The organism is Acidovorax sp. KKS102 (assembly GCF_000302535.1).
In the GTDB taxonomy this organism is placed as follows: Bacteria; Pseudomonadota; Gammaproteobacteria; order Burkholderiales; family Burkholderiaceae_C; genus Acidovorax.
This window is the reverse complement of the sequence record NC_018708.1, coordinates 1,083,186-1,309,794: the sequence shown is the minus strand read 5'-3', so window position 1 is coordinate 1,309,794 and position 226,609 is coordinate 1,083,186. Positions and strand designations below refer to the sequence as shown.

Annotated in this window: 206 protein-coding genes, 2 tRNA genes and 11 pseudogenes (2 of these 219 only partly in view); 126 read left to right on the top strand and 93 right to left on the bottom strand. The window is 64.3% G+C overall.

Annotated elements, in window-relative coordinates; all coding sequences use genetic code 11:
* Both C380_RS05955 and C380_RS05950 read left to right on the top strand, forming a co-directional pair.
* Window positions 1-44 carry the end of a type II glyceraldehyde-3-phosphate dehydrogenase gene (locus C380_RS05955; RefSeq protein WP_015012971.1) on the top strand. 1,012 nt of this gene lie to the left of the window's left edge, so the window shows 44 of its 1,056 coding nt (coding positions 1,013-1,056); its start codon lies beyond the left edge, outside the window; its stop codon occupies window positions 42-44.
* A complete protein-coding gene (locus tag C380_RS05950; RefSeq protein WP_003121546.1) occupies window positions 41-1,303 on the top strand; it encodes an MgtC/SapB family protein in 1,263 nt (420 codons plus the stop codon). The genes C380_RS05955 and C380_RS05950 overlap by 4 nt, the downstream gene beginning before the upstream one ends.
* 8 nt (window positions 1,304-1,311) lie before the next feature.
* Here C380_RS05950 and C380_RS05945 read toward each other — a convergent pair.
* The 3 genes and pseudogenes from C380_RS05945 to C380_RS25800 form a co-directional block, all read right to left on the bottom strand.
* A pseudogene (locus C380_RS05945) lies at window positions 1,312-1,860 on the bottom strand (SDR family NAD(P)-dependent oxidoreductase); the annotation flags it as partial.
* A 417-nt stretch (window positions 1,861-2,277) separates the two neighbouring features.
* On the bottom strand, window positions 2,278-2,781 hold the full coding sequence (locus C380_RS05940; protein WP_015012969.1) for a hypothetical protein: 504 nt from the start codon (window positions 2,779-2,781) through the stop codon (window positions 2,278-2,280).
* 18 nt (window positions 2,782-2,799) lie between these two features.
* Window positions 2,800-3,123, bottom strand: a complete 324-nt coding sequence (locus tag C380_RS25800; RefSeq protein WP_083871583.1) for a heavy-metal-associated domain-containing protein — start codon at window positions 3,121-3,123, stop codon at window positions 2,800-2,802.
* A gap of 539 nt (window positions 3,124-3,662) precedes the next feature.
* Here C380_RS25800 and C380_RS05930 point away from each other — a divergent pair.
* From C380_RS05930 to C380_RS05915, 4 genes and pseudogenes are all read left to right on the top strand, one after another.
* Window positions 3,663-4,913 (top strand): site-specific integrase, encoded by a 1,251-nt coding sequence (locus C380_RS05930; protein WP_235516236.1) that lies wholly within the window; start codon window positions 3,663-3,665, stop codon window positions 4,911-4,913.
* Window positions 4,910-5,911, top strand: coding sequence for a tyrosine-type recombinase/integrase (locus C380_RS05925; protein WP_008903160.1), 1,002 nt, complete (start codon window positions 4,910-4,912; stop codon window positions 5,909-5,911). Before C380_RS05930 ends, C380_RS05925 begins: the two co-directional genes overlap by 4 nt.
* Window positions 5,904-6,923, top strand: a complete 1,020-nt coding sequence (locus C380_RS05920; protein WP_015012965.1) for a tyrosine-type recombinase/integrase — start codon at window positions 5,904-5,906, stop codon at window positions 6,921-6,923. Before C380_RS05925 ends, C380_RS05920 begins: the two co-directional genes overlap by 8 nt.
* A gap of 363 nt (window positions 6,924-7,286) precedes the next feature.
* Window positions 7,287-8,132 (top strand): annotated as a pseudogene (locus tag C380_RS05915) (S1C family serine protease); the annotation flags it as partial.
* A gap of 677 nt (window positions 8,133-8,809) precedes the next feature.
* Here the strand turns inward: C380_RS05915 and C380_RS05910 are convergent.
* The 5 genes from C380_RS05910 to C380_RS05895 all read right to left on the bottom strand — a co-directional run bounded on the left by C380_RS05910 (window position 8,810) and on the right by C380_RS05895 (window position 13,755).
* Entirely contained in the window at window positions 8,810-9,829 is a 1,020-nt protein-coding gene (locus C380_RS05910) for a tyrosine-type recombinase/integrase (protein ID WP_015012965.1), read from the bottom strand.
* Window positions 9,822-10,823 (bottom strand): tyrosine-type recombinase/integrase, encoded by a 1,002-nt coding sequence (locus tag C380_RS05905; protein ID WP_008903160.1) that lies wholly within the window; start codon window positions 10,821-10,823, stop codon window positions 9,822-9,824. The genes C380_RS05910 and C380_RS05905 overlap by 8 nt, the downstream gene beginning before the upstream one ends.
* Complete coding sequence (locus C380_RS05900) at window positions 10,820-12,070, bottom strand: site-specific integrase (protein ID WP_235516236.1); 1,251 nt, start codon at window positions 12,068-12,070, stop codon at window positions 10,820-10,822. Before C380_RS05900 ends, C380_RS05905 begins: the two co-directional genes overlap by 4 nt.
* Window positions 12,071-12,541: 471 nt before the next feature.
* Window positions 12,542-12,829, bottom strand: coding sequence for a hypothetical protein (locus tag C380_RS24880; RefSeq protein ID WP_133156668.1), 288 nt, complete (start codon window positions 12,827-12,829; stop codon window positions 12,542-12,544).
* Window positions 12,826-13,755, bottom strand: a complete 930-nt coding sequence (locus C380_RS05895; RefSeq protein ID WP_008904225.1) for a LysR family transcriptional regulator — start codon at window positions 13,753-13,755, stop codon at window positions 12,826-12,828. Before C380_RS05895 ends, C380_RS24880 begins: the two co-directional genes overlap by 4 nt.
* Window positions 13,756-13,872: 117 nt before the next feature.
* On the opposite strand from C380_RS05895, the gene C380_RS05890 reads away from it, so the two are divergent.
* The 20 genes from C380_RS05890 (at window position 13,873) to C380_RS05805 (ending at window position 30,594) form a co-directional block, all read left to right on the top strand.
* The gene (locus C380_RS05890) at window positions 13,873-14,979 is read left to right on the top strand and encodes a YeiH family protein (RefSeq protein WP_008904226.1); all 1,107 of its coding nucleotides are present in this window, start codon (window positions 13,873-13,875) and stop codon (window positions 14,977-14,979) included.
* Between the two features lie 161 nt (window positions 14,980-15,140).
* Window positions 15,141-15,572: a nuclear transport factor 2 family protein gene (locus C380_RS05885; protein ID WP_008904227.1), complete on the top strand. Its 432-nt coding sequence runs from the start codon at window positions 15,141-15,143 to the stop codon at window positions 15,570-15,572.
* Between the two features lie 120 nt (window positions 15,573-15,692).
* Window positions 15,693-16,010 carry a hypothetical protein gene (locus C380_RS05880; protein WP_231624607.1) on the top strand — a complete coding sequence of 106 codons (318 nt, stop codon included), beginning with the start codon at window positions 15,693-15,695 and terminating at the stop codon, window positions 16,008-16,010.
* A 46-nt stretch (window positions 16,011-16,056) separates the two neighbouring features.
* Entirely contained in the window at window positions 16,057-16,560 is a 504-nt protein-coding gene (locus C380_RS05875) for an RNA polymerase sigma factor (protein WP_008904230.1), read from the top strand.
* 19 nt (window positions 16,561-16,579) lie between these two features.
* Window positions 16,580-17,479 carry an anti-sigma factor gene (locus C380_RS05870; protein WP_015012966.1) on the top strand — a complete coding sequence of 300 codons (900 nt, stop codon included), beginning with the start codon at window positions 16,580-16,582 and terminating at the stop codon, window positions 17,477-17,479.
* A 161-nt stretch (window positions 17,480-17,640) separates the two neighbouring features.
* A complete protein-coding gene (locus C380_RS05865; RefSeq protein ID WP_008904209.1) occupies window positions 17,641-19,035 on the top strand; it encodes a YncE family protein in 1,395 nt (464 codons plus the stop codon).
* A complete protein-coding gene (locus C380_RS05860) occupies window positions 19,032-19,391 on the top strand; it encodes a DUF305 domain-containing protein (RefSeq protein WP_008904210.1) in 360 nt (119 codons plus the stop codon). Before C380_RS05865 ends, C380_RS05860 begins: the two co-directional genes overlap by 4 nt.
* A gap of 70 nt (window positions 19,392-19,461) precedes the next feature.
* Complete coding sequence (locus C380_RS05855; RefSeq protein ID WP_050813810.1) at window positions 19,462-19,995, top strand: RNA polymerase sigma factor; 534 nt, start codon at window positions 19,462-19,464, stop codon at window positions 19,993-19,995.
* Complete coding sequence (locus tag C380_RS05850) at window positions 19,992-20,594, top strand: hypothetical protein (protein ID WP_008904212.1); 603 nt, start codon at window positions 19,992-19,994, stop codon at window positions 20,592-20,594. The genes C380_RS05855 and C380_RS05850 overlap by 4 nt, the downstream gene beginning before the upstream one ends.
* 85 nt (window positions 20,595-20,679) lie before the next feature.
* Window positions 20,680-21,912 carry a sulfite oxidase gene (locus C380_RS05845; protein WP_008904213.1) on the top strand — a complete coding sequence of 411 codons (1,233 nt, stop codon included), beginning with the start codon at window positions 20,680-20,682 and terminating at the stop codon, window positions 21,910-21,912.
* On the top strand, window positions 21,909-22,256 hold the full coding sequence (locus C380_RS05840) for a cytochrome c (RefSeq protein WP_008904214.1): 348 nt from the start codon (window positions 21,909-21,911) through the stop codon (window positions 22,254-22,256). Before C380_RS05845 ends, C380_RS05840 begins: the two co-directional genes overlap by 4 nt.
* A 633-nt stretch (window positions 22,257-22,889) precedes the next feature.
* A complete protein-coding gene (locus C380_RS05835) occupies window positions 22,890-24,140 on the top strand; it encodes a site-specific integrase (RefSeq protein ID WP_235516236.1) in 1,251 nt (416 codons plus the stop codon).
* Window positions 24,137-25,138: a tyrosine-type recombinase/integrase gene (locus C380_RS05830; RefSeq protein ID WP_008903160.1), complete on the top strand. Its 1,002-nt coding sequence runs from the start codon at window positions 24,137-24,139 to the stop codon at window positions 25,136-25,138. The genes C380_RS05835 and C380_RS05830 overlap by 4 nt, the downstream gene beginning before the upstream one ends.
* Window positions 25,131-26,150, top strand: coding sequence for a tyrosine-type recombinase/integrase (locus tag C380_RS05825; protein ID WP_015012965.1), 1,020 nt, complete (start codon window positions 25,131-25,133; stop codon window positions 26,148-26,150). The genes C380_RS05830 and C380_RS05825 overlap by 8 nt, the downstream gene beginning before the upstream one ends.
* Before the next feature lie 325 nt (window positions 26,151-26,475).
* Entirely contained in the window at window positions 26,476-26,613 is a 138-nt protein-coding gene (locus C380_RS25245; protein WP_156391310.1) for a hypothetical protein, read from the top strand.
* Window positions 26,610-26,957 (top strand): heavy metal-associated domain-containing protein, encoded by a 348-nt coding sequence (locus tag C380_RS24295; RefSeq protein ID WP_310219107.1) that lies wholly within the window; start codon window positions 26,610-26,612, stop codon window positions 26,955-26,957. Before C380_RS25245 ends, C380_RS24295 begins: the two co-directional genes overlap by 4 nt.
* Before the next feature lie 18 nt (window positions 26,958-26,975).
* Complete coding sequence (locus tag C380_RS24290) at window positions 26,976-27,482, top strand: hypothetical protein (protein ID WP_015012963.1); 507 nt, start codon at window positions 26,976-26,978, stop codon at window positions 27,480-27,482.
* Between the two features lie 376 nt (window positions 27,483-27,858).
* A complete protein-coding gene (locus C380_RS05815) occupies window positions 27,859-28,527 on the top strand; it encodes a metalloregulator ArsR/SmtB family transcription factor (RefSeq protein ID WP_015012962.1) in 669 nt (222 codons plus the stop codon).
* 81 nt (window positions 28,528-28,608) lie between these two features.
* Window positions 28,609-29,346 carry an MBL fold metallo-hydrolase gene (locus tag C380_RS05810; RefSeq protein ID WP_015012961.1) on the top strand — a complete coding sequence of 246 codons (738 nt, stop codon included), beginning with the start codon at window positions 28,609-28,611 and terminating at the stop codon, window positions 29,344-29,346.
* Window positions 29,347-29,349: 3 nt separating this feature from the next.
* Window positions 29,350-30,594, top strand: a complete 1,245-nt coding sequence (locus C380_RS05805; protein WP_015012960.1) for an MFS transporter — start codon at window positions 29,350-29,352, stop codon at window positions 30,592-30,594.
* An 81-nt stretch (window positions 30,595-30,675) separates the two neighbouring features.
* Here the strand turns inward: C380_RS05805 and C380_RS05800 are convergent, their stop codons facing one another.
* Both C380_RS05800 and C380_RS05795 read right to left on the bottom strand, forming a co-directional pair.
* On the bottom strand, window positions 30,676-32,010 hold the full coding sequence (locus tag C380_RS05800) for a heavy metal sensor histidine kinase (protein ID WP_015012959.1): 1,335 nt from the start codon (window positions 32,008-32,010) through the stop codon (window positions 30,676-30,678).
* Complete coding sequence (locus C380_RS05795) at window positions 32,007-32,693, bottom strand: heavy metal response regulator transcription factor (RefSeq protein WP_015012958.1); 687 nt, start codon at window positions 32,691-32,693, stop codon at window positions 32,007-32,009. Before C380_RS05795 ends, C380_RS05800 begins: the two co-directional genes overlap by 4 nt.
* Before the next feature lie 157 nt (window positions 32,694-32,850).
* On the opposite strand from C380_RS05795, the gene C380_RS05790 reads away from it, so the two are divergent.
* The 9 genes from C380_RS05790 (at window position 32,851) to C380_RS05755 (ending at window position 42,358) form a co-directional block, all read left to right on the top strand.
* The gene (locus C380_RS05790) at window positions 32,851-33,189 is read left to right on the top strand and encodes a hypothetical protein (protein WP_015012957.1); all 339 of its coding nucleotides are present in this window, start codon (window positions 32,851-32,853) and stop codon (window positions 33,187-33,189) included.
* A 41-nt stretch (window positions 33,190-33,230) separates the two neighbouring features.
* Complete coding sequence (locus C380_RS24875) at window positions 33,231-33,629, top strand: hypothetical protein (RefSeq protein ID WP_148279920.1); 399 nt, start codon at window positions 33,231-33,233, stop codon at window positions 33,627-33,629.
* Between the two features lie 206 nt (window positions 33,630-33,835).
* Complete coding sequence (locus C380_RS05785) at window positions 33,836-34,996, top strand: TolC family protein (protein ID WP_015012956.1); 1,161 nt, start codon at window positions 33,836-33,838, stop codon at window positions 34,994-34,996.
* A 16-nt stretch (window positions 34,997-35,012) separates the two neighbouring features.
* The gene (locus tag C380_RS05780) at window positions 35,013-36,536 is read left to right on the top strand and encodes an efflux RND transporter periplasmic adaptor subunit (protein WP_015012955.1); all 1,524 of its coding nucleotides are present in this window, start codon (window positions 35,013-35,015) and stop codon (window positions 36,534-36,536) included.
* A 14-nt stretch (window positions 36,537-36,550) separates the two neighbouring features.
* Entirely contained in the window at window positions 36,551-36,892 is a 342-nt protein-coding gene (locus C380_RS05775; protein WP_015012954.1) for a P-II family nitrogen regulator, read from the top strand.
* An 11-nt stretch (window positions 36,893-36,903) separates the two neighbouring features.
* A complete protein-coding gene (locus C380_RS05770; RefSeq protein ID WP_015012953.1) occupies window positions 36,904-40,074 on the top strand; it encodes an efflux RND transporter permease subunit in 3,171 nt (1,056 codons plus the stop codon).
* A 595-nt stretch (window positions 40,075-40,669) separates the two neighbouring features.
* Window positions 40,670-40,942 (top strand): metal/formaldehyde-sensitive transcriptional repressor, encoded by a 273-nt coding sequence (locus C380_RS05765; protein WP_015012952.1) that lies wholly within the window; start codon window positions 40,670-40,672, stop codon window positions 40,940-40,942.
* A gap of 40 nt (window positions 40,943-40,982) precedes the next feature.
* Window positions 40,983-41,969, top strand: coding sequence for a CDF family Co(II)/Ni(II) efflux transporter DmeF (dmeF, locus tag C380_RS05760; protein WP_015012951.1), 987 nt, complete (start codon window positions 40,983-40,985; stop codon window positions 41,967-41,969).
* The gene (locus C380_RS05755; protein WP_015012950.1) at window positions 41,966-42,358 is read left to right on the top strand and encodes a YkvA family protein; all 393 of its coding nucleotides are present in this window, start codon (window positions 41,966-41,968) and stop codon (window positions 42,356-42,358) included. The genes dmeF and C380_RS05755 overlap by 4 nt, the downstream gene beginning before the upstream one ends.
* A 397-nt stretch (window positions 42,359-42,755) precedes the next feature.
* Here the strand turns inward: C380_RS05755 and C380_RS05750 are convergent, their stop codons facing one another.
* The 9 genes and pseudogenes from C380_RS05750 to C380_RS05715 all read right to left on the bottom strand — a co-directional run bounded on the left by C380_RS05750 (window position 42,756) and on the right by C380_RS05715 (window position 54,383).
* Window positions 42,756-45,905 carry an efflux RND transporter permease subunit gene (locus C380_RS05750; protein ID WP_015012949.1) on the bottom strand — a complete coding sequence of 1,050 codons (3,150 nt, stop codon included), beginning with the start codon at window positions 45,903-45,905 and terminating at the stop codon, window positions 42,756-42,758.
* Complete coding sequence (locus C380_RS05745) at window positions 45,902-47,419, bottom strand: efflux RND transporter periplasmic adaptor subunit (protein WP_015012948.1); 1,518 nt, start codon at window positions 47,417-47,419, stop codon at window positions 45,902-45,904. The genes C380_RS05750 and C380_RS05745 overlap by 4 nt, the downstream gene beginning before the upstream one ends.
* Before the next feature lie 12 nt (window positions 47,420-47,431).
* Window positions 47,432-48,757, bottom strand: coding sequence for a TolC family protein (locus C380_RS05740; protein WP_015012947.1), 1,326 nt, complete (start codon window positions 48,755-48,757; stop codon window positions 47,432-47,434).
* Between the two features lie 75 nt (window positions 48,758-48,832).
* Window positions 48,833-49,288: a hypothetical protein gene (locus C380_RS05735; RefSeq protein WP_015012946.1), complete on the bottom strand. Its 456-nt coding sequence runs from the start codon at window positions 49,286-49,288 to the stop codon at window positions 48,833-48,835.
* 69 nt (window positions 49,289-49,357) lie between these two features.
* Window positions 49,358-49,474, bottom strand: a pseudogene (locus tag C380_RS25795) (copper-transporting ATPase); the annotation flags it as partial.
* A 145-nt stretch (window positions 49,475-49,619) separates the two neighbouring features.
* Window positions 49,620-50,048: a TlpA disulfide reductase family protein gene (locus C380_RS05730; RefSeq protein WP_015012944.1), complete on the bottom strand. Its 429-nt coding sequence runs from the start codon at window positions 50,046-50,048 to the stop codon at window positions 49,620-49,622.
* 126 nt (window positions 50,049-50,174) lie between these two features.
* A complete protein-coding gene (lspA, locus tag C380_RS05725; protein ID WP_015012943.1) occupies window positions 50,175-50,672 on the bottom strand; it encodes a signal peptidase II in 498 nt (165 codons plus the stop codon).
* Window positions 50,673-50,829: 157 nt separating this feature from the next.
* Window positions 50,830-51,453, bottom strand: a complete 624-nt coding sequence (locus tag C380_RS05720; RefSeq protein ID WP_015012942.1) for a phosphatase PAP2 family protein — start codon at window positions 51,451-51,453, stop codon at window positions 50,830-50,832.
* A 5-nt stretch (window positions 51,454-51,458) separates the two neighbouring features.
* Entirely contained in the window at window positions 51,459-54,383 is a 2,925-nt protein-coding gene (locus C380_RS05715; RefSeq protein WP_015012941.1) for a heavy metal translocating P-type ATPase, read from the bottom strand.
* A gap of 95 nt (window positions 54,384-54,478) precedes the next feature.
* Between C380_RS05715 and cadR the strand changes: the two genes are divergently transcribed.
* Window positions 54,479-54,877: a Cd(II)/Pb(II)-responsive transcriptional regulator gene (gene cadR / locus C380_RS05710; protein ID WP_015012940.1), complete on the top strand. Its 399-nt coding sequence runs from the start codon at window positions 54,479-54,481 to the stop codon at window positions 54,875-54,877.
* Between the two features lie 3 nt (window positions 54,878-54,880).
* Here cadR and nadE read toward each other — a convergent pair whose 3' ends face one another.
* Together nadE and C380_RS05700 are read right to left on the bottom strand one after the other, a co-directional pair.
* On the bottom strand, window positions 54,881-55,714 hold the full coding sequence (gene nadE, locus C380_RS05705; RefSeq protein WP_015012939.1) for an ammonia-dependent NAD(+) synthetase: 834 nt from the start codon (window positions 55,712-55,714) through the stop codon (window positions 54,881-54,883).
* Between the two features lie 12 nt (window positions 55,715-55,726).
* Entirely contained in the window at window positions 55,727-56,962 is a 1,236-nt protein-coding gene (locus tag C380_RS05700; RefSeq protein WP_015012938.1) for a sterol desaturase family protein, read from the bottom strand.
* A gap of 174 nt (window positions 56,963-57,136) precedes the next feature.
* Between C380_RS05700 and C380_RS05695 the strand changes: the two genes are divergently transcribed.
* Complete coding sequence (locus C380_RS05695; protein ID WP_015012937.1) at window positions 57,137-59,317, top strand: protein-disulfide reductase DsbD; 2,181 nt, start codon at window positions 57,137-57,139, stop codon at window positions 59,315-59,317.
* A gap of 70 nt (window positions 59,318-59,387) precedes the next feature.
* Complete coding sequence (locus tag C380_RS05690) at window positions 59,388-60,002, top strand: cation transporter (protein WP_015012936.1); 615 nt, start codon at window positions 59,388-59,390, stop codon at window positions 60,000-60,002.
* Window positions 60,003-60,282: 280 nt separating this feature from the next.
* On the opposite strand, the pseudogene C380_RS05685 reads toward C380_RS05690, so the two are convergent.
* Window positions 60,283-60,720: pseudogene (locus tag C380_RS05685) on the bottom strand (DDE-type integrase/transposase/recombinase); the annotation flags it as partial.
* Between the two features lie 166 nt (window positions 60,721-60,886).
* On the opposite strand from C380_RS05685, the pseudogene C380_RS24275 reads away from it, so the two are divergent.
* Window positions 60,887-61,519, top strand: a pseudogene (locus tag C380_RS24275) (histidine kinase dimerization/phospho-acceptor domain-containing protein); the annotation flags it as partial.
* Window positions 61,520-61,582: 63 nt separating this feature from the next.
* On the opposite strand, the gene C380_RS25790 reads toward C380_RS24275, so the two are convergent.
* Complete coding sequence (locus C380_RS25790) at window positions 61,583-62,242, bottom strand: Crp/Fnr family transcriptional regulator (RefSeq protein ID WP_015012933.1); 660 nt, start codon at window positions 62,240-62,242, stop codon at window positions 61,583-61,585.
* On the opposite strand from C380_RS25790, the gene C380_RS24865 reads away from it, so the two are divergent.
* Together C380_RS24865 and C380_RS05675 are read left to right on the top strand one after the other, a co-directional pair.
* A complete protein-coding gene (locus tag C380_RS24865) occupies window positions 62,243-62,482 on the top strand; it encodes a hypothetical protein (RefSeq protein ID WP_148279919.1) in 240 nt (79 codons plus the stop codon).
* Between the two features lie 30 nt (window positions 62,483-62,512).
* Window positions 62,513-62,905 (top strand): Spy/CpxP family protein refolding chaperone, encoded by a 393-nt coding sequence (locus C380_RS05675; protein ID WP_015012932.1) that lies wholly within the window; start codon window positions 62,513-62,515, stop codon window positions 62,903-62,905.
* Between the two features lie 30 nt (window positions 62,906-62,935).
* Here the strand turns inward: C380_RS05675 and C380_RS05670 are convergent, their stop codons facing one another.
* The 6 genes from C380_RS05670 to merT form a co-directional block, all read right to left on the bottom strand.
* Window positions 62,936-65,227 carry a heavy metal translocating P-type ATPase gene (locus C380_RS05670; RefSeq protein WP_051022490.1) on the bottom strand — a complete coding sequence of 764 codons (2,292 nt, stop codon included), beginning with the start codon at window positions 65,225-65,227 and terminating at the stop codon, window positions 62,936-62,938.
* 119 nt (window positions 65,228-65,346) lie between these two features.
* Window positions 65,347-65,586 carry a DUF2933 domain-containing protein gene (locus C380_RS05665; protein WP_015012930.1) on the bottom strand — a complete coding sequence of 80 codons (240 nt, stop codon included), beginning with the start codon at window positions 65,584-65,586 and terminating at the stop codon, window positions 65,347-65,349.
* Between the two features lie 213 nt (window positions 65,587-65,799).
* Complete coding sequence (locus tag C380_RS05660; protein WP_015012929.1) at window positions 65,800-66,072, bottom strand: hypothetical protein; 273 nt, start codon at window positions 66,070-66,072, stop codon at window positions 65,800-65,802.
* A gap of 321 nt (window positions 66,073-66,393) precedes the next feature.
* Window positions 66,394-68,076 (bottom strand): mercury(II) reductase, encoded by a 1,683-nt coding sequence (gene merA / locus C380_RS05655; protein WP_015012928.1) that lies wholly within the window; start codon window positions 68,074-68,076, stop codon window positions 66,394-66,396.
* Window positions 68,077-68,147: 71 nt separating this feature from the next.
* Window positions 68,148-68,423 carry a mercury resistance system periplasmic binding protein MerP gene (gene merP / locus C380_RS05650; protein WP_008905582.1) on the bottom strand — a complete coding sequence of 92 codons (276 nt, stop codon included), beginning with the start codon at window positions 68,421-68,423 and terminating at the stop codon, window positions 68,148-68,150.
* Window positions 68,424-68,438: 15 nt separating this feature from the next.
* Window positions 68,439-68,789: a mercuric ion transporter MerT gene (gene merT, locus C380_RS05645; protein ID WP_015012927.1), complete on the bottom strand. Its 351-nt coding sequence runs from the start codon at window positions 68,787-68,789 to the stop codon at window positions 68,439-68,441.
* A gap of 70 nt (window positions 68,790-68,859) precedes the next feature.
* Here merT and merR point away from each other — a divergent pair, with 70 nt between their 5' ends.
* From merR to C380_RS05630, 3 genes are all read left to right on the top strand, one after another.
* On the top strand, window positions 68,860-69,288 hold the full coding sequence (gene merR, locus C380_RS05640) for an Hg(II)-responsive transcriptional regulator (protein ID WP_015012926.1): 429 nt from the start codon (window positions 68,860-68,862) through the stop codon (window positions 69,286-69,288).
* A 197-nt stretch (window positions 69,289-69,485) separates the two neighbouring features.
* Window positions 69,486-69,857, top strand: a complete 372-nt coding sequence (locus tag C380_RS05635) for a hypothetical protein (protein ID WP_015012925.1) — start codon at window positions 69,486-69,488, stop codon at window positions 69,855-69,857.
* A gap of 95 nt (window positions 69,858-69,952) precedes the next feature.
* Window positions 69,953-70,477, top strand: coding sequence for a DUF4148 domain-containing protein (locus C380_RS05630; protein ID WP_015012924.1), 525 nt, complete (start codon window positions 69,953-69,955; stop codon window positions 70,475-70,477).
* A 143-nt stretch (window positions 70,478-70,620) separates the two neighbouring features.
* On the opposite strand, the gene fliE is transcribed toward C380_RS05630, so the two are convergent.
* The 4 genes from fliE to C380_RS05610 all read right to left on the bottom strand — a co-directional run bounded on the left by fliE (window position 70,621) and on the right by C380_RS05610 (window position 74,513).
* Complete coding sequence (gene fliE, locus C380_RS05625) at window positions 70,621-70,929, bottom strand: flagellar hook-basal body complex protein FliE (RefSeq protein WP_015012923.1); 309 nt, start codon at window positions 70,927-70,929, stop codon at window positions 70,621-70,623.
* 239 nt (window positions 70,930-71,168) lie between these two features.
* Entirely contained in the window at window positions 71,169-72,431 is a 1,263-nt protein-coding gene (locus tag C380_RS05620; RefSeq protein WP_015012922.1) for a hypothetical protein, read from the bottom strand.
* A complete protein-coding gene (locus C380_RS05615; RefSeq protein WP_015012921.1) occupies window positions 72,424-73,830 on the bottom strand; it encodes a heavy metal sensor histidine kinase in 1,407 nt (468 codons plus the stop codon). The genes C380_RS05620 and C380_RS05615 overlap by 8 nt, the downstream gene beginning before the upstream one ends.
* On the bottom strand, window positions 73,827-74,513 hold the full coding sequence (locus tag C380_RS05610; protein ID WP_015012920.1) for a heavy metal response regulator transcription factor: 687 nt from the start codon (window positions 74,511-74,513) through the stop codon (window positions 73,827-73,829). The genes C380_RS05615 and C380_RS05610 overlap by 4 nt, the downstream gene beginning before the upstream one ends.
* A gap of 228 nt (window positions 74,514-74,741) precedes the next feature.
* On the opposite strand from C380_RS05610, the gene C380_RS05605 reads away from it, so the two are divergent.
* From C380_RS05605 to C380_RS05580, 6 genes are all read left to right on the top strand, one after another.
* Window positions 74,742-74,975: a hypothetical protein gene (locus C380_RS05605; protein ID WP_233247170.1), complete on the top strand. Its 234-nt coding sequence runs from the start codon at window positions 74,742-74,744 to the stop codon at window positions 74,973-74,975.
* A complete protein-coding gene (locus tag C380_RS05600; protein ID WP_015012918.1) occupies window positions 74,972-76,405 on the top strand; it encodes a TolC family protein in 1,434 nt (477 codons plus the stop codon). The genes C380_RS05605 and C380_RS05600 overlap by 4 nt, the downstream gene beginning before the upstream one ends.
* A 19-nt stretch (window positions 76,406-76,424) precedes the next feature.
* Window positions 76,425-77,837 (top strand): multicopper oxidase family protein, encoded by a 1,413-nt coding sequence (locus tag C380_RS05595; RefSeq protein WP_015012917.1) that lies wholly within the window; start codon window positions 76,425-76,427, stop codon window positions 77,835-77,837.
* 35 nt (window positions 77,838-77,872) lie between these two features.
* Window positions 77,873-78,358, top strand: a complete 486-nt coding sequence (locus C380_RS05590; RefSeq protein WP_043565173.1) for a plastocyanin/azurin family copper-binding protein — start codon at window positions 77,873-77,875, stop codon at window positions 78,356-78,358.
* Between the two features lie 38 nt (window positions 78,359-78,396).
* Window positions 78,397-78,738 carry a copper-binding protein gene (locus C380_RS05585; RefSeq protein WP_015012915.1) on the top strand — a complete coding sequence of 114 codons (342 nt, stop codon included), beginning with the start codon at window positions 78,397-78,399 and terminating at the stop codon, window positions 78,736-78,738.
* A 78-nt stretch (window positions 78,739-78,816) separates the two neighbouring features.
* Window positions 78,817-79,110, top strand: a complete 294-nt coding sequence (locus C380_RS05580; protein WP_015012914.1) for a hypothetical protein — start codon at window positions 78,817-78,819, stop codon at window positions 79,108-79,110.
* A 97-nt stretch (window positions 79,111-79,207) separates the two neighbouring features.
* Here C380_RS05580 and C380_RS25785 read toward each other — a convergent pair whose 3' ends face one another.
* The 4 genes from C380_RS25785 to C380_RS05560 all read right to left on the bottom strand — a co-directional run bounded on the left by C380_RS25785 (window position 79,208) and on the right by C380_RS05560 (window position 82,290).
* Entirely contained in the window at window positions 79,208-79,861 is a 654-nt protein-coding gene (locus C380_RS25785; RefSeq protein ID WP_369750481.1) for a MerR family DNA-binding protein, read from the bottom strand.
* Between the two features lie 14 nt (window positions 79,862-79,875).
* Window positions 79,876-79,965, bottom strand: a tRNA-Ser gene (locus C380_RS05570).
* Between the two features lie 33 nt (window positions 79,966-79,998).
* The gene (gene serS / locus C380_RS05565; RefSeq protein ID WP_015012912.1) at window positions 79,999-81,315 is read right to left on the bottom strand and encodes a serine--tRNA ligase; all 1,317 of its coding nucleotides are present in this window, start codon (window positions 81,313-81,315) and stop codon (window positions 79,999-80,001) included.
* A gap of 33 nt (window positions 81,316-81,348) precedes the next feature.
* Window positions 81,349-82,290 (bottom strand): threonine/serine dehydratase, encoded by a 942-nt coding sequence (locus tag C380_RS05560; RefSeq protein ID WP_015012911.1) that lies wholly within the window; start codon window positions 82,288-82,290, stop codon window positions 81,349-81,351.
* A gap of 166 nt (window positions 82,291-82,456) precedes the next feature.
* On the opposite strand from C380_RS05560, the gene C380_RS05555 reads away from it, so the two are divergent.
* On the top strand, window positions 82,457-83,188 hold the full coding sequence (locus tag C380_RS05555) for an HPP family protein (RefSeq protein WP_015012910.1): 732 nt from the start codon (window positions 82,457-82,459) through the stop codon (window positions 83,186-83,188).
* A 130-nt stretch (window positions 83,189-83,318) separates the two neighbouring features.
* Here C380_RS05555 and ispH read toward each other — a convergent pair whose 3' ends face one another.
* Window positions 83,319-84,314, bottom strand: a complete 996-nt coding sequence (ispH, locus tag C380_RS05550; protein WP_015012909.1) for a 4-hydroxy-3-methylbut-2-enyl diphosphate reductase — start codon at window positions 84,312-84,314, stop codon at window positions 83,319-83,321.
* Window positions 84,314-84,778, bottom strand: a complete 465-nt coding sequence (locus tag C380_RS05545; protein WP_015012908.1) for a peptidylprolyl isomerase — start codon at window positions 84,776-84,778, stop codon at window positions 84,314-84,316. The genes ispH and C380_RS05545 overlap by 1 nt, the downstream gene beginning before the upstream one ends.
* Window positions 84,779-84,866: 88 nt before the next feature.
* On the opposite strand from C380_RS05545, the gene radC reads away from it, so the two are divergent.
* Both radC and C380_RS05535 read left to right on the top strand, forming a co-directional pair.
* Window positions 84,867-85,580 (top strand): DNA repair protein RadC, encoded by a 714-nt coding sequence (radC, locus tag C380_RS05540; protein ID WP_015012907.1) that lies wholly within the window; start codon window positions 84,867-84,869, stop codon window positions 85,578-85,580.
* A gap of 185 nt (window positions 85,581-85,765) precedes the next feature.
* Window positions 85,766-86,512 carry a Smr/MutS family protein gene (locus C380_RS05535; RefSeq protein ID WP_369750498.1) on the top strand — a complete coding sequence of 249 codons (747 nt, stop codon included), beginning with the start codon at window positions 85,766-85,768 and terminating at the stop codon, window positions 86,510-86,512.
* A gap of 137 nt (window positions 86,513-86,649) precedes the next feature.
* On the opposite strand, the gene C380_RS05530 is transcribed toward C380_RS05535, so the two are convergent.
* The 9 genes from C380_RS05530 to C380_RS05490 form a co-directional block, all read right to left on the bottom strand.
* A complete protein-coding gene (locus C380_RS05530; protein ID WP_369750497.1) occupies window positions 86,650-88,662 on the bottom strand; it encodes a bifunctional 2',3'-cyclic-nucleotide 2'-phosphodiesterase/3'-nucleotidase in 2,013 nt (670 codons plus the stop codon).
* Between the two features lie 174 nt (window positions 88,663-88,836).
* The gene (locus C380_RS05525) at window positions 88,837-89,070 is read right to left on the bottom strand and encodes a hypothetical protein (protein WP_015012904.1); all 234 of its coding nucleotides are present in this window, start codon (window positions 89,068-89,070) and stop codon (window positions 88,837-88,839) included.
* 11 nt (window positions 89,071-89,081) lie between these two features.
* Complete coding sequence (locus tag C380_RS05520) at window positions 89,082-89,495, bottom strand: GFA family protein (protein ID WP_043565169.1); 414 nt, start codon at window positions 89,493-89,495, stop codon at window positions 89,082-89,084.
* Entirely contained in the window at window positions 89,492-89,965 is a 474-nt protein-coding gene (locus C380_RS05515) for a RidA family protein (RefSeq protein ID WP_043566106.1), read from the bottom strand. Before C380_RS05515 ends, C380_RS05520 begins: the two co-directional genes overlap by 4 nt.
* Before the next feature lie 41 nt (window positions 89,966-90,006).
* Complete coding sequence (locus tag C380_RS05510; protein ID WP_015012901.1) at window positions 90,007-91,098, bottom strand: M48 family metalloprotease; 1,092 nt, start codon at window positions 91,096-91,098, stop codon at window positions 90,007-90,009.
* 19 nt (window positions 91,099-91,117) lie between these two features.
* Window positions 91,118-91,711 carry a LemA family protein gene (locus C380_RS05505; RefSeq protein WP_015012900.1) on the bottom strand — a complete coding sequence of 198 codons (594 nt, stop codon included), beginning with the start codon at window positions 91,709-91,711 and terminating at the stop codon, window positions 91,118-91,120.
* Between the two features lie 383 nt (window positions 91,712-92,094).
* Window positions 92,095-92,517, bottom strand: coding sequence for a group II truncated hemoglobin (locus tag C380_RS05500; RefSeq protein ID WP_015012899.1), 423 nt, complete (start codon window positions 92,515-92,517; stop codon window positions 92,095-92,097).
* 125 nt (window positions 92,518-92,642) lie between these two features.
* The gene (locus C380_RS05495) at window positions 92,643-94,832 is read right to left on the bottom strand and encodes a SulP family inorganic anion transporter (RefSeq protein ID WP_015012898.1); all 2,190 of its coding nucleotides are present in this window, start codon (window positions 94,830-94,832) and stop codon (window positions 92,643-92,645) included.
* A 33-nt stretch (window positions 94,833-94,865) separates the two neighbouring features.
* Window positions 94,866-95,750: a neutral zinc metallopeptidase gene (locus tag C380_RS05490; protein ID WP_015012897.1), complete on the bottom strand. Its 885-nt coding sequence runs from the start codon at window positions 95,748-95,750 to the stop codon at window positions 94,866-94,868.
* Window positions 95,751-95,872: 122 nt separating this feature from the next.
* Here C380_RS05490 and pcp point away from each other — a divergent pair, with 122 nt between their 5' ends.
* The 3 genes from pcp to C380_RS05475 all read left to right on the top strand — a co-directional run bounded on the left by pcp (window position 95,873) and on the right by C380_RS05475 (window position 99,354).
* Entirely contained in the window at window positions 95,873-96,547 is a 675-nt protein-coding gene (gene pcp / locus C380_RS05485; protein WP_015012896.1) for a pyroglutamyl-peptidase I, read from the top strand.
* Window positions 96,548-96,664: 117 nt separating this feature from the next.
* Window positions 96,665-97,654: a delta(1)-pyrroline-2-carboxylate reductase family protein gene (locus C380_RS05480; protein ID WP_015012895.1), complete on the top strand. Its 990-nt coding sequence runs from the start codon at window positions 96,665-96,667 to the stop codon at window positions 97,652-97,654.
* A complete protein-coding gene (locus C380_RS05475) occupies window positions 97,651-99,354 on the top strand; it encodes a diguanylate cyclase (protein WP_015012894.1) in 1,704 nt (567 codons plus the stop codon). Before C380_RS05480 ends, C380_RS05475 begins: the two co-directional genes overlap by 4 nt.
* A gap of 35 nt (window positions 99,355-99,389) precedes the next feature.
* Here the strand turns inward: C380_RS05475 and C380_RS05470 are convergent, their stop codons facing one another.
* The 5 genes from C380_RS05470 to C380_RS05450 form a co-directional block, all read right to left on the bottom strand.
* Window positions 99,390-99,812 carry a hypothetical protein gene (locus tag C380_RS05470; RefSeq protein WP_015012893.1) on the bottom strand — a complete coding sequence of 141 codons (423 nt, stop codon included), beginning with the start codon at window positions 99,810-99,812 and terminating at the stop codon, window positions 99,390-99,392.
* Between the two features lie 148 nt (window positions 99,813-99,960).
* Window positions 99,961-100,533: a dCTP deaminase gene (gene dcd / locus C380_RS05465; protein ID WP_015012892.1), complete on the bottom strand. Its 573-nt coding sequence runs from the start codon at window positions 100,531-100,533 to the stop codon at window positions 99,961-99,963.
* A 121-nt stretch (window positions 100,534-100,654) separates the two neighbouring features.
* A complete protein-coding gene (locus C380_RS05460; protein ID WP_148279918.1) occupies window positions 100,655-101,122 on the bottom strand; it encodes a hypothetical protein in 468 nt (155 codons plus the stop codon).
* A gap of 170 nt (window positions 101,123-101,292) precedes the next feature.
* A complete protein-coding gene (gene guaD, locus C380_RS05455) occupies window positions 101,293-102,600 on the bottom strand; it encodes a guanine deaminase (RefSeq protein WP_043565167.1) in 1,308 nt (435 codons plus the stop codon).
* A gap of 112 nt (window positions 102,601-102,712) precedes the next feature.
* Entirely contained in the window at window positions 102,713-103,852 is a 1,140-nt protein-coding gene (locus tag C380_RS05450) for a BMP family ABC transporter substrate-binding protein (RefSeq protein ID WP_015012889.1), read from the bottom strand.
* Between C380_RS05450 and C380_RS25235 the strand changes: the two genes are divergently transcribed.
* Both C380_RS25235 and C380_RS05445 read left to right on the top strand, forming a co-directional pair.
* Window positions 103,851-104,015, top strand: coding sequence for a hypothetical protein (locus C380_RS25235; protein WP_168162347.1), 165 nt, complete (start codon window positions 103,851-103,853; stop codon window positions 104,013-104,015). The two genes, C380_RS05450 and C380_RS25235, sit on opposite strands and share 2 nt — an antisense overlap.
* Window positions 103,999-104,475, top strand: coding sequence for an HIT family protein (locus tag C380_RS05445; RefSeq protein WP_015012888.1), 477 nt, complete (start codon window positions 103,999-104,001; stop codon window positions 104,473-104,475). Before C380_RS25235 ends, C380_RS05445 begins: the two co-directional genes overlap by 17 nt.
* Here C380_RS05445 and C380_RS05440 read toward each other — a convergent pair.
* The 7 genes from C380_RS05440 to C380_RS05410 all read right to left on the bottom strand — a co-directional run bounded on the left by C380_RS05440 (window position 104,469) and on the right by C380_RS05410 (window position 112,482).
* Window positions 104,469-105,521 carry an adenosine deaminase gene (locus C380_RS05440; protein WP_015012887.1) on the bottom strand — a complete coding sequence of 351 codons (1,053 nt, stop codon included), beginning with the start codon at window positions 105,519-105,521 and terminating at the stop codon, window positions 104,469-104,471. The two genes, C380_RS05445 and C380_RS05440, sit on opposite strands and share 7 nt — an antisense overlap.
* Complete coding sequence (locus tag C380_RS05435; protein ID WP_015012886.1) at window positions 105,521-106,504, bottom strand: aromatic ring-hydroxylating dioxygenase subunit alpha; 984 nt, start codon at window positions 106,502-106,504, stop codon at window positions 105,521-105,523. Before C380_RS05435 ends, C380_RS05440 begins: the two co-directional genes overlap by 1 nt.
* Window positions 106,505-106,621: 117 nt before the next feature.
* Window positions 106,622-107,788 carry a BMP family ABC transporter substrate-binding protein gene (locus C380_RS05430; RefSeq protein ID WP_015012885.1) on the bottom strand — a complete coding sequence of 389 codons (1,167 nt, stop codon included), beginning with the start codon at window positions 107,786-107,788 and terminating at the stop codon, window positions 106,622-106,624.
* 109 nt (window positions 107,789-107,897) lie between these two features.
* Entirely contained in the window at window positions 107,898-108,818 is a 921-nt protein-coding gene (locus C380_RS05425) for an ABC transporter permease (RefSeq protein ID WP_015012884.1), read from the bottom strand.
* Window positions 108,818-109,891, bottom strand: coding sequence for an ABC transporter permease (locus tag C380_RS05420; protein WP_015012883.1), 1,074 nt, complete (start codon window positions 109,889-109,891; stop codon window positions 108,818-108,820). Before C380_RS05420 ends, C380_RS05425 begins: the two co-directional genes overlap by 1 nt.
* On the bottom strand, window positions 109,884-111,470 hold the full coding sequence (locus tag C380_RS05415) for an ABC transporter ATP-binding protein (protein ID WP_015012882.1): 1,587 nt from the start codon (window positions 111,468-111,470) through the stop codon (window positions 109,884-109,886). Before C380_RS05415 ends, C380_RS05420 begins: the two co-directional genes overlap by 8 nt.
* Before the next feature lie 79 nt (window positions 111,471-111,549).
* On the bottom strand, window positions 111,550-112,482 hold the full coding sequence (locus C380_RS05410) for a LysR family transcriptional regulator (RefSeq protein ID WP_083871581.1): 933 nt from the start codon (window positions 112,480-112,482) through the stop codon (window positions 111,550-111,552).
* 104 nt (window positions 112,483-112,586) lie between these two features.
* On the opposite strand from C380_RS05410, the gene xdhA reads away from it, so the two are divergent.
* Together xdhA and xdhB are read left to right on the top strand one after the other, a co-directional pair.
* Window positions 112,587-114,098 carry a xanthine dehydrogenase small subunit gene (gene xdhA / locus C380_RS05405; protein WP_043565162.1) on the top strand — a complete coding sequence of 504 codons (1,512 nt, stop codon included), beginning with the start codon at window positions 112,587-112,589 and terminating at the stop codon, window positions 114,096-114,098.
* Window positions 114,095-116,443 (top strand): xanthine dehydrogenase molybdopterin binding subunit, encoded by a 2,349-nt coding sequence (xdhB, locus tag C380_RS05400; protein WP_015012879.1) that lies wholly within the window; start codon window positions 114,095-114,097, stop codon window positions 116,441-116,443. Before xdhA ends, xdhB begins: the two co-directional genes overlap by 4 nt.
* Before the next feature lie 850 nt (window positions 116,444-117,293).
* On the opposite strand, the gene C380_RS05395 is transcribed toward xdhB, so the two are convergent.
* Together C380_RS05395 and C380_RS05390 are read right to left on the bottom strand one after the other, a co-directional pair.
* Complete coding sequence (locus tag C380_RS05395) at window positions 117,294-119,420, bottom strand: diguanylate cyclase domain-containing protein (protein WP_015012878.1); 2,127 nt, start codon at window positions 119,418-119,420, stop codon at window positions 117,294-117,296.
* A gap of 354 nt (window positions 119,421-119,774) precedes the next feature.
* Window positions 119,775-120,398 (bottom strand): Crp/Fnr family transcriptional regulator, encoded by a 624-nt coding sequence (locus tag C380_RS05390; protein ID WP_043566095.1) that lies wholly within the window; start codon window positions 120,396-120,398, stop codon window positions 119,775-119,777.
* 291 nt (window positions 120,399-120,689) lie between these two features.
* On the opposite strand from C380_RS05390, the gene C380_RS05385 reads away from it, so the two are divergent.
* The gene (locus tag C380_RS05385) at window positions 120,690-121,730 is read left to right on the top strand and encodes a porin (RefSeq protein WP_015012876.1); all 1,041 of its coding nucleotides are present in this window, start codon (window positions 120,690-120,692) and stop codon (window positions 121,728-121,730) included.
* Between the two features lie 72 nt (window positions 121,731-121,802).
* Here the strand turns inward: C380_RS05385 and C380_RS05380 are convergent, their stop codons facing one another.
* On the bottom strand, window positions 121,803-123,158 hold the full coding sequence (locus C380_RS05380) for a glycerate kinase (RefSeq protein WP_015012875.1): 1,356 nt from the start codon (window positions 123,156-123,158) through the stop codon (window positions 121,803-121,805).
* A 101-nt stretch (window positions 123,159-123,259) separates the two neighbouring features.
* Between C380_RS05380 and C380_RS05375 the strand changes: the two genes are divergently transcribed.
* Window positions 123,260-125,137 carry a phosphodiesterase gene (locus C380_RS05375; RefSeq protein ID WP_015012874.1) on the top strand — a complete coding sequence of 626 codons (1,878 nt, stop codon included), beginning with the start codon at window positions 123,260-123,262 and terminating at the stop codon, window positions 125,135-125,137.
* Window positions 125,138-125,815: 678 nt separating this feature from the next.
* Here C380_RS05375 and C380_RS05370 read toward each other — a convergent pair.
* The gene (locus tag C380_RS05370; protein ID WP_015012873.1) at window positions 125,816-127,060 is read right to left on the bottom strand and encodes a urate hydroxylase PuuD; all 1,245 of its coding nucleotides are present in this window, start codon (window positions 127,058-127,060) and stop codon (window positions 125,816-125,818) included.
* A gap of 199 nt (window positions 127,061-127,259) precedes the next feature.
* On the bottom strand, window positions 127,260-128,087 hold the full coding sequence (gene xdhC / locus C380_RS05365; protein ID WP_015012872.1) for a xanthine dehydrogenase accessory protein XdhC: 828 nt from the start codon (window positions 128,085-128,087) through the stop codon (window positions 127,260-127,262).
* Between the two features lie 158 nt (window positions 128,088-128,245).
* On the opposite strand from xdhC, the gene C380_RS05360 reads away from it, so the two are divergent.
* Window positions 128,246-128,794: a hypothetical protein gene (locus tag C380_RS05360; protein ID WP_015012871.1), complete on the top strand. Its 549-nt coding sequence runs from the start codon at window positions 128,246-128,248 to the stop codon at window positions 128,792-128,794.
* A gap of 45 nt (window positions 128,795-128,839) precedes the next feature.
* Here C380_RS05360 and uraH read toward each other — a convergent pair whose 3' ends face one another.
* Window positions 128,840-129,190, bottom strand: coding sequence for a hydroxyisourate hydrolase (uraH, locus tag C380_RS05355; protein ID WP_015012870.1), 351 nt, complete (start codon window positions 129,188-129,190; stop codon window positions 128,840-128,842).
* 108 nt (window positions 129,191-129,298) lie between these two features.
* On the opposite strand from uraH, the gene C380_RS05350 reads away from it, so the two are divergent.
* The 26 genes and pseudogenes from C380_RS05350 to C380_RS05225 all read left to right on the top strand — a co-directional run bounded on the left by C380_RS05350 (window position 129,299) and on the right by C380_RS05225 (window position 158,151).
* The gene (locus C380_RS05350; protein ID WP_015012869.1) at window positions 129,299-129,967 is read left to right on the top strand and encodes a GntR family transcriptional regulator; all 669 of its coding nucleotides are present in this window, start codon (window positions 129,299-129,301) and stop codon (window positions 129,965-129,967) included.
* A 13-nt stretch (window positions 129,968-129,980) separates the two neighbouring features.
* Window positions 129,981-130,961: an allantoinase PuuE gene (puuE, locus tag C380_RS05345; RefSeq protein ID WP_015012868.1), complete on the top strand. Its 981-nt coding sequence runs from the start codon at window positions 129,981-129,983 to the stop codon at window positions 130,959-130,961.
* A 5-nt stretch (window positions 130,962-130,966) separates the two neighbouring features.
* Window positions 130,967-132,745, top strand: a complete 1,779-nt coding sequence (gene uraD, locus C380_RS05340; protein WP_015012867.1) for a 2-oxo-4-hydroxy-4-carboxy-5-ureidoimidazoline decarboxylase — start codon at window positions 130,967-130,969, stop codon at window positions 132,743-132,745.
* Window positions 132,742-133,977: an ArgE/DapE family deacylase gene (locus C380_RS05335; RefSeq protein ID WP_015012866.1), complete on the top strand. Its 1,236-nt coding sequence runs from the start codon at window positions 132,742-132,744 to the stop codon at window positions 133,975-133,977. Before uraD ends, C380_RS05335 begins: the two co-directional genes overlap by 4 nt.
* A gap of 174 nt (window positions 133,978-134,151) precedes the next feature.
* Window positions 134,152-135,939, top strand: coding sequence for a gamma-glutamyltransferase (gene ggt / locus C380_RS05330; RefSeq protein ID WP_015012865.1), 1,788 nt, complete (start codon window positions 134,152-134,154; stop codon window positions 135,937-135,939).
* Between the two features lie 193 nt (window positions 135,940-136,132).
* Complete coding sequence (locus tag C380_RS05325; RefSeq protein ID WP_015012864.1) at window positions 136,133-137,413, top strand: C4-dicarboxylate transporter DctA; 1,281 nt, start codon at window positions 136,133-136,135, stop codon at window positions 137,411-137,413.
* 38 nt (window positions 137,414-137,451) lie between these two features.
* Window positions 137,452-138,156 (top strand): GntR family transcriptional regulator, encoded by a 705-nt coding sequence (locus C380_RS05320; protein ID WP_015012863.1) that lies wholly within the window; start codon window positions 137,452-137,454, stop codon window positions 138,154-138,156.
* Between the two features lie 196 nt (window positions 138,157-138,352).
* Window positions 138,353-139,840 (top strand): nucleobase:cation symporter-2 family protein, encoded by a 1,488-nt coding sequence (locus C380_RS05315; RefSeq protein ID WP_015012862.1) that lies wholly within the window; start codon window positions 138,353-138,355, stop codon window positions 139,838-139,840.
* Window positions 139,841-140,301: 461 nt separating this feature from the next.
* Window positions 140,302-142,608 carry an NADP-dependent malic enzyme gene (locus C380_RS05310; RefSeq protein WP_015012861.1) on the top strand — a complete coding sequence of 769 codons (2,307 nt, stop codon included), beginning with the start codon at window positions 140,302-140,304 and terminating at the stop codon, window positions 142,606-142,608.
* A 278-nt stretch (window positions 142,609-142,886) separates the two neighbouring features.
* Window positions 142,887-143,918, top strand: a complete 1,032-nt coding sequence (locus C380_RS05305; protein ID WP_015012860.1) for an ABC transporter substrate-binding protein — start codon at window positions 142,887-142,889, stop codon at window positions 143,916-143,918.
* Window positions 143,919-143,990: 72 nt separating this feature from the next.
* On the top strand, window positions 143,991-144,815 hold the full coding sequence (locus C380_RS05300; RefSeq protein ID WP_043566088.1) for an ABC transporter ATP-binding protein: 825 nt from the start codon (window positions 143,991-143,993) through the stop codon (window positions 144,813-144,815).
* 24 nt (window positions 144,816-144,839) lie between these two features.
* Window positions 144,840-145,607 carry an ABC transporter permease gene (locus C380_RS05295; RefSeq protein ID WP_015012858.1) on the top strand — a complete coding sequence of 256 codons (768 nt, stop codon included), beginning with the start codon at window positions 144,840-144,842 and terminating at the stop codon, window positions 145,605-145,607.
* Window positions 145,608-145,617: 10 nt separating this feature from the next.
* Window positions 145,618-145,851, top strand: a pseudogene (locus tag C380_RS05290) (nucleoside deaminase); the annotation flags it as partial.
* A 269-nt stretch (window positions 145,852-146,120) separates the two neighbouring features.
* A pseudogene (locus C380_RS25780) lies at window positions 146,121-146,357 on the top strand (nucleoside deaminase); the annotation flags it as partial.
* Window positions 146,358-146,487: 130 nt separating this feature from the next.
* Window positions 146,488-147,531, top strand: coding sequence for a patatin-like phospholipase family protein (locus C380_RS05280; protein WP_015012855.1), 1,044 nt, complete (start codon window positions 146,488-146,490; stop codon window positions 147,529-147,531).
* Window positions 147,532-147,648: 117 nt separating this feature from the next.
* The gene (locus C380_RS05275) at window positions 147,649-148,428 is read left to right on the top strand and encodes a FadR/GntR family transcriptional regulator (protein ID WP_015012854.1); all 780 of its coding nucleotides are present in this window, start codon (window positions 147,649-147,651) and stop codon (window positions 148,426-148,428) included.
* Between the two features lie 373 nt (window positions 148,429-148,801).
* Window positions 148,802-150,169 carry a GntP family transporter gene (locus C380_RS05270; protein ID WP_015012853.1) on the top strand — a complete coding sequence of 456 codons (1,368 nt, stop codon included), beginning with the start codon at window positions 148,802-148,804 and terminating at the stop codon, window positions 150,167-150,169.
* Between the two features lie 35 nt (window positions 150,170-150,204).
* A complete protein-coding gene (gene ltnD, locus C380_RS05265; RefSeq protein ID WP_015012852.1) occupies window positions 150,205-151,119 on the top strand; it encodes an L-threonate dehydrogenase in 915 nt (304 codons plus the stop codon).
* On the top strand, window positions 151,116-152,393 hold the full coding sequence (gene otnK / locus C380_RS05260; protein ID WP_015012851.1) for a 3-oxo-tetronate kinase: 1,278 nt from the start codon (window positions 151,116-151,118) through the stop codon (window positions 152,391-152,393). The genes ltnD and otnK overlap by 4 nt, the downstream gene beginning before the upstream one ends.
* 17 nt (window positions 152,394-152,410) lie before the next feature.
* The gene (locus C380_RS05255) at window positions 152,411-153,100 is read left to right on the top strand and encodes an aldolase (protein ID WP_043566085.1); all 690 of its coding nucleotides are present in this window, start codon (window positions 152,411-152,413) and stop codon (window positions 153,098-153,100) included.
* A 63-nt stretch (window positions 153,101-153,163) separates the two neighbouring features.
* Complete coding sequence (locus tag C380_RS05250; protein WP_015012849.1) at window positions 153,164-154,231, top strand: alpha/beta fold hydrolase; 1,068 nt, start codon at window positions 153,164-153,166, stop codon at window positions 154,229-154,231.
* A gap of 25 nt (window positions 154,232-154,256) precedes the next feature.
* Window positions 154,257-155,054, top strand: coding sequence for a 2-oxo-tetronate isomerase (gene otnI / locus C380_RS05245; protein WP_015012848.1), 798 nt, complete (start codon window positions 154,257-154,259; stop codon window positions 155,052-155,054).
* A 365-nt stretch (window positions 155,055-155,419) separates the two neighbouring features.
* Window positions 155,420-156,448, top strand: a complete 1,029-nt coding sequence (locus C380_RS05240) for an ABC transporter substrate-binding protein (protein WP_015012847.1) — start codon at window positions 155,420-155,422, stop codon at window positions 156,446-156,448.
* Window positions 156,449-156,461: 13 nt separating this feature from the next.
* Window positions 156,462-156,875 carry a 2-oxoglutarate and iron-dependent oxygenase domain-containing protein gene (locus tag C380_RS05235; RefSeq protein ID WP_043565159.1) on the top strand — a complete coding sequence of 138 codons (414 nt, stop codon included), beginning with the start codon at window positions 156,462-156,464 and terminating at the stop codon, window positions 156,873-156,875.
* A gap of 200 nt (window positions 156,876-157,075) precedes the next feature.
* Entirely contained in the window at window positions 157,076-157,738 is a 663-nt protein-coding gene (locus C380_RS05230; protein WP_051022488.1) for an isopenicillin N synthase family oxygenase, read from the top strand.
* Window positions 157,735-158,151, top strand: a complete 417-nt coding sequence (locus tag C380_RS05225; protein ID WP_015012846.1) for a VOC family protein — start codon at window positions 157,735-157,737, stop codon at window positions 158,149-158,151. The genes C380_RS05230 and C380_RS05225 overlap by 4 nt, the downstream gene beginning before the upstream one ends.
* A 92-nt stretch (window positions 158,152-158,243) precedes the next feature.
* Here C380_RS05225 and C380_RS05220 read toward each other — a convergent pair whose 3' ends face one another.
* Window positions 158,244-159,239 carry an isopenicillin N synthase family oxygenase gene (locus tag C380_RS05220; protein ID WP_015012845.1) on the bottom strand — a complete coding sequence of 332 codons (996 nt, stop codon included), beginning with the start codon at window positions 159,237-159,239 and terminating at the stop codon, window positions 158,244-158,246.
* A gap of 449 nt (window positions 159,240-159,688) precedes the next feature.
* On the opposite strand from C380_RS05220, the gene C380_RS05215 reads away from it, so the two are divergent.
* The 13 genes and pseudogenes from C380_RS05215 to C380_RS25485 form a co-directional block, all read left to right on the top strand.
* A complete protein-coding gene (locus C380_RS05215) occupies window positions 159,689-160,204 on the top strand; it encodes a nucleoside deaminase (protein ID WP_369750496.1) in 516 nt (171 codons plus the stop codon).
* 73 nt (window positions 160,205-160,277) lie between these two features.
* Window positions 160,278-160,934 carry a TetR/AcrR family transcriptional regulator gene (locus C380_RS05210; RefSeq protein WP_015012843.1) on the top strand — a complete coding sequence of 219 codons (657 nt, stop codon included), beginning with the start codon at window positions 160,278-160,280 and terminating at the stop codon, window positions 160,932-160,934.
* 190 nt (window positions 160,935-161,124) lie between these two features.
* Complete coding sequence (locus tag C380_RS05205; protein ID WP_015012842.1) at window positions 161,125-161,427, top strand: 2Fe-2S iron-sulfur cluster binding domain-containing protein; 303 nt, start codon at window positions 161,125-161,127, stop codon at window positions 161,425-161,427.
* Window positions 161,428-161,452: 25 nt separating this feature from the next.
* On the top strand, window positions 161,453-162,040 hold the full coding sequence (locus C380_RS05200; protein ID WP_015012841.1) for an NAD(P)H-dependent oxidoreductase: 588 nt from the start codon (window positions 161,453-161,455) through the stop codon (window positions 162,038-162,040).
* 23 nt (window positions 162,041-162,063) lie between these two features.
* Window positions 162,064-163,404, top strand: a complete 1,341-nt coding sequence (locus C380_RS05195; RefSeq protein WP_015012840.1) for an amidohydrolase family protein — start codon at window positions 162,064-162,066, stop codon at window positions 163,402-163,404.
* Window positions 163,401-163,877: a RidA family protein gene (locus tag C380_RS05190; RefSeq protein WP_015012839.1), complete on the top strand. Its 477-nt coding sequence runs from the start codon at window positions 163,401-163,403 to the stop codon at window positions 163,875-163,877. The genes C380_RS05195 and C380_RS05190 overlap by 4 nt, the downstream gene beginning before the upstream one ends.
* Window positions 163,878-163,906: 29 nt before the next feature.
* Window positions 163,907-164,770, top strand: coding sequence for a creatininase family protein (locus C380_RS05185; RefSeq protein ID WP_015012838.1), 864 nt, complete (start codon window positions 163,907-163,909; stop codon window positions 164,768-164,770).
* Window positions 164,771-164,855: 85 nt separating this feature from the next.
* Window positions 164,856-165,860: an ABC transporter substrate-binding protein gene (locus C380_RS05180; RefSeq protein ID WP_015012837.1), complete on the top strand. Its 1,005-nt coding sequence runs from the start codon at window positions 164,856-164,858 to the stop codon at window positions 165,858-165,860.
* A 71-nt stretch (window positions 165,861-165,931) separates the two neighbouring features.
* Complete coding sequence (locus C380_RS05175) at window positions 165,932-166,774, top strand: ABC transporter ATP-binding protein (protein WP_015012836.1); 843 nt, start codon at window positions 165,932-165,934, stop codon at window positions 166,772-166,774.
* Window positions 166,771-167,691: an ABC transporter permease gene (locus tag C380_RS05170; protein ID WP_015012835.1), complete on the top strand. Its 921-nt coding sequence runs from the start codon at window positions 166,771-166,773 to the stop codon at window positions 167,689-167,691. The genes C380_RS05175 and C380_RS05170 overlap by 4 nt, the downstream gene beginning before the upstream one ends.
* Before the next feature lie 101 nt (window positions 167,692-167,792).
* Window positions 167,793-169,178, top strand: a complete 1,386-nt coding sequence (locus tag C380_RS05165) for an FAD-binding oxidoreductase (protein ID WP_015012834.1) — start codon at window positions 167,793-167,795, stop codon at window positions 169,176-169,178.
* A gap of 91 nt (window positions 169,179-169,269) precedes the next feature.
* On the top strand, window positions 169,270-170,106 hold the full coding sequence (locus tag C380_RS05160; RefSeq protein ID WP_015012833.1) for an urease accessory protein UreD: 837 nt from the start codon (window positions 169,270-169,272) through the stop codon (window positions 170,104-170,106).
* A 239-nt stretch (window positions 170,107-170,345) separates the two neighbouring features.
* Window positions 170,346-170,584, top strand: a pseudogene (locus C380_RS25485) (integrase); the annotation flags it as partial.
* 40 nt (window positions 170,585-170,624) lie between these two features.
* Here the strand turns inward: C380_RS25485 and C380_RS05155 are convergent.
* The gene (locus C380_RS05155) at window positions 170,625-172,388 is read right to left on the bottom strand and encodes a hypothetical protein (protein ID WP_015012832.1); all 1,764 of its coding nucleotides are present in this window, start codon (window positions 172,386-172,388) and stop codon (window positions 170,625-170,627) included.
* Between the two features lie 10 nt (window positions 172,389-172,398).
* Complete coding sequence (locus tag C380_RS05150; RefSeq protein ID WP_015012831.1) at window positions 172,399-173,853, bottom strand: hypothetical protein; 1,455 nt, start codon at window positions 173,851-173,853, stop codon at window positions 172,399-172,401.
* Between the two features lie 686 nt (window positions 173,854-174,539).
* Between C380_RS05150 and C380_RS05140 the strand changes: the two genes are divergently transcribed.
* Entirely contained in the window at window positions 174,540-174,872 is a 333-nt protein-coding gene (locus tag C380_RS05140; RefSeq protein WP_148279916.1) for a hypothetical protein, read from the top strand.
* A 335-nt stretch (window positions 174,873-175,207) separates the two neighbouring features.
* On the opposite strand, the gene alaC is transcribed toward C380_RS05140, so the two are convergent.
* Window positions 175,208-176,428 carry an alanine transaminase gene (alaC, locus tag C380_RS05135; RefSeq protein WP_015012828.1) on the bottom strand — a complete coding sequence of 407 codons (1,221 nt, stop codon included), beginning with the start codon at window positions 176,426-176,428 and terminating at the stop codon, window positions 175,208-175,210.
* A gap of 174 nt (window positions 176,429-176,602) precedes the next feature.
* Between alaC and C380_RS05130 the strand changes: the two genes are divergently transcribed.
* Window positions 176,603-177,349, top strand: a complete 747-nt coding sequence (locus C380_RS05130) for a haloacid dehalogenase type II (protein WP_015012827.1) — start codon at window positions 176,603-176,605, stop codon at window positions 177,347-177,349.
* Window positions 177,350-177,377: 28 nt separating this feature from the next.
* Here the strand turns inward: C380_RS05130 and C380_RS05125 are convergent, their stop codons facing one another.
* Both C380_RS05125 and C380_RS05120 read right to left on the bottom strand, forming a co-directional pair.
* On the bottom strand, window positions 177,378-178,460 hold the full coding sequence (locus tag C380_RS05125; RefSeq protein WP_015012826.1) for an adenylate/guanylate cyclase domain-containing protein: 1,083 nt from the start codon (window positions 178,458-178,460) through the stop codon (window positions 177,378-177,380).
* Window positions 178,461-178,770: 310 nt separating this feature from the next.
* Window positions 178,771-179,559 carry a metallophosphoesterase gene (locus C380_RS05120; protein WP_043565155.1) on the bottom strand — a complete coding sequence of 263 codons (789 nt, stop codon included), beginning with the start codon at window positions 179,557-179,559 and terminating at the stop codon, window positions 178,771-178,773.
* Between the two features lie 194 nt (window positions 179,560-179,753).
* On the opposite strand from C380_RS05120, the gene C380_RS25775 reads away from it, so the two are divergent.
* Window positions 179,754-180,371 (top strand): hypothetical protein, encoded by a 618-nt coding sequence (locus C380_RS25775; RefSeq protein ID WP_369750495.1) that lies wholly within the window; start codon window positions 179,754-179,756, stop codon window positions 180,369-180,371.
* On the opposite strand, the pseudogene C380_RS25770 reads toward C380_RS25775, so the two are convergent.
* A pseudogene (locus C380_RS25770) lies at window positions 180,320-180,691 on the bottom strand (diacylglycerol kinase family protein); the annotation flags it as partial. The gene C380_RS25775 and the pseudogene C380_RS25770 sit on opposite strands and share 52 nt — an antisense overlap.
* A gap of 326 nt (window positions 180,692-181,017) precedes the next feature.
* Here C380_RS25770 and C380_RS05110 point away from each other — a divergent pair.
* On the top strand, window positions 181,018-181,878 hold the full coding sequence (locus tag C380_RS05110) for a phosphatase PAP2 family protein (protein ID WP_015012823.1): 861 nt from the start codon (window positions 181,018-181,020) through the stop codon (window positions 181,876-181,878).
* Between the two features lie 4 nt (window positions 181,879-181,882).
* On the opposite strand, the gene urtE is transcribed toward C380_RS05110, so the two are convergent.
* The 5 genes from urtE to urtA all read right to left on the bottom strand — a co-directional run bounded on the left by urtE (window position 181,883) and on the right by urtA (window position 187,707).
* Complete coding sequence (gene urtE / locus C380_RS05105; RefSeq protein ID WP_015012822.1) at window positions 181,883-182,575, bottom strand: urea ABC transporter ATP-binding subunit UrtE; 693 nt, start codon at window positions 182,573-182,575, stop codon at window positions 181,883-181,885.
* A 76-nt stretch (window positions 182,576-182,651) separates the two neighbouring features.
* The gene (urtD, locus tag C380_RS05100) at window positions 182,652-183,527 is read right to left on the bottom strand and encodes an urea ABC transporter ATP-binding protein UrtD (protein WP_015012821.1); all 876 of its coding nucleotides are present in this window, start codon (window positions 183,525-183,527) and stop codon (window positions 182,652-182,654) included.
* The gene (urtC, locus tag C380_RS05095) at window positions 183,524-184,663 is read right to left on the bottom strand and encodes an urea ABC transporter permease subunit UrtC (protein WP_015012820.1); all 1,140 of its coding nucleotides are present in this window, start codon (window positions 184,661-184,663) and stop codon (window positions 183,524-183,526) included. The genes urtD and urtC overlap by 4 nt, the downstream gene beginning before the upstream one ends.
* Window positions 184,664-184,683: 20 nt before the next feature.
* Complete coding sequence (urtB, locus tag C380_RS05090; RefSeq protein ID WP_043565153.1) at window positions 184,684-186,264, bottom strand: urea ABC transporter permease subunit UrtB; 1,581 nt, start codon at window positions 186,262-186,264, stop codon at window positions 184,684-184,686.
* Window positions 186,265-186,444: 180 nt separating this feature from the next.
* Complete coding sequence (gene urtA / locus C380_RS05085; protein WP_015012818.1) at window positions 186,445-187,707, bottom strand: urea ABC transporter substrate-binding protein; 1,263 nt, start codon at window positions 187,705-187,707, stop codon at window positions 186,445-186,447.
* A 416-nt stretch (window positions 187,708-188,123) separates the two neighbouring features.
* On the opposite strand from urtA, the gene C380_RS05080 reads away from it, so the two are divergent.
* The 3 genes from C380_RS05080 to C380_RS24255 all read left to right on the top strand — a co-directional run bounded on the left by C380_RS05080 (window position 188,124) and on the right by C380_RS24255 (window position 192,315).
* Window positions 188,124-189,317 carry an MFS transporter gene (locus tag C380_RS05080; protein ID WP_015012817.1) on the top strand — a complete coding sequence of 398 codons (1,194 nt, stop codon included), beginning with the start codon at window positions 188,124-188,126 and terminating at the stop codon, window positions 189,315-189,317.
* A gap of 245 nt (window positions 189,318-189,562) precedes the next feature.
* Window positions 189,563-191,833 (top strand): xanthine dehydrogenase family protein molybdopterin-binding subunit, encoded by a 2,271-nt coding sequence (locus tag C380_RS05075; RefSeq protein ID WP_015012816.1) that lies wholly within the window; start codon window positions 189,563-189,565, stop codon window positions 191,831-191,833.
* A gap of 20 nt (window positions 191,834-191,853) precedes the next feature.
* A complete protein-coding gene (locus C380_RS24255) occupies window positions 191,854-192,315 on the top strand; it encodes a (2Fe-2S)-binding protein (RefSeq protein WP_015012815.1) in 462 nt (153 codons plus the stop codon).
* A gap of 124 nt (window positions 192,316-192,439) precedes the next feature.
* On the opposite strand, the pseudogene C380_RS05070 reads toward C380_RS24255, so the two are convergent.
* Window positions 192,440-193,354 (bottom strand): annotated as a pseudogene (locus tag C380_RS05070) (diguanylate cyclase); the annotation flags it as partial.
* Between the two features lie 63 nt (window positions 193,355-193,417).
* A complete protein-coding gene (locus tag C380_RS05065; RefSeq protein WP_015012813.1) occupies window positions 193,418-194,602 on the bottom strand; it encodes a DUF917 family protein in 1,185 nt (394 codons plus the stop codon).
* A 167-nt stretch (window positions 194,603-194,769) separates the two neighbouring features.
* On the opposite strand from C380_RS05065, the gene C380_RS05060 reads away from it, so the two are divergent.
* Together C380_RS05060 and C380_RS05055 are read left to right on the top strand one after the other, a co-directional pair.
* Window positions 194,770-195,456 carry a DUF3334 family protein gene (locus tag C380_RS05060; RefSeq protein ID WP_015012812.1) on the top strand — a complete coding sequence of 229 codons (687 nt, stop codon included), beginning with the start codon at window positions 194,770-194,772 and terminating at the stop codon, window positions 195,454-195,456.
* Between the two features lie 207 nt (window positions 195,457-195,663).
* Window positions 195,664-195,990 (top strand): hypothetical protein, encoded by a 327-nt coding sequence (locus C380_RS05055; RefSeq protein WP_015012811.1) that lies wholly within the window; start codon window positions 195,664-195,666, stop codon window positions 195,988-195,990.
* Window positions 195,991-196,015: 25 nt separating this feature from the next.
* Here C380_RS05055 and mgtA read toward each other — a convergent pair whose 3' ends face one another.
* The 4 genes from mgtA to C380_RS05035 form a co-directional block, all read right to left on the bottom strand.
* Window positions 196,016-198,742 carry a magnesium-translocating P-type ATPase gene (gene mgtA / locus C380_RS05050; protein WP_015012810.1) on the bottom strand — a complete coding sequence of 909 codons (2,727 nt, stop codon included), beginning with the start codon at window positions 198,740-198,742 and terminating at the stop codon, window positions 196,016-196,018.
* Between the two features lie 448 nt (window positions 198,743-199,190).
* Window positions 199,191-199,436, bottom strand: a complete 246-nt coding sequence (locus tag C380_RS05045) for a hypothetical protein (RefSeq protein ID WP_015012809.1) — start codon at window positions 199,434-199,436, stop codon at window positions 199,191-199,193.
* A 430-nt stretch (window positions 199,437-199,866) separates the two neighbouring features.
* Window positions 199,867-200,937, bottom strand: coding sequence for a response regulator (locus C380_RS05040; protein WP_015012808.1), 1,071 nt, complete (start codon window positions 200,935-200,937; stop codon window positions 199,867-199,869).
* Complete coding sequence (locus tag C380_RS05035; RefSeq protein WP_015012807.1) at window positions 200,937-204,551, bottom strand: ATP-binding protein; 3,615 nt, start codon at window positions 204,549-204,551, stop codon at window positions 200,937-200,939. Before C380_RS05035 ends, C380_RS05040 begins: the two co-directional genes overlap by 1 nt.
* A 225-nt stretch (window positions 204,552-204,776) precedes the next feature.
* Here C380_RS05035 and C380_RS05030 point away from each other — a divergent pair, with 225 nt between their 5' ends.
* The 9 genes from C380_RS05030 (at window position 204,777) to C380_RS04990 (ending at window position 210,733) form a co-directional block, all read left to right on the top strand.
* On the top strand, window positions 204,777-205,079 hold the full coding sequence (locus C380_RS05030; protein ID WP_015012806.1) for an urease subunit gamma: 303 nt from the start codon (window positions 204,777-204,779) through the stop codon (window positions 205,077-205,079).
* Window positions 205,080-205,125: 46 nt separating this feature from the next.
* The gene (locus tag C380_RS05025; protein ID WP_015012805.1) at window positions 205,126-205,740 is read left to right on the top strand and encodes a HupE/UreJ family protein; all 615 of its coding nucleotides are present in this window, start codon (window positions 205,126-205,128) and stop codon (window positions 205,738-205,740) included.
* A 22-nt stretch (window positions 205,741-205,762) separates the two neighbouring features.
* Window positions 205,763-206,068: an urease subunit beta gene (locus C380_RS05020; RefSeq protein WP_015012804.1), complete on the top strand. Its 306-nt coding sequence runs from the start codon at window positions 205,763-205,765 to the stop codon at window positions 206,066-206,068.
* A 93-nt stretch (window positions 206,069-206,161) separates the two neighbouring features.
* Entirely contained in the window at window positions 206,162-207,880 is a 1,719-nt protein-coding gene (gene ureC / locus C380_RS05015) for an urease subunit alpha (RefSeq protein WP_015012803.1), read from the top strand.
* A gap of 12 nt (window positions 207,881-207,892) precedes the next feature.
* Window positions 207,893-208,390 (top strand): GNAT family N-acetyltransferase, encoded by a 498-nt coding sequence (locus C380_RS05010; protein ID WP_015012802.1) that lies wholly within the window; start codon window positions 207,893-207,895, stop codon window positions 208,388-208,390.
* A 74-nt stretch (window positions 208,391-208,464) separates the two neighbouring features.
* Window positions 208,465-209,163 (top strand): urease accessory protein UreE, encoded by a 699-nt coding sequence (gene ureE / locus C380_RS05005; RefSeq protein WP_015012801.1) that lies wholly within the window; start codon window positions 208,465-208,467, stop codon window positions 209,161-209,163.
* A gap of 11 nt (window positions 209,164-209,174) precedes the next feature.
* On the top strand, window positions 209,175-209,885 hold the full coding sequence (locus tag C380_RS05000; protein ID WP_015012800.1) for an urease accessory protein UreF: 711 nt from the start codon (window positions 209,175-209,177) through the stop codon (window positions 209,883-209,885).
* Between the two features lie 62 nt (window positions 209,886-209,947).
* The gene (gene ureG / locus C380_RS04995; protein ID WP_015012799.1) at window positions 209,948-210,625 is read left to right on the top strand and encodes an urease accessory protein UreG; all 678 of its coding nucleotides are present in this window, start codon (window positions 209,948-209,950) and stop codon (window positions 210,623-210,625) included.
* Window positions 210,626-210,645: 20 nt separating this feature from the next.
* Window positions 210,646-210,733: transfer RNA gene (locus tag C380_RS04990), tRNA-Ser, on the top strand.
* A 242-nt stretch (window positions 210,734-210,975) separates the two neighbouring features.
* On the opposite strand, the gene C380_RS04985 is transcribed toward C380_RS04990, so the two are convergent.
* Both C380_RS04985 and C380_RS04980 read right to left on the bottom strand, forming a co-directional pair.
* Window positions 210,976-212,127, bottom strand: coding sequence for a serine hydrolase (locus tag C380_RS04985; protein ID WP_238544072.1), 1,152 nt, complete (start codon window positions 212,125-212,127; stop codon window positions 210,976-210,978).
* Window positions 212,128-212,147: 20 nt separating this feature from the next.
* The gene (locus C380_RS04980; RefSeq protein WP_015012797.1) at window positions 212,148-213,185 is read right to left on the bottom strand and encodes a dienelactone hydrolase family protein; all 1,038 of its coding nucleotides are present in this window, start codon (window positions 213,183-213,185) and stop codon (window positions 212,148-212,150) included.
* Between the two features lie 664 nt (window positions 213,186-213,849).
* On the opposite strand from C380_RS04980, the gene C380_RS04975 reads away from it, so the two are divergent.
* Window positions 213,850-214,284, top strand: coding sequence for a hypothetical protein (locus tag C380_RS04975; protein WP_015012796.1), 435 nt, complete (start codon window positions 213,850-213,852; stop codon window positions 214,282-214,284).
* Between the two features lie 428 nt (window positions 214,285-214,712).
* Here the strand turns inward: C380_RS04975 and C380_RS04970 are convergent.
* A pseudogene (locus C380_RS04970) lies at window positions 214,713-215,935 on the bottom strand (IS3 family transposase).
* Window positions 215,936-216,181: 246 nt separating this feature from the next.
* Complete coding sequence (locus C380_RS04960) at window positions 216,182-217,933, bottom strand: GGDEF domain-containing protein (RefSeq protein ID WP_015012793.1); 1,752 nt, start codon at window positions 217,931-217,933, stop codon at window positions 216,182-216,184.
* 333 nt (window positions 217,934-218,266) lie between these two features.
* Between C380_RS04960 and C380_RS04955 the strand changes: the two genes are divergently transcribed.
* The gene (locus tag C380_RS04955; RefSeq protein WP_015012792.1) at window positions 218,267-218,611 is read left to right on the top strand and encodes an I78 family peptidase inhibitor; all 345 of its coding nucleotides are present in this window, start codon (window positions 218,267-218,269) and stop codon (window positions 218,609-218,611) included.
* 44 nt (window positions 218,612-218,655) lie between these two features.
* Here the strand turns inward: C380_RS04955 and hemW are convergent, their stop codons facing one another.
* The 5 genes from hemW to C380_RS04930 form a co-directional block, all read right to left on the bottom strand.
* Entirely contained in the window at window positions 218,656-219,906 is a 1,251-nt protein-coding gene (gene hemW, locus C380_RS04950; RefSeq protein WP_015012791.1) for a radical SAM family heme chaperone HemW, read from the bottom strand.
* Window positions 219,907-219,919: 13 nt separating this feature from the next.
* Entirely contained in the window at window positions 219,920-220,519 is a 600-nt protein-coding gene (gene rdgB, locus C380_RS04945; RefSeq protein WP_015012790.1) for an RdgB/HAM1 family non-canonical purine NTP pyrophosphatase, read from the bottom strand.
* A 49-nt stretch (window positions 220,520-220,568) separates the two neighbouring features.
* On the bottom strand, window positions 220,569-221,303 hold the full coding sequence (gene rph / locus C380_RS04940; protein ID WP_015012789.1) for a ribonuclease PH: 735 nt from the start codon (window positions 221,301-221,303) through the stop codon (window positions 220,569-220,571).
* A 131-nt stretch (window positions 221,304-221,434) separates the two neighbouring features.
* On the bottom strand, window positions 221,435-222,337 hold the full coding sequence (locus C380_RS04935) for a PP2C family serine/threonine-protein phosphatase (RefSeq protein WP_015012788.1): 903 nt from the start codon (window positions 222,335-222,337) through the stop codon (window positions 221,435-221,437).
* A gap of 82 nt (window positions 222,338-222,419) precedes the next feature.
* Entirely contained in the window at window positions 222,420-223,436 is a 1,017-nt protein-coding gene (locus C380_RS04930; RefSeq protein ID WP_015012787.1) for a serine/threonine-protein kinase, read from the bottom strand.
* A 75-nt stretch (window positions 223,437-223,511) separates the two neighbouring features.
* Here C380_RS04930 and C380_RS04925 point away from each other — a divergent pair, with 75 nt between their 5' ends.
* The 4 genes from C380_RS04925 to C380_RS04910 form a co-directional block, all read left to right on the top strand.
* On the top strand, window positions 223,512-224,429 hold the full coding sequence (locus C380_RS04925) for a YicC/YloC family endoribonuclease (RefSeq protein ID WP_015012786.1): 918 nt from the start codon (window positions 223,512-223,514) through the stop codon (window positions 224,427-224,429).
* Window positions 224,430-224,465: 36 nt separating this feature from the next.
* Window positions 224,466-225,086 carry a guanylate kinase gene (gene gmk / locus C380_RS04920; RefSeq protein ID WP_015012785.1) on the top strand — a complete coding sequence of 207 codons (621 nt, stop codon included), beginning with the start codon at window positions 224,466-224,468 and terminating at the stop codon, window positions 225,084-225,086.
* A gap of 16 nt (window positions 225,087-225,102) precedes the next feature.
* Window positions 225,103-225,306 (top strand): DNA-directed RNA polymerase subunit omega, encoded by a 204-nt coding sequence (rpoZ, locus tag C380_RS04915; protein ID WP_005794722.1) that lies wholly within the window; start codon window positions 225,103-225,105, stop codon window positions 225,304-225,306.
* A 97-nt stretch (window positions 225,307-225,403) separates the two neighbouring features.
* Window positions 225,404-226,609 carry the 5' portion of a bifunctional (p)ppGpp synthetase/guanosine-3',5'-bis(diphosphate) 3'-pyrophosphohydrolase gene (locus C380_RS04910; RefSeq protein ID WP_015012784.1) on the top strand. The gene runs 1,074 nt beyond the window's last position, so 1,206 of the gene's 2,280 nt are visible here — the first part of the coding sequence; its start codon is at window positions 225,404-225,406; its stop codon lies beyond the right edge, outside the window.

Here is a 226,609-nt window from a genome sequence, read left to right as displayed (position 1 = left end):
TGCAGCGTGATTTCATCCGTGACCGCGTCCAGGTTCGACGATGAGTGAATTCGATGATCCCGCGCTGGTCGGGCTCGGGCTGGCACTCGCTTCGGGACTTCTGATCGGCCTGGAACGGGGATGGCAGCAACGCGAGCGGCCCGAGGGACATCGCGTCGCGGGCGTTCGCACCTTTGCGCTGATCGGCCTGCTCGGCGGCCTTGGCGGGCTGCTGGCCCAGCGCTGGGGAGCCGGCATGCTCATCGCGCTGCTCGTACTCGTCGGGGTGTATCTGGTGGTGGGCTACCTGGTGACGGCGCATATGCATGCCGTGATGGGACTGACCACGTCCGTCGCCGCCCTTGCGACTTTCGCCATCGGGGCGCTGGCGACCAGTGGCGCTTGGCGCGTTTCGGCGGTCGCCGCCGTGGTCGTGCTGGCGCTGCTGCGTTTCAAGCAGCTCTTGCACGCCGGCGTCGGCAAGCTGTCCGAGGCGGAGATCAGCAGCGGCACGCAGTTGCTGTTGATCAGCGTGGTCGTACTGCCCGTACTCCCTGATCGTGGCTTTGGCCCCTATGAGGCGTTGAATCCCTATCGCCTTTGGTGGGCCGTTGTCCTGCTGGCAGTGCTGTCGTTCGCTGGGTTCGTCCTGATGCGCTCGCTCGGCAGGAAACGAGGGCTGGTATTCACAGCGCTGCTCGGCGGGATCGTGTCGAGCACCGCCACCACGGCCACGTTGGCGCGCTGGGCCGGGCAGACGCCAGGCTGGCATCCACTGGCAGCGGCGGGGGCGGCGCTCGCCTGCGCAGCCATGTTTGCGCGCATGGCGGCTCTCGTCGCCATCGCAGCCCCCGGCATCGGCTGGGACCCGGTGGTCATCTTCGTGGCCATGGCCGTGGCTGGCGGTGTTCTGGGGACGTTCCTGGCGGCGCGGTCGCCCGCCGACGACTTGCCCGAACTTCAGCTTGGCAACCCATTGCAGCTGCGCTCCGCGCTCCAGTTCGCAGCCTTCCTGGCCGCGGTGATGCTGGCAGGCCGCTTTCTTGCCGATCGCTTCGGGGATGCTGGCGTCATGCTGACCGCCGCTGCCTCGGGTCTGGTGGACGTCGATGCGATCACGCTCTCGATTGGCCGCCTGGTGACCGAGGGCGCCGTCACCGCCGCTTCGGCCACCCTGGCCTTGTTCATCGCCGCATCCGTCAATCAGGTCACCAAACTTGTCCTGTTGATGTCGCTGGGCGGTAGGGCGCTCGCATGGAGAGTGCTCCCGTCGTACGCGGCCATGGCTGCTGCTGGCTTTGCCGTCGCCCTGGGCTTGACCTGAAACAGCGATCAGCTATCGAAGGCCACCGATCGCGCCAGACTCTCCTGCGCTTCAAGGGCAGACAGCCTGCCCTTGAGCGCCGCCTGGATGACGCCGAAGGCGTCACCGCCCAGCGCCACCCGAAGCGGTGGCTTCTCGCTCGTGGCCGTGTCGAAGATCCGGTGCGCGATCTTCTGCGGATCGAGCGTGTACAACTCGTCACCCGCGTTCTCGAACATCGCGCGAATCTGTCCAGCGGGCGTGTCCTGATAGGCGGGGTTCGCCGGCGCGTACTGCAAATTGCGGCTGAAGCTCGTGCGAGCGCCGCCCGGTTCAATGAGTGTGACGAAGACCCCAAACCCCTCCAGTTCCTGGCGAAGGCATTCGCTGAAGCCTTCCAGACCCCATTTCGCGGCGTGGTAAAGACTGCTGGTCGGCAGGGAGCCTTGGCCACTGGCGCTGGAGATTTGGATGATCCGACCGGCTCGCCGTGTGCGCATGGCGGGAATGAAGGCCCGCGTGACGTGCACCGGCGCCAGCAGGTTGAGGCTGATCTGCCCTTCGATGTCCGCGTCGGAAAACTCTTCGGTGGCGCCTTAGGGCAGGGTGCCCCCTTTAGGGGCATCGAGTTTGCTGATCGAGAGGCTGCGTGGCTACGCCAGGCAATGCAGCCTCAATCGGACTGGCCCCATGGCCTGGGTGCCGCTCAAAACGTCGCCACCGCGTCAGCGGCGCACCCCTGTCGCTGTCGCTGAAAACTGAAGACCCAATATGAGCACCGTCGCCCCCATCAACGGCACCTAGTTGAGCTATCGATCAAGCATGGAGGCAAAGGAATCAAATGCATTCCCATACCTGAAATGCGTCGTGCTTGGGTTGCGGCAGTAATGGGGTCAGGGACAACCCGCCTTGCGCTGGTCGATTCAGGAAGGCAATCTACAGAAGTATCTCAATGAGATTTTGTGGCGAGCGCCCCTCAGGACGCTCGTGCGGGTCTACTTGGATGGCATCGCCGCTTGGCGGTCCACCATCATTTGCATCATCTGCTCCATCATGGCCATACGGCGCTCCATTTGAGCGTGCATGCCCATCATGCCTCCCATACCCGAGTTTCCGGAGGCTGCAGGCATGGCAGGTTTGGTCTGCGCCCCTTGCTGCATCATTCCCATCCCCATGCCACCAGAACTACCCGCGCCCATCGTGGCCATGCCTGACTGCATGAGCTTCATGTGCTCCTCCATCAGCGCTGAGCGTTCGGCGGGAGTCTTGGCCGCCTGCATTTTTTTGTGCATTTCCTGCATCGCCTTCATCTGACGATCAAAGGCGTCCGGTGCAGACGCGGCAGTGGCTGCCGGGGCAGACTGGGTTGTGACGCCGCCGCTCTGTGCATCTCCGGGGTGGTGGCCTGCGTGTTCGTCCTCAGGTTTTGGCGATTGCGCGACGGCACAGCCTGCCACGAATAGGGTTGTCAACAGCCCAGCGACGATGTTCAGACGCATGATGGTCTCCTTGGTAGTTCAACTGCAGCATGACGACGTCTGCCTTGCACCGTCTTGATCCACATCAACAGGGGTTACGGGCCGAGACGCACAGCAGCAGCCACCGGTTGTTCGGCGAGATGCAGGACTCACCGCCGCGTCTGCTTTGTATCCAGCACGCTCAATTGCGGAGCGGACAAGCTCCACAGTGTCGTCTTCGACTTGCCCAGGAACGCGGACCTGCCGCGTGGCCACATCGATTTCTACTTCGACGCCTGCTGGCAGTTGGGCCTGAGCTATTGCTCGACGAATACGCTGAGCACAACCGCCGCACGTCATATCAGGAACATTGAAATGGACCATGTGAGCCTCCTTTGGTTGATTCACTGTTTGACTATGAACCTTTCCACGATGAGAAGGTCAAGCTCATTCGCAAAGATCAACCGGGCATCAAGATCGAGAGCGGCACTCGCTCAGGCAGACAAGGCTATGCCGATTCGATCATGCTTGGCGAGCTGCATGCTGAGAGGCACTTAACGTCTTTCCGAGTCGACTGCGAAGCTCGCGAACCTGCTTGAACTGGCTTCAAGGCGCAACACGTGTCAGGAGCCAACGTATTGGTGTTCTCCATCTCCATCCAAAAAAATGGCCCACCGCTCCGAACGTCCGATGAGAGTTCGTCAGCGGACTTCCATGGTGGCTGGACGAGCGACCGCAACCGCTGCTTATGGAGAGCTCTCCATAAGCAGCGTTATGCACAGCACGCAGTTATGGACAGTTGGCCAGTCTGAACGCGCCAGAGGCTGTGATCGCCCTGGTAGATCGCAAGGAGGCGGTGCCGTTGAACTGGACATAAGTTCGCAGTCGGCGCATGAATGGTGATCTCACAACTGGAGATCACCATGGACTTGATTCTTTCGATGCACCCGATGGCCAGGGCATGGCTGCTCGATGGCCCGCTGTCTTCATACGTCGGGGCGTTCCAGGCATTGCTGGAGCGCGGCCGGTACGCCGAAGGCAGCTCGGAGACTGCCCTTCGTGCCTGGTCGCACTTTGCCCACTGGATGGCGAAGTGCCAGGTATCTGCCGAACAGATCGACGAAGCCCTCGTCGAGCAGTTTCTGGATTCGCATCTGCCGCGCTGCGACTGCCATCCCGCGGCTCTGCGTACACGCAGCGGCTTGAGCGCCAGTCTCGGACACCTGCTCGCCTTGTTGCGGGAACAGCATGTCATCGTGGAACTGCCAGGCCCCAGCGGTCCCATTGCAGAAGAACTGAACCGTTACAACGTCCACATGCGCGACGCCCGCGGCCTGGCGATAGGCACGCGCGAGGATCGGCTGGTACTCGTAGGTCGTCTGCTGCAATGCAAGTTCGCGGGCAAGGCCATCGCCATCGGCGAGTTGCAGCCGGAAGACGTTCGCGGCTTCATCGCAACCGAGCTCACGCGGGTCAGCAGCGGGTCGCATTCCAGCGCGGTCACTGCTGCGCTGCGGGCCTACTTCCGATACCGCGGGACCTGCGGTGACGCAGTGAACAGCCTGCTCGGCGCTATCTCGTCGCCGGTGCGATGGAGCCAAGCATCGTTGCCGCGCGCGCTGACGACCGAGGAGGTCCAGCGCCTCGAAGCGCATTGCGCCGAGGCCAAGCGGGCTCCGCTGCGCCTGCTGGCCATGGTGCGCCTGGCCTTGGATCTCGGACTGCGCGTGGGCGAGATCGCCAAGCTGGAGATCGGCGACTTCGATTGGCGTGCCGGAACGGTGACCTTGAAGCGAACAAAGTCCCAGCGCCAGGATGTCCTACCGCTGCCGGTGCTCACCGGGCAGGCTCTGGCGGAGTACATGAGACACGAGCGGCCCGCAACCACGCTGCCATCGCTGTTCGTCCGTCGGTTGGCGCCACACGACAAGCCCATCGGCGTCGATGCAGTGAGCCAGGCAATCGGGCGTGCCCTGCGAGGTGCCGGCATCTCACGCGGTTGCCATTCGTTGCGTCACACGCTGGCCTGTCGCCTGGTCAACAGCGGCAGTTCGATCAAGGAGGTCGCCGATGTGCTTCGGCATCGATCGCTGGACACCTCGTTGATCTACGCCAAGCTCGACTTGCAACTGCTTGCCGAGGTCGCTCTGCCTTGGCCTGGGAGTGCATCATGAGCGCCGCAGCATCGGCGAACATCGACCTCACCGCCAAGGTGGAGCAATACCTGACTGAACGCCTGCGCCTCGGGTTCAAGCCGTGCTCCTCTGATCTCGCTGTGCGCAGCTTCACTCGCTTCATGGTCGGAGAGGGACGCGACATCGCGTTGACGGTAGACGTGATGGTCCAGTGGGCGCACCAGGTACAGCCTCGGTATCTCGTGGGCGGCCGGGCCAATGTCGACACGGCAGCGCGCCGACTGGCAACGCTGCGCCCCTTCATGCGCTGGCTCCAGCAGTTCGATCCGACTGTCGAAGTTCCTGACGATTCCAGCTTCGGTCCGATCCCGCGCCGCGTGGCGCCTCACATCTACAGCGAAGCCGAGATCGCGGCATTGATCGTCGCTGCCCGCCGACTCGGCCCCTCGGATGGCCTTCGTGCCACCACCTATGCAACGCTGTTCGGTCTGATCGCATCGGCCGGGCTTCGGGTCTCTGAAGCGATCAACCTGGCCGACTCGGATGCAGATCTGGACGGCGGCATCCTGACCATACAGCAGACCAAGTTTGGCAAGTCCCGCATGGTGCCGCTGCACCCCAGCGTGATCGGTCCGATGGCAGCCTACCGGGCCTTGCGCCGCCAGTACGTGCCTGCGAAGCCGCAGATGACATTCTTCGTGGGCTCGCGTGGCGTGCACCGGGGTGAACCGCTGGGAGATCGGCAGGTGCATCGAGTGTTCTGTCAGCTGCGCGAGCAATTGGGTTGGATCGATCGCGGCGGCCATGGCCGACCGCGGGTGCATGACCTGCGCCATAGCTTCGCCGTGAGACGGATGATCCTGTGGCACCAGCAGGGAGCGAACCTTGACCAACGAATGCTGGCCCTGTCCACGTACATGGGCCACATCAATATCTCCAGCACGTACTGGTACCTGAGCGGCGTGCCGGAGTTGATGGCGTTGGCCGGCGCTCGATTCGAACGCTTCGCCGACGTCGCGGAGAACGACGATGAGTAGTTCTGAACACCGCAAGCCCGCTCCGCCGAGCTTCGCGACGCTGGTCCAGTCCTTCTTCGCCGAGCACCTGACGCAGCAGCGCGCGTTGAGCCCGCAGACCGTTGCGGCCTATCGGGACGCGTTCGTGCTGTTCCTGGACTTCGCCCAGGCGCAACTGCACAAGACGCCCACGACGCTGTCGCTCGCCGACCTGACGCCCGCGCTGATCCTGGACTTCCTCGATCATCTCGAACGCGATCGGCACAACACCGTTCGCAGCCGCAATGCGCGACTGGCCGCGCTGCGCTCGTTCCTGAAGTTCGCGGCCCGGCGAGACGTGACGGCACTTCAGGTCGTCGAGCAGGCGCTCGGCGTGCCGATGAAGCGCTTCGAGCGGCCGATGTTCGAGTTCCTGACACGCGAGGAGATGCTGGCCGTGATCGGCGCGCCAGGAGCGGATTGGATGGGCCAGCGAGACAAGCTGCTGCTGGCCCTGCTGTACAACACCGGTGCCCGCGTGTCGGAGGCAATCGGCGTAAAAGTGGGCGACGTCGTGCTGGCACCCGCCGCCTGCGTGCATCTGCATGGCAAGGGACGCAAGCAGCGGTCGGTGCCGCTCTGGCGATCGACGGTCAAGGTGATCCGCGCCTGGCTGAAGTTCAACCCGGACCTGACTCCCACGTCGGCGCTGCTGCCCAACCGTGGCGGACAGGCGATGACGCGGTCCAACGTGACGCAGCGCCTGGCATTGGCCGTCAAGAAAGCCGCGCTCACGACGCCGAGCCTGGCCGGGAGAACGATCTCTCCACACTGCCTGCGTCACTCGACCGCTATGCACCTTCTGCAGTCGGGCGTGGAAATCAGCGTGATCGCTCTGTGGCTCGGACACGAGAGTCCGGCGACAACGCATCAGTACATAGAGGCCGATCTCGCCATGAAGGAAAAGGCACTGGCCAGGCTTCAGGATCCCAATGTGGTCCCACAGCGGTTCCGGGCAGAAGACGATCTGTTGAAGTTCCTCAAGACCTTGTGATTACGTGAAGTTCAAAGACGCGACCGCAGCCCTCTTGCGAGGGCGGCGACGCCGCGCTGCCGGACCAACTGTGCATAACTGCGTGCTGTGCATAACGCTGCACTGCAGTCCATCACCCGCAAAGCGGCGCGTCTCTATCACCTCCATCTAAACACGCGCAGGAGGCAACACGAGTCCTGTCCTGAGCACTCGGCCCAACTGCGGCATAGCCACCCTCACGAGCAGGTCTCGTTTGGCCAGATAGTCAGCAACCCGTTGGAACCCCGCAATCGTTGCATCATCAAGTCCGCTGAAAACGCCAACACCACAGTGAGTGAAACGCGCCTTGTAATTCGGCTCATTGCTGTTGTGGTACAGCCCCGCTCGGGTTTCATCTGGGACGACGCCGGCCACGTCGTCACCAACTTCCACGTCATCCAGGGCGCGTCCGAAGCCACCGTCAAACTGGCCGACGGCCGCGACTACCAGGCCGCGCTGGTGGGGGCAAGCCCAGCGCACGACATCGCTGTACTCAAGATCGGTGTCGGTTTCAAGCGCCCGCCGGCCGTGCCGGTCGGCACCAGCGCCGACCTCAAGGTGGGTCAGAAGGTGTTCGCTATCGGCAACCCCTTCGGCCTGGACTGGACGCTCACCACTGGTGTCGTCTCCGCGCTCGACCGCTCGTTACCCGGAGAAGCGGGCGGCCCGGCCATCGATCACCTGATCCAGACCGACGCCGCCATCAACCCTGGCAACTCCGGTGGGCCGCTGCTCGATTCGGCAGGAAGGCTCATCGGCATCAACACGGCGATCTATAGCCCCTCCGGCGCCTCGGCCGGGATTGGTTTCGCCGTACCGGTGGACACCGTCATGCGCGTAGTCCCGCAACTCATCAAGACCGGTAAGTACATCCGTCCGGCGCTGGGCATTGAGGTGGACGAACAGCTCAATCAGCGCCTGCTGGCGCTGACTGGAAGCAAGGGCGTGTTCGTGCTGCGTGTTACCCCTGGTTCGGCAGCGCACAAGGCCGGCCTCGCGGGTGTCGAAGTCACGCCGCAAGGCATCGTGCCCGGCGACCGCATCATCGGTGTTGATGGCAAGGCGACGGACGATGTGGCTAAGCTGCTCGAGCAGCTAGACGACAGAAAGGTCGGCGATGTGGTGATCTTGTCAGTGGAACGGGCCGGCAAAACGAGCGAAGTGCGTGTGGAGCTGCAACCGGGGATTTGATCGAGTCGACCGGCAGCGGCAATGTGGCCCACAACGTCACATCGTCGCGCGGGGCGATGTAGTTGGCCCCGAACACCAAATTGGCGTCGGTGGCGGCAGGTTGATCGAAGAGCAGATCGATCAAGGGCGGACCGACCACCACGGTGACGGCGGGCGCGGGCAACGTGGCGACCCAGGTCAAAGCCGTTGATCGGTCGGCGAACCTGTGTGGCTGCAACCAGCCTGAAGCAGCCAGATCGTAGAGCCGCTCTGCAGCGGTTGGAGCCGGTCGCGGATCTGATCCGGCTTCATGATGCCGGGCACCAAGCTGTCATCGGTTCACCAAGCAGCGCGGCCGCGACAATGACCGGTATCGAGGGAACTTCGGTCCTCCGGGGTAGTGGGCTGCACGTCTCCTAGCCAGCTCACTGCCGAATGTCCGCTGTTCGCGGGAGCCAACTCACGCTCTCGACCCCTTCGCGTCGTTCGCGCTTCTGCAGGTCAGGGGGGCTCAATGACCGCATTTGAGCCGAGACCGTGAACTGCACTTCCATCGGCGTGCGGCTGCAACCGCTGCTTATGGAGAGCTCTCCATAAGCAGCGTTATGCACAGCACGCAGTTATGCACAGTTGGTCCGGCAGCGCGGCGTCGCCGCCCTCGCAAGAGGGCTGCGGTCGCGTCTTTGAACTTCACGTAATCACAAGGTCTTGAGGAACTTCAACAGATCGTCTTCTGCCCGGAACCGCTGTGGGACCACATTGGGATCCTGAAGCCTGGCCAGTGCCTTTTCCTTCATGGCGAGATCGGCCTCTATGTACTGATGCGTTGTCGCCGGACTCTCGTGTCCGAGCCACAGAGCGATCACGCTGATTTCCACGCCCGACTGCAGAAGGTGCATAGCGGTCGAGTGACGCAGGCAGTGTGGAGAGATCGTTCTCCCGGCCAGGCTCGGCGTCGTGAGCGCGGCTTTCTTGACGGCCAATGCCAGGCGCTGCGTCACGTTGGACCGCGTCATCGCCTGTCCGCCACGGTTGGGCAGCAGCGCCGACGTGGGAGTCAGGTCCGGGTTGAACTTCAGCCAGGCGCGGATCACCTTGACCGTCGATCGCCAGAGCGGCACCGACCGCTGCTTGCGTCCCTTGCCATGCAGATGCACGCAGGCGGCGGGTGCCAGCACGACGTCGCCCACTTTTACGCCGATTGCCTCCGACACGCGGGCACCGGTGTTGTACAGCAGGGCCAGCAGCAGCTTGTCTCGCTGGCCCATCCAATCCGCTCCTGGCGCGCCGATCACGGCCAGCATCTCCTCGCGTGTCAGGAACTCGAACATCGGCCGCTCGAAGCGCTTCATCGGCACGCCGAGCGCCTGCTCGACGACCTGAAGTGCCGTCACGTCTCGCCGGGCCGCGAACTTCAGGAACGAGCGCAGCGCGGCCAGTCGCGCATTGCGGCTGCGAACGGTGTTGTGCCGATCGCGTTCGAGATGATCGAGGAAGTCCAGGATCAGCGCGGGCGTCAGGTCGGCGAGCGACAGCGTCGTGGGCGTCTTGTGCAGTTGCGCCTGGGCGAAGTCCAGGAACAGCACGAACGCGTCCCGATAGGCCGCAACGGTCTGCGGGCTCAACGCGCGCTGCTGCGTCAGGTGCTCGGCGAAGAAGGACTGGACCAGCGTCGCGAAGCTCGGCGGAGCGGGCTTGCGGTGTTCAGAACTACTCATCGTCGTTCTCCGCGACGTCGGCGAAGCGTTCGAATCGAGCGCCGGCCAACGCCATCAACTCCGGCACGCCGCTCAGGTACCAGTACGTGCTGGAGATATTGATGTGGCCCATGTACGTGGACAGGGCCAGCATTCGTTGGTCAAGGTTCGCTCCCTGCTGGTGCCACAGGATCATCCGTCTCACGGCGAAGCTATGGCGCAGGTCATGCACCCGCGGTCGGCCATGGCCGCCGCGATCGATCCAACCCAATTGCTCGCGCAGCTGACAGAACACTCGATGCACCTGCCGATCTCCCAGCGGTTCACCCCGGTGCACGCCACGCGAGCCCACGAAGAATGTCATCTGCGGCTTCGCAGGCACGTACTGGCGGCGCAAGGCCCGGTAGGCTGCCATCGGACCGATCACGCTGGGGTGCAGCGGCACCATGCGGGACTTGCCAAACTTGGTCTGCTGTATGGTCAGGATGCCGCCGTCCAGATCTGCATCCGAGTCGGCCAGGTTGATCGCTTCAGAGACCCGAAGCCCGGCCGATGCGATCAGACCGAACAGCGTTGCATAGGTGGTGGCACGAAGGCCATCCGAGGGGCCGAGTCGGCGGGCAGCGACGATCAATGCCGCGATCTCGGCTTCGCTGTAGATGTGAGGCGCCACGCGGCGCGGGATCGGACCGAAGCTGGAATCGTCAGGAACTTCGACAGTCGGATCGAACTGCTGGAGCCAGCGCATGAAGGGGCGCAGCGTTGCCAGTCGGCGCGCTGCCGTGTCGACATTGGCCCGGCCGCCCACGAGATACCGAGGCTGTACCTGGTGCGCCCACTGGACCATCACGTCTACCGTCAACGCGATGTCGCGTCCCTCTCCGACCATGAAGCGAGTGAAGCTGCGCACAGCGAGATCAGAGGAGCACGGCTTGAACCCGAGGCGCAGGCGTTCAGTCAGGTATTGCTCCACCTTGGCGGTGAGGTCGATGTTCGCCGATGCTGCGGCGCTCATGATGCACTCCCAGGCCAAGGCAGAGCGACCTCGGCAAGCAGTTGCAAGTCGAGCTTGGCGTAGATCAACGAGGTGTCCAGCGATCGATGCCGAAGCACATCGGCGACCTCCTTGATCGAACTGCCGCTGTTGACCAGGCGACAGGCCAGCGTGTGACGCAACGAATGGCAACCGCGTGAGATGCCGGCACCTCGCAGGGCACGCCCGATTGCCTGGCTCACTGCATCGACGCCGATGGGCTTGTCGTGTGGCGCCAACCGACGGACGAACAGCGATGGCAGCGTGGTTGCGGGCCGCTCGTGTCTCATGTACTCCGCCAGAGCCTGCCCGGTGAGCACCGGCAGCGGTAGGACATCCTGGCGCTGGGACTTTGTTCGCTTCAAGGTCACCGTTCCGGCACGCCAATCGAAGTCGCCGATCTCCAGCTTGGCGATCTCGCCCACGCGCAGTCCGAGATCCAAGGCCAGGCGCACCATGGCCAGCAGGCGCAGCGGAGCCCGCTTGGCCTCGGCGCAATGCGCTTCGAGGCGCTGGACCTCCTCGGTCGTCAGCGCGCGCGGCAACGATGCTTGGCTCCATCGCACCGGCGACGAGATAGCGCCGAGCAGGCTGTTCACTGCGTCACCGCAGGTCCCGCGGTATCGGAAGTAGGCCCGCAGCGCAGCAGTGACCGCGCTGGAATGCGACCCGCTGCTGACCCGCGTGAGCTCGGTTGCGATGAAGCCGCGAACGTCTTCCGGCTGCAACTCGCCGATGGCGATGGCCTTGCCCGCGAACTTGCATTGCAGCAGACGACCTACGAGTACCAGCCGATCCTCGCGCGTGCCTATCGCCAGGCCGCGGGCGTCGCGCATGTGGACGTTGTAACGGTTCAGTTCTTCTGCAATGGGACCGCTGGGGCCTGGCAGTTCCACGATGACATGCTGTTCCCGCAACAAGGCGAGCAGGTGTCCGAGACTGGCGCTCAAGCCGCTGCGTGTACGCAGAGCCGCGGGATGGCAGTCGCAGCGCGGCAGATGCGAATCCAGAAACTGCTCGACGAGGGCTTCGTCGATCTGTTCGGCAGATACCTGGCACTTCGCCATCCAGTGGGCAAAGTGCGACCAGGCACGAAGGGCAGTCTCCGAGCTGCCTTCGGCGTACCGGCCGCGCTCCAGCAATGCCTGGAACGCCCCGACGTATGAAGACAGCGGGCCATCGAGCAGCCATGCCCTGGCCATCGGGTGCATCGAAAGAATCAAGTCCATGGTGATCTCCAGTTGTGAGATCACCATTCATGCGCCGACTGCGAACTTATGTCCAGTTCAACGGCACCGCCTCCTTGCGATCTACCAGGGCGATCACAGCCTCTGGCGCGTTCAGACTGGCCAACTGTCCATAACTGCGTGCTGTGCATAACGCTGCACCCCCGCCCTTCGCATGCGGATGACAAGTTCAGACTGATTGCTGCCACTTAGGTTCGACGGCAGAGTCCATGGGCGCCAACGCAAGCGGTCGCTTACCGGTCAGGATCTCAAGCGACCGATCGATTACCTGTACCGGTCGTTCGGCACTGTAGCGAAGTGCAAAGTTCTGGAATGGCCCTTTGCGTCACGGACGAAACGGTGTTCTGGACCATGGGCAGGCCTTCTTCAAGCGCCAGCAGGGAGGGCGAATCACTTCTTTTGGTCCTTCAGTGTCCGTAGCGCAATACCCGCCACCCGGGTTCCCTGTGCTCCTCAAAGTGCGTGATAGACGGGCAATAGTTCACTTTGACCTGATGCTGTTGCAACATTCTGATCATTGCTCTCGCCGCAAATAAAGAAGGAAACAAGGGGTGGCCGTTGGATCGCAATGCCCAAGACATCGCGCGCGGTATGTGGATATGCGGCAGTCTTGACGTCGCCATCCGCATCCGGCATTTGTGCAGGTGAGCCTGCCGTGAATCTCGTTGAAGGTGCGTGGATAAACTTTGAGCGCCGACTGGCGAGCTGCTCAGGCCTGACCTCGATGGAGTCACATTTCATGGCGCCGTGTTCTCGGCGCCAAATACCTGGTCGACAAATGCCAGCAGCGAAGCGGTGGGCTGTTTGTCGCGATGCACGACCAGGTGAGATTGTCGGAGCTGCCGCGGCAAGGTCGTGGAGATGCGGCACAGGCGGCCGGCCTCCAAAGCGTCGCTCACGACCCACGACGAAAGGCAGGCCACCCCCATACCCGCCTCGGCCGCATGTTTGATCGCCTCCGAACTTCCCAGCTCGATGCTTCGACGGTAGGAGCGCAAGTGGGGCAGCAGACTTTGGTCGGTGGCCTCGCGCGTTCCCGAGCCCGACTCACGCAACAGCCAGACCCCTTCACGCAGTGTCCGCATTGGCACCCGCTCGCCGGCCAGGCTCATTCGTGCCCACGCGCTGTCAGGCGATGTAACGACCACCATCTCGTCCTGGTGCCATGGCGTGACGGCCAGCGCCGCTTGGTGGCAAGGCCCTTCGATCAGGCCCACGTCCAGTTCAAACGCAGCGACCGCGTCACAGATGGCCGCCGTGTTTCCGATCACGACCTTTGAGCGCCAGGCACTGGCATGGCCCGGTTGCGCTGCGACAAAACGGGCCAGCAGCCTGGGCAGCACATAGTTGCCGATGGTGGTGCTGGCGCCGATGCGCAGCGACTGCGCCTGGGCGCTGCCATCGCGGGACATCAGCTCGATGCCGGCGGCACCGTCCAGCAGCGCCAGGGCCCGCGGCAGTAACGCACGGCCGTTGTCGTTGAGCAGCAGGCGCTTGCCCGCGCGGTCGAACAGGCGCAGCGACAGCAGCCGCTCAAGTTCATTCACGGCCGAGCTGGTGGCCGACTGCGACAGCGCAATCTCGGCGCTGGCTGCCGTGGTAGTGCCGCTGCGCGCAACCGCCACGAAGATCTGCAGCTGTCGCAGCGTGAGGCGAAGGGTATTCATGGCGGATTCGTTTGCAAAGCGATTAGATGGGTACATCTTAGCGATACAACCCGTTTGACGGGTCATCCATGAAGCCGGAAGCTTTGTCCTCACGAACTTCAACCGGAGGCAAGCAGCATGACCATCAACGTACTTCCTGAGCCACGCACATTGGCCTCTGCATCGGCTTTCGCACGCATGCTCCCCGGCCTGGCCCTGAGCGGCGCCTTGGCTGCCACCGGTATCGCGCTGGGCCGCATCGCCTGGCTGCAGGACCATGGCTTCAGTGCGCTGACGCTGGCCATCGTGCTGGGCATGATCGTGGGCAACACGGTTTACCCGTGGGCCCCGCGCTTGGCGGTAGCCAGCGGCGCCGGCGTCAACTTCTCCAAGCAGAACCTGCTTCGCCTGGGCGTGGTGCTGTACGGCCTGCGGCTCACCGTGCAGGACATTGACCATGTCGGCATCGCTGGTGTCGCCATCGACGCGATGATATTGGGTTCGACCTTCGCACTGGCCTGCCTCATCGGCACGCGCTGGCTGGGCCTGGAGCGCAAGACGGCGATGCTGATCGGCGCTGGCAGTGCCATCTGCGGCGCTGCTGCGGTGATGGCCGCCGAGCCGGTGGTCAAGGCGCGCGCCGAGCAGGTCACGGTGGCGGTGGCCACGGTGGTGGTGTTCGGCACGCTGGCGATCTTCCTGTACCCGGCGCTGTTCGAGCTGAACCGGCACTGGGCGCTGATCCCCGGCGGCGCCAACGGGTTCGGCATCTACGTCGGATCGACCATCCACGAGGTGGCCCAGGTGGTGGCCGCAGCACGTTCGGTGGGCCCGGACGCAGCCAACTCGGCCGTCATCGCGAAGATGGTTCGAGTAATGATGCTGGCGCCGTTCCTGGTGATGCTGTCGGCTTGGCTGGCGCGCGACAGCACCCTGCAAGCCCTAGTGGAGGCAGAGCATGCTCACGCCAAGGGTCAACTCGCTGTGCCCTGGTTCGCCTTCGGCTTCGTCGCGGTCGTGTTGCTCAATTCGCTGCAATGGCTGCCGGCGTCGGTGGTGGCAGTGACGACCGAGATTGACACCGCGCTGCTGGCGATGGCGATGGCTGCGCTCGGCCTGGCCACGCACATCGGCGCCATTCGCAAGGCCGGGGCCAAGCCGCTGCTGCTGGCGTTGATCTTGTTCGGCTGGCTCATCGTCGGAGGCGCGCTCATCAACCGCTGGGTGCCGGCCCTGCTGGGCTGAAGCCTCGAATTCACGGCCCAGGGCCCTGACCCTAAATTTCTTTGCACGCTCTGGAATAGACCGCATGCCGACGCCGTCTGCTCTTTTGTCGGGACCTATCTGACCCTTCGTCCCGCACTCACCCCCCTTCACTTCACACCAACCCTTCATCGGAGCCCACAATGTTCAAGACTTTCGCTTTCGCCGCCACCGCCCTGACGCTCGCCTCCGGCAGCGCCTTCGCCGCCCCCAGCGACGACGCCCGCACGCACTTCCAGGCCATCGCCTCGGGCGACACCCAGATCGTCATGCGTGCCTATGCCGACCAGGCCCAGCTGAACTGGGTAGGCGGCCCACTCGACGGCACCTATGCCACCACCGATGCCATTCGCGGCACCTGGGAGAAGTTCGGCAAGGCCGTCGGCCCACTGAAGCTCACAGTCGGCCAGATTGAAGAATCGGCCAACCCCAAGGGCGCCACCGTCTCGGCCAACGTCGTCTTCGAAGGCAAGATGCCCATCAAGGTGCGCTACGTGCTGACGTTCCGTGAAGGCAAGATCGTCAGTGAAACCTGGCAGATCGACCCCAAGCTGGCGGTGGCTGCGGCTTACTGAACGGCACGCAGCGTGGCTACTCTCCACCAGACCCCAAAGGACAACCCCATGAAGCACCTTTCGACTCTGGCCGCGCTGCTGATCACAGCGGCTTCCTTCGCGGCACCACTCACCGGCGCTATGGCTGCCGACGCGCCGGCCAAGCTCGCCAACGGCGCGCTGGTCGACGCCAAGGGCATGACGCTCTACACCTTCGACAAGGACGTGGCAGGCAGCGGCAAGAGCACCTGCAACGGCGGCTGCGCCGCGCTGTGGCCGCCCGCGATGGCCGCCGCCAGCGACCAACCCGCCGGTGCATACACGATCGTCATGCGCGACGACGGTGCGCGCCAGTGGGCCTACAAGGGCAAGCCGGTGTACACCTACCAGGCCGACCAGAAGCCCGGCGACCGCGCCGGCGACAACTTCAAAGACGTCTGGCACATCATCAAGGAATGACATTTGCTGTCGACTTCCGTCCAGACCCTCAGGCCACGACCCCCCGATGCAAGACGACGCAAGCCTGCTGAGCTGGGTGCCGCGCCTGCGCCGCTATTCGCGCGCGCTGGTGAACAACCGTGACGACGCCGACGATCTGGTGCAGGACACGCTGGAGCGGGCCTGGGCCAAGTCGAACCTGTGGGGCGGCGTGGCCGACATGCGCGCCTGGCTCTTCAGCATCATGCACAACCTGCACGTCGATGGCGTGCGCCGTCCCAGGCTGCACACCGTGACCATGGACGACGACACGCCCGAAGTGCCGGTGGCGCCGACACAAACCGACAGGCTGGCTGTACTGGATCTGCAGGCTGCACTGGACTTGCTGCCCGTCGAGCAGAAGGAAGTGCTTCTTCTGGTGACGCTGGAAGACATGGCCTATGCCGATGTGGCGCAGGCCCTGGGTATCCCCATCGGCACCGTGATGTCGCGCCTGTCGCGAGGCCGTGAGCGCCTGCGCGGCCTGATGGAAGGCCGCGCAGAACCGGTGCGGCTGAAAGTCGTCAAATGAATGTATTGAGAAGCAACCCATGAATACCGACCGTCCGCCACCGTCCATTCCCCCGGTCACCGAGGCCGACCTGCATGCGTTCGTTGATGGCCGCCTGCCCGCTGAGCGCCAGGTCGAGATCGCCGCTTATCTGGCCGCACGCCCTGAAGACGCGCAGCGCCTGGAGGCCTACCGGGCGCAGAAGCGCGAACTGCACGTCTTGTTCGATCCCGTGCTGTATGAACAGCCGCCGCAGCGCCTGCTGAAATCGGCGCGCCCGCGTGCCGTGCCGCAGACGCCTTGGTACCTCCAGCGCCTGGCCGCTGGGATCGCCATCGCCGTCATCAGCGGCGCCACAGGCTGGGGCTTGCGGGGCGGCCTGCCCGCGGGGGGCGACGATGCCGGCCGCATGGCCGCCGCAGCACCCGCCGAGCGCGGCCTGACGCTGGTGTCAGCGGGCAGCTTCGCACAGCGCGCGGCGGTGGCCCATGCGGTGTACAGCCCAGACGCGCGCCGCCCGGTCGAGGTGGACGCGGCGCACGAAGACCAGCTCGTGGCCTGGCTGTCCAAGCGCATGGGCGCGCCGATGAAGCCGCCGCACCTGCAGGCCCAGGGCTACACGCTGGAAGGCGGGCGCCTGTTGCCGGGTGGCCAGGGGCCGGTGGCGCAGTTCATGTACCGCAACGAGCTCGGCAGCAAGCTGACGCTGTACGTGTCCAACGATGTCGCCGACGTGGGCAGTGCCGCGGGGCCGGACAAGGCACTGCAGGCCGGCGTGAAGAACACAGACACGGCCTTCCGCTTCGCACGCGAAGGTGTGGTCAATGTCTTCTACTGGGTCGACGGTCCCTTCGGCTACGCCCTGTCGTCCGACGCCGACCGCAGCGTGCTGGCGCAGGTGTCGGCCGAGGTCTATCGGCAACTTGGCACCCCGCGCTGAAGGCCAGGGCGGCGTCGGCGCGACGCGCTGTCGGCATGCCCAGGGAATGAAACGGCCCGAGCCGCGCTCTTGACCTGAAGCAAGCGCTGGGCAGTGGTTCATCGGCGGCTGCCGGCCCACGACCCAAGCGATCACTCTCCACAACAACTCAGAAAGCAAACATGACCACCCAACGCCGCGACATTCTCAAGTACACCCTGGCCGCCGCGGCAGCCAGCGCGCTGCCCGCAGCACATGCCCAGGCCCCGTCCGGCGCTTCAGCGGGAGCCGCAGCCACCGGCATCGACCCGCGCGATCGCGTCTTCATCACCAATGAAGACTCCAACACGCTGGTGGTCATCGACCCGAAGACCAACACCGTCGAGTCGACGATCAACCTGACCAGCTTTGACGAAGACCCTCGTCCCCCGTTTCGCTTTGTGACGGCCGGCGTGGCGCCAACGCACGCGGCGATGGTCCACAAGCCGCTGTACCACGGCTGTATCGATGCGCACGGCGCGGTGCCGTCGCCCGATGGCCGGTTGCTGGCCACCAGCGGGCGCGGCTCCAGCAACATTTATCTGATCGACGCCGAGCAGCGCCGCGTCATCGGCAACACACCCAACCCTGCGTCTGGGCCCACCACCAACCCCGAGCGCCTGAGTAGTGGCCTGCTGCTGGGCCGCGAACCGCACGAGCCCACTTTCACGCGCAACGGCCGCGAGCTGTGGGTCACGCTGCGCGGTGAAGACCGCATTGCCATCGTCGGCGTCGATCGTGCCGTTCGCCAGCTCAAGGGGGCCGACAGCCCGGGCTCCAGCGCGGTTCGCCAATACCTGCCCACGCTGAGCGGCCCGGCGCAGGTGTGGTTCAACCGTGAGGGTACGTTGGCCTTTGTGGCCAGCCAGAAGGTGTCGAAGATCGACGTGTTCCGCGTCAACCCCGGCGCGGATGGCCACAGCCAACCGCAGCGGCTGACCACGCTGGACATCAGCGCACAGGACAAACCCGGCTTCACGCCCTTCATGAAGACCACACCCGACGGTGCCGAGGTGTGGTTCTCGCACAAGCTGGCTGATGCGGTGTCTTGCCGCTCGACGCAGGGTGGCTTCGACCTGATCGACACCGTGCCGCTGGGCATGGGCGCGCGGCCCAACCACGTTGAGTTCGTGCGCAATGCGCGCGGCAGCGTGGTCTATGCCAGCCTGGCGCGCATCGACGATGGTGGCCCCGGCGGCGTGGCGTCGAGCCCGATCGCCATCATCGACCGCAGCGCTCCGGGCGGACAGCGCAAGGTGGTGGGCACCTTCTCCAGCCGTGGCCGCGAGTCGCACGGGTTGTGGACCAACCCCGAGAACACGCTGCTGTATGTGGCCCACGAACAGGACGAGCTGCCCGGCACGCCCAACGCGGGCCAGACCGTGTGCAGTGCATTTGATGTGAGCGACCCGCTGCGCCCGACCTTCATTGCGCAGATCCCCCTGGGCAATCTGACGCTGCCCTCTGGCGCGCTGCGCAACAAAAAGAGCATCAACCTCGTCTACGTGCGTGTGGGCGAGAAGGGCCAGACGGCATGAGCGGCGCGCACACCAGCCACGGCGCCAGCGCCGCGCACACCAGCGCATTCCAGCGGGATATGGACGAATCGATGGCCCGCATGATGCAGGCCATGCACAGCCCGGGCTACGCAGGCCAGGCCGACCAGGACTTTCTGGCGATGATGATTCCGCACCACGCCGGCGCTGTGGACATGGCGCGGCTGGTGTTGCAGCATGGGCGCGATCCTGTCACCCGGCAGTTGGCCGAGGAAATCATTGCCGGGCAGACGGTGGAGATCCAGAGCATGCAACGCCGACTGCACACCCTGCAGCAGCGCACAGCCAAAGGTGCGGAAGCGGAATTTCCGTCGCTGGGTGGGACGCGGGGGCCTTGATCGACAGCCCTAGGGAAAGTACCGATGAGCGCCACGGAATGAACCAAGCCACGCAGCGCTCTTGATCACCATGCTGTTCCAGTCTGCCGAGTCCCGCTATAACCAATGGGTGCGTGAGCACTACCGTTTTTTGCTGCGCAGTGCGTGGGCGCTCACTGGTTCGCGCGCCATTGCCGAAGACGTGGTGCAAGACTGTTTTGCCAACGCCTGGAAGCACCGGGAGCAACTGCGCGACGCTGCGCTGGCACGGGCTTGGCTCTTTCAGATCATGCGCCGCGCCGCCTTTCGCCAGGCCGCACCCAGCATGCAGTCGCTGGACGATGAAGAGCAGCCCGAGCAAGCGGCGCCCGACGCGGGGCTGGACGACAAACTCGATGTCGTCAAGGCGCTCGCGCGCCTGGCGCCCATCCACCGCGAGGTGCTGGTGCTGTTTTATTTCGACGACATGCCCACCGCCCAGATGGCCGAGGCGCTGGAGATCGCGCCCGGCACGGTGTTGTCGCGCCTAGCCCGTGCGCGCGACGCTTTGAAGCTGGCCATGGGGGTACCTGCGACACCCAAGGCCGATGTCAACGTTACCCCGTTTCGCAGGACCAAGACATGAGCCCCGATACCGACGCGCCTTTCCTGCCCGACAGCGAATTCGATTTGCGCGCGCGCGCCGAGTTGGCGATCGCCTTCGAGGCCAGCGACGCACCGGCACACCTGTACCGAAAGCCGCAGCCGCTGCTGGCGCGACGCGGCTTGCAGCGTTTTCTGGCTGCGCTTTTGCTGGCCGGTGGCACCAGCGGCGGGGTGCTAGCCGTGCGACCGCCAGCGATGGTGCGCGACGCGATCGACCACGAATACCACGAGCGCAGCTTGCGGGGCAGTTTCATGGAGCAGCGCCAGTTGCTCATGCACCTGGGCATGCGGGACGCCAACGTGGTGCCCGGGTTTCCCCAACTCATGCGGCCATGCGATATCGAAGGTCACCTCGCTTACCACCTCACCACGTTCTTCGAGAAGGGCGGCATGGTGACGGTGTATGCCTTTGACCAGCCTGTGGACCTGCGCGAGGCCAGCGGCTGGTGGAGCAACGTGCACTGGAAGGTGATCCGCTCGCGCGAGGGCAAGCCCTTGTTGCTGGTGGCCCAGAAAAAGAAGGCACTGGCGGTCGCGCAGACGGCACTGCAGGCACCTCCCGTGTCCGGGCCAGGCTGAGGCACCGCGTCCCTGTCAACGAATCAACCGCTCACCCCTTTCACCCCAACCGGCGCACGACGCCCAACCACCGGAGACCCCAGAAATGAACCAACAACCCACCTCGCTCCCCCGGCGCCACCTGCTGGCCGGCAGCGGCGCTGCTTTGGCTGCCGTTGGTCTGGCCAGCTTTGGCCGCACCGCAGCCGCTGCTGGTGAGACCGCGCCCGTCGCCGTGGCCGGTGCTGCCAAGCCTCTGCCAGCGTACGTGGGCTGGAAGGACCCGGCCAGCCTGATCGTGCACAGCAGCACCACCATTGAGACCAAGCGCAGTGTGTTCGGCACCAGCGTAATCACGCCGTCCGAGCAGCTCTACATCCGCAACAACCTGCCCGCGCCCGACGTCTCGATCCTGGGCAACCGCGATGCCTGGGAGATCAACATCGAGGGGGTGAAGAACCCGCGCAAACTCACGCTGGGCGACCTCAAGCGCATGGGCATCGAGACCACGGCGATGGTGTTGCAATGCTCTGGCAACGGACGCGGCTACTTCCCCAACAAGCCCAGTGGAACGCCTTGGCAAGTGGGCGCAGCAGGCTGTGTGGTGTGGAGCGGTGTGCCGGTGCGCTGGGTGGTGGATGCCCTGGGCGGCGTGGAGGCCGGCATGGCCTACCTCACCGGCACAGGCGGCGAAAAACTCCCCGATGGACTGGACCCCAAGAGCGTGATCGTGGAACGCTCGGTGCCTGCTGCCGCACTCGCCGATGCCCTGCTGGCCTGGGAAATGAACGGTGTGCCGATTTCGCTGGCCCACGGCGGCCCACTGCGCTTGATCGTGCCGGGTTACACGGGCGTGAACAACATCAAGTACGTCAAACGCCTGGCCTTCACCGCTCAGGAGACCGACGCACGCATCATGTCGCACGGCTACCGCATTTCACCGCCCGGCGCGAAGGGCGACCCGTCGCAGCCATCGGTGCAGGAAATGACGGTGAAGTCGTGGATCAACGGTCCCGGCACGGACGGCGCCCCGCTTAAAGCGGGTGACACACAGATCCATGGCGTGGCGTTTGGCGGCATGAACGCGGTGGCCAAGGTCGAGGTTTCTCTGGACGGCGGAAAAACCTGGCAGCTCGCGCGCATGGTGGGGCCCGACCTCGGCCGCTTTGCGTGGCGGCAGTTTGTTTTTGCGGCACGCCTGCCGGCGGGCCAGTTCACCCTGGCGAGCCGAGCCACCGACACCGCAGGCAACGTGCAGCCCGAACAACGCATGGAAAACGCGGGCGGCTACAACAACACCAGCTGGGCCGACCACGCCGTGAAAGTGAGCGTGGCATGAAGCGCACAATCCAAAAACACGCGTTGGTCGCTGCCCTGTGGTCGTTGGCATTCACAGTGCTGCCCGTGCACGCCGCCGACGATGCCGCGCAACTTCAACAAGGCAAGGTGTTGTTCGGCCAAGGCGCGGTGCCTGCCTGCGCCCTGTGCCATGCGCTCAAGGACGCGGGAGCCGAAGGCGCCGTGGGCCCCAGCCTGGACGAGCTCAAGCCCGATGCCAAGCGCGTGGCCACCGCGCTGCGCAACGGGATTGGGCAGATGCCGTCCTACAACGGCAAACTCAGTGATGCGCAAATTGCCGCCCTGGCGGCCTACGTGGCCAAGGCTTCGGGTGGATCAAAGTGATGGCTGGTTGGCCACAGCGCTGCTGCGCCAACTGACAAAAAGGACGGGATCACCTGCAAACAGCGATCCCGACTGAGTGGCTGACCCAGGGCGGGTCAGCCACTCACCATCACTTGCCTGGTTTGATGTCGGGGACCACCATCCAGCCAGCCCCCATCATCACAACCGCCGGGAACTTCTCGCCGGCCTAAGTCTTGCCCAGCATGGCCTTGTGCTCGCGGTAAGCCATCAACGCTGGCGACACGCCCAGGTGATTGATCGCACCATGCTTGATGCTGCTGCAGTCTTGCTCGTCGAGCTTGCAGATCTCTGCACGCTGTTGTCAACTCTCTAGCAATGTCAACTACGCGCCTGAAACCTGTCTCTGCGCCTTACCACGATGCATGAATAGGAGTGATCGCAATCCGGCACGCCAAGGGCATGCACGTTGAAAACTCGAACGGCAGCAACCGCTGCTTATGGAGAGCTCTCCATAAGCAGCGTTATGCACAGCACGCAGTTATGGACAGTTGGCCAGTCTGAACGCGCCAGAGGCTGTGATCGCCCTGGTAGATCGCAAGGAGGCGGTGCCGTTGAACTGGACATAAGTTCGCAGTCGGCGCATGAATGGTGATCTCACAACTGGAGATCACCATGGACTTGATTCTTTCGATGCACCCGATGGCCAGGGCATGGCTGCTCGATGGCCCGCTGTCTTCATACGTCGGGGCGTTCCAGGCATTGCTGGAGCGCGGCCGGTACGCCGAAGGCAGCTCGGAGACTGCCCTTCGTGCCTGGTCGCACTTTGCCCACTGGATGGCGAAGTGCCAGGTATCTGCCGAACAGATCGACGAAGCCCTCGTCGAGCAGTTTCTGGATTCGCATCTGCCGCGCTGCGACTGCCATCCCGCGGCTCTGCGTACACGCAGCGGCTTGAGCGCCAGTCTCGGACACCTGCTCGCCTTGTTGCGGGAACAGCATGTCATCGTGGAACTGCCAGGCCCCAGCGGTCCCATTGCAGAAGAACTGAACCGTTACAACGTCCACATGCGCGACGCCCGCGGCCTGGCGATAGGCACGCGCGAGGATCGGCTGGTACTCGTAGGTCGTCTGCTGCAATGCAAGTTCGCGGGCAAGGCCATCGCCATCGGCGAGTTGCAGCCGGAAGACGTTCGCGGCTTCATCGCAACCGAGCTCACGCGGGTCAGCAGCGGGTCGCATTCCAGCGCGGTCACTGCTGCGCTGCGGGCCTACTTCCGATACCGCGGGACCTGCGGTGACGCAGTGAACAGCCTGCTCGGCGCTATCTCGTCGCCGGTGCGATGGAGCCAAGCATCGTTGCCGCGCGCGCTGACGACCGAGGAGGTCCAGCGCCTCGAAGCGCATTGCGCCGAGGCCAAGCGGGCTCCGCTGCGCCTGCTGGCCATGGTGCGCCTGGCCTTGGATCTCGGACTGCGCGTGGGCGAGATCGCCAAGCTGGAGATCGGCGACTTCGATTGGCGTGCCGGAACGGTGACCTTGAAGCGAACAAAGTCCCAGCGCCAGGATGTCCTACCGCTGCCGGTGCTCACCGGGCAGGCTCTGGCGGAGTACATGAGACACGAGCGGCCCGCAACCACGCTGCCATCGCTGTTCGTCCGTCGGTTGGCGCCACACGACAAGCCCATCGGCGTCGATGCAGTGAGCCAGGCAATCGGGCGTGCCCTGCGAGGTGCCGGCATCTCACGCGGTTGCCATTCGTTGCGTCACACGCTGGCCTGTCGCCTGGTCAACAGCGGCAGTTCGATCAAGGAGGTCGCCGATGTGCTTCGGCATCGATCGCTGGACACCTCGTTGATCTACGCCAAGCTCGACTTGCAACTGCTTGCCGAGGTCGCTCTGCCTTGGCCTGGGAGTGCATCATGAGCGCCGCAGCATCGGCGAACATCGACCTCACCGCCAAGGTGGAGCAATACCTGACTGAACGCCTGCGCCTCGGGTTCAAGCCGTGCTCCTCTGATCTCGCTGTGCGCAGCTTCACTCGCTTCATGGTCGGAGAGGGACGCGACATCGCGTTGACGGTAGACGTGATGGTCCAGTGGGCGCACCAGGTACAGCCTCGGTATCTCGTGGGCGGCCGGGCCAATGTCGACACGGCAGCGCGCCGACTGGCAACGCTGCGCCCCTTCATGCGCTGGCTCCAGCAGTTCGATCCGACTGTCGAAGTTCCTGACGATTCCAGCTTCGGTCCGATCCCGCGCCGCGTGGCGCCTCACATCTACAGCGAAGCCGAGATCGCGGCATTGATCGTCGCTGCCCGCCGACTCGGCCCCTCGGATGGCCTTCGTGCCACCACCTATGCAACGCTGTTCGGTCTGATCGCATCGGCCGGGCTTCGGGTCTCTGAAGCGATCAACCTGGCCGACTCGGATGCAGATCTGGACGGCGGCATCCTGACCATACAGCAGACCAAGTTTGGCAAGTCCCGCATGGTGCCGCTGCACCCCAGCGTGATCGGTCCGATGGCAGCCTACCGGGCCTTGCGCCGCCAGTACGTGCCTGCGAAGCCGCAGATGACATTCTTCGTGGGCTCGCGTGGCGTGCACCGGGGTGAACCGCTGGGAGATCGGCAGGTGCATCGAGTGTTCTGTCAGCTGCGCGAGCAATTGGGTTGGATCGATCGCGGCGGCCATGGCCGACCGCGGGTGCATGACCTGCGCCATAGCTTCGCCGTGAGACGGATGATCCTGTGGCACCAGCAGGGAGCGAACCTTGACCAACGAATGCTGGCCCTGTCCACGTACATGGGCCACATCAATATCTCCAGCACGTACTGGTACCTGAGCGGCGTGCCGGAGTTGATGGCGTTGGCCGGCGCTCGATTCGAACGCTTCGCCGACGTCGCGGAGAACGACGATGAGTAGTTCTGAACACCGCAAGCCCGCTCCGCCGAGCTTCGCGACGCTGGTCCAGTCCTTCTTCGCCGAGCACCTGACGCAGCAGCGCGCGTTGAGCCCGCAGACCGTTGCGGCCTATCGGGACGCGTTCGTGCTGTTCCTGGACTTCGCCCAGGCGCAACTGCACAAGACGCCCACGACGCTGTCGCTCGCCGACCTGACGCCCGCGCTGATCCTGGACTTCCTCGATCATCTCGAACGCGATCGGCACAACACCGTTCGCAGCCGCAATGCGCGACTGGCCGCGCTGCGCTCGTTCCTGAAGTTCGCGGCCCGGCGAGACGTGACGGCACTTCAGGTCGTCGAGCAGGCGCTCGGCGTGCCGATGAAGCGCTTCGAGCGGCCGATGTTCGAGTTCCTGACACGCGAGGAGATGCTGGCCGTGATCGGCGCGCCAGGAGCGGATTGGATGGGCCAGCGAGACAAGCTGCTGCTGGCCCTGCTGTACAACACCGGTGCCCGCGTGTCGGAGGCAATCGGCGTAAAAGTGGGCGACGTCGTGCTGGCACCCGCCGCCTGCGTGCATCTGCATGGCAAGGGACGCAAGCAGCGGTCGGTGCCGCTCTGGCGATCGACGGTCAAGGTGATCCGCGCCTGGCTGAAGTTCAACCCGGACCTGACTCCCACGTCGGCGCTGCTGCCCAACCGTGGCGGACAGGCGATGACGCGGTCCAACGTGACGCAGCGCCTGGCATTGGCCGTCAAGAAAGCCGCGCTCACGACGCCGAGCCTGGCCGGGAGAACGATCTCTCCACACTGCCTGCGTCACTCGACCGCTATGCACCTTCTGCAGTCGGGCGTGGAAATCAGCGTGATCGCTCTGTGGCTCGGACACGAGAGTCCGGCGACAACGCATCAGTACATAGAGGCCGATCTCGCCATGAAGGAAAAGGCACTGGCCAGGCTTCAGGATCCCAATGTGGTCCCACAGCGGTTCCGGGCAGAAGACGATCTGTTGAAGTTCCTCAAGACCTTGTGATTACGTGAAGTTCAAAGACGCGACCGCAGCCCTCTTGCGAGGGCGGCGACGCCGCGCTGCCGGACCAACTGTGCATAACTGCGTGCTGTGCATAACGCTGCTTATGGAGAGCTCTCCATAAGCAGCGGTTGCCGTCGCTCGTCCTGCCGCTATGGAAGTCCGCTGACGATCTCTCATCGGTCGTTCGGAGTAGTGGGCCATATTTTTGGATGGAGATAGAGAACACCAATCTATTAGCTCCTCACATGGCTTGCGCTTTCAAGCCAGCTTAAGCAGGTCCGCGAGGTCCATAGGCGGCTCGATAAAACGTTAAGAGCCTCTTAGCATGCAACTCGCCAAGCATGATCGCATCGGCATAGCCTTACATGCCTTGGCGACTGCCGCTCTCGATCTTGACGCCCGGTTGATTTTTGCGAATGGGCTTGACCTTCTCGTCGTGACAAGGTTCATAGTCAAAACATGAATCAACTGAAGGAGGCTCACATGGTCCGTTTCAATGTTCCTGACATGACGTGCGGTGGTTGCGCCCAGCGCATTCGTCGAGCAATAGCTCAGGCCCCAATGCCGGCGGGTGTCGAAGTAGAAATCGATGTGGCCGCGCGGCAGGTCCGCGTTCCTGGGCAAGCCGAAGACGACACTGTGGAGCTTGTTCGCTCCGCAATTGAGCGTGCCGGATACAAAGCAGACGCCGTGGTGGGGACTTCATCGGGCCGAACAACCGGTGGCTGCTGCTGTGCGTCTCGGTCCACAACCTCTGTTGATGTGAATCAAGGCGCTGCGAACCGTACGTCGTCATGCTGCAATTGAACCTACAAGGAGACCATCATGCGTCTGAATATCGTCGCTGGGCTGTTGACAACCCTTTTCGTGGCGGGATGTGCCATCGCGCAATCTCCAAAACCTACGGACGAACACGCAGGCCACCACCCCGGTGATGCGCAGAGCGGTGGCGTAGCCACCCAGTCTGCCCCGACAGCTACTACCCCGCCAGCACCGGACGCCTTTGATCGTCAGATGAAGGCGATGCAGGAAATGCACAAAAAAATGCAGGCGGCCAAGACTCCCGCCGAACGTTCTGCTCTGATGGACGAGCACATGAAGCTCATGCAGTCCGGCATGGCCATGATGGGTGCTGGTAATTCTGGTGGCATGGGTATGGGGATGATGCAGCAAGGGGCGCAGGCCAAACCTGCCGCACCTGCAGCCTCTGGAAACTCGGGCATGGGAGGCGGCATGATGGGCATGCACGCTCAAATGGAGCGCCGCATGGCCATGATGGAACAGATGATGCAAATGATGGTGGACCGCCAAGCGGTCATGCCATCCAAGTGAGAACCGCACGAACAAGTGGCACGTCAATGAAATAGAAGGTACGCCGACGGCTTCCTCCGTCACCAGGCCCGCGTTTCGTATTGGTACTGCGCCGGCGTCAGAGACCGGCTTTTGTTCGGCAGATGCGGCCAGCGCGACTTTCATCAGAACCAACGCGGCTGAGAAAACCAACCCATGCGAAGTCGCGCCTGTGTGTTTCCCCGGCAGTTACGGGGTATCTGCGGATCCGGCTACAACGCGCCCGCTCTATTTCCCCACTTGCAACCCTTTCAAGGGGGAGGGACCAGACGCTCGCATCGGCTCGCCCGAGTGCGAACTGTGGCCGCTGAAAAATAGCATTCGCCATATAATCTAATAATCGTTGGATTAAAAGATCATGAATGCTCGAACGTTGAAAGACCTGCTATACGAGCAGGTTGCCCGCATCGGAAAGTCCCTCTCAAGCCCAAAACGGCTAGAGCTGTTGGAGCTGCTTGCCCAAAGCGAGAAATCGGTCGAGACCTTGGCCTTGCAGGCTGGTATCGACTTGCGCCTGGCCAGCGCGCATCTCAAAGCACTGCGGGAAGCCCGTCTGGTGGCAACCCGGCGCGATGGTCGGCACATCTACTACCGCCTCAGTGGTCAAGACGTGTCTCAACTGTGGGTCGCCCTGCGGGAGACCGCTGAGGAGCACTTGGTCGAGCTGCGGGTTGCTCTGGGGCAGATGACGTCTCAACCGGATACCTTGGTATCGGAGGGACGGGAGAGCCTGCTGGAAAAAGCACGGCACGGAGAGATCGTCGTGATCGACGTACGCCCTTCCAGCGAATTCAACGCGGGGCATTTGCCTTTTGCGCGCTCTATGCCGCTGGATGAGCTGGAAAAGCGTCTGGCTGATCTGCCTGCGGATCGCACCATCGTCGCTTACTGCCGGGGGCCTTTCTGCCTCATGTCTGACGAGGCAGTGCAACTGCTGCGCGCCCGTGGCTTCGTAGCCAGAAAGATCAGTGACGGTGTCAGCGAGTGGGCTGCCAGCGGCCTGCCCATCGAAACCTCCGCGCAGTGAGGCCATTGAGTCGGCCCTCAAAGCGAACTGATCGCCTGGACAGCAAAGGCCGACAAGTTCTCGTTTTTTAGGGAGGCACCTATGTTCTTCAAGCAACTGGCGACCAAGGAGTCCTCCTTGTCGTACTTTTTCGGCTGCGCTGGACAGGCCAAGGCCATCGCGGTCGACGTAGTGGCTGGCGACGAGGATTGGTTCATGCAGGCGGCCCGTGAAGCCAATGTCGAAATCACCCACGTCATCGACACCCATGTCCACGCCGATCATTACTCGGGTGGTCGTTCGTTGGCCCAGAAGGTTCATGCCCCCTATTGCCTGCACGAATCCAATCACGGTCAGGTGCAGTACGACTTTCTGCCATTGCAGGACGGACAGCTGCTCGATGTCGGCAATGTCAAAGTCAAGGTTCTGCACACGCCAGGGCATACGCCGGACAGCCTGTGTCTGCTGGTCACCGACAAGCGGCGCGGTGAGGCTCCCTGGTTCGTCGTGACCGGTGACACCCTATTTGTTGGCGCCATTGGTCGGCCTGACTTGGCTGGACAGGAGCAGCAGATGGCGGGTGTTCTCTATGACACCTTGCACACCAAGCTTCTGTCGCTCCCTGACGAAATCGAAATCTATCCGGGGCACCAGGCTGGCAGCGCCTGTGGTGCGGGCTTGTCTGGCAAGCCCTCTTCAACGCTGGGATTCGAGAAACGCTGGAATCCGGCATTGACCATGGAGCGCGGCGCCTTCATCAGCTTCCTGACGCAAGAGATTCCCCCGCGACCGGCCGCCATGGATGCGATGGTGCGTTTCAACCTCGGTATGGAGGGCTGAACGATGCACACGGCCACCGTCCGCCTGGGGTTGCGTGAAAACCTGGGCCAGTTCTCTTTGCTGGTCCTGGTCAATGCCTTCGTCGGCGCGATGGTGGGCCTGGAGCGCAGCATTCTTCCGGCCATCGCCGAGCAAGAGTTCCACATTGCGGCGCGGGCGGCGATTCTGTCGTTCATCGTCGTCTTCGGCATCACCAAGGCGCTGACCAACTACTTTGCGGGACGACTTTCCGACCGCTATGGCCGCAAACATGTCCTGGTGGCTGGATGGCTTGTTGCAGCCCCTGTGCCCTTTATGCTGATGTGGGCGCCCGATTGGAACTGGATCGTCGCGGCCAATGTGCTGCTGGGGGTGAGCCAGGGCCTCACTTGGTCTACCACCGTCATCATGAAGATTGATCTTGTGGGGCCCAAGCAGCGTGGCCTTGCGATGGGTCTCAATGAGTTTTCTGGGTACTTCGCAGTGGCGGGCAGTGCGCTCGCCACCGGCTGGCTAGCCTCCCACTACGGGCTGCGCCCGCAACCTTTCTACCTTGGTGTGGCCTATGTCCTGTTTGGCCTGGCGCTCTCGGTGCTGGCGGTCCGCGAGACCCGGCACTATGTGGCCCAAGAAGTGCGCACGCACCATGCCGGCCACGATGTGGCACTGCCCAGCCAGGGGGACATCTTCCGCCGCGCCTCTCTGACCGACAAAAACCTCTCCAGCATCAGCCAGGCAGGCCTCGTCAACAACCTCAACGATGGCATGGCCTGGGGCCTGTTTCCCCTGGTTTTTGCCGCTGCTGGCATGAGCTTGGCGCAGATTGGCACGCTCGCCGCAATCTACCCGGCTGTCTGGGGAATGGCGCAGATTTTCACGGGAGCGCTGTCTGATCGCATCGGACGCAAACAACTGATCGTTTGGGGAATGTGGGTGCAGGCGGTGGGTGTTGCCGTCACCGCGCTGAGTGCAGGCTTTCTGGGATTCGGCTTTGGCGCAGTCCTTCTCGGGCTCGGCACTGCAATGGTCTATCCCACCTTGCTGGCGGCCATCGGAGATGTAGCCCATCCTGCCTGGCGCGCGTCTGCGGTGGGTGTGTACCGGCTCTGGCGCGATCTGGGCTACGCGGTCGGCGCGCTCCTGGCGGGTATCACGGCGGACCTTTTTGGGTTGGCCGCCGCAGTGTGGTTGGTCGCGGCCATCACCTTGCTGTCAGGTGTGATCGCTGCTGTGCGGATGAACGAAACACTCGCTGCTGAAAAAGCATGAGTGAGCACAAGCCGAAGATGCTGGGCTTCAGCTGCCCTCGCTATGATGCGGCCCACAAACAGTCAGGCAGGGTGACCGGCATCAATTGGCGCTGATCTCCATACCAACGCTTGTCACCCCACTGTCTGACCATGCGACGGGCTTGCCCTGGTGCATGCGGGCAATTGCACCAACGATGGCCAGGCCGAGCCCATGGTTGCTTTGCCCATGGCTGCGGGCTGGATCGGCGCGGAAGAATCGATCAAAAAAATGCGGAAGTATCTCGGGGTCAATCATGTCGCCGCAGTTGGTGACGGTGATGAGCACACGGTCCTCTTCCATCGCCTTGAAACCCACTTGAACAATCGAACCCGGCCTTGCGTACCGCGTGGCATTTCCCAGCAGGTTGGACAACGCCCGACGCAGCAGAGGAGCGTCGAAGGCGCCTTGCACGTCTCCTACCACCTTGGCCGTGAGTCCCGCCTCAGCCAGCGACGCCTCGTGGTAGTCCAGAACGTCCGCAGCCAACGACGCAAGGCTTGACACTGGTGCACGGCGCGCACCCACACCGCGATCCGCCTGGGATAGAAACAGCATGTCGTTGACAATGCCCGTCAGGCGATGCAGCTCCTCCAGATTGGATGCGATGACCTCCTGCATGTCCGCTTGGTCGGGGTGCCGGAGTGCCAATTCATTGTTGGCAATCAGCGTGGCCAGCGGTGTGCACAACTCGTGCGCCACATCCGCATTGAAGCCCTCCATCTGTGAATAGGCCTTCTCGATGCGTGCCAACAGTGCATTGAACTGGTCAATTAGTGGCACGAGTTCAAGGGGTTGCTCTCCGCCGTCGAGCCGCTGATGCAGGCTATCCGCAGACAGTGCACGTGTTTGACTGGCAAGCCTTCGCACTGGCGCCAGCCCGAGGTTGACCAGGGAAAATCCTCCCAGCGACACCACGATCGCGCCCCCAATTGCAGCCACGAGCAAAGTGACTGCGAGCCGATGCAGCAACTGGTTGTCGGTTTGTATGTCCAGCGACAGCTGCACGCGCAATACCCTTGACGCCAAGCCATCGACTTGTGCCACTTCGAATTGCCGTTGGCGCAGCACTGTATGCGAGTTCTGGTTCCGAGTGTGCGTGTAGAGCACAACTGCGTCGGACTGCAGAACTTCGAGAGAAAGATCCCCGTGCCCCACCAGAAAGTCATCGAGCTTGTGAGTCAGGTCCTCCGAATCCCGGTGCTCCTTGCCATCCGCCAGAAGGTTCCGGATAACGTTCTCCTTTTGCGCCAGCGTTTCCTCCTGGCGGTCACGAAAATTGAACTCCGTCACCAAGTAGACGGCCAGACAGACCAACCCGAGTCCGGCAAAACTCTGCAGCGCCAGCCACCACGACAGCCGCTGGCGCAACGACCGATGGCGGTCCAGTACCTTCATGCGTTGCGCTCTTCCATGACGTAGCCCATGCCCCTGATGGTGTGAAGCAGTGGTCTCTCAAAAGGAACGTCCAACTTGCTGCGCAGGCGACGTATCGCGACCTCCACAACGTTCGTGTCACTGTCGAAGTTCATGTCCCACACCTGTTCGGCAATCTCGGTGCGAGACAGCACCTCACCGTTGCGCCGTAGGAACAGCGTCAAAAGCAGGAACTCCTTGGATGTCAGATCCAGCCGTTGGCCACTCCTGGAGGCTTTGCGCCGTACCAAGTCCACTTCGAGGTCAGCCAGGCGCAGCTGCGCGGGTTCGGATGTGTCCCTCGCGCCCTGGGTACGCCTGAGCAGGACCTGGATGCGGGCATTCAGTTCGGAAAACGCAAAGGGCTTGACCAGGTAATCGTCTGCGCCGGTTTGCAGTCCCAGTACCCGGTCCTCCACGCTGACCCGGGCCGTCAGCATCAGTACCGGTGTCTGCCTGGATTTACGAAAAGCGGTCAGCAAGCTGAAGCCGTCGATGCCCGGCAGCATGGCGTCGAGCACAAGCAGGTCATGTCCGCCTTCCAGCGCCATGTGCAAACCGTCTACCCCGTTGTGCGCAACATCCACCACGTAACCGACTTCCCCAAGACCCTTTCGCAGGTATTCGGCCAGCTTCACTTCGTCTTCGATGAGAAGAATTTTCATACGCCGATTCTCGAAGAATGTGGGGCGTCCGTAGATTACGAATTTGTCATCTGGCTGTTGGCGCAGTGTCGTGGGCCGCTTTCTAAAGTGCACTCCATGTCGAAAGGCATAGCCGAGGCAAGTCGCCAAAGGCTCACTTGAACCAAGAGACGCACCCATGACTACTCGTAAATCCCTAGATTTTTCACTGGCCGCCCTGATGATCGTCGCCCCTGGCCTGGCCTCTGCCTCGTCGCTGTATCACCCCACGGGTGGTGAAGTCGGCTACACCACACACCCTGATCATGTTCAAAGCACCAAATCCCGTGGTGAAGTGATGCAGTCCGTGGAAGCCGCACGCAAGGATGGAACACTGGCGGTCCTGTCGCGTGGGGGGGCGCTGCCCATCAAGGCAACCGGCCCAGCCAAAACTCGTGACCAAGTGCAGCAAGAGTACCTGGGCATGTCCGCTGCCGAAAAGCAGCGCCTGCAGGAAATGTACGGCGCAGGCGGCTGAGCATTGGCATGCAGTGATCACCGACAGGTACACTCGCCCCGATGCGCCGCGCCTTCCTCATCTGCCTGATGGTGCTGCTGCCCTTCCAGTTTTCCTGGAGCGCGGCGGCAGCAACCTGCATCCATGAGCAATTAGAAGGCACGTCGCACTGGGGCCACCATGAAGCGGAGCACGTGGAAGATGCGTCCGCCGAACCGGGAAGCGATCATGTCTCCCTCGATGGGGAGTCCCTTGGTGGTTCAGTGAATGCGGACCACCATCATCTGCCGGGTGCCTACCCATTCCCCTCACTCTTCGTGCAGCCATTCCTCGTGGGGACTGTCTCCGTATCCCCGCCTGAGCTGAGCGTGGATTTCTCCACAGCAACGACATCAGGACTCGAACGCCCTCCCAAGGCCCTCGCTGAAACTCTTCGGCGGGAAGGGCCTGGGCATGTTTGAACGCTTCTTGACCTAGCAAGGGGGCGAGCGTCGCCCCCCATCTCGCCGAATTCCTCCTGTTTCAGTGATCAGCGGAGAATTCGATGCGATACCCTTTGTTGCCGTTCTTGGGAGCGGCTTTTCTTGTGCCCGTGGCATTTGCCCAGGGCACTCCCCCAATATCTGCACCTGCAGTAGTTCAAATACCTGAGCGGCCAAGCTTGGGCATGGGGCAACTCTCCCTTCGGCAGGCTGTAGAGCAGGCGCTGGCGCACCATCCCGAACTGGCCGTTGCCGATGCTGAAGTGCAAGCGCTGGGCGGCGCGAGCCTTCAGGCCCGCGCACGCCCCAATCCCGAGTTGTCCTTCACACAAGAAGGCACCAAAAGCCCATCGCGCACGACCACAGTGCAGATCAATCAGCCCATAGAGCTGGGTGGCAAGCGGCAGGCCCGTATGACGGCGGCTGAGAGGGCCGCCGAGCTAGCCCGGGCAGACCTGTCTGCGCGCCGCCATGCCATTGCCGCAGCGGTAGTGACGGCATTCTTTGACGTGCTCACCATCCAGGAGCGTCTGCGTCTCGCCGAGGCGGCGCTGGAGTTGTCCCAGAGGTCAAGCCTGGCGACATCGCAGCGCGTGAAAGCTGGCAAATTGTCTCCTGTCGAAGAAACCAAGGCCAAGGTTGCCGAGGCCAATGTGCGCATTGAACTGGCGCAAGCCCGTTCGGAATCCAGTGCCGCCCGTGCGCGCCTTGCAAGCGCAATGGGCAGTCCCCTGGGGCCCCTTGTACTGGAAGGTCGGCTCGACGATTTGCCTCCGATCCAGAACTATGAGGGGTTTCAGGCACAGCTGGATCAATCGCCCGCGTTGCAGCGCGCAGAGATGGAAGTTCGACGCCGGCAAGCCCTTACCGCCGTGGAGAACGCACGGCGCATCTCGGACATCACGGTCAGCCTGGGCGCCAAACGCGATCAGGAGCAAGGCCGTACCCAGGCGGTGATCGGACTATCGATCCCGCTTCCCTTGTTTGACCGCAACGAAGGCAACATCCTGGAAGCCCTCAAGCGCGAAGACAAGGCGCGCTTGGAACTGGCATCCACGCGCATGCAGCTGGAAAGTGAGGCGCTCCAGGCGCGTGAACGCCTGTCCAGTGCCCGCGCGGAAGCACAGTCGCTTGCTGCGGATGTCGTTCCCGGAGCCCAGTCGGCCTATGACGCCGCCACCAAAGGGTTCGAGCTGGGAAAGTTCAGTTTCTTGGAGGCATTGGACGCCCAGCGCACGCTTCTCCAGGCGCGCAGCCAGTACCTCAAAGCCCTTGCAGAAGCCCATCGCGCAAGCGCCGAACTCCATCGAATTTTGGGCACTGACGCGCTGACCAGTGCGCGTTGAACTCCGGAGCACATTCATGACTACCAAACCCAAGAAGCAATGGCTGGCCATCGCGGCCGTCCTCATCGTTACCCTCGTTCTCGGGGCCTTCATCGTCAGTGGGAAGAAGAGTTCCAGCGGTGGTGACGAGCACGGCCACCAGGAAGCAGAAGCTGGCGAGGCACACAAGGATGACGACAAACATGCTGAAGCCGAAAAGCCCGCCAAGGGCCCCCACGGCGGCAAGCTCCTGAAATCCGGTGATTACGCCGTGGAAGTCACCATCTTCGAGACCGGAGTGGAGCCTCAGTTTCGGCTTTACACCTATCTGGGCGGCAAGCCCATCGACCCCGCCCAGAGCCAGATCCAGCTGAGCTTGCTGCGGCTGGGGCAGCCGCCGCAGGCCTTCACGTTCCGCAAGGAGAAGGACTACTTGCTCGGAGACGCGGTGGTGGAGGAACCCCATTCATTCGAAGTCAAGGTTGCCGCCACCTACGCGGGAAAAACCCACGAGCTGGGGTACGAGCAGGTGGAGGCGCGGATCGCGATGTCTGACGATCAGCTCAAATCAGCCGGTGTTGAATTGGGAGTAGCAGGCCCGGCCAAGATTGGTACCACCCTGCGCCTCTTGGGCGAGGTCAAGTACAACAGCGACCGGACCGTGCAGATGGTTCCGCGCCTGGCAGGACTCGTTGAGCAGGTGCTGGTCAGCGCGGGAGATACGGTCCGCAAAGGCCAGGTGATGGCCATTCTCAGCAGCCAGGTACTTGCAGACCAGCGCGCCGAGCTGCTGGCCGCACAGCAGCGCCTGTCCCTCGCGCGCACAACGTACGAACGCGAAAAAAAGCTCTGGGAAGAAAAAATCACCGCTGAGCAGGACATGCTCAGCGCGCGGTCCGCCATGCAAGAAGCGGCGATTGCCGCGCAAAGTGCCCAGAGCAAGTCAGCGTCCCTGGGCGGCGATGCGGCAAGCGGTGGTCTCACCCGATACGAGTTGCGCTCGCCCATTGACGGCGTCGTAACAGAGAAGCGCATCTCGCTGGGCGAAGCCGTCAAAGAGGACAGTGCTGTCTTCACAGTCTCGGATTTGTCTTCTGTCTGGGTGGAGGCTCCGGTATCGAGCCAGGACCTTGGCGGTTTGGCTGTGGGCCAGCCGACCCAGGTGCGGGCCAATGCGTTTGAGGCCACCGCGACGAGCAAGGTGACCTACATCAGCGCGCTCGTCGGCGAACAAACACGCAGCGCAATGGTTCGCACCACGCTGCCCAACCCCAAGGGACTGTGGAGGCCCGGTCTGCCCGTCACGGTGGAAGTGCTGCTGGAAGAGAAGGAAGTGCCGGTTGCAGTCTCCGCTCAGGCGGTGCAGGACCTGCGGGACTGGAAAGTGGTGTTCGGCCGCTATGGCGAGAGCCTGGAGGCGCGGCCCCTGGAGCTGGGACGCAGCGACGGTCGCATGGTGGAGGTGAAAGGTGGCCTCAAGGCCGGAGATCGCTACGCAGCCACCAATAGCTTTGTTGTCAAAGCGGAGCTGGGCAAAGCCGGCGCCAGCCACGACCACTGATGAAGGAGCTGCACATGAAACAGATCACCGCCATCATCCGGCCCCACCGCCTTGACGCAGTGGAAGCGGCACTGCACGCGCTGCCTCATCTCCCGGGGTTCACGGTTTTCCCGGCCCACGGTCATCCGCGAGGGCATGGTCACGACCACCACTTCGACAACGACGAATGGAGTCCCGACAACCACCAGCAGTTGGTTCTGATGGTGTTCTGCAACGACGGCGATGCCCCCGGCATCGTGGATGCCATTGCCAATGCGGCACGTACCGGCCAGAGCGGCGACGGCGTGATCGGCGTAGTCGAACTCATCGATGTCGTGCGCACTCGCACGGGTGAACGCGCCGATGCCGCGCTCTAAGGGACACCACGATGTTTGAACGCATCATTCGCTTTGCCATCGATCAGCGATGGCTTGTGCTGCTGGCGGTTCTGGGAATGGCCGCGTTCGGCGTTTTCAACTACCAGAAGCTCCCCATCGACGCTGTGCCAGACATTACCAATGTGCAGGTACAGATCAATACCGAGGCTCCGGGCTATTCACCGCTGGAATCGGAGCAACGCGTCACCTTTCCCATCGAGACCGCCATGGCGGGCCTGCCCAAGCTGGAGCAGACACGCTCCATCTCACGCTACGGCTTGTCACAGGTGACCGTTGTCTTCAAGGAGGGGACCGATCTGTATTTCGCGCGCCAGTTGGTGAGCGAGCGCATTCAGGAAGCGCGTGGTCGACTCCCTGCAGGGCTGACGCCCTCGCTGGGGCCTATTTCCACCGGTCTGGGCGAAATCTACATGTGGACGGTGGAAGCCGAGCCGGGTGCACGCAAACCCAATGGCGGCGAGTACACCCCCATGGATCTGCGAGAAATCCAGGACTGGATCATCAAACCGCAGCTGCGCACCGTTCCGGGTGTCACCGAAATCAACACCATCGGCGGGTATGCCAAGGAGTTCCAGGTGGCGCCGTGGCCAGATAAGCTCGTGGCCCACGGATTGACGATTGCAGACCTGGTCACTGCCTTGGAGCGTAACAACGCCAACGTGGGTGCAGGCTACATCGAGCGTCGCGGCGAACAGTACCTGATCCGCGCGCCGGGCCAGGTGGGATCGATAGGAGACATCCAGAACGTGGTAGTCGCAACCACCAAGGGTGTGCCTGTCCGTATCCGTGATGTCGCGGATGTCATCCTCGGTAAGGAACTGCGCACCGGAGCGGCCACAGAGAACGGCCAGGAGGTGGTTCTCGGTACCGTCTTCATGCTGATTGGAGAAAACAGCCGCGACGTATCTACAGCAGTGGACAAGCGGCTCAAGGCCATCAACAAGAGCCTGCCCAAGGGGGTTATTGCCAAGACAGTCTATGACCGTACCGTATTGGTGGACAAAGCCATTGCGACCGTCAAGAAAAACCTGATGGAGGGCGCGTTGCTGGTGATCGCGATCCTGTTCCTTTTTCTGGGGAACATTCGGGCTGCCATCATCACGGCGCTGGTCATCCCGCTGGCGATGTTGTTCACGTTCACCGGGATGGTGAGCAACAAGGTCAGTGCTAACCTGATGAGTCTGGGGGCGCTCGACTTCGGCATCATCATCGATGGCGCGGTCGTCATCGTGGAGAACTGCATACGGCGTCTCTCGCACGCGCAGGCCGCTGCAGGCAGACCTTTGACACGCAACGAGCGATTCCACGAAGTGTTTTCCGCTGCCAAGGAGTCTCGCCGCGCGTTGATGTTCGGACAGCTGATCATCATGGTGGTCTACCTCCCCATCTTTGCGCTCACCGGGGTGGAGGGCAAGATGTTCCACCCCATGGCCTTCACGGTGGTCATTGCACTGCTGGGCGCCATGATCTTGTCAGTCACGTTCATTCCTGCTGCGGTCGCGCTTTTCATCGGCTCCAAGGTGAGCGAAACCGAAAGTCGCCTGATGCTCTGGGCTAAGCGCGGATACGCCCCCATCTTCGACTGGGTGATGGACAGAAAGCCACTGGTGCTTACGGCTGCAGCGGCCTGCGTGCTGTTGTCCGGGCTGCTGGTGACACGCATGGGCAGCGAGTTCGTCCCCAACTTGGATGAGGGTGATATTGCGTTACACGCGCTTCGCATCCCGGGGACCAGCCTGACGCAGGCGATTGGCATGCAGATTCAGCTGGAAAAAACGATCAAGGAGTTTCCCGAGGTGGATGCAGTGTTTGCGAAGCTCGGAACCGCCGAGATCGCCACCGATCCCATGCCCCCCAACGTGGCCGACAACTTCGTCATGCTCAAGCCGCGCGACCAGTGGCCGGATCCTAAGCGAACGAAGGCAGACCTTGTTGCTGCAATGCAGGCTGCAGTGGCCAAAGTACCTGGCAACAACTACGAGTTCACTCAGCCGATCCAGATGCGCTTCAACGAACTCATATCTGGCGTACGCAGCGATGTGGCGGTCAAGGTGTTTGGCGATGACATGGACCAGATGAATGAGAGCGCCGAACGGATTTCTCAGGTGCTGGAAGGCATCGCTGGTGCTGCGGACGTCAAGGTCGAGCAGACCACCGGGCTACCGATGCTGACCATCAAGATCGACCGGGAAAGAACCGCTCGCCTCGGCTTGAACGTGGCCGATGTACAGGACAGCGTGTCCGCCGCACTGGGTGGGCAGGAGGCTGGCCGCGTCTTTGAGGGGGATCGCCAGTTCGACATTCTGGTGCGCCTGCCTGACATTCTTCGCAGCGATATCGAAGCCATTGAGCGGCTGCCGGTCCGCCTGCTGGCCGCGGAAGGCTCCAGTACGCGCGGCTTTGTCCGCCTGTCGGATGTCGCGGCCATCGTTTCGGCTCCTGGACCCAACCAGATCAGCCGCGAAGACGGCAAACGTCGGGTGGTCGTGACGGCCAACGTGCGCGGACGGGACATCGGCAGTTTCGTGGCCGAGGCCCAGACCAAGTTGGCACAGCAGGTGGAAATACCAAGCGGCTACTGGACGCAGTGGGGGGGGACCTTCGAGCAACTCCAGTCAGCCTCCAAGCGGCTGCAGATTGTTGTCCCCGTGGCGCTGCTGCTGGTGTTCACCCTGCTGTTCGTGATGTTTGGTAACGCCAAGGATGGCTTGTTGGTGTTCACCGGCATACCGTTCGCACTCACCGGCGGCGTTGTGGCGCTGTGGTTGCGTGACATTCCCCTGTCGATTTCAGCAGGGGTGGGCTTCATTGCCCTGTCTGGTGTCGCTGTGCTCAACGGTCTGGTGATGATTTCCTACATCCGAAGCCTCCGAGAGGATGGGATGACACTGGATGCCGCCATCCGCGAAGGCTCCCTGACGCGGCTGCGGCCTGTGCTTATGACTGCATTGGTGGCCTCCCTGGGTTTTGTACCCATGGCCATTGCCGTAGGTACCGGGGCCGAAGTGCAGCGGCCACTGGCCACGGTCGTGATCGGGGGCATTCTGTCTTCCACCGCATTGACGCTGCTGGTGCTGCCCATGCTCTACGGCATGGCGCATCGCCGTCGCGAGAAGGACCACCAAAAGGAAGTGCAATCTGGTCATCTGGCCGAGGCTTGATCCAGTAAAGAACCCGGGCGAATGTCTGGGTCCTGATCTTTTCCAGGCTCGCTGCAGCCAGCGCTGCAGTGACTCTCTTACAGAGGTACAAATGCCATGATTTATAGATCAAGTTGGCTCGCGACTCTATTGGCTGCAGCGGCTTTAGCCGGGTGCGCAACCCCCGTGTATGAAAACCGCCTCGCCTGGAACGAGGGCTGGCGAATGGGTGTCGTCGTACAGGTAGGTTCTAACGAGGTGCTTCGAAGCAGGTACGAAGGGCAATGTCTTTGGACACCAAAACGCCCATCCATCGAGTCGCTGGCTGTCGTCCGGTGGAAGGAGATGAGCAGAGTTCGCTGGCGCGTTGCGGCTGTACCCAGTCCAACCGCCATCCAAGTGGGCTCGGCAGTCTATGTGAACGTATACAGCTGCGAGAGCCCAGTGGAAATGCGCACGGAGCCTTAGTTGCGCGAGCTGCCATAGCCTTTGGTTCCGATTGGCAATCAAAGCCCAAACTTGTCTCGACCTCAAAATCATCACCGTATGCCCCCGCAGCAACTTTGCACTCACCTTGGTAATATAGTCCCCTAGACTATTTTTATTGCTCCCCAATATGTCCCATACCTCTCGTGAAAAATCCAAATTGATCGCGCGTGTCCGCCGTATCAAGGGTCAGATCGAAGGAATCGAGCGCGCCCTAGATTCAGATGCACCCTGTGTCGAAGTGCTGCGTCAGATCGCGTCCGTGCGGGGTGCAGTCAGCGGCTTGACCGCCGAGGTGATGGAAGACCACCTGCGTGAGCACGTGCTGGCGCCGTCGGACGACACGGAGCGCCACCGGGGCGGTGAGCAAATGATTGAGGTCATCCGGGCTTACATGAAATGAACCTGTTGCACCTAAGTCACCTCCACATTGGAAAATACAAATGAGCTTTGCAACACCCACTGCAGTCGCCGAGTCAGCACACGACCATTTCTTTCTGGGCTCCGACCACGAGCGCAACGAGCGCAAAGTGTGGCTGGTCATTGCCCTCACGGCCAGCATGATGCTGGTTGAGATCATTGCGGGCACGCTCTACGGCTCAATGGCGCTGGTGGCCGACGGCTGGCACATGTCCACCCATGCAGGCGCTATGCTGATCACCGCATTGGCTTATCGCTTCGCACGCAAGCACGTGCGCAATCGGCGCTTTACGTTCGGCACGGGCAAACTCGGCGACCTGGCTGGCTTTGCGAGCGCAGTCATCCTGGCGTTGATTGCCCTGCTTATCGCTTACGAAAGCGTGGTCCGGCTGACCCAGCCGATCCCTATCGATTTCAACCAAGCGATCGTCGTGGCCGCCGTGGGTTTGGTCATCAACGTAGTCTGCGCCTGGCTGCTGAAAGACGATCACGCGCACCACGGTCACCACCACGGCCATCATCAACATGACTCTGAGCGCGGCGACAACTGCGGCCACGATGACCACCATGCGCCGGGCATGAGCCGCGACAACAATCTGCGCGCTGCGTACATCCACGTCTTGGCGGATGCGCTTACCTCGGTGCTGGCCATCGTCGCGCTGCTGGTCGGCAGCAGTTACGGGTGGCTGTGGGCTGACCCTCTCATGGGCGTGGTAGGCGCGCTGGTGATAGCCCGCTGGTCCTGGGGTCTGATCCGCGACTCTGGTAGTGTTTTGCTGGATGCCTCAGCCGAAGGAGAGGAAGTGCAGCTGGAGATCCGGGAGGCGATGGCGCCAACAGGAAGCAAGGTTACCGATCTGCACGTGTGGCAGGTCGGGCCGGGTCACTTCGCGGCCATTGTCTCGCTGACAGCACCGGAGCCGAAAGAGCCTTCGCACTACAAAGCGCTGATGGCGCAAATTCACGAGCTTTCGCATGTCACGGTAGAGATTCAGCGGCAGGTCACATGAGTATCGGGATCCTATTGAAGACCTGGGCCAAGCGGGTCAAGCGCGACGGCGTGACGCTTTGGTTTGCGGGCAAGCATCCCCGCACACCCTGGCATGCGAAGATTCTGGGAGTCTTTGTAGTTGCTTACGCACTGAGTCCCATCGACCTGATCCCGGATTTCATCCCCGTATTGGGTTACGTTGACGACATACTTTTGTTGCCAGCATTGATCTGGCTGACCGTGAAGCTACTGCCACCGGATGTCCTTGCGGAATGCCGCGTCCAGGCGGATGCTTGGATACGAGCTAAGGGTGCCAAACCCAGAAGTCAGTTTGGGATGGTGCTCGTCGTGATGGTGTGGTTGAGCGTAGCTACAGCGGCATGCTTGTGGCTCAAGCTGTATCTATAGGTTGGCCCCCGCGCGTAACTCGAGGGACTCTTCTTGCACCGAATTTCCTTGACATTCTCTAGATCGCCTCGCTGAATCGACCGGCGCAAGGCCCCCTATGCCCCTTACTTCCGCCCCCAAGCGAGACGTACTTCAGATGTGGGGATGTGTTCGGTTCCTTTGCATCCATACTTGATCGATAGCTCCATTGGGTGCCATTGATGGCGGCCACGGTGCTCTTATCGGGTCTTCAGTTTTGAGCGATAGCGACAGGGGGGCGCCGCTGACCTGGTGGCGCCGCTTTGATCGGCACCCATGCCATGGAGCCAGTCCGATTGAAGCTGCATTGCCTGACGTCGCCACGCAGCCTGTCTATCAGCAAACTCGACGCCCCCAAGGGGGCCGCCCTAAGCCGGCCTCACGAAGCCTCAGTGTCAGGCTGATTGCGTTTTCTCGGCTTTCTCATCAGCACATAGGCCGCAGGAATCACAAACAAGGACAGCAGCGGCGCTGTCACCATACCGCCCAGCATAGGGGCCGCGATGCGGCTCATGACCTCCGAGCCTGTCCCGCTGCTCCACACGATGGGCACCAGGCCTGCAAGGATGACAGCCACGGTCATCGCCTTGGGCCGGACGCGTAGCACGGCACCTTCCCGAATGGCGTCCAGAAGCTCCTCCAGCGTAGGTTGCCCGCCGTCTGGACATCTCTCTGCCAGCGCCTGCTTGAGGTAGATGAGCATGACCACCCCAAACTCTGCTGCCACCCCTGCCAGGGCAATGAAGCCAACGCCCGTTGCGATGGACAAGTTGTAGTTCATCAGGTACAGGAACCAGATGCCCCCGGTCAACGCGAACGGCAGTGTCGCCATGATCAGTCCTGCCTCCCCCATGCGTGAGAAGGTCAAGTACAACAACACGAAGATGATCAGCAAGGTGGCGGGCACGACTACCTTAAGGCGGGCATTGGCCCGCTCCAGGTACTCGAACTGGCCTGAGTACGTGATGCTGACCCCGGGCTCCAGCTTGATCTGTCGGCTCACGGCATCGCGCAGCTCATTGGCCACGGAAGCCAGATCGCGACCCCGCACATCGACATACACCCAGCCCGATGGGCGGGCGTTCTCGCTCTTGAGCATGGGTGGCCCATCGGTGATGGCGATGCTGGCCACCGTACCCAGCGTGATCTGCTGCCCCATGGGGGTGGAGATGGGCAATTGGGCCAAGCGTTCGGGCGAGTCTCTCCACTCACGCGGATAGCGCAGGTTGATCGGGAAGCGGGCCAAGCCCTCGACCGTTTCCGAGATGTTTTCACCGCCAATGGCCCCGGAGACTACGGCCTGGATTTCGCTCACGTTCAGTCCGTAGCGCCCTGCGGCTGTGCGGTCGATGCGGACATCGACATAGCGCCCCCCGGTCAGGCGCTCGGCCAGTGACGAAGTCACTCCCGGAATGCCCTTGGCGACCTGCTCGACTTGGGCAGCGATCCCGTCGATCACCTTCAGGTCGTTGCCGGTCACCTTGACCCCGATGGGACTCTTGATGCCGGTGGCCAGCATGTCAATCCGGTTGCGGATGGGTGGAATCCAGATGTTGGACAGGCCAGGAATCTTGACGGCCTTGTCCAGCTCCTCGATCAGACCCTCGGGCGTCATTCCTGGACGCCATTGGTCTCTGGGCTTGAGCTTCACCGTGGTCTCGAACATTTCCAGAGGCGCTGGATCGGTGGCGGTCTCGGCCCGGCCCGCCTTGCCAAAGACGCGCTCAACCTCGGGAACCGTCTTGATCATGCGGTTGCTCAGTTGCAGCAGTTCGGTGGCCCGCTGTGCCGAAAGGCCCGGGAGCGCCGAAGGCATGTACAGCAGATCGCCTTCGTCCAGCCTGGGTAAGAACTCGCCGCCTAGCCGGGAGAGCGGCCAAATCGTGGTCGCCAGCGCCAGCACGGCGATAGCCAAGGTGGATTTGGGACGATGCAAGACCCACTCCAGGCAAGGTCGGTACACGACGATCAGCGCACGCGTGATGGGGTTTTTCTGCTCGTCAGGGATACGCCCCCGGATCCAGTAGCCCATGAGGACCGGGATCAGCGTGACCGAGAGTGCCGCAGCTGCGGCCATCGCGTAGGTCTTCGTGAACGCCAGCGGTCCAAACAAGCGGCCTTCCTGTGCTTCCAGCGTAAAAACGGGCACAAAGGACAACGTGATGATGAGCAGCGAGAAGAAAAGCGCAGGCCCAACTTCCTCGGCAGCTTCGGTGATCACTTTCCAGCGCTCTTCACCGACCAACTGCTGGTCGGGATGCTTGTGCTGCCAGGCCTCCAGCTTCTTGTGGGCGTTCTCGATCATCACCACGGCTGCGTCCACCATGGCGCCCACAGCAATGGCAATGCCGCCCAGGGACATGATGTTGGCGTTGATGCCCTGGTAGCGCATCACCAGAAACGCAGCCATGATCCCCAGAGGCAGAGAAATGATGGCGACCAGCGCAGAGCGCAAATGCCACAGGAACAGTACGCACACCACGGCCACCACGATGAACTCTTCCACGAGTTTGGTGGTGAGGTTCTGGATCGCCCGCTCAATGAGTGCGCTGCGGTCGTAGGTGGTCACGATCTCCACGCCCTGGGGCAGGCTGCTTTGCAGCTCGCTGAGTTTGGCCTTGACGGCCTGGATCGTTTCCTGGGCGTTCTTGCCAGATCGCAGCACGACCACGCCTCCAGCCACTTCCCCCTCGCCGTCGAGTTCAGCGATGCCGCGCCGCATTTCCGGCCCGATCTGGAGCGTTGCGACATCACCCAGGCGCACAGGCACCCCTGCGCGCGACACCAACGGGATGGCGCGGAAGTCGTCCAGCGTCTTGAGATAGCCGCTGGCGCGCACCATGTACTCGGCGCCGGACAGTTCCAGCACCGATCCACCCGTTTCCTGGTTGGCATTCATGATGGCCTCGCGCACCTGCCCCTGAGTGAGGCCTTGGGACGCAAGCTTGATGGGGTCGAGCACGACCTGGTACTGCTTGACCATGCCCCCGACCGATGCCACCTCGGCCACGTTGGGTAAGCTCTTGAGTTCGAACTTCAGGAACCAGTCCTGCAAGGCGCGAAGCTGGGCCAGGTCGTTTTTGCCGGTGCGATCTACCAGGGCGTACTGGAAGATCCAGCCCACCCCGGTGGCATCTGGGCCCAACGACGACTTTGCCGTGGCGGGTAGCCGCCCCTGCACCTGGTTCATGTATTCCAGCACGCGGGAACGCGCCCAGTACAGGTCCGTGCCGTCCTCGAACAGGATGTAGACGAAGGAGTCGCCAAAGAACGAGAAGCCACGCACCGTCTTGGCGCCCGGAACGGACAACATGGTGGTGGCCAGTGGGTAGGTCACCTGGTTCTCCACAATCTGCGGAGCTTGACCTGGATAGGAGGTCCGGATGATGACCTGGACATCCGACAAATCGGGAAGAGCGTCCACGGGGGTACTGCGCACGCCCCACACGCCCCAGGCCGTGAGCATCACGGTCGCCAGCAGAACCAGGAGTCGGTTCGCCACCGACCAGCGGATCAGGCGCGCGATCATGGCTTGATCCTTTCCACGGCAGTGATCACGAAGTCCTTGCCTTGCTGCTGGAAGGTGAACCTGACCTGCTGCTCGGGTTTCAATGTCGTGGCCAATTCAGGACTCGCCAGCTTGAAGGGCATGGTCATGCCAGGCCACTTCAGTTCAGGCACGGCATCATGGGTCAGAGTCAGCTCAGTCGGTGTGACCTCATCGACCACTCCCCGCACGGTAAAGCTTTTGGACGCCGGAGCAGCAGAGGTCGAAGGACCCTGTTCACTGATTGGTTGTGCGCTGCTGCCTTGAGACTGTGCAGGCAAGATTCCTCGCAGGCTGGCTTCCGAGTCGATCAGGAACTGTGCCGAGGCGACCACCTGTTGTCCTGCGGTCAGCCCGCCTTGAACGACGAGGCGGTCATCGATTTCCGCGCCGAGTTGCACCTGGACGGGGTGGTACTTCCCGGGGCCATCCACCACGTAGACCAACGCCCGCTTGCCGGTGCGGATCACCGCTTCGCTGGGCACCAGCAGCGCTGGCTGTGTGCGTCCCGCCAAGGCGATTTGTCCGGACATGCCCGCCTTCAGGCGCTGGGCGGGGTTGGGAAGCTCCAGCCGCACACGCACCGTGCGGGTGTCCCGATTGGCTTCTGGGAGGATGCTCACAATCCGGGCTTTGAGGGTTTCGCCTGGAAACGCGGCCAGGCGGACCTGGGCATCCTGCCCCAGTTGCAGGGGACCGCTTTGGGCCTCGGGAACGGCCGCTTCGATCCAGACGCTGGCCAGACCGTTCACGCGCACCAGGCTGGCCCCCGCAGAGACCGTCATGCCCTGGCGCACCATCAATTCGGCCACCATCCCCGCCTGTGGAAAGGTCACCGTGTAGCGGCCCTGAGGTTCGCCCGTGCGCTCCACCTGGGCCACGAGCGAGGCCGGCATACCCAGCAGTGACAACCGCTGGCGCGAAGCCGTCGTCAGCGACTCGTCCTTGAGCGCCCGGACCGCGAGAAACTCGCGCTGCGCAGCAACCCACTCTGGCAGCAACAGATCGGCCAATGGCGCTCCTGCAGCCACCACGTCGCCCGGGGCGCGGGCGTAGACCCGTTCCACAAACCCAGCTGAGCGCGCCTGAACGATGCTCACATCCCGGTCATTCAGCTGGACCGTGCCCAGCACATCCACATCGGACCCAATGTCGCGCTGCTCCACCGTGGCTGTGCGCAGGCCGAGGGCTTGCACTGCCTGCGCAGAGACGCTCAGGCCGGAGCTTTCCTGAGTGTCCTCATCCGCATATTTAGGAACCAAGGCCATGTCCATATAGGGGGACTTGCCTGGCTTGTCGAACTTCTGCGTCGGCGACATCGGGTCGTACCAGTACAGCACCTTGCGGTCGGTTTTTGCTGCTTCTGTCGATGCGGGACTGGCTCCTACTGCGTGGCTGCTTGCGGTGCGCCATTGGGAGACCCCCCAGCCGAGAGCGATGCCAGCAGCCACCAGTGCCACGGCCACAGCGGTCTTCTTGAAAACAGAATTTGTCATGTGGTTCTCCCTTCAGTCGGCGATCAGGCTGTTCAGGCGGGCAATTACGGTGTCCCGCTGTGCCTGCAAATCAATGAGCCGCCAGTGCGTCTCCCGCACTTGGGCCCTTGCCGCCAGCACGGCGCTCAAGTCGCCTTTGGCAGACTGGTAATTGGCCAGCGCGAGTTCGGCACGCCCCTGTGCCAAGCCCATGGCAGCCGATTGCAGCCGCTCGATCTGACTGTTCAGTGCCGCCAGTTCTGAGGCGCTGTCCTCCAGCTCCTGCAGATGCCTGCGGGTCACGTCTTCCTGCTCGGCTTCCAGGCGCTGCAGCTCCAGCTGCTTGGCCTTGATCTGGGGTGCCTGGCGTCGCTCCTGTTGCCAGGGAAGGTCAAAGGTCACCTGGAAGGACACCATGTCGCCCCAGCGGCGGTCGCGGCGGCTGTAGGCGACTTCCCAGGACCAATCACCCTTGGTTTCTGCCTGGGCTTCGCGTGTTTCCGCCAAGGCCATGGCCTGCATGGCGGGGTACTGCGCCAGTTCGGCATGGCGATGCACCTCTGCGCGCAACTGCTCCAGGGGCCGGCTCAGCGGCCCGGGAGTTCCCTGCAGTGATTCGTCGGCCCGGGCGCCAACCCAGCGCCGCAGCATCGCCCTGGCCTTGGACCGATCCCGCTGCAGATCGTCCCTGCGGTCCGACAGCGCAAGCGCTTCCTGCCTGGCCATCAGGAGGTCTCCCGCCTGGGCCATCCCCCCCGCGATGCGGGCAGGCAGGCTGTCCTGCAGGCGCTGGTTCTCACTCAGTAGACCGGCGAGCACCTGGTCGCGCTGTTCAATGGCCTGGGCCATGATCCACGCTTGGCTCAGCTCCTGCCGGATCTGCAGGCGCTGGACGCCCAGGGCGGCGCGCTCGCGTTCCACTTTGGCCTGGGCACTGGCGATCTGGGCATCGCGCTTGGCCCGGTTGGGCACCTCCTGCATCAGCGCAAGGCGCTGCATGGTCATGGACTCGCGTGTGAGGCTGAACCGGTCCATGCCGCTGACGGGAAAGTTCTCGATGCCGACTGACAGCTTGGGATCCGGCAACGTCCCTGCGGCCTTCTGGGTGCTGCTGGCTGCGTCAATCTGCAGTCGCTGCGCCGCGATGCGGGGACTTTGCTGTTCCGCCAAGTCCAATGCCTCGGCAAAGCCCAGGGCGTGCGCCGGGTTCCCAGCCAAGCCGGTGCCGGCCAGCAGGAACCCGAGAGCGCCCAGGCGCAGATGGTGGAGGTTGCGCACCTGGATGCGCTGCGAGATGGGACGAATGCGCTGGTGCGCAGACAGGCGCTCGCAGGGAACGCCGAAGGAGATGTTGGGCATGATGGTCCTCGAAATGAAGGGGCACGAAGTCAGACTTGCGCAAACGCTGCAAGGCAGCGCGCAAGACGTGCACGATCAATTCCGAAAGACCTGATGGGTTAAGTAGATGGGGGGAGCGCCCGCTCGACTGTCCAGCTCCGCGTAGACAGCCCGAGGGTCAATATGGCGCTCGGAGTCCAGGATCACAGGCAGCACATAGGCGACCCAGATAGCGTGCGCCGCGATCGCCTGCAGATCGAGACCTTGGAGCGAGGGGGAGGACAAGCTGTCGCCGTCACAATGGGCTCGGCACAGCTGAGGATCCTGCTCATCCATGGTGCCCGCCATCGCGTGGCAATCGGGCATGGAGGGCATGCCGACGGCATCTCCCATGGCCATGCCCGCTTTTTGCATCGATGCCGCATGGGCTGCGGAGTCCAGCTTGGGACAGGCATAGGCGGCCAACGCGAACTGCATCAGAAGCAACGCCGCGACCAGGAAGCTGGTTATCCAGCGTCCTTGGCGCGATACGGTGCTTCTGGCGAAGATCATGGTGCGAATGGTATCCCCAGCGGCGGCCACAGACTTAACCTAGATCAAATCCGAGCCTGCCGAGCCAACTCAGCCCTTGCGAAGCCGCAGGGCGTTGGCGATCACGGACGCCGAACTCAGGCTCATCGCCAAGGCCGCGATCATCGGCGACAGCAGCCAGCCGGTGAAGGGATACAGCAACCCAGCTAGAAACCTCCACATAGTGTCTGCCCGGGGCAAACTCTTCCTGGGCGCGCGAGGTGGAACGCATGCCAAGGGTCAAGGGAAGTGCAAAGCTGCAGAAAACAAGCGTTTTGATCATGATGAAGAATGAAGAAAAAAATGGCTTGGCTTAGCTTTCAGAGAGCAATCGGTCGATAAGCAGATTGAGCTCAGCGAAGTCCGGCTTGCCCACAAAGCGTTTCACTACCACCCCTCGTTTGTTGAGGAGGAACGTTGTAGGCGTGACATTGACATCGCCCCACGCCTTGGCCACCACGCCGGTGTTGTCGATGGCTACAGCGAATGGCAACCTGCGTGTTTGGGCGAAGTTGACCACGTAGGCCGGGGGGTCATAGCTCATGGCCACCGCGATGGTCTCGTAGCCGCGGCCACGGAACTTTTCGTGGCTGGCCGACAGCATCGGCATCTCCGCCACACATGTGGTGCAACTGGTCGCCCAGAAGTTGATCAGCGCCACCTTTCCTTTGAGGTCGGAAGTGGTCAGCGACGAGCCATCCAGCAGCGTGAAAGTGCTTTCTGGGGCGGTCGAGGAATTCATGCAACCTGTGAGTGCCAATGAGATAGCGGCGAGGGCAAGGACGTGTCGCAGAGGTTTCATCTATGCACCTGTTTTGGTGGACGGGATCGAAGGCATACCAGATTGGAACTCCCAAGACGCTCTGGTTCACCGTGGCTCTTTCGCTGCGATAGGACTGTCCCCGCTCATAAGCGACGCAAGCACCAGTGTGATCGCTCCCCCAACAATGACCATGTCGGCTATGTTGAAGGCAGGCCAGTGCCATCCGCGCAGGTGAAAGTCGAGGTAGTCAATGACCTGACCGCGCACGGCCCGGTCAAATGCGTTGCCCAATGCACCGCCCAGGATGAGGCTATATGAAAGGCCTTCCAGTTTCCGCAATGGGCTGTACAGCTGCAGCACCAGCCAGGCTGAGACCGCGAGGGCAATCGCAAGGAAGAACCATCGCTGCCAGCCACCAGCGCCGGCGAGGAAGCTGAACGCCGCACCAGGATTGAGCACATGGACCAAGTTAAAAAATGACGTGACCTCATGCGACCATCCCAAGGGGGTAGTCGCATCGATGTAACTCTTGGCTGACTGATCGGCTAGAAACACAATGACCGCGAGTGCGTACCATTGCGTTCGTTCGGATGGCTGATTCATATGATTTCGCTCGGATTTGCAGACTTCGCGCTCGGCGTCGACAGGAAGAGAAAAGGAAATTGATGGTTTCTTTGCTGGCGCGGGTAGAGCCAAAAGGAGGTTAAGTCCGAACCGTCCAGGCCGCCCGCATTTGCGCAGCACGACCTGAAAGCGACATTCACCACCTCGGCCCTGCCATCGGCACACCTCGCGCGATGCGTTGAACCCATGCGCCCGCAGCCGCAACGCATGTCCCACCCAGTGCTAGGCCGGTAATCACGTCCATCGGAAAATGCGCGCCCAAGACGATGCGCGACCAGCCTACTGCGGCTGCGAACACCAGCAAGCCAACCCTGCCCGCCCGGCCCAGTGCTGGCCAAAGCGCTGCCGCCAGGACCCCTACATAGACCGAGTGGCCGCTGGGCATGGTGTAGCGGCTGTCAGGCGCAGCGTGGACCCGGTAGACAGCATCTCCCAGGACCACGAACGGACGCGGCAGCGCGAACATCGCCTTTAAAACAGCTGTGCCGGCGAAAGCAAACACCAACCCAATCACGAATCTGCACAACTGTACGTCGAGCGGAGTTGACCGTTCACGGACCTGCCTTCGCCGCCAAACCAGCATCAGAACCACGACGGCGGGCGCTCCCCAGTAGCTGCCAAACGCGCTTAGGGTTTCGGGCAGCCAGATCCAGCCGTCAGGCAGCGCGCGCTGGATGACCAGGAAGAGGTCCACGTTGGCGCCGCCCCAGTCATAGAGCCAGTGTCTCGTCCACTGCGTCGCGGTGTGCGGCGCTTGCATGTCGGTCAGGCCGTCTTGAGCTTGAGCAGGCGCAAGCCATTGAAGACGACGAGCATGCTGGCCCCCATGTCTGCGAACACTGCCATCCACATGGTGGCATGCCCAGTGAACGTAAGTGCGAGGAAAACCGCCTTGATCCCCAACGCCAACACGATGTTCTGCGTCAGGATCGAGGCGGTCATGCGCGACAAGCGGATGAACGTCGGAATCTTGCGCAGGTCGTCGTCCATCAGCGCGACGTCGGCCGTCTCGATAGCGGTGTCGGTGCCAGCCGCGCCCATAGCGAAACCAATATCGGAACGCGCAAGGGCCGGCGAGTCGTTGATACCATCGCCCACCATGCCGACCTGGCCCTCACCGCCGATGAGACTCTCGATGGTTTTGAGTTTTTCTTCGGGCAGCTGGTCGCCACGGGCTTCGGAGATCCCAACCTGGGCCGCGATGGCGTCGGCCGTGTGCTGGTTGTCCCCTGTGAGCATCAGCGTGCGCACGCCCAGCGCCTGCAGGTCGGCCACGGCTTCACGGCTGGTTTCTTTCACCGTGTCGGCGACGGCAAAGATGCCGAGCACTGTGGTTTCGTTCATCAGCAGGATGGCCGTCTTGCCTTGGCGCTCAAGGGCTTCCAGCTGCGATTGCAACGCGACTTCGCTGAGGCCGAGCTCTTTCGCGAGCCGGTGATTGCCCATCTGCAGCATCCGACCGGCAATGCGGCCCCGCACGCCGCGCCCGGGCAATGCCGCAAAGTCGTCGACTTCGTGCAGCAAGACGCCGTCCCGGTTCGCCCTGCGGGCAATGGCTTCGGATACCGGATGGTCCGAGCGGGCAGCGAGGCTCGCAGCCCATGCGGCCACTTCCTTCCCATCGCCGACCAGGGGCAGGAAGTCGGTCTGCTCGGGCTTGCCGTGGGTGAGCGTGCCGGTCTTGTCCAGGGCCAGAGACTTGAGCTTGCGCCCTCCCTCCAGGTACACGCCGCCCTTGATCAGGATGCCGCGCCTGGCGGCTGCGGCCAGGCCGCTGACGATAGTGACGGGCGTGGAGATGACCAAGGCGCAGGGGCACGCGATCACCAGCAACACCAGCGCCTTGTAGATCCAGTCGAACCAGGCGCCACCGAACGCAAGCGGCGGAACGACCGCGACCAGCACAGCCACCACGAATACAGCCGGGGTATAGACCCGCGCGAACTGATCGACGAAGCGCTGCGTGGGCGCGCGGCTTCCCTGCGCGGACTCCACCGCATGGATGATGCGCGCGAGCGTCGAGTCGCTTGCGCCAGCGGTCACCTTGTACTCAAAGGAGCCGGTCTCGTTGATGGTGCCCGCGAAAACCTGGTCGCCTTCCGCCTTCTCAACGGGAAGGCTCTCGCCAGTGATGGGGGCCTGGTTGATAGCCGAACTGCCTGCGGTGATAAGGCCGTCCAGTGCAATGCGCTCGCCCGGACGCACCCGGACCACCGAGCCCTTGGCGATTTCCTTGGCCGGCAATTCCTTCCACGAGCCGTCGGTCTGCCGCATAGTCGCGGTCTCTGGTGCCAGGTCCATTAGCCCGCGTATCGCATTGCGGGCGCGGTCCAGCGACTTCGCCTCGATCACCTCGGCCAGCGCAAAGAGGAACATGACCATGGCCGCTTCGGGCCAGTGGCCGATTGCCATACCACCTGTGACCGCGATGGACATCAGCGCGTTCATGTTCAAGTTGCGGTTTTTAAGGGCTATCCAACCCTTCTTGTAGGTGCTTAGGCCACCGGTGAAAATCGAGACAAGGGCCAGCACGATGACAGCCCAGTGGTTGCCGTCGTTGACCCAGTACACGCCTTCGGCGAGCACGGCTGCGATGCCGGAAACCGCCATTGGCCACCAGTTGGTCTTTTGCGCGGGCGCCTGCGGATCGCGCGGCTCATCGGTTTTCTGCATCTCGGTTTCCATGCCCAGCGACTCGATGGCTTCGACCGCCGGCTTGAGCGCGTCGGGCGCGTGCCGGACGGTGAGCGTGCGCTGCATCAGGTTGAAGTCCAGTCCCTGCACGCCGGGCATGCCTTGAAGCTTGCCGCGGATCAGGCTTTCCTCGGTCGGGCAATCCATTTTTGCAATGCGCAGCAGTGTGGTGACCGTTTGCAGGTCCTGCCGCTCGGCCCGCATGCCGATGGAAACGAGCGCCTTCTCGATCGGTGTCGTCGAAGGGAGGGTGTGCTGGACGCCCAGCACCCGTTGCATCAGGTTGAAGTCCAAGGCAGTGACGCCTGGCTCCTTGCCCAGGCGGTTGCGGATCAGCGCTTCCTCCGTTGGGCAATCCATGTTCTCGATCCGGTACGTCACGCGCTCTCCGGCCGGCATCGCGGAGACCGGGGCGGGCGACTGGGGCTGCGGGGGTTGGGCCGCCGGGGATTCGACCAGTGCCGCAGTTGCCACCGGGCTCCCGGGGGTTGCGGTCTGCTCCTTGGCACGCATGCCGATCGAGGCCAGCACCTGCTCCATCTGCGCGCGCGCCTCGGCAAGGTGCTTCACTGACAGGGTGCGCTCGGCCAGATCAAAGTCCAGGTCCTGGACTCCCTCGACCGCGCCGAGGTACGAGCGAATGAGTTTCTCCTCGCTCGGGCAGTCCATGTTCTCGATGCGGTAGGTGGTCAGCACCGGGGCATCCCGGACGGCCAGCGCCTTCATACCCACCGCGTTCAGCGCCTGCGCCAGGGCATCGGCCGTTACCACGCTGTGCGAAACGGTGAGCTTGCGCTGCGAAAGATCGAAGTCCAGCCGCTCGACGCCGGGCATGCCCTCCAGCGTCCGCCGCACCAGTGCTTCTTCGTTGCGGCAATCCATGTTGCTCACATGGAAAACCGTGTTCTCGCTGCCGGCCTGCTCCTTGGCACAGCTGGCCTCTTGGCCGTTGTTGCCGCCGGTGCAGCCGCACGAGTTGGACGGGTCTTTGTTCATAGATTGCTCACTCTTCGTTGGCAGGGGCTTTCCCCGCATGCCATCATTGGACAACCTCTAGTTGATATAGAGTCAAGCTTTTGCGGAGAAGAATCATGCTGCGGATCGGCGAACTGGCCAAAAGGGCGGACTGCCTGGTGCAGACTGTGCGCTTTTACGAGTCCGAGGGATTGCTTCTCGATCCCGCGCGCAGCGAGGGAAATTTCAGGCTGTACGACGATGCCCACCTGCAGCGCCTGCTGTTCATCCGGCGCTGCCGGGCCAAGGACATGACCCTGGTTGAGATTCGGCAACTGCTGAGCTTCCGGGATCGGCCTGAGCTGGACTGCGGCGAGGTGAACTCCCTGGTCGATTCCCATATCGCTCAAGTGCGGGTCAAGATCAAGGAATTGCGCGAGCTGGAGCGCGAGTTGATCGATTTGCGGCGCTTGTGCGACTCCGCCCGCACCGCGCGCGAATGCGGTATTCTGAACAGCTTGAGTGAGCCCGCCTGAAGCTCAAGCGGCGCGCTGGGGAGCGGGGACGACAGGCAGCGCCCGCTTGTGGGCCGTGCGGCGGTACGTCTGCACGATCACCTCGGCGCTTGGCACGTCCACCTCCTTACCTTCCAGGAAGTCGTCGATCGCGTCGTAGCTGACACCCAGCGCGGCCTCATCGGGGCGCAATGGTCGCATGGTTTCCAGATCGGCCGTGGGGACCTTGTGCGCCAGCTGCTCGTCGCCCCCCAGCGCCAAAGCGAGGGCGCGAACGCGCCGCTTGGTGAGGCCGCCCAGCGGACTCAGATCGAACGCGCCGTCGCCGAACTTGGTGAAGAAACCCATCACCGCCTTGGCGGCATGGTCCGTCCCGACCACCAGCCCGCCCGTTGTGCCTGCGGTTGCGTACTGCGCGATCATGCGCTGGCGCGCCTTGATGTTGCCGAGCACGAAGTCTTCCTGCCAGTGGTCGTTGAACTTGAGTCCGCCTGCTTGCAACTGCGCGAGCATCGCGTCGGCGGCCGGCTTTATGTCTACTTCCAGTGTCTCGTCCGGATCGATGAAGGATAACGCCCGCCGCGCGTCAGCCTGGTCGGCCTGCACCCCATACGGCAGCCGCATCGCGATGAAGCGGATGGGCATCCCCGAGGAGCGCAGCTGCTCTGCCGCGAGTTGGCAGAGGCGTCCGGCGACGCTCGAATCCACTCCGCCGCTGATCCTAAGCACAAGCGATCCCGCCGTCGCGGCTCGCGCGTACTCTACGAGGAACTTCGTGCGCCTAGCTACCTCCGTTGATGCATCGAAGTGCGGGTCGACACCCAGCTCGGCGGCAATGCGGCTCTGTTCTGTCGTCATGAAGAGGAGATGTTATCGGCGCTGAAAAGTAACGGGGTCCAGCTCCGACGGCCACGTGCCGTGCTCCATCACGCCAAAGCGCCCGGTGCCGACGTTCTGCGGCGGGGTGCGGCCAAGCGCATGGCCCACGGGAGCCAGCGCGAGACGGACGACTTGGGCCAAGATCTCCGAATAGTCGCGAGTCCTCCAGGCCAGACCGAGCATCGATGCGTGACTACGCAGGTGCAGGCCCAAGTAGCACTGAGACACGATATGGCCGAGCTCTTGCGCACGCCATGCTCCGCGCAAATCGCCGGTGACCTCGCGAGAAGCAGCTAGTCCCGTCTCGCGCAGGAACGCGGCACGGGCGAGCCCGTAGTCGCCGGCTAAAGCGTCCGTCGACGCTGGCGGGCTGCGGAAGGGGTAGCCCAGCTGCGGGCCGTAGTCCATCGGAAAGTTAGTCTCCTTCAGACCCACTTCAGTGGCGCCCAGATTGTGCTTGGGCAGTCGAAAGGTACCGAACAGGTGGTCCCAGAGCATCCAGAACTCGCCGTAGTTGACCTGGGCGTCCTCGTACTCGCGCTTGTGATGCCAACGGTGGACTTCAGCGGCGCCGATCACAAAGCGCAGCGGCCCGACCCGGTAGTCCATGTTGGAGTGCTGGAAGGCCAAGTGCACGGCCAGCAGGCCGAGCCATGCTCCGACGGCCAATGCTGGCGCTCCCATCAGCACCACGGCAAGCAAGCCGGGCGCGGCCATCATTCCGGCATGCAAAGGGTGCCGGCGCTCTCCGTTGAGCCAGTAAAGACGTTCCGAGCTGTGGTGGATCGCGTGGAACCGCCAGAGCCAGGCCACGCGATGACTTAGCCAATGGACGCTGTAGAGGCTGAGATCGAGGACCGCGCCAACTGCGAGGGCCTGCGCCCAAAGCGGCCACTGATCTGGCCACAATGTCCCGGCCGACCACAGGGGCGCCAGGGCAGCAATAACGCCGTGGACGGTGAGGAGTACGACGAGGTTGACCACTGCGTGGATCGCGTCGCAGATGCTGTCCCGGTGGTCGCGGGCCCAGGCCTCATGAAAGGGCAGTCGCCGCTCCAACAGGGCGACAGAAGCGAGTGCGGCGGCCACCGTGAGCGGCACCGTGGGGAAATAAGGCCAGCCGGCCGCGAGCCCACCGAAGAGCACCACGGCGGTTGCGCCAAGGACCAGCGGGTAGCTGCCATACCGGATGACAGCTCCCAGGAAGGGGGATTTTTTTGTACTCATCTTATTCCTCGCGAAATCTGGTTGGGATTGGAAACCCTCTAGTTACGGTAGAGTCAAGCGAGCCTGATTAGAGCCCCCCGACAGGTCGAGGCTGCTGGCAATCCGCCCACGGAATGCACCTATAGTCGCGTCCGATGGCGTGCATCGCGCGCGCCGCAAATGCATTGCCGTTCCATGTTCACGCCATCTACTTCCGTCGCCGCCCGCCTTCTCATGCTGCTGTTTCTGTTGTGGGGCGGCGCGGCATCGGCGCAGCTCGGCGGCAAGAGCGTGGTCGTGACCGAGCGGACGCGCGCGGAACTTCTGGCCCATGCGCCCGAGGGCTTGGAGCCGGGTAAGCCGGTCTGGGTGGGCCTGCAGCTCGCGCATCAGCCGAAGTGGCACTCGTATTGGAAAAATTCCGGTGACTCCGGGCTCCCCACCAAGCTCGAATGGAAGCTGCCCGCCGGAGTGCTGGCGGGAGAGATCGCATGGCCGACGCCCGGCAAGTATTCGATCGGCACGCTAATCAACTTCGGCTATGAGAACACGGTGCTGCTACCGGTACCTCTGACCATCACGCCGGAATTCAAGCCTTCGGCCCTCGGCGGGACGCTGGAGGTCAAACTCAAGGCGCAATGGCTGGTGTGCCGCGAGTTATGCATTCCCGAGGAGGGCGAATTCTCGCTTGCGGTTTCCGCCAAGAGCGCTACGGCTTTGCACGGCGGCGTCTTCCAGGCAAGCTTCGCGGCACAGCCGAAGCCGCTCATGGGTCAGGCAACTGCCACGATCGATGGGAATGCCTTGCGGCTTCGAGTCAGCGGGCTGCCTGCGAGCCTTCGCGGCAAGCCGGTGGAGTTTTTTCCGGAAACAACGGAGGTCATCGAGACTTCCGCGCATTGGAGCCAAGCATGGGACGGCCAGGTCTGGACCGCGCAGGTCCCGCTCTCGCCCCAGCGAAGTCAGAGTCCCGATGTGATGCCGATTGTGCTGACACAGGGCAATGAAGGATGGAGCATTGACGCACGCGTGCAAGGCTCATGGCCTGCGACTGCCGCGCCGGTCGCTGTGTCACCGGCCCTACAAGAAGCGCTTCGCAAGAATGTGACTGCGGCGGCGGCGGAATCGGGCGCCGGGTTGACGTTCACGGCTGCCTTGCTGGGCGCTTTGCTCGGCGGGCTGATCCTGAACCTGATGCCTTGCGTCTTCCCGGTGCTGGCGATCAAGGTGGTCGGCTTCGCCCAGCATGCCAGCGACCAGCGGGCACGGCGCCTCGACGGGGCGGCGTACTCCGCCGGGGTGGTCGCGTCGTTCGCGGCGCTGGGACTGCTCGTCGTCGCGCTGCGCGGCGCCGGGCAGCAGCTCGGTTGGGGGTTCCAGTTGCAGATGCCTGGAGTGGTCGCCGCGCTGGCCGTGTTGTTCACGCTGATCGGCCTGAACCTGACGGGCGTGTTCGAGGTCCGCCAGCTCATCCCCACCCGCTTGGCTTCCCTACAGAGCAGCCATCCGGTGTTGAACTCCTTTCTGTCCGGCGTTCTTGGGGTGGTGGTGGCGTCGCCCTGCACGGCACCTTTCATGGGGGCCGCGCTGGGGTTCGCGGTAGGGCTCCCCGCCGTCCGAGCCCTCTTGATCTTCGCGGCGCTGGGCGCCGGCATGGCGCTGCCGTACCTGGTCGCGAGCTGGGTCCCGGCCTTTGCGCGGCTGCTACCGCGTCCAGATGAGTGGATGGTGACCTTTCGCAAACTGATGGCCTACCCGATGTTCGCAGCGGTGGTGTGGCTGTTGTGGGTGTTAGGGCAGCAAAGCGGCATCGATGCGGTCAGCGCCTTGCTGGTGGTCTTGGTTGCCACCAGCATGCTGGCATGGAGCCTGGGCTTGACGGGCCGCACGCGCGTGATCGTCAGTCTGATTGCAGTCGCGTGTGCGGCTGGATCCGCCTGGCTGCTCGCAGGCCAGATTGGCACAGTGCAGTCGCAGAAGACTGTGGCGGTGAACGATGGTACTTGGCAGGCTTGGGCGCCGGGCCTGGTGGAGCAATTGCTTGCGAGCGGCCGTCCAGTGTTTGTCGACTTCACCGCGGCATGGTGCGTCACATGCCAGTACAACAAAAAGACGGTGTTGCAGAACCCGGTGGTGCTGGCGGACTTCGCAGCCAGGGACGTTGCCCTGTTGCGTGCCGACTGGACGCTGCGCGACCCGGCGATTACCGCCGCACTGGGGAAACTCGGGCGCAGTGGCGTACCTTTGTACGTGCTCTACACCAGCAACGCTCCTGCGCGAGTTCTTTCCGAAATATTGAGCGCGTCCGAACTGCGCGCGGCGCTCTCAGCTTCGACCTTGGCGCCTTCGCCGAAAGGCCCGCAGGCGTCGCAGTAGCTATGTGATGCAGGTGCTTGACCCTCCAGCCACTGTAGGCTTCAAGATGTGTGGACTCTAAGGGACAAGCATGGCTGAACACGACGAAGACGACGAACTCGGTGGGTTGGACGCGAGCAACGCAGCTGACCGCAAAATCTTGCGGACCGTGTTGCTGATCAACCTGGGACAGTCCGCCGCTGGCATCGGCCTTGGCATATGGGCTGCCTCCACTGCGCTGATGGGCGCCGGACTGGACAACCTCGCCGACGCATCGGTCTACGCCGTCAGCTTGTACGCCGTCGGGCGGGCGGCCATGGTCAAGGTACGCGCAGCGCGTTTGTCCGGCTACTTGCTTATTGGCCTAGCCGTGCTGCTATTGGTGGAGGTTCTGCGCCGCTTCTCGGGGGGCGAGGAGCCGGTGGGTCCAGCGATGATGGCGATAGCTGCGGCGAACGCGGCTTTGAACCTGGTGTGTTTGAGGTTGCTGCGCCGTCATCGCGGTGAAGACGTTAACTTCAAGGCGTCGGCGATCTTCACGAACAACGACTCCATCGTCAACGGCTCCATTGTGCTGTCCGGGGCGCTGGTCATGTGGCTGGGATCGAATATCCCGGACCTGTTGCTGGGCGTTGTCGTAGCTGCAATTGCAGCAAATGGGGGGCGCGAAATACTGCGGGAAGCATCAGAAGCCCTTCCGGAATGACTTCGGCTTTTATGGGCACTACGCCGCCGGATATGCGAGCTCCTTGGAGGCCACATACTAACGCGCGTCCGCCCTTCAGAAATCTACAAATCTGAGGTGCTGTGGGCTAGCGATCGGCTGGTCAGCCGTAAGGGCGCGGTGAACCCATGTTGACTACCGACGGCGGGTATGGTTTTGATCAGATGGTGTCGGCGGGCTGCCAGCAATGCGGCAGCAACTCTTCAATCCGGCTGGCCTTGTGGGTGGGCAGCCGGTTGAGGACGTCCTTGTTTGGTTTAAGTCAGGTCACCACAGCAGTGTCCTGTTTGGCAAGTTGTCGATAGGAGTTGGCCTCAACGGGCGGGAGGTACCCGATGGGTTCGAGCAGGCGATGGTGGTTGAACCATGACACCCATTCCAGAGTTGCAAGCTTCACAGCCTCCTTGGTCCGCCACGGCGCTCGGCGTTGAATCAGCTCGGCCTTGTAGAGTCCGTCGACGGTCTCGGGCAAGTCGTTGTCGTAGCTGTCTGTCGCCCTTGCTGCCCACAGATGGCTCGATGCCGGCTTCGGCCAGCCGCTCTGTGTAGAGAATGCTGAGGTACTGAGATCCCCTATCGGAGTGACAGACCAGGCTCCCGTCGCACTCCGGTTGCCGGGCGTACACAGCTGTTCCAGCGCATCGAGCACGAAGTCCGTGCGCATTGAACTGCTCACTCGCCAAGGGGGAACCCTGCCAGCCTCACGAGGCCTCGGTGTTCAGCCGGCCGCGTTTTCTCGGCTTTCTCATCAGCACATAGGCCGCAGGAATCACGAACAAGGACAACAGCGGCGCCGTCACCATACCGCCCAGCATGGGGCCGCGATGCGGCTCATGACCTCCAAGCGTCCCGCTGCACCATGACACTTTCTGGTTGAGTTGCGCAGCACCTTGCTCTGGTACGCCTTGATCGCCGTTGCCATGAGCGGTGTTCTGGGCTGGCTGGCGGCACACCAAGGCCTGGCGCCGCTGCGAGCAATGAAGGCCAAGGCGGTTGCCGTGTCCGGGCATCAGTTCAGCGAGCGCATGCCGGTTCAGGCGGTGCCGGTCGAGATGGCCGATCTGGCGGGCGAGCTCCACGGCATGCTGGACCGCTTGCAAGACGACTGTCACCGGCTGTCGGAGTTCTCGTCAGACCTGGCCACGAACTGCGCAAGCCGATCAGCAACCTGCTGACGCAAACCCAGCTGGCGCTGTCTGCCAAACGTGATGCGCCGACCTACCGCAACATCCTGGCATCGAACGCCGAAGAGCTGTAGCGCATGGCCCGCATGGTGTCGGACATGTTGTTCCTGGCCAACGCCGAACGCGGCATGGTGCTTCCGGGGCGCGAGCGATTTGCCATGGCACTAGAGGTCCAAGCTCTGATGGAGTTCTTTGACGCGGGGGCAGAAGAGAAGGGAGTTCGCCTGACCTTGTCGGGTGACGGCGAACTCGATGGTGACAGACTGATGTTCCGTCGTGCCATGGGCAATCTGCTGTCCAACGCTGTTCGGCACAGTGACCCGGGCAGTCCGGTGGAAAAGACGGTCCACCGAGGCGAATACGTCCTGTCGATCCACGTCATGAACACCGCCGACGTTCGGCGCTGGGGGCCAGCACCCCCGGTTGGCATATCTTCAACCCATTTTTTAAGCGCAAGATGGCCCCCTGTCGCTGCAGGCGAGCAAGTGCCCGGTAAAGCGCTTCGTGAGTAAGACCGATGTCTTCGGAAAGATGCTTCAGCGTTCCTTGTTGAGTCCAAAAACCGGACGCGTCACAGTGAAGTCCTATGAATTGCAGAATCCGCTCCTCGGCTGAGCGCGTCTGCTTTATCTCCAGCCTGGTCCGAAGTCCTTGAACGCGCCGTGCCAACTCGGCCGTGAATGTCCACAACAGCTCGGGCGACTTGCGCAGTTGGTCGACCAATGCCTGCTTGCGAAAAACCAGTACCTCCGAGGATTCCAGTGCTACCGCGTCGCAGTGGTATATGGCTGAGAAAAGTGAAGCTTCGGCAAAGAACTCGCCTTGCCGCACTGTGTGCATCGTGGCTTGACCGCCAGTGAGGGTGGTGCGAATTAGGCGCACACAGCCGGACCGCAGGCGAAAGACGCCCGCACTTGCAGCGCCCTCGCGAAAAAGCATCTGCCCCGAAGCAAGACAACGCAGCGAGGGCGTGACACCAAACGCTCTGTCCGAAGGCGCGATGCAGTCCTCTGCATCTTCAGGTGATGAAGTTTCCATATGACTGCAATCATATTCATCTGGCAAAAATCGAACGAAGATTTTTGGGCACCAACTCCCTTCAGATCCCATATGAAAACGCTACTCGCCTATTTCCTTCTGGCTGGCACTGCCTCCGTTGTCGCAGCCCAGTCCCACAAGCATCCTGATCCAAACCAACCTGCTCAGCTCGCTCCGCACACCGCACCCTCGCAATACGCTGGCTATAAACAGCGCGAAATCAAAGCACTTTCTCCGTAGCAAATCGAAGACTTTCAAGTTGGACGAGGCATGTCGCTCGCACTTGCAGCCGAACTCAATGGCTTCCCCGGCCCCGCCCACGTTGTGGAGCTGGGCGAAAAGTTGCGTCTAACGAAAGACCAAGAGCGAGAAGCGACGGCGCTTACAGAGCAGATGAAGGCCGACGCTCAACGATTCGGCAAGGACGCAATTGAGACCGAAAGGGAATTGGATCGCCTCTTCAGGTCAGGGCCGCCCAGCGAAGCCAGCGTGACTCAGGCAGTTGAACGCGCTGCGCTCGCGCAAGCTTCGCTTCGCGCTTCGCATCTGAACTACCACCTGCGGACGGTCGCAATCCTCACGCCAATGCAAGTAGCGCGCTATCAAGAACTGCGCGGCTATGTAGCGCCTGCCAGCGCTATTCCAAAACACAGGGCAAATTGATGCTGCTGCCCAGCAGGCCTGGTGTTTCCGTCATCGACCGGTACGCAACCGCAAGGCGTTCGCGATCACTGACGCCGAACTCAGGCTCATTGCCAAGGCTGCGATCATCGGCGACAGCAGCCAGCCGGTGAAGGGATACAGCAACCCAGCGGCAATCGGTATGCCCAGCGCGTTGTAGAGGAAGGCAAACATCAGGTTCTGTTTCATGTTGCCTACCGTCGCTTCAGACAGCTCACGGGCTATGGAGATACCTCGCAGGTCCCCCTTTACCAAGGTGACTTGGGCGCTGTTCATCGCCACATCGGTACCCGTGCCCATCGCGATCCCCACATCTGCCTTGGCAAGGGCGGGCGCGTCGTTGATCCCGTCCCCAGCCATGGCAACGACACGGCCTTCGGCCTGCAGGCGTGACACCAGAGCCAGCTTGTCTGCAGGCTTGACTTCGCCATGGACCTCATCGATCCCCAGCTTTGCGCCTACCGCCTTGGCGGTGGTCATGCCGTCGCCCGTGGCCATGACGATGCGCAGTCCCGCCCCATGCAAAGTTGCCAAGGCTTCCGGCGTGCTGGCCTTGATGGCATCCGAGACCGCAAGCAGGCCTTGAAGCTGGCCATCGGCCGCCAGGTACATCACGCTGGCGCCTGTGGCGCGCAAGGCCTCTGCCTGCGCAAGCAGCGGGTTCGCAGAAACCCCGACCTGCTCCATGAGGACCGTGTTTCCCAAGGCGAGTTGGCGCCCAGCGACCCGTCCGCGCACCCCGATGCCAGACCCGGACTCAAAGTCCTCGGGCTTGTCCAGGGCCAGCCCCTTGGCGCGGGCCGCTTGGACAATGGCATCGGCCAGCGGATGCTCGCTGCCTTGATCCAGACTGGCTGCCAGGCGCAGAACCTCATCCTCGGACAGACCGGGCATGGCAACAACCCGCTCGAAGGAAGGCTTGCCCTCTGTGAGCGTGCCAGTCTTGTCCACGATCAGCGTATCCACCTTGCGCAGGTTCTCGATGGCTGCCGCGTCCCTGAACAGCACGCCGCTGGTCGCCCCCCGGCCTGTGGCCACCATGATCGACATAGGAGTCGCGAGGCCCAACGCACAAGGACACGCGATGATCAGCACGGCCACGGCGTTGACCAGGCCATAGACCCAACGTGGCTCCGGGCCGAACAGGCCCCACGCGAACAGCGTGAGCAACGCGATGCCCACCACGGCCATGACAAAGTACCCCGCCACCTGGTCCGCCATGCGCTGCATGGGGGCCCGTGAGCGCTGCGCCTGGGCCACCATTTGAACGATCTGCGACAGCATGGTCGCCGAGCCCACCCGCTCGGACCGGATCACCAGAGCGCCGTTGGTATTGAGCGTGGCTCCGATGACGGCGTCCCCAGGTCCTTTGACGATGGGCACAGGCTCGCCAGTGAGCATGGCTTCGTCCACCGCGCTGCTCCCCTCGACCACCACGCCATCCACCGGCACCTTCTCACCGGGGCGCACGCGCAAGAGGTCTCCCACATGGACATGGGACAAGGGAACATCACTCTCCTGACCGTTAGCGTCGATACGCCGCGCTGTCTTGGGGGCCAGGCCCAGCAGCGATTTGATGGCGGCAGAAGTCTGCGAGCGTGCTTTCAGCTCCAGCATCTGGCCCAGCAGCGTGAGCGAGATGATGACAGCTGCGGCTTCGAAGTACACCGCCACGCGGCCCATGGCCTGGAACGAGGCTGGAAATACCCCAGGCGCCACGGTGGCAACCACGCTGTAGACAAATGCGGCGCCCGTGCCCAAGCCGATCAAGGTCCACATGTTGGGACTGCGGTTCGCGATGGACTGGGCACCACGCACAAAGAAGGGCCAGCCAGCCCACAGCACGATGGGTACCGTCAGCACCAGCTCAATCCAGCTCTGGGTGCCCATCTCGAACCACTGCAGCCGGTGTCCCACCATGGCCAGGATGGTGACTACCACGGTAAGTGGCAGCGTCCACCAGAAGCGATGCCGGAAATCCACAAGTTCGGCGTTTTCTCCCTCATCCAGCGTGGGGAGCATGGGCTCCAGCGTCATGCCGCATTTGGGGCAGTTCCCGGGGTGGTCCTGCTGCACCTCAGGGTGCATGGGGCAGGTGTAGATGGTGCCGGGCTGAGTGGCTTCTGGCTCTCGCGCAACCTTGTCGGTACCGGGAGGCGTGACAGCGTACTTGTCCGGGTCCTCAACAAACTTCGTTTGGCACTTGGCGCTACAGAAGTAGTAGTGCCGCCCCTCATGCTCCGCCGAGTGATGCGATTGTTCCGTCACGTCCATACCGCAGACTGGATCTTTCAGTTTCGTCATGGGCGGCGGTGTATCCCCGTGGACCCCCTCATGATGCTGATGGCCATGGTGGGTGTGATCGTGCGGTTCCGCGTTGGACATGAATGGCCTCCCTGCAAATGTGTTGTGTGCCTGCAAGATTACTTTTTGCTCGAATCGCCTTCGTGAGAGCCGTGCCCCCCGTGCCCATGGAAGAGGTGCATCAACGGGCAAGCCAGCAAGAGCAGATACGGCCAGTAGCCCGCGATGTGCGACCAATGCTCCCTGAGCAAGAAGAATGCCCCGATGAGCGCAAGCATGATCACCGCGCCGATCAATTTGCGGCTGCCTCCGCTGGCGTTGGCAGCTTCTGAATGCCCTGTGGTGTGGTCGTGGTTCATGGCGATCTCCAAGAAGTGGTCATCGAGATGGTGATGGACCTTGGGGGAACGATAAGGGTTTACATGGTGGCAATGTCAAGCATGATCATCATCAATCCTTGACTTGCGTCACATGAATGGCGGTATGTCCAGGCGTTCAACTTTGATCGCAGCAATGCTCCCTTGCCGCCTTCCCTGGACGCTACGGGTGTTGCACCGCCTCGCCGGGGTGCGTCAACGTGTGCGGGTCGAGGGATTGCCGGAAGGAGCTGCAGATCGCGCAGCATCATCCTTGGCAGAGTCACCCGTGAGCATGCGGCCAGCGGCGTCCACCTTGACCATTCCCAGCCTCGGATGACTCCAGTAGCGTGCCGTTTCTTCCCCGACCTGCATCTTGACCGGCGATGCCTGGTCGCGTGCCTCGTTGCCAGCGGAAGCTGCGAAAGCAACTGCACAAGCCATCGACAGCGCCGCGACAACGGCGGGTGCAAAGATCTTTTTGAACATGGTCTTAACCCTCATCATGAGTCATTGAAACGTCAGCCAGGCTGACGGCCCCACGCGGTCCGATGGGCTCGGTGCGCGTCGTGACGAGGGGAAGTTTGGAATACAGCAACACACCAGAAGATGATGGGTCGATGATATTTCTGTAATGCTGGCAGGCGCCGCTTTGGGCGCGCCGTGAAGCGTTTCGGATGCTGAGAAATTTCACTCAGAAAAGTGTCCCTGCACCAAGTTCGCTCGGCGTTGGCTGTTGCTTGGCAAGTCGGCGCCAATCAATAGCGATTTGAGCTACTGTGCGGGCACTCTCATCATCTCGCCCGCTTCTCATCCTGCACAGCAAGAAAGCTGCTTGACGTCCTTGCTGAAGGTCTGCGCCGCGAGCTTGAGTCCCTCGACCATCGTCAAATAGGGGAACAACTGGTCGGCCAGCTCCTGCACTGTCATGCGGTGCCGAATTGCCAGGGCCGCCGTCTGGATCAGTTCGCCAGCTTCCGGCGCGACCGCCTGCACGCCAATCAAGTGCCCGGTGGTATCGGTCACCAGCTTGATAAAACCACGCGTGTCGAAGTTGGCGAGCGCACGTGGCACGTTGTCCAGCGTCAACAGCCGGCTGTCGGTCTCAATGCCGCCATTGCGCGCTCCTGCTTCGGTGTAGCCCACGGTTGCTACTTGTGGATCGGTGAACACCACGGCGGGCATCGCGGTCAGGTCGAGTGCCGCTTCCCCACCGGTCATGTTGATGGCCGCGCGCGTGCCTGCGGTTGCGGCCACATAGACGAATTGAGGCTGGTCGGTGCAATCGCCTGCCGCGTAAATGTTCCGGCCACTGGTGCGCATGCCCTTGTCAACGACGATGCCCCCCTGCGCATTGACTGTGACCCCCGCCGCGTCCAGCGCGAGGCTGTGCGTGTTCGGTGTCCGCCCCGTTGCGACCAGCAGCCTGTCAGCGCGGATATCTCCGTGCCCCGTCGTCAGCACAAATTCACCGTCAACATGCGCGACCTGGCTGGCTTCCCTGTGCTCCAGCACCTCGATGCCTTCGGCACGAAAAGCAGCAGTCATGGCCTCTCCGATGGCCGGGTCCTCCCGGAAAAACAAGGTGCTGCGCGCCAGAATCACTACTTTGCTGCCTAGCCGGGCAAAAGCCTGGGCCAGCTCCAGCGCCACCACCGACGAGCCAATCACAGCCAGCCGTTCGGGAACGGTGGCACTGGCGAGCGCCTCCGTCGAAGTCCAGTAGGGTGACTCTTTCAAACCCGGAATCGGCGGTAGGGCCGGGCTGGCTCCTGTCGCGACCAAACAGCGGTCGAACACCACGATCTGCTCGTCCCCCTCGCTCAAACGGACGACAAGGCTCCGATCGTCCTTGAAACGCGCTTCACCGTGCAACACCGTGATGCCTGGGTTGCCGTCCAGGATGCCTTCGTACTTGGCATGGCGGAGTTCTTCGACACGTGCCTGCTGCTGCGCTAGCAACCGCTCGCGCAGGATCGTCGGCGGTGTGGGTGACATGCCCCCATCGAACGGGCTTTCTCGGCGCAGATGCGCGATATGCGCGGCGCGGATCATGATTTTGGACGGCACACAGCCAATGTTCACACAAGTTCCGCCGATGGTGCCTCGCTCCACCAGCGTGACGTGCGCGCCTTGCTCGACGGCCTTCAGTGCTGCCGCCATAGCGGCTCCACCACTTCCGATCACGGCTATTTGCAGCGGACGCTCGTTGCCACGGCGCTTGTCAGCGCCCCCTGTCCACTGACGCACCTGATCGAGCGATCCAGCGTGGTTGTGTTTGGGGGGGACATCGGCGAGCATTGCTTTGTAGCCCAGTCTGGCCACAGCGGCAGTCAGAGCATCGGGCAATGTGCCCGGCAGGGTGACAAGTTGGGCAGTGCCTTCGGGGTGGGAGACAAATGCCGACTGTACGCCGGGCACGTCTTCCAAGGCTTTTTTGACGTGTGCCGCACACGAACCGCAGGTCATGCCGGTGATTGTCAGATGGGTCATGCGACAGATCCTTTTTGCTTGTGCGCGCCAGGTAACGGCATCACATGCGCTGCAGTGCAGTTGTCAATGCTTCACCGCTTGACACTGGATGGAAACCCCACCTCTGCGGTTGCCTTGGTCAGCTTCTGCACGCTGGTCTTTGCGTCATCGAAGGTGACAGCTGCGTCGCGCGTCTCAAAGGTCACCTCAACTTCGCTAACGCCTTCGATCTTGGAAAGCGCTTTTTTGACGATGATCGGGCAGGTGGAGCAGGTCATGCCGGGAATGGCCAGCATGACGGTCTGGGTGGCGGCCCACACGGGGACAACGGCCAGGGTGAGCGCCAGGGAGGCAAGTAGTTGTTTCATGAAGAACTCCTGTGATCAATAGAAAAATGGCATGACATAGGGGAACCCGAGCGCGACCACAATCAGTGCGGCCACGCTCCAGAAAATAAGCTTGTAGGCAGCTCGCACCTGGGGAATCGCGCAGATCTCCCCCGGTTTACAGGCTTGCACCGGGCGGTAAATGCGCCGCCAGGCGAAGAACAGCGCCACCAGCGCGACCCCGATGAAGATCGGGCGGTAGGGCTCCAGCGCGGTCAGCTTGCCAATCCATGCCCCGCTGAATCCCAGGGTGATCAGGACCAGCGGTCCGAGGCAGCAAGTCGAGGCAAGGATGGCCGCCAGCCCTCCGGCGAAGAGCGCTGTGCGCCCGTTGTTTGGCTCCGACATGCGCTTGACCTTTCAAAATTGGTTGAATCCCGTAACCTTACTTCCGTAGTCATGTACGGAGTCAAGCGGTATGAAAGCCAATTTGGAGAGTTTTACGATCGGCGCTTTTGCCGAGGCGGCCGGGGTCAATGTAGAGACCATCCGGTTCTATCAGCGCAAGGGATTGTTGCCCGAGCCGGCCAAGCCTCACGGCAGCATCCGCCGCTATGGAGATGCAGATGTGACGCGGGTGCGCTTCGTCAAAGCGGCTCAGCGCCTGGGCTTCAGCCTGGATGCAATAGCCGAGCTGCTGCGGCTAGACGATGGAACTCATTGTGAAGAAGCCAGCGCACTGGCTGAGTCCAAGCTCAAGGATGTGCGCGAGAAGATAGCCGATTTGGCACGCATGGAGTCGGTGCTGTCTGAACTGGTATGCGCATGCCATGCGAGAAAAGGGAATGTCTCCTGCCCGCTGATTGCGTCGCTGCAGGACGGCGGGAGACTCTCGTTGCCGCAATGAGGTGGCCGCAGTGTCGTATGACGCCCAGAACCGACGCGGGGGATGCACTCGGGTTTTAGTGGATTGCAGATTGCTGTCGAAAGCGTAATCAGGAGGTCACCTCCATGTGGGGCGGCAATTTTTAGACTTCTCTCCGTGGTGCAGAAAACGCCACCTGGATGAACCATATCGGGCATCCGGCGCCACAGGAGACCATCATGAAAGTTCGTACCGCAATCCTCGTCGCCAGCCTTGCTGCATCCGCCACCGCCTCTTTCGCAACTTCCGTTTACCACGCAAGCCCAAGCCAGGAGGAAGGCGTGAGCCTGGCCGCCGACCATTTGGGCAATGCGGTCAGCCGCCAAGCGGTCGAAAGCACCGTGCTGGCCGCTCAGAAGGACGGTTCGCTGTACTGGATCAGCCGTGACTACCCTGCCACTTATCCACTCGTTCCGGGCCCCAAACTGACCAAGACCCGCCAGCAAGTCCTCGATGAGTTGCAGTCAGCCAAGCGCAACCCCGTCGGTCGTGACGGTGTACGGGATATGGGCGGCGAAGCTGGCTGGGTCGATGCCCGCCAACTGCCCTGAACCCTCTCAACGATCACCGGCAACCGCGTGCCCTCCCAAACCGGCCTGCGGTTGCACCTGAACCATTGCCATCTACCCAAAAAGGAAACACCATCATGAAACTGAAGTCCACCCTCATCGTCCTTTCCCTCATCGCAGCCCCCGCTTTTGCGTCGGACCAAGCGGTCAGCAAGACGCGCGAACAAGTGCTGGCTGAATTGGCGCAGGCTCAGCAAAACGGCGAGATGCTTGCTGCAGGCGACTCGGGGATGACTCTCAAGCAAATCAACCCCGGAGCCTATCGCTCGACTACTTCGACTCAGGCTAGCAAATCCCGCGAGCAAGTGCGGGAAGAATTGGAGCAGGCTATCCGTACGGGTGACATCATGGTGGCCGGTGAATTCGGAGTCAAACGCAATGAGTTGATGTCTGGTCGCTATCCGATCGTGGCAGGCAAGTCGTTGAAGACGCGGGAACAAGTCAAGAGTGAGTTGGCACGAGCCATCCGCGAAGGAGAAATCATCGCTGTGGGCGAAGACGGCCGCAAGCTCAATGAAATCTATCCTGACCGCTACCACGCAGCGCACCATGCAGGCGTGGCCGCCACCTCGGACGAATCCACCAAGGCCCCTCGGTTCTAAACGGGTTCTCCGGGCGGTCGGCGGCTGATCTGGAGGGGGTCTTTCGAAACAGGGCCTCCTCCAATTGGCTCGCCATGCATGTCTGCGGCGCTAGCAGCAAGTGCGTGCGACATCTACTTTTGCATTGCTCTGGCCTCCGAGCATCAGACTTGCATGTTCATCACATCGGTGTAGGCCTGGACAATGCGGTTGCGGCTCTGAAGAGTGGCCTGAAACGCGATGTTCGACTTGACTCCAGCGAGCATCGTTTCTTCAAGACTGACCGTGGGATTGCCGAATGTGACCTCGCGGCTTAGGCGACCAGACTCACTCTGCAACTGGCTTGTGGTTGAAAGCGCCTGCTTCATCGCGTCCAGAAAACCGCCTCCCTGGATGCTCGGTGCTTTGGGCACAGAGTTTCCCAGCGAACTGACAGGCAATAGTGCATCCAATGGCTTTGTCGTGACGTTCATGCCGAGGCTTTCTGGGGCGAAGAGTTTGCGAAGTTCTGCCTCGAAATCTGTACCGAGGCAACGCCCAATCGTAGAGATTGGAGTTCGATCTGTAGCTTTCGCAACGCAAGGCGCCACCCGTCAATCCCGCCGTTCGGGATAACAGAAACTTCATCTTGCCGACATCGCCGTGGGTCGCCGCATCCCTGGGGCCCAAAGAGCCTAGCGCAGCGAAGCGCGCCGCACGAAATAGCCGTGGCTCACAGCCGCTGCGAAATCTCCAGCAGCGGCTTGATGCTGGACCCAAAGCGACTCATGGAGGCATGGTTCTGCTCCAGCTGGCTGTAAGGCAAGTACCGGATTCCCAGCTCCGACACCCTGGAGAAGGCAGGCCTTTGAAGTTGCTCAGCGACCTTGTCTCTGCGATTGTCTGGAGCCACCAGAAACAGGGCGCAGTTGCCTGCAACCGGCGTGCCCAGGGCCAGATCGAGCATGCGTACGATGCCCGAATAGATGGACGTGGTGTGTTCGACTTCGAATGCGGCGGCGAATTGCGAGGTCTGGGGATCAACCCATACAACATCGATCAGTCGCACGGACTCCAGTCCTCGGTCCAGGCTGGCGGGCAACTGCGCCATGCATCCATCTCCCAGCAACCCCCCGCCATAGGCGCGGCCCCGGTCGTTGGACGCGATCCAGACCTCAAATCCGAGCGCCTTGCCCAGGTCGCGCAGCGAGGCCTGGACACCCGTGTGGGTCGCATCACTCTCGGTCGCTTGGGACAGTTCCCGTTGCAATGCGGTGGATTCCTGGCGCACACGTTCAAGGTCTTCTTGCCAGAGAGCTGTCGCCGCTGCATCCATTGCTTGTGGCGGCGCTGCATATCGGCCACTGCCAATGTCAAACATGAGTCCTGCAATCGCGCCCAGATCATTCGACAGTTTCAGCCGGTACTGCGCGTTCAGGCGCAGCAAGCCTTCTCGCATCGAGAGATAGTGGTCCCAGCGTCCGAGCTTCACGCGCCCCCCGGTCACCGCGTTGAAACCATTGACGATGGCCGTGTTGAAGGGGGAGACCAGCGTTGGGTGGATGAAATACAGCAAGTTGGCGACTGCTGGGCCCAAGCCTTTGATGCCAATCGCATCAATGCGCTGTATGGCGGCCACCACGTCTTCTGCGCAGTCGCAGTGATCGCAAGTGTGAAGAAGATCTGCGAAGGCGAGCTGGTTGCTCGCGTTCTCGTAGATGTCCGGAATCCGCAGCTTGGGTTTCCAGAGGAACGCGTGGTCCGCTCCCTTGAAAATCTGGCGCTGCTCTGCCACGGAACCCACGATCGTCTCCAGCGAGGATCCTCGGTAGGCGTTGCCAAACGTTCCGGCCCGGATGTCCTCCACCACTTGCGCAATGCCTCGGCGAATGGAGCGGAAGTTCTTGATCCGCTGATCCCACAAGAACCAGGTGTTGTAGGTGCTGCTCGGGTCTGCCTTCCAGCAGTCTATGAGAGTTTCCAAAGGGTCATGCATCTGTCGTGAGGTGCTTGCCAATGCTCTGTGCACTGGGGAAATACATCGAAAAACAAGTCCTGCCATCCGCCGAACTCACAGAAATCCGTCCCCGGTGTGCGTGAACAATCGCCTGGGTAATGGACAAGCCCAACCCCGCTCCGTCCGAGTCCAGCTGCTTGCGCGACTTGTCCGCCCGAAAGAAGCGGTCGAACAGGCGGGGGATCATCTGCGCCTCGATGGAAGGTCCAGTGTTGACGACGTCCACGGTGGTTCCGTGCAGGCCCCCCTGGATGTCCACGACCACCAGCTCGCCTGGTGGGGTGTAGCGAATGGCGTTGGACAGGAGATTGCTGAGCGCCCGGCGCAACATCAACCGGTCGCCTGTGATCTCCGCCGTCCCGATCAATTGCAGTCGGACTTGCTTCTCTTCTGCCAAGGCCTCGTAGAAGTCAAACAAAGCCTGAGCTTCATCATGGACCGCGATTCTTTCCGTGCTGGGAAGAATGAGACCGTGGTCAGCCTTGGCCAGGAACAACATGTCAGCCACCATGCGGGCCAGGCGCTGGTACTCCTCGGCGTTGGAGGCCAGTATGTCCTGGTACTCCTCAGAGGAGCGAGCCTGGCTGAGTGTGACCTGCGTCTGTGTCATCAGATTGTTGATCGGCGTACGCAGCTCGTGAGCCAGGTCCGAAGAAAACTCGGACAGGCGGTCGAACTCCTCCTTCAGGCGCCGGAGCATCTCGTTGAGGGTGGTCGCCAAGTCGGCCATCTCCACCGGAAACTCCTGGGTTGGCATCCGCTCGTCCAGTCGCTGTGCCGTGATGGCCATGGCGCGGGACCGCATGGCGCGAAGGGGGGCCAATCCATTCTTTGCGGCCCACCAGCCCAGGACCCCAGCCACCAGCGTTGCCAATGCCACGTAGCCCACAAGCACCCAAATCAATTCGTACATGAAGTGCTGGTGGTGGGCAATGTCCACGGCCACCCAGACCTGCAGCGGCGGCTCTGCGGAACCTGGCAGCGTCACGGCTTCGGACATTCCCCGGTACTCACGGTCCTTGATTCGCCACGAGGCAACCCCCAAGCGGGAATGCTCGGTCCGCACGCTCAAGTCCGCAGGAAACTCAAAGTCCTCCGTCGAGTACAGCGATTGACCATTGCGAAGCACGGTGACGAAGAGACCCTCATGGCTGTGCAAAACGTCATCCAGCCGCATCTTCAGATCCTGCGGCGACTTCGATTTGCCGATGACTTCACGCGTCAGGTGAACCTTGTCACGCAGTGCATCGCGGTCAAGTTCCACGAAATGCCGGTCGATGGAAATAGCCACGAGAGTCCCCAGGCCGATCAGCACAAGGGCGGACGCCAAAGTAAAAAAGACCGTCAGCCGTGTCGTGAGCGAGTACCGGGCTTTCACGCACGCTCCTGCGGCGCTTCAAGCACATACCCCATGCCTCGCACCGTCTGAATCAGCTTGGCGTCATAGGCATCGTCAATCTTGGCCCGAAGCCTGCGCATCGCCACCTCAATCACGTTGGAATCGCTGTCGAAATTCATATCCCACACCTGCGACGCGATCAGAGAGCGCGGCAGAACTTCCCCTTGGCGGCGCATCAGCAGCTCCAGGAGTCCGAACTCCTTGGCCGTGAGGTCGATGCGTTTGCCAGATCTGCTGACTCGCCGCCGCAAGAGGTCTAGTTCTAGATCGGCCACCTGGAGGACCGTCACCTCGGTGCCATTGCGACCACGCCTGAGGATGGTGCGCGCTCGCGCCAATAGCTCGGCAAAGGAAAACGGTTTGACCAGGTAGTCGTCCGCCCCCAGTTCCAACCCTTTGATCCGGTCTTGCACCTGATCCTTGGCCGTGAGAAACAGTACGGGCATCTCCAGGCCCCGGCGACGCAGATTGGTGAGCACCTGCCAGCCATCCATCCCAGGAAGCATCACATCCAGGATCACCAGGTCGTAGTCACCTTCCTGGGCCAGATGCAGGCCATCGACTCCGTTGTGAACCAGATCGGCGTTGAACCCTGCCTCACGCAAGCCTTGGCGCAGGTATTCGCCGGTTTTGATTTCATCCTCGACGATCAATATCTTCACGGGATCTCCCTGTCTGCGAATGACGGCAAGTGTGCCTGCAGATCGCGGGCTTTCTTTCAGATGACAAAGATGTAATTAAGCCGTTATGTCGGCGGAAGCCTTGGGATCACACAATGCGTTGCATCAAGAACGCATGGTGAACCTATGAAAATTTCCTGGCTTTCACGACCTATATCAACCCCCTGGCTGGCCGCCGCGCTAATAGCGCCGTCCCTGGCTCTGGCTCAGATGCCAGAGGGCGAATCCGCCAAGGTGGACTATCAGCTTTCGTACCGATCAGCCCTCTCGGGCTACGAAGCCTACAAAGAGCAATCCGTCCAGCCCTGGAAAGCGGCCAATGACAAGGTGGGCGAGATCGGAGGCTGGCGCACCTATGCCAAGGAAATTCGCCAGACGGCACCCACAACCGGCCAGGACCAACCCGCGCAGGGCCATGACGCACACCACGGGGGCAAACAATGAACCGCCCCTTGCACACGCCCCGCGCCAAACTCGTGATCGCCGTGGCCGCAGTGGCGGTCTTGTCTGGTTGCGCCAGCGTGAATCTGGAGCAGAACCTCACCAGCGCCAATACAGCCGCAAGCGGTTTCACGGACGGCCAGCTTACCTTGGCCCGGGACCAGAGCGAGCGGGACGCCTTGCGCCAGCGCGCTTCGGATCTGCTGGCCAAGCCGCTCAGTCAGAAGGATGCCGTTCAACTCGCACTCGTCAATAGCCCATCCCTGCAGGCCATCGTGGCTCAAAACTGGGCGGACGCTTCCACGGCAGCCCAGTCCGGCCGCATCGCCAACCCCATTCTGAGCCTGGAGCGCGTTCGCCTGGGCAGCGAGACGGAGATCGGCCGCATCCTGTCCTTCGGCCTGCTTGACCTGCTGACCTTGCCGACACGCAAAGGCATCGCCGAGCAGCGCATCAAGCAGACCCAGTTGCGCCTGAGCAGCGACGTAGTGGACCAAGTCACGCAGGTACGTCAGGCCTGGGTCCGGGCTGTCGCCGCGCAACAGACACTGGCATACACCCAACAGGTCGTCGCAAGTGCTCAAGCCAGCGCTGAGTTGGCCAAGCGCATGCAGGCAGTGGGCAATTTCAACAAGCTCGATCGTGTGCGCCAGCAAGCGTTCTACGCCGACACTGCGACCCAGCTGGCCAGTGCGCAGCACCAGGTCACGGCAGCCCGTGAGGAGCTGGTGCGGCTGCTAGGCCTGGACGATAGCCAAGCCCAACAGCTCAAGTTGCCTGAACGCCTTCCCACACTGCCCAAGGAGCCGCTGTCCCCATCGGACGCTGGCCGCCAAGCGTCTAAGGGGCGGCTGGATCTGCAGATCGCGAAGGCTGACTACGACGCAGCCGCACGCGCGCAAGGCTGGAACACGATCACGACCTTCACGGACATCGAGTTGGGCGTGCGGCGCGACTCAGTCTTTGATGCCGCCGAGAACACCCACTCCACGCGGCGCGGCTTCGAGATCAGCTTGCAGTTACCCATCTTCGATTGGGGTGGAATGCGGCGCGACGCCATGAATGCGCAGACCCTGGCTGCGGCCAACCGCCTGGAAGCAACCGCACGCGCGGCGGGTTCGAACCTTAGGGAGAGCTACTCCGCGTACCGCACTGCATATGACATCGCGCGTCACCACCGCGACGAGGTGATTCCCCTGCGAAAAACCATCTCCGAAGAAAACCAGCTTCGCTACAACGGGATGCTGATCAGCGTTTTCGAGTTGCTTGCCGACTCCCGCGACCAGGTGAACTCGGTGATGGCGGCCCTGAACGCCGAACAGCAGTTCTGGCTGGCGGACGCCGCCCTTCAGGCCTCTCTCATCGGCAAGCCCACCAGCGCTGGCGTCTCGGGCGGTGGCGCAGCCGCTGCCGAAGCCGGTGCAGGCCACTGATCCCCTCAAGGAAACCAACATGAATTCAAGAAGAGATTTTTTCCGGTTTGCTGGCATTGCCGGAGGGGCCGTGGCCGCAGCGAGTGTGAGCCGCGTGGCAATGGCCGCACTGCCAGAACCCGTGTACCAGACAAGCGCAGACACCATGGCGCCGCTGGTGCCCAACTCCGGGCGCCCCTACAACCCGGTGGTCACGCTCAACGGCTGGACGCTGCCCTGGCGCATGAACCAGGGGGTCAAGGAGTTCCACCTGGTGGCAGAACCCGTTGTGCGCGAAATGGCCCCTGGCTTCAAGGCCCACCTGTGGGGATACAACGGCCAGAGTCCTGGTCCCACCATTGAAGTGGTGGAAGGCGACCGCGTTCGCATTTTTGTGACCAACAAGCTGCCCGAGCACACCAGCATCCACTGGCATGGACAGCGTTTGCCCAATGGCATGGACGGTGTGGCGGGATTGAACCAGCCCGCAATCCAGTCGGGCAAGACCTTCGTCTACGAATTCGTGGCGCGCCGTCCAGGTACCTTCATGTACCACCCGCACGCCGATGAGATGACCCAGATGGCCATGGGCATGATGGGCTTTTGGATCACGCATCCAAAGACCAAGCATCCGCTGATTGATGAAGTGAATCGAGACTTTTGCTTCCTGCTCAGTGCCTACGACATTGAGCCCGGGGCCGCTACGCCGAAGGTCGCGGAAATGCTGAATTTCAATTTATGGACTTGGAACAGCCGCATCTTTCCTGGCATCGATTCCTTGAACGTCCGGCTCAACGACAAGGTGCGCATTCGCATCGGCAACCTCACCATGACCAACCACCCCATGCATTTGCACGGTCATGAGTTTTTGGTCACCGGCACGGATGGCGGTCCCACACCAAAGAGCACGCGTCTCTATGAAGTGACCACCGACGTGGCAGTGGGCCAGATGCGCCAGATCGAGTTCCTCGCGGACGAAGAAGGCGACTGGGCGTTCCACTGCCACAAGAGCCACCACACCATGAATGCAATGGGTCACGACATTCCCACCATGATTGGAGTGGACCATCGCGGCGTCGCCAAGAAGATCAACAACCTGATCCCCGACTACATGGTCATGGGCGAACGGGGCATGGCAGACATGACCGAGATGGAGATGCCCATCCCGGACAACACCATTCCCATGATGACGGGGGAAGGCCCGTTCGGGTCGGTCGAAATGGGCGGGATGTTCAGCGTCGTCAAAGTACGCCGCGACCAGAAGCCGGGCGACTACAAAAATCCGGGTTGGTACAAGAACCCAGAGGGCACGGTGGCGTACGAGTACACCGGCCCGATGGCGGAGCCTGCCCGCTTCAAGGCCGAGGGCGGCCAATCCATGCCCCGCAAAGAGAAGTCCAGTTCGGACACTGTCGTCAAGGTCAAAAAACCGTCTTCGCACAGCGGCCACTGATCGCCCCCTTTCCTCATTCACAACGTAAGGTAACTATGAAACGCACTCTTTCCCTGATCGCTGCCTCAACCCTGGTGGCTCTGTCTTTCAATAGCCTGGCAGGTGGTACTCACAGCGGTGGTCACGGCCACGGAAGCGAGGAGTCAGCCATAGGACAGCCAGGTACAGCAAGCAAGGTAAGCCGCACGATCAATGTTGACATGGCTGACACCATGCGCTTCACGCCCGCTGCAATCTCCGTCAAGCAGGGCGAGACTATCAAGTTCGTGATCAAGAACAGTGGCCAGGTCAAACACGAGTTCAGTATGGGCACCGATGCCGAACTCAAGGAGCACTACGAGACGATGAAGAAGTTCCCGGACATGGAGCATGACGAACCCAGCAAGGTGTCGCTGGCCCCCGGCAAGCAAGGCGAAATCATCTGGCAGTTCACCAAGGCTGGCGAAGTGAAGTTCGCCTGCCTGTACCCAGGCCACTACGACGCAGGCATGAAGGGCCAGGTCACGGTGGTCAAGAAGTAAGCGGAGAAACCCTCCACGCAATTGGACAAGGAGTTCATATGAAAAACGCAAACAGTCTTTTGATCGGCGCGATGTTGTCGCTGGCCGCACTCATGCCGTTGTCAGCCACGGCGCAAGCCTCTGGAGACGCCGGAAGAGCCGCAACCACGGCCGCAGCCTCCATGACCGATGGAGAGGTGCGCAAGATCGACAAGGACGCCGGAAAAATCACCATCAAGCATGGCGACATCAAGCACTTGGAGATGCCGGGGATGACCATGGTGTTCACAGCCAAGGACAAGGCCCTGCTCGACAAGGCGCAGGCCGGCGACAAGATCCGCTTCATGGTGATCAACGAGGGCGGAAAGATGGTCGTCACTGCCATCGAGCCTGCCAAGTAAGCGCAAAAAGTGTCTCGCTACGCCCTCAAGAAAAGGGGGCGTTCTTCTGTTCGCACGTCAACCCACCAAGGAAAAATCATGAAAACGCTCCTTATTGCCCTCGCCATGACAGCAGCATCGTCCGCATTCGCCGCTGGCGACACCCAGGAAGCCACGCCCTATACCAACTCCAAGGCGCAAGCGCATGGCGAAGACCACAAGAAAGCCCGTCCTGCAACCGGTGTGAAGCAGATCAAGGATGGCGGTACAGCGCGAGGTGAAGGCTCTGGCCTTGCGGACACCAGCAAGGCCGAAGCCCGTGGTCAGGAAAAGGCCAATGCGCGTGAAGCCATGCCGCACAAGGAAGCCACTCCGGGCTCCACGCCTAAGTAATGCAAACGGGTGGGCCACAAGCGTGGCCCACCCAAGTACGGGCGGGCCGCAATCGTGGTGCAAGGTGATGGCTTCGCAAGCCCCCTCAGGGCCTAGTTCAGTGCCCGCTCCGATGTGCGTGGACTCCGCGCATCCACGTCATGAGGTCTAGATGGCTGTTCGTTGGCGTGTCGGTCACACCAGAGTGCGCTCTGGAAACCTTGGCTCCGCGCCGAGTCGGTTTCACGAAACTTGCGTTGTGGTTGGGCTTCGAGGGGCTGTCCGCCGCCAGGTTGTCAAGAATTGCGCAGTTCGAGTGGTCGTCGCCAGCGCACACAGAAACCAACTGCTCCAAGGCTGATTTCATCTCGATAATCTCCCGCAGCTTCTCCTCCAGATCCGCCAGATGGCGCTCCGCAATCGCCTTTACCTGCCGACTGGTGCGGTGCGTGTCACCCCATTGGCCGATCAACTCCGCAATCTGGGGCATTGAGAACCCGAGGCGGCGCGACTGGCGGATGAAACGCAGTACCGAAACTTCGCGCTCACCGTATTTTCGATAGCCAGACTCACTGCGCTCAGCTTCTGGCAACAAACCTGTTTGCTCGTAGTGGCGGATCATCTTGGCCGATACACCTGCCGTGCTAGGTCTTAGACGTTGTATGGGCTCCAACAATGCCCAAACAGATGTAAGAATAAACAATGCACCATGGCATACCAGATGGCATACCGCACAGGACAAAAAACAAAAAACCCCAAGTGAATCAATCACTTGGGGTCATGTACTGGCGGAGAGGGTGGGATTCGAACCCACGGTAGTGTTGCCACTACGCCTGATTTCGAGTCAGGTACATTCGACCACTCTGCCACCTCTCCTGTGTGTCGAAGCCTTCGATTATAGCCAGATTTTCAGGGCTTGAGCACGGCGGTGCCGCCCAGGTAGGGGCGCAGCACCTCGGGCACCGTCACGCTGCCATCGGCCTGCTGGTAATTTTCCAGCACCGCCACCAGGGTGCGGCCCACGGCCAGGCCGGAACCGTTCAGGGTGTGCAGCAGCTCGTTCTTGCCTTGGGCGTTCTTGAAGCGGGCTTGCAGGCGGCGCGCCTGGAAGGCTTCGCAGTTGCTCACCGAGCTGATTTCGCGGTAGGTGTTCTGCGCGGGCAGCCACACTTCCAGGTCGTAGGTCTTGGCGGCGCCAAATCCCATGTCGCCCGTGCACAGGCTCATCACGCGGTAGGGCAAGCCCAGCTTTTGCAGCACGGTCTCGGCGTGGCGGGTCATTTCTTCCAGCGCTTCATAGCTCTTGTCGGGGTGCACGATCTGCACCATTTCGACCTTGTCGAACTGGTGCTGGCGGATCATGCCGCGCGTGTCGCGGCCGTAGCTGCCCGCTTCGGAGCGGAAGCATGGCGTGTGGGCCGTGAGCTTGATGGGCAGGTCGGCCTCGGCCACCACCACGTCGCGCACGAAGTTGGTCAGCGGCACTTCGCTGGTGGGGATGAGGTACAGCGCCGCGTTGTCGGGCACGGGTTCGCCGTCCTGACCGCCCTTTTTGGCGGCAAACAGGTCGCCTTCAAACTTGGGCAGCTGGCCGGTGCCCTTGAGCGAGTCTGCGTTCACTGCGTAAGGCACGTAGCACTCGGTGTAGCCGTGCTCTTGCGTCTGCACATCCAGCATGAACTGGCTCAATGCGCGATGCAGGCGGGCGATGGAACCCTTCATCACGGTAAAGCGCGAGCCCGAGAGCTTCACGCCCATGTCGAAATCGAGGCCCAGCGGGGTGCCCACATCGACATGGTCCTTCACTTCGAAATCGAACTTCGCAGGCGTGCCCCAGCGGCGCACTTCGACATTGCCCGCTTCGTCGCTGCCCACTGGCACGGATTCGTGCGGCAGGTTGGGCACGGCCACCAGCATGGCTAGCAGCTCGGACTGGATCTGCTCCAGGCGGGCGGCGGATTGTTCCAGCTCCACCTTGCCTGCGGCCACCTGGGCCTTGACGGCTTCGGCGCCGTCCTTGTCACCCCGGCTCATCAGCATGCCGACCTGCTTGGACAGCTGGTTGCGCTGGGCCTGCAGCTCTTCGGTGCGGGTCTGCAGCGTCTTGCGCTCGGACTCCAGGGCCTGGAAAGCGGAGACGTCCAGGAAGGCCTGGGGCTTTTTACGGGTTTCCAGCCGCGCGATGGCGGTGTCGAGGTCTTTGCGGAGAAGAAGAATGTCAAGCATTGCAGGATTTTAAGGGGGGTGGTCGGCACAGGCTCAGGCAAGGCTGGCAGGGTCAAAGTTGGCGCCGCAGAGAATCAGGGCCACCGTCTCTTGCGGCTGGGGCTTGTAGGCGCCGGTTTGCAAAGCTGCCAAGCCCAGCGCGGCGGCGGGTTCCACGGCCAGTTTCAGCTCCTTCCACAGCCACAGCTGGGCCGCACGGATGGCGTCATCGGGCAGCAACAACGCGTCGTGTACGTGGCGCTGGCTCAATGCCCAGCTGATCGCCCCGATGCGGCGGGCACCGAGCGAGTCGGCGGCCACGCCACCCACCTCCACATCCACCGGCTGGCCCGCAGCCCGCGCGGCGTGCAGGGTGGGGGCGCGTTCGGGCTCCAGCGCCACCACATGGGCTCGGCTTTCCACCCATGCGGCCACACCGCCAATGAGGCCACCGCCGCCCACGCTGACAAGCACCGTGTCGGGCAGGCGGCCGCCCTGTTCTTCCATCTCCAGCGCCAGGGTGCCCGCGCCGGCCACCACTTCGGGCTGGTCGTAGGCATGGGCCTGCAAGGCTCCAGTGGTCTTCTGGCGGGCCACGCAGGCTTCAAAGGCTTCGGAATACGCGGCGCCGGTGACGACCACCTCCGCCCCCAAGGCGCGCAGGCGGGCGCGCTTGGCCTCGGGCGAGACCTCGGGTACAAAGACCTCGCAGCGCACGCCCAGGGCCTGGGCGGCCGCTGCCACCGCAATGCCGGCGTTGCCGCCCGAGGCGATGATCACGCCGCTCTCAGGCACCGGGTTGGCCAGCAGCCGGTAGAGCATGCCGCGCGCCTTGAAGCTGCCGCCCACCTGCAGATGCTCCAGCTTGAGCCAGACCTCGGCACAGTCCATGCCCAAGGACTTGCCGGACAGGCGCATCAGCGGCGTGGTGCGCAAAAAGTCGGGCTGGGTGGCCAGTTGGCGGCGGGCTGCGGCAATGGCGGCGCGGTCGATCATGCAGGGGCTCCGGATGGCAGGTGGTGTCAAAAGAAGGGGCAGTGTAGGGGCTGCCCGCAACATGCAGACACAACGTGGACTGCACGAGCGCCCCACAACTGCCGATAACATGGCCAAAGCAGTTCCAACCCCACCCGTCCGGCGGTTCTGCACACAGGAGAAAAGCATGTTCTTTGTGTTCGGCCCGTCGGGCCAGATGTACCGGGGCGGCCCCGAAAACCTGGCACGTATCTCTGCGGTGCGCAGCGTGCAACGCCCGCAGGCCCTGCGCACGCGGACCATGGACGCACAAGACGGGCAGCCGGTACCCGTCTTCACGGCCCCACCCCGCCCCACCACCGCCGACCACACCCATGCGGCGGCACCCGGCGCCGTCGTCAACCTGCGCCTGCAGGACGCCGTGAGCGCCTACGCGCAAACGGAGCAAGGCCCCCAGGCCAGTGCCCGCCAGCCGTTGACCAAGGTGAGCGATGTGATGACCACCGGCGGCGTGAGTGTGGCGCCCGATGTGCGCGTGAACGATGCCTGGCAGACCCTGGCAGAGCACCGGGTGGCGCAGACCCCCGTGGTGGATGCGCTGGGCCGCGTGATCGGATTGCTGCTGAGGGCCGACATGGCGCCGCTGGATCTGCTGCCCGAGCCCGGCGCCGTCAAGCAGGCCATCGACCTGGCCCGCCGCCCGGTGGCCGAGGTGATGGTGAGCCCCGTGCCCACCGTGTCACCCGACACCGAACTGCGCCGCGTGGCCGCCGTGCTGCTGGACACCGGCCTGCCGGGCCTGCCGGTGACGGACGAGGCGGGCGTGCTGTCGGGCTTTATCTCGCGCACCGACATCCTGCGCGCCGTGGCGGCCGACCCGCCGCTGGACCTGTGGAGCGGGCCCGCCGTGCCTCTGTAGGGGCATATTTGGATAAAAATGGCCGCTAGCGCTAGAGGAATATGCGCTAGCAGCTATCAATTCAGGAGTGAATAAAAAAGGGCACCTACCGGCGCCCTCGCACGATCACCAGCGGCCTCGCACGCCGCCGTCAGTGCCCAGACGGCCCTGTCTCGGGTGTGCGCTCGCGAATCTCCAGGCCCGTGGCCGCGTCGATCTTGAGCCCCTTGGGCAGCGGAAACTTGATGGTCTCCTCAATGCCCGCCATGCTGCGCACCGATACCGCGCCCAGCGCCTTGATGCGGTCGATAACCTGCTGCACCAGGATTTCTGGCGCCGAGGCTCCGGCGGTCAGCCCTACGCGTGCAAGGCCCTTGAACCACTCGCCCTGCAGCTCGTCGGCACTGTCCACCATGTAGGCCGTGGTGCCCAGCTTGGCCGCCAGCTCGCGCAGGCGGTTGCTGTTGGAGCTGGTGGGGCTGCCCACCACGATCACCACGTCCACCTGCGGGCTCAGTACCTTGACGGCATCCTGCCGGTTCTGTGTGGCGTAGCAGATGTCCTGCTGCTTGGGTTCGCGCACGTTCGGAAAGCGCGCACGCACGGCGGCAGAGATTTCGGCGGCGTCGTCCACACTCAGCGTGGTCTGCGTGACCACGGCCAGTTTCTCGGTCTGCGCCGGCTGCACGCGGGCCACATCTTCCACGTCTTCCACCAGGTGGATACCGTGGTCGAGCTGGCCCATGGTGCCCTCGACCTCGGGGTGGCCCTTGTGGCCGATCATGATGAACTCGTAGCCCTCTTTGGCGAGCTTGGCGACCTCGACATGCACCTTGGTCACCAGTGGGCAGGTGGCGTCAAAAATGCTGAAGCCACGCGCCTCGGCCTCTTGCTGTACCGCCTTGCTCACGCCGTGGGCGCTGAACACCAACGTGGCGCCCGGCGGCACGTCGGACAGCTCTTCAATGAAGATCGCGCCCTTGGCCTTGAGGTCGTTCACCACATAGGTGTTGTGCACGATTTCGTGGCGCACATAGATGGGGGCGCCAAACTTCTGGATGGCGCGCTCCACGATCTCGATGGCGCGGTCCACACCGGCGCAAAAGCCGCGCGGCTCGGCCAGCAGGATTTCTTTCGGCGCCAGCATCACAGGATCCCGATCAGCTGCACTTCAAAGGTCACGGGCTGGCCCGCCAGCGGGTGGTTGAAGTCGAACAGCACGGCGCCGTCTTCACGCACCTGCATCACGGCACCGGCGTAGCTGCCCTGGCCGTCGGGCGTGGGGAACTGCACCACATCGCCCACGTTGTACTTTTCGTCGGGGTCGCCCAGCTCGTTCATCAGCTTGCGCGCCACCCACTGCTGCATGTCGGGGTTGCGCTCGCCAAAAGCCTCGCCCGCAGGCAGCTCGAACGTGGTGCGCGTGCCCTCGGCCAGGCCCAGCAGGCGCTGCTCCATGGCGGGCGACAGCTCACCCGTGCCCAGCGACAGGGTGGCCGGCTTGTCGGCAAAGGTGTTGATCACATCCCCCGCCGGGCCAGCCAGGCGGTAGTGCAGCGTGAGAAAGGAGCCCGGCTGCACGGTGGGAAGGGGGGTGGAAATAGAGGTCATGAGAGTCCCGATAAACTGCCACGATTGTAGAAAACCGGGCAAAGCCCTACGCCCGTCGGCCCCTGACGGGTGTCAAAGACCCTGCGCCATGCCCCTCAAAGACCTGCCCGCTGACGCCCAGCCCCGCGAAAAACTGCTGGCGCGCGGCCCCGCTGCGCTGGCCGATGCCGAGCTGCTGGCCATCCTGCTGCGCACCGGCATCGTGGGCAAGGGCGTGCTGCAGATGGCGCAGGAGCTGCTGGACCCGCCCGGCATTGACCCGGACACGGGCGCCGTCACCGGCGGTTTTGGCGGCATTGCCGGGCTGCTGCACACCAGCGCGTCCGACCTGGAGCGCATCAAGGGCCTGGGCCCCGCCAAACGCGCCGAACTGGTGGCAGTGCTGGAGCTGGCCCGCCGTGCACTGGCCCAGCAGTTGCGCGAACGCGAAGTGTTCGACTCCCCCGACACCGTCAAGCACTACCTGCAACTGCACCTGGCCGCCAAGGGGCACGAGGTGTTTGCGGTGCTGTTTCTCGATGCGCAAAACCGCCTGCTGGCACTGGAGGAGCTGTTTCGCGGCACGCTCACGCAGACCAGCGTGTACCCGCGCGAGGTGGTGCTGCGCGCCCTGCACCACCAGGCCGCCGCCGTGGTGCTGGCCCACAACCACCCGAGCGGCAGCGTACAACCCAGCCGTGCGGATGAGGCGCTGACCCAGACCCTGAAGACCACGCTGGCCCTCGTGGACGTGCGCGTGCTCGACCATGTGATCGTGGCACCGGGCCAGGCGCTGTCGATGGCCGAAAAGGGCCTGGTGTGACCGCCCCAGCCCCCACACCCGCCCAGCCGCCCACGGCCCTGCAAGCCGCGCTGGCGCGTGCTGCGCGCGCTGTTCCCGGCAAGGCGCCCCCGGTGGAAGCCACAGCCGCCGCCCCGGCCCCCAGCGCACCCCGGTCCGCCCGGCGCGCAGGCCTGGCTGACAAAAAGGCAGCCGCCAAGGCAGCGATGCGCCCGCTGCGCCAGGCCCCCGCCGGGCCCACAGCCGCAGCGAGCCCTTCACCACCCCGCCGCCGTGCCCCCCCGGCCCCGCGCCGTGCGGGTGAGCGCATCACCCAGCTGCAGGACCTGGCCACCGTGGCCCGCCGCCTGCGCGAGGAGCAGGAGCGCCGCGAGGCCGAAGACAAAGCCCGACGCGAAGCGGCAGCACGGGCCGAGGCCGAGCGCTACCTCTTCAGCCGCAGCGTGGGCCCTGTCACCCCGCTGCGCAACCCCAATGTGGCGCGGCTGCGGCGCCACCTGCCGCCGCCGCTGCCGGTGCAGCACTGGCTGGACGAGGAGCGGGTGCTGCTCGAATCCATCAGCGACGACTTCGACGTGAGCACCCTGCTGGACACCGACGACCAGCTCAGCTTTCGCCGCCCAGGCATCGGCGTGGAAGTGACGCGCCGCCTGCGCTCCGGCCACTGGAGCATTCAGCGCCACCTGGACTTGCACGGCCTGCGTGTGGACGACGCGCGCGAGGCGCTGGGTGAATTCATCCGCCAGGCGCACAAGATCGGCCTGCGCTGCGTGCGCGTGGTGCATGGCAAGGGACTGGGCTCGCCCGGCAAAAGCCCTGTGCTCAAGGGCCGCGTACAGCGCTGGCTGGTGCAGAAGAACGAGGTGCTGGCCTTCGTGCAGGCGCGGCCCATGGATGGCGGCGCGGGCGCCCTGGTGGTGCTGCTGCAACCCGTGTTGCGCAAAAATTCATAAAAATAGCCGCAAGCGCCAGATCCATATGCGCTTGCAGCTATCAAAAACAGAGCAACTCTGTGCTCTACAACAGACCGCACCGTGGCGGCGCTGCGAACGCACGCACCGCCACGGCACCCACAACGGCAGGGGGAGGACTACTTGGACAAGTCCACGCCGTACTTCGACGTGCCCTTGCCTGAGCCATCATCGGCCGCCAGCAACGACACATTGCCCAGCCCGGCTGCCTGGGCCACGCTGAGCGCATTGGCGCCTGAGCTGAACACCACCGGTCCCGCCACTGTGGCCTTGGCAAAGCGCCAGCTCTTGGCCGCACCGTTGGCAGTGCGGGTCACCGTAGGGTTCTTGCGAATGTAGTCGATCACCACGTCACGGTTCGCATCGGGCGAGGCCCAGATGGTGCCCGAGCCGTCCAGCTTGTCGATAAAGCTCTTGCCGCTGGTGGCGCGGTAGTTGTTGGTGGCGATCACAAACTCCTGCGCCCCATCGATGGGCTTGCCCAGGTAGGTCAGGTTCTTGATGCGGCTGCCCACAGGCTGGGTCACGTCGATCTCGTACTGCATGTCTGCCGTGGTGAACATGTCGAAGTTGTAGCCCGGGAAGGTGCTGATGAGCTGTTGCTCGGTGGTCTTGGCGGGGTCGATCTGGTTGAAGCGCTTGGCAGCGGCTTCGAGCCAGTTCTTGATGTCGCCACCGTTGACCTTCACCGCGTAGACGGTGTTGGGGTACAGGTACAGGTCGGCCGCGTTGTTGATGGCCAGCGGGCCCACCGCCACGTCGGTGTAGTCGGCCCCACCCTGGAAGCCGCTCTTGAACGGCGCACTGACCGACAGCACGGGCAACGCAGCGTACTGCGGCAGGCTGGCCTTGATGTAAGCCGCCACGTAGGCCTGCTGTGCCTGGTTCACGATCTGGATCGCGCCGGGGTCACCCACATCAGCAAACAGCGTGCTCATGCGGAAGTCAGTCTGGCCGATCGGTGTCTTCACATACTGGATCGCGGCCTGGTGCTGGGTCTCGATCAGCGGGGCGATGGCGGGGTCTGCATCCACAGTCACCATGGCGCCAGCGGCATTCTTGCTCTGGATGTTGCGCAGCTCGCTCTTACTGGCGGTCTTGTTGACCACCCACTTGCTGCCGTCCCACTGCAGCGCCAGCTGCACCACACCCAGGGCCTTGCCCCAGGAGCTGGCCATGACGGCGGGCACACCGTTCACCGTGCCCGCCTTGTGGTCCACACCGGGCAGGTTGAAGCTGGGCGTGGCCGCAGTATCAGGGAAAACGCCGTGCTGGTGGCCCATCACCATGGCATCAATACCCGCTACCTTGGACAGGTACAAGCCCGGGTTCTCCATGGTGGCCGAGTAGGCGGCACTGTCGAGCCCGCCGTGCAACAGCGCCACCACGATGTCGGCGCCCTTGGCGCGCAACTCGGGCACGTACTTGTTGGCGGATTCCACGGCGCCTTCCGTGTAGACCTTGCCTTCCAGGTAGCGCTTGTCCCAGTTCATGATCCCGGGGGTGGTGAAGCCGATCACACCAATTTTGATCGGCAGCTTCACTTCCTTGCCATCGGTGCCCTTGGCCACCAGCGTGCGTTCCAGCAACGTGTAAGGCTGCACCAGCGGCTTCTTGGTCTTGTTGCTGTACACGTTGGCCAGCACGGCGGGGTAGCCCGCGCCCGCGCATTTCTTGGTGGCATCGACCCCATCCACGTCCAGCCCGCCACCCAGCACCTGGTTCAGGAAGGGCAGGCCGTAGTTGAACTCGTGGTTGCCCAGCGTGCCCGCATCAAAGCCCAGCGCGCCCATGGCCTTGTACATGGACAGCTGCTGCGTGCAGGGGATAGGGCTGATGGTGGCCTCGTAGTCGGCCAGTGCGGTGCCCTGGATGGTGTCACCGTTGTCCACCAGCAGCGTGTTGGCAAACTCCTTGCGGGCCGCGCGCACCAGCGTGGCCGTGCGCTCAAAGCCGTAGCTTTTGTCTTCGGCCAGCTTGAAGTAGTCGTAGCTGCGCACGTTGAAGTGCAGGTCGGTGGTCTCCAGCACGGCCAGCGTGGCCGTGGCGCCCGCGTTGCTGCTGGCGTTGTCGCTGCTGCCGCCGCAGGCAGCCAGCGACGCGGCCAGCGCCACCATGCCCCATGCAGCCATGCGGCGTGAAACATGCGAAGGAGAAATCAGAAAGCCCAGAGTGCGTTCAGACATGAACAGTCCCGAATTGAAACAAGGGACCGAGTGTCTGGGCCGGGTTTGACAGCGGTGTGACGTGGCAACGTGGCCGCAACACTTGTGCCTCGTGCTGCGGTCAGTGCGCCTTGCAGCGACTCAATCGATACGGTACACGTCGCCGTTGTGCGGCGAGGCGCTTTCGTGGAACAGGTCTTCCAGAAACTGTGCCAGCTCATGCTCTTGGACAAAGTCGGGGATCACAAAGCCCGACGGCGAGCGCTTGCCATCTGCGCCCACTCGGTAGGCCTGCCACAGCGCACCTTCGCGGCGCACTTCGACGATGCGACCGAAAACATTAAAACGGGGGTGAGCGTTCAACGGTGCTGCCATGGGGTACCGATCTATCCTTCGGCCTCTTGCCGAAAACCATCACAGATCACTACCCATGCGGCTTTGGAGGCCACATGGATGTGCTTTTGGGGCGGGGTCTCGTAGGCGGTGTCCAAGGTACCCAGCGGCACGGCCACCCACTCGCTATAGGGGCCTTCGCTGTGCCACAGCAAGGGCGAGCCACACACCGAGCAAAACGTGCGCATGACCTGGGGCGAAGACCGGTAGGTGCGCGTCAGCCCTTGCCCAGACACGAAGCGATGGTGCACACGCAACACGCTGCCATAGCTGCCAAACGCCGCACCATGCGCCTTGCGGCACATCGAGCAGTGGCAGTGCGATGCACCCTGCAATGGCGCCGTGGTCTCGTAACGCACGCCACCACACAGGCAACTACCTCGGTGCACAGCAGCAGGCGTCGTCATGGCGCCACCGACGCGATCAAGTCCACCTCCACCGTCGCGTTCTTGGGCAGCTGCAGCACACCCACCGAGGTGCGGGTGTGGGCACCAGCCTCGCCCAGCACGGCAAACAGCACCTCGGAGGCACCGTCGGCCACCTCGCTTTGCTGCGTGAAGGCAGGCGCCGACTGCACGTACACAGTGATGCGCAGGATGGACTGCACGGCGTCCAGCGAATCCAAGGCGCGCTGCAGCAGCGCCAGCGCCCGCATCACACACACCTTCGCGGCTTTTTGCGCATCGGCCAGCGTGGCGACCGCCCCGGCAGCGCCCGTGACCACCACGGTGTCGCCCACGCGCGGGATCTGCCCGCTCAGGTAGATGTGGTGGCCGTCGCGCACGAGCGGGACGTAGTTGCCACCAATCTTGATCTCGCCATCAAATCGGTAGCCCAGCGCCTGGGCTTGTTCCTGAAATCTCGCGTCGCGTGACATGGACATGGGTCTCCTGAAAAAACTGCGGCCTTCGCAGCGGGCTACATGAAGCGCGCAAAAGGGTCTACCAGCGAGGCGATCGACACGGTGCCGGGCGCCCCACCCTCGTCACGCCGCGCCGATTCATGCCCTGCATGCACGGGCACGGCGGGCAAAGGCTGCATGCGGCGGCCATACACGCGCTGCACGCGGTCGTCGAGCGTGGGGTGGGTATCCAGCCAGCGCTCCATGCGGCTGCGGCCGGGTACGTCCACCAGCAGCATGTGCTGCACGGCCGGGTGGGCCAGGCCGGTGTGGACGGGGTTCTCGGCATACCCGGCCGGGGTGTCGCGGCGCTGGGCCATGACCTTGCGCAGCACACCACCCAGGCCATCGCGGCTGCGGGTCCATTGCACCGCGCGTGCGTCGGCCAGATATTCGCGCTGTCGCGATACGGCGGCCTTGAGCATGCGGCCGGTGAGCCAGCCCGCAAAGCCCGCCACCATGATGGCCGAACCGAACCACCAGGCCAGGCCCCGGCGCTCGCGCATCGTGTCGCCAAAGTTGTAGACCAGCTCCAGCCCGAACACCATGCCCGCCAGGCGCATCTTCAGGCGAGTGTCGCCCTCGTGTAGATGGCTCAGCTCATGCGCCACCATGCCCTGCATCTCTTCGCGGGTGAGGTAGTCCAGGGCGCCCTGCGTCACGGCAATGACGGCGTCGCTCTCGTCCCACCCGGCAGCGAACGCGTTGATGGCATCGGTGCGCGGCATGACCATGATCTGCGGGCGCGGCATGTGCGCGGCAATGCACAGCTCGTCCACGATGTTGGACAGCCGCTGCTCGGCGTGCGACAGCGACGGGCGCAACTCGCGCGCGCCCACACGCTGTGCCAGCTTGACACCACCTGCACGCAAGTTGGACGTCTCTACCCACCAGCCGCCCAGCACCAGCATCAGCGAGACCCCCACATTGGCAGCCAGAAAACCTTGGGGGAAGGGCAAGTGCACGGGCAGCACCGCCACCATCAGCCACCAGGCCAGCGCCAGGGCCGCATGCACGGCCGCTACCAGAACGACCACAGCGAAGGCAAAACCCAGCAGCAAGCGACGCGTCTCGCTGCGCGCGTTGTGCTGGTGATCCCAGAACTTCATGCGAATGGAAGCGGAAGGGTCAGAACTTCACCCGGGGCGCGGCGCGCTCTTCGTCGGACTGCGTGGACGCCAGCATGGGCGCAGGCGCAAAACCCAGCAGGCGCGCGACGATGAGGTCCGGGAACTGCGCCGCCGCATCGTTGAACTCCAGCGCCTGGTCGTTGTAGGCCTGACGTGCAAAACCGAGGCGGTTTTCAGTGCTGGTGATTTCTTCGGACAGCGACTGCATGGTGGCGTCGGCCTTGAGTTCAGGGTAACTCTCGGCCACCACCATCAGGCGGCCCAAGCTGCCGCCGAGTACGCCCTCTGCCGCTGCCAGCGCGCCCATGGCGCTGGCGCTTTGCGGTGCGGCACGCACCGCTGCAGCTGCTCCCTGCGCCTGGCTGCGGGCCTTGATGACGGCCTCCAGCGTGGCGGCCTCGTGCGCGAGATAGCCGCGCGCCACCTCCACCAGATTGGGAATCAGGTCATACCGACGCTTGAGCTGCACATCGATCTGACCAAACGCGTTGGCAATGCGGTTGCGCAACTGCACCAGCCGGTTGTAGACCGCCACAGCCCACAACCCCACCGCGACCAGCACAACGACCACGACCCATGCAGTTGCCGACATACCCCACCTCCTGAATTTGTTGGAGGGAGCATCTTAGAACGTGTTCACGATCTCCCAGGGGTCGCGCAGTGGTCTTTGCGGGAGGGGATGCAAGGCGCGGTGCGCAGCCAATAGCTCGGCTATTGGCGATCGCCGCAACGCCGCAGACCGCCCGCAAAGACCACTGCCCGCAGGGTTGGTGCGAAATCGGGCGATTGGACGCCCCGGCTGCTTGCATGGGCGCGAGCCCATGCGGCGCATCCGAAACATCCACTCATCCCGATTGCGCGCCAACGCGATCCCCTGCGAGAACATGAACACGTTCTTGGAGCCTGTGGACGAAGCCCCAGAAAACACACAAGGGCGCCATTCAAGAGCGCCAAAGAGGCCGCCTTGCGGGCTGGCTACACCCCTTTGTTGCGCATCCAGTCGGCCGTGCCCATGAAGCTTTCCTTCAGCCGCACGCGCAGGTCGGTGGGCACGCCGGTCTCGCCCATGGCCTGGTCCATGCAGGCCACCCACTGGTCGCGCTCCTTGATGCCGATGGCAAACGGCATGTGGCGCGCACGCAGGCGGGGGTGGCCAAACTGGTCGGTGTAGTACGACGGCCCGCCCAGCCAGCCGCACAGAAACATGAACAGCTTTTGCCGGGCCTGGCCCAGATCGCTGCCATGGGCGGCACGCAGCTCGGCGTAGCCGGGCTCGAGGTCCATCAGGTCGTAGAAGCGCTCGGTCAGGGCGCGCACGCATTCTTCGCCGCCGATCCATTCAAAAGGTGTGGCGGCCACGGGGGCCTCTGCGGCGGAGGACGAGGGGGTGGATTCCATGGGGTTGGCAAGAAGAGGTTGCCAGGCGGTGTCGGGAAGCCTTGGATTATAGAAATCCGGGCTTGTCATGCGCCTGCAGCGCGTGTGGGACAACCACACATCGACACCCGATGCCCTGTGCCCCTTTACTCCAGCACTGCCCGCAGCTGCCGCGTGGTCACCGCCAGGCGCCGGGCGCCGATCTGGGCCAGGTTGTTCATCACCGTGAGGGCCGCCTCGGGATACTGCCGGGCCCAGGCATCGAAATGCGCGCGCGACAACCGCACCAGGTGCGCCGGGCCACGTTCGGCGCCCGCGCAGGCACTGCGGGCCGCACCGTTGAGGAAGGCCATCTCGCCAAACGCCATGCCCGGACCGACGGTGGCCAGACGCAAGCCCTTGTCGGGCGGCCACTGGGTGACCAGCGTGATGTGGCCGGACTTGACCACGAGAAGGTCATGGTCCGTATCCCCCGCATGGAACACCACACCATGGGGTGCAACGGCCTGCGGCACCAGCAGCGCCTGCAAGGCCTCGGCAGCGGCCTTGGGCACGCCCTCGCCCACCTCGCCCAGCACATCGCGCTCGGGGTGCGCGGGGCGTTGCTCGATGGGCCGCTGCGACAGGATGCCCACCTCGGCCCATTCCAGCGCCCGGTCCAGGTCGGCAAAGGCGCGCACATGCTCTCCGGCATGCTCGGCGGCCATGGGGTCCAGGGCTGCCACGGCTGCGGCGATGCCCTGCTGGTCCAGGTCACGCACCAGCGCCCGCAGTTGGGCCATTGCCGTACTGTCCCACGCAGGCACACGGCCCGCGTCCAGAATGACCCAGCGATGGCGCGGCAGCAGCAGCATGCGCACCTGCTCGGCCAGGTGGGCGGCCACCCCAAAAGACATCACGCCTTGCAGTTCAAACACGGCCACCTGGTTCATGCGCGGCGTCAGCCAGCTGTCCGACCCGGCACGGCGCAAGCGCCGCGAGCGCAGCTCGCCATCCAGGCGAACGTGGCGCAGCACCGTGGCGGCAGAGTCGTGCAGCAGCACAAACGTGGCCACCACCAGGCCAGCCACCAGCGCCCCCACGCCCCCCATCACCGCAAACACCAGCGCCACCAGCCAGCTTTGCGCCCAGGTCACCCGCGACCGGCGGGCGTAGCCCAGCGACCACATGAGCCCCGGCACCTGCATCAGGCCCGCCAGCACCAACCCCCCTGCCAGACAGGCCATGGGCACCCAGTGCAGCCACCACGCGCCGGTAACCGCCACCCCCAGCATGATGGCGGCGTGCCAGCGCGGGGCGTCGCGCGAGGCCCCCGCCTGCGCCAGCACGATGCGCGAACGCGAAGCGCTGGTTGACGCCGGAATCATGCCCACGAGCCCGCACAGCGCACCCAACAGGCTCTCGCGGCGCAGGGCCAGGTTGGCGTTGCCGCGCAGGCCGTGGTCCAGCTCCAGCTCCTGGTTGAACACCAGAATCTCCAGGCTGTTGACCAGCGCCATCAGCAACGCCAACACCACCAGGGCCGAGCCCTGTTGCCGGGCCAGGGCCATCCAGGGAATGCCCGTCCAGTCGGGCAACATGGGCCAGGCAAACACGCTGGGCGGCACGGCTGGCACGAACACGCTGCCCAGCCCCACGCCCCATACCCCTGCCAGCGCCACGGCCAGTGCCACCACGGCCACCGCCGACAGCAGCCCCGGCATGCGGGGCCAGCGCCGGCGCAGCCCCCAGGCCAGCACCACCACGGCCAGAGCCGCCAGCAGGTGCCAGCCGGTGCGTGCGTCCCACAACGCATCAGCCCCCGCGCCAAAACCATTGCGCACCTGTCCCACCACCATCGACAAGCCCACACCGGCTGCAAACCCGTGGGTGACCGAGATGGGAAGAAACCGTGCCACCGACGCCAGCCGTAACGCCCCCAGCAGCCACTGGAACACAAAGGCCAAAGCCACCGTGGCACCGCTGACCGCCAGCACCTGGCGCGCGCTCAGGCCCAGGCTGGGGGCCGCACCGTGGGCAGTCGCCAGCACGGCAGCAAACAGCAATGCCACCACCGTGGTCGGTGCATACACCACTCCGGCACGGGGCGTCGCCAAGGTCAGCAGCAGGCCGGGTAACGCGGACGACCACAACGCCAGCGCGGCCAGAGAATGCTCACCCGCCAGCGGCGCAAACGCCAGCAGCCCCAGCCCCACGGCATGGGGCACGGTGACCGCCGCCGCAGACCACGCCGCCGCGGCGCCCGAGGGCTGCGGCGCTGACGGCCCGACCCCAGCACCCGCCGAAGGGCCGGCACGGCGATGCAGCGCGGCAGTCACGGGTGCGGTCGGTGGCATGAAGGTGTCTAGCAAGCCCCGGGCATTGCGCGCCTACAGGCTGCGCGCTGCAAAGGTGTCGCAGGTCTTGACACTGCCGCTTTGCAGGCCGCTGTTGAACCAGCGCTGCCGCTGGGCACTGGTGCCGTGCGTGAAGCTCTCGGGCACCACGGCACCGCCATTGGCGCGCTGCAGCGCGTCGTCACCAATCTTGGCGGCGGCGTTCATGGCTTCCTCCACATCGCCCTGCTCCAGGATCTGCCGGGCCTTCTGGGCGTGGTGGGCCCAGACCCCCGCAAAGCAGTCGGCCTGCAGTTCCAGCCGCACCGACAGCGCGTTGTATTCGACCTTGCTCACACGGCCCCGCATCTGGTCCACCTTGGCGCTGATGCCGAGCTGGTTCTGCACATGGTGGCCTACCTCGTGGGCAATCACGTAGGCCTGGGCAAAGTCGCCGGGGGCTCCCAAACGGGTCTTGAGGGTTTCGTAAAAGCCCAGGTCGATGTAGACCTTCTGGTCAGCCGGGCAATAGAACGGTCCCATCGCGGCCTGGCCTGTGCCACAGGCGGTGGGCGTGGCGCCCCGGAACAACACCAGCCGCGGGTCCTGGTAGCGACCGCCGCCCTGGCGGAACAACTCGCCCCACACGTCCTCCGTGTCCGCAAGCACCGTAGACACGAAACGTGCCATGGTGTCATCGGCCGGAGGCCTGTGGGCAGGGGTATGGGGCTGTGTCTGGACCTGGGGCGCCGGGCCGCCACCGCTGAGCAACCCCAGGATGGTCAAGGGGTTGATGCCCAGCACCCAGCCCCCCACCAGCGCGATCACGATGGTGCCAATGCCGATGCTGCGCCCACCAAACACCGGCGATCCACCGCCGCCGCCCTCGTCACGGCGGTCTTCCACGTTGTCGGACTCGCGATTGCCTTCCCATTTCATTGCGTCTCTCCAGCGCCCTCACGGCGGGGCGGCCAAGCCTGCATGTTACGCGCCGGGACGGCCCCGGCGTGGACGATTTACGATGTGTTCCACCCCGCTTCAGCCCGCCTCTCATGACATCCATGGCTCCTGACACTCCCCACAGCACGCCCCAGGCCGGCTCGGCCATCTTGCTGACCGGTTTTGACCCGTTTGGCGGCGGCGCAAACAACCCCAGCTGGCTGATTGCGCAAGCGCTGCACGGCCAGCGCCTTGCAGGGCACCAGGTGGTGGCCGCGCAGTTGCCCACGGTGTTCGGGCAGTCGTTGCAGCGGCTGCAGTCGCTGCTGCAGGAGCACCAGCCTGCCATCACACTGTGCCTAGGTCTGGCAGGTGGACGGGCAGCGCTGTCCATCGAGCGCATTGGCATCAACATCAACGATGCGCGCATCCCCGACAACTGCGGCGCCCAGCCCATCGACACCCCGGTGCAGACCGGCGGGCCCGCCGCCTACTTTGCCAACCTGCCCATAAAGGCCATGCTGCGTGCCGTGCAGCGGGCAGGCGTGCCCTGCGAGGTATCGCAGACCGCAGGCACCTTTGTCTGCAACCATGTGCTGTACGGGCTGATGCACTTGCTGGCGCAGGGCACTGCCCCCCAGGGAGCGCGTGGCGGCTTTGTGCATGTGCCCTGGCTCAGCGGCCAGGGCGAGCCCCATCTGCCCCTGCGCGACATGGTGCGCGGCATCCATGCAGCCCTCTGGGCGGCGGTGCTGGCCCCGCAGGACATTGCGCTGCAGGCAGGGGCCACGCATTGATGAAGTACCGCGTACAGCCACCCTGAGCCGAGACCGCCCTGCCCTGTGGTCCCGTACCCGGCGTCGGTGAGGGGTTCTCCGCTCCCAGGCCGCCGGCACGCTGTGTAAAGTCCGCGCATGCCTTTTGCCCCCTCTTTCGCACCCCCTGGCCTGCTGGACGCGGCCGCCACCGCTGCGCGCTTGCCCTGGTCCGCACTGGCCGATGAAATTGCTGCCTTGCTGCAGGACAACAGCGTGGTGGTACCCCAGCGGGCCGTGCTGCCGCTGGCACAAGGCGGCAGCCTGTTTGTGATGCCTGCCACGGATCAGGCGGTGGCCATGACCAAGCTCATCACCCTGACCCCGGGCAACGCGGGCACCGGGCGCCCGTCGATCCAGGGCGACGTGGTGGTGTTTGACATCGCCACGGGCGAGCGCCGGCTGGTGCTTCATGGTCCCACCGTCACCGCACGGCGCACCGCCGCAGCGTCGCTGCTGGCCGCCCAGCGGCTGGCGCCGATGCCAAAAGGGCCTTTGCTCATCGTCGGCGCAGGGGTGCAGGGCCTGGCGCACGCCGAGGCCTTCATCCACGGCCTCGGCGTGCGCGAGGTGTGGATTGCCTCCCGCAGCCGCGCCAGCGCCGAGGCCCTCGCGGCGCAAGTGCAAGCGCTGGGCGCCCAGGCTCGGGTGGTGCCCGACGCCGATGCTGCCGTGCCTCATTGCCCGCTGATCGCCACCTGCACCACCGGCAAGGCCGTGGTGCTGAGCGCCCCGCCCCGGCCCGACACGTTCATCGCAGCGGTGGGCGCCTTCACGCCCGCCATGGTGGAGCTGGCCCCGGGCCTGTGCCAGCACATCGCGCAGCACGGACGCATCGTGGTGGACACCAGCGATGCGCTGCACGAGGCAGGCGATCTGTTGCAGGCAGGCCTGGATGTGGCCGCGCTCCCCACGCTGGGCGATGTGGTGCGTGACCACCGCAATGCGGCGCTGAAGCACCCACAGGGCCCGGTGCTGTTCAAAAGCTGCGGCTGGGCCGGCTGGGACTTGGCGGCTGCCCGGCTGGCATTGCGCCATGCCAGCCCGGCCCTGGCAGCGATGGACTCCGTGACCGCAACGCCTGCATGATGTTCATCACCCGCTTTTCAGACCACAGCCTGCGCATGCAGATCGCGCTGGTGTTCGGCACTCTGGTGGTGGGCCTGTCGGTGTTGTTGTCGCTGGGGTTCGGCGAACTGCTCAAGCACCGCATCCAGCGCGATGCAGGCAACTCGTTGCAGGTGGTGGCCGAAAACGCCGGCAAGCTCTTGGCCCTGGGCCTCATGCAGCGCAGCCTGGAGGCCGAGGTGATGGCCAGTGCCGAAGTGGTCTGGTCCAAGGGGCTCGACTCTGCCGAAGCGCAACACATGCTGGCCCGCAGCCAAGCCATGCAACCCACCAATGTGTGGATTGGCGTGGCCGACGCGCAAGGCGTGGTGCGCAATGCCACAAACGGACTGCTGGTGGGGCAGAGCGTGGCGCAGCGCCCCTGGTTTCAGCACGGCCTGCAAGGAGTGCATGTGGGCGACGTGCATGCAGCGCAGTTGCTCGAATCCCTGCTGCCCCCCACCGCGACGGGCGAGCCGCACCGTTTTGTGGACTTTGCCGCACCCATCCGCATCGGCCCCACCACCGTGGGCGTGTTCGCCATCCACGGCAGCTGGCAATGGACCCGCGAGGTGCTCGAAAGCCTCACGCCCGCTTCGTCTGACGAGAGCGCGCTGGAACTGTTCATCTTTGACCGGCAAGGCACCCTGATCTTTGCCCCCGGCGGGCGGACCGAGGTGATGCGGGCCGCCGGGCAGCGGCTGCCCGAGGGCATTCAGATCAACAACAACCGCGACGGCGGCGGCAGCACGCAGACCACCGTGGCACGGTGGCAGGACGGCAAACGCTACCTGACCGCAGCCACGCAGCTGCAGCCACGCAATGCCGCCAGCGACCTGGGCTGGCGCATCGTGGCGCGTCAACCCGTGGAGCTGGCTTTTGCCGAGGCGGATGACTCCGTGCAGCTGGCGCTCGCCATCGGTCTGGTTGCCGCGCTGTTCGCCTCGGCCCTGGCCTGGCTGGCCGCCCGGCGCCTGAGCGTGGACCTGTATGCGCTGGCCGATGCCGCCAGCGGCGTGGAGGCGGGCCGCCCAGGCAGTGACATCCCGGCCATGCAGAGCAGCCGCGAAGTGCAGCAGCTCTCGCAGTCTCTGGGCCGCATGACGCACCACTTGGTGGCCGCCCGTGAAGCCATGGAAGAAAAGGTGCGGCTGCGCACGCTGGAACTGGAAGCCGCCAACCGCGCCCTGGACCTGCAGGCGCGCACCGACGCCCTGACCGGCCTGCTGAACCGGCGCGGCTTCGAGACACAAATGGCCTTTGCCGTGGCGCTGGCGCGGCGCAGCAGCCGTCCGTTGAGCCTGATCACCGTGGACGTGGACCACTTCAAGCGGGTGAACGACACCTACGGACACGAGGCGGGGGACGAGGTGTTGCGGCGCCTGGCGCGCACGCTGGAATCCCGCCTGCGGGGCTCGGATGTGGTGGCCCGGCTGGGGGGCGAGGAGTTTGTGGCGCTGTTGCCCGACACCGACCTGAACGGCGCCCAATCGATTGCACACGCTCTGGTCACGGCCATGGCGGAGCAGCAGGACCCGGTGGTGGGGACCATCACCGTGAGCGCGGGCGTGGCCACGATGCGCGGCGCAGATGACAATGGTGCCGCCATGCTGCGGCGGGGCGACGCAGCGCTCTATGAGGCCAAGGGGCAGGGACGCAATCGGGTTTGTGTGGAAGCTTAATTGGGCATCAGAGCCTTCCAAGAACAAGCACCCGGTCAGTGCCCGCTGGATACTGCCCCCGCCTCCAGCACTGGCGCATCGAAGTACGGCCGCAGCTGGCCCGCCAGTTCCTGCAAGCTGGCATCCGGCGCCTGGGCTGCCAGCGCCAGCCGCTCCAGCGCGTAAGGCCGGTGGCCCAGCATCATTGACATGTTCACGCAATGGCCTTGGGCGGCCATGCGCAGCACAAAGTCGTTGAGGAGTTCACAAGGCCAATAGGTGGGGGTGGGGGTGGGGGTGTGGTGGGCGTGACAGCCTGCATCTGCAGGGTCCGGCGCCGTATCAGCCGACTGAAACGCTGAGGCCACCGGCGAAGCGGCTGGCGCTTTGGCTTTGGCGGCGACCGCAGCGCCCTGCGCAGGTGCCAGGGCACGGACGGGCGCAAAGAAAAAACTTGAGGCAACAGCGGACATCAGCATGGTGAGGCTCCATCAGCCCCCATCTCCCGGGAGGCATGTCACCGATGCTAAAAAACTTACCGATGCTTGCATTTCAGCCAAGGCGCATGGCGTTTGTAGGACACCGCCCCTGCCCACAGGGGGGGTGTCCAGCGCGCCGCCGAGACTGTCAGGCCTTGGGCAGCGTCACGCCCACCTGCCCCTGGTACTTGCCGCCCCGGTCTCGGTAGCTGACCTCGCAGACGTCGTCCTTGTCGCTTTCGAAGAACAGCACCTGTGCACAGCCTTCGCCGGCATATATACGTGCGGGCAACGGCGTGGTGTTGCTGAACTCCAGCGTCACATACCCTTCCCACTCGGGCTCGAACGGGGTCACGTTGACAATGATGCCGCAGCGCGCGTAGGTGCTTTTGCCCAGGCAGATGGTGAGCACGTTGCGCGGGATGCGGAAGTATTCCACCGTGCGGGCCAGCGCGAAGCTGTTGGGCGGGATGATGCAGCTGTCGCCTTCAAAATCGACAAAGCTCTTTTCGTCGAAGTTCTTGGGGTCCACCACGGTGCTGTGGATGTTGGTGAACACCTTGAATTCGGGCGCACAGCGGATGTCGTAGCCGTAGCTGCTGGTGCCGTAGCTGATGATCTTGCGGCCTTCGACCTCACGCACCTGACCGGGCTCGAAGGGCTCGATCATGCCGTGCTCGGCCGCCATGCGGCGGATCCATTTGTCGCTCTTGATGCTCATGCTGCAGATTCCTCGGCAAAATACTACGATTTTTATAGCTGCTAGCGCTTGATGTCCCAGCGCCTAGGCCGTATTTTGCTTGAGAATTCCACCTCCACTAGGGGAGAGCACGGCAACTACGCTAAGGCCTAGCGAACTCAAGTGCATTCACAGGGCTCCGCGCCCCGTCGTCATCAACGAGATACAGGGTTGTGCCCTGCAACTCAAACACACCACAGTCCACCTGGGTGATGCGGTAGTAATCGCGGCACACCTGGTTGCCCTTGAACTTCCAGCTCTTGCCAAAGTTGGTGCCGCCTTCAGGACCAGAGTCCAACTTTCCGGCTGGTTTGAAGTGAACAAAAAATCGCTTACCGGATTTTCCGCTGGTCACCACCATCTTGGTGATCGCCTCCTCCTTGATAAGCAGGGACTTGACCTCCGCCTCAGTAAACACCCGATCCGGGCCACAGGGTAGCCATTGCGGCGCGCCAACCCGAGCCTCGCAGGCCGCAGGTGCGGGATCCTTGGGTGCGTCTTGCGCCAGCGCCGCCAACGGCGACAGAGAGGCGATCAGCAGCAGGCCAAACAAATATTTGGTTGGAGGCATATAACTCACCCTGAACAAAAAATGCACGCGCCGTGCGCCCATCGCACGGCATCCAGCATCAGCACACTGTGCCGCCGTCCTCGGCTCAAATACATCCTGCAAATGCAGTATGGACGACGCGGCAATTCTGCGGTACGGCGTTAAAAATGATGACTTTTCGCCGTTTCCGATCAGGCGCCATGGCCTTCTTTGTTTGAACCGGCCTGACTAATCACCGTCCTCTCCACCACGCGGTCGTCACCGAGCACGATCAGCGCAAACAAAAGCTCATCCAGGTTGCGCGCCTGCCGGGTCTTGCGCGCCAAAAGCGGTGTGACCTCGGGGTTCAGCACCACAAAATCGGCCTCGCAGCCTGGCTGCAGATTGCCCACCACACCGGCCAGGCCCAGCGCCTTGGCGGCCCCAGCCGTGTGTTGCCACCACAGTTGCTGGGGCGACAGGCTCAGGCCCTGTTTGGTCTGCCCCTCCCGCCCCACGTAGTACGCGGCCAGCATGGTGTGGAACGGGCTGAAGCTGGTGCCCCCGCCCACATCGCTGGCCAGGCCGTAGCCGAAGCCCACCCGGTCGGCCCCCGCGTAGTCGAAGAACCCGCTGCCCAGAAAGAGGTTGCTGGTGGGGCTGACCGCAGCCACCGCGCCGGTGTCGCGCATCAGCGCCCGGTCGTCGTCGTCGAAGTGGATGCAGTGGGCATACACCGCACGCTCGCGCATGAGGCCGAAGTCGTCATACACGGCCAGATAGCTGCGTGCGGCGGGGAACAGCTCGCGCGCCCAACGGATTTCGTCGCGGTTTTCGGCCACATGGGACTGGATCCACACATCGGGGTAGCGCGCAGCCAGCTCGCCCGCCCCGCGCAATTGCTCATGGGTGCTGGTGGGCGCGAAGCGGGGGGTGATGGCGTAGCCGAGCCGGTCCACGCCGTGCCAGCGTCGGATGAGGGCCTCGGTGTCGATCAGGCTCTGCTGGGTGTCGTCGCGCACACCGTCGGGCGAGTGTCGGTCTTGCAGCACCTTGCCGGTGATGAGGCGCATGTGCTGCCGTTGGGCCTCGGCAAACAAGGCGTCCACCGACGCGGGGTGAGACGTCGAAAACGCCAGGGCTGTGGTCACGCCGTTGCGCAGCAGCTCGGCCACAAAGAACTGCGCCACCTGCCCCGCATAGTCCTGCTCCACAAACCGCGACTCGTGGGGAAAGGTGTAGTTCTCCAGCCAGGGCAGCAGGCCATCGGCGGGCGAGCCGATCACGTCCGTCTGCGGAAAGTGGATGTGCATGTCCACAAACCCCGGGGCCAGAATGCGCCCCGGCAAATGCACCACCGGCTCTCCGGCGAACTGGGGTGCGAGGGTCTGCCAGGCACCGGCTGCCAGCACCCGCTGGCGGCCCTGGGCATCCGGGCCAATGGCCAGCAGGCCATCTTCGTCATAGAGGGCGCGGCCGTCATCGGCAAAACGCAAAAGGGCGGAACGGTAAACAGGCATGGCGGCAAGCTTAGCGGCAGGGGGCGCCGTTTGTATATGCAGCACCCCATAGAGGCTATGGGGTTCGGGGAGCACCGATCAGTGACAACGATGGGCGACACGCCCGACCGTATCAGCGGGACACCTTACCCACCACGCCTTCCACCAGCCAGTTCATCTGCAAAATTTGTGCATCCGACAGCGCCTGACCTGCGGCAATGCGCTCCTGCCCCTCGTTGTCGCGCACCGGCGCCTTGCCTGCGCGGAAGGGCTGCAGCTTGCCCGCGCCCACGGCCTTTTGCGCATTGAGCACCTCTTGCTGGACGGCCGCTGGCACCCGGGTACCAAAGTCGCCCACGCGGATCATGCCCTCGCGCACGCCGCCCCACAGGTTGGCACTTTTCCAGGTGCCGTTTTGCACAGCGCGCACGCGCTCGGTGTAGTAGGCGCCCCACTGGTGCGTCACGGCCACGATCTGGGCATCGGGCCCGGTCTTGCGCATGTCAGAGTGGTAGGCCACGGCCATCTTGCCGCGCTCTTGCGCAGCCGCCATCACGGCGGTGGAGCCCGTATGGAAAGCGATCACATCCACGTCCTGGTTGAACAGCGCCATGGCGGCGTCGCGCTCCTTGGGCGGGTCGAACCACACGTTGAGCCACACCACCTTGACGGTGGCCTTAGGGTTGACCGAGCGCATGCCCAGCGTGAAGGCATTGATGCCCTGCAGCACCTCTGGGATGGGAAAGCCCGCCACAAAACCGGCCACGCCGGTCTTGCTCATGCGGCCTGCGGCAATGCCTGCGAGGTAGCGGCCCTCGTAGTACCGCGCATTGGCGGTGGCGACATTGGCGGCCTGCTTGTAGCCGGTGATGGATTCGAACTTCACGTTGGGGAAATCCTGCGCCACGCGGAGCGTGGGCTCCATGTAGCCAAAGCTGGGCGTGAAGATGATCTGGTGGCCCGTGGCCGCGAGGTCGCGGATCACGCGCTCGGCATCGGCACCTTCGGCCACGTTCTCCACGAACGTGGTCTTCACCTGGCTGCCCTGCGCGGCCTCGACGTCCTTGCGCCCCGCTTCATGCTGGTGCGTCCAGCCCGCGTCGGTGACCGGCGTGACATAGACAAAGCCGGCCTTGACAGGCGGGGCTGGCTGCGCCTTGGGGGCGGTGGTGCCGGTGGCGCCGGACTGGGATAAAACGGGGGAGATGAAAACGGCGCCCGCAAGCGCACTCACACAGGCCGCACGCAGTGCGGTGGCGAGGTTTTTGTACATGGTGTTCCTCTACATGGTCCCGGAAGGCAAAAACAAAAAGACCGCCGGGACAGCGGTCTTTGCGGCGGATTTTACCGCAGCAGCCCTGGCTGGCTCGCGGCCCCGGATACGATGCCCGCTGACTGCCATTGCCAAGGAGCTGCTGCATGCCCATGTTTGTTGACACCTCGCCCCCAGGACAGTGCATTTTCTGCCGCTTGGTGGCTGGCGAAATTCCGTGCGCCAGGGTGTATGAGGACGCCCTGACGATCGCCTTCATGGACATCGGCCAGGTGAACCCCGGCCATGTGCTGGTGGCCACCCGGCGCCACGCCGCCACCTTGCTGGATATCACCGCCGAAGAGGCCGCCGCCGTCATGCAGACAGCCCAGCGCGTCGCCCATGCGGTACAGACCGTTTTCAACCCGCCCGGGCTCACGCTGCTGCAGGCCAATGGCCGCGAAGGCGACCAGACCGTGTTCCATTTCCACATGCACGTAGTGCCACGCCATGCGCACGACGGCATTGCACTGAGCTGGCCCCGCAAGGAACCCGCGGCGCATGTGCTGCAAGGCTACGCGCAGCAGCTGCGCGGCGCTCTGGCGTCTGCGCCAGAGCCAGGGCCAGGCTCCGCCCGTCAGTAGTCGTGCTCTACGTAGCGTTCAAAGGTTTCCTTGAGCTTGTGCTCCCACACGCGTTTGTCGGCGTTGCTCGCAAAGCTCGCCTCAAAGCTGTTGAAGGCCAGCTGGTAGGCATTGCGCACCGTGAGCCCGGTTGCGGCAAACACCTGCGTGAAGTTGTCGTTGATATAGCCGCCGAAGTACGCCGGGTCGTCTGAATTGACGGTGGCCGCCAGGCCCGCATCCAGCAGCTTTCCCAGGTTGTGGTCCGCCAGATTGGGGAACACACACAGCTTCTGGTTGGACAGCGGGCACACCGTGAGCGCAATGCGGTCTTGCGCCAGGCGCTGCATCAACGTCGCGTCGTGCACGGCCTGCACGCCGTGGTCGATGCGCTCGACCTTGAGCACATCGAGCGCGCTCCAGATGTAGGCGGGAGGGCCCTCCTCTCCCGCATGGGCAACCAGGTGCAGGCCCAGTTCGCGGCAGCGGGCAAACACGCGGGCAAACTTCTCAGGGGGGTGGCCCAGTTCGCTGGAATCGAGCCCCACACCCACGATCTTGTCGAGCAGCGGCATGGCCTGCTCCAGCGTTTCGAACGCCGACTCCTCACTCAGGTGGCGCAGGAAACACAAAATCAGCGTGGCGCTGATGCCCAGTTCAGCGCGAGCATCCTCGCAGGCACGGTGCAGACCGTTGATGACGGTCTCCATGGGCACGCCGCGTGCGGTATGGGTCTGCGGGTCGAAGAAGAGTTCGGCGTGCAGCACGTTGTCGCGCGCCGCGCGGCCCAGGTAGGCGCGCGCCATGTCGTAGAAGTCCTGCTCATGCAGCAGCACGCTGGCGCCCGCGTAGTAGATGTCCAGAAAGCTCTGCAGGTTGGTGAACGCATAGGCGCTGCGCAAGGCGTCCACACTGGCATAGGGCAGCGTCAGCCCGTTGCGCTGCGCCAGCGCAAAGATCAGCTCAGGCTCCAGCGAGCCCTCGATATGAATGTGCAGCTCGGCCTTGGGCATGGCACGCAGCAGGCTGGGCAGGCGCTCGGCGGAGATGGGGGGGATCTTGAACATCAGCAGACTCCAAAGGTGATGCCACTCTGGCGCAGAAAGCGGCGGTAAGCAGATGATGCCTTGTCGGCGGCGGTATGCAACTCCGCGCGCAGGTCGAGTGGCAGGCACTGTGGCATCTGCGACTCCAGCACGGGCTGGTCCTGCGTGAAGATGGTGTGCTGGAAGGCCTGCAGCTTCTCGTCCGGCGAATCAAAATCCGCCACCGCCAGCCGGAACCACACCCGGCTGCGCACGGGCGTCACCGGGCATATGAACAGGGCTATGGACTCGCGCCAGCCCTTCACCGCCGTGGTGCCCGCCTCGGGCACCTTGGTCAGCACGGCTGCATAGGGCGCCGTGACTTCGTAGGTGTATTCGACCTGGGCAGCCGCCGTTGAATGCAGGTTGGATTGCGGTTGCCAGGCCTTGCAGCCCGTGGCCAGCACGCCCGTGGGCGTGGGCTCCACGCGGTAGTCGTCGATGGCCGTCGCTTCGCGGCTGCCCAGCCAGCCTTCGTGCACAAAGCCGAAATGCGACATGTCCAGAAAATTTTCGATGATGCGCGGCGCGCTGGCCGCCACATCGTAAGGACCGCAGTTGAGCTTGCGCAGGCGGGCGTCCCCTTCCGCCGCAAACACAGGCAGCCCCTGCTCACCCGGTGCGATGCGAACCCAGACCATGCCATAAGCCTCCTGCGTCTCAAAGTGCCTAGCGCAGTGGGTGGCCGGAGGCACAAAGCTGGGCAGTGCGGGCACATGCGTGCACTGCCCGCCGGCCGCAAACTGCCAGCCATGGTAGGGGCACTCCAACTGGCCCTGGGGCGTGACGCGGCCCAGCGACAGGCGGGCGCCCCGGTGCGGGCACTGGTCGGCCAGCGCGTGCACAGCGCCTCCGCTGTCGCGCCACAACACCACGGGTTGTTCCAGCAATTGCACGGCCAGCGGTGCCTGCGCAGCCACGGCCTCTGACAGGGCTACCGGGTGCCACAACGTTGATTCCACCATCGTCCTTGCTCCTCAAAAGCCACGGACCGCAAAAGGCCCCTGCAAAACAAAAGGGCCACCCCAGGGCGGCCCTTTGTCACAGCAGCCCGCAAGAGCTGCTGATGAACGCGGTGCGAATTACTTCTTGTCGCCGCCGGGGATCTTGCCTTCCACGCCCTTGACGTAGAAGTTGATGCCGCCCAGGAACTTGTCGTCGGCCACAGCGTCCTTTTCCAGCACGGGCTTGCCGTCCTGACCCATGATGGGGCCCTTCCAGATGCTGAAGCTGCCGTCGGCCAGGCCCTTCTTCACTTCTTCCACCTTGGCCTTGGTTTCGGCAGGCACGTCTTCAGCGATGGAGACGATGTCGATCGCGCCTTCCTTCACGCCCCACCAGCTTTGGCCCGAAGCCCAGGTGCCGTCCAGCACGTCCTTGGTAGCCTTGACGTAGTACGGGCCCCAGTTGATGACAGCCGATGCCAGGTGGGCCTTGGGACCATAGGCAGTCATGTCGCTGTCCCAGCCGAAGGCGCGCTTGCCCTTCTCTTGAGCAGTCTTGAGTACGGCGGGAGAGTCAGTGTTCTGGAACAGGATGTCAGCGCCGCCGTTGATCAGGCTGGTTGCCGCTTCGGTTTCCTTGGGTGGGCTGAACCATTCGTTCACCCACACCACCTTGGTCTTGATCTTGGGGTTGACCGACTGCGCACCCAGCGTGAAGCTGTTGATGTTGCGGATCACTTCAGGAATCGGCACCGAGCCCACCACGCCCAGCGTGTTGGACTTGGTCATGGCGCCAGCGATGATGCCAGCCATGTACGCGCCTTCGTAGGTGCGGCTGTCGTAGGTGCGCAGGTTCTCGGCCGTCTTGTAGCCGGTGGCGTGCTCGAACTTCACGCCCTTGTTGTCTTCCGCCACCTTGAGCATGGACTCCATGTAGCCGAAGGTGGTGCCGAAGATCAGCTTGTTGCCCTGGCCGGCCAGATCGCGCAGCACGCGCTCGGCGTCAGCGGACTCGGGCACGCTTTCCACAAAGCTCGTCACGACCTTGTCGCCAAATTCCTTCTCGATGGCCTTGCGACCGTTGTCGTGTGCAAACGACCAACCGCCGTCGCCCACAGGGCCGACATAGGCAAACGCAATCTTCAGTGGCTCGGGCTTGGGGGCCGGTGCTTCTGCGGCAGGGGCCGGTGCAGGCGCGGGGGCCGGTGCCGGTTCTTCCTTCTTGCCACAACCCACGAGGGCGGCAGCGGCCACAGCGGAGAGCGCTGCCACCTTGAGCATGGAGCGTTTCTGCAGATCAGTCATGTCGGTTTCCTTATCGAAGAAGTAAGACTTGCAAAGGTTGGGGGACGAAACTATCAATTATGGTGCGATCTACCGCAGGGTAACCAGATTTTCGCGCGCGCAATCCCTATCACGAGCCCGGATAAAACGGTTTGCCCAACGATGCCGGCATGTTGATGCGAATCCAGGTCGGATTGCGCGAGATCAGCGCCAGCACCACGATGGTGGCCACATACGGCAGCATGCTCAGCAACTGGCTGGCCACCTGCACGCCCGTGGCCTGCAAATGGAACTGCAGCATGGTCACGCCACCAAACAGATAAGCACCAAGCAACACCCGTGCCGGGCGCCAGGTGGCAAAGGTGGTGAGTGCCAGCGCGATCCAGCCGCGCCCAGCCACCATGCCCTCGACCCACAGCGGCGTGTAGACGGTGGAGATGTAGGCCCCGGCCAGCCCGCACAGGGCACCGCCCACCACCACGGCCGCCAGCCGGATGCGCCGCACCGGGTAGCCCAATGCATGCGCCGACTCGGGCGACTCACCCACCGAGCGCAGCACGAGCCCGGCGCGCGAGCGGTACAGGAACCAGATCAACCCCGCCACCAGCACCATGGTGAGATACACCAGCGGATGCTGACGGAACAGCGCGGGGCCCAGCAGCGGCACATCGCCCAGCACCGGAATCGCGTACTTGGGCAGCTCGGGCAGTTTGGCCTGCACGTAGCTGATGCCCGCAAACGCCGAGAAGCCCACGCCGAAGAGGCTGAGCGCCAGCCCCGTGGCGTACTGGTTGGTGTTGAGCCAGATCACCAGCACGCCAAAGATGGCGGCCAGCACGGCACCGGCCGCCATGCCTGCGGCAAAGCCCAGCCAGGTGTTGCCGGTGTGGACCACCGTGGCAAACCCGGCAATGGCGGCGCAGAGCATCATGCCCTCGGCCCCCAGGTTGACGATGCCCGCCTTCTCGTTGATGAGCAGGCCCAGGGCCGCGATGGCCAGCACGGTGCCCGCACTGAGTGTGGCGCCGATGAGGAGTGCGTAGGATTCCATCAGGCCACCACCTTTCTGGTGCCCACCCACCGGATGCGATAGGCAATCAATGTGTCGCAGGCCAGCAGCGTGAACAGCAGCAGGCCCTGGAACACGCCGGTGAGCGACTTGGGCAGGCCCAGGCGCGACTGCGCCAGTTCACCGCCGATGTAGAACATGCTCATGAGGATGGCGGAAAGAATCATTCCGACGGGGTGCAGCCGCCCCACAAAGGCCACGATGATGGCCGCAAAACCGTAGCCAGCCGGCACATAGGGCGTGAGTTGACCGATGGGCCCGGCCACCTCCAGCGCACCCGCCAAACCGGCGGCACCACCCGAAATCAGCAATGCCGTCCACAGCGCGCGGCGCGACGAAAAACCCGCATAGCGCGCCGCCGCCGGTGCCAAGCCGCCCACCTGCTGGGCAAAGCCCGCACGGGTGCGGAACAGGAACACCCACAAGGCCCCAGCGCCTGCGAGCGCCAGCAGCAACCCGATGGACACGCGCGAGCCCTGCATCAGGCGCGGGATCTGCGTGACCTTCTCGAACGTCTTGGTCTGCGGAAAGTTGTAGCCCATGGGGTCCTTCCACGGGCCATAGACCAGGTAGCCCAGCACCAGCGTGGCCACATAGACCAGCATCAGGCTCACCAGGATTTCATTGGCATTGAACTTGTCGCGCAGCAGCGCCGTGAGCCCCGCCCAGACCATGCCACCCAGCACCCCGGCGAGCAGGATGGCGGGCACGATCCAGGGGCCCGTGGTCTTGTCGGCCAGCAGCGCCACGCCACCCGCCACCACGGCGCCGATGACAAACTGGCCTTCGGCACCGATGTTCCACACGTTGGAGCGGAAACACACGGCCAGCCCCAGCGCAATCAGCAACAGTGGCGTGGCCTTGACCATGAGTTCGCCAATGGCGTACTGCGTTTTGATGGGCTCCCAGAAGAACACCTGCAGCCCGCGCACCGGGTCTTTGCCCAGCGCAATGAACAAGGCCACACCGATCAGCACGGTAAAGGCCAGCGCCAGCAGCGGCGAGCCATAGGTCCAGAGCTTGGAAGCCTGGGGGCGTGGTTCCAGCTTAAGCATGCTGCACCTCCCCTGCCTTGGCCTGTTGAGCGAGGTGCGCTTGCACATCGGCATGCCACAGCCCGCTCATCCATTCGCCAATGCGTTCCACCGTGGCCTCGGCGCGGGGCACCGAGGGCGACAGATGCCCCTTGGCCACCACATGCAGCCGGTCGCAGATTTCAAACAATTCGTCCAGCTCCTCACTCACCACCAGCACCGCACAGCCCGCATCGCGCAGCGCCAGGATGGAGCCGCGAATCTGCGCCGCCGCCCCCACGTCCACACCCCAGGTGGGTTGGGAGACGATGAGCAGCTTCGGGTTGGCGTCGATCTCGCGCCCCACGATGAACTTTTGCAGGTTGCCGCCCGACAGCGACTTGGCCGCCGCGTTGGGGCCGCCCGCCTTCACATTGAAACGGGCAATGATGTCCGCCGCATGCTTTTGCAGCGCACCCACCTTGATCCAGCCACTGCCGCTGACCGAATTGGTGCGGGTGAGCAGCAGGTTGTGCGCCAGCCCCATGGTGGGCACAGCACCCCGGCCCAGGCGCTCTTCAGGCACAAAGTGCAGGCCCAAAGCACGGCGCTGGCCCGGGCCCATGCGGCCCGCGTTCTGGCCCGTCACCTGGATGCTGGCCGGCTCGGCGCGCTGGTCTTCGCCCGACAGCGCATAGAGCAGCTCTTTTTGCCCGTTGCCCGACACCCCGGCAATGCCCACCACCTCGCCCGCCTTGACCTCGAACTGCAGGTCGATCAAATCCACCCCGAACTGGTCGGCGCGCGGCAGCGACAGGCCCTGCACGCGCAGCACCGTGGCGCCAGTCTGCACGGCACGGTGTTCCAGCGCCGGCGGCTCGGCGCCGATCATCAGCCGCGACAGCGATGCATTGGATTCCTCGGCCGGGTTGCACACGCCCGTGACCTTGCCGCCCCGCAGCACGGTGCAGGCAGTGCATAGCGCGCGAATTTCGTGCAGCTTGTGGCTGATGTAGAGAATGCTGCAGCCCTCGCTGGCGAGCTTGCGCAGCACCACAAAGAGCTTTTCGACCGCCTGGGGCGTGAGCACCGAGGTGGGCTCGTCCAGTATCAGCACCTTGGGGTTGGTGAGCAGGGCGCGGATGATTTCCACCCGCTGCATCTCGCCCACGCTCAGCGTGTGCACGGGGCGCAGGGGGTCAATGTCGAGGCCGTATTCAGCGGCCTTGGCGGTGATGCGGCCGGTCACTTCGGCCAGCGTCAGGCTCTTGTCCAGGCCCAGCCACACGTTCTCGGCCACGGTTAGGGTGTCGAACAGGCTGAAGTGCTGGAACACCATGGCAATGCCCAGGGCCCGCGCTTCTTGCGGATTCCGCACCTGCACGGCCTGGCCGTTGAAGAACACGCTGCCTTCGTCGGGCTTGACCGAGCCGTAGATGATTTTCATCAGCGTGGACTTGCCCGCGCCGTTTTCGCCCAGCACGGCGTGGATTTCACCCGGCAGCACCGTGAGCGACACGCCGCTGTTGGCCACCACGGCCGGGTAGCGCTTGGTGATGCCCACCAGCTGCAGCCGTGGCGGCGCCGCACCAGGCGCTGAAGGATTGGGGGGAGAACTCATGCGGGGATTGTCTCTCAGTTTTACAACTTGTTATAAGAATGAAAATACCTCATGGCGCTTGTTCAGCATGCCCAAGCAGCTATTCTTTTCGTAGCGAAGCAGCCACGGTTTTCACGCAATCTCGCAGCCAGGCCGCGGCGGCCGAGTGGTGCGTGCGGGCATGCCACAGCTGGTAGTACATGAGCCGGGGAAACGGCACCGGGCACGGCAGGATGGCCAGCGGCAGCTGCTCCACATACCGCTCGCAGTACTGGCGGCCCGTGGTCAGCACAAGCAAGCTCGATGCCACGATGCTGGGGATGAGGCTGAAATGCGCGCAGCGCGCCGTGATGTGGCGCTGCATGCCCAGGCTGTCCAGGTGGGCGTCGATCACGCCCCGCGCGCCAGGGTGGGTGGGCGTGGGCGCGATGTGCTCGGCGGCCAGCCAGCTCTCCACATCCCAGCCGCGCCGCACGGCGGGGTGGTCCTTGCCGACCAGGCACACCACCTCGTCGCCAAACAGGCGGCCCATGTGCAGATCGTCGGGCGGCTGGGGCCAGTTGCCGATCACCACGTCCACATCGCCCTGGGCCAGGTGCGCGTGGTAGTGCGTGTCGGCCGACAGGGGCAGGATCTCGATGGGGCACAAAGGGGCCTCGACCTTGATGCGGGCCACGAGCTGGGGCAGGAACAGCGGGTCGAGGTAGTCGCTAGCCGCCACGCGGAAGGTGCGGGTGGCCGTGCGCGGGTCAAACCCGCGCGCATCCGAAAACAGTGCCTCGGCCGCACGCAGAATGGCCCCGGCGGGCTCCACCATGCGCAGCGCGGCGTCGGTGGGCATCATGCTGGCACCGGAGCGCACCAGCAGCGGGTCGCCCGACAGGTCGCGCAGCCTTTTGAGCGCAGCCGACACCGCCGGCTGGTGCATGCCCAGGCGGACGGCGGCCCTCGATACGCTGCGTTCTGTGAGCACGGTGTGCAAGACCCTTATGAGATGGAGGTCTATCTTGTCGAAAAGGGCGTGGTCTCTCATAGCGGTGTGGGCATGGGTGCCATAAGCTTGCGCATATGCCGGTAACGGTACTGCGTTCTACCCTCTGCTGAACCTTTCCATCCAAGATCGAAGTGGCGTTTGTCATGACAACAAGACCCTTGCAATTCCTGCGCCGAGGCCAGCCCGTGGCGCTGGGCAATGTACCACCCGACCGCACCCTGCTGGAGGTGCTGCGCGAAGACCTGGGCTGCACCGGCACCAAGGAGGGCTGCGGCGAAGGCGACTGCGGCGCCTGCACCGTGGTGCTGGGCGAAGAACGCGATGGCCAGCTGCACTACAGCGCCGTGAACAGCTGCATCCGCCTGGCCCATTCGGTGGATGGCATGGCACTGTGGACGGTGGAAGACCTGGCGGAAGATCCGCTGATCCAGCCCGTGGGCGACACAGCGCCCGCTGCACAGCAAACCATCACGCTCCATCCCGCACAGGAGGCTATGGTCCAGTGCCACGGCTCGCAGTGCGGCTTCTGCACCCCAGGCTTTGTGATGAGCCTGTTCGGCATGTACCAGAACCACGTCTGCCACGGCCAACCCATCACCCGCGAACTGGCGCAAGAAGAACTCTCGGGCAACCTGTGCCGCTGCACCGGCTACCGCCCCATCCTCGATGCCGCCCAGCAGATGGCGTCGCTGCCCGGCATGGCGGTCAATGAATCCGAAGTGCTACAAAAATTGAAGCTGCTGAGGCATGATGCACTAGCGCATGCAGCCGATTCGGCCTATATCGCGCCCTCCACCCTCCCAGAGCTGCTTGCAGCCCGCGCCGCCCACCCTGGCGCCCAGGTGGTGGCGGGCTGTACCGACGTGGGGCTGTGGGTGACCAAGCAGCACAAGCAGTACGCCCAGGTGCTGGACGTGACCCGCGCGGCCGAGCTGCGGCAGGTGGTGCAACACCCTGACGCCATCCACATCGGCGCGGCGGTCACGCTGACCGACGCGTTTGCGGCCCTCACTGCGCAGTGGCCGCAGCTGCACCGCTTTGCCACGCGGTTTGCGGGGCTGCCGGTGCGCAACTCGGGCACGCTGGGCGGCAACGTGGCCAACGGCTCGCCCATTGGCGATTCCATGCCCCTCTTGATCGCGCTGCGCGCCCAGGTGGTGCTGGCCAGCCAGGCCCGGGGCGAGCGCCAGCTGCCGCTGGAAGACCTGTACACCGGCTACCGGCAGAACGTGATGGCGCCGGACGAGCTGCTGGTGCGCATCGTGGTGCCCCGCCCCTCGGCGCACGAACAGCTTCGGGCCTATAAGATTTCGAAGCGCTTTGACGACGACATCTCCGCCGTCTGCCTGGTGCTCAACCTCGACATCGCGGACGGCACCGTGCAGCGCGCCAGCATTGGCGCAGGTGGCGTGGCCGCCACACCGGCCCGTGCGCGGCAGACCGAAGCCGCGCTGACCGGCCAGCCCTGGACCGAGGCCACCGCGCAGCGCGCCGCTGCGGTGCTGCAGGCCGAGTTCAGCCCCATCTCGGACATGCGTGCCAGCGGCGCCTACCGTCGCCAGGTGCTGGGCAGCCTGCTGCAGCGCTACTGGCTGGAGACCCAGGGCCAGCCCTCGGTCAGCCTGGACACTTTGACGCTGGAGGCCGCCGTATGAACGCCCCCCACACCATCGCCGAAACCGCCCTGCCCGCGCCCACCCGCGCCGCCATGGGCCAGTCGCACATCCACGAAAGCGCCCGCGCCCAGGTGGCGGGCGCCGCGCACTACATCGACGACCTGCCCGAGGTGAAGGGCACGCTGTATGCCGCGCCCATCCTATCGACCGTGGCGCACGGCACCCTGAACGGGGTGGACGCTACCGCCGCACTGGCCCTGCCTGGCGTGCGTGGCGTGGTGCTGGCGGGGGATGTGCCCGGCGACAAGATCCTGGCCGCGTTCGGGCATGACGAGCCTGTGTTTGCGCTGGACAGCGTGCAGTTTGTCGGCCAGGTGATCGGCCTCGTGGTGGCCGACTCGGTCATGCAGGCGCGCCGCGCGGTGCGCGCCGTGAAGCTCGACATCACCCCCCTGCCCGCCGTGCTGACGGTGCAGGACGCGCTCAAAGCGCAAAGCTATGTGCTGCCGCCGGTGTTTGTGCGCCGGGGCGATGCGGCAGCGGGCCTCGCGCAATCGGCGCACCGCATGCAGGGAGCGTTTGAAGTCGGCGGCCAGGAACATTTCTACCTGGAAGGCCAGATCGCCTATGCCATGCCGCTGGAGCAAAAGCAGTGGTGGATCTACTCCAGCACCCAGCACCCCGGCGAGGTGCAGCACTGGGTGGCGCACGCGCTGGGCATCGACAACCACGCGGTCAAGGTGGAATGCCGCCGCATGGGCGGTGGCTTTGGCGGCAAGGAGACGCAGGCCGGCCACCTGGCCGTGTGGGCCGCCGTGGCTGCCCACAAGCTGGGCCGCCCCATCAAGCTGCGGCTGGACCGTGACGAAGACTTCATGGTCACCGGCAAGCGCCACCCGTTTGCGTACGAGTACGACGTAGGCTTTGACAACACCGGCCGCATCACGGGCCTGAAGCTGCAGATGGCCGCCAACTGCGGCTTCAGCGCCGACCTGTCGGGCCCTGTGGCCGACCGCGCCGTGTTCCATGCCGACAACGCGTATTACCTGAGCGATGTTGAGATCGCGTCTTACCGCTGCAAGACCAACACCCAGAGCCACACCGCCTTCCGCGGCTTTGGCGGCCCGCAGGGCGTGATCGTGATCGAGGCCATCCTGGGCGACATTGCCCGCGCGCTGGGCCGCGATGCGCAGGACGTGCGCCTGGCCAACCTGTATGGCAAGGACGCGAGCAGCGGCCGCCACGTGACGCACTACCAGATGGCGGTGGAAGACAACATCCTGCACGAGCTGCTGCCCACGCTGGAGCAGACCTCGCTCTACCGCCAGCGCCAGGCCGAGATTGCGGACTGGAACGCGCGCAATGCGGTCATCAAGCGCGGCCTGGCCATCACGCCCGTCAAGTTCGGCATCAGCTTCACCGCCACGCTGTTCAACCAGGCGGGCGCGCTGGTGCACGTGTACACCGACGGCAGCGTGCAGGTGAACCACGGCGGCACCGAAATGGGCCAGGGCCTGCACACCAAGGTGGCGCAGATCGTGGCCGACGAGCTGGGCGTGCCGCTGCACCGCGTGCTGGTGACCGCCAGCGACACCAGCAAGGTGCCCAACGCCAGCGCCACCGCCGCCAGCAGCGGCACCGACCTGAACGGCCGCGCCGCCCAGTACGCCGCGCGCAACGTGCGCGACAACCTGGCCTCGTTTGTGTGCGGCTTAGACGGCTGCGGCGCAGGCGCGATCCGGTTTGCGGGCGGCCAGGTGATATCGCCCAAGACGGTGCGCAGTTTTGAAGAGGTGGTGCAGGCCGCGTACGCCAACCGCATCCAGCTGTGGAGCGACGGCTTTTACCGCACGCCCAAGATCCACTACGACAAGACGACCCTCACGGGCCGGCCGTTCTACTACTTTGCCTACGGCGCCGCCTGCACCGAGGTGGCCATCGACACCCTGACCGGCGAGAGCCGCGTGCTGAAGGTGGACATCCTGCACGACGTGGGCCACAGCATCAACCCGGCCATCGATGTGGGCCAGATCGAGGGCGGCTTCGTGCAGGGCATGGGCTGGCTGACGACCGAGCAGCTGGTGTGGAACGACAAGGGGTACCTCGCCACCCACGCGCCGAGCACGTACAAGATCCCGGCCACGGGCGATATTCCGGAGCACTTCAACGTCCACCTGTGGCCCGAGGCGAATCGGGAGGACAACGTGGGTGGTAGCAAGGCGGTGGGAGAGCCGCCGTTCATGCTGGCGATCAGTGTGTATGAGGCGCTGCGCAATGCGGTGGCGGCGGGGCGTAGCGGGGTGGATGCGGCGGCGCCAGTGGTGCTGACAGCGCCGGCGACTGCGGAGAATGTGCTCAGGGCGTTGGGGCGGGTGGGAGAGTGATGTTTTTGGCTTCTGGTGCTAGTGTGATATGGGCTGGTAGCTATTGATGTTGTAGTGTTTGGTTGTGTGCGCTGACTGAGTCGCATGCCTTTGTTAAGGGCGGAGGCCGGGAGTCGCCCGGCAGGCGAGTCCCTTTCTTTCGCGTCGCCGAAAGAAAGGAACCAAAGAAAGGGCGACCCCACTGTCTGCGTCCCCTGCGCTGACGCTACGGGGCAACCTGCGGTGCTCGGGTTTGGCGGGGTCTCGCTCAACTCGCGCCGCTGCGCGTCGCTCAGACACACGCGAGCCCTGATCCGCCAAACCCTGCGCTCCTCGGCGCATCCAGAGGGGCACGGGGGGCAGAACATCCACACGGGCCATCGCTGCGCTCGGCCCCACATCGCGGGCGCAAGCGCCACGCGCCGCGCAGGCGCGGCCGAGCGCAGCAATGGCCCGAATGGATGTCCGGCTGTTCGGTTGTTTGGATGTTCGGCTGTCCCACCCCTGCTGGCTGCGCCTGCGGCGGGGCGGTTGCGGGGTGGCACGCGCGTCGGAGCGCGCGTGCTTCGTGCTCTGACTCGCCGTGGCTGTCTGAGCGGCGCGCGCAGCGCAAAGCGAGTTCCACGGCGCACCCCGCAACCGACACGACGCAGGTTTGCCCCGTAGCGAAGCGCAGGGGTCGCAGACTGGGGGTCGCCTTTTCTTTGGTGACTTTCTTTTGGCGAAGCAAAAGAAAGTCACTCGCACGCCGGGCGACTCCCGGCCTCCGCCCTCAACAAAGGCATGCGGCCCAATCAGCAACCACAAGAAAACGCTACAAAATCAATAGCTGCCAGCGCATATCCCACTGGCGCATCCAGCCCAAAAGCCCTCAAACAGGCCCCAAAGCCATCCGCCCCGAAGAAGTCACCGACGCATCCCTCGCATGCCGCGTCTCCACCCGATTGCGCCCCGCCCGCTTCGCGTCATAACAAGCCATGTCCGCCGCGTACAGCACCGACGGCACATCCTGCAAGCTGGCATCGAGCACCACCAGCCCGATGCTCACCCCCAGCGTAAAACTGCGCCCCTGGTACGACGGCTCCCACGCACGCACCGCTGCACGCAACTGCTCGGCCACGGCCTGGCCGCGTGCCAGAGCGCAACCAGGCAACACCACCGCAAACTCGTCCCCCCCCAGGCGCGCCGCCCAGCCGATCTGACGCACATGGGACGCCAGCAGCCGGGCCACGTGGCGCAGCACATCGTCGCCCGCGTCATGGCCCGCAATGTCGTTGACCACGGTGAAATGGTCCAGGTCGAGGAACAGCACCACGCCATCGCCCTGGGTCTCACCGCCCTCCTCATCGGCGGCGGGTGCCACAGGGCGCTGACGGGCAGAGCGCTCCGCCATCAGCTGACCCAGGCGCTCGTCAAACGCGGCGCGGTTGTACAGCTGCGTCAGCGCATCGTGCGCGCGGCCCCAGGACTGCTGCACCTGGGCCTCGCGCGCGGCGGTGATGTCTTCCAGAATCCACACGGTGCCACCGTGCACCTCCTCGGGGCGCACGCCCTGGCCCTGCACGCGGGCCCACACGGGGGTGCCGTCCTTGCGCAAAAAGCAGACATCGCCGTCGAACGCGCCATGCGCCGCCACCTCGGCGCGCACACGATCGCCCACCTGGGCATAGTCGGCGTCGCTCGCGTACAGGATGCGCGCGGGGCGGCCCTGCAGCTCCTGCGCGCTGTAGCCCAGCATCACGCAGGCCTGGTGGCTCACCACCTCCAGCATGCCGTGGCGGGTGATGACGATGCCCACCGGGGCGCTGTCCAGCACGGCCTGGAACTGGCCGACCACCGTGTCCTTGCGCGACTGCTGCAGGCTGCCCTGCTGCACCAGGCCCTGGAACACCCGCACCAGTTCGCCCACCTCGCCGCCCGCACGGGGCCAATGCACATCTTGCGCAGGCTGCTGGCGCGCGCTGGTCCTGAGCAACTGGCGCGCCTTGAAGGTCAGCTGCGCCAGCGGCTGGGCCATCCAGCCCATCAGCGCCACCGCCAGCAGCATGCACAGCACCATGCTGGCCACCGCCAGCCACCAGGCTTCGCGCTGGGCGCCGCGCAGCGGTGCCAGCAGCGCCTGCGACTGGCTCACGCGCGCCACGATCCACTGCGGCAGCGGCATGCCCGCCATGCTCACGATGTGGTCGGACTGCACATGGGTCATGCCCCGCCCCACCACCGGCTGGGCCTGGCTTTGCCAGCGCGTGTACACCGGGGCCAGGCCCACTTCATCACGCACCTGGCCCAGCACGCGGGTGGGGTCGGAGTGCGACAGGATGGTGCCGTCGCGGGTGAAGACGATGAGCTGCGAGTCATCGCGGGCGGGCAGCGTCATCGACGGTGGCAGCAGGCTTTGGGATTGCAGGCGCAACGCCCCCGCCACCACCCCCATCACGGTGCCGTCGTCACGGTGCAGCGGCATGGTGAACATGACGCGCGCCTCGCCCCGGCGCCCGGCGATCAGCTCGGACACCAGAGGTTTGCCATCGACCAGGGTGCGGCGCAAGGCGTCGCGCTCGGCAGGGTCCAGGTCCGCCGCCTTTTCGATCTGGCCGGCGCGTAAATTGAGGCGCAGTTCGCCGTTGTCGCGGGCGACCTGCATGGTGTCGAAAAACTGCACCGCAGGCAGCCCCTGCTGCAGCAGCCATTCCAGCGACGAGGGCGACTCCAGCACGGCCGGCGTGATGCCAGCAGCCACCGTGCGCAGCACCTTCTGGCTTTGTTCGATCTTGCTGGCCAGCAAACGGGCCACCACCTCGACCTCGTCGGTCTGCTGGCTCACCACCCGGCGCATGGCCTCTTGTCCGGAGGCCCGTGTGACCAGCCAGGCGGCCACCGCCCCCGACAGCGCCACCGCCAGCGCGGCCACCAGCATCAGCCGCAGCACCAGGGCGCCGGGCACCAGCCAGCCCGGCGCAGGGTCCGGGGCAGCCTGGGGGCCGGGCGGCGGCGTCATGGACGCTTCCCCCCTGCGGGCTGATGGGCACGCTCAAAGGTCGGCATGGGGACGGGTCGCAGCAGACATGTCCCAACAAATATACGCAGGGCCTGTGCCCCGGGGCTTGGGTGGAACCCTTGGGTAAAGCCAAGGAAAAACCCTGAGCCCGCCGGGGTGCGGAGGGTATGAAAAAGGGGTGCGGCAAGGGCCGTGCAGCGCGGTGCACGCGCACATCGCCGCGCAGAAGAGCCGCCTCCGGGCCGATCGCCTCAGAGGTGTCGGTTTGTCAGCAAATGCAACGGAGCACCAGCCCGTGACAGCGCTCAGGAGCAAGCAGCCGGTTGGCCGCTGCTGAGCCTCAAGAATGCGGGGTCAGCAGCCCGCCATCGACTGCAAGGCCCGGGGCTGGGGCAGTGCCAGCACATTGCCGGTGCCGTGGATCAGGCCCAGCTCGCGCAGGTGGCGCAGCACACGCGAGAAGGTTTCGGGCGCAATGCCCAGCTGGGCGGCGATCAGGCGTTTGCGCTGGTGCAGGGTGACCTGCATGGCGCCGCTGTGGTCGGGCTGGGCGTGGTTCAGCAGCCACTGTGCGCAGCGCGATTCGGCATCCTGCGCGAGGCGGCTCACCGCCAGTTCAGACTGTTGCCGGTAGCCCTGGGCCATGTCCAGCAGCAGGCCGCGAGCGCCCGCCGGCATGGCGGCCAGACTGCGCTGGAACGCCTCGATGGGCACGCGCCGCAAATGCACGCGGGTGTCGGCCACCATGTCCACCGGTAAGGGCAGGCCGAGCAAGGCCGATGCAGCGTCGAGCCAGAACGGCCCCTCGACCGCACCGAGCTGGTGGCGCAGGAAACCGTCGTCCAGCACACCGCGCAGCACACGGCCGCTTTCGAGGTGCAACACCGTCGTCAGCACCTCATTGCGCCTGCGCAGCACTTCGCCGGGAGCGATGACCTCGGTGTCAGCGGGCAGAGAAAAAAGGTTAGGTGGCAGCATGGAAGCCACTGTGCCGTGCGGCTGCGCCTGCGGCATTGAGCCACATCAAAACCGCACCATGTCGCCCGCCCCGCGCGCCCCAGGTTTGCGCCAAAACACACGAAAACTGCGCCAGCAACGTGCATGGATGCGCGCTGAGAGCGCCCGACAGGGATGTAAACAGGTGTTGCACCAGGGCATGGAACTTGCGAAGCCCTACCGGCGGGCCCCGCCCTGCACCACGATGCAACAGGGGCCGCGTCTCCTTTGCCCCGCCGGCCCTCCGGCGCTTTTTTCCCCAGGAATCACTCCATGAAGAAAAACCTGATTGCACTGTCTCTATCGCTTGGTGGCGCCCTGCTGTGTGCCACCGGGGCCCAGGCCCAAAGCTCCGTCCAGCTGATGGGCCTGACCGATGTGTTTGTGGGCTCCATGAAAAACGCCGGTGACGCCGGCAGCAGCAAGGTGGTCAACAGCGGCGGCATGACCACGTCGTGGTTCGGCGTCAAGGGCACCGAAGACCTGGGCGGCGGGCTCCGGGCCAACTTTGCACTCACCTCGTTCATCAAGGTGGACAGCGGCATCCAGGGCCGCTTTGCCAACGACACCTTCTTCTCGCGCGATGCCAACGTGGGCCTGAGCGACAGCTGGGGCACCGTGACCGTGGGGCGCGGCCTGGCGCCCAACTTCCTGCCGTCCATCCTGTCGAACCCGCTGGGCGACTCGTTCACCTTTGCACCGCTGATCCTGCACATGAACGTGCCCCTGTTCAACGGCACGGGCTGGGGTTCCACCACGCCGTCCGACACCGGCTGGTCCAACGAAATCATCTACAGCACGCCCAACCTGGGCGGCCTGACCGCCAACCTGCACTACCAGTTTGGCGAGGTCGCGGGCGACAGCAGCAAGAAGAACGTGGGCATCAACGCGCTGTACTTCAACGGCCCCATCACCCTCACCGGCTTTTACGAGCGTGACCAGATGAGCAACCCCGCCGTGCCCAGCACCTACCTGGGCACCACCAAGACCGACTGGATGCTGGGCGGCGCGTACGACTTTGCCGTGGTGAAGGCCTTTGCCAGCTACGGCCAGGCCAAGGCTGACAACACCACCAACAAGGCCAAGACGACACAGCTGGGCGTGTCGGTGCCCGCAGGCGCCACCGGCAAGGTGCTGGCATCGTGGGCGCAGACCAAGATGACGGCCACCGACATCTCGCGCAAGACCTTCACCGTGGGGTATGACTACTTCCTGTCCAAGCGCACCGACGTGTACGTGATGGCCATGAACGACCGCATCACCAACCAGACCAAGGGCAACAGCTTCGGCGTGGGCATCCGCCACCGGTTCTGACGGCTGCACGCAGCGCCTGGGCTATTTTCAAGCCCCAGCAGCCCCAGGCGCTAGTGCAATATGCCTGAGCAGCTACAAAATAAGTAGCACCCGGAAATCGTTCACGTTGGTGTGCGTGGGGCCGGTGACCAGCAGGTCGTCCAGCCCCGCAAAAAATCCCCAGGCGTCGTTGCGCGCCAGGTGGTCGTCGATGCGCAGGCCCGCTGCGCCTGCACGCACCAGCGTGTCGGGGCACACAAAGGCCCCCGCGTTGTCTTCGCTGCCGTCGATGCCGTCGGTGTCGGCCGCCAGCGCCCACACGGCGGGCTCGCCCTGCAGCGCCTGCGCCAGGCCCAGGCAAAACTCGCCCGCACGCCCGCCCCGCCCCCGGGGCACACCGGGCGCACGCGGACGCACGGTAACGGTGGTCTCGCCCCCCGACAGAATCACACACGGCGCCGCAAACGGCTGGCCACGCCGCGCCACCGCGCGGGCCAGTGCCGCATGCACCTTGCCCACCTCGCGCGACTCGCCCTCCATCTCGTCGGACAGCACATGCGCAGGCAGCCCCGCCGAACGGGCCAGCGTGGCGGCAGCCTCCAGCGCCTGCTGGGGCGTGGCAATCATGTGCACCGCATGGCCGGCAAAACGCGCGTCGCCGGGTTTGGGCGTCTCCAGGCGGCCTGCCTCCAGCGCGGTGCGGATGGCCGGGGGCACATCGATGCCATAGCGCGCCAGAATGGCCAGCGCATCGGCGCAGGTGGTCGCGTCCGGCACGGTGGGGCCGCTGGCGATCACCGACGGGTCGTCGCCCGGCACGTCGCTAATCGTGAGCGTGACCACGCGCGCCGGCGCACAGGCCGCCGCCAGGCGCCCGCCCTTGATGCGCGAGAGGTGCTTGCGCACGCAGTTCATCTCGCCAATGTGGGCGCCGCTGTCGAGCAGGGCGCGGTTGATGCGCTGCTTGTCTTCCAGCGTCACCCCGTCGCAGGGCAGGGTCAGCAGGGATGAACCCCCGCCCGATATCAGGCACAGCACCAGGTCGTGCTCCGTGAGCCCCTGGGTCAGGTCCAAAATGCGCTGCGCCGCCGCCAGCCCCGCCGCATCGGGCACGGGGTGCGCGGCCTCCACCACCTCGATGCGCTGGGGCACGCCCACAGGCCGGGGAGGCACATGCCCGTAGCGGGTGACCACCAAGCCCGACAGGGGCGCGTCCTGCGGCCAGAGGGCCTCCAGCGCCTGCGCCATGGCGCCGCCCGCCTTGCCCGCGCCCAGCACCAGGGTGCGGCCCCCGCTCTCGCGGCTGGGCGGCTGGGGCAGCCACTGGCGCATTCCGTTCAAAGGCTGCGCGCTGTGCACGGCGGCATCAAACAAGGCTTTCAGAAGGGCGCGGGGGTGGGTACGGTAGTCCGGCAGGGAGGGGCTGGCTGGCTGGGTTTCTGGGTGCATGCCGCGCATTGTGCAGCGGTAGTACCAGTCACGTTGCTGTAACCAGCCTGTCACACGCCACCGGTATCGTCAGCACCCTTGCTCAGGGACCCACAACAGCCATGCACAACACCCCATGGAGCCGACTGGAGGCGATGATGGCGCTGCTATCGCCCGCCGCCCGCCAGGGCACCGGCCCCCTGGCGAGGCTGATGCGCGAAGGCGGGCTGTACTGCGTGTTCCAGCCCCTGGCCGACCTGCGCGAGGGCCAGGTGTACGCGCATGAGGCGCTGATCCGGGGGCCGCAGAACACCCCCTTGCACACCCCCGACAAACTGCTGGAGCTGGCCCGGCACGAGGGCATTCTGCAGGACTTTGAGCTGCTCTGCGTCTACACCGCCATGGAGCAATGGGGGCGACACGACGCGCCGGGCCGGCTGTTTGTGAACATCAGCGCCGATGCGCTGGTGCATGGCGTCCAGCTGATCGGAGCTACCGAGCTGGGCAACACCGTGCGCAGCCTGGGCCTGAGCGCCCGCATGCTGGTGCTGGAAATCACCGAACACGAACGCGTGACCGACATGCCCCAGCTGCGCCAAGCCATCAAGGCCGTACACGCCTGCGGCGCGCGGCTGGCGCTGGACGACTTTGGCGACGGCCGCTCCAGCCTGCGGCTGTGGTCCGAGGTCAAACCCGACTTCGTGAAGATCGACAAATACTTCATCCGCGACATCAGCGACCACCCCGAAAACCTGCAGATGCTGCAGGCCATCAAGGGCATTGCCGACGTGTTCGGCACCCAGCTCATTGCCGAAGGCATCGAAACCCGCGACGACCTGCGCGCGCTGCGCGACCTGGACATCCCCCTGGGCCAGGGCTGGCTGCTGGGCCGCCCCGCCATGGCGCCGCGCGAGGCCGTAGACGACGCAGCGCTAGAGGTCATGCACGACCGCCGCGTGGCCGTGCTGCCGCACCTGGGCCAGACTGCGCGCCCGGGCATCCTGCGCAGCCTGCTGGTGGTGCAGGCGCCCACCGCAGCGCCCGCCACCAACAACGACGCCGTGGCCGCCCTGTTCCGCCAGCACACGGACCTGCATGCGCTAGCGGTGGTGGACGGGTCGCGCCCCGTGGCCCTCATCAACCGCCAGCAGTTCATGAACCACTACGCCACGCCGTACTTTCGCGAGGTGCATGGCCGCAAGTCCTGCCTGGCGTTTGCCAACCTGGCGCCGCGCGTGGTGGAGCTGGACTGCGATGTGGACCAGCTCGTGGGCATCCTCACGTCGCAGGACCAGCGCTACCTGAGCGACGGCTACATCGTCACCGACAACGGCCGCTACCTGGGCCTGGGCACCGGCGACCAGCTGGTGCGCGCCGTGACCGAGACCCGCATCGAGGCCGCGCGCCACGCCAACCCGCTGACCTTTTTGCCCGGCAACATCCCCATCAGCCTGCACATCCAGCGCTTGCTGGAAAGCGGCACCGAGTTTGTGGCCTGCTATGCGGACCTGAACAACTTCAAGCCCTTCAACGACCACTACGGCTACTGGCGCGGCGACCAGATGATCCGCCTGGTGGCGCGCCTGGCTACGGCGCACTGCGATGCGCGCAGCGACTTCGTGGGCCATGTGGGTGGGGACGACTTCATGCTGATCTTTCAGAGCAGCAACTGGCTGCAGCGCTGCAAGAACATCGTGGACGAGTTCGCACGCGAGGCCATCACACTGTTTGACGACAGCGCCCGGCTGGCTGGCGGCATCCAGGCCGAGGACCGGCATGGCGTGCAGCGGTTCTTCCCGTGCACCACGCTGGCCATCGGCGCCGTGCGCATCACGCCCGGGCGCTTTCGGCATGCCGAAGAAGTGGCCAACCTGGCTGCAGTGGCCAAGCATGAGGCGAAGCAGGCATCCACGGGGGTGGTGCTGCATGGCGGGTTTACCGAGTCGAGCCTGGGGGCGCTGGCTGCGACGCGGGCGCTGCAGGATGTGTTGGCGGCGTAGGGACTGTTTGGACCGCGTCCCAAGGACGCGACGCCGATGCAAAACCGCTGTTCTAGCACAGCGACAGTCGGCCATTGACGCTGCAGGGCTTGTGGCAAACAAGTCCGCTTCGGGCCCTGAGCTGTCTTTCGGAAGTGCCACCCAGGTTTTTGCGGTCTAATTTTCGTTGGGCGTCGCTTGGAGGTGCTTGTGAGTAGCTGGCTAAGAGTTCTGTTATTCGGGTTTGTCGCCGCTTTCGGAGTTTTGGCGGCTTTCCTTTTCGTAAAAGGGGAACTGAAAGCTGCTGTGGGGGCATGTATTCCCGTGGCCCTTGCCGCCCCCTTGCTACTGGAAGCCTGGCGCCCTGGTAAATATGTGTTGCGCAAACCAGCGGATGGTTCTCCCGACAACCTGTTTACCCGTCTTAGGCAGTTCCGCATCGATCACCCCGGAGTCGATGGCGCCCTCATTTCGTGGGGGTTAACGGCGCTCGCGCTCACGCTGGTCGGTGCTTTCCTACTGCGTCTTATTCGAGCGTTTTCTCCGTGGTGATCGAATGACTTCGTGCCGGCCAACCCATCATTCCACCGGACCTGCGCAGAGAACCGCGCTGGCGGATGAATTCAAACGTTGAGCGTCCGCTTTCACCGGCCACCATCGGCAACTCTTGGCCGATTGCTGCCGCCGCACTCAACGCCCTCAAGGCCCCGTAGGCGCCCCCGCCTCAAACCACTTCCCAATCAGCGCCCGCTCAGCGTCGGTAATACCCGTCGCATTGTTCATGGGCATGAGCTTTTGTACCACGGCCTGCTGGTAAATGGCTTGGGCGTGTTGCTTCACGCTGTCGGGCGAATCAAGCCGCAGGTTCTTCATCTGCACCGCAGCGCCGTGGCACATGTAGCAGCGCTGCTCCAGCACCGCTTGCACGGCCTTGAAGTCATTTTGGCCGCTAGCGCCGGTTTTGTCTGCACTGGCAGCTCCTGAAACAGGAGCGTTCGCCGCAGGAGCGGCCACCGGCGCGGGGCGCATCCACACGATGGCACCGACGATCACGGCCACACCCACCAGGGCGTAGGGCAGCGGGTTGCCGTTGCGGCCCAGCTTGTAGCCGTGGCGCATCACGAAGAACTGGCGAATGGCCGCACCGGCGAACATCATCAGGATCAGCACCAGCCAGTTTTGCGGGTGGCTCCAGGTGAAGCTGTAGTGATTGCTCAGCATGGCAAACAGCACAGGCAGCGTGAAATAGGTGTTGTGCACGCTGCGCTGCTTGCCGCGCTTGCCATGGATCGGGTCCACGGGCTGGCCGGCCTTGATCTGGCTGATGACAGTGCGCTGGCCGGGGATGATCCAGAAGAACACGTTGGCGCTCATGGACGTGGCGATCATCGCCCCCACCAGCAGGAAGGCTGCGCGGCCCGCAAACCAGTGGCAGGCCAGCCAGGAGGCCACGCACACCAGCACCAGCACGAGGGCACCCACGATGGCGTCGCCGTTCTTGCGCTGGCCGAAGATGCGGCAGATGGCGTCGTACAACAGCCAGAACACCACAAAGAAGCCCAGCGCTACCACGATGGCGGTGGCGGGTGCCCAGTCCATGCGCGACTTGTCGATGAGGTAGGTACTGGCGCTGTAGAGGTAGGACACCGTGAACAGCGCAAACCCGCTGATCCAGGTGCTGTAGCTCTCCCAGAAGAACCAGTGCAGGTGTTTGGGCAATTGCGGCGGAGACACCGCAAACTTGACCGGGTGGTAGAACCCGCCGCCGTGCACGGCCCAAAGCTCGCCGCTCACGCCTTGTTTCTTGAGGTCTTCGTCCTCGGGCGGCGTGAGGCTGCTGTCCAGAAAAACGAAGTAGAACGACGAGCCGATCCAGGCGATGGCCGTAATGACATGGACCCAGCGCAAAAGCAGGTTGGCCCAGTCGAGAAAATAGCTTTCCATATCTCAACCTTGGCAGCGCGCACGCGCTGCAACAGCAAACCTGCTCACCACTGCGGGCGCTCTGAGCAGACATTGAGGTCGCGCACCTTGGCCAGTGGGTTGCTGGCCGGGACACCGCTGCGACCGGTACATCAAAGTGTATGCAGGAATTGTTCCCGATTCCAGCCCCAACCTGGGGCATCTGGGGCCGGAATTACCCTCATTCCCCAGCCTTTGGCGCTGGCTGCAGCGTCTGCAGCAACTGCGCTGCCACGGCCACGGCAATCACCTCGGGCTCCTTGCCGCCAATGCCGGGAATGCCGATGGGGCAGGTCACCTGCGCCAGCTCCTCGGGCGCGAACCCGCGCCCATGCAGGCGGTTGCTGAAGGTGGCCCACTTGGTCTGACTGCCGATCAGCCCGATGAAAGGCAGGTCGCCCTGCTCGCGCTGGCGGCGCAGGCAGGCGGCCACCACGTCCAGGTCCTCGGCATGGCTGAAGCTCATGATCAGCACGCGGCTGCCGGGTGCCAGGCGGGGCACGGCGAGTTGCACCGGCTCGGAGTGTTCGCAGACCACACCTTCGGGCGGGTCGGAAGGGAAAATGCCGTCCCGGCTGTCGATCCAGGTCAGCGCAAAAGGCAGTGGCGCCAGCACGCGGGCCAGCGCGTGGCCCACATGCCCGCCGCCAAACAAGGCCACTGGATGCAGGCGGGGCGCCAATCGCTGGGCCAGGCCTGGTGAGTCTTGCGCTGCGAGCAACTCAAACCCGAGGTGCACCACCCCGCCACAGCACTGGCCCAGCGCCGGGCCCAGCGCAAACCGCATCGGCCCCGGCGCGGTGACCGGCCCACCCGCCAGGCGGCGGCGTGCTTCGGCAATCGCCTGCAGCTCCAGATGCCCGCCGCCGATGGTACCCACCAGCTGGTCGGCGAACACGGCCATCCAGGCGCCGGGCTCCCGGGGCACGGACCCTTGGGTAGACTCCACGGTCACCAGACAGGCTGGCGCGGCCCCCAGGCCCTCCAGCAGCATTTGCAAATTTGTCACCGCGATCCTTTTCGTGACGGACGCAAAACGGGCCTTGCCAGCGGCTCACCCTCCGGTGAGGCGGCTCTTACAGCCCCCATTGCGACCGTCGTCATTTTGTAACGTACCACCTTCGCCGCTGGGTTATCGTGCCCGCAGTCTCAGGAACCTTTCACACCATGCCCGACACGCCCTCTCCTCGCTCCACCGGAAAGCGCAGCCACTGGATGCTGGCAGGCATCATGGCCGTGGGCGCAGCGCTGGTTTCGGCCTGCAAGTCCCCGCCAGAGCCCACGCCAGCCCCCGCGCCCGACAGCGTCCCGTCCACCGGGCCGGATGCCAGCGGCGTCAAGGGCCCCGTGCCCGCCACCGCCGGGTCAGCGCGCCCCTCGGCCGCTGCCACGCCACTGGCCTACCGCCAGGATGCCGCCACGCACCTGTATGGCCTGAACCGCGAGCGCATCTTCAAAGGCAAACTGCCGCCGCAGCTGTATGCCATCGGCGTGCTGCAGCTCGACATCGACCGCGCGGGCAAGATCACCCGCCTGCACTGGATGCGCGCCCCGCGCCATGCCCCCGAGGTGGTCACCGAGATCGAGCGCACAGTGCGCGCTGCGGCCCCCTTCCCAGTCCCCGCCCGCTTGGGCAAGGTCACCTACACCGAGACCTGGCTGTGGGACAAGAGTGGGCACTTTCAGCTCGATACGCTGACCGAAGGGCAGCTGTAGCGCCCCCTGAGCGGCCAGGCCGCTTCCGCCTTCTGGCAGCGCTTGCTACGAGCCCCGGTAGGTCGAATAGCTCCAGGGGCTGACCAGCAGCGGCACGTGGTAGTGCTGGTCGGCGTGCGCAATGCCGAAGTCCAGGCTCACCTGGTTCAGAAAATTGGGTTCGGGCAGCTGCACGCCCCGGGCCTTGAAATAGCCCGCCACATCAAAGCGCAGCCGGTACGTGCCGGTGCGCAGGCTGGCGTTGTCGAACAGCGGCGCATCGGTGCGGCCGTCATGGTTCAGCACCAGGCGCTTGATGAGGGTGGCGTTGTCGCCGTCGGTGGAATACAGGGCCACTTCCATACCGGCCGCAGGGCAGCCGTTCATGGTGTCAAGAACGTGGGTGCTCAATCCCATGGGGGAATCTCCTGAAGTAAGAGTCTGTCCAATCGGCGACGATTGCCAGATCGCAGTGTGTAGACCAAAAGTGTATACACTTTTCTCCATCCACCGTATCATGCAGCCATGGAATCTTCCTCCACCAGCGCCATCGTCGAAGCGCTGACCCGCGCCATCGTAGAACACCGCCTGCAACCCGGCACCAAGCTGGCCGAGCAAAAGCTGGCCGACCACTTTGGCGTGTCGCGCACGCTGGTGCGCCAGGCGCTGTTCCAGCTGGCGCAAAACCGCCTGGTCACGCTGGAGCCCGCGCGGGGCGCATTTGTGGCGACGCCCTCGGTCGAGGAGGCGCGCCAGGTGTTTGCCGTCCGCCGCATGCTGGAGACCGAGATGACCCGCGCCTTTGTGCGCAGCGTGACGCCCGCCAAGCTCAAGGCCCTGCGCGCCCACGTGGCCAGCGAGAAGGCCGCCATGGGCACCCACGACGCCAGCACCCGTACCGAGTTGCTCGGCGACTTCCATGTGCGCATGGCCGAACTGATGGGCAACGAGGTGCTGGCGCAGATGCTGGGCGACCTGATCTCGCGCTGTGCCCTCATCACGCTGATGTACCAGTCGGCCAGCGCGGCCGAGCACTCGCACGAGGAGCATGCCGACATCGTGGCGGCCCTGGCCGCGCGCGACGAGGAGCGCGCGGTGGCCCTGATGCAAAGCCACCTCGAACATGTCGAAGCCAGCCTGACCTTTGACCGCAAGCGCCCGGCCAGTGACCTGGCCGCCGCATTGGCCTCTTGAAAACCACCCCACCATGATCTACGACACCACCCAGGCCTACCCCCGCGACCTCATCGGCTACGGCAAGACACCGCCCCACGCCCAGTGGCCCGGTGGCGCGCGCATTGCCGTGCAATTCGTCCTGAACTACGAAGAAGGCGGCGAAAACGCGGTGCTGCATGGCGATGCGGGCAGCGAGCAGTTCCTGTCCGAAATGTTCAACCCGGCCAGCTACCCCGAGCGGCACATGAGCATGGAGGGCATCTATGAATACGGCTCGCGTGCTGGCGTGTGGCGCATCCTGCGCGAGTTTGAAAAGCGCCAACTGCCCCTCACGGTGTTTGGCGTGTCCACAGCCCTGCAGCGCCACCCCGATCTCACGGCAGCCTTTGTGGAGTTGGGCCACGAGATTGCCTGCCATGGCCTCAAGTGGATCCATTACCAGCACATCCCCGAAGAGGTGGAACGCGCCCATATGCAAGAGGCGATGGATATCATCCAACGCATGACGGGCGCAAGAGGAAGTTCGCAAGACCATGTACATGGCCTGGGCTGGTACACCGGCCGCGACAGCCCCAACACCCACCGCCTGGTGGCTGACTACGGTGGCTTTGAATACGACAGCGACTACTACGGCGACGACCTACCCTTCTGGATGAAGGTGCAAAAAACCGACGGCAGCGTGGTGCCTCAGCTCATCGTGCCCTACACGCTGGACTGCAATGACATGCGCTTTGCGCTGCCCCAGGGCTACTCGCACGCCGACCCGTTCTTCCAGTACATGAAGGACACCTTCGACGCGCTGTATGCCGAGGGCGACCCGGCCGGCGACAACGCGCCCAAGATGATGAGCATTGGCATGCACTGCCGCCTGCTGGGCCGCCCGGGCCGCATCACGGCGCTGCAGCGCTTTCTGGACCACATCGCGCAGCACGACAAGGTGTGGGTGGCCCGCCGTATCGACATCGCGCGCCACTGGAAGGCCGTGCACCCCTACCCCACCACAAAGGCCTGACGACCATGGCATGGACCCTTGACCAACTGAACGCTGCCACGCCCGCGCAGGCCCTGGAGGCGCTGGACGGCGTGTACGAGCATTCCCCCTGGATTGCCGAACAGGCGCTTGCCCAGCGGCCGTTTCGCTCGCTGGCACACCTCAAGCACGCCCTGGCTCACGCGGTGCGCACCGCCAGCACCGAGGCGCAGCTGGGCCTGATCCGCGCCCACCCCGAACTGGCGGGCAAGGCAATGGTGGCGAAAAGCCTCACCGCCGAATCGACCAACGAGCAGTCCAAGGCGGGCCTGACGCAGTGCACGCCCGAAGAATTTGCGCGCATCCAGCAGCTCAATGCGGACTACAACGCCCGCTTTGGCTTCCCCTTCATTCTGGCCGTGCGCGGTCCGCGCGGCGCGGGGCTGAACAAGCAGCAGATCATCGATACCTTTGCGCGGCGGCTCGACAACCACCCGGAGTTCGAGGTGGCAGAGGCCTTGCGCAACATCCACCGCATCGCCGAGATCCGCCTGAACGACAAGTTCGCCGCCGAACCTGTGCTGGGCAATGACGTGTGGGACTGGCATGAAAAGCTGGCCGAACACTCCGACCCCGGCTTTGCCGAAAAGGGCCAGCTCACCGTCACCTACCTCACCGACGCCCACCGCGCCTGCGCCCAGCGCATCAGCCACTGGATGCGCGACTGCGGCTTTGACGAGGTCGAGGTGGACGCCGTGGGCAACGTGGTGGGACGGTATCGCGCCGCCACACCCGGTGCCAAGTACCTCATGACCGGCTCGCACTACGACACCGTGCGCAACGGCGGCAAGTACGACGGGCGCCTGGGCATTTTTGTGCCCATGGCCTGCGTGCGCGAACTGCACCGCGCGGGCAAGCGTCTGCCGTTCGGCATCGAGGTGATTGCCTTTGCCGAAGAAGAAGGCCAGCGCTACAAGGCCACCTTCCTGGGTTCGGGCGCGCTCATCGGACACTTCAACCCCGCTTGGCTGGACCAGAAGGATGCCGACGGCGTGACCATGCGCGCGGCCATGCAGCACGCGGGGCTTTGCATTGACGACATCGCCAAGCTGCAACGCGACCCGGCCCAGTACTTGGGCTTTATTGAAGTCCACATCGAACAGGGCCCGGTGCTCAACGAGCTGGACCTGCCGCTGGGCGTGGTCACCTCCATCAACGGGGGTGTGCGGTTTGTGGGCGAAATGATCGGCACCGCCAGCCACGCAGGCACCACCCCCATGGACCGCCGCCGCGATGCGGCCGTGGCGGTGGCAGAGCTGGCGCTGTACATCGAGCAGCGCGCCGCCCAGGACGGAGACTCGGTGGGCACGATAGGCCTGCTCAACGTGCCCGGCGGCTCCATCAATGTGGTGCCGGGACGCTGCCAGTTCAGCCTGGACCTGCGTGCGCCCACCGACCCGCAACGCGACGCGCTGGTGCGCGATGTGCTGGACCACCTGGGCCAGATCGCCGCCCGGCGAGGCCTGCGCTACACGCTGGAAGAATCCATGCGCGCCGCCGCAGCCCCCAGCGCACCGGCGCTGCAGCACCATTGGGAGCGCGCGGTGGACCACCTGGGCGTGCCCGTGTTCCGCATGCCCAGTGGCGCAGGCCACGATGCGATGAAGCTGCACGAAATCATGCCGCAGGCCATGCTGTTTGTGCGCGGAGAAAACTCCGGCATTAGCCACAACCCGCTCGAATCCACCACCAACAACGACATGCAACTGGCCGTGGACGCCTTCACCCAGGTGCTGCACCAGCTTGCCGAGGAACAACAACCATGACCACCCCGAACCACCACGCCGCGCTGGACGCCTGGATCGACCAGCACTTTGACGAAGAAGTGCGCTTTCTGCAGGCCCTCGTGCGCGTGCCCACCGACACGCCCCCGGGCAACAACGCGCCCCACGCCGAACGCACGGCAGAGCTGCTGAAGGACTTTGGCTACGAGGCCGAAAAGCATGCCGTGCCCACTGCCGATGTGCAGGCCTACGGCATGGAGTCCATCACCAACCTCATCGTGCGCAGACCATACGGCAGCGGCGGCAAGACCATCGCCCTGAACGCCCACGGCGACGTGGTGCCGCCCGGCGAAGGCTGGACGCACGACCCCTACGGCGCCGAGATCGTCGATGGCGCCATGTACGGCCGCGCCACCGCCGTGAGCAAGAGCGACTTTGCAAGTTTCACCTTTGCGGTGCGTGCTCTCGAAGCCGTGGCCAGGCCCGCCCAGGGCGCGGTAGAGCTGCACTTCACCTACGACGAAGAGTTTGGCGGTGAACTGGGCCCCGGCTGGCTGCTGCAAAAGGGGCTGACCAAGCCGGACCTGATGATTGCCGCGGGCTTCAGCTATGAAGTGGTCACCGCCCACAACGGCTGCCTGCAGATGGAAGTGACGGTGCACGGCAAGATGGCCCACGCCGCCGTGCCCCACACCGGCGTGGACGCCCTGCAGGGCGCCGTGCACATCCTGAACGCGCTGTACGCGCAGAACGATGAGTACAAGAAGGTCACGTCCAAGGTCGAGGGGATCAAGCACCCCTACCTGAACGTGGGCCGCATCGAGGGCGGGACCAACACCAATGTCGTGCCCGGCAAGGTGATGTTCAAGCTCGACCGCCGCATGATCCCCGAAGAAAACCCGGTGGAGGTCGAAGCCACCATCCGCCGCGTGATCGAACAGGCCGCAGGCGAGCGCGCCGGTATCAGCGTGGAGATCAAGCGCCTGCTGCTGGCCAACGCGATGACGCCGCTGGCGGGCAACAAGCCCCTGGTCGATGCGATCCAGCAACATGCCCAAGCCGTGATCGGCGAACCGGTCCCGGCCGTGGGCACGCCGCTTTACACCGATGTGCGCCTGTATGTGGAGCGCGGCATTCCCGGCGTGATCTACGGCGCCGGCCCCCGCACCGTGCTCGAATCGCACGCCAAGCGCGCCGACGAGCGCCTGCAGCTCGAAGACCTGCGCCGGGCCACCAAGGTGATCGCGCGGACATTGAGCGACTTGCTCGCCTGAAGGCCCGCAGGGTATTGAGGTTGAATCATGCATGCAGCACATCAGTGCTGCGCTGCAATGTCATGACTAGATTGCCTCTGACAGCCCCTTGACCAACCTACACTGGCGCGGGCGCATCCATCGACTGGGTGCGCCCGTTGTCATTTCCAGATTCCATACACCAGGAGATATCCCATGAACATTCGCCATACGCTGCTGGCTGGCAGCGTTGTGCTGGCCCTGGCCAGCCTCACGGCCTGCGGCAGCACGCCGCCGGTGGCCAAGGCTCAGCCGGTAGCCGCAGTACAGCAGACCGCCTCTACCCAGGCCGCCAGCGCAGCCTACGACTTCGACATGGATGTGTTCCACCCCGTGGTGGCACGCAACGGCATGGTGGCCACCGAGCAGGAACTGGCCTCGCAGATCGGCCTGGACATCCTCAAGGCCGGTGGCAATGCGGTGGATGCCGCCGTCGGCATTGGCTTTGCGCTGGCCGTGGCCCTGCCCAACGCAGGCAACCTGGGCGGCGGCGGTTTCATGATGGTGCACGACGCCAAGACCGGCAAGAGCGTGGCCCTGGACTTCCGCGAAGTAGCACCCATCAAAGCCACGCGGGACATGTACCTGGATGCCAAAGGCAATGTGGTGGACGGCAAGTCGCTGTACACCCACTACGCCGTGGGCGTGCCCGGCACCGTGGCCGGTATGGAACACGCGCTCAAGAGCTGGGGCACCCTGCCCCTGTCGCGTGTGATCGCCCCGGCCATCGAGCTGGCAGACAAGGGCTTCCCGGTGAGCGAAACGCTCGCCAAGATCCTGCAGCAAGAGAAGAAGAACATGGGCAAGTGGCCCGCCACCCAGGCCATCTTCTGGAAGAACGGCGAACCGCTGAAGGTGGGCGACCCACTGGTACAAAAAGACTTGGCGCAGTCCATGCGCCTGATTGCCCAGCAGGGCGCCAAGGCGTTCTACGAAGGCGAGATCGCCCAGAAGATCGCGGCCGAAATGGCACCCCACGCGGGCGCCATCACGCTGCAGGATTTGCGCGAGTACAAGGTGGTGGAGCGCGCACCCACGCGTGGCACCTACCGCGGCTACGAGATCGTGACCATGCCCCCACCCTCCTCGGGCGGCCCGCACTTGGTGCAGATTCTGAACATGCTGGAGCCGCTGCCCCTGGCCCAGTGGGGTCCCAACAGCGCGCAGACCATCCACCACATGGCCGAGAGCAGCAAACTGGCGTATGCCGACCGCTCCGAATACCTGGGCGACCCGGATTTCGTGAAGATCCCGCTCAAGGGCCTGACCTCCAAGCGCTATGCCGAATCGCTGGCCAAGGGCATCGACCCCAACCGCGCACGCCCGGCCAAGGAGATCAAGCCCGGCCAGCCCCAGCCGTATGAGAGCGACCAGACCACCCACTACAGCGTGGTGGACAAGGCGGGCAACGCCGTGGCCGTGACTTATACGCTCAACACCAACTTCGGCAGCGGCATCGTGGCCAAGGGCACAGGCATCCTGCTCAACAACGAGATGGACGACTTCTCGGCCAAGCCCGGCGTGGCTAATGCCTACGGGCTGGTCGGCGGTGACGCCAACGCCGTGGCCGCCAAGAAGCGCCCCCTGTCGTCCATGACGCCCACCTTGGTGCTGAAGGACGGCAAGCCCACGCTGGTGACCGGCAGCCCCGGCGGCGCGCGCATCATCACCACGGTGCTGCAGACAGTGGTCAACACCATCGACTTTGGCATGAACCCCGCCGAGGCCGCTGCCGCACCCCGCGTACACCACCAGTGGACGCCCGACGAGCTGCGCGTGGAAAAGGGCCTGTCGCCCGACACCATCGCCCTGCTCAAGCAGCGCGGTCACAACATCGCGGTCAAGCCCTCAATGGGCCGCACGCAGACCATCCAGATCCGCGGTGGCGCGCTGTACGGCTACTCGGACCCGCGCAACCCCGACGGCAAGACCCTCGGCTACTGATTGCCAGGGTCCGCCTAATGCGGGCTAACTGCGCCTGTCAGCCTTTGCAAGGCCACGCCCTCTAAAGGTGTGGCCTTTTTTCATTGAGCCCTTCGCGACAGCATGCGGGCATACCCTCATACGCCGCCCTTCAGACTTGCCTACATTTCTTGTATGCAAGATTTGCGTTCAAAAAGCTACTGAAGGAGTTGGCATGCCCCGGTTTTTCAAATCCCTTTTTGGCCAGGTGGTGCTGGCCTTGATAGCCGGTGTGGTGGTGGGCCTGGTGTGGCCCGACACCGCCATCGCGCTCAAGCCCCTGGGCGACGGCTTCATCAAGCTCATCAAGATGCTGATCCCGCTCATCGTGTTCTGCGTGGTCGTGCACGGCATCGCCGGCACGGGCGACCTGAAGCGGGTGGGCCGGGTGGGCGTCAAATCGCTGATCTACTTTGAGGTGGTCACCTCCATCGCCCTGGTGCTGGGCCTGGCGCTGGCGTTCTGGTTCGAGCCCGGTGTGGGCATGAACGTGGACCCCAAGGCGCTCGACCCCAAAGCCATGGGCGCCTATGCCGAGAACGCCAGCAAGCTCACTGGCGGCGGCTTCACCGACTTCTTGCTCAAGCTCATCCCCACTACCGCCGTGAGCGCGTTTGCCAACGGCGATGTGCTGCAGGTCCTGCTGTTCTCCATCGTTTTTGGCTGCGCCCTGGCATTGATCGGTGAGCGCGGGGCGCGGGTCACCGGCCTGATCGATGACCTGTCGCATGTGCTGTTCAAGACCATGGGTCTGATCATCAAGCTGGCTCCGCTGGGTGTGCTGGGGGCCATCGCCTTCACCGTGGGCAAATACGGCCTGGGCTCCCTCAAGCAGCTGGGCATGCTGGTGGCGCTGTTCTACGCTGCGGTAGTCATTTTCGTCGTGGTGGTGCTGGGCCTCATCATGCGGGTGTCGGGCTTCAGCCTGTTCAAGCTGCTGCGCTATCTGCGCGAGGAGCTGGCCGTGGTGTTTGCCACCACGTCGTCCGACAGCGTGTTGCCGCAAGTCATGGCCAAGCTCAAGCACATGGGCATCCGCGACTCCACCGTGGGCCTGGTGATCCCCACCGGCTACTCGTTCAACCTGGACGCGTTCTCGATCTACATCACGCTGGCGGCCGTGTTCATCGCCCAGGCCACCAACACGCCGATTTCCATGGCCGACCTGCTGACCATCCTGGCGATCTCGCTGGTCACCTCCAAGGGCGCACACGGCGTACCCGGCTCGGCCATCGTCGTGCTGGCCGCCACCTTGCAGGCCATCCCTGCCATTCCGGCGATTGGCCTGGTGCTGGTGCTGTCGGTGGACTGGTTCATGGGCATCGCCCGCGCGCTGGGCAACCTCATTGGCAACTGCGTCGCCACCGTGGCCGTGGCGGCGTGGGAGGGCGACATCGACCGCGAACGCGCCCATGCCGTGCTCGACGGCCGCGAGCCACCCATGCCACGCGCCTGATCGGGCACCGCACCTTTGCAGCACGCGACAATCCGGCCATGAGCATCAACCAGACCCAGATCGCCCAGCAGGTGGTGGAATCCATCCTCGCGCAAAAACTCTCGCCCGGCGAGCGCCTGGGCGAGCAGGAGCTGGCCGATCTGTTCGGCGTGAGCCGCACGCTGGTGCGCGAGGCCCTGATGCAGCTGCAGGCACGGGGCTTTGTGGAAGTGCGCTCGCGCCGGGGCTGGTACGTGGTGGAGCCTTCGGTGGAGGATGCGCGCGACGCGTTCTCCGCCCGGCGCATCATCGAATCAGGCATCCTGGCCGATGCGGGCCGACCGCTGCAAAGCGTGACCCGCCGCCTGCGTGCGCACATCGCCGACGAACAACAGGCCATCGAAGGGGCGGACGCTGCCACCCGCGCCTTTCTGCTCGCAGACTTCCACGTCTGCCTGGCCGAGGCGATGGGCCACCGCAGCCTGAGCGACATCCTGCGTGACCTCACGGCGCGCACCACCCTGGCCGCATCGCTCTACCAATCGCAGCACGCGGCCAGCCAGTCCTGCGCCGAACACGCCGCCATCGTCGAGGCGCTGGAGGCCGGCAACACCACCCTGGCCCGCGAGCGCATGCTGGCCCACATCGGCCAGGTGGAAGGTGCCCTCAACCCCGGCCAGCCGCTGGTGCGCGACCGGCTGCGGGAATCGCTGGCGCCGCTGACCAGCCCACGCACCAAGGCGGCAGCTACGGACCCGGGCTAGCCACACCGAAGGCACCCAGGCCACCCACCGTCCAACCGCCTCCACCACGGCAGGCGGGAAATTGCTGCGTCCCTAAGGGTTAACCGGGATAAGCGCGTCCGGTCATTTTGTATACGATTTTTGTATGGACATTTGTGCACCATCCGGTGCCCGTGTTCCTTTCGTATTCACACCCCCAACCCGCCGAAGGACACCCATGAACCCGCCCGTACACCCCGTGGACGAACACCTGCCCCTGGGGCGACTGACGGCGCTGGGCCTGCAGCATGTGCTGGTGATGTATGCGGGCGCCGTGGCGGTGCCGCTCATCGTGGGCCGCGCGCTCAACCTCACGCCCGACCAAGTGGCCAAACTGATCTCGGCCGACCTGTTTGTGTGCGGGCTGGTCACGCTGATCCAGGCGCTGGGCGCCTCGCGCTGGTTTGGCATTCAGCTGCCGGTGATGATGGGGGTGACCTTTGCCTCGGTGGCGCCCATGATTTCGATGGCGCAGAGCACGGGTGGCACGGCCGGGGCCGGGCTGATCTTTGGCTCGGTGATCGGCGCGGGTGTGATCTCCATCCTGATCGCACCGCTGGTCAGCCGCATGCTCCGCTTCTTCCCGCCCGTGGTCACCGGCACCATCATCGCAGTCATCGGCATCAGCCTGATGCGCGTGGGCATCAACTGGATCTTTGGCAACCCCGTGGGCCCCACAGCGCCCAGCGTGCCCAACCCCGAGCACCTCAAATGGCTGGCAGAGGCGCAGGCAGCGGCGGGTGCACCCGGTTCATCGCTGCCGCCGGTCCCCAAGGGCTTTGCCGTGGTGCCCACGGTGCCCAACCCCAAGTACGCAGACCTGACCGGTGTGGGCATCTCGGGCCTGGTGCTGCTGTCCATCTTGCTAATTGCCAAGTTTGCCAAGGGCTTCATTGCCAACATCTCGGTGCTGCTGGGCATCGTGATCGGCGCGGTGGTTGCCGTGGGCATGGGGCTGATGAACTTCGACAAGGTGGCCAAGGCGCAGTGGTTTGACCTGGTGCTGCCGTTCGAGATTGCCGGCCCCGTGTTCGACCCCATCCTGATCCTGACCATGACCCTGGTGATGATCGTGGTCATGATCGAATCCACCGGCATGTTCCTCGCCCTGGGCGAGATGACCGACCGCAAGGTGGACCAGGCCGCCCTCACGCGCGGCCTGCGCACCGACGGCCTGGGCACGCTGCTGGGCGGCATCTTCAACACCTTTCCGTACACCAGCTTCTCGCAGAACGTGGGCCTGGTGGCCGTCACCGGCGTCAAGAGCCGCTTTGTGTGTGTGGCCGGCGGTGTGATCCTGATCGTGCTGGGTGTGCTGCCCAAGATGGCCGCGCTGGTCGAGTCGCTGCCCACCATGGTGCTGGGCGGCGCGGGGCTGGTGATGTTCGGCATGGTGGCGGCCACGGGCATCCGCATCCTGGGCGGGGTGGACTTCAAGACCAACCGCTTCAACGCCATGATCGTGGCCGTCTCCATCGGCGTGGGCATGGTGCCGCTGATCGCGCCCAACTTCCGCCAGTGGATGCCGCATGCCATCCACCCCTTGATCGAATCCGGTATCCTCCTGGCCTCGATCACGGCGGTGGCCCTGAACGTTTTCTTCAATGGCGCCAGCCGCGACACCTCCGCCGCTGTCAACGCCGCACGCCAGGCCGACGCCCACTAGCATCCCGCCTGCCCGCTGCCGAAAACCCGCCACCGCCCGCGTGGCCCGCCCCCTGTCCGCCACGGCTGTCAGGGGGTTTTGGCTTTAGAGCCTGTTCAAAGTCTTTTTGGAGATCGCATTGGAGTGCAATCGGGAGGAGTGGATGCGTCGGGTGCGCCGCATGGGTTCGTGCCCATGCAAGCAGCCGGGGCGCCAAAACTCCAAGTTCATCGGCCCGATTTCACTCCCACCTTCGGGCAAGTGCCTTGCCGGGCGGTCTGCGGCGGAGCAAAGCTTGCCGATAGCACGGGCTATCGGCAGCGCACCGCGCCTTGCATCCCATCCCGGCAAGGGACTTGTGCGACTCCAAAAAGACTTTGAACAGGCTCTTATGCTGCATCCGCATAAACCTGCATGCCAGCCGCCCACGCCATCGGGTACCCTTGTTTTCGCTTTCCGCCCAGGACTTCCAGGATTTCCGCATGACACAGAACATTTCCGCCGCCGAACAGGCCCTGCGCGACGCTGCGCGCGAATACCACCGCAACCCCACCCGGGGCAAGATTTCGGTCACCCCCACCAAGCCTTTGTCCAACCAGCGCGACCTGTCGCTGGCCTACTCGCCGGGTGTGGCCTACCCGTGCCTCGACATCGCTGCCGACCCCTCCAAGGCGTTTGACTTCACCTCGCGCGGCAACCTGGTTGCGGTGATCACCAACGGCACGGCCGTGCTGGGCCTGGGCGACATCGGCCCACTGGCCAGCAAGCCAGTGATGGAAGGCAAGGGCTGCCTGTTCAAGAAGTTTGCCGGTGTCGATGTGTTCGACATCGAACTGGCCGAGCGCGACCCCGACAAGCTCATCGAGATCATCGCGGCGCTGGAGCCCACGCTGGGCGGCATCAACCTCGAAGACATCAAGGCGCCCGAGTGCTTCTACATCGAGCGCGAACTCAGCAAGCGCATGAACATCCCGGTGTTCCATGACGACCAGCACGGCACGGCCATCATCAGCAGCGCAGCGCTGCTCAACGGCCTGGAGCTGGTGGGCAAGCAGATCGACCAGGTCAAGATTGCCGTGTCGGGCGCGGGCGCTGCCGCCATTGCCTGCCTGAACGTGATGGTGGGCCTGGGCGTGAAGGTCGAGAACATTTTTGTGTGCGACTCCAAGGGCGTGATCTACGAAGGCCGCCCCGGCGGCTACGACGAATCGAAAGCGGCCTACGCGCAAAAGACCGACGCCCGCACGCTGGCCGATGCGGTCAACGGCGCCGACGTGTTCCTGGGCTGCTCGGCCCCCGGCGTGCTCACGGCCGAGATGGTCAAGACCATGGCGCCGAAGCCCATCATCCTGGCCCTGGCGAACCCCGAGCCCGAAATCCGCCCCGAACTGGCCAAGGCCATTCGCCCTGACTGCATCATCGCCACGGGCCGCTCAGACTACCCGAACCAGGTCAACAACGTGCTGTGCTTCCCGTACATCTTCCGCGGCGCGCTGGACTGCGGCGCCACCAAGATCACCGAGGCCATGAAGCTGGCCTGCGTGCGCCAGATCGCCGACCTGGCCAAGGCCGACATCAGCGAAGAAGTGGCCAGCGCCTATGCGGGCAAAGAGCTGACCTTCGGCCCCGACTACCTGATCCCCACACCCTTCGACTCGCGCCTGATCCTCAAGATCGCGCCCGCCGTGGCCAAGGCCGCCGCCGAATCCGGCGTGGCCACGCGCCCCATCGAAGACATGGAGGCCTACAAGGAAACGCTGTCGCGCTTTGTTTACCAGACCGGCATGCTGATGCGCCCCGTGATCAACGCGGCCAAGGCCCTGCCCGATGCGCAAAAGCGCGTGGCCTACGCCGACGGTGAAGACGAGCGCGCCCTGCGCGCCGCGCAGATGGCGATTGACGACAAGATAGCCCACCCCATCCTCATCGGCCGCCCCGCCGTGATTGCCGCGCGCATTGCCAAGGCCGGCCTGCGCATGCAGCTGGGCAAGGACGTAGAGGTGTGCAACCCTGAGGACGACCCGCGCTTCCGCCAGTACTGGGAGCACTACCACCAGCTGATGAAGCGCAACGGTGCCTCGCCCGAAGTGGCCAAGGCTGCTGTGCGCCGGTCCAACACCATCATCGCCTCGCTGATGGTGAAGCTGGGTGATGCCGACGCCATGATCTGCGGCCTGGTGGGCACGTACGAGACGCACCTGGAGCGTATCCACAGCATCATCGGCCGCCAGGAAGGCGCCAACAACTACGCCGCGCTGAACGCGCTGATGACCAACCGGGGCACGCTGTTCATTGCCGACACCTACGTGAACGAAGACCCCACGGCCCAGCAGCTGGCGGACATCGCCTGGATGTCGGTGCAGGAGGTGCAGCGCTTTGGCATCCCGCCCAAGGTCGCCTTCCTGTCGCACTCCAGCTATGGCTCGTCCAAGCGCGCATCGGCCCGCAAGATGCGCGAGGCACGCGACCTGTTCGTGGCCGCCCACCCCGAGATCGAGTGCGACGGCGAGCTGCACGGCGATGCCGCGCTGGAGCCGAACATCCGCAACGCCTACATGGCGGACTCGACCCTGACGGACTCGGCCAACCTGCTGATCTGCCCCAACCTGGATGCCGCCAACATCCTCTACAACGTGCTCAAGACCACCACCAGCGGTGGCGTCACGGTGGGCCCCATCCTGATGGGCGCCGCTGCCACGGCCTACATCCTGACCCCGGCCGCCACCGTGCGCCGCGTGCTCAACATGACGGCCCTGGCCGTGGCCAGCGCTGCCACCCGGCCACGCTGAAAGTGCCGTGCCGACCTTGCGCTGGCCGGCCTGCACACCGAGTCAACGGGGCCCCTGGGCCCCGTTTTTTTTTGCGTGCGACAACCCCTTGCACCGCACTCGCACCATTTCGGGAAACCCAGCATGCTGGCATGCACCACTTCGGTGAACAATGGGGCACGGCAAAACACCCGCATCCGCAAACCGGGCATCGTTTTTGCTGACTGCAGGTGCATGGCCCCTGGATGGGGCCAACACCTTCCCTCACCGCATTTCCCCTTGCCCGACAGGAGCCCCGAATGAAAAAAAGACTGTTCATGCAAACCGCCGCCGCCCTGGCCCTGATCGGCAGCGCATCGCTGGCCCAGGCACAGGCCACCACGCCCATCAAGTTCCAGCTGGACTGGCGTTTTGAAGGCCCTGCGGCGCTGTTCCTGCAACCCGTGGCCAAGGGCTACTTCAAGGCCGCAGGCCTGGACGTGACGGTGGATGCAGGCAACGGCTCTGGCGGCGCGGTGCAGCGCGTGGCATCGGGCACGTACGACATGGGTTTTGCCGACTTGGCCGCCGTGATGGAGTTCCACGCCAACAACCCCGACGCGCAGAACAAGCCCGTGGCGGTGATGGTGGTCTACAACAACACGCCCGCCTCGGTCATGGCGCTGAAAAAAAGCGGCATCACCAAGCCCGCCGACCTGGCCGGCAAGAAGCTGGGCGCCCCCGTGTTTGACGCAGGCCGCCGCGCGTTCCCCATCTTCCAGAAGGCCAACGGCATCGGCGCCGTGACCTGGACCGCCATGGACCCGCCACTGCGCGAAACCATGCTGGTGCGCGGTGACGTGGACGCCATCACCGGCTTCACCTTCACCTCGCTGCTCAACCTGGAAGCCCGTGGCGCCAAGGCTGCCGACGTGGTGGTGCTGCCCTATGCCGACTTTGGCGTGAAGCTGTACGGCAACGTGATCATCGCCAGCCCCAAGCTCATCAAGGAGAACCCGGGCGCCATCAAGGCGTTCCTGTCGGCCTTCACCAAGGGCGCCAAGGAAGTCATTGCCAACCCCGCTGCGTCCATCGAATACGTGAAGGCGCGCGACGGCATCGTGAACGTGCCGCTCGAAACCCGCCGCCTGCAGCTGGCCATCGACACCGTGATCAACAGCCCCGACGCGCGCGCCGAGGGCTTTGGTCAGCTCAAGCCCGGCCGCCTCTCGCTGATGGCGTCGCAGGTGTCCGATGCGTTCAACACCAAGACCCGCGTGAACGCTGACGATGTGTGGAACGCCAGCTTCTTGCCCAGCGCTGCCGAGCTGAACATCCTGCCCAAGAAGTAATTACTATTAATTTGATAGCTGCAAGCGCATGATTGAATGGCGCTTGCGGCCATTCTGAGCATAAAAACCTCCATGCAGGCTGCTGACAACTATTTTGTGGACTTCCGGGACGTCTGGCTCGCCTACAACGACGAGCTGCGCGCCAAGAACCAGTTTGCGGTCGAAGCCATCGACCTGCAGGTGCGGCGCGGCGAGTTCATCGCCATCGTCGGCCCCTCGGGCTGTGGCAAGTCCACCTTCATGAAGCTGGCCACGGGGCTGAAGATGCCGTCGATGGGCAAGATCCTCATCGACGGGCAGCCGGTGACGGGGCCGCTCAAGGTGTCGGGCATGGCCTTCCAGGCACCCTCGCTGCTGCCCTGGCGCACCACGGTGGACAACGTGCTGCTGCCGCTCGAAATCGTCGAGCCCTACCGCAGCCACTTCAAGCAAAAGCGCAAGGAGTACGAAGAACGCGCCCGCAAGCTGCTGCAGAAGGTGGGCCTCGCGGGCTATGAAGACAAATTCCCCTGGCAGTTGTCGGGCGGCATGCAGCAGCGCGCCAGCATCTGCCGCGCGCTGATCCACGAGCCCAAGATGCTGCTGCTGGACGAGCCGTTCGGCGCGCTCGACGCTTTCACCCGCGAGGAGCTGTGGTGCATCCTTCGCGACCTGTGGACCGAGCAGCAGTTCAACGTGATCCTGGTCACGCACGACCTGCGCGAATCGGTCTTCCTGGCCGACACGGTCTATGTGATGAGCAAGAGCCCCGGCCGGTTTGTGGTGCGCAAGGAGATCGAGCTGCCCCGCCCGCGCGACCTGGAAGTGACCTACACCAAGGAGTTCACCGACATCGTGCACGAGCTGCGCGGCCACATCGGTGCACTGCGAAAAGCGGGCGCGCCCATCCAGCAATAAGAACAAAGAAAGCGCCTCATCCCCATGCACAAGAAAACCGTGGAGCGCTGGTCCCCCTGGATCCTGCTCGTCGCCACCATCATGCTGTGGCAAATCATCTGCTCGGCCTTCAGCATCCCTGAGTACCTGTTCCCCAGCCCCTGGGCCATCGGCGTGCAGCTGGTGGAGTTCAGCGGCGTCATCGCAGGCCATGCCTGGCGCACTTTCTGGGTCACCATGGCGGGCTTCGGCATCGCCATCGTCGTGGGTGTGCTGCTGGGCTTTGTGATCGGCAGCTCGCGCATCGCCTATGCCGCCGTGTACCCGCTGATGACGGCCTTCAACGCGCTGCCCAAGGCCGCCTTCGTGCCCATCCTGGTGGTTTGGTTCGGCATCGGCGTGGGCCCTGCCATCCTCACCGCGTTTCTCATCAGCTTCTTCCCCATCATGGTCAACATCGCCACGGGCCTGGCTACGCTGGAGCCCGAGCTGGAAGACGTGCTGCGCGTGCTGGGCGCCAAGCGCTGGGACGTGCTGACCAAGGTGGGCCTGCCCCGCTCCATGCCGTACTTCTACGGCTCGCTCAAGGTGGCCATCACGCTGGCCTTTGTGGGCACCACCGTGTCGGAAATGACCGCGGCCAACGAAGGCATCGGCTACCTGCTGATCAGCGCAGGCTCGTCCATGCAGATGGGCCTGGCCTTTGCGGGCCTGATGGTCGTGGGCGCCATGGCCATGGTGATGTACGAGCTGTTCAGCTGGATCGAAAAACGCACCACGGGCTGGGCGCACCGGGGTTCTCAAGGTGAATAACCCGACGGCGTTGAGCGAAGCCCAGGTAGCCACGCTGCTGCGCCGCGCCAACGCCGTAGCCCAGCGCGCCAAGGACATGGGCCGCCACCCCTTCGGCGCGCTGCTCGTCGCGCCCGATGGCGAGACGGTGCTGGCCGAGCAGGGCAACATCGACACGGTGAACCACGCCGAGAGCACGCTGGCGCGCACGGCGGCTGCCAACTACCCCGGCGCCTATCTGGCCCAGTGCACGCTGGTCACCACCTGAGAACGTGTTCGCCATCTCCCAGGGGTCGCGTTGGAGCGCAATCGGGATGAGTGGATGCCCTGGTTGCTTGCATGGGCTCGTGCCCATGTAAGCAACCGGGGCGTTCAATCGCCCGATTTCGCTCCAACCCTTCGGGCAGTGGTCTTTGCGGGTGGCCTGCGGCGTTGCGGCGCTTGCAAATAGCCGAGCTATTGGCAGCGCACCGCGCCTTGCATCCCATCCCGCAAAGACCGCTGCGCGACCCCTGGGAGATGGTGAACACGTTCTTGGACCCCTGCGCCATGTGCGCTGGCACCATCTACTGGGCGGGCATCGGCCGCGTGCTGTATGGCGTCGAAGAAGCCGCCCTGCTCGCCCTGACGGGCGACCACCCCGAGAACCCCACGCTGTCCCTGCCTTGCCGCACGGTGTTTGCCAGCGGCCAGCGCCCCACCGAGGTGCTGGGCCCGGTGCCCGCACTGCAGGACGAGATCACCGCCCTGCACCGCGACTTCTGGCAGTAGTGGGCTCTGGCGCTTGTACATCAAGCGCAAGCAGCTCCTCTTTCAGGAGCAAAAGACACCACCAACGGGTGCCCCGGCACCCTGCCGCTATACTGCCCGCCCCGTTTGGACGACAGCAGGATCACACCGCATGCGCTTGACCATTTCTTTGCGCCTTCTGGCCCTTGGGGCCGCAGCAGGTCTGGCCGCATGCGGCGGCACGGTACCGACCCAGCCAGCGGCGGGCGACGCCACACCGGTCGCAGCGACCCCATCCACCACGCCCCCCATCCGCATCGGCATTGCCTTGGGCGGTGGCGCGGCCAAGGGCTTTGCGCACATTGGCGTGATCAAGATGCTGGAGGCCAATGGCCTGGCACCCGCCGTGGTCTCGGGCACCAGCGCAGGCAGCGTGGTCGGCGCGCTGTACGCCAGCGGCATGAATGCCTTCGAGATGCAGGAAAAAGCCGTGGCGCTGGACGAAGCCAAGATCCGCGACCTGCAGTTGTCGTCCGGCGGGCTGGTGCTGGGGCAGAAGCTGGAAGACTATGTGAACGAGCAGGTGCGCCGCAAACCGCTGGAGCAGATGGCCAAGCCCTTTGTCGTCGTCGCCACCCGACTGGAGGACGGTGAGCGCACTGTGTTTGCACGCGGCAACACCGGTCAGGCCGTGCGCGCATCAAGCAGCGTGCCGGGCGTGTTCCAGCCCGTCACCATCGGCAAGTACCACTTTGTGGATGGCGGCATCGTGAGCCCCGTGCCGGTGGATGCCGCACGCCAGCTGGGTGCCGACATCGTGATTGCCGTGGACATCTCCAACAAGGCCCGGGGCCAGACGCCCGGCAATATGCTGGGCGCGCTGAACCAGTCGATTGCCATCATGGGCCAGAAGCTGGGCCAGGCAGAGCTGGCGCGGGCCGATGTGATCGTCCGCCCGCAGGTGCTGGACATCGGCGCCGCCGACTTCAGCCAGCGCGCCAATGCCATCGTGGAAGGCGAAAAGGCCGCGCTGGCCGTGATGCCGCAAATCCGCGAGCGCGTGGCCCAGCTGCAGACCGAACGCGCCAAGGCGGCGGCGCAGGCCCAGCAGAAGGCGGCCGAGGCGCAGCACCAGGCCTGCCTGGACAACCGCAGCCGGCTGCAGAAGCTGGCGGGCCTGGCCAAGCTGGACGACTCCTGCCCGGCGCCTAAGTAGAGCAGCCAACAAACCCTTCCGGCACAGCGCCCTTCGGGTAAAGTCCATTGCGCCCAACGCCTGCCCGCACCACCCGGCAACGCGTTCACGCTCCACACTGCCCGCCCCACCAATTCCATGTCTTCGCCGTTCTCCGCCGTCAAACCCAGCGCCAAGCTCTCCGACCAGGTGGCCAGTGCGCTGGAGGCCGAGATTCGCGCGGGCCGCATCCAGGCTGCGCAGAAGCTGCCTACCGAGGCCGTGCTGGCGCAGCAATTCCAGGTCAGCCGCACGGTGGTGCGTGAGGCCATCTCGCGCCTCAAGTCGCTGGGGCTGGTGGACTCACGGCAGGGCAGCGGCGTGTATGTGCTGGCGCCCGGCATCGAGCCGTTGCAGTTTGATGTGCCCCTTGCGGCATCGCGCGAAGCGGTGATGCAGATCGTGGAAGTGCGCCGTGCGCTCGAAGCCGAGGTGGCCGAGCTGGCGGCCCTGCGCCGCACCGATGACGACATGGCCGCCATCCGCGCCGCCATGCAGCACATTGCCGACGCCGTGCGCGCAGGCCGCGATGGGGTGGAGGAAGACGTGCTGTTCCACCGCGCGATTGCCCAGGCAGCGGACAACCCGTTCATGATCAGCACGCTGGACTACCTGGCCCAGTTCCTCAAAGGCGCCACGCGTGTGACACGCGCCAACGAGGCGCGGCGCACCGACTTTGCCGATGCGGTGACCCACGAGCACACCCACATCGTGCGCGCCATCGAGGCGGGCGACCCGGTGGCCGCACGGGCCGCTGCGGCGCAGCACATGAAAAACGCACTGGCCCGCATCGAGCAGGCCGACCTGTCGTTCTGGGCCCAGGACGGCGCGCGGCTGGCCCAGCCGCTGGTGGCGGCATCTACACCACTGGTGTTCTGAGCTGCATCGCTGAGATGCCTGCGCAACGGGCTTGAACGCGTCTGCGTTAGCGGCGTAGCTCGCAGCCGTGTGAGGCTTGTGGCGTGGCGGCGGCGGGGCTTGCGCCCCGGCCACATGGTTGATTTGCTACTTATTTGGTAGCTACTCAGGCATATTGCACTAGCGCTTGAGCACTAAAACGCCTCAAAAGTGCGTCACCCGCCCTCTCCACGCACGGGCACACGCGGGTTAACCCGTAGGAGTACAGATCGCAATAATTTGTATGATAACCATATAAACACACCAAACCGGTTGTACTCAACCTCCCTCACCAGGCCGTTTTCAGCGGCCTCCATCTGGGCCTGCCCCCTTCCATCCCGGAGATACCCCGTTCATGTCCACCCTCGCACTTCTAGGCATCGGCGCCGGCAGCATTGGCCTGCTCCTGTTGCTCATCATCCGCTGGCAGGTCCACGCTTTCGTGGCGATGATGCTGGTGAGCTTTCTGGTGGCGTTTGCCACGGGCATGCCCATCGGCGACATCATCAGCACGCTGATTGCGGGCATGGGCGGCACACTAGGGTCGGTGGCCATCCTGGTGGCGCTGGGTTCCATGCTGGGGCGCATGATCGAGGTCTCGGGCGGTGCGGCCAGCCTGGCCAACCGCTTCACACAGCTGCTGGGGCCTACACGGGTGCCCATGGCCCTCACGGCTGCAGCGCTGGTGCTGGCGATCCCGGTGTTTTTTGACGTGGGCTTCATCATCCTCGTGCCCATCGTCTACGGCTTTTGCAAGGCGGCGGGCGTGAACCCCATCAAGTTCGGCCTGCCCGTAGCGGGCATCATGCTGGCTGCGCACGTGGTGGTGCCACCGCACCCCGGCATCGTGGGCGGGGCAGCTATCGTCAAGGGCGACATTGGCTGGATCACCATCATTGGCCTGGCCATCTGCATCCCGCTGGCGGCGTTGTCTCAGGTCGTGGCGGGCTGGCTCAATCGCAAGGGCTACCCCATGCTGCCCACCACGGCTGAGCAGTTTGCCGCCTTTGGCAACAGCGAAGACAGCAAGACCAGCAAAGCAAGCGCCGCGCCTAGCGTCGGCACCATCATGGCGCTGATCATCATCCCCCTGGCCCTCATCATGGCGGGCACCACCGGCGCCACACTGCTGCCCAAGGGCGACAGCCTGCGCAATGTGCTGGGCTTCATCGGCTCGCCCATCTTTGCACTGATGGTGGCCGTGGGTCTGGCCATGTTTCTGCTGGGCCGCAACCAGGGCTGGAACCGTGAGCGCACCAACGCCATCATGGAATCTGCCCTGCCCCCTGCTGCCACCGTGATCCTGGTGACGGGCGCTGGCGGTGTGTTTGCCAAGGTGCTCACGGCCAGCGGCATTGGCACGGCGCTGTCGCAAAGCCTCACCGCTACCCATCTGCCGCTCATCCTGCTGGCGTTCATCATCTCGCTGGCCCTGCGCGCCGCCCAAGGCTCGGCCACCGTGGCCATCATCACCACCTGCGGCCTGCTGGCAGACGCCATTGCAGGTGGCGGGTATTCCCCCTTGCAAGTGGCGCTGCTCACGGTTGCCATTGGCTTTGGCAGCCTGGGCCTGTCACACGTCAACGATTCGGGCTTCTGGATCGTGACCCGCTACCTGGGCCTGAGCGTGGGCGATGGCCTGCGCACCTGGACGGTGCTGACCACCGTGCTGGGCATCGCAGGTTTTGCGATGACCGCTTTGCTCTGGGTACTGGTGGCCTAAGTGCCCTATTTGAATTTCTTTGAAGGACTGACAACATGACAAAACCCACCGTCGGCATCATCGGCCTGGGCGCCATGGGCGCTGGTATTGCCAAGACACTGCGCAACAACGGTTTCACCATCCACGTGTGCGACGTGCGCCCCGGCGTGGCCGATGCCTTTGTGGCAGACGGTGGCACAGCCCATGCCACCACGGCTGCGCTGGCGGCGGTGAGTGATGTAGTGGTGTCGGTGGTGGTCAACGCTGCGCAGACCGAGAGCGTGCTGTTTGGCGACAATGGCCAAAGCGGTGCAGCCAGCACCATGCGCCCCGGCAGCACCTTTGTGATGTGCTCCACGGTAGACCCCAACTGGTCGGTGGCGATGGAAGCGCGCCTGAACGCCCTGGGCCTGCACTATGTGGACGCGCCCATCTCCGGCGGCGCAGCCAAGGCCGCATCGGGGCAGATGACCATGATGACCTCGGCCAAGCCCGAGGCCTATGCCGCTGCGGGCGCTGTGCTCGACGGCATGGCCGGCAAGGTGTACCGCTTGGGTGACAAGGCGGGCGCAGGCAGCAAGGTCAAGATCATCAACCAGCTGCTGGCCGGTGTGCACATTGCCGTGGCCGCTGAAGCCATGGCACTGGGCCTGCGCGAAGGCGTGGAAGCCAGCGCCTTGTATGAAGTGATCACGAACAGCGCGGGCAACAGCTGGATGTTTGAAAACCGCATGGCCCATGTGCTGGCGGGCGACTACACGCCGCTGTCGGCCGTCGATATTTTTGTGAAGGACCTGGGCCTGGTGCTGGACACCGCACGCGCCAGCAAATTCCCGCTGCCGCTGGCCGCCACCGCGCACCAGATGTTCATGCAGGCCTCCACCGCAGGCTTTGCCAAAGAAGATGACAGCGCCGTAATCAAGATCTTCCCGGGCATCACCCTGCCTGAAGGCAAGGAGAAAAAGGCATGACACGCGCACGTGCCCTGCTGGGCTGCATTGCCGACGACTTCACGGGCGCGACCGACCTGGCCAACAACCTGGTGCGCGCAGGCATGCGCGTGGTGCAAGCCATGGGCGTGCCCACGGCAGCTTTGGATACCGAGGCCGATGCCATCGTGGTCGCGCTCAAGTCGCGCACCATTCCCAAGGACGATGCCATCGCCCAGTCGCTTGAGGCGCTGACGTGGCTGCAGGCGCAAGGCGCCGAGCAGATCTACTTCAAGTACTGCTCCACCTTTGACAGCACCGCCGAAGGCAACATCGGCCCCGTGACCGATGCGCTGATGCAGGCCCTTGGCACCGACTTCACCATCGCCACGCCCGCCTTCCCCGACAACAAGCGCACCGTGTTCAAGGGCTACCTGTTTGTGGGTGACGTGTTGCTGAACGAGAGCGGCATGCAGAACCACCCGCTCACACCCATGACCGACCCGAACCTGGTGCGCGTGCTGCAGGCGCAGACACCCAGCCGCGTTGGCCTGATCGACCACAGTGTGGTCGCGCAGGGCGAGGCCGCCATCCGCGCGTGCATCGACCAACTGAAGGCCGAAGGCGTGCGCATGGCCGTGGTGGATGCGGTGTCCAACGCCGACCTGCTGCGTCTGGGCCCTGCCCTCAAGGGCATGCCGCTGGTCACTGCGGGCTCGGGCGTGGCCATTGGCTTGCCAGGCAACTTTGGCGTGACTCCCAGCAACGAAGCCGCACGCCTGCCCGCTGCACAAGGGCTGCAGGCCATCGTGTCGGGCAGTTGCTCGGTAGCCACCAACCAGCAGGTCATGGACTTCATCAAGGCAGGCAAGCCTGCTCTCGCCATCGACCCGCTGCGCATTGCCGCAGGCGTGGACGTGACCGCCGAAGCGTTGGCATGGGCTGAGGGCCACATCGGCCAAGGCCCGGTCCTGGTGTATTCCACCGCCGAACCCTCGGCTGTGCGCGCCATTCAAGGCAAGCTGGGCTCCGAGAAAGCCGGTGCCATGGTGGAGGAAACCATTGCCGCCATTGCACGCGGCCTGGTGCAGCGCGGTGTGCGCCAGCTCATCGTGGCGGGTGGCGAAACCTCGGGAGCCTGTGTGCAGGCACTGGGCATCACGCAGATGCGCATTGGCGCGCAGATTGACCCCGGCGTGCCGTGGTGCCATGCCGTGGCCCCCGATGCGAAGGACGGGCTGCACATCACGCTGAAGTCGGGCAATTTCGGCAGCACCGACTTCTTCACCAAGGCTTTTGCACAATTGTTGGCATGACCTCTACCCCCGCCTTCATGGATGAGCGCCAAGCCCGCGACGAAATCTGCCGCGTGGGCCGCAGCCTGTTTGAGCGGGGCTATGTGCATGCCACCGCCGGCAACATCAGCGTGCGCCTGGCCGATGGCTACCTCATCACCCCCACCGATGCCTGCCTGGGCACGCTGCAGCCCGAGCGGCTGGCGCGCCTGGACGCCCAAGGCCAGCAGGTGGCAGGCGACCGGGCCAGCAAGACCATTGCGCTGCACCGGCAGATTTATGAGGCCTCGGCATCGACAGCGGCCCCAGCGCGCTGCGTGATTCACACGCACAGCACACATCTGGTGGCGTGCTCGCTGCAAGCCGACACCGCTGCAGGTGGCCAGCTGGCGCCCGATGCGCAACTGCTGCCGCCCATCACGCCCTACTTCGTCATGAAGGTAGGTCGCGTGCCGCACATCCCGTACCACCGCCCTGGTGATGCAGCAGCGGCCGCACTGGTGGCGCAGACCATCACCCGCTATGCGGCGCAGCGCAGACCGGTGCGCGCCGTGATGCTGGCGCGCTTGGGCCCCAACGTGTGGCACGACACGCCTGCTGCCGCCATGGCCGTGCTGGAAGAGCTGGAAGAAACCGCGCGCCTGTGGATGCTGTGCCAGCCCCGCCCCACACCGCTGACCGAGCCCCAGATTGAAGAGCTGCGCCAGGGCTTTGGTGCCCACTGGTAACAGGTAACGGGCTGGCTGCGCACAAGGCGTGGGGATGAAAGAACACACACAAGGAGACAAACCATGACCCTTTCTTTCTGGCGCAAAGCCTTTGCCCCCATGCTGCTGGGCGTGCTGGCCACAGGCGGCGCATCGGCTGCTGATTACCCCGCCCCCAAGCATGGGGAATGGGTCGTCAAAGACTTCCGCTTCCACACCGGTCAGACCTTGCCCGAACTCAAGCTGGCCTACTCCACGGTGGGCGAGCCCACCGGAGAGCCCGTGCTGGTGCTGCATGGCACCAATGGCTCGGCAGAGAGCATGCTCACGCCAGGCTTTGCAGGCACGCTGTTTGGCCCCGGCCAGCCGCTGGATGCACGCAAGCACTTCATCATCCTGCCGGACGCCATCGGCACCGGCCGCTCCAGCAAGCCGTCGGACGGCCTGCGCGCTGCCTTTCCGGCCTACAACTACGACGACATGGTGCAGGCCCAGTACCGCCTGCTGACCGAACACCTGGGCGTGCGCCATGTGCGCGCCATCATCGGCAACTCCATGGGCGGCATGCACACTTGGGTGTGGGCCCAGCGCTACCCCGACTTCATGGACATCGCCGTGCCCATGGCCTCGCTGCCCGCTGCCATGTCGGGCCGCAACTGGATGATGCGCCGCCTGCTGGTCGATGCCATCCGCAACGACCCCGAATGGCAAAGCGGCAACTACACCCGCCAGCCCCGCAGCCTGCAGTTTGCGTCGGTGTTCTTTGGCACGGGCACCAACGGCGGTAACCAGGGCCTGCAAAAGCAGGCCCCTACCCGCGCTGCGGCCGACGCCCTGGTGGAGCAGCGCCTCAAAGCCCCGTTCCGTGGCGATGCCAACGACCACATTTACCAGTGGGAAGCATCGCGCGACTACGACCCCGAGCCCGGGCTGGAGCGCATCACTGCGCACGTGCTGGCCATCAACTCGGCAGACGATGAGCGCAACCCACCCGAACTGGGCGTGCTGGACAAAGCCATCGCCCGCATCCCTCACGCCCAGGCCTACGTGATCCCCGCCAGCGCCGACACCCTCGGCCACAGCACGGTGGGCCTGGCGCGCTTTTACCAAGACCGGCTGGCGCAGGTGCTCACCAACGCGCCGCGCCGCTGATCCTTATTTTTCAGGAATCCTCTGTATGCCCCGCTTTGCCGCCAACCTGTCCATGCTCTACAACGACGTGGACTTTCTCGACCGCTTTGCCGCCGCTGCCCGCGATGGATTCAAGGCGGTGGAGTACCTCTTCCCCTACGCCTACCCGGCGCAAGAACTGGCCACGCGGCTGCAAGCCAACGGCCTGCAGCAGGTGCTGTTCAACGCGCCACCCGGCAACTGGGACGCGGGCGAACGGGGGCTGGCCTGCCTGCCCGGGCGTGAGGCCGAGTTCCGCGAAGGCATTGCCAAAGCGGTGGAATACGCCAAAGCCCTGCAATGCCCCCGCATCCACGTGATGGCCGGGCTGGTGCCCCAGGGTGCAGACGCCGCCACCGTGCGCGCCACCTACATCGCCAACGTGCGCTACGCCGCCGAGGAGGCCGCGCCGCACGGCATCCACATCCTGCTGGAGCCCATCAACGGCCGCGACATGCCTGGCTTCTTCCTGAGCCGCCAGGACCAGGCCCACGCGCTGATCGCCGAGATCGGCGCCACCAACGTGAAGGTGCAGATGGACCTGTACCACTGCCAGATCGTGGAAGGCGACCTGGCGATGAAGGTGCGCCAGTACCTGCCCACCGGCAACGTCGGCCACTTCCAGATTGCCGGTGTGCCCGAGCGCCACGAGCCCGATGTGGGCGAGATCAACCACACCTACCTGTTCAAGCTGCTGGACAGCCTGGGCTACGACGGCTGGATTGGCTGCGAATACCGCCCTGCGCGTGGCGCTGCCGCCCACGCCACCAGCGACGGGCTGGGCTGGCTCAAGCCCTGGCTGTAAAGACCTACCCCGCACCACAGTTGCCGCGGTACGCCAGACGCTGGTGCAGCGCGCACCATGGTGTGGCGCGCAAGGGTGTTCGGGTATAGCCCACACGATGGGATCGCATGGCACAGATCCTGCAAATACATCGACGCCAAGAGTAGAAGCGTTCAGCGGCCACCGCCCGGAAATTGCTCTTGAAGCATGCAATGGACTGACGCCACCCACGGGCGCGCAGGACTGTGCGTCTTCAGGAGGCCGCTTCCCCCACCTTGCAGCCCCAGCGCCCTGTCGGTTGATTGCATGCACCCCGTCCGGAGGGGTGTGAAGCCTGGCTTTTCACTCCCCCGTGGTTATCCGCCAACGACCAGGAGTGCTCCACCATGCAACGCCGTTCCCTCATCCGCGCCACTGGCGCCGCCGCCCTGCTGTCTGCCACACCGTTTGTGCGCGCCCAGGGCAATCTGCAAAAGTTCAAGTTCAACCTGGGCTGGAAGGTTGAGGCCTCGGGCGCAGGCTTTTTGCTGGCGCAGCAGCGCGGCTACTACAAGGATGCAGGCCTCGATGTCACCGTCGACACCGGCAACGGGTCTGCCTCGGCCATCAGTCTGGTGGCGGGTGGTGCCTATGACGTGGCATCGGCCGACCTCTCGACCATGATCGAGTTCAACACCGCCAATCCGCAGTCCAGGCTGGCAGCGGTCGCCATCCAGTACGACCTGAACCCCAACTCGGTCATGGTGCGCAAGGACGGCGCCATCAAGAAGCCCGCCGACCTGGCGGGCAAGACCATCCTGGGCCAGCCCTTCAACGCTTCGCGCAAGCTCTTTCCCGCCTTTGCCAAGGCACAGGGCTTTGATGGCAGCGGCGTGAAATGGGAAAACGTGGCACCCGACATCGGCGACACACGCTTCGTCAAAGGCGATTTCGACGCAGCGGCGTACTTCTTCTTCACCGGTCTGCTCAACCTGAAGGCGCGGGGCCTGACGCCGGATCAGATCACGGTGTTCCGCTTTTCGGACTATGGCCTCAAGTCGTATGGCAATGGGCTCATTGCCAACGCCAAGAGCATGCAGGACAACCCGGATGCCATGAAGGCCTTCGTCAAGGCCACCACGCGCGGCTGGGTCGATGCGATTGCTGACCCGCGCGCCGGCGCTGCCGCCATCAAGGCCCGCGAGCCCCTGGCACATGAAGAGATCGAGTTCGAACGCCTGCAGCTCATCGTGGACGGCACCATGAAGACCGCCGAGACACGCACCAACGGCTGGGGCGCTGCCACCCCTGCGCGCCTGCAGGCCACCATCGATGAGACCGTGGCCGCCTTTGGCCTCAAGAGCAGCCTGGCGGTGGCCGACATCTGGACCGACCGCTTCCTGCCCGCAGCCGCCGACCGCAAACTCAAGGCCTGACCCGGGGAAAGCCATGGGCATCCCCCTCATCGACCTCAGCGGCGCCCTGCAGCCGGGCGCGCCGCGCAGCCCTGCCGTAATGGCCGTGGCCGCCCAACTGCGCCAGGCCTGCATGGGCGCAGGGTTCTTCTACGTGCGCCACCACGGTGTGCCGCAGGACATCATTGGGCGCCAGTTTGCCTTGGCGCAGCAGTTCTTCGACCTGCCGCTGGCATCCAAGGAAGCGATTTCGCTGCACCACTCACCCGCGATGCGGGGCTACGAAAGCCTGGGCGGGCAGACCCTGGACGCAAATGCACGCCCGGACCTCAAGGAGAGCTTTTACTGCGGGTTAGGGCCTGTTCGCCCTATTTTTTTCCAGTGCGAAGGCCTCCCCCGCCACGCCAATCGAGGCGCGCGACGACGCCAAGGCCGGGGCCTTGGCTAGGAACGCAACGACGAGTGGTGTGGCCGGGGAGGCCTTCCCTTCGGGTTGCGATGCCCAAGGGCCATCCGCGGCGTTGCCAAGCCTCACTGGGGCCGCACCCCAGCTTCGTTTGGCGCCTTGCGCATGGCCCTTGGGCATCGCAACACATCTGGAAAAAATAGGGTGAACAGGCCCCAAACTACGCGGCAGACCATCCGTACGTGCAGCGCGGCTACCACTCCTACGGCAGCAACCAGTGGCCTGAGGGGTTGCCCGAGCTGGCCACCCAGAGCCGCACCTACATCGCCGCCATGCGGCAACTGGCCCTGCGGCTGATGCAGCTGCTGGCGCTCTCGCTCGACCTGCCAGAAGACTATTTCGACCACACACACCAGAGCCCCATGCTCACGCTGCGGCTGCTGCGCTATCCACCCCATCCTGAGAGCGCCGATGCGCTCACCTTTGGCGCGGGCGAGCACACCGACTGGGGAGCCATCACCCTGCTGGCCCAGGACCACCATGGCGGTCTGGAGGTGAAGCTATCCACCGGCGAATGGGTGGCCGCCACACCCATCGAGGGCGCGCTGGTGGTGAACCTGGGCGACATGATTCCGCGCTGGACCAACGGGCTGTACCGATCCAACCCGCATCGCGTGCGCAACGTGCACAGCGGGGGCGCACCGCGCCACTCCATTCCTTTTTTCTACACGCCCGACTACGAGGCCCAGGTAGTCCCCGTCCCCACCTGTGTGCCTGCCGGTGAGTCGCCGCGCTTTGCACCCTGCACCGTGGGCGAGCACTTGCAGGCCATGTACCGCAAGACCTACGGCCTGGGTCAGACCACCACATCCACCACCCCGGCCAGCGCAGAGGTGATGGCATGAGGCTCTGGTTCAACCTGCTGTGCCAGGACATCGAGGCACAACTGCAGTTCTATCAAGCCCTGCTGCAGTTGCCCGAGGCGCCGGGGACGCGCTCGGCCATCTACCGGGCGGTGGAGACCGAGCACTTCCAGCTCGGCTTCAACGCCCCCGAGGCCTATGCCCTACTGGGCCTGGCTGACCGGCAGCCCGGTGCCACCTTGCCGTCACCACGCAGCGTGACAGGCTACGCCACCTTCATGCTGGACATGCCAGATGCCGTGGACGCTGCCAGCGAGAAGGCAAAAGCTCTGGGCGGGCAAATCATCAAGCCACCCTACGCCACCTACTACGGTCAATGGCAGGCGGTGCTGGCGGACCCGGAGGACAACGTGTTCCGGATAAGCGCTGTGGGCGTGCCCCGCAACGTTGCTTGAGCCGCCCCTACCCGGCAAGGCCAACAACGGCAGTGCCCGCCAAAGCATGAGCGGGGTGAACCAACGCCCACCCCTGCGCCATCCATCGCGCCTCAATAGGCCTTGAAGTTGGCCGCCACCCGCTGGTTCAGGTAGTCGCCCGCGGCAATCGCGGGGTACTTCTTGCCCGGCCCTTCGATGATGGCGTCGCGGTTGGCCTGCGCAAAGAAGGCGATGCTGTAGCGCGGCCCCATGTACTCGCCGGGCAGCGGGTTCTTCACGCGGTGGAAGTTGCTGGGCAACTGGTCGTCGCTCCAGCGCATCAGCATGTCGCCGATGTTGCAGGTGATGGCCTGCTCGTCGGGCTCCACCGAAGTCCAGGCCTGGGTGTCCATCTCCTTGCCTGGGCACACCTGCAAGCCGCCCTGGCCCTGGCGCTGAAAGAGCAGGGTCAGGCAATCAAAGTCGGTATGCGCCCCGGCGCGCCACAGGCCCAGGTGGGCTTGTTGCTCGGGCGGGGTCGCAAAGTAGTGCAGCAGGCGCAAGGTGCTTTGGTAACTGGCCTGCGCAGGGTCGTGCGCGCGGGCAAAGAAGGCCTCGTCAAACCCCAGCTTCCACGCAAAGCACGACAGCACCTGCATGGCCACCTGCCAGCACTGGCCTTCGAAGGCGAGCATGGTGGCCTGAAAGCCTGCCAGCTCCTCGTCGGTGGGCCACAGGCCCGCCATGTGTGGGCGGGTGATCTGGTACGACTCCTTCTGGTCCGGCGTGCCGGTGGAGGGGCGCACCTGTGCGCGGCTCTCCCAGCCCACATTCAGCGCTTTCTTGAGCGGGTACTGCGCCTTCACAGCGTCGGGCAGCGCAAAGAAGCGCTCGGTCATTGCAAAGGCGTTGTGCACCTCGGCCAGGTCAATGCCGTGGTTCACGATCTGGAAAAAGCCAACATCGACGGCGGCGTGCCACAGCTGGTCGGCAACCTCGGTCTTGCGCCGCGCAAACTCGCTGAGGTCGATACGGCGGATTTCGCGGCTCGCGGTTTCCGAGCCCATCGCGCCCATGCGCGTTTCTTTTTGCAGCTCGGCGAGGTCGTAGGTGGCGGTGGTGGTCATGCAGTTCTCCTGAAGACAAGTGGAAGGAAGAAAGGCCCTCCCGCTGGGTGCTTCAAGAGTGGGTGACACCGCCTGCGGCGGCCGTCCTTTCAACCCTTGAAGCCACGGTGTGCCAACGCACACCGCTGTGCGCACAGCGGGCTTCAAGAGCAATTTCCGACTGGCATTGCCCCGTGCAGGATGGCACAGGGACAACGCAGTGAACGCTTCTACTCTTGCCAACAGCGATGCAAGAAGAATGCCCACGCGCCTTGCATGTGTGCCAGCGCAAAGTCAGAGCACTTGTGCACAGCGCGTCCAAAGCCATGCATACATGTCACTGATTGTGATTGGCATGCCAAATGCATAGCGCCCTGCACCACAACGGCGGGCATGCAGACAGTCCGGCGTTGCACAACGACAGCCACCCACCCACCATCGACAGAGACACCTACACCATGCACGCGCTCATGTCTGCACCCCCAGCCAGCTTTGACGACCCCACGCCCATCAACGACACCGACGGCACCTACCTGCGCCAGGCCATCGCGTGGTCGTGCACGGCCCGCGCGCGCGGCAACCGCCCGTTTGGTGCGGTGGTCATCAGTGCCGAAGGGCGCCTGCTGGCCGAGGCTTACTGCAACACCACCGAGACCGGCGACTGCACCGGCCACGCCGAGACCAATGCCGTGCGCCAGCTCAGTCCGCGCGTGGGGCGCGATGCCCTGGCCAAGGCCACGCTGTATTCGTCGGCCGAGCCCTGCGTGATGTGTGCGGGCGCCATCTTCTGGTCCGGCATCGGGCGCGTGGTGTTTGGCATTGACGCCGAGCGCCTGCGCGTGTTCCGGGGCGAGCGGGCCGAGCAGCGCGACGCCGAGCTGTCGTGCCGCGACGTGTTTGCCGCCTCGCCCCACGCCATCGAATGCATCGGCCCGGCACTGGTCGAAGAAGCCAGCGCACCCCATATCGGGTTCTGGAAAGTCTGACCCGTTGCTGCGCGGGCAGAATCTGCAACGCACACCCTGCCATCGCCCGTCCCCCATGCCTCGCACCAAAGCCATGACCGAATCCGAAGCCGAAGCCGCCTCCGGCGCGCTGCTCAGCCGCGCCAAACAGGGGCGCGAACGCATCCTGGGCGCCATCCGCGACGCGGCCATTGCCGAGTTCAGCCGCCATGGTTTCAAGGGTGCATCCACCAAGGCCATTGCCGAGCGCGCAGGGCTCACCAAGCCCCAGCTGCACTACTACATCAGCAGCAAGGAAGAGCTGTATGAAGAGCTGCTGTACTCGGTGCTCAACGGCTGGTCGGGCGCCTTCATTTTCGACAGCAACAGCGACGACCCCAAGAAGGTGTTGAGCAGCTACGTGCGCAAGAAGCTCGACTACGCGCTGGACAACCCGGGCCTGTCGCGCATCTTCACCACCGAGGTGCTGGGCGGTGGGCGCAACCTGGGCAAATACTGGCCCGTGGCCGTCAAGTCCACCCAGCAGAAGGTGGACCTCATCAACCGCTGGATTTCTGAAGGCCGCATGCGCGCCGTCAACCCCACACTGCTGCTCATGCAGATCTGGGGCATGACGCAGCACTACGCCGACTACGGCGTGCAGGTGCACATCATGCTGGGCCTGGCGCCCGACGAACCCATCGACCGCGAGCCCATCGTGCGCGAACTCACCAGCTTTGTGCTGCTGGGCTGCGGCCTCGCACCAGACTAAAGCCCCACGCCCATTTCTGGGCATGGTCCACGCTCCAAAGGGCCTGCGGGGCGTGATGCGCACCAGCAAGCGGCGCAAATCCGTCGCGATAAGACCGCGTTGATCCACCACAAAGACGTTTGACGGGTTTTTGTGGCTGGCACAGCCTTTGCAATAGTTTGACCAATCGATCAAATCACATGGTCAAACAATGCAGACAGCCCCTGACACCGCCAGCGCCACCCGCACAGAACACACGTTCGAGCTGATCCTGCAGCGCAGTCAGATGCGCTTGCCTGTGGGCCCCGGCGAGAGCATGGCCGACGTGCTGCAGCTCGCTGGCGTACCGCTGGAAACCCTGTGCGAGCAGGGCGTGTGCGGCACCTGCGTGACCCGCTGGCTGGACGGCGAGCCCGACCACCGCGACAGCTGCCTGAGCGCAGCAGAGCAAGCCACCCACGTCGCCGTGTGCTGCGCACGCAGCCACGGGCCCACGCTCACGCTCGACCTCTGAACTTCAACAAAAAGGAAGCCCCGCCATGCGCATCCTCGTGATCTATTGCCACCCGGTAGAGACCAGCTACAACGCCGCACTGCACACCGAGGTGGTGCAGCAGCTGCGCGGCGCGGGCCATGAGGTGGACGACTGCGACCTATACGCCGAGGGCTTCAACCCCGTGATGACGCGCGAGGAGCGCCTGGGCTACCACGAGGTGCCCAGCAACCAGTGGCCCGTGCAGGGCTATGTGGACCGCTTGCTCTGGGCCGAGGCGGTGGTGTTCTGCTTTCCCACCTGGTGCTTTGGCATGCCGGCCATGCTCAAGGGCTTTTTCGATCGCGTGCTCATGCCCGGCGTGGCCTTTGACATCAGCGACCCACACAACGTCAAGCCCTCGCTCACGCATATCAGGCGCATCTCTGCCGTGGTCACCTACGGCCGCCCCCGCTGGACGGCCCTGTTCATGGGCGACCCGCCACGCAAGTCCATCACCCGCTACATGCGCCTGCTCACCGGCGGCAAGGCGCGGGTGGACTACCACGCCTACTACCACATGAACGTGGCCACCCCACCCCGGCTGGCAGCCTTCAAGGCCCGCGTGGGCCAAGCCATGGCGCGCTTTGCATAAGAGCAATTTCTAAGGGCCACAGCATGCACGCATCCAGCACTCCCGACCACATCTTGCGAGCAAGGTTGCCGCGCTGGCTGCTGCCTTGCGCGTGGCCGCAGCAGGGTCACCACCCCGCACTGGCCGACCTGCACCTGGCCCAGGGCCGCATCGTGCAGGTGCTGCCCCATGGCACCCAGCCAGCGCCCCACGGCACGGTGTGGGACGTAGCAGGCGCGCTGGTGCTGCCCGGCCTGGTGGATGCGCACACCCACCTGGACAAGGCCTTCACGCTGCCCCGCATGGGCGTGGTCCAACCCGGCCTGCTGGGCGCCATCGAGGCCATGATGGTGGACCGCCAGGGCTGGACCGAAGCCGACATCCACGCCCGCGCCAGCCGCGCGCTGCAATGGGCCTATGACGCAGGCACCGCACACCTGCGCACCCACTGCGACTGGTGGGAGCCCGACGCGCAGCCACTGGCCTGGAACGTGTTGCGCGCACTGGCCCACGACTGGGCCGACCGCATCACGCTGGAGCGCGTGAGCCTGATCCCCTTGCACCTGTATACGGACCGCAGCGCCGCCATGCAGCTTGCGGCCACAGTGGCCGCCAGCGGCCCTGGTGTCTTGCTGGGCGGCTTTGTGCATTCCACCAACTGGGACCCGCAGGCGCTGCGCCATCTGTTGGAAGCCGCACAACACCACGGGCTGAACGTGGACCTGCATGTGGACGAAGAACTGCACCCCGGCGCCCAGGGCTTGGCGACCACCGCCGCACTGCTCAAGGAGCTGCGCTTTGAAGGCCATGTGGTCTGCGGCCACACCTGCGCGCTGGCGGCACAGGACGAAGCCACGGCCCTCGCCACGCTCGATGCGGTGGCACAAAGCCCGATCACGCTGGTCACGCTGCCCATCACCAACCTGCTGCTGCAGGACGCCACCACCGGCCGCACACCGCGCCAGCGTGGCCTGACGCTGGTGAAGGAAGCCCGTGCACGCGGCATACCGGTGCTGGTGGCCAGCGACAACGTGCAAGACCCGTTCTGCCCCGTGGGCAGCTTCGACCCACTGGAGGCCCTTGCCACAGGGGTGCTGGCGGCGCAGCTGGATGCACCGTTTGACCAATGGAGCGAATCACTGTGCCGCGCCGACTGGCTGCGCACAGGCCGCACTGGCACCACCGCGCTGCCCCTGCAGCCTGGCACGGTGGCCGACCTGCTGGTCTTCACGCAGGCCGACCACTGGGGCTTTCCGTCCCGCACACAAGGCGCGCAGGGCCGCGTGGTGCTGCGCCAGGGCCGCGTCGCCAGCGGCCATGCACCGGCTGCCTGGCATGTACCCACCCACGTGCCCAACACCTCATCCGCAAGGAGCCTCGCATGAGCCCCACATCTGCCACCGCACCTGCACCGGGCATCGCCCAGCCCCTGGCCCGCTACGCCGCATGGCGCCGCGCAGGCGACTTCATCTACCTCAGCGGGATCATCGCCGTGGACCCTGCCGCCAGCCGCATCGTGCGCGGCTATGCCGACATCCCTGACGAGGCCGCCACGCTGATTGGCCGCACCGGCGAGTTCAGCAGCGACATCAAAGAGGGCCCCATCCTCGCGCAGAGCTGGTATGTGCTCGACCGCATCCGCCAGACCATCGAGGCCGCAGGCGGCCAGATGTCCGACGTGTTCAAGCTGGTGCAGTACTTCAAGAACCTGGACCACTTCCCGCAGTACAGCCGCGTGCGCAAGCTGTTCTTCCCCGGCGAGCCCCCCGCATCCACCGTGGTGGAAGTGAGCGGCATGTTGCCCACGCCCGACATCCTCATCGAGGTGGAGGCCACGGCCTACCTCCCTTTGCGCTGACAACGCCCTCCTTCACGAAAGAACCACCCATGCTGCACGGCTACAACCCGCCCCACCGCTACCTGCCCTACCTGAGCTGGACCGAGATCGCCGACCTGCCCGACAAGGAGAACACCGTCATCGTGCTGCCCACGGGCGCCACCGAGCAGCACGGCCCGCACCTGCCCTGTGCGGTGGACACCGTGATCAGCGCTGGGGTGGTGGGCCACGCGCTGGCCCGCCTGCCGGCCGACGTGCCCGCGTTTGCCATGGCGCCCATCACCTACGGCAAGTCCGAGGAGCACCTGCACTTCCCCGGCACCGTCACGCTGAGCGGCGAAACCCTGCTGGCCACCATGAACGAGGTGGGCGAGTCGGTGTACCGCGCGGGCTTTCGCAAGCTCCTTTTCGTCAACGGCCACGGCGGCCAGCCGCAGGTGATGGAGATGTGCGCCCGCGAGCTGCGGCTGCGCCATGGCGACTTCATCGTGGTGCCCAGCTTCACCTGGCGTGTGCCGCACGTAGCGGGCCAATTCCTCTCCGACAAGGAAAAACGCTTGGCCATGCACGCAGGCCACGGCGAAACCGCACTGATGCTGGCGCTGGCCCCTGACACCGTGCACATGGAGCGCGCGGTGGTCAACTACCCACCCGTTTTTGACTCGCCCCTGCTCTCACCCGACGGCCGCCCGGCCTGCGCCTGGAGCGCACGCGACTTTGGCCCCAGCGGAATCATTGGCGACCCGCTGCCCGCCACGGCCGAGCAAGGCCACGCCATCCTCGACTCGCTGGCCGTGAGCTGGGCCGCCGCCATCACCGAGCTGCACAAACTGCAGTGGGCGCCGCGCGCTGAGCCCACCTGGGGCCGCGCCCATCACACCGGCCACATCGAGCACCCGTCCGCACTGGCCTGAAACCTGCGAACGCTACCGCCAATCCTTTGCGCCTTTCCTTTCGTTGTCCCTTCGTTCCACCTCCACCCCCTACCGGAGTACCACCATGATGAAGACCGCCTCCCGCATTTCCAAACTTGGTGCAGCCGCGCTGCTCGCTGTTGGTGCCGTCGGCACCATGTCGGGCACTGCCCACGCGCAAGAGAAGTTCACCTACATGACCAACTGGTACGCGCAGGCCGAGCATGGCGGCTTCTACCAGGCGGTGGCCACGGGCCTGTACAAAAAGTACGGGCTGGACGTGACCATCAAGATGGGTGGCCCGCAGGTCAACATCGTGCAGATGATGGCGGCCGGCCAGGCCGAATGCGTGATGGGATCGAGCGACCTGCAGATGATCCAGATGCGTGAAGGCGGCGTGCCCGTGGTCAACGTGGCCGCAGTGTTCCAGAAGGACCCGCAGGTGCTCATCGCCCATGAGGACGTGAAGAAGTTCGAAGACCTCAAGGGCAAGACCATCCTGATCGCATCCTCGGCCCAGCGCGGCTACTGGCCCTGGCTCAAGGCCAAGTACGGCTTCACCGATTCGCAGACGCGCCCCTACACCTTCAACATCCAGCCCTTCGTCGCCGACAAGAACAGCGCCCAGCAGGGCTACCTGACCTCTGAGCCGTTTGCGATTGCCAAAGCGGGCGTCAAGGCCAACACGCTGATGTTCAGCGACCATGGCTACCCCGCCTACGCCACCACCATCTCGTGCATGGAAAAGACGGTGAAGGACCGCAGCGCCGCCGTGGCCTCGTTCGTGAAGGCGTCGATGGAAGGCTGGAAGAGCTACCTGGCCGACCCGGCCCCCGCCAACGCGCTCATCAAGAAAGACAACCCCAACATGACTGACGAGCAGCTCGCCTACAGCGTGGCCAAGCTCAAGGAAATGGGCATGGCCACCGGGGGCGACGCAGCCACCATGGGCATCGGCATCATGACCGACGCGCGCGCCAAGGCCAGCTACGACTTCCTGGTGGACGCCAAGCTCATCGACCCCGCCAAGGTCAAGCTGACCGAGACCTACACCACCGCCTTCGTCAAAGACCTCAAGGTTCTGCCCTGAGCCCTGACAGCCCTGAAACAGCGGCCGGTGCGCTCACTTGCACGCCCGGCCGCATCCATCGAAAGGCGACCATGACATCCCCCGCTGAATCTCCGCCGCTGGCACACGCCCAGGCACCGCTGTCCCATACCACGCCCGCCGTGGAGGTGCTTTCCGCCGAAAAAACCTACCCCAACGGCACGCAGGCCCTGCTGCCGGTGGACCTGACCATTGAGGAGGGCGAATTCGTCACCCTGCTCGGCCCCTCGGGCTGCGGCAAGAGCACGCTGCTGAAAATGGTGGCGGGGCTGCTGGAGCCCACCGACGGCCGCCTGCACCTGTGGCGCAAGCCCGTGGCGCAGCTGGACGAAAACGGCAAGAAGATGGCGTTTGTTTTCCAGTCGCCCACGCTCATGCCCTGGGCCAGTGTGCAGACCAACGTGCGCCTGCCGCTGGACCTGGCGGGCGTGCCGCGTGCCGAGGCCGATGCGCGTGTGACCGAAGCGCTGGCGCTGGTGGGCTTGTCCAAGTTTGCCAAGGCCCTGCCCCGCGCGCTGTCGGGCGGCATGCAGATGCGCGTATCGATTGCGCGCGGCCTGGTCACCCAGCCCGACCTGCTGCTGATGGACGAGCCCTTTGGCGCGCTGGACGAAATCACGCGCCACAAGCTCGACGCCGACCTGCTCGACTTGTGGCGCAAGAAGAAGCTCACCGTGATCTTTGTGACGCACTCGATCCACGAGGCAGTGTTCCTCTCCAGCCGCGTGGTCATGATGGCCGCGCGCCCCGGCCGTGTGGTCGAAGAGTTCCGCATCGACGCCCCCTACCCCCGCACGGCCGACTTCATGGTGTCGCCCGAATTCAGCCGCTACGCCAAGCTGCTGCAAGACAGCCTGCTGCGCGCCAGCGTGGACACCGAGGAGACCGTGGTATGAGCACCCCTTTCCCTTCCGCACCCATCGCGTCGCCCGTGGTCACCGCGCACCCCGCAGCCGCCTCGCGCTCGGCGCCTGCACCAGTCGCTGCCATACCTGGCACCAAGACCACGCCCAAACGCCCGCCGCTCATGGCCCAGCCCCGCGTGCAGCGCGTGGTCTACCCCGTGCTGGTCGGCCTGGTGCTGATCGCGCTGTGGCAGGGCCTGGTCACGGCCATGGAGCTGCCGCCCTACCTGGTGCCCTCGCCCATCCTAATGATGAAGACGCTGTTCACCGACTGGGCGGCCCTCGGCGGCTCGTTGTGGGTCACCGTCAAGATCACGGTGCTGGCCTTTGTGGTGGCCACGGTGGCGGGGGTGCTGATCTCGTTCCTGTTCGTTCAGAGCAAGCGCATCGAGACGGCGCTATTCCCCTACGCCGTGCTGCTGCAGGTCACGCCCATCGTGGCCGTAGCGCCGCTCATCATCATCTGGGTGAAGGACCCGACGGCATCGATGGTGATCTGCGCCGCTCTGGTGGCCCTGTTCCCCATCATCAGCAACACCACGCTGGGCCTGCGCAGTGTGGAGCCGGATCTGCAAAGCTACTTCCAGCTCAACCGCGCCACGCGGCTGCAGACCCTGCTGCGCCTGCGCATCCCCAGCGCCCTGCCCTACTTCTTTGGCGGGCTGCGCATCTCCAGCGGCCTCGCGCTCATCGGCGCCGTGGTGGCGGAGTTTGTGGCGGGCACCGGGGGCCAGGGTGCAGGGCTGGCGTACCAGATCCTGCAGGCCGGCTTTCAGCTCAACATCCCGCGCATGTTTGCTGCGCTGCTGCTGATCTCGCTCACCGGCGTCGCGCTGTTTGTGTTGATGGCATGGCTCACCCGTGTCGCCCTGGGCGGCTGGCACGCCAGCGAAACGTCGCACGACTAGACCTTTCACCCCCATCGCCAACACACCGCGCGCAGCCACTGGCGCGCGGCACGGGCTTCCTTTTGCCTAAAACGGCCACCAGCTGCCAAGGAGATACCGACATGACCACCACCGCCCAACAACTGCCCGACCTGCTGCCCGACCTGGACTGGATTGCCGACCCGCTGCGCGTGGGCCGCCTCTCACAGGACTTTGCCTGGTTCAGCCCCGTGCTCAAGCGAGACCTGGCAGGCAAGCGCGGCGACATCGCCGTGCGCCCGCGCACCGAAGCAGAAATCCGCCAGGTGGTAGCGGCCTGCGCCAGTGCTGGCATTCCCCTCACCGTACGCGGCAGCGGCACCGGCAACTACGGCCAAAGCACACCGCTGCATGGCGGCGTGATCCTGGACCTGTCGGGCTACAACGCCTTTGGCTGGGTGCGTGGCGGCGTAGGCCGCGCGCAGTCGGGCATCCGGCTGGCGGAATTTGATGCGCAGGCCAAGCCCCACGGGCAAGAACTGCGCTGGCTTCCCAGCACCTACCGCAGCGCCACGCTGGGCGGGCTGTTTGGCGGCGGCTTTGGCGGTGCGGGCTCCATCAACCACGGCCCGCTGGCCGCGCCCGGCAATGTACTGGCCGTGCGTGCGATGACGGTAGAGCCCGAGCCCCAAGTCATCGAACTGCGTGGCCCCGAGGCCATGCTGCTGCACCACACCTACGGCACCAACGGCATCGTGCTGGAGCTGGAAGTGGCCCTGACCCCCGCTGTGGAGTGGACCGAGTGCATCGCCACCTTCGAGCAGTTTGACGCCGCGCTGGAGTTTGCTGACCGCTTTGGCAGCGCCCCCGGGCTGGAGAAAAAAGAGGTGTGTTTTGTGGCTGCCCCCATCCCGCAGTACTTCACCAGCCTGGCAGAGCACCTGCCCGCCGACCAGCACGCCGTGCTGCTGCTGGTGGCACCGCACTCCGAAGCCGGCATGCGCGACATGGTGGCCCAGCACGGCGGCCAGGTCACCTACCGCAAGACGGCCGATGAAGTGGCCAGCAGCCACAAGACGCTGCTCGAATACACCTGGAACCACACCACCCTGCACGCCCTCAAGGTGGACAAGGGCCTGACCTACATCCAGAGCGGCTTTAACCCCATGCACCGCCTGAAACAGGTGAAGGCGCTGGAGGCCGCGCTGAAGGGCGAGGTAATGATGCACCTGGAGTTCTTGCGCACCAAGGAAGGCGCCTTCAACTGCAGCGGCCTGCAGATCATCCGCTACACCACTGAGGAGCGCCTGAACCAGATCATGCAGATCTACCGCGACCACGGCGTGCAGATCAACAACCCGCACGTGTACATCGTGGAAGACGGCAAGCAGAACCACCTGGACCCGGCCGTGGTGGGCATGAAGCGCCGCTTTGACCCCCAGGGCCTGCTCAACCCGGGCAAGCTGCGCAGCTGGTACACGGCCGAACCCACAGCCCCCGTGCAGACACCCGTACGCCAAACAGCGTAGAGAAAACGGGTGGCGTGCACCCACCCGCAGGCCTCTACCGCTTGCCTGCAGGGCATAATCAGCTACTCATTTCGTAGCAGACCATCACCCCATGCCCTGGCACGCCCGCCTTCAGCTCGACTACACGGCAGAACACAACGCCCGCACCGTCGCCCGCTATGAGCACAACGGGCCGCTGCGCATCCTGCAAAGCCTGTACCCCGAGGGCGACGCCATCTGCCACAACGTGCTGGTGCACCCGCCAGGCGGCCTGGTGGGCGGCGACACGCTGGACATCACCACCACCGTGGGCCCCGGCGCCCACGGCCTGGTCACCACGCCCGGCGCCACGCGCTTTTACCGCTCCACCGGCCCGCTGGCGCTACAGCGCAGCCACCTCACCCTGGCCGAAGGCGCGCGCCTGGAATGGCTGCCACTCGAAGCCCTGTGCTACAGCGCCTGCCACGCCGAAAACCACCTCACGCTGAACCTGGCTCCCGGCTCCGAATGCATCGCCTGGGACGTGACCGCGCTGGGCCTGCCCCACGCGGGCCAGCCGTTCGAGCAAGGCCGCTTCACCCAGCACCTGGAAGTGCCCGGCCTGTGGCTGGAGCGCGGCGTGATCGACGCCGCCGATGACCGGCTGCTGAGCAGCCCTTTGGGGTTAGCGGGCCACCGCTGCATGGCCAGCATGTTCTTTGCCGCAGGCACGCCCCTCGACCGCACGCGCCGCGACGCGGCCCTGGACGCGGCCCGGGCAATGATGGATCAGCACCCCCAGGTCCAAGCCACCGCAGGCGCCACCAGCCCCAACGACCGCATGGTGGTGGTGCGCGTGCTGGCACCGCAGGTGGAGCCGGCGATGAAGCTGCTCAAGGCGGTGCGGGTGGTTTGGCGTCGGGCGATGTGGTCTCTGGATGGGGAAGCACCCCGGATCTGGGCGATGTGAGGCAGCGAACGCGGGGGGCCGCCAGACCGCAAGCGTGCGAATGGGCGTCCGCTTCAGGCTGGTTGCGGACGGTCAGGTCGCACTCATTGAGTGACTGCTGTTATCCCAAGCAGACGATGACGAATATCGCCATGCGTCCTTCTCCACCGCGAAATCTGACACTGTCAGTGTGGTTGCGAGTGGACAACTGAATCGAGAAGGTGCACGTTGCGTGTCTTTCCGCTGAATGGGAGATCACCATGCAATCCCTTCCAGGCGTTGTTCATCGTGAGCCATGGAACAAAGGCAAGACCGTTGGTCAGAAAGTGCCATTCAAGCCCAAAGCATCTGGGCACTGCGTGTGTGTCTGCAGATAGAAAATCGGGTGCGCGAGCTCGCACTTATTAATTTGGGAATCGACAGCAAGCTGCGCGGATGTGACCTACTAGCGCACAAGGTTCGAGATGTCTGTCATCGTGACCGACCCTCTGACCACGCTGGGAGTAATTACCAGCACTGGTGAGGGCGGTTTTGAACTGTTAGTTCCCCCTCAGGTAGTAACCGCCCAGTTTGGGCGGCTGTTGCAAGTCGCCACCAATGATTGTTGCGCCTGCTCCTCGATTCACTAGGCGTTTGCGCGCGCCGCCCAGGGACACGGCAATGCGGGCAAAGTCATCCTCCAGTTCGGAGTACTCTTCTTGGAGCCATGTCGGAAACGGTAAGGCAGCTTGAACTCGAACCTTTCGGCCGCGAATGGTAAGAGGCTCTCTCGCCAGATCTTTGACCATGGGCAGTGTTGCACCACCGCCGGTGAGCGCGATTGTCAGATAGCGACCTGGGTTTGCAAGGACCCAATCAACAACGCTTTCATCGACAGTCTCCAGGATGTTTTCCATTGCATCTTTGAGAGATTTTCCAAACAACTTCACGGCTTCGAGGCCAAGGAATTCGTCCAGTTCGATCTCTACGTCGAGGTTGTTCGACATCGCAATGAAAACGAAACCTTCGTTGAAAATAGTTTCCTTGTAGTCGCGTATGTTGAGTTCCAACTTCCCTCTGGCCAGCACAGCGTCATGGTCACTGGAGGTGATACCAGCTTTCTTAAGGATGAACTCGATGAGGACACGGTCAAGATAGTTGCCTGCTTCGGTGATGCCGCGTGCGCTCGAGGAAATCTCCATGGCAGTGTTTTCAGATCTTTGCGGGTCAACAACCACCCTGTAGAGACTGAAGTCGCTTGTGCCTGCACCTACGTCGACCACCATCACAAGCATGTCAACGCGATTGCGCCAACTCATGAGGGCGCCCGCGACTCCAAGAGGTTCCGTGATGTCTTCACCCATGAAGGGGAATTCGAATTTCGCAGCCTTGACTTCTTTGACTGCCTCGACGAACGCGCCCACGGGTATGCCATTCATCATCGAGTCAGAGAAGGTATCGGCAAGAATCTGAGCCTCGCCGAGAGTTTTGCGCAACGTGTGGGAGACATCGCGGGACTTTTCACCTGGGAAGCAGGGCATGGCAAAGCGCCTTCGGATATTTCTTGCGTAACCGAGAGATTCTAGTGAGCGATTGGTTGCCCAGGTCAGGAACATGAGGTAGGCAATGATCATCTCGCCGTAGGTCACTTTGACCCCTTCGGGCGCGAACGTGGGCGTGCTTACCCGTTCGTTGTACCCGTCCTCCGAAAGCCGACGCTTAATGTTGTCCAACCGCTGGCGGGAGCCGTCATTACCCTCGATCTGAGACCGATCAACCGCGCTCTTGCCGAACCAGATGAGCCCCTCATTGTCGATGTACACCGAGGAGATCAGCATAACTGGGCTGAGTTGCTCCTGGTCTCCTGGTTTACCGAGTTCAAGAACGACGATGTGCTCTGGCTCATCGTCGTGGACCAGCGTTGCCTTAGACATGGCTGTTCCAAAGTCCAGGCACAGGCGCATGTTCTCGACCTGCGGAAGCGAGAGCACAGATGAATTGATCTTCACCCGTGCTGGCAAAGGAGGCGAAACTGGCTGTTCGACAGGGACTGCAACAGGTGGCGCAACTGGGGGAATGCTTGGAGGCTCGACACTATTGACTGGCGGAACCACCGAGGCAGGGGGGGCTGGTGTCGGCACCGAAGCATCAACGGGCGTTGGCTGAATCGCCGGCGCTGTACTGCTCAATCTCGCAAGTGCGATTGTCAGTGCAGTGTATTCGGATGCAGTCAGGACGCCTGGCAAACTCATGGTGCCGTTCGCGTCCTTGACGATGCGTCCAAGCAAGTTGGCGATCAAAAATTTGGCTTCAATATCTTCCACGTTAGCTCCCTCATTCTTCAGGTTTGACCCAAGGCTTAACAAGCGTTTTCACTTTGCCCCCGAACTCTTTGCGTATGCCATCTCGTTCGACGCGCACTGAGCGAACGCCTGGCTGATGGCCACCGATCATTTCATGCTCAAGCGGGTTGTATTCCATGCGCTCGCCCTTGAGATCGGTTTTGCTCAACTTGCGCATCCTTGCGAGTCGGCGAGTTGTCTGCGCGATTTCAGCGTATCCAGCGGCCGCATTTCTCATCGTTGAGGCGAGGACAGGATCGGAGATCTCAAGCAGGGGAACGACAGCGCGGCTGAGCTTTTCCATCGGCTCTTTGATGCTCTCCATCTCAATCAGAAGAGATCCGATTTGCTGGTCTTCGTTGTTGCCGAAGGTGTGCTCGGTGGTCCGTTGACTGCGCTCGACAACCCCCGCGGCGACCCACCAGGCGCGAACGTCAGGATCGGCGTCTTGAGCCCCAGAGAAATGCCTTCCGATTGCTAAGGCCGCCTGGGCTCGGGAGCCAAATGCCAGGACGATCACCTCCATGATTCGACTGTCTGTGCGGTTTTGGCGGGCCAGCACCAAGGCAGCTTCAAGCAAATCGCTTCGAAGTTCTCGGATTGCAGATGAGCGGGATAGAAACTCGTGCCATCCGATTCGAACAGCCTGTTGAGCGCGTTCAACGATGGCGTAGGAGTTGGCATCGAAAGCGCACGAGAACCGGCGCTGGATCATGCGTCCAAGAATGGTCAGGCCTGAGTCGATGACATCAGTCACCACGGCCGCCTCTGCCGACTCTGCGTCGCCGCGTAAGTAAGCTGCCAAGCAATCGCCAAGGGCGGTGCCTGGTTCGTGGCCTAACGTGCCCTGCCACCTGATAAGCACCTCTGACACGGCAGAAAAGATGCGCCTGACTCTTTTCATCCGTGAATCGTAGGTTGGAAATTCGTAGAGCATCGGACTGTTAACTTCGAGCAGTCTGAGGAATCGGGAGAGGCTTGCTGAGGTCTCCAGTGCAGATGCCAAAAGTACTTTGCGGGCCTCCTCGGCTGTATCGATGGTCAATGCCTCTTCGATGCAGTAGTCTTCTTGCCATTCAGATTTTGAGAGGGCAACAGCCGCAGCTGCATAGGCTTTGTCGTCGCCCTTTGAAAGCTCCTCGATCGATCCCGGACGAACGGAGAACAGTTCCGGAATCAAATCGGTCACATAGGATTCCCGCGTGCCAGCAACTGCAGCGATCCGTGCCAAGGCGGCAGCAGCGAGCAACTCCAGAGAACGATCCAATCGAGCAAAGTTAAGTATTCGTTCCGAAACAGCATTCAGGCCATCTCCCCTGATCAATGCTTGGACCTTTTGTACAGCCATCTGCTTGCTCAGAAAGGCCTGAAGCGAGGCGAGATCTGGTTGTGCCAACGCTTCTTGCAGCGCCATTTGGTCTGTCATGGGTTCGATCGGAGCGTTCATCGATTCATCCTGATTCTGTTTGACTACGGTAGAAAAATCATTTTTGGTGCGGGGTGCATCCTGTGTGATGAACTGCCAACCAATCGTTGAGTCATAACAGGTGCTCCTGCCTTCACTAGAGCCTCATGATTTCCCCAGATTGCCTGTTAGATGCAAGCGCGTGCACGATCTTGGATGTTCAAGAGGTGTGAACTCCGTTATTGAAAGATCTCGAGAAAGATCATTTCAGGGCATTCCTGAGGCGGTGATTTTGTGATTTGGTGATTTGGTAGCAGATGATTATTGCAGGCTAACTTCGCATTTCATGGCAACTTGTTCGCGCAACGATGGGCCGATGCAGTTCAAAAACACTTGCCGCAGCAGCTGAGCTGTGTAGATCGGAATACGGTGGCTGCGATCATCGCAGCCGCCCCTGCCACACCACCCGGCATGCGGGTCCGCGCCGGGCGGTTCGAGCGCTTGAGGTCTGGACAGCCTGGGCACGACCAACTGCAGTCGTCAAAATGTGATGGCCGGCCGACTACGATCATGAACATGAAACGACTACTGACGACCCCTGATCGCGAGGCTTACCTCGACGTCCTCATGGTTATCGTCGTGCTTGAGCTATATGAGAGCACTCATCTAGGCATCTATGGAACCACCTCGAACGCGGCCGATTCATAGATAACATTTCTATCCGAGACATGGTCTCAACCAGCCAGGAAAAGATGATGCGAAATCTTGAAGTAGCTCTCGCCGATTGCCAGGTTTTTGGCGAGTGCAGCCGGTCGAATCGCGCTCTTCTGGAGACTACGTCGGCGGAGCTTCTGAGCTTCCGAGATCTGAAGCTGATGAATGCGCTATTGGCCGACGATGGTGAGGTCGTTTTCCCCAACCGCGTTGAGATCAAAGTGCCGGACTACGTCAACGACAAGATGGATGAGTTCGCGAAGCTAAGCACGGCCTACCGTGAGATGAAGCACGAGCGATTCCATATGGCCCAAGGTTCGCCCGATGTCTATCGAGTTGATCGCTAGCTGCCACATTGAGAAGCCCGGCCGCTGCGAGGCTTACACAGCCTGCGCCTTGAACTCCGCGCTGTGAGCTCGCCGCCGGTAGTCTGGCATCGATTGATCCATAGTGCGCACGCACCCATCAAGTCGTTGGTAGATACGAGCATCCTAGTAACAGGTCAGTGGATCAAAATGACTTGTCTGGACGCTTACGCAGGGCTGTGTAAATTGCCGGCATTGCCCGACGCCGAGCGACTGCTTGATGTCTGCAAGGGTGAACTGGGCTCGCGCGGGCGATCGCCAGCAACCGCTGCAATGCAGCCCTCACCGCCCCGCCACGGCCCGCCCCCAACCCGGACTCACACTGCAGGCAGAACCTTCACCAACCCATCCGCCTTAAACATCCCCCGAATCCCCCGCACCGCCTGCCGAATCCGCGCCTCGTTCTCGATCAGTGCAAAGCGCACGTACTCATCCCCCTGGTCGCCAAACCCAATGCCCGGCGACACGCACACCTTGGCCTTGTCCAGCAGCTGCCGCGCGAACTCCAGCGAACCCAGCGCGCGGTAGGGCTCGGGGATGCGAGCCCAGATGTACATGCTGGCCTTGGGGCAGTCCACCGCCCAGCCCGCTTCGGTGAGGCCCTTGTAGAGCACGTCGCGGCGGCGCTGGTACTGGGCGGCGATGTCTTTCACGCACTGCTGGTCGCTCTCCAGTGCGGCAATCGCCGCCACTTGCAGCGGCGTGAAGGTGCCGTAGTCGTGGTAGCTCTTGATGCGGGCCAGCGCGGCCACCAGGTCGGGGTTGCCCACCATGAAGCCCACGCGCCAGCCGGCCATGTTGTAGCTTTTGCTGAGTGTGAAGAACTCCACCGCCACGTCCTTGGCGCCGGGCACTTCCATGATGCTAGGGGCGCGGTAGCCGTCGTACACGATGTCGGCGTAGGCCAGGTCGTGCACCACCAGGATGTCGTGCTTCTTGGCCAGGGCGATCACGCGCTCGAAGAAGCTCAGTTCCACGCACTGCGCGGTGGGGTTACTGGGGAAGCCGAAGATCATCATCTTGGGCTTGGGGTAGCTGCCGCGAATGGCCTTTTCCAGCTCGGCAAAAAAGTCCACATCGGGCGCCACGGGCACGCTTCGGATGTCGGCACCGGCAATCACCGCACCGTAGATGTGGATGGGGTAGCTCGGGTCGGGCACCAGCACGGTGTCGCCCCGGTCCAGCGTGGCCAGCATCAGATGGGCCAGGCCCTCCTTGGAGCCGATGGTGACGATGGCCTCGGTGTCGGGGTTGATGTCCACCGCGTAGCGGTCTTTGTACCAGTGGCTGATGGCGCGGCGCAGGCGCGGGATGCCTTTGCTGGCGCTGTAGCCATGGGTGTCCGGCCGCTGGGCCACTTCGGTGAGTTTGGCGACGATGTGCGGTGGTGTGGCCCCGTCGGGGTTGCCCATGCTCATGTCGATGATGTCTTCGCCCCGGCGGCGGGCGGCCAACTTAAGTTCGGCCGTGATGTTGAAGACGTAGGGAGGGAGGCGATCGATGCGCGCAAAACGGCGCTTGCCCTGCGATGCAGACATGCGGTGTGACTTTCACGTAAGCGCCCGGAACCGTCCGAGCGACGTGGCCAGCAGAAAGGCCAGCCCGCAGCCAATGTAGCGCAAGCTGCAGGCAGCGCTCCAGCCCTTTGTGCGCGGTGTGGCGGCAATGCCGCAATCAGAACGAGGGATCGCCGCCCCCTCTACGATCGACGCATGAACACCACCCCACCCACCAACCCCACTGCCCTGCCTGCCGACCACCCTTTTGCCCAGGTGCAAGTGCTGGCCTTCGACATCTTTGGCACCGTGGTGGACTGGCACGGCAGCATTGCGCGCGAGGTGCGTGCGCTCTACCCCCAGGTGGATGCCGATGCGTTCGCGCTGGCCTGGCGCGCGGGCTACCAGCCTGCCATGGCGCGGGTGATGCGCGGCGAACAGGGCTGGACGCTGATCGATGCCTTGCACCGGCAGATCCTGGACGAGATCCTGCCGCGCTTTGGGCTGGCACACCTGGGCGATGCCGAGCGCCACCACCTCAACCGCGCGTGGCACAGGCTCCATGCCTGGCCCGACAGCGTGCAGGGGCTGACGCGGCTCAAGCAGCGCTACACCATCACCACGCTATCGAACGGCAACATCGGCCTGCTGACCAACATGGCCAAGCGCGCCGGGTTGCCCTGGGACTGTGTGCTGAGCGCCGAGGTGTTCAAGGCCTACAAGCCGCATCCCGACACCTACCAGGGCGTGGCGCGGGTGTTTGACTTGCCACCACAGCAGGTGGCGCTGGTGGCGGCGCACCACGACGACCTGGCCGCTGCGCGGGGCTGTGGCCTGCGCACGGCGTACATCGAACGGCCACACGAGTTTGGCGTGGCACAGCCCAAGGATGTGTCGCCGCAGCCGGGCAATGACTTGCACGCCAAGGACCTGACCGATCTGGCCAGCCTGCTGGGATGCTGAACGGCCAGCGGTGCGGTGTGCGCGCGCGTCAGTGCGCCACCAGCAGCTGCACAAACATCTGTACCTTGGCGCGGCACTCGGCGCTGATGGATGTGAACTCCAGCCCGGCCACCCATTCGTCGCCCTCTTGCTTGAGGGTGACGACGCGGGCATACACATCGGCCACGCGGTAGTCCACCAGCGGCAGCTCGAACTCCAGCTTGATCTCGCTATGGGGTTCCAGTGGCTCGATCAGCTCGACCAGCAGGCCGTGGTAGCCAATGTCGCGGATGGCCCCGTGCACGATGTGGGGCACCACGATCTTGTCCTGCATGCGCTGGCACAGGCAGGGCAGGCGCGCGTCCACACGGTGGCTGCGACGGAACTCCTGGCGGGGTACCTTGAGCTTGTGCGACGGGATGGCGATCAGCTCACGCAGGCTGACGGGCTGCGTGCGCCCCTTGACAAACACCTGCATGGGCGCAGACGCCGACACCAGCCCCCAGCAGCGCTGGTAGGTGGAATCGCTGATGAGCACCTGGCCGCGCAGGCTCAGCGCCTCGATGCGGGAGGCCAGGTTCACCGCCTCGCCAATCACCGTGTATTCGGAATACACATCCGACCCAAAGCGCCCGGCCATCACGGTGCCTGTGTTCACGCCGATGCCCAGAAACACCTCAGGCAGGCGCTCGGTCAGGTGGGCAAGGTTCAGCTCGCGCATGGCGATCTGCATCTCTACCGCACACAGCAGCGCGCGGTCCACATCGTCCTCGCGGGCCACCGGCGCGCCAAACAGCACCATGATCGAGTCGCCCATGAACTTATCGATGGTGCCCTGGTACTTGAACACCACCTCCGACAGACGTGCCAGGCAGCGGTTGAGCGCCGCAATAACTACGGACGCAGGCTGCGAGCCCGACAGCGCCGTGAATCCGCGCAGGTCGGCCAGCAGGATGGTCACCTCGCGCGGCGCCACCTCCAGGCCGTTGGCGGCAGCACCTTCAGGGTTCTCCATGCCGTGCAGGATGTCTGCCATCTCGGCCTGGGCCGCCTCGCCCAGCGGCTTGCCGGTTTCGCGTTCGATCAGCGCCTGCAGGCGGCGCACGGCGTCGTGGTGGAATTCTTTGTGCATGGAGGTCTGGGGCGTGGAGCGGCCGGGCTTTTGTGGGTGGGGGTAAGAACCTGTTCAAGAGGCAATGCCTGCCCTTCGCCACCCAGAATAGGCGCCGCCCCACGGCTGGTCAACCGGTGAAAACACCCCGGGCAAAGCAGCAACAGTGAGCGCCATGGCAACTCCTCACCATCAAAAAACCGATGTGCGGAGGACGCGAGCAGCGTTCCAGCACTGTCAGAGGGTGATTTGGAGTGTTTTTGACTTCAAGCGCTAGAACCACATGCGCTGATAGCTATTACTTGTGTAGCAATCGGCGGATTTCCCACCTTTAACCAGCGCTCACCCGGTCCACACACACAAACTCGCCCACGGCACCGTCATAGTCCCACCGGGCCGCCACCCTTGCCTGACCGTCCAGTGCGGCGCCCGATGCCTCGGTGCTAAGCACCACCAGGCTGTTGGGGCTGCCATGCCGCAGGCGGTGCGACACCGCCGTGCCTGCACTGCTGGCCCACAGCCCGGGCAAGGGCTGCAGCAGGCGCGGCTGGTGCACGTGGCCGGACAGCAGCATTTGCGCGCCGGCAATACGCCAGCGCTCAACGGCTTCGTCTGCGCGGTGGGGGCGGTGGTCGCGGTCCTCGGCATCGCGGGCCACCAAGGGGTGGTGGCTGGCCACGATCCGCCATGCGCCAGGGGGCGCCCGCGCCAGCAGCAGCGCCACATGCTCGATCTGGGCGGACGACAGGCTGCCGCGCTCGTGCCGCCAGGCGCGTGTGGTGTTCACGCCCACCACGTAGAACGCTCCCATCTGCCGCACGGGCTCCTGGTCTAGGCCAAACTGTTCCGAAAACCGCTCGTACGAACGGCCCCAGCGCATCCACCACGCGAACAAGGGCAGGTCGTGGTTGCCCGCCAGCACCAGACTGCTGCGCGCATGCAGGCCCTGCACAAACCGCGCGGCCTGCTCAAACTGCTCGGCCGTGGCGCGCTGCGTGAGGTCGCCCGACACCACCACCATCGCCACGCCCAAGCGTTGCGCCAGCCGCTGCACTGCGGCGCACACCACCGGGTCGTGCGCACCGAAGTGCAGGTCGGACAGGTGCATCAGAACCGTCATGGCAGGGGGTGGCGCGGGGTGGGTGTGAGCAAGGGTCACTCCATCAAGCAGGCAGCAGGCCGGGTGCGGGGGTGGCGCCCGGCGCGGGCGTGTCGGCAGGGACGAAAGCAGTGGCTTCTTCAGGCGGTGGGGTATGCGATGCACCGTCACGCGCAAGTTGACTCGGCGCCACCAGCCACAGCGGCCGCGCACTGATGAGGAAATGCAAGGGTGGCGCCATCCATTCCCGCTCGCCGTCAAACGCGACCTTGACCTGCGGTGGGCGCCAGCTGGCGGGTGCGACGGACAGCTCGGAACAAGCCATGCTGACCACCGCGTTGTCCTTGTCGAGCTGGCCGGTGGCCGCATTCCACACCGTGCGGGCGATGGCCCAGCGCCCTTGCGGCTTGAGCATGACCACGGCCAGGTGCCCACCATCGGCCACCTTCTGCGCCTGCGGCAGGCCCATGCGGTCCAGCTGCAAGGGGTTGTTGCCCACAAACAGGGTGGTGACCAGGTGCTCTTCCTGCTGCGCCTCGGCGCCCTGGTGCGTCTTCATCACCACGCGCCAGCGGCGGCCCGACGCGGGGCGGAACAGGCTCCACACCGCCGCCGCCACGGCCACCCAGCGCTTGCGGCCAAACCGGCGCGATGCCATTTCGCGGTCGGCCAGCATCTTGGGGTACAGGCCCACGCTGGCGTTGACCACAAACATGCGGCGGTTCACAAACCCCACCTGCACCGGCCGCAGGTCGCCCGCATGCAGGGCGTGCAGCAGGTCCTGCACTGCGGTTTCCGGGTCCAGCGCTAGACCGTGCTCGCGGCTGAAATAGTTGAAGGTGCCCATGGGCACCACCCCCAGCGGTACCCCGGCGCGCAGCGCGGCCGACGCCACGGCGTTGATGGTGCCGTCGCCCCCGGCGGCCACCAACAGCCCGCCGTCATCCTGCGCGGCCTGGGCAGCACGCTCGGCCAGCTGCACGATGTCTGCACGGCGGTCGGGCACATGCCATACCACATCGTGCGTCTGCAAGGCGGGCACGCCCTCCAGCTTGGCGCGCAGCAGGTCCAGGTCGGCACCGGGCCGCCGGGGCACCACCAGATGGATGGGGCCACGGGGCTGGGGGGGAAGGGTGTGTTCCGAAGGTGTCATGCAAAAACTCTGCAACAAACAAGAGCAACCCCACAGCGCGCAAAACAAATCGCAGCGGCCGGGCAGACCCACAGGCCACCCCACCACCGGCAAGCCCGTACGGACTGCAGGGCACTCCATGGTGGCAAACCATCAAGCGCGGCGCAGCCGGTAGCAACGCCATGGGCCTGTCAGCCAACGCCGACAACCGCGCTGTGGGCAGGTTCGCAGGCCCCAATACACCCACCACACGGCGGGATGCTGGGAACTTCACTACAACCCCGGCTTCTGTCACTGAGCCCCTGCACGTTGCGGGTGCCCCAAAAGAGAAAGGACCCGCGATCTCCATGACAACGACCTCCAGCGCCCTGGCAGCCACCGACGTGGGCGCCCTGCTGGCGCAGCACCCCCTGGGCTGGTGGATGGCTGGCGCAGTCGCGTTTGCCCTGCTGGGCAGCGCTGCTTTGACGGGCTTGCGCAGCCTGCGGCAGCATGTGGGCGCGCCGCTGGGCCGCGTGTTTCCGCCCCAGGCCCGCTGGGTATTGGTGGCGGCCATGGCGGCCTCGGCCTGCACGCTGGTGCTGGCGGGTGCTACCCTGGCAGAGCTGGCCGAAAGCGGGAGCGCCCAAGGGTACTGGGGCGCACTGGACGACGCACTGGCCGCCAGCCTGCAAGCGCAGGCATCGGCCGCCGTACTGCAGTGGTTTGCCACCCTCACCCACCTGGGCGACACCTGGGTGCTGACCACCGTGGCGCTGGGTGTGGCTACCGCGCTATGGCTGCGCCGGCACCGCCTGCTGGCCACCGGCTGGCTGGTGGCCATGGCGGGCAACGGCACGCTGACCAAGGTGCTGAAGAATATGTTCGAGCGCGTGCGGCCCGAGCACACGCACGGTATTGCAGAGGCCAGTGGCTACAGCTTTCCCAGCGGGCACAGCAGCGCATCGATGGTGGCCTACGCCATGCTCGCCTACCTGGCCACGCGGCTGCTACCCCGTGCATGGCACCTGCCTGCGGTGATGCTGGCCGGTGCGCTGATCTTCACCACCGGCTGGAGCCGCGTGGTGCTGCACGTGCACTACGCCAGCGATGTGCTGGCGGGCTGGCTACTGGGTGGCACCTGGATGGTGTGCACGGTGCTGATCATGGAGAGCGTGTCGCGCTGGCGCAGTCCGCCCCTTGCCACCGCTGCAGCGCAACGCCTCTGAGCCTTCAGATCGCCACGAGGTTGCGAATGCCCTTGGCTTCCATCTCCGATCCCGGCCCGCGGGCGATGACTTCGCCGCGCTCCATCACCAGGTACTCATCGGCCAGTTCCTGCGCAAAGTCGTAGTACTGCTCGCACAGCAGGATGGCCATCTCGCCTTTTTCGGCCAGCATGCGGATCACGCGGCCGATGTCCTTGATGATGCTGGGCTGGATGCCTTCGGTGGGCTCATCCAGGATCAGCAAACGCGGGCCGGGGGCCAGCGCACGCGCAATGGCCAGCTGCTGCTGTTGTCCGCCCGACAGGTCACCGCCCCGGCGCTTGAGCATTTGCTTGAGCACGGGGAACAGTTCGTACAGGTGCGGCGGCACGGGCGTGGAGCCGCTTTTGTAGGCCAGGCCCATGCGCAGGTTTTCTTCCACGGTGAGGCGGCCGAAGATTTCGCGGCCTTGGGGCACAAAGCCGATGCCGGCGCGCGCCCGGTCGTAGGGCGTGGCCTTGTCGATGGGCTTGCCATCGAACTGGATGGAGCCACTCTTGATGGGCACCAGGCCCATGAGGCTTTTGAGCAACGTGGTCTTGCCCACGCCATTGCGGCCAAGCAGCACGGTGACTTTGCCCGGGGTGGCGGTGAGGCTCACGTCACGCAGGATGTGGGAGCCGCCGTAGTACTGGTTGATGTTCTGGACGGTGAGCATGGTGACTTGAAGTGTTTTGGGCCGCTAGCGCTAGTTCAATATTCGCTGGCAGCTATATTTTTGATAGTGATTTACCTCACCGGCCGAGGTACACCTCGATCACGCGCTCGTCGGCCTGCACCTGGTCGAGCGTGCCTTCGGCCAGCACCGAGCCATCGCACAGCACCGTCACTTTTTCAGAAATGGTGCGGATGAAGCCCATGTCGTGCTCCACCACCATGAGCGAGTGCTTGCCCTTGAGCGTGAGGAACAGCTCGGCCGTGCGCGCTGTTTCTTCGTCCGTCATGCCCGCCACCGGTTCGTCCAGCAGCAGCAGCTTGGGGTCCTGCATCAGCAGCATGCCAATCTCCAGCCACTGCTTTTGCCCGTGGCTCAGGTTGCCCGACTGGCGTGTGACGCTGTCGGCCAGGTGAATGGTGTGCAGGATCTCGGCCAGTCGGTCCGACTGCGCGGAGTCGAGCCGGAAGAACATGCTGGACTTGACGCCCTTGTGGGTCTTGAGCGCCAGCTCCAGGTTCTCGAACACGCTGAGCTGCTCGAACACCGTGGGCTTCTGGAACTTGCGGCCGATTCCCAGGCTGGCAATCTCGGGCTCGTTGTGGCGCAGCAGGTCAATCGTGGAGCCGAAGAACACCGTACCTTTGTCGGGCCGCGTCTTGCCGGTGATGATGTCCATCATCGTCGTCTTGCCTGCGCCATTGGGGCCGATGATGCAGCGCAGCTCGCCCGGGGCGATGTCCAGGCTCAGGCCGTTGATGGCCTTGAAGCCGTCAAAGCTCACGTGCACGTCTTCCAGGTACAGGATGCGGCCATGGGTCACATCCACCTCGCCCGGCACCGCCACGCGTGAGAAGCCTGCCGCGCGGCCGCCCGACTCAGTCTGGCCCAGTACAGCGGGCGCCAGCGTCTTCTGTAGCCGCCGCGCGCCTTCTTCCATCAGATCGGGCGTCATTGCGCAGCTCCCTTCGTCGTTGTCATTTTTGCTTTGAGCTTCTTGACCAGCCCCACCACACCGTCGGGCAGGAACAGCGTGACCGCAATGAACAGCGCGCCCAGAAAGTACAGCCAGAACTCCGGCGCCGTCACCGTGAGCCAGCTCTTGGCACCGTTGACGATGAACGCGCCCACGATGGGCCCAATCAGTGTGGCGCGCCCGCCCACGGCCGCCCACACGGCGATCTCGATGGAGTTGGCGGCACTCATCTCGCCCGGGTTGATGATGCCGACCTGGGGCACATACAGCGCACCCGCCACGCCGCACATCATGGCGCTGATGGTCCAGATGGTGAGCTTGTAAGGCAGCGGCGAGTAGCCCGAGAACATGACGCGGCTTTCGGCATCGCGCACGGCCTGCAGCACGCGGCCGAACTTGCTGCGCACCAGCCAGCGGGCCAGCAAAAAGAAGCCCAGCAGCGTGATGCCCGTCAGCACAAACAGCGTCATGCGCATGTTCTGCGTGGCAATGGGTGTGCCCAGGATGCGCTTGAAGTCGGTGAACCCGTTGTTGCCGCCAAAGCCCGTTTCGTTGCGGAAGAACAGCAGCATGGCCGCATACGTCATGGCCTGGGTGATGATAGAGAAGTACACGCCCTTGATGCGCGAGCGGAAGGCGAAGTAGCCGAACACAAACGCGATCACGCCCGGCACGGCCACGATGAGGACCAGCGTGGCGATGAAGCTGTCAGACAGCGCCCAGTGCCAGGGCAGTTCCTTCCAGTCCAGGAACACCATGAAGTCGGGCAGGTCGCTCTTGTAGTTGCCGTCCCGGCCGATCTGGCGCATGAGGTACATGCCCATCACGTAGCCGCCCAGCGCAAAGAACAGGCCGTGGCCCAGGCTCAGGATGCCGGTGTAGCCCCAGATCAGGTCCATGGCCAGCGCACAGATGGCGTAGCACATGATCTTGCCAAGCAGCGCTACGGCGTAGTCGCTGAGGTGGAACACGCTGCCTGCGGGCACCCACAGGTTGAGCACGGGGGCGACGGCGCACACCACGATGAGCGCCACGATAAAGGCCGACCAGCCACCGCGCGTGAGCAGCGGCGCCGGTGCGGGCAGTTGGATGTTGGGAGAGGTTGGCGTAGTCATGATCAGTCGTCTCTGGTGCTTCAGTCGGCCGTACGCCCTTTGACCGCGAAGATGCCCTGGGGCCGCTTCTGGATGAAGATGATGATGAACACCAGCACCGCAATCTTGGCCAGCACCGCGCCCGCCCAGCCTTCGAGGAATTTGTTCAGGATACCCAGGCCCAGCGCGGCATACACCGTGCCCGCCAGCTGGCCCACGCCGCCCAGCACCACCACCATGAAGGCATCGACGATGTAGCTCTGCCCCAGGTCCGGCCCCACGTTGCCCACCTGGCTCAGCGCGCAACCCGCCAGGCCCGCAATGCCCGAGCCCAGCGCAAAGGCCATGGTGTCGATGCGCGCGGTGTTCACGCCCATGCACGAGGCAATGGGGCGGTTCTGCGTCACACCACGCACAAACAGGCCCAGGCGCGTGCGGCCGATCAGATAGCCCATGCCCAGCAGCACGGCGATGGCAAAGCCGATGATGACGAGGCGGTTGTAGGGCAGCGTGAGGTTGGAGAGCACCTGCACGCCACCGCTCATCCACGCGGGGTTTTCCACGCCTACGTTCTGCGCGCCAAACAGGCTGCGCACCAGCTGCATCAGCACCAGGCTGATGCCCCAGGTGGCCAGCAGTGTCTCCAGCGGGCGGCCGTACAGAAAGCGCAGCACGCCACGCTCCAGCACAGCGCCCACGAGGGCCGAGGTGAGAAAGGCCAGCGGCACCGCAGCCACCAGGTACCAATCGAACGCGCCTGGAAAGAACTTCTGAAACACGCCCTGCACCACGTAGGTGGCGTAGGCGCCGATCATCATCAGCTCGCCATGGGCCATGTTGATCACGCCCATGAGGCCGTAGGTGATGGCCAGGCCCAAGGCCACCAGCAGCAGGATGGAGCCCAGGCTGATGCCCGAAAACGCAGCGCCCAGGCGCTCGCCCCAGGCCAGTTGGTCGTCCAGCGTGCGCAGCGCGGCCTGCAGGGCAGCCTTGACCTTGGCGTCTTCCTCCACCGCCACGCGCTCGTTCAGCAGCAGGCGCGTGTCGGGCGTGGCGCTGGCCGACAGGGCCTGCGCGGCAGCGATGCGTTGCGATGCGTCGTCACTGCCCAGCAAGGTGGCAGCGCGCGCCAGCTGCAGTTGGGCCTTGATCTTGTCGCTGGTTTCCTGCGCCAGGGCTTTATCGAGCAGCGGCAGGCGACCTCCGTCAGGCTCTTTGGTCAGTGCCTTGGCGGCTGCCATGCGCTGGGCTTCGTCCTTGCCAAAAAGCGCCAGGCCCGCCAGGGCCGTGTCGATCTCGCCGCGCATGCGGTTGTTGTTGATGATGTCTTCGGCATCGGCAGGCAGCGGCACCTCGGCGCCGCTGACGGGGTCGATGCCCTTGTCGTCCCGCACGATCAGGGCCTTGCCACCGGCCACCTTCACCGCATCATCGGCCAGTGCCTGAAGGAAAGCAGCGGTGCGCTCGCTGGGGTCGACCACGGCCTGCTGCACGGCGGCCACGCGGTCGTCGGTGTCGCCAGCGGCCATGGCCAGGGCCTGCTCGGCGGTGAGTGCATGTGCCTGCGCAGTTGCGTAAAGCAAGAGGCAGACAAAGAGGCGAGGTATGAAAGAGAAATTCATGGAGGGGCCAGTCGGTCAATATGCAAAGGCCCATGCAGAGGGCAGGGCCCATGCCAGCGTCCCCGCGCAAGGGCCGCCTAGCCGCGCATGCGGCGCTTCGCTTGCGTGCGCTGGGGGCGTCCCCCTCCCACGCGCAGCGTGAGAGAGGGGGTGAAGGCGCGCTAGCGCCTCAGGGGGGTGTCACTTCTTTTCAGGCTCGTCCTTCTTCTTGTCATTGCCTTCGATGTAGGGCGACCATGGCTTGGCCTTCACGGGGCCGGGGGTCTTCCACACCACGTTGAACTGGCCGTCGGCCTTGATTTCGCCGATGAACACGCTCTTGTGCAGGTGGTGGTTCTTCTCGTCCATCTTGCTCACGATGCCGCTTGGTGCCTTGAAGGTCTGGCCGGCCATGGCGGCGATCACCTTGTCCACATCGGTGCTCTTGGCCTTTTCAACCGCTTGCTTCCACATGTTGATGCCGATGTAGGTGGCTTCCATCGGGTCGTTGGTGAGCGGCTTGTCCTTGTGGCCGGCAATGCCCTTGGCCTTGGCGTAGTCGCTCCACTTCTTGATGAAGGCGGTGTTCTCAGGGCTCTTGATGGACTGGAAGTAGTTCCAGGCGGCCAGGTGGCCCACCAGCGGCTTGGTGTCCACGCCGCGCAGTTCTTCTTCACCCACCGAGAAGGCCACCACAGGCACATCCTTGGCCTTCAGGCCGGCGTTGCCCAGTTCCTTGTAGAAGGGCACGTTGGAGTCGCCATTGATGGTGGAGACCACGGCCGTCTTGCCGCCCTGGCTGAACTTCTTGATGTCAGCCACGATGGTCTGGTAGTCAGAGTGGCCGAAGGGGGTGTACTTTTCATCGATGTCCGAATCCTTCACGCCCTTGCTCTTGAGGTAGGCGCGCAGGATCTTGTTGGTGGTGCGGGGGTACACGTAGTCGGTGCCCAGCAGCACCCAGCGCTTGGCACCGCCGCCGTCCTTGCTCATCAGGTAGTCCACCGCAGGGATGGCCTGCTGGTTGGGCGCGGCGCCGGTGTAGAACACGTTCTTGGACAGTTCCTCGCCTTCATACTGCACGGGATAGAACAGCAGGCCGTTCATTTCCTCGACCACAGGCAGCACCGACTTGCGCGACACCGAGGTCCAGCAGCCGAAGATGACCGAGACCTTGTCCTGGCCCAGCAGCTGCTTGGTCTTTTCGGCAAACAGCGGCCAGTTGGAGGCAGGGTCCACCACCACGGGTTCGAGCTTCTTGCCCAGCACGCCGCCCTTGGCATTGATCTCGTCGATCGCCATGAGCACGGTGTCTTTCAGCACGGTCTCAGAGATGGCCATGGTGCCCGACAGGCTGTGCAGGATGCCGACCTTGATCGTGTCCTGGGCATGGGCTGGCAGCGCAGACAGGCCAGCGAGCGTAGCGGCGGCCGCGAGGGCCTTGAGGGAATAACGACGTTGCATGTGTGCTTCTCCGGTGGTGGTTTCAATCAGGGAATCAATCAAACCGCTTCGCCCGGCGGGCCCCGGTGTGGAGCCGCATTCGATCGGGCGATGGAATGGATTCTGGAGAGCGGGGCCCGTTGGCGAAATACGCCGGGTGGCGTACACGCACCGCTGCGGGGCTGCTCCCCACGGGGCCGTTGCGCGGCATCTCACGGCCCGCGGTAAGTGCAACAGGTCAACCGGAGACGGCGCTGCATTCACTATCAAAAAAATAGCTTTTAGCGCATGTATCACTAGCGCAATCGGCCTATTTCATCCAAAAACCTTGACCAGCGAAGGTTGTGGAGCCTCCGTAGAATCTGCGGGTTTTCCCTAATCTTCGCGCGCCATGCCTCCATGGGCCCGGTTGCCGCCCTTCTGCCCCGCTGCACTCCATGAACCTCCCTTTGCTGGCCCTGGCCATTGCCGCTTTTGGCATTGGCACCACCGAATTCGTGATCCTGGGGCTGCTGCCCGAAGTGGCGGGTGACCTGTCCGTCTCCATCCCCGCCGCCGGCATGCTGGTGTCGGCCTACGCCCTGGGCGTGGCCGTGGGTGGGCCGCTGCTGGCAGTGGCCACCGCGCGCTGGCCGCGCAAGACCACGCTGACCTGGCTGATGGTGCTGTTCATCATTGGCAATGTGGGCTGCGCGTTGGCGCCCAGTTATGCGTGGCTGATGGTGGCGCGTGTGGTCACCTCGTTCTGCCACGCGGCGTTTTTTGGCATTGGTGCCGTGGTGGCGGCCAGCGTGGTGGAGCCGCACAAACGCGCCCAGGCCATGGCGCTGATGTTCACCGGGCTCACGCTGGCCAACGTGCTGGGCGTGCCCCTGGGCACGCTGCTGGGCCAGCACCTGGGCTGGCGCTCCACCTTCTGGGCGGTGGTGGTGATTGGGGTGCTGGCCGTGGCCGCCGTGGTGCGCTGGGTGCCGCACCTGCGCCACCAGATCAGCGGCAGCGCGCTGGGCGAGTTCCGCGTGCTGCGCATCCGCCAGGTGTGGCTGGCGCTGGCGGTCAGCGTGCTGGCCTCCACCAGCATGTTCACGCTGTTCACCTACATCACGCCCATCCTGCGCGACGTGACGGGCGTATCGCCCCACAACGTGAGCGGCGTGCTGCTGCTGTGCGGCGTGGGCCTGACCATTGGCAACCTGCTGGGCGGCCGCCTGGCGGACTGGAAGCTGCTGCCCTCGCTGATGGGCATCTTCGCCGTGCTGGCGGGGGTGCTGGCGGCGTTTTCGTTCACCAGCGCGTGGCTGTGGCCCGCCATCGTCACCGTGGTGGTGTGGGGCATGGTGTCGTTCGCAGCGGGCACGCCGCTGCAGGCGCGCGTGGTGTCGCAGGCGGGCGATGCACCCAGCCTGGCGTCCACGCTCAACATCGGTGCCTTCAACCTGGGCAATGCCATCGGGGCCTGGCTGGGCGGCGCGGTGATCACGGCCGGATGGTCGCTGCAGGCCATTCCGCTGGTGGCGGCTGCTGTCACGCTGAGTGCGCTGGCACTCACGGCGTACATCGCCTGGCTGGACCGGCAGCCCGCTGCCCAAGCGCCCGAAGCGCCCGTGCTCGCCGACTGCAAGGCGGTCTGACGGCCCGGCCCTGCAGCGGCCCGCAGCCCCCACCGGCCCCAGACCACAGGCACCGCACCGCCCTGCCCGGCGTACCCGGCAGGGCTTTTTTTCACCTTCGCCCGTATCGGCCTGAGCCCCATCCGCCTGCCGCGCTGCGTCGCATAGCCGACATGGGCGTACAGCGTCCACCCGCGCACGGCGATAGGATGGCAGCCCAACGGCTGGACGCACCCGCAGGTCCTCCGCAACGGCAAGGACAACCCATGGTGAAACGACGCACAGTGCTCCTCGGCGGCGCCGCAACAGCGGGCGCGCTGGTCATCGGCTGGGGCGTAGTGCCCCCGCGCCAGCGGCTGCACACCGCGCAGCCCCTGCCCCCGGCCACGGGCCAGGTGGCACTCAATGGCTGGCTCAAGGTAGCGGCCGACAACACGGTGACGGTGATGATGGCCAAGTCCGAAATGGGCCAGGGCGCGCACACCGGGCTGGCCGCCATCCTGGCCGAGGAGCTGGATGCCGACTGGGCCCAGGTGCGGCTGGAGATGGCGCCCATCGACGACATCTACAACAACCTGGCCACGGTGGTGGACGGCCTGCCGTTCCACCCCGACAACGACGGATCCATCAAGGCCGTGGCAGGCTGGCTGACGGCCAAAACCATGCGCGAAGTGGGCGTGATGATGACGGGCGGCTCCAGCAGCATCAAGGACCTGTGGCGCCCCATGCGCGAGGCCGGTGCGCACGCCCGCGCCATGCTCATCAATGCAGCCGCCGTGCAGTGGAAGGTGCAGGCCGCCGAATGCAAGGCCAACGCCGGCGTGGTGGAACATGCGGCAGGCCGGCGCGCCACGTTTGGCGAGCTGGCCGCACTGGCGGCGCAGCAGCCGCCTCCAGGCAAGGTGCCCCTCAAGGCGTCTGCGGAATTCAAGCTGATCGGCAAGCCGCTCACCCGCATCGAGGCGCCCTCCAAGCTCGATGGCAGTGCGGTGTTTGGCATCGATGCCCACCCGCCCGGCCTGCTGCACGCCAGCGTGGTGATGTGCCCCACGCGGGGCGGCAAGGTGGCCCAGTTCGATGGCGCAGCCGCGCAAAAGATGCCCGGGGTGAAGCAGGTGCTGGCCGTCGCGCCGTACCACGGCGGCACCGGCGGCGTGGCTGTGATTGCCGACACGCCCTGGCACGCCAAGAAGGCCGCAGCAGCAGTCACCGTGCAGTGGGACCACGGCCCCGCCGCCACGCTGTCGAGCGCCGCCGTCATGACGCAGCTGACCCAGGCGCTGGACCAGGCCCAGGGTTTTGGTTACCACAGCGTGGGCGATGTGGACAAAGCCCTGCAAGGCGCAGCGACCACCCTCACGGCCGACTACCGCGCGCCCTACCTGGCCCACGCCACCATGGAGCCCATCAACTGCACCGTGCAGTTCAAGGACGGCGCGGCCAGCGTGTGGACATCCACCCAGGTGCCGGGCCTGGCGCGCATGGCGGCCGCCAAGGCCCTGGGCATCGACGAAGACAAGGTGACCGTGCACCAGCTGCTGCTGGGCGGCGGCTTTGGCCGGCGGCTGGAGGTGGACTACGTGGCCCAGGCCGCCGCCATTGCCAAGACTGCGGGCGGTGCGCCGGTGCAGACGCTGTGGTCCCGCGAGCAGGACATGCAGCACGACTTCTACCGCCCCGCCTGCGTGGCGCGGTTCAAGGCCGGGCTGGACGCACAGGGCCAGCTGGTGGCCTGGCACAACGTGTCGGCCGGCCAGGCCATCGTGCCGCAGGTGCTGTCCCGCACCTTTGGCCTGCCAGGCGCCGGGCCTGACAAGACCGCGTCCGAAGGTGCGTTCGACCAGCCCTACGAGTGGCCCCACGCACGCATCGCCCACGAGATCATCGACCTGCCGCTGCCCGTGGGCTTCTGGCGCTCGGTCGGACATTCGCACCAGGCGTTTTTCAAGGAGAGTTTTGTGGACGAAGCGGCCCACGCCGCCCAAAAGGACCCGGTGGCCTTCCGCACGGCCCTGTTGCAAAAACACCCGCGCCATCTGAAGGTGCTGCAAAAGGCGGCCGAGCTGGCGGGCTGGGGGCAGCCCTTGCCGCCCGATGCGTCGGGCGTGCAACGAGCGCGCGGCGTAGCGCTGCACCAGTCGTTTGGCTCCATCGTCGCGCAGGTGGCCGAGGTGTCGGTGGGTGCCGACAAGGCGATCCGCGTGCACCGCGTGGTATGCGTGATCGACTGCGGCGCGGCCATCAACCCCAACCTCATTGCCCAGCAGATGGAAAGCGCTGTGGTCTACGGCCTCACGGCGGCGCTGTGGGGCGAAGTGACCATCAAAGACGGCCAGGTGCAGCAGAGCAACCTGCACGACTACCCCCTGCTGCGCATGGCCGACTGCCCCCGCGTGGAGACCCACATCATCGCCAGCGCCGAGCCCCCCGAGGGCGTGGGTGAGCCCGGCGTGCCGCCCATCGCCCCCGCCGTGGCCAATGCATTGTTTGCCCTGACCGGCCAGCGCCTGCGCGCGCTGCCGCTCAAGCTCAGCTGACCCGACGCACCGGAGCCCCCATGACCACGACCCTGAATCTCAACGGCCAACCCGTCGCCATCAATGCCGAACCCGACACGCCCCTGCTGTGGGTGCTGCGCGGCGAGCTGCAGATGAACGGCACCAAGTTTGGCTGCGGCATGGCGCTGTGTGGCGCCTGCACGGTGCACCTGAACGGCGAACCGGTGCGCGCATGCATCACGCCCCTGTCGGCCGTGGGCAATGCCCAGGTGACCACCATCGAGGGCCTGCAGGGCCCCGAAGCCACCGCGCTGCGCACGGCGTGGACGGCCGTGGATGCGGCGCAATGCGGCTACTGCCAGAGCGGGCAGCTGATGTCGGCCTGCGCGCTGCTGAAGAAAACCCCGCAGCCGACCGATGCCGACATCGACGCCGCCATGTCGGGCAATGCCTGCCGCTGCGGCACCTACCCGCGCATCCGGGCGGCGATCCACCAGGCGGCGCGGGGGCCTCAGGGCTGAGAGCCCCCCCTCCCAGGTCGAGCGGAACCTGCTCGACCACGCCCCCTTCAGCAGGTGGCATGTCGGCGCAGTACACGGCATTGCGCCCTGTACCCTTGGCTTGGTAGAGGGCCTGGTCGGCCCGGTTGACGAGCTCTTCAAAACCCATGCCCGAGCCCTGGTGCAGCGTGGCCACGCCAATGCTCACGGTGACGGCCACCTCCTGCCCCTGGTCGCCCACACACACCAGCAGGGTCTCGACCTCGCGGCGCAGCGACTCCGCCACCTGCAGCGCGCTGGGGCCATCGGTCTCGGGCAGCACGATGACGAACTCCTCGCCCCCAAACCGCGCAACGATGTCCACACCGCTGCGCTTGCGCGCCGCGCACACCTGGGCCACGGCGCAGATCACACGGTCGCCGGCCAGGTGGCCGTACATGTCGTTGACGGACTTGAACAGGTCGATGTCCGCCACCAGCAAGGACATCGGGTGGCCGAAGCGTTCGGTGCGCTTGGCCTCCTTGGCGCCCAGTTCCATGAGCGTGCGGCGGTTGGACAGGCCCGTGAGCGAGTCATTGGCGGCCAGCCGCTCCAGCGTGGCGTTGAGCTGCTGCAGCAGACGGTTCTGCTCGGTGAGCTGCTGGTTGATCTGGGCGATTTCGGTCTCGCGGCACTTGCGGTCGTAGATGTTGAACGTGACGCCGATCAAGCGCTTGCCAGGGGTCTCGCTGTGGCCGTCCATGATGCGGCCGTAGTTGGCAAACCAGATCCACTCACCGCTCTTGGAGCGCAGCCTGAACTCGCACCGGTACTGGGGCGTGACGCCCGTCAGGTGGTCGGCCACAGCCCGGCGCACGGTGTCGATGTCGTCGGGGTGGAACAGGCCATAGATATCCTGCACGCCCGAGACGATTTCGTCTTCGGTGAACCCCAGCTCTTCAAACGTCTTGGTTGCCTTGCGCGTGACATTGCCGGTGATGAGGTCGTTCTCCCACAGGTCGAGCCCGGCGGCCTCCAGGGCCAGCTCCAGCCGCTCCTTGTTCAGGTCCGCCTCACCCATGGCCATGACCACCTTTTTTCACAGCGTTCCGTTTCTCTCGTGCGTCGGCGCGGACTTAAGGAATCAGGCAGAGGGCATGCCGCCCGCGTAACCGATATTGCGCAGCAGCGCCGCAAAGGAGGCCACCACACCGGGGGTGTTGTAGAGCTGGGGCGCCGTCTGCACCGCAATCACGCTCACCTGGTTGCCGGTGCTGCGGCCCGTTTTTTTATCGAAATACTGGGCCAGGTCGTCGCTGGCGTTGGAGAACCCGCGCCCTGTGCTCTCGGAGTAGTAGCAGATCGAGTCGGGCGCGATGATGTCGGGCGTGGTGCTCGCCGCCGAATACATGATCAGGTTCTCGTTGAGGTTGTAGAGGTAATGCGTCTCGGTGCTCTGGGCCGGGTCTGGCGCATTGTCCAGCCGGATGATGCCCGAGTCCAGCGACGCGCTGGAGGTGGACTGGGTGACCGAGGTCATGAAAAAGTTGGTGACCACGGCGCGCGCCGCACGGCCGGTGAGGTTCTGGATACCCGCCGCCACGGCCTGGGTGCTGAGCGGCGTGACCGCCTGCAAGAGCTGCAGGCCCAGCTGCCGGGCTTGCTCCAGCGTGCCCGGGATGTAGCTGCCCGACAACGCGAACTGGTTGCCCGCGCTGGAGGGCCACATCGCAATGCCCGAGTACCCGCCAAAACCGCCCACCACCCCGCCCGCCAGCGACTCGATGCCCGACGCCGTGGCAGAGCCCAGCACCGCATACTCCGCCGCCTCCAGCGTGGACGCATCGCTGGCCAGCACAGCGGGGCTGGGCGCGGGCCCGTTGGGGGCGGTGAAGGTGGTCTGGGGCAACTCGGGCACCGCGCGGCCCGCGCCGTCGCCATTGACCACCCAGATGCTGCCGCCCGACATGGCCGCGCCGATCAGCGGCACCAGCGAATTGATGGGCCCGATCTCCACCGGGATGAAGGCGCCCGGCTGCATGCCGGTGTACGCCTGCATCACGGCCACGGTGTTGTTGATGGAGTTCTGCACCGCCGTGAGGGTGAGGTTGTCGGCCGCGTCGGGCGAGCCCATGATGGCCAGCACACAGGCGTTGGTGGCGCCGTCGTAGTCCTGCACCTGCACCGTGCCGGTGTAGCCCTGGTCTGCCAGCTGCTGCACGATGGCGCAGGCGTCGTGGTAACTGCCGCCGCCGCCACTGGCCAGCACGGCCGCCCCGGCCGCGATGGCCCGGAAGTCGGTCAGGCCATAGAAATAGACATTGCCCATCGGGCACCCCTCTCTTTTTTTGAATGGGAAGCACGATATCCCAGCCCCGTCGAAAGTCAATGACCGGGATACCACGGGGGGATCGGCGCCACGGCAGGGCCTGCACTCTGGTTTACGGGGGCATCATCGCCTATGCTGTGCACCAGTTGTATTTGCCATTGCCCACCATGAGCCTCCCCGATAAATCCACCGTCTACGGCACCGAAGACCTTTTGATCAGCCTGTGCAACTCCGTCACCCGCGTGCTGGGCGTGGCCACACACAGCCAGATCCACTATTCCGGCATGGTGCAGCGCATCAGCAAGACCTGCCTGAAACCCGACATTGGCTGCTTTGTGCTGTTTGACGGCGGCTTCTCTGGGCTGGTGATCATCAACTTCTCGGGCCAGGCGGCGATGGAGCTGTACGCCAACTACCTGCTGAACATGGGCATGTCCAAGGACGACCTGGTCAGCTCGTACACATCGGACGAGGTCAGCAACGTGATGGGCGAGCTGATGAACCAGGTGGTGGGCGACTTCACCGGCAAGGTGCGGCGCGAGCTGCAGACCCACATTACGCAGAACCAGCCCAAGATGCTGGTGCTGAACAAGCAGGTGCAGCTGTCGGTGGACGCCAACCTCGACAAGCCCGAGGCGCGGCGCGTGACCTTCTACACCAGCAACAACAACATCTTCTACCTCGAACTCGCCATCGACCGCACCGAGTTCATCAAGCTCTACGACTTTGAAGCGCAGGAGGCGCCCGACCCGGACGCACTGATGGCCCAGTCGCAAGAAGCCCCGCCCGTGCCCGCCCCACCGCCCGCCGGCCAGGACGACACGGATGCGCTGCTCAAGTCCCTGGGCATGTAGAAACACTACAAAAAAGATAGCTACCCACGCATGAAACACTAGCGCTTTCAGCCAATTTGGCTCATAAGGAGCGCCCAGAGTGGCTGCGTCGTCCCTCTGGGCGGCTCAGCGCGCCTGTCCTACACCCGCCGTCACGATGCACTGACCGCTCTGCCAGGTCACGGGTCTAAGCTGAAAAGCCCACCTGTTGATCGGAAAGGAGCCCCCATGCCACGTGCCGCCTGGAGCGCCAAACGCGAGCGCCAGTACCAACACATCAAGGACAGCCTGCTGGAGCGCGGAGAGAGCGAAAGCACCGCCGAAGAGATTGCCGCACGCACCGTGAACAAGGAGCGCGCGCAACACGGCGAAGCCCGCACGGCCAACCCCAAGACCCTGAAAGCCACGCCGGCCCCTGTGCGCGGCGGCAAAAACTCGCACCGCGGCCCGCAGGGCCGCACCCGCGAGCAGCTGTACGAAGACGCCAAGCGCGCGAACATCCGGGGCCGATCCCGGATGAACAAGCAGCAGCTGGAGCAGGCCCTGGCGCGATGAACCGGGCGCGGCTCTCGCGCCGCCCCTACTGCCAGCCGTAGCGCCGCACGTACCAGCGCTTCATCACCGTTGTCAGCAGCACATAGCCCGCCAGAATGCCCACCAGCCACGGAAAGTAAGCCAGCGGCAGCGCCTGCAGCTTGAAGTGCCCAGCCAGCGGCCCCATGGGGATGAAGATGCCCACCGCCATGATGAGCACCGTGGCCGTGAGCAGCGGCACCGACGCCACGCTTTGCACAAACGGCAGCTTGGGCGTGCGGATCATGTGCACGATCAGCGTCTGCGTGAGCAGCCCCACCACAAACCAGCCCGACTGGAACAGGGTCTGCGCGCCCTCGTTGTTGGCACCGAACACATGCCACATGACCGCAAAGGTGGTGATGTCGAACACCGAGCTGATGGGCCCGAAGAACACCATGAAGCGGCCGATATCGCCCGGGTTCCACTTCAGCGGGTTGCGGATGAGCTCCTCGTCCACGTTGTCGAACGGAATGGCGATCTGCGACAGGTCGTACAGCAGGTTCTGCACCAGCAGGTGCAGCGGCAGCATGGGCAAGAAGGGCAGGAAGGCGCTGGCCACCAGCACCGAGAACACGTTGCCGAAGTTGGAGCTGGCCGTCATGCGGATGTACTTGAGCATGTTGCTGAAGGTCTTGCGGCCCTCCATCACACCCTCTTCCAGCACCATCAGGCTTTTCTCCAGCAGGATGATGTCGGCCGCCTCCTTGGCGATGTCCACTGCGCTGTCCACGCTGATGCCGATGTCGGCCGCACGCAGCGCGGGCGCGTCGTTGATGCCGTCGCCCATGAAGCCCACCACATGACCGCCCGCGCGCAATGCGCGCACCAGCCGCTCCTTGTGCAGCGGCGAGAGCTTGGCAAACACGTTGTGGGTATCGGCCGCGCGCGCCAGGGCGGCGTCATCCATGGCGTCCACGTCCTTGCCCAGCAGCACAGCCTGCACGGCCAGGCCCACCTCGCGGCAGACCTTGAGCGTCACCAGTTCGTTGTCTCCGGTCAGCACCTTCACGGCCACGCCGTGCGCGTCCAGCGCCTTGAGCGCGGGGGCGGTGGATTCCTTCGGTGGATCCAGAAACGCCACGTAGCCGATCAGCGTGAGGCCCGACTCATCGGCCACGCTGTACACGGTCTGGTGGGGCGGCGTCTCCTTCATGGCCACGGCCACCACGCGCAGGCCCTCGTTGTTCAGGCCGCGCGTCACCTCCAGCACCCGTGCGCGCAGGGTGGCGTCCAGCGGCAGGTCTTGCACGCCGGTGTCTTCCACCACACGCACCTGGGTGCACACGTCCAGCATCTCTTCCACCGCGCCCTTGCAGATCAGCTCGTGGTGGTCGTTGCGCTCGCTGACGATGACCGACATGCGCCGGCGCACAAAGTCGAACGGCACCTCATCAACCTTGCGGTAGTCCTGCGCCAGGCGCAGGTCGGTCTGCAGCTCCACATGCTCCAGCACGGCATGGTCCAGCAGGTTCTTCAGGCCGCTCTGGTAGTGGCTGTTGAGGTAGGCAAAGGCCAACACCTCGTCGCTGTTGTGGCCGAACACGTCGGTGTGCCGCTCCAGAAAGATCTTGTCCTGCGTAAGCGTGCCGGTCTTGTCGGTGCACAGCACGTCCATCGCGCCAAAGTTCTGGATCGCGTCCAGCCGCTTGACCACCACCTTCTTGCGCGACAACAGCACGGCGCCCTTGGCCAGCGTGCTGGTCACGATCATGGGCAGCATCTCGGGCGTGAGGCCCACGGCCACCGACAGCGCGAACAAAAAGGCCTCCAGCCAGTCGCCCTTGGTAAAGCCGTTGACCACCAGCACGATGGGCACCATGACGAGCGCAAAGCGGATCAGCAGCCAGCTCACGCTATTGACGCCTGCCTGAAACGCCGTGGGCGTGCGGTCGGTGGCTGTGACGCGCGTGGCCAGCGTGCCAAAGTAGGTGTGGTTGCCCGTGGCCACCACCAGCGCGGTGGCAGAGCCCGACACCACATTGGTGCCCATGAACAGCAGGTTGGTCGCGTCGAGCGCGCTGGTGCCGGGCTGGCTGCGCTCGGCAAATTTCTCGACCGGCAGTGATTCGCCGGTCATGGCCGACTGGCTCACGAACAGGTCCTTGGCTGCGAGCACGCGGCAGTCCGACGGGATCATGTCGCCCGCCGACAGCACGATGTGGTCGCCCGGCACCAGCTGGTGGATGGGCAGCTCGCGCGGTGTGGCTACGCCACCCATGTCGCTGCGGCGCAGCACCGTGGCGGTGTTGCTGACCAGCGACTTGAGGCGCTCGGCCGCGCGGTTGGAGCGGCCCTCCTGCACGAACCGCAGCAGCGTGGAAAGCACCACCATGGCCAGGATCACGATGGTGGCCTCGTGGTCTTCGGTGAGGTACGAGATCAGTGCCAGCATCGTGAGCAGCACGTTGAACGGGTTCTTGTAGCAGTGCCACAGGTGCAGCCAGGCGGGCAGCGGCTTTTCGTGCTCCACCTCGTTGGGGCCGTGCTGGGCCAGGGCGGCGGCGGCCTGGGCGTCGCTCAGGCCTGCAGGGTCGGACTGCAGGCGCTCGATCAGTGCGGGCAGCTCATCGCTGGCGGCGCGCTGCAGCTCGCGGCTGAGCAGGTCGGGCGAGGTGGCGGGGGTGGGCGCGCGGCCCAGGGTCAGCGTGTCCAGAATCAGCCGCCGCGCAAAGTGGCGGGTGACATGGCGGGTGTGCAAAAAGCGGTCGAACAGGTGGTGCAGGAAGCTCATGGCGGTCTCCCTAGCAGCCAACTCGGACGGCGTTGCGCGTCACGGGCTGTGGTGCCGTGTGCGCAGAAATGTGGATGAAACGGAACATGGTGAGTCACTCCTTCTGGCCCGCAACGGCCAGAGGATGCGGCTCACGCGGTCACGCAAGCCATCTCCTCCGGCCCAGGGCCCGGTATGCAAAGTTCAAGGGGGTGGTGTGGGGTGGCGCTTCAGAGCGCCAGCGCGGGTCTGGGTCCATGGGGCCTCCTGGGGGGTGGTTGGGGTACAGGGCCGGTCGTGGCCAGGTTCAGAGGCTGAGAGTTTTTTGCGCGAGCCCGAAAGGTGGGTCAAAACGCCCCTGATCGAGGCGCAAAGCACAGCCATAGCGCGGGCTATAGCGCGCATTTGCAACCATGGGCAGCGGTGTTTTGGCGCGCGAGGCGGGCATGGGCAAAAGACTCTCAGCCTCTCAGGACTGCCGCGCGCGGCGGTGCGATGCGCGCGCTGGCGGCTGGCTGTGCAGGTAGCAGCGAATGCGGTGCGTGGGCCACAGGGTGGCGCCATCCAGGTCGGCCACGGTTTGCAGGCTGTCAGCCGCCGCACGGGCCGGGCCTTGTGCGCTAGGGGGCAGCTGCGCCCCTGGCTCAGCGCTGGCAGCGCCAGGCGCCACCGCACGCTGGAAAAAGCTGGGCAGGTCTACAACAAAAAAACGCATGGCCATCGTCCTTGGCAGGCAGGACGGAGCACGCAAACGCAGAGATATGCAGGGAGGCGCCGTCACGGCACGCGGGCAACGCCCCGGCGAAGGGGGGCATGGCCTGTGCGGACGGCACAGATGCAACGAAGCGGCAAGACGGGAGAGCCACCCGCACCACCATGGCCAAAAAGGCCAAAGCTGCCCCAATGGGCACACAGGTACAACAGGGGCTGGGAGGGACGGGGCCGGAGCTTGCACAAGGCAACCCACGGCCCGGGAGCGGGCGTCAGGAGGCCTGGCAGGCAGCAGCCGTCACGGCTTGCTGGGTTTCACTGCAACAACTGGCACTTTCCACGCTGGGGCTCCGGAAATGAAGGTGCGCGATTATTGCGCTGCAACATTGGTTGGTCAACGGGTTTTTTGGGCCTCCCTGGCGATGAAGCCGCGATCAGCCCTCGAACTGGGGATGCAGTTGCCGGATACGGTTCATGGCCATGGCGGCCGCTGCGGTGCGGGTTTCCACGCCCAGCTTGGCAAACACGCGTTCCAGATGCTTTTTGACCGTGGCGGGGCTGGCCCCCAGGATGTCGCCGATGTCGCGGTTGATCTTGCCCTTGACGACCCAGTACAGCACCTCGGCCTCGCGCGCCGTGAGCTTGAAGGACAGGCTCATGGATTCGATGATCTTCGCGTCGGACACCTCGCGCATCACGATGAGCCAGTCGCCACCGCCTGCGCTGTCGCCCGCCTGCTGGTGCAGGCGGAAGGTGAGGCGGCGCGCTCCCTGCTCGACCGCCAGGCGCGGCGGCTCGGCCAGCGAAGCCTCCAGCAGCTCGGCCGCGTTGTCGGCCAGCACGTGGCGGCGCAGCCAGGCCTGCACGGGCTCGGGCGCCCACTGGCCAAAGGGGGTGGGCGCGCCATCCGGCCCCACCTCGCCAAAGTAGCTTTGCAGCAGCTCACGCGCCAGCGGGGTCTGCCACACGATGCGGCCATCCACCGCGCGAACGGTGATGCTGGCGTAGCCAAACGCATCGAGTGCGTTGCGCGCCTCGCGGGCCTGGCGCGCGTCCTGCCGGGCCTTGCGGGCAGAGCCCAGGTGCACCCCCATGCGCGCCATCACCTCGCGCGGCTTGATGGGCTTGGTGACATAGTCCACGCCGCCCGCCTCCAGCGCGGCGACCAGGTGCTCGGTCTCGGTGAGGCCAGTCATGAAGATGATGGGGATGTGCGCCGTGGCAGGTGATGCCTTGAGGCGCCGGGCGACTTCAAAGCCGTCCATGCCCGGCATCATGGCGTCGAGCAACACAATGTCGGGCAGGGCCTGGGCCGCACGCTGCAGTGCCGCCTCGCCGTGCATGGCCACCAGCACGGTGTAGCCCGATTCATCGAGTGCATCGTGCAGTACTGCCAGGTTGTCGGGCACGTCATCCACGATCAGCACCACATCGCTGTCGCTGCGGTCCAGCGCGCTGGCGGGTGCTGTGGGGGGGCGAGAGGGAAAGGGGTTGGCAGTGGTCATCACGAGGGGGCCTGCTCCAGGATCTGGCCCATGGCATCGAACTGGAATTGCTTGGCCAGTTGCCGCATAGTGCCGACAAAAGCGCTGTGCGCGGGCTGGCTGCGTTCAATGTCGTCCAGCGTGTTGAGAATGCCCCGGTAGTAGCCCAAGGACACCGCCTGTGCCAAAGCCACCAGCGCAGCGGCATCGGGGTATGTGAGGGGTGCGGGCGCCGCAGACGCCACGGCGGGTTCAGCACCCGCGGGCGCTGTAGTGGCCTCGTCGTATTGCCACTGCAGGCCCAGGCGGCGCTCCAGCCAGTCCAGCAGCTCGCTGTGGCGCACGGGTTTGACGATGAAGTCTTCGGGGCGGATGTCCACGTCGTTGTCGAGCGCCTTGTCGAAAGCATTGGCGGAAACAATTGCACATTGCACATTGGGCAGGTGCATCTGCCGCACGCGCCGCAGCGTTTCCCACCCGTCGATGCCCGGCATGGCCAGGTCCATGAAGATCACGTGCGGACGGTACCCGGTGGCAAGCAGGTCCAGCGCATCGTGGCCGCTGGCAGCCTGGCGCAGCTCAAAGCCCAGCGGCTCCAGCAGCTGCACCAGCAGCTCGCGATCGGGCTCTTCGTTGTCCACCACCAGGATGCGGCGGCGCTCGCCCGCGTAGCCCTTGCGCTGCCGTTGGCCATGGGCAGCCAGGGCCGCTGGCGCTGCGGCCTTGCCCAGCGCATCGCCATGCACCTCGGGCAAGAACAGTTTGACATGGAACACCGAACCCACGCCCGGGGTGCTGCTCACCGTCAGCTCGCCGCCCATGAGCGCAGTGAGCATCTTGGCAATGGTCAGGCCCAGCCCGGCACCTGGTGCGGCCGCCGTGCTGCCACCGCCCGATCCGCCGCGCGCGAAGGGCTCGAAGATGCGCTCGATCTCCTCGGTCGTGAGTCCCGGGCCCGTGTCCTGCACCTCGATGCGTGCCATTTCGCGCGCATAGCGCACGCGCAGGGTGACGGTGCCCTGCGCCGTGAACTTGACGGCATTGCCCAGCAGGTTGATGAGGATCTGGCGCAGCCGCTTGTCGTCGGCACGCACCACCTCCGGAATCACCCCTTGCACGTCGAACGTGAACGCCAGGCCCTTGGCGGCGGCCTGCAGCTCGAACAGGCTGGCCATCTCGTGCAGACCGTCGGCAAAGCGCATGGGCGCCACATCCAGCGTGAGCTTGCCCGACTCGATGCGCGCGATGTCCAGCGTGCCCTCGATGAGCGACAACAAATGCTCGCCCCCACGCCGGATCACGTGCACTGCCTGCTTGCGGTGCGGGGGCACGCCCGCGTCCTCACCCATGAGCTGCGCGTAGCCCAGGATGGAGTTGAGCGGCGTACGGATCTCGTGGCTGATGGCGCTGATGTAGCGGCTTTTGGCCTGGTTGGCCTGGTCGGCGCGCAAGCGGGCTTCCTCGGCCTGCTGCTGGGCGGCCTCTGCCACGCTGCGCGCCGTCTGCAACGCTTCGTCGGTCTGGCGGTGCAGCTCGATCTCGCGCACCAGCAGGCCCGTCTGGCGGTTGGATTCCTCCTGCGCCACCTGGCGGCTCTTGTGCGCCAGCACCAGCCACCACGCCACGATTCCCGAGATGACCAGCAGCGCGAGATAGGCCTTGAGCAGGCCCGAGCGCAGCGCCACTTCTGGGGCGGCCATCACCTCGGTGTCGGTGGCGGCCTGGGCAATGGTGTTGAGCTCCTGGTGGTACAGCAGCCCCATCACCGACGCCAGCAACGGCGCGATCACCAGCATCAGCAGCAGGAAGTGGCCCAGGCCTGTGTCCAGATAGCGCCAGATGGCACGCGGCAGCACCCAGCGCAGCGCAGCCGACCACTGCACCGCCATGCTCGCATGGGGCTTGCACAGGTCGCCGCAGCGCGCGTCCAGTGTGCAGCACAGCGAGCAGATGGCGCCCCGGTAGGCAGGGCACTGGGCCATGTCGGGCGCTTCGTATTCGCGTTCGCAGATCACGCAACGCTGCACGGTGAAGCGCTGGTAGCTGCCCATGTCGGAAGCCCGCGCGCCGGGCACGGGCCCCGCCACAGGCACAGCCACCGACTCGCTCTGCCGCGCGATGTAGTACTTGCCGCGCGTGGCCCAGGCGATCAACGGCGCCGTCACAAAGGCCACCGCCATGGCAATGACAGCCGAGAACGCCTGCGGCAGCGGGCCAAACAGCCCCAGGTGCGCGCTGATGGACAGCACAGACGCCAGCGCCATCGATCCCACACCCACCGGGTTGATGTCGTACAGGTGCGCACGTTTGAACTCAATGCCCTTGGGCGACAGCCCCAGCGGCTTGTTGATGACAAGGTCCGCCACCACCGACATGATCCAGGCGATGGCGATGTTGGAGTACAGCCCCAGCACCTCGCCCATGGCGCGGAACACGTTCATCTCCATCAGCATGAAGGCGATCAGCGTGTTGAACACCACCCACACCACCCGTCCTGGGTGGCTGTGCGTGAGGCGCGAGAAGAAGTTGGACCATGCCAGCGACCCCGCGTAAGCGTTGGTCACATTGATCTTCATCTGCGAGACCACCACAAACAGCGCCGTGGCCGCCACCGCCCACCCATAGTGCGGGAAGACGTATTCGTAGGCCACCAGGTACATCTGGTTCGGGTCCACCGCGCGCTCGGCGGGCACCATGTGCGTGAGCGCCAGCCAGGCCAGCAGCGCGCCGCCCAGCATCTTGAGCACGCCCAGCACCACCCAGCCCGGCCCGCCCACCAGCACCCCCAGCCACCAGCGGCCACGCGTGGTGGCGGTGCGGGCGGGCATGAAACGCAGGTAGTCGGCCTGCTCCCCCATCTGGGTAATGAGCGCAATGCCCACGGTGAGCGCCGCACCAAACAAGGGCAAGTGAAACGTGGCGCCCCGCGCCAATTCACCACCGTAGTGCACCACCCCAGAAAACGCACCAGGATCGCGCACCAGCACGTACACAAACGGCACCACCAGCATCAGCAGCCACAGCGGTTGCGTCCACACCTGCAGGCGGCTGATGGCCGACACGCCGTGCGTGACCAGCGGAATCACCACAATGGCGCAGATCAGGTAGCCCCAGGTGGGTGGAATGTCGAGCGCCAGCTCCAGCGCATAGGCCATCACGGCGGCTTCGAGCGCGAAGAAGATGAAGGTGAAGCTCGCGTAGATCAGCGAGGTGAGCGTGGAACCGATGTAGCCAAAGCCCGCGCCGCGTGTGAGCAGGTCCATGTCCACCCCGTAGCGGGCCGCGTACACGCTGATGGGCAGCCCCGCCAGAAAGATGATGAGCCCCGTGGCCACAATGGCCCAGAAGGCATTGATGAAGCCGTACTGCACCAGCAGCGTGGCGCCCACGGCTTCGAGGATCAGGAAGGATGCGGCGCCGAAGGCCGTGTTGGCCACCCGCCATTCGGACCACTTGCGAAATCGCTGGGGCGTGTAGCGCAGCGCGTAGTCCTCCATGGTCTCGGTGGCCACCCAGCTGTTGTAGTCGCGGCGGACCTTGACCACCTGCTGCGGCGCCTGCGCGTCGGCGTCTGGCCCTGGCACAGGGGCCAAACTGGCGTCGGGCGGGGCAAAGGGGGTGTTGGAGGGAGGCATGGGCAAAGGGCGGCGACAGCCCCTGCAAGTGCAGTTTCCATGCCACGGGTTGCCTTTGTATGCGGTGCACCTTCGCCCTCTGGCGTATGGCGGGCACGGGGCTTGCTGCCTATGATGAATCCACTGCCCTTCGGACCGCATTGCCATCGTTGACGATTGCCCCGTGTGTCCGGCCTGAACAACCCGCTACACGAGCCCACCTCTCCTTACATTGAGCAGAACGACATGGAACTGACCCCTCGTGAGAAAGACAAGCTACTGATCTTCACCGCCGCCCTGCTGGCCGAGCGCCGCAAGGCCCGGGGGCTGAAGCTCAACTACCCCGAGGCGGTGGCCCTGATCAGCGCCGCCGTGATGGAAGGCGCGCGCGACGGCAAGACTGTGGCCCAGCTCATGAGCGAAGGCCGCACCGTGCTGACCCGCGCCGATGTGATGGAAGGCATCCCCGAGATGATTCCGGACATCCAGGTCGAGGCCACGTTCCCCGACGGCACCAAGCTGGTCACCGTGCACCAGCCGATCGTCTGAACCCCCTTCTACTTTCTATTCCCCCTCTTCTCTCTGTGGAGCCCCCATGCGCATCGCCCTCTCACACCGCCACACAGCCGCTCTTCTTTTCATAGCTGCCAGCGCAATTGGTACTAGCGCTAGCGCCCATACCGGTGCTGAATCGCACATCCACAACAGTTTTCTGAGCGGCTTTGCCCACCCCCTGTTCGGCCTGGACCACCTGGCCGCCATGGTGGCCGTGGGCCTGTGGAGCGCCCTGGCCGCCCGCAGCGCCGGGCGCGATCTGCTGTGGGGCCCCGTGGGCTTTGCGGCCATGCTGCTGGTGGGCGCCGTGCTGGGCCTGCAGGGTGTGGCGTTGCCGGCGGTGGAGCCCATGATCGCCGCGTCGCTGCTGGTCACCGGCCTGCTGGTCGTGTCGCGCCTGCGCGTGCCCGGGCTGGTGGCGGCGCTGGGTGTGGGCATGTTTGCCGTCTTTCACGGCGTGGCCCATGGCTATGAGCTGGCAGGCAGCGACAGCGCCTGGTTGACCCTGGCAGGCATGCTCACGGCTACCGTGCTGCTGCACAGCGCAGGCCTGGCCGCTGGCTGGGCACTGCGCCACCGCCATGTGTGGCTGGCCCGCGCTGCAGGTGCTGGGGTGGCTGTGTTTGGTGGAGCGCTGCTGGCGCAGATGGCCTGAGCATTCCCTGCAAGGAGTTTTCATGATCCCCGGCGAACTTCTCACCGAACCCGGTGAACACCTGCTCAACACCGGCCGCCGCACCCTCACGCTGGTGGTGCGCAACACCGGCGACCGGCCCATCCAGGTCGGCTCGCACTACCACTTTGCCGAGACCAACAACGCCCTGGGCTTTGACCGTGCGGCTGCGCGCGGCATGCGGCTGAACATTGCGTCGGGCACCGCCGTGCGCTTTGAGCCCGGCCAGGAGCGCACTGTGGAGCTGGTGGACTACGCGGGCGAGCGCCGCGTGTTCGGCTTTCAGGGCCTGACGCAGGGCGCGCTGTAGCAATTTCAAGCCAAATTGGCAGATAGCGCAGGTATTTATTGCCCAAGCTGCTATCAAAAATAGAGTAAACCGTTCTCACGGAGCACCCCACCCATGGCAACCATTGGACGACGCGCCTACGCCGAGATGTTCGGCCCCACCGTGGGCGACCGCGTGCGGCTGGCCGACACCGAACTCCTCCTCGAAGTCGAGGCCGACTACACCCTGCGCGCAGGCAGCTACGGCGAAGAGGTGAAGTTTGGCGGCGGCAAGACGATTCGCGACGGCATGGCGCAGTCGCAACGCAGCAATGCACAAGGCGCTGTGGATACCGTGCTGACCAATGCGCTCGTTGTCGATCACACCGGCATCTTCAAGGCCGACATCGGCCTGCGCGCGGGCCGCATCGCCGCCATCGGCAAGGCGGGCAACCCCGACACGCAACCGGGTGTGGACATTATCATCGGCCCCGGCACCGAGGTCATCAGCTGCGAGGGCAACATCGTCACCGCGGGCGGCATCGACAGCCACATCCACTTCATCTGCCCGCAGCAGATCGAAGAAGCGCTGGCCAGCGGCGTGACCACCATGCTGGGCGGCGGCACCGGCCCCGCCACGGGCACGCTGGCCACCACCTGCACGTCCGGCCCCTTCAACATGGAGCGCATGCTGCAAGCAGCCGACGCGTTCCCCATGAACCTGGGCTTCCTCGGCAAGGGCAACGCCAGCCTGCCCGATGCGCTGCACGAGCAAATCAACGCGGGCGCCATTGGCCTCAAGCTGCACGAAGACTGGGGCACCACGCCCTCGGCCATCAGCAACTGCCTGGACGTGGCGGACGAGACCGACACGCAGGTCGCCATCCACAGCGATACGCTCAACGAATCGGGCTTTGTGGAGAACACCATCGCCGCCGTGGGCGGGCGCGGCATCTGCGCCTTCCACACCGAGGGTGCGGGCGGAGGCCATGCGCCCGACATCCTGCGCGTGGTGGGCGAAGACAACTTTCTGCCATCGTCCACCAACCCCACCATGCCCTACACCCAGAACACGCTGGACGAGCATGTGGACATGCTCATGGTGTGCCACCACCTCGACGCGAGTATTGCCGAAGACCTGGCCTTTGCCGAAAGCCGCATTCGCAAGGAAACCATCGCCGCCGAAGACATCCTGCACGACCTGGGCGCCATCAGCATGATGAGCAGCGACAGCCAGGCCATGGGCCGCGTGGGCGAAGTCATCCTGCGCACCTGGCAAACCGCGCACAAGATGAAGGTGCAGCGCGGGAGCCTGCAAGGCGACACCGCCCGCAACGACAACACGCGCATCAAGCGCTACGTGGCCAAGTACACCATCAACCCCGCCATTGCCCACGGCATCGCCCACGAGGTGGGTTCGCTCGAAGTCGGTAAGTGGGCCGACATCGTGATCTGGAAGCCTGCGTTCTTCGGCGTCAAACCCGCGCTCATCCTGAAGGGCGGCCTGATCGCCATGGCCGCCATGGGCGACCCCAATGCCTCCATCCCCACACCCCAGCCCGTGCACTACCGCCCCATGTTCGGCGCGTTTGGCGGTGCCATTGCGAAGACCTCGCTCACCTTTGTGTCGCAAGCGGGGCTGAACGCGGGCATTGGCGAACGCTTTGGCCTGCGCAAGCAGCTCAGCGCCGTGCGCAACATCCGTGGCGTGCGCAAACAGCACATGGTGCACAACAGCTACACGCCCAAAATGGAGGTGGACGCGCAAACCTACACCGTGCGCGCCGACGGCCAGCTGCTCACCTGCGAGCCCGCCACCCTGCTGCCCATGGCGCAGCGCTACTTTTTGTTCTGACACTCCCCCACGATGAGCAGCTTGCTGGACAGCCTCTCCCTGCGCCTGGACGACCTGAGCGACCCGCGCATTGCCACCTTCATGGAAGAGCATCTGCAGGACATGCGCGCTACCTCGCCGCCCGAGAGCGTGCATGCGCTGGACATGGACCAGCTGCGCCGCCCCGATATCCGCTTCTGGACGGCATGGCTGCCGGACGCCACCGAACCCGCGCCCGGTCGGCTGGTGGGCACCGGCGCCCTCAAACACCTGAGCGCCGACCACGTCGAGCTCAAATCCATGCGTGCCGCAGAGTCCCTGCGCGGCCTCGGCGTGGGCCGAGCCATCCTTGAACACATCCTGGGCCAGGCCGTGGATCTGGGCTACCAGCGCATCAGCCTGGAAACGGGCACCCTGCCCTTCTTTGAACCCGCTCACCAGCTCTACCTGCGCTACGGCTTTACTGACTGCGCGCCGTTCGGCAGCTACCAGCTTGACCCCCACAGCCGGTACATGAGCCGCGCGCTGTAGAGCCACCCGTGCCACCCCGCAGCCAAGGCCACAATGTGGACCTCGCCTTGCCGGCACCGAAATCCTCTTTTGCAATGATCCAGGTTTCCAAACTCCTCCCCCAAGGCCAAGGCCTCGCGCCCGTCCTGCTCAAACGCGCCACCACCGTTGAACTGGACTGGGACGTGCGCCAAAAAAGCCGCTTCGCCGCCACCGACTCGGCCGGGCGAGAGCTGGGCATCTTCCTCCCCCGTGGCACGCTGGTGCGCGGCGGCGACGTGCTGGTGGCCGAAGACGGCTCCATGGTCCGCGTGATCGCCGCACCGCAGCCCGTGCTGGTCATCACCCACTGCAAAAACCACGGCACACCGTTTGACCTGACCCGTGCCGCCTACCACCTGGGCAACCGCCATGTGCCCATCGAGTTGCAGCCCGACCACCTCAAGATCGAACCCGACCACGTTCTGGCCGACATGCTGCGCGCCATGCACCTGATCGTGACCGAGCAAAACCTGGCGTTTGAGCCTGAAGGCGGCGCGTACGCAGCGGGGCATGGTGGTGGACACAGCCATGGGGAACATGGACACGGAAAGGGGCACGACCATCACCATGGTCACGACCACTCCCATGACCATTCACATGGCCATACCCACGACCATGGGCACAGCCACGATCACAGCCATGCAGCCGCCCCCGTTGCCCCCAGCGCAGCCCCTGCCCGTGGGCGCACCGTGTCCATCCCCGTGGTCTCACACGGGCATGTACACGGCCCCGACTGCAACCACGACCACTGACTCCCCGCTCCATGCGCCTGGACCGCCCCACGCCCCTGCCCGCCGCCAGTTTCTTGCAGCTGATGTGGTTGGCCTCACCCGCGCTGCCCGTGGGCGGGTTCTCGTATTCCGAAGGGCTGGAAAGCGCCATTGAAAACGCGGGCCTCGCCAGCGAAGCCGCCGTGGGCGACTGGCTGCTGGACCAACTCCACATCACCCAGGCCCGCGGCGACATGGCCCTCATCGCCAAGGCCGTGGGTGCCTGGCGGCGCGGCGACATGGAGCATGTGAAAGAACTCAATGACTGGGTGCTGCACACCCGCGAGACCAGCGAGTTGCGCCTGCAAACCGAGCAGATGGGCCGGTCCATGGCCGACTGGCTGCGCAACCAGTACCAAACCGACGAGGCCCTGATGCCCGCCGTGCGCCACCTGGCCGCTCTGCCCCCCACCTACCCCGTGGCCTTCGCACTGGCCGCGTCGCCCACCCAGGCCAGCCTGCGCGAGGTGCTGCTGGCGTATGCCTTTGGCTGGGCCGAGAACATGGTGCAGGCCGCTCTCAAGTCCATGCAACTGGGCCAGAGCGCGGGCCAGCGCATCCTGGCCCGGCTGGCCGCCGCCATCCCGCTGGCCGCAGACCACGCCACCAGCCTGATGGACAGCGAGCGCCAGGCGTTTTCGCCCATGCTCGCCATCCTCAGCGCGCAGCACGAAGTGCAGTATTCAAGACTTTTCCGCTCCTAGCGCAAGCAATACAAGCGCAAGCAGCTATTTATTTAGTAGCAAATGACGCCACCACTAGCACCATGACCAACGCCCTGCACCACATCCCCAACCGCACCAAAAACCTGCCCCCTCTGCGCGTGGGCATCGGCGGCCCCGTCGGCTCCGGCAAAACCACGCTGCTGGAGATGCTGTGCAAGGCCATGCGCGATGACTACGACCTCATCGCCATCACCAACGACATCTACACCAAGGAAGACCAGCGCCTGCTCACCGTGAGCGGCGCGCTGCCGCCTGAGCGCATCCTGGGCGTGGAAACCGGCGGCTGCCCGCACACCGCCATCCGCGAGGACTGCTCCATCAACCTCGAAGCCATCGACCGCATGCTGGGCGAGTTCCCCAACGCCGACATCGTGTTCGTGGAAAGCGGCGGCGACAACCTGGCCGCCACCTTCAGCCCCGAGCTGAGCGACCTCACCATCTACGTCATCGACGTGGCCGCTGGCGAAAAAATTCCCCGCAAAGGCGGCCCCGGCATCACCAAAAGCGACCTGTTCATCATCAACAAGACCGACCTGGCCCCCCACGTGGGTGCCAACCTGGATGTGATGCACGCCGACACCACCCGCATGCGCACCAACGCCCAGGGCCTCAAGCCGTTCGTGATGACCAACCTCAAGACCCTGGCGGGCGTGGCTGACGTGGTCAAGTTCATCGAGACCCGGGGCATGCTGAAAAAATCAGCGCTCTCCGTGGGCTAGAATTCGGAGCTTGCGTGCCCGGAGACGTGGGTGAGCGGTTTAAACCAGCAGTCTTGAAAACTGCCGACGGGCAACCGTCCGTGAGTTCGAATCTCACCGTCTCCGCCAATCAATAAACAAGCGCCCCTCGGGGCGCTTGTTTGCTTTTTAACTACCATCATTTCAACCTTCTGGTTTTCCGTTGAACTAGATGCAGATGTGCCAGCACTCTGCTGGCCTTTCTGGCGTGGAAAATTGGAACTTTTCCACCGTCGAAACAGTGACCTTTGGCACTGATCAATACAGCTGATTTCAATTCAGCCTTCGTACGATGGATTCGTCTGCATCGAACAGATTTTTCGACTCACGGATCAGCGCTTAGCTTTTCCCCAGTCACGCGCAAGCTCATACACCTCCGGCATCCACGCTTCTCGGCTGGAGAACACCACCAACATCCGGTCATTGCGGTAGTTCCAGCCAATGCGCTGACCACCCCAGCCAGATGCCCACGCCGTATCAGGCGCTATGACGTTTTCCGTCCAGATCAAGTAGCCATAACCACCGAACATCCGGCCATGCTTGCGCGCTGCAGGGTTGCGGTCATTGCCGATCTGTTTGGTTATCGCTGCCTTCACGAAGTCGCCAAAGCAATCCGACTTCTTGGACGATTCCTTCACCCATACCGCGAAGCGCATCCAGTCTTCCATGCGCAGTCGCATGCCTGAGTCTCCGAGTCCGTTCTTTGCGCGGTCTTGTGAATACAGCCCCGGATGAGCCGCGCCCATGGGGTTCAGCACCTGTTCCTGAATCCATTGGCTCAGCGGTATGCCTGTTGCGCGGCTGACCATGAGACCGAGCGTCATGGGGTCGGTGGACTTGTACGCGAACGCCTCACCGGGCTTGTACTCTGAGAAAGCGCCACGCGCCGCCTTGGAGATGCGATCCGTCGCAATCAAATCCGCCAGATTCAGCAAGCCTTGGTTCCAGTCCTTGGTCTGTTCTGGCGTCCAGATGGTGCTATCGTCGTTTTGCTCTGCCGCGCCCGATGCCATGCGCAGCAGATCGTGCACCGTGGCATTGCCCAGCGCTTTGCCCTGCAGTTCCGGCAGCACATCACCGGCCGTGGATTGCAGCGTGAGCTTGCCCGCACAGATGGCTTGTCCCACCGCCATGGCCGTTACCGTCTTGCCCATGGACATGCCGAAGAACAGTGATTCAGAGTCTGCCGGTGCATTGAACGCCGAGTACACGATGGTGTTGCCATCCAGCAGCGCAAAGGCTTTGGCTGGCCGTTGGCTGACGAGGGCGCGAGCACGGTCTACGAGAGCGCTTTCTCCAGCCGATGGCGCGCGGGTATTCAGCACGCTCGGGTTGGGGCTGGGCTGCGTGATCTGGAACCAGCGTGGGCCAGTCTTGGCCAGCAGCCATTCATCCGGCGCAGCGGCACCGCCATCAGCCACCGGAGTGACTTGCGCCATGGCCTGAGTGCAGAAAGTCAGGGCAGCAGCCGCCAGCAGCCGCAAGGCGTGTTTGGTGGTGAGCTTCATTGGATGCCTTTCAGGAACGCCAAGACGTCTTTAACTGCCTGCTCTCGGGCCTTCTCGCTACTTTCCACCGTGACCCAGGACGTCTGTCTGCACTTTGGCAAGTAGGCATTCCATTCCGCGTTGTCCGTAAAGTTCTTTCCTGAATACTTGTCGTGAGCTGGCCCCCAACTGCGGTCATTCGATCCATAGGGCATTCGCACGTCCATGGAACAGAGATTGAAGTTGCCCTCGTTGTACTTCTTCCATGGCTGGTTGAGCCGATCAAACACATGCGTTGCACCCGGATAAATCTTGTAGCTCACCGGATTGCCAGCTGCGGCGTACTCCTCTGCCAACTCCATGCAGGGCTTGGGGAAGGTCATGTCGTCTTTTTCACCAAGAATCATGAGCAGGGGTGCAGGTAGCTTGCTGTGCTGATCCACCCGGTAGCGCATGTTGCAGCCGGGGTAGACCGCCACGCTGCCGGCCCATTTCACGTTGGCGGGAAGCACATGCTGCTGGTAGGTCGGCCATGCCGCATCCAGCAAAGCCTGCGCGCCACGCGACCAACCCATGTGGAAGACACGGTTGCTGTCGATCTGGGGATGGGTTGCCAGCAGCTTGAGCGCATACAGGGCATCCGTAGTGTTGGCCACTGTGTTCCAAGTCAATTGCTTTGTGGGGCCGGTCACGCGGTCCTCTCCACGCGGCTTGAAGCTGTCCACCACGAAAACGGCATACCCCGCGTTGTTCAGTGCTTTGGCCCACACATCGAAGTACAGGCTACTTACGCCCTCACTGCCGTGCGAGAACACCACGGCGGGCACTTTTCCGCTGCTCGCTTGGGTTGGCATCAACAGGTCGCCGTAAACCGTGACTTCAGGACCCAAGCGGCCACGGATCAGTGCCCAGCGGTGGTCGGGGGTGGCGGATGTGAATTCAATGCGGCCGGTTTGACCGCCACTGAGGTCCGATAGTGGCGCTGCGATGGCGCCTGTGAAGCCTGCCGTTAAGGTCGCCGCGATGGACGATCTAAACCAAACACTTATTGTCATATTTGACTTTTTCCTGTCGTAGACGTTTGTCGGCTCAGGGCAGCGAGATCCCCTGAATGTCTGGGCTCAGGTGCATCGCATTAACATGTATTGGACCAGGGTGAGACATGGCCTCGCGATGACAGCACAGCTCGTCAATGCGCTCGCTGCTCTGCTCGATCAACTCCCCCTTGTCTCTATTCTCGCTGTCACAGGGCCAAAAAACGTAGCGGTAGTTGCACTTGTTGAGCAATAGGAGACCTGCTGCAGTGTCGTCTGGACCGACTTGAAAGCCGCGCTTGTATGCAGATGCGGCTGCAGAGCCCCCGATCAGGGAATCCCTCTGTACAGCTCCAAGCGGTGACGCCAGAGCAGATGTAATAAGAGTGACTGTGGGGTGTAATCTGCGATCTTTGCACTCTCGAACTTGCTAATGCGAACCCCCAGACTATCGTAGATAGGTATACAACCTTATGCATGCCATGTACCGCATGAGCTTGACCATTAGATCTTTGATGTCGTACGCACACTGAATGATGAGGCCAGCTACCTCTCGCCCGATTTGCGAGAACACAGCTCCCACCTAGACTATGTCTGGCTCAGCCTGGCCGCATGCAGGGGCAGAATGGACAACTTGGATTGGAGCCTACTGCCTAAAGTGGCCAGCCTTTTCTCGGAGTGAAAGATGCTGTCGTCCGCCCTCTACGCCTCGTTCTTCTTCACGGTGGCGCTGCTGGTCACCACCGCCTACTTCTTGATGGGCGGCCTGCCGCTTCTCACGCTGAAACATGACACCCCACTGGACGCGCGGTTCGTTCGGGGATTTTTCAACGTGTACTACCGTGCTGCGTTCTGGGCGTCGCTGGGGGCGTTTGTCAGTTATGCGCTTTGGGGCAGGTACCCCTTTGCCATCGGCGTGGCGGTCAATGCCTGCATCGTCTCGCTGCTGCGCAAGCATTTGTTGCAGGCCATGCAGCAACTCGGCGCAAAGATCGAGGCCAGCAGCGACGGGGCGATTCAACACTTTCGTCGTGTGCATACGGCAGCGCTCTGCGTCAATCTGGTTCAGCTGGTGGCCATCGTCTGGGGGCTGCTGTGGCTGTCCCGGCAGCTCAGATAAAAATCTCGGCAGCGAGCCAGGCCACCCCTGCGCTCTGCGTGCAGCCTTCTTTCTACCTCGCCAGTCCCGCTCCATGCGGTGCAATCGGGGTCAAATCTTCAGGGCGGCACACCTCTTCGCTGTGCGCCAACCGAATCCACAGACCGGTGCGTTTGATGATGACGTAGTCCACGCTCACCATTCTGCCTTTGTAGAGAAATTGCGTGCCGGGTTTGTACAGAATCATTCTTGTGATGTAGCGCGCTGGGATGGCTGGGTGATGACGGCATTGCCCGCACCGCAATGGTGCCGACAGATGGACACTGGGGCTTCGCGGCTCGGCAAAAGGCCTACGGCGCAGTCGCTTTTTCACCCCCGTGTTGATGCCTTAGGGCGTGACCCGTCCTGAATAGCGTTGACACCCAGGACGGTTAAAAACTCCAGCCGGACTATCCGGCCAATGACGCCCGATGCACTGCATCGGGCGTTTGCATTTTCAGCGACAGATGCGGTCGCTCGCAGTTATAGATGTCGACTGACTGCTCGACCATGCGTCTGGCCTGCCCCAGATCGGCGGGGCGCTGCAGCAAGAACTCACTCTTCAAGATGCCATTGACCCGCTCGGCCAGCGCGTTCTGGTAGCAGTCGTAGCCGTCCGTCATCGAGCAGATCACGCCGTGGCGCTTGTGCAGGGCCTGGTAGTACGTCGCGCAGTACTGGATACCCCTGTCGGAGTGGTGCACCAACTGTCGGCTGCTCTGTCGCCCCGAGAGCGCCATCTTCATGGCCTGCGCCACCTCTTCGGTCTGCAGGCTCTCATGCACGTGCCAGCCGACGATCTTCCTGGAATACGCATCCGTGACCAGGCTCAGATAGACGAACTTGCCGTGTGTGGGCAAGTAGGTGATGTCAGCCACCCAGACCTGCTCGCTGCCGCTGGCGTGGATCTGTTGCGGCCCTACCTTGAGAAGGTTCGGATGGTGCCTGAAGCGGTGGTGACTGTCTGTTGTCTTGTGATACGCCCGCCGGGGTGCCACCAGCAGCCTGGCATTGCGCAGGACGTCGAACATTGCATCGCGGCCCAAGTCGATGCCTCGGCGCTGTAGCGGCTCCTGCAATAAGTGGTGCAGCTTGCGCGTGCCTATGCGTGGTTGGCGCATGCGCTGCTCGCGCACCAACTCCACCACCGTCTGCGCATTCGCCAAGCGATCGGCCTCGCGGCGCCTACCCTGGTAATACGCCTGACGGCTGTGGCCCATATGCTGGCAAGCCCTCTTCACGCTCAACCCTGCGATGAGGTTTTGCGCGAGGACTTGCCCAAAGGCTTTTTTACGATGCGCACCCCATAGTCCTTGCGCAGCACGTCGATGACGGCTTCGAATAGCCTGGCCTTCTCCTGCGCCTGTGCGAGCTGCACCTGCAGCGCCTTGATCTGCTGCTCGGGCGTGCGGTCCTTTGGTCTTGTCTAGCGGCATGATGCAGATGATGCCGCAGGACTCCAGCCCAGGCGACCGTGCTTGCGCAGCCAGACCAGAACCGTCGAGCGACCCTGGATGCCGTAGTGCTGCTGCGCCTGTTTGTACGTGAGCTCGCCTTTTTCCACCTGCTCCACCACCGCCAACTTAAAGGCCAGTGTGTAGTCGCGCTGCGTGCGTTTGACACTTGATTCCATGACACATACCCTTTTTGAAAGGTCCTCGTGTCAACGCCAGGCAGGACGGGTCAGCGGGCAAAAAAAAGCCCGCAGGCTGCGGGCTTAACACTTGCGCGATGCAAGCGGGAGGGATGTCGAGGGGATCGACAGACCAATGTTAGGACGGTGACCAATGTGGGCATGTAGGACAGGACCGATTCCTCCAAGCTCCGTCGATCAGCAGCAGAAAGGGATCGTGGGTTAAGCGCCCGGGCAGCCCAACGTTCACGTTCCGTAAATCCTTGCGCAGCCCCGCCCCGTGGCCTTGGCCAGGTACATCGCGGAATCGGCCTTGCGCAGGAGTTCTTCGGCCTCGGTGCCGTCGCCGGGCGACAGGACAATGCCGATGGACGCGCCGATTTGCAGCGCGTGCGCTTCAATCTCGGTGGGCTGGCCTAGGGCTTGCACCAGCCGGTCGGCCAGGCGGTACGCGCTGTCACCGTCCGATACGCCCCGCTGCAGCAGCGCGAACTCATCGCCGCCCAGGCGCGCCACCACATCGTCCTCGCGCGCGGCCTGCGTCAGTTGCCGGGCCACCCACACCAGCAACTGGTCACCCACCGCGTGCCCGTAGCGGTCATTGACGGGTTTGAACCCATCCAGATCCACGTACAAAACCGCGAAGCCACGGCCCGACCGGTGCACGTCGGTGGCTGCGGCCTGCAATGCTTGCAAAAAGGCGGTGCGGTTGAGCAAGCCCGTCAGGCCGTCGTGCTCTGCCACATGGCGGATCTGCTGCTCGGCCTGCTTGCGCTGGGTGACGTCGGTGAAAGTGCGCAGCGCGCCGCCGCCTTTGATGGGCACGGTCTGGACCTCCAGGATGCGGCCGTCGGGCCGGGGACGGTCATACACCTGGGGCTGATCGACCCCGCCATTGCTGTGCCGCAGCAGGTCCTGCACTTCTTGCGATGCGCCCTGGAACTCGCCACGAGCCCGCAGGTAGGCCAGCACATTCACCAGCGTGGGCTTGGATGCCATCAGCTCAGCTGGCAGGTCCAGCAGTTCCATGGCCCGGCGGTTGCACAGCTCGACCACCCCCGTGGCGCTGATCTTGGCCACGCCCTGGTCCATGTGCTCCAGCGTGGCTTCGAGCAGGATGGATTTCTCCCGCAATTGCGCCTCGCTGTCGCGGGCGCTGCGTTCGGCCTGCGCCAGCAAGCGCTGCTGGCGCTTGAGCTCGGTGATGTCCACATGGGCGTAGAACACGGTGCCGTCGCTGCCCTGCTTGGCGATGACGCGGCTCCAGCGGCTGCGTGGCAAGGGCACTTCAAACGGTGCCCCCGCAAAACGCATGTGCTCCTGCAGGGTCGATAGCCCGTCGTAAAACGGTGCCATGTCGCCCTCGCCCCCGACGGACCATGCGTGGCGATACACCTCGTCAAACGCTAGGCCCACTGCGGCAGCGCGGTCCGGCAGGTGGTACATCTGCATGAAAGGCTGGTTGACCCACTGGATGCGCTGGTCTTCAGCGCAGATCATCAGCCCATCGGGAATGCGGTCAAACAGCTCGGTGCTTTCGATCACTGGACTGCGCAGGTAGCCGGGTTCGTGGATGTCGGGGTTGGCCTGCGTTGCCATGTCAGTGGGAGCGCTCTGAGCCGGCAGCGCCTCGGCACGCCACACGCGCACACGGCCCACGCCGTCGATGGGCAACGACGACACATGGACGCGCAGCCCGCGGTGCTCAAAGCTGTAAGGCCGGGTCTGTGCCCTGTGCCGCTCAACCCCAGCCGTGATGTACCGTTCGATGTTGGGCAGCTCCTGGGCATCCAGCCGCTGGGTGTAGAAGCGGCGCAGGTTGGCCTCGTAAGGCTCGCCTACGTACACATGCCCCGCGTGCTCTGGAAAGAACTTGAAGAAGGTGCTGTTCCAGGCCAGCGTGCGGTCGCTGTCGTCAAACGCACAGAGCGCCACGTCCAGACCATCCAGGGTGTCGCCCAGGGCACGGATGAGGCGAAGGCGGGAATCGTCAGGCATGGTCAGAAGGTTCGGTACGGCGACGTCGACACAGGCCCGCGCATCACGCAGCCCCAGATGGCACGGGCCCGCCGCTGCCAACACACAATGGCGGACGCTCCATTGTGCGGAACCGTGCTTACGGCAACCCGTCGAGGAGTGGTAGGCATGCGACCAGCTGGTGAGTGTGTTGCCCTTGCGCAACACATCTTGATACAAGTCAAGAAGCCGCTCCGTGGAGGCCGATGCAGGCAACAGCCCGTTACGGCTGGAAACCGGCCCATATTGCTACGGAAACCCCGTGGCACCTGCATTCCGCTATGGTAGGTGTTTTGAACTCAGGAGCCCGCTGCCATGATGAAGAAGACCCTCACCCCTTTTGCCGTCGCCTGCAGCCTGGCCCTGGGAGCGGCCGTCACCGGTTGCGCGGGTTATGGGCAGACACCCGCGCCGTCGGCGGGCTCGGCAGCCACAGGGTCTGGATCACTCCCCGCCAGCGTGTGCAACGCCCAGTCCGCACAGTCCGTCGTGGGGCAAAACAGCACCGCATCGGTTGTTGAATCTGCCCGCCAGCGCTCCGGCGCGCAGACGGCGCGCATCCTGCGCCCCGGGCAGATCATCACCAAGGAATACGACACCAAGCGGCTGAACTTGGAGGTGGACGGCACGGGTCGCATCCTCGCTGCAAAGTGCGGCTGAGCGGAGGTCACGCTGCCGATGAGGGGTGACTGAAATCCGCGCGGTCAGTCCGCCAGAAACAGCTCCTGCAGATCGCTCAGAAAGTCAAAACCCCGCTCGGTAGGCCGCACGCGCGCCATGTCGCGTTCGATCAGGCCCTTGCGTTCGGCTGCCTCCAGCCCCTTGGCAATCGCTGTCAGCGGCAGGCCTGTGCGGGCCATGAAGTCCTGCAGCGCAAAGCCCTCGCGCAGGCGCAGGGCGTTGAGCATGTACTCGAACGGCAGATCGGCGCGGCGCACCTCGTCGTCCTGGGCCACGGCATGGCCGGCCAGGGCGTTGTCCATGTAGCGAGTCGGGTCCCGAAAGCGCACCTGCCGCACCACGCGGTGGGCAAAGCTCAGCTTGCTGTGCGCGCCCGCGCCGATGCCCAGATAGTCGCCAAACTGCCAGTAGTTGGTGTTGTGAAAACACTGGTGGCCCGGCTGCGCGTAGGCCGAGATTTCGTAGCGGGTCATGCCCGTCTGGCCCGTCATCTCGGTGATGCGGTCGAGCATGGCGTAGGCCTGATCGTCCTCGGGGATGGCCGGGGGGAACTTGGCGAAGTAGGTGTTGGGCTCGATGGTGAGGTGGTAGATGGAGATGTGCGGCGGCTTGAAGGCCAGCGCGGTCTGCAGGTCCTGCTCCAGCTCTGGTAGCGTCTGGCCCGGCAGCGCGTACATGATGTCGAGGTTGAAGGTGTCGAAGGAGGCAGCGGCCTCTTCCACCGCCGCCATCGCCTGGGCGCGGTCGTGCACGCGGCCCAGGGCCTTCAGGTGCTGGTCGTTGAAGCTCTGCACCCCCACCGACAGGCGCGTGACGCCCGCCGCACGGAAGGCGCGAAAACGGTCTTTCTCGAACGTGCCGGGGTTGGCCTCCATCGTGATCTCGCAATCGGGCTCCAGCCGCAGGCGGGCGCGGATGTCGCCGATCAGCCGGTCGATGGCTGCGGGCGAGAACAGGCTGGGCGTGCCGCCACCGATGAAGATGCTGTGCACGGACCGCCCCCAGACCAGGGGCAGCGCGGCCTCCAGGTCGGCCATCAGGGCGTCGATGTAGCGCTGCTCTGGCACCTCGCCGCCGGTGCTGGCACTCGCGCGGAATTCATGCGAGTTGAAGTCGCAGTACGGGCATTTTTTGAGGCACCAGGGCAGGTGCACGTACAGCGACAACGGTGGCAGGCTGGGCAGCTGCAGCAGGCCCGGCCGCATGTAGTGCTGGATGTCGCGCACCACGGCGGGCTCGGTATCGCCCTGCGGCGTGATCGGAATATGAACCACGTTCAGCGCCCTTCTACAACCAGCGCTCGCGCATCAATGCCAGCATCTGCGCGGCCGAGCGGCCCCGGTGGCTGTGAGCGTTTTTCACCGCCACGGGCAGCTCGGCAAAGGTCTTCCCGAACTCGGGGATGAACATCACGGGGTCGAAGCCAAAGCCATTGCTGCCCCGGGGTTCGGTAGTGATCTCGCCCACCACGCGGCCCACGGCGATCAGCGGCTCGGGGTCTTGCGGGCTGCGCACGGCGACCAGGGTGCTGACCATGGCGGCGCGGCGGTTGGTCACGCCTTGCAGTTGCTCCAGCAAGGCACGCACGTTGTTGTCATCGCTTTTCTCGTAGCCAAACTGGGTGCAGTAATACGCCGTGTCCACGCCGGGCAGGCCGCCAAAGGCATCCACGCACATGCCGGCATCGTCGGCCAGCGCGGGCAGGCCTGTGTGCTCCGACGCAAACCGTGCCTTGGCCAGGGCGTTTTCGACAAAGGTGCGGAAGGGCTCCTCGGCCTCGCCCACGCCCAGATCGGCTTGGCGCACCAGCTCCACGCCCAGGGGCGCAAACATGGCCTGCAACTCGGCCAGTTTGCCGCGGTTGTTGGATGCTAGAACAATTTTCATGGTCAAAATGGTCACAAGCGCTAGTGGAATATGCGCCAGCAGCTATCAATTAAGGAGTATTTTGCAACGCCTGCTGTTGCAGCTGCACCAGTTGGGCAATGCCCTGTTCGGCCAGGCCCAGCAGCTGGTCCATCTCGGCGCGGGTAAAGGCCACGCCCTCGGCCGTGCCCTGCACCTCCACATAGTGGCCCGCGCCGGTCATCACCACGTTCATGTCGGTGTCGCAATCCACGTCTTCCACGTATTCCAGGTCCAGCAGCGGTGTGCCCTGCACGATGCCGACCGAGATCGCCGCCACGGGCTGCAGCAGCGGCGACTGGGTGATCTTGCCGCTGGCCAGCAGCTGGTTGACCGCATCTTGCGCCGCCACCCAGGCACCGGTGATGGCAGCGGTGCGCGTGCCACCATCGGCCTGGATCACATCACAGTCGAGCTGGATGGTGCGCTCGCCCAGCAGTTTGAGGTCAAACACGGCGCGCAGGCTGCGGCCAATCAGGCGCTGGATCTCTTGTGTGCGGCCGGTCTGCTTGCCCCGCGCGGCCTCGCGGTCGCTGCGGGTGTGGGTGGCGCGCGGCAGCATGCCGTATTCGGCCGTGACCCAGCCTTCGCCACTGCCGCGTTTGTGCGGGGGCACGCGTTCTTCGACCGACGCGGTGCAGAGCACCTTGGTGTTGCCAAACTCGATCAGCACCGAGCCCTCGGCGTGCATGGTGTAGTGGCGGGTGATGCGCACAGGGCGCAGTTGGTTGGCGGCGCGGTTGCCGGTGCGGGTGAATGTGGTCATGGTTCTTGGGGGTTCAAAAAATGCCTTCCATGCGTCGCCCAAAGCGCACGCCAGAAAACGGAACGCTTCAACTGACAGGCATCAGCCCAATGCACGAGGCTGAGCAGCCCCGGCCGGGCCCATCACGTCTGTCAGGCTTTGCGGGCCGCAGAGCGGCGAATCGCCTCGTTGATTTCGGCAATCGAGCGCTCGATGGCCGCATCGTCCAAGTCATCCACCAGCCCATCGAGCGGACCGGCCTGGATGGTGGAGGCGAACACGTCGTCGCTGATGCTGTCGGTGGACACGCCTTGAGTGGACTCGAACGCATCAGGCGTCTCCCACTCCAGGGCCACTACCGTCACGTTGTCGCTGCTGTCCCCGGCTTTGCGCAGGGCGTCTTCCACCAGCTCGGGCACGGCATGCGATACGGTGTTGCGGCCCAGCTGCTTGGCGATTTCGTCGTCGCTGAGCGTGCCCCAGAGGCCGTCAGAGCACAACAGGATGCGATCGCCCTGTTCCAGGTACACCGGGCCGGTGATGTCGTAGATGGGCTTGGTGGGCGAGCCCAGGCAGGTGAACAACACATTGCGGTTGATGCGCTCCAGCCCGGGCGGCGGCGTGTTGCGCAGTTCCATGTACGAGTGGTCCCGCGTGCGGGTCAGCAGGTCGCCATCGCGCACCATGTACAGGCGCGAATCGCCGCAGTGGATCCAGGTGGCGGTACCGGCCTGCAACACCGCCGCAACCAGGGTGGTGCGCGGGGTGTCGAGCATGCCTTTTTCTGTGGCGTAGCGCAGAATCTGGTGGTGCGCCGCGAGCAACGCGCCGGACAGGAACTCCTGCACATCCTTGAGCTGGGGCTTGGCCTGGCGCTGGAACAGCGCCGAGATGGTCTGCAGCGCGATCTGCGCAGCCACTTCGCCCTCGGGGTGGCCGCCCATGCCATCGGCCAACACAAACAGGCCCGATTCGCGCGTGTAGCAATAGCCCATGCGGTCTTCGTTCTTCTCGCGGCCGCCGCGGCGGCTGATCTGGAATACCGAGAACTTCATAAGGACTCACGCAAACAAGGATGCACTGGGGCGCCATCCATGGACACATGCCTCGCCCGAACCTGCATTGCGTGTGCCTGGTTCATTTGGGCTTGGCTCCGATTCCGGTGGCTTCACCCACCTTCTGCACATTCTTCTTGGTGTCAGACACCAGGGTGTCGAGCTGCAGCCGCATCTTCTCGGCCACGGTGAGCTTGGTGTAGCGGCGCTCCCCTTCACGGCTCAGCTCCTTTTGCAATGCGAACACCGACTGGGGACGGGACAGCGGGTCGAGAGCCATGCACCACTCCACCACCTCGATCAGATTGTCGGAATACACACCGCGCAGCTTGGTCAAGGCCAGCGACAGGCGGTCCTTGTCCACACGCTGCGGCGCCTCGTTGGGCGGGAAGCCCTGCATGCAGGCGTAAATACAGGCGCCGATGGCGTAGATATCCGTCCACGGCCCCATCTGCGAGTCGCGCCGGTACATCTCGGGCGCTGCAAAGCCGGGGGTATACATGGGGCGGATGAAATTGCCTTCCTTGCTCAGCACTTCACGCGCCGCGCCGAAGTCGATCATCACGGCCTTGTTGTCGTCGGTGATGAAGATGTTGGCGGGCTTGATGTCCAGGTGCAGCATCTTGTGCTGGTGCACGATGCGCAGGCCGCGCAACACCTCGTCGAACAGCGAGCGGATGGTGGACTCGCGGAACACCTTCTGGGTCTTGAGGTCGCGGGCGGTGATGATGAAGTCCTGCAGGGTCGCGCCCTCCAGGTAGTTCATCACCATGTAGACGGTTTCGTTCTCGCGGAAGAAATTGAGCACGCTCACCACCGAGGCGTGCGAGATCTGCGCCAGCGAGCGGCCCTCTTCAAAGAAGCTCTTGAGCCCCAAGCGGTACAGCGAAAGCTTTTCGGGCGGGACCTTGGGCAGAAGCTCGCCGGGAGCGCGGGTCGCAAGAGATGAGGGGAGGTATTCCTTGATGGCGACCTGCTGGCCTTCGGCGTCGAGGGCCAGATAGACCACACCAAAACCACCGGAGGACAACCGGCGCACCACGCGGTAGCCGCCAATTGCGGTATCGGGCGGCAAGGGGGCCGGTTTGATTTTTGACATATTTTGCGAAGATGATTCGGGGGTAAGGCGGAACCCGGATAATCGCCGGATCGCAAGCAACCATCAAAAAGTCCAATGGCAGTTTACAGCATGACCGGATACGCCAGCGCACAGCATGGCGCATCTGCCACTGGCGCTGAAACCGACGCCCGCGCCACCCAGACGCGCAGGCTGGGACTGGAAATCCGATCCGTCAACAGCCGCTTTCTGGACCTGTCTTTCCGACTGCCCGACGAGCTGCGCGCCATGGAGCCCACGCTGCGCGCCCTGCTCACAGCGCGCCTGAAGCGCGGCAAGGTCGAAGTGCGCGCGGCCCTCGACAGCGACGATGGCAATAGTCTGCAAGACCCACCCGCCCGGCTGCTGCAGCGCCTCAACTCTCTGCAAGACTCCGTCCGGGCCTGGCTGCCCAGCGCGGCGCCTCTTACTGTGGCCGACGCCTTGCGCCTGTGCGCCAACGCACACTCGGGCAGCGAAGATTGGAGCGAGGCCGTTCCAGCCCTGGCAGAAGAAGCCCTGACCGCCTTGCTGGCCGCACGGGAGCGCGAAGGCAAACGCCTCGCGACCATGCTGCTGGATCGCGTCAAGCAGTTGCGGGCCTTGGCCGAGCAGGCCGTTCCCATGGTTCCGCTGCTGGTTGAGCAGCAACGCCAGCGCTTTATGGAGCGCTGGAAGGAGGCGATGGCCCTCACCGACGGCTCCACGCTGCCCGAGGCCGCCCGTGACCGCGCGTTGACCGAAGCCACCGCCTTTGCCATCCGCATCGACGTGGCCGAAGAGATCACGCGGCTGGATTCGCACCTGGACGAAATTGAGCGCCTGTTGAAAAAAGGCGGCGAAGTGGGCAAGCGCCTCGACTTCCTGATCCAGGAGCTGCACCGCGAAGCCAACACGCTGGGCTCCAAATCTGCCGCGCTCGACCTCACCCGCATCAGCGTGGACATGAAGGTGCTGATCGAGCAGATGCGTGAGCAAGTGCAAAATATCGAATAACACTCATTTTTTGATAGCGCCTGGCGCACATCAACCATGGACTATCCTGGAAATCTCATCGTAGTGGCAGCCCCCAGTGGTGCCGGCAAGTCCAGCCTGGTCAAGGCCCTGCTGGAGCTGGATTCGCACGTTCACCTCTCGGTCTCACACACCACCCGCGCACCGCGCGGCCAGGAGAAACACGGCCGCGACTACTACTTCGCGTCGCAATCTGAGTTTGACGCGATGGTGCAGAGCAATGCCTTCGTGGAGTGGGCGCATGTGCACGGCAATCGTTACGGCACCTCCAAGAAAGCCATCGAAGAGCGCATTGCCCAGGGCTCGGATGTGATCCTGGAGATCGACTTCCAGGGCGCACTGCAGATCAGGGAGGCCTTCGCCAACGCCGTGCTGGTCTTCATCCTGCCGCCCAGCTGGGAAGAGCTGCGCTCTCGCCTGGAGCGGCGTGGTGAGGACACACCAGAGGTGATCGAGGTCCGCCTCAAGAATGCGGCCGAAGAGATGGCGCAGGTCAGCAAATTCGACTTCGTTATAATCAATGAGTTGTTTGAGCGCGCGCTTTTCGACCTGAAAGCCGTAGTTCACGCCCAGCGACTCAAGTACGCCGCCCAGCGCCGCGCCCGTGCTGACACCTTCCAGTCGCTCAATATCACCTGAATCCCCGGAGTAAACGATGGCACGCATCACCGTAGAAGACTGTCTGGAAAAGATCCCCAACCGCTTCCAGCTCGTGCTGGCCGCCACGTACCGCGCCCGCATGCTGAGCCAGGGCCACGCTCCTCGCATTGAAAGCCGCAACAAGCCGGCGGTGACCGCCCTGCGTGAGATCGCCGAAGGCAAAGTGGGCCTGGAGATGCTCAAGAAGGTTCCCGGTTGAACGTTTTTCAGGGCAAAGCCCATCCAAAAGCACCGCGCCAGCGGTGCTTTTTTTTGCCCAAAAGTCCTCTGGCGCTGTCCCGCGCTACATTTAAGGCATGAACGCGGTGCTCAACTCACCTTCTGCAACGCAGCCCCGGCCCGGTGAACCGGCCCCGACAGGCAATCTTTCGGCAGCCGCTGCGGCCGCCAATGCGGCTGCGGCCAGCTTCGCCGCGCTGACCGACAGCCTGGACTACCTGGACGCCACCAGCATCGAACAGGTGCGCCAGGCGTACCGCTTCGCCGACGAAGCCCACCTGGGGCAATTGCGTAACAGTGGCGAGCCCTACATCACCCACCCCATTGCGGTCGCCGCACAGTGCGCGGCGTGGAAACTTGATGCCCAGGCGCTGATGGCGGCGCTGTTGCACGACGCCATGGAAGACTGCGGTGTGACCAAGGCCGACCTGATCGACCGGTTTGGTGCCCCCGTGGCCGAACTGGTGGACGGCCTCACCAAGCTGGACAAGCTCCAGTTCAACACCCGCGAAGAGAACCAGGCCGAGTCGTTTCGCAAAATGCTGCTGGCCATGGCGCGGGATGTGCGCGTCATCCTCATCAAACTGGCCGACCGCACCCACAACATGCGTACGCTGTCGGACATGCCGCGCAGCAAATGGGGCCGCATCTCGTCCGAGACGTTGGAAATCTATGCCCCCATCGCCCACCGCCTCGGCCTGAACCAGACCTACCGCGAACTTCAGGACCTGGCCTTCCGGCACCTGCACCCCTGGCGCTACGCCACCCTGGCCAAAGCGGTCAACAAATCCCGCAACCGCCGGCGCGATCTGGTTCAAAAAGTGCAGGCGGAAGTGGATGCCGCCTTTTCCAAGATCGGTATGAAGGTGCGCTTGGCTGGGCGCGAGAAAACGCTGTACGCCATCTATCAAAAGATGGACCTCAAGCACCTGAGCTTTGCCCAGGTGACGGACATCTACGGCTTTCGGGTCATCGTGCCCACCGTGACCGATTGCTACACCGCCCTGGGTGTTTTGCACCAGATGTACAAGCCGGTGCCCGGTAAGTTCAAAGACCACATCGCGATTGCCAAACTCAACGGCTACCAGTCGCTGCACACCACGCTGGTTGGCCCCTCGGGCGTGAACATCGAGTTCCAGATGCGCACCGACGAGATGCATGTGATTGCCGAAGCCGGTGTGGCGGCGCACTGGCTGTACAAGGCCCAGGACGGAGAAGGCACTGCCGCTGAGCGGCTAGGAACCAAGTGGCTGCAGTCCCTGCTGGACATCCAGAACGAAACG

Excerpts from the sequence above, each read along its gene's own strand:
- C380_RS04955 (WP_015012792.1), top strand. The coding sequence starts at position 218,267 with ATGATGAAGAAGACCCTCACCCCTTTTGCCGTCGCCTGCAGCCTGGCC.
- C380_RS05620 (WP_015012922.1), bottom strand. The coding sequence starts at position 72,431 with ATGCATGACCCTTTGGAAACTCTCATAGACTGCTGGAAGGCAGACCCG.
- xdhA (WP_043565162.1), top strand. The coding sequence starts at position 112,587 with ATGACAACAAGACCCTTGCAATTCCTGCGCCGAGGCCAGCCCGTGGCG.
- C380_RS05560 (WP_015012911.1), bottom strand. The coding sequence starts at position 82,290 with ATGATCGACCGCGCCGCCATTGCCGCAGCCCGCCGCCAACTGGCCACC.
- C380_RS05210 (WP_015012843.1), top strand. The coding sequence starts at position 160,278 with ATGACCGAATCCGAAGCCGAAGCCGCCTCCGGCGCGCTGCTCAGCCGC.
- C380_RS05925 (WP_008903160.1), top strand. The coding sequence starts at position 4,910 with ATGAGCGCCGCAGCATCGGCGAACATCGACCTCACCGCCAAGGTGGAG.
- urtD (WP_015012821.1), bottom strand. The coding sequence starts at position 183,527 with ATGACGCCCGATCTGATGGAAGAAGGCGCGCGGCGGCTACAGAAGACG.
- C380_RS05415 (WP_015012882.1), bottom strand. The coding sequence starts at position 111,470 with ATGAGTTCTCCCCCCAATCCTTCAGCGCCTGGTGCGGCGCCGCCACGG.
- ltnD (WP_015012852.1), top strand. The coding sequence starts at position 150,205 with ATGACAAAACCCACCGTCGGCATCATCGGCCTGGGCGCCATGGGCGCT.
- C380_RS05175 (WP_015012836.1), top strand. The coding sequence starts at position 165,932 with ATGACATCCCCCGCTGAATCTCCGCCGCTGGCACACGCCCAGGCACCG.
- C380_RS05460 (WP_148279918.1), bottom strand. The coding sequence starts at position 101,122 with ATGCCTCCAACCAAATATTTGTTTGGCCTGCTGCTGATCGCCTCTCTG.
- C380_RS25790 (WP_015012933.1), bottom strand. The coding sequence starts at position 62,242 with ATGGAAACTTCATCACCTGAAGATGCAGAGGACTGCATCGCGCCTTCG.
- C380_RS04960 (WP_015012793.1), bottom strand. The coding sequence starts at position 217,933 with ATGCCTGACGATTCCCGCCTTCGCCTCATCCGTGCCCTGGGCGACACC.
- otnK (WP_015012851.1), top strand. The coding sequence starts at position 151,116 with ATGACACGCGCACGTGCCCTGCTGGGCTGCATTGCCGACGACTTCACG.
- C380_RS05215 (WP_369750496.1), top strand. The coding sequence starts at position 159,689 with ATGTCTGCACCCCCAGCCAGCTTTGACGACCCCACGCCCATCAACGAC.
- gmk (WP_015012785.1), top strand. The coding sequence starts at position 224,466 with ATGGACTATCCTGGAAATCTCATCGTAGTGGCAGCCCCCAGTGGTGCC.
- C380_RS05660 (WP_015012929.1), bottom strand. The coding sequence starts at position 66,072 with ATGTTCAAAAAGATCTTTGCACCCGCCGTTGTCGCGGCGCTGTCGATG.
- C380_RS05065 (WP_015012813.1), bottom strand. The coding sequence starts at position 194,602 with ATGGGCAATGTCTATTTCTATGGCCTGACCGACTTCCGGGCCATCGCG.
- urtA (WP_015012818.1), bottom strand. The coding sequence starts at position 187,707 with ATGCAACGTCGTTATTCCCTCAAGGCCCTCGCGGCCGCCGCTACGCTC.
- dmeF (WP_015012951.1), top strand. The coding sequence starts at position 40,983 with ATGAGCTTTGCAACACCCACTGCAGTCGCCGAGTCAGCACACGACCAT.
- C380_RS05770 (WP_015012953.1), top strand. The coding sequence starts at position 36,904 with ATGTTTGAACGCATCATTCGCTTTGCCATCGATCAGCGATGGCTTGTG.
- C380_RS24290 (WP_015012963.1), top strand. The coding sequence starts at position 26,976 with ATGCGTCTGAATATCGTCGCTGGGCTGTTGACAACCCTTTTCGTGGCG.
- C380_RS05585 (WP_015012915.1), top strand. The coding sequence starts at position 78,397 with ATGAAAAACGCAAACAGTCTTTTGATCGGCGCGATGTTGTCGCTGGCC.
- ureC (WP_015012803.1), top strand. The coding sequence starts at position 206,162 with ATGGCAACCATTGGACGACGCGCCTACGCCGAGATGTTCGGCCCCACC.
- C380_RS05020 (WP_015012804.1), top strand. The coding sequence starts at position 205,763 with ATGATCCCCGGCGAACTTCTCACCGAACCCGGTGAACACCTGCTCAAC.
- merA (WP_015012928.1), bottom strand. The coding sequence starts at position 68,076 with ATGACCCATCTGACAATCACCGGCATGACCTGCGGTTCGTGTGCGGCA.
- C380_RS05635 (WP_015012925.1), top strand. The coding sequence starts at position 69,486 with ATGAAAGTTCGTACCGCAATCCTCGTCGCCAGCCTTGCTGCATCCGCC.
- C380_RS05310 (WP_015012861.1), top strand. The coding sequence starts at position 140,302 with ATGACACAGAACATTTCCGCCGCCGAACAGGCCCTGCGCGACGCTGCG.
- C380_RS05170 (WP_015012835.1), top strand. The coding sequence starts at position 166,771 with ATGAGCACCCCTTTCCCTTCCGCACCCATCGCGTCGCCCGTGGTCACC.
- C380_RS25235 (WP_168162347.1), top strand. The coding sequence starts at position 103,851 with ATGGTGTTCCTCTACATGGTCCCGGAAGGCAAAAACAAAAAGACCGCC.
- C380_RS05495 (WP_015012898.1), bottom strand. The coding sequence starts at position 94,832 with ATGCCACCGACCGCACCCGTGACTGCCGCGCTGCATCGCCGTGCCGGC.
- C380_RS05275 (WP_015012854.1), top strand. The coding sequence starts at position 147,649 with ATGTCTTCGCCGTTCTCCGCCGTCAAACCCAGCGCCAAGCTCTCCGAC.
- C380_RS05845 (WP_008904213.1), top strand. The coding sequence starts at position 20,680 with ATGAACCAACAACCCACCTCGCTCCCCCGGCGCCACCTGCTGGCCGGC.
- C380_RS05395 (WP_015012878.1), bottom strand. The coding sequence starts at position 119,420 with ATGACGCCGCCGCCCGGCCCCCAGGCTGCCCCGGACCCTGCGCCGGGC.
- C380_RS05510 (WP_015012901.1), bottom strand. The coding sequence starts at position 91,098 with ATGAAGTTCTGGGATCACCAGCACAACGCGCGCAGCGAGACGCGTCGC.
- C380_RS05420 (WP_015012883.1), bottom strand. The coding sequence starts at position 109,891 with ATGCTTAAGCTGGAACCACGCCCCCAGGCTTCCAAGCTCTGGACCTAT.
- urtE (WP_015012822.1), bottom strand. The coding sequence starts at position 182,575 with ATGCTCACCGTCCAGAACATCAACCAGTACTACGGCGGCTCCCACATC.
- C380_RS05430 (WP_015012885.1), bottom strand. The coding sequence starts at position 107,788 with ATGACTGATCTGCAGAAACGCTCCATGCTCAAGGTGGCAGCGCTCTCC.
- C380_RS05500 (WP_015012899.1), bottom strand. The coding sequence starts at position 92,517 with ATGGAATCCACCCCCTCGTCCTCCGCCGCAGAGGCCCCCGTGGCCGCC.
- C380_RS05535 (WP_369750498.1), top strand. The coding sequence starts at position 85,766 with ATGCGCCCGCTGCGCCAGGCCCCCGCCGGGCCCACAGCCGCAGCGAGC.
- guaD (WP_043565167.1), bottom strand. The coding sequence starts at position 102,600 with ATGCCTGTTTACCGTTCCGCCCTTTTGCGTTTTGCCGATGACGGCCGC.
- radC (WP_015012907.1), top strand. The coding sequence starts at position 84,867 with ATGCCCCTCAAAGACCTGCCCGCTGACGCCCAGCCCCGCGAAAAACTG.
- C380_RS05940 (WP_015012969.1), bottom strand. The coding sequence starts at position 2,781 with ATGCGTCTGAACATCGTCGCTGGGCTGTTGACAACCCTATTCGTGGCA.
- C380_RS05920 (WP_015012965.1), top strand. The coding sequence starts at position 5,904 with ATGAGTAGTTCTGAACACCGCAAGCCCGCTCCGCCGAGCTTCGCGACG.
- C380_RS05025 (WP_015012805.1), top strand. The coding sequence starts at position 205,126 with ATGCGCATCGCCCTCTCACACCGCCACACAGCCGCTCTTCTTTTCATA.
- C380_RS05805 (WP_015012960.1), top strand. The coding sequence starts at position 29,350 with ATGCACACGGCCACCGTCCGCCTGGGGTTGCGTGAAAACCTGGGCCAG.
- puuE (WP_015012868.1), top strand. The coding sequence starts at position 129,981 with ATGATCTACGACACCACCCAGGCCTACCCCCGCGACCTCATCGGCTAC.
- C380_RS05490 (WP_015012897.1), bottom strand. The coding sequence starts at position 95,750 with ATGAAATGGGAAGGCAATCGCGAGTCCGACAACGTGGAAGACCGCCGT.
- C380_RS05160 (WP_015012833.1), top strand. The coding sequence starts at position 169,270 with ATGCCCTGGCACGCCCGCCTTCAGCTCGACTACACGGCAGAACACAAC.
- C380_RS04980 (WP_015012797.1), bottom strand. The coding sequence starts at position 213,185 with ATGACAATAAGTGTTTGGTTTAGATCGTCCATCGCGGCGACCTTAACG.
- C380_RS05745 (WP_015012948.1), bottom strand. The coding sequence starts at position 47,419 with ATGACAAATTCTGTTTTCAAGAAGACCGCTGTGGCCGTGGCACTGGTG.
- C380_RS05280 (WP_015012855.1), top strand. The coding sequence starts at position 146,488 with ATGCGCTTGACCATTTCTTTGCGCCTTCTGGCCCTTGGGGCCGCAGCA.
- nadE (WP_015012939.1), bottom strand. The coding sequence starts at position 55,714 with ATGACGACAGAACAGAGCCGCATTGCCGCCGAGCTGGGTGTCGACCCG.
- C380_RS05835 (WP_235516236.1), top strand. The coding sequence starts at position 22,890 with ATGGACTTGATTCTTTCGATGCACCCGATGGCCAGGGCATGGCTGCTC.
- C380_RS05120 (WP_043565155.1), bottom strand. The coding sequence starts at position 179,559 with ATGACGGTTCTGATGCACCTGTCCGACCTGCACTTCGGTGCGCACGAC.
- C380_RS05860 (WP_008904210.1), top strand. The coding sequence starts at position 19,032 with ATGAGCGGCGCGCACACCAGCCACGGCGCCAGCGCCGCGCACACCAGC.
- ispH (WP_015012909.1), bottom strand. The coding sequence starts at position 84,314 with ATGCTGGCGCCGAAAGAAATCCTGCTGGCCGAGCCGCGCGGCTTTTGC.
- C380_RS05225 (WP_015012846.1), top strand. The coding sequence starts at position 157,735 with ATGAGGCTCTGGTTCAACCTGCTGTGCCAGGACATCGAGGCACAACTG.
- C380_RS05030 (WP_015012806.1), top strand. The coding sequence starts at position 204,777 with ATGGAACTGACCCCTCGTGAGAAAGACAAGCTACTGATCTTCACCGCC.
- C380_RS05255 (WP_043566085.1), top strand. The coding sequence starts at position 152,411 with ATGGATGAGCGCCAAGCCCGCGACGAAATCTGCCGCGTGGGCCGCAGC.
- rpoZ (WP_005794722.1), top strand. The coding sequence starts at position 225,103 with ATGGCACGCATCACCGTAGAAGACTGTCTGGAAAAGATCCCCAACCGC.
- C380_RS05850 (WP_008904212.1), top strand. The coding sequence starts at position 19,992 with ATGAGCCCCGATACCGACGCGCCTTTCCTGCCCGACAGCGAATTCGAT.
- C380_RS05715 (WP_015012941.1), bottom strand. The coding sequence starts at position 54,383 with ATGAACAAAGACCCGTCCAACTCGTGCGGCTGCACCGGCGGCAACAAC.
- C380_RS05720 (WP_015012942.1), bottom strand. The coding sequence starts at position 51,453 with ATGCAAGCGCCGCACACCGCGACGCAGTGGACGAGACACTGGCTCTAT.
- C380_RS05670 (WP_051022490.1), bottom strand. The coding sequence starts at position 65,227 with ATGACGAAACTGAAAGATCCAGTCTGCGGTATGGACGTGACGGAACAA.
- C380_RS05320 (WP_015012863.1), top strand. The coding sequence starts at position 137,452 with ATGAGCATCAACCAGACCCAGATCGCCCAGCAGGTGGTGGAATCCATC.
- C380_RS05755 (WP_015012950.1), top strand. The coding sequence starts at position 41,966 with ATGAGTATCGGGATCCTATTGAAGACCTGGGCCAAGCGGGTCAAGCGC.
- C380_RS05590 (WP_043565173.1), top strand. The coding sequence starts at position 77,873 with ATGAAACGCACTCTTTCCCTGATCGCTGCCTCAACCCTGGTGGCTCTG.
- C380_RS05910 (WP_015012965.1), bottom strand. The coding sequence starts at position 9,829 with ATGAGTAGTTCTGAACACCGCAAGCCCGCTCCGCCGAGCTTCGCGACG.
- C380_RS05735 (WP_015012946.1), bottom strand. The coding sequence starts at position 49,288 with ATGATCTTCGCCAGAAGCACCGTATCGCGCCAAGGACGCTGGATAACC.
- C380_RS05870 (WP_015012966.1), top strand. The coding sequence starts at position 16,580 with ATGAATACCGACCGTCCGCCACCGTCCATTCCCCCGGTCACCGAGGCC.
- C380_RS05825 (WP_015012965.1), top strand. The coding sequence starts at position 25,131 with ATGAGTAGTTCTGAACACCGCAAGCCCGCTCCGCCGAGCTTCGCGACG.
- C380_RS05515 (WP_043566106.1), bottom strand. The coding sequence starts at position 89,965 with ATGTCACGCGACGCGAGATTTCAGGAACAAGCCCAGGCGCTGGGCTAC.
- ureG (WP_015012799.1), top strand. The coding sequence starts at position 209,948 with ATGACCAACGCCCTGCACCACATCCCCAACCGCACCAAAAACCTGCCC.
- C380_RS05205 (WP_015012842.1), top strand. The coding sequence starts at position 161,125 with ATGCAGACAGCCCCTGACACCGCCAGCGCCACCCGCACAGAACACACG.
- merR (WP_015012926.1), top strand. The coding sequence starts at position 68,860 with ATGAAAGCCAATTTGGAGAGTTTTACGATCGGCGCTTTTGCCGAGGCG.
- merP (WP_008905582.1), bottom strand. The coding sequence starts at position 68,423 with ATGAAACAACTACTTGCCTCCCTGGCGCTCACCCTGGCCGTTGTCCCC.
- C380_RS05700 (WP_015012938.1), bottom strand. The coding sequence starts at position 56,962 with ATGAGTACAAAAAAATCCCCCTTCCTGGGAGCTGTCATCCGGTATGGC.
- C380_RS05295 (WP_015012858.1), top strand. The coding sequence starts at position 144,840 with ATGCACAAGAAAACCGTGGAGCGCTGGTCCCCCTGGATCCTGCTCGTC.
- C380_RS05325 (WP_015012864.1), top strand. The coding sequence starts at position 136,133 with ATGCCCCGGTTTTTCAAATCCCTTTTTGGCCAGGTGGTGCTGGCCTTG.
- C380_RS25800 (WP_083871583.1), bottom strand. The coding sequence starts at position 3,123 with ATGGTCCATTTCAATGTTCCTGATATGACGTGCGGCGGTTGTGCTCAG.
- C380_RS05595 (WP_015012917.1), top strand. The coding sequence starts at position 76,425 with ATGAATTCAAGAAGAGATTTTTTCCGGTTTGCTGGCATTGCCGGAGGG.
- C380_RS05240 (WP_015012847.1), top strand. The coding sequence starts at position 155,420 with ATGCAACGCCGTTCCCTCATCCGCGCCACTGGCGCCGCCGCCCTGCTG.
- C380_RS05890 (WP_008904226.1), top strand. The coding sequence starts at position 13,873 with ATGACCATCAACGTACTTCCTGAGCCACGCACATTGGCCTCTGCATCG.
- C380_RS05000 (WP_015012800.1), top strand. The coding sequence starts at position 209,175 with ATGCGCCTGGACCGCCCCACGCCCCTGCCCGCCGCCAGTTTCTTGCAG.
- C380_RS05730 (WP_015012944.1), bottom strand. The coding sequence starts at position 50,048 with ATGAATTCCTCGACCGCCCCAGAAAGCACTTTCACGCTGCTGGATGGC.
- C380_RS05880 (WP_231624607.1), top strand. The coding sequence starts at position 15,693 with ATGGCTGCCGACGCGCCGGCCAAGCTCGCCAACGGCGCGCTGGTCGAC.
- C380_RS05885 (WP_008904227.1), top strand. The coding sequence starts at position 15,141 with ATGTTCAAGACTTTCGCTTTCGCCGCCACCGCCCTGACGCTCGCCTCC.
- C380_RS05740 (WP_015012947.1), bottom strand. The coding sequence starts at position 48,757 with ATGCCCAACATCTCCTTCGGCGTTCCCTGCGAGCGCCTGTCTGCGCAC.
- C380_RS05180 (WP_015012837.1), top strand. The coding sequence starts at position 164,856 with ATGATGAAGACCGCCTCCCGCATTTCCAAACTTGGTGCAGCCGCGCTG.
- C380_RS05140 (WP_148279916.1), top strand. The coding sequence starts at position 174,540 with ATGGTCTCAACCAGCCAGGAAAAGATGATGCGAAATCTTGAAGTAGCT.
- C380_RS05390 (WP_043566095.1), bottom strand. The coding sequence starts at position 120,398 with ATGCTGCCACCTAACCTTTTTTCTCTGCCCGCTGACACCGAGGTCATC.
- C380_RS25775 (WP_369750495.1), top strand. The coding sequence starts at position 179,754 with ATGAGGAAATGCAAGGGTGGCGCCATCCATTCCCGCTCGCCGTCAAAC.
- C380_RS05425 (WP_015012884.1), bottom strand. The coding sequence starts at position 108,818 with ATGGAATCCTACGCACTCCTCATCGGCGCCACACTCAGTGCGGGCACC.
- C380_RS05040 (WP_015012808.1), bottom strand. The coding sequence starts at position 200,937 with ATGACCACTGCCAACCCCTTTCCCTCTCGCCCCCCCACAGCACCCGCC.
- C380_RS05125 (WP_015012826.1), bottom strand. The coding sequence starts at position 178,460 with ATGCACAAAGAATTCCACCACGACGCCGTGCGCCGCCTGCAGGCGCTG.
- C380_RS05270 (WP_015012853.1), top strand. The coding sequence starts at position 148,802 with ATGTCCACCCTCGCACTTCTAGGCATCGGCGCCGGCAGCATTGGCCTG.
- C380_RS05375 (WP_015012874.1), top strand. The coding sequence starts at position 123,260 with ATGCACAACACCCCATGGAGCCGACTGGAGGCGATGATGGCGCTGCTA.
- C380_RS05695 (WP_015012937.1), top strand. The coding sequence starts at position 57,137 with ATGTTCACGCCATCTACTTCCGTCGCCGCCCGCCTTCTCATGCTGCTG.
- pcp (WP_015012896.1), top strand. The coding sequence starts at position 95,873 with ATGGCTCCTGACACTCCCCACAGCACGCCCCAGGCCGGCTCGGCCATC.
- C380_RS05440 (WP_015012887.1), bottom strand. The coding sequence starts at position 105,521 with ATGTTCAAGATCCCCCCCATCTCCGCCGAGCGCCTGCCCAGCCTGCTG.
- C380_RS04925 (WP_015012786.1), top strand. The coding sequence starts at position 223,512 with ATGGCAGTTTACAGCATGACCGGATACGCCAGCGCACAGCATGGCGCA.
- C380_RS05075 (WP_015012816.1), top strand. The coding sequence starts at position 189,563 with ATGGTGAAACGACGCACAGTGCTCCTCGGCGGCGCCGCAACAGCGGGC.
- C380_RS05630 (WP_015012924.1), top strand. The coding sequence starts at position 69,953 with ATGAAACTGAAGTCCACCCTCATCGTCCTTTCCCTCATCGCAGCCCCC.
- C380_RS05690 (WP_015012936.1), top strand. The coding sequence starts at position 59,388 with ATGGCTGAACACGACGAAGACGACGAACTCGGTGGGTTGGACGCGAGC.
- C380_RS05185 (WP_015012838.1), top strand. The coding sequence starts at position 163,907 with ATGCTGCACGGCTACAACCCGCCCCACCGCTACCTGCCCTACCTGAGC.
- uraD (WP_015012867.1), top strand. The coding sequence starts at position 130,967 with ATGGCATGGACCCTTGACCAACTGAACGCTGCCACGCCCGCGCAGGCC.
- C380_RS05435 (WP_015012886.1), bottom strand. The coding sequence starts at position 106,504 with ATGGTGGAATCAACGTTGTGGCACCCGGTAGCCCTGTCAGAGGCCGTG.
- C380_RS05555 (WP_015012910.1), top strand. The coding sequence starts at position 82,457 with ATGTTCTTTGTGTTCGGCCCGTCGGGCCAGATGTACCGGGGCGGCCCC.
- rph (WP_015012789.1), bottom strand. The coding sequence starts at position 221,303 with ATGACCACATTCACCCGCACCGGCAACCGCGCCGCCAACCAACTGCGC.
- C380_RS25245 (WP_156391310.1), top strand. The coding sequence starts at position 26,476 with ATGCAACTCGCCAAGCATGATCGCATCGGCATAGCCTTACATGCCTTG.
- rdgB (WP_015012790.1), bottom strand. The coding sequence starts at position 220,519 with ATGAAAATTGTTCTAGCATCCAACAACCGCGGCAAACTGGCCGAGTTG.
- C380_RS04930 (WP_015012787.1), bottom strand. The coding sequence starts at position 223,436 with ATGTCAAAAATCAAACCGGCCCCCTTGCCGCCCGATACCGCAATTGGC.
- C380_RS05505 (WP_015012900.1), bottom strand. The coding sequence starts at position 91,711 with ATGTCGGCAACTGCATGGGTCGTGGTCGTTGTGCTGGTCGCGGTGGGG.
- C380_RS05380 (WP_015012875.1), bottom strand. The coding sequence starts at position 123,158 with ATGCACCCAGAAACCCAGCCAGCCAGCCCCTCCCTGCCGGACTACCGT.
- C380_RS05675 (WP_015012932.1), top strand. The coding sequence starts at position 62,513 with ATGTCGCTCGCACTTGCAGCCGAACTCAATGGCTTCCCCGGCCCCGCC.
- C380_RS24295 (WP_310219107.1), top strand. The coding sequence starts at position 26,610 with ATGAATCAACTGAAGGAGGCTCACATGGTCCGTTTCAATGTTCCTGAC.
- C380_RS05220 (WP_015012845.1), bottom strand. The coding sequence starts at position 159,239 with ATGACCACCACCGCCACCTACGACCTCGCCGAGCTGCAAAAAGAAACG.
- C380_RS04975 (WP_015012796.1), top strand. The coding sequence starts at position 213,850 with ATGCTGTCGTCCGCCCTCTACGCCTCGTTCTTCTTCACGGTGGCGCTG.
- C380_RS05045 (WP_015012809.1), bottom strand. The coding sequence starts at position 199,436 with ATGCGTTTTTTTGTTGTAGACCTGCCCAGCTTTTTCCAGCGTGCGGTG.
- C380_RS05810 (WP_015012961.1), top strand. The coding sequence starts at position 28,609 with ATGTTCTTCAAGCAACTGGCGACCAAGGAGTCCTCCTTGTCGTACTTT.
- C380_RS05600 (WP_015012918.1), top strand. The coding sequence starts at position 74,972 with ATGAACCGCCCCTTGCACACGCCCCGCGCCAAACTCGTGATCGCCGTG.
- C380_RS05815 (WP_015012962.1), top strand. The coding sequence starts at position 27,859 with ATGAATGCTCGAACGTTGAAAGACCTGCTATACGAGCAGGTTGCCCGC.
- C380_RS05765 (WP_015012952.1), top strand. The coding sequence starts at position 40,670 with ATGTCCCATACCTCTCGTGAAAAATCCAAATTGATCGCGCGTGTCCGC.
- C380_RS05855 (WP_050813810.1), top strand. The coding sequence starts at position 19,462 with ATGCTGTTCCAGTCTGCCGAGTCCCGCTATAACCAATGGGTGCGTGAG.
- C380_RS05470 (WP_015012893.1), bottom strand. The coding sequence starts at position 99,812 with ATGCTGATGTCCGCTGTTGCCTCAAGTTTTTTCTTTGCGCCCGTCCGT.
- C380_RS05370 (WP_015012873.1), bottom strand. The coding sequence starts at position 127,060 with ATGGAAAGCTATTTTCTCGACTGGGCCAACCTGCTTTTGCGCTGGGTC.
- C380_RS05795 (WP_015012958.1), bottom strand. The coding sequence starts at position 32,693 with ATGAAAATTCTTCTCATCGAAGACGAAGTGAAGCTGGCCGAATACCTG.
- mgtA (WP_015012810.1), bottom strand. The coding sequence starts at position 198,742 with ATGAGCTTCCTGCACCACCTGTTCGACCGCTTTTTGCACACCCGCCAT.
- C380_RS05790 (WP_015012957.1), top strand. The coding sequence starts at position 32,851 with ATGACTACTCGTAAATCCCTAGATTTTTCACTGGCCGCCCTGATGATC.
- C380_RS05150 (WP_015012831.1), bottom strand. The coding sequence starts at position 173,853 with ATGAACGCTCCGATCGAACCCATGACAGACCAAATGGCGCTGCAAGAA.
- C380_RS05480 (WP_015012895.1), top strand. The coding sequence starts at position 96,665 with ATGCCTTTTGCCCCCTCTTTCGCACCCCCTGGCCTGCTGGACGCGGCC.
- C380_RS05350 (WP_015012869.1), top strand. The coding sequence starts at position 129,299 with ATGGAATCTTCCTCCACCAGCGCCATCGTCGAAGCGCTGACCCGCGCC.
- C380_RS05250 (WP_015012849.1), top strand. The coding sequence starts at position 153,164 with ATGACCCTTTCTTTCTGGCGCAAAGCCTTTGCCCCCATGCTGCTGGGC.
- xdhB (WP_015012879.1), top strand. The coding sequence starts at position 114,095 with ATGAACGCCCCCCACACCATCGCCGAAACCGCCCTGCCCGCGCCCACC.
- C380_RS05305 (WP_015012860.1), top strand. The coding sequence starts at position 142,887 with ATGAAAAAAAGACTGTTCATGCAAACCGCCGCCGCCCTGGCCCTGATC.
- C380_RS05905 (WP_008903160.1), bottom strand. The coding sequence starts at position 10,823 with ATGAGCGCCGCAGCATCGGCGAACATCGACCTCACCGCCAAGGTGGAG.
- C380_RS05900 (WP_235516236.1), bottom strand. The coding sequence starts at position 12,070 with ATGGACTTGATTCTTTCGATGCACCCGATGGCCAGGGCATGGCTGCTC.
- C380_RS05060 (WP_015012812.1), top strand. The coding sequence starts at position 194,770 with ATGAGCCTCCCCGATAAATCCACCGTCTACGGCACCGAAGACCTTTTG.
- C380_RS05385 (WP_015012876.1), top strand. The coding sequence starts at position 120,690 with ATGAAGAAAAACCTGATTGCACTGTCTCTATCGCTTGGTGGCGCCCTG.
- C380_RS05035 (WP_015012807.1), bottom strand. The coding sequence starts at position 204,551 with ATGCCTCCCTCCAACACCCCCTTTGCCCCGCCCGACGCCAGTTTGGCC.
- C380_RS24865 (WP_148279919.1), top strand. The coding sequence starts at position 62,243 with ATGACTGCAATCATATTCATCTGGCAAAAATCGAACGAAGATTTTTGG.
- C380_RS05190 (WP_015012839.1), top strand. The coding sequence starts at position 163,401 with ATGAGCCCCACATCTGCCACCGCACCTGCACCGGGCATCGCCCAGCCC.
- urtB (WP_043565153.1), bottom strand. The coding sequence starts at position 186,264 with ATGAATTTCTCTTTCATACCTCGCCTCTTTGTCTGCCTCTTGCTTTAC.
- ggt (WP_015012865.1), top strand. The coding sequence starts at position 134,152 with ATGAACATTCGCCATACGCTGCTGGCTGGCAGCGTTGTGCTGGCCCTG.
- C380_RS05665 (WP_015012930.1), bottom strand. The coding sequence starts at position 65,586 with ATGAACCACGACCACACCACAGGGCATTCAGAAGCTGCCAACGCCAGC.
- C380_RS05110 (WP_015012823.1), top strand. The coding sequence starts at position 181,018 with ATGACAACGACCTCCAGCGCCCTGGCAGCCACCGACGTGGGCGCCCTG.
- C380_RS05750 (WP_015012949.1), bottom strand. The coding sequence starts at position 45,905 with ATGATCGCGCGCCTGATCCGCTGGTCGGTGGCGAACCGACTCCTGGTT.
- cadR (WP_015012940.1), top strand. The coding sequence starts at position 54,479 with ATGCTGCGGATCGGCGAACTGGCCAAAAGGGCGGACTGCCTGGTGCAG.
- C380_RS24880 (WP_133156668.1), bottom strand. The coding sequence starts at position 12,829 with ATGAAATGTGACTCCATCGAGGTCAGGCCTGAGCAGCTCGCCAGTCGG.
- C380_RS05335 (WP_015012866.1), top strand. The coding sequence starts at position 132,742 with ATGACCACCCCGAACCACCACGCCGCGCTGGACGCCTGGATCGACCAG.
- C380_RS24255 (WP_015012815.1), top strand. The coding sequence starts at position 191,854 with ATGACCACGACCCTGAATCTCAACGGCCAACCCGTCGCCATCAATGCC.
- C380_RS05450 (WP_015012889.1), bottom strand. The coding sequence starts at position 103,852 with ATGTACAAAAACCTCGCCACCGCACTGCGTGCGGCCTGTGTGAGTGCG.
- C380_RS05360 (WP_015012871.1), top strand. The coding sequence starts at position 128,246 with ATGCCCGACACGCCCTCTCCTCGCTCCACCGGAAAGCGCAGCCACTGG.
- C380_RS05545 (WP_015012908.1), bottom strand. The coding sequence starts at position 84,778 with ATGACCTCTATTTCCACCCCCCTTCCCACCGTGCAGCCGGGCTCCTTT.
- C380_RS05605 (WP_233247170.1), top strand. The coding sequence starts at position 74,742 with ATGCCAGAGGGCGAATCCGCCAAGGTGGACTATCAGCTTTCGTACCGA.
- C380_RS05165 (WP_015012834.1), top strand. The coding sequence starts at position 167,793 with ATGACCACCACCGCCCAACAACTGCCCGACCTGCTGCCCGACCTGGAC.
- C380_RS05195 (WP_015012840.1), top strand. The coding sequence starts at position 162,064 with ATGCACGCATCCAGCACTCCCGACCACATCTTGCGAGCAAGGTTGCCG.
- C380_RS04935 (WP_015012788.1), bottom strand. The coding sequence starts at position 222,337 with ATGAAGTTCTCGGTATTCCAGATCAGCCGCCGCGGCGGCCGCGAGAAG.
- C380_RS05010 (WP_015012802.1), top strand. The coding sequence starts at position 207,893 with ATGAGCAGCTTGCTGGACAGCCTCTCCCTGCGCCTGGACGACCTGAGC.
- serS (WP_015012912.1), bottom strand. The coding sequence starts at position 81,315 with ATGCTTGACATTCTTCTTCTCCGCAAAGACCTCGACACCGCCATCGCG.
- merT (WP_015012927.1), bottom strand. The coding sequence starts at position 68,789 with ATGTCGGAGCCAAACAACGGGCGCACAGCGCTCTTCGCCGGAGGGCTG.
- C380_RS05930 (WP_235516236.1), top strand. The coding sequence starts at position 3,663 with ATGGACTTGATTCTTTCGATGCACCCGATGGCCAGGGCATGGCTGCTC.
- C380_RS05525 (WP_015012904.1), bottom strand. The coding sequence starts at position 89,070 with ATGGCAGCACCGTTGAACGCTCACCCCCGTTTTAATGTTTTCGGTCGC.
- C380_RS05800 (WP_015012959.1), bottom strand. The coding sequence starts at position 32,010 with ATGAAGGTACTGGACCGCCATCGGTCGTTGCGCCAGCGGCTGTCGTGG.
- C380_RS05410 (WP_083871581.1), bottom strand. The coding sequence starts at position 112,482 with ATGAGAGACCACGCCCTTTTCGACAAGATAGACCTCCATCTCATAAGG.
- C380_RS05580 (WP_015012914.1), top strand. The coding sequence starts at position 78,817 with ATGAAAACGCTCCTTATTGCCCTCGCCATGACAGCAGCATCGTCCGCA.
- C380_RS05865 (WP_008904209.1), top strand. The coding sequence starts at position 17,641 with ATGACCACCCAACGCCGCGACATTCTCAAGTACACCCTGGCCGCCGCG.
- C380_RS05875 (WP_008904230.1), top strand. The coding sequence starts at position 16,057 with ATGCAAGACGACGCAAGCCTGCTGAGCTGGGTGCCGCGCCTGCGCCGC.
- C380_RS05475 (WP_015012894.1), top strand. The coding sequence starts at position 97,651 with ATGATGTTCATCACCCGCTTTTCAGACCACAGCCTGCGCATGCAGATC.
- C380_RS05130 (WP_015012827.1), top strand. The coding sequence starts at position 176,603 with ATGAACACCACCCCACCCACCAACCCCACTGCCCTGCCTGCCGACCAC.
- C380_RS05235 (WP_043565159.1), top strand. The coding sequence starts at position 156,462 with ATGGGCATCCCCCTCATCGACCTCAGCGGCGCCCTGCAGCCGGGCGCG.
- lspA (WP_015012943.1), bottom strand. The coding sequence starts at position 50,672 with ATGAATCAGCCATCCGAACGAACGCAATGGTACGCACTCGCGGTCATT.
- C380_RS05445 (WP_015012888.1), top strand. The coding sequence starts at position 103,999 with ATGCCCATGTTTGTTGACACCTCGCCCCCAGGACAGTGCATTTTCTGC.
- C380_RS05080 (WP_015012817.1), top strand. The coding sequence starts at position 188,124 with ATGAACCTCCCTTTGCTGGCCCTGGCCATTGCCGCTTTTGGCATTGGC.
- dcd (WP_015012892.1), bottom strand. The coding sequence starts at position 100,533 with ATGAGCATCAAGAGCGACAAATGGATCCGCCGCATGGCGGCCGAGCAC.
- C380_RS05530 (WP_369750497.1), bottom strand. The coding sequence starts at position 88,662 with ATGGCTGCATGGGGCATGGTGGCGCTGGCCGCGTCGCTGGCTGCCTGC.
- alaC (WP_015012828.1), bottom strand. The coding sequence starts at position 176,428 with ATGTCTGCATCGCAGGGCAAGCGCCGTTTTGCGCGCATCGATCGCCTC.
- C380_RS05055 (WP_015012811.1), top strand. The coding sequence starts at position 195,664 with ATGCCACGTGCCGCCTGGAGCGCCAAACGCGAGCGCCAGTACCAACAC.
- ureE (WP_015012801.1), top strand. The coding sequence starts at position 208,465 with ATGATCCAGGTTTCCAAACTCCTCCCCCAAGGCCAAGGCCTCGCGCCC.
- C380_RS05200 (WP_015012841.1), top strand. The coding sequence starts at position 161,453 with ATGCGCATCCTCGTGATCTATTGCCACCCGGTAGAGACCAGCTACAAC.
- otnI (WP_015012848.1), top strand. The coding sequence starts at position 154,257 with ATGCCCCGCTTTGCCGCCAACCTGTCCATGCTCTACAACGACGTGGAC.
- C380_RS05785 (WP_015012956.1), top strand. The coding sequence starts at position 33,836 with ATGGGGCAACTCTCCCTTCGGCAGGCTGTAGAGCAGGCGCTGGCGCAC.
- uraH (WP_015012870.1), bottom strand. The coding sequence starts at position 129,190 with ATGGGATTGAGCACCCACGTTCTTGACACCATGAACGGCTGCCCTGCG.
- C380_RS05775 (WP_015012954.1), top strand. The coding sequence starts at position 36,551 with ATGAAACAGATCACCGCCATCATCCGGCCCCACCGCCTTGACGCAGTG.
- C380_RS05315 (WP_015012862.1), top strand. The coding sequence starts at position 138,353 with ATGAACCCGCCCGTACACCCCGTGGACGAACACCTGCCCCTGGGGCGA.
- C380_RS05780 (WP_015012955.1), top strand. The coding sequence starts at position 35,013 with ATGACTACCAAACCCAAGAAGCAATGGCTGGCCATCGCGGCCGTCCTC.
- C380_RS05300 (WP_043566088.1), top strand. The coding sequence starts at position 143,991 with ATGCAGGCTGCTGACAACTATTTTGTGGACTTCCGGGACGTCTGGCTC.
- C380_RS05840 (WP_008904214.1), top strand. The coding sequence starts at position 21,909 with ATGAAGCGCACAATCCAAAAACACGCGTTGGTCGCTGCCCTGTGGTCG.
- C380_RS05950 (WP_003121546.1), top strand. The coding sequence starts at position 41 with ATGAGTGAATTCGATGATCCCGCGCTGGTCGGGCTCGGGCTGGCACTC.
- C380_RS24875 (WP_148279920.1), top strand. The coding sequence starts at position 33,231 with ATGCGCCGCGCCTTCCTCATCTGCCTGATGGTGCTGCTGCCCTTCCAG.
- fliE (WP_015012923.1), bottom strand. The coding sequence starts at position 70,929 with ATGAACGTCACGACAAAGCCATTGGATGCACTATTGCCTGTCAGTTCG.
- urtC (WP_015012820.1), bottom strand. The coding sequence starts at position 184,663 with ATGACTACGCCAACCTCTCCCAACATCCAACTGCCCGCACCGGCGCCG.
- C380_RS05520 (WP_043565169.1), bottom strand. The coding sequence starts at position 89,495 with ATGACGACGCCTGCTGCTGTGCACCGAGGTAGTTGCCTGTGTGGTGGC.
- C380_RS05895 (WP_008904225.1), bottom strand. The coding sequence starts at position 13,755 with ATGAATACCCTTCGCCTCACGCTGCGACAGCTGCAGATCTTCGTGGCG.
- C380_RS05830 (WP_008903160.1), top strand. The coding sequence starts at position 24,137 with ATGAGCGCCGCAGCATCGGCGAACATCGACCTCACCGCCAAGGTGGAG.